The organism is Rothia koreensis (assembly GCF_052232265.1).
GTDB classification, from domain to species: domain Bacteria; phylum Actinomycetota; class Actinomycetes; order Actinomycetales; family Micrococcaceae; genus Rothia; species Rothia koreensis.
On sequence record NZ_CP197643.1, the window covers coordinates 57,672 to 288,357 of the forward strand.

At 64.9% G+C, this 230,686-nt stretch carries 202 protein-coding genes, 3 tRNA genes, 4 pseudogenes and 2 riboswitches (2 of these 211 only partly in view); of the genes and pseudogenes, 104 read left to right on the forward strand and 105 right to left on the reverse strand.

Going from position 1 to position 230,686, the window contains the following annotated elements; genetic code table 11:
• Positions 1-33: the beginning of a thiolase family protein gene (locus tag ACTSLZ_RS00245; protein ID WP_443095313.1), read on the reverse strand. The gene continues 1,191 nt to the left of window position 1, outside the view; 33 of the gene's 1,224 nt are visible here — the first part of the coding sequence; its start codon is at positions 31-33; its stop codon lies off the left edge, out of view.
• Positions 34-256: 223 nt separating this feature from the next.
• Between ACTSLZ_RS00245 and ACTSLZ_RS00250 the strand changes: the two genes are divergently transcribed.
• The 6 genes from ACTSLZ_RS00250 to ACTSLZ_RS00275 all read left to right on the forward strand — a co-directional run bounded on the left by ACTSLZ_RS00250 (position 257) and on the right by ACTSLZ_RS00275 (position 7,493).
• Positions 257-1,648 carry an AAA family ATPase gene (locus ACTSLZ_RS00250; RefSeq protein WP_443095314.1) on the forward strand — a complete coding sequence of 464 codons (1,392 nt, stop codon included), beginning with the start codon at positions 257-259 and terminating at the stop codon, positions 1,646-1,648.
• Positions 1,641-2,348 (forward strand): RloB family protein, encoded by a 708-nt coding sequence (locus ACTSLZ_RS00255; protein WP_443095315.1) that lies wholly within the window; start codon positions 1,641-1,643, stop codon positions 2,346-2,348. The genes ACTSLZ_RS00250 and ACTSLZ_RS00255 overlap by 8 nt, the downstream gene beginning before the upstream one ends.
• 117 nt (positions 2,349-2,465) lie before the next feature.
• Positions 2,466-2,591: riboswitch (SAM riboswitch) on the forward strand.
• 8 nt (positions 2,592-2,599) lie between these two features.
• Positions 2,600-3,424 carry an ABC transporter ATP-binding protein gene (locus ACTSLZ_RS00260; protein WP_443095316.1) on the forward strand — a complete coding sequence of 275 codons (825 nt, stop codon included), beginning with the start codon at positions 2,600-2,602 and terminating at the stop codon, positions 3,422-3,424.
• 53 nt (positions 3,425-3,477) lie between these two features.
• The gene (locus ACTSLZ_RS00265) at positions 3,478-4,521 is read left to right on the forward strand and encodes an aliphatic sulfonate ABC transporter substrate-binding protein (RefSeq protein WP_443095317.1); all 1,044 of its coding nucleotides are present in this window, start codon (positions 3,478-3,480) and stop codon (positions 4,519-4,521) included.
• 33 nt (positions 4,522-4,554) lie between these two features.
• Entirely contained in the window at positions 4,555-5,310 is a 756-nt protein-coding gene (locus ACTSLZ_RS00270) for an ABC transporter permease (protein ID WP_129315298.1), read from the forward strand.
• A 26-nt stretch (positions 5,311-5,336) separates the two neighbouring features.
• Positions 5,337-7,493: an AMP-binding protein gene (locus ACTSLZ_RS00275; protein ID WP_443095318.1), complete on the forward strand. Its 2,157-nt coding sequence runs from the start codon at positions 5,337-5,339 to the stop codon at positions 7,491-7,493.
• On the opposite strand, the gene ACTSLZ_RS00280 is transcribed toward ACTSLZ_RS00275, so the two are convergent.
• Both ACTSLZ_RS00280 and ACTSLZ_RS00285 read right to left on the reverse strand, forming a co-directional pair.
• Positions 7,471-7,809: an AzlD domain-containing protein gene (locus ACTSLZ_RS00280; RefSeq protein ID WP_443095319.1), complete on the reverse strand. Its 339-nt coding sequence runs from the start codon at positions 7,807-7,809 to the stop codon at positions 7,471-7,473. The genes ACTSLZ_RS00275 and ACTSLZ_RS00280 overlap by 23 nt on opposite strands.
• Positions 7,806-8,546: an AzlC family ABC transporter permease gene (locus tag ACTSLZ_RS00285; RefSeq protein ID WP_129315231.1), complete on the reverse strand. Its 741-nt coding sequence runs from the start codon at positions 8,544-8,546 to the stop codon at positions 7,806-7,808. The genes ACTSLZ_RS00280 and ACTSLZ_RS00285 overlap by 4 nt, the downstream gene beginning before the upstream one ends.
• Positions 8,547-8,612: 66 nt before the next feature.
• Here ACTSLZ_RS00285 and ACTSLZ_RS00290 point away from each other — a divergent pair, with 66 nt between their 5' ends.
• Positions 8,613-9,206, forward strand: coding sequence for a helix-turn-helix domain-containing protein (locus ACTSLZ_RS00290; RefSeq protein ID WP_129315232.1), 594 nt, complete (start codon positions 8,613-8,615; stop codon positions 9,204-9,206).
• Between the two features lie 15 nt (positions 9,207-9,221).
• Here ACTSLZ_RS00290 and ACTSLZ_RS00295 read toward each other — a convergent pair whose 3' ends face one another.
• From ACTSLZ_RS00295 to serS, 4 genes are all read right to left on the reverse strand, one after another.
• Positions 9,222-9,953 (reverse strand): hypothetical protein, encoded by a 732-nt coding sequence (locus tag ACTSLZ_RS00295; RefSeq protein ID WP_443095320.1) that lies wholly within the window; start codon positions 9,951-9,953, stop codon positions 9,222-9,224.
• 134 nt (positions 9,954-10,087) lie between these two features.
• Positions 10,088-10,888: a carbon-nitrogen hydrolase family protein gene (locus tag ACTSLZ_RS00300; RefSeq protein WP_443095321.1), complete on the reverse strand. Its 801-nt coding sequence runs from the start codon at positions 10,886-10,888 to the stop codon at positions 10,088-10,090.
• A gap of 119 nt (positions 10,889-11,007) precedes the next feature.
• Positions 11,008-11,856 carry an HAD family hydrolase gene (locus tag ACTSLZ_RS00305; RefSeq protein WP_238692347.1) on the reverse strand — a complete coding sequence of 283 codons (849 nt, stop codon included), beginning with the start codon at positions 11,854-11,856 and terminating at the stop codon, positions 11,008-11,010.
• Between the two features lie 181 nt (positions 11,857-12,037).
• Complete coding sequence (gene serS, locus ACTSLZ_RS00310) at positions 12,038-13,348, reverse strand: serine--tRNA ligase (RefSeq protein ID WP_436595299.1); 1,311 nt, start codon at positions 13,346-13,348, stop codon at positions 12,038-12,040.
• A gap of 98 nt (positions 13,349-13,446) precedes the next feature.
• Here serS and ACTSLZ_RS00315 point away from each other — a divergent pair, with 98 nt between their 5' ends.
• Both ACTSLZ_RS00315 and ACTSLZ_RS00320 read left to right on the forward strand, forming a co-directional pair.
• Positions 13,447-14,076 (forward strand): GNAT family N-acetyltransferase, encoded by a 630-nt coding sequence (locus ACTSLZ_RS00315; protein ID WP_443095322.1) that lies wholly within the window; start codon positions 13,447-13,449, stop codon positions 14,074-14,076.
• 10 nt (positions 14,077-14,086) lie between these two features.
• A complete protein-coding gene (locus ACTSLZ_RS00320) occupies positions 14,087-15,235 on the forward strand; it encodes a diacylglycerol/lipid kinase family protein (RefSeq protein ID WP_129315238.1) in 1,149 nt (382 codons plus the stop codon).
• On the opposite strand, the gene ACTSLZ_RS00325 is transcribed toward ACTSLZ_RS00320, so the two are convergent.
• From ACTSLZ_RS00325 to ACTSLZ_RS00335, 3 genes are all read right to left on the reverse strand, one after another.
• Complete coding sequence (locus ACTSLZ_RS00325; RefSeq protein WP_178979303.1) at positions 15,200-15,514, reverse strand: hypothetical protein; 315 nt, start codon at positions 15,512-15,514, stop codon at positions 15,200-15,202. The genes ACTSLZ_RS00320 and ACTSLZ_RS00325 overlap by 36 nt on opposite strands.
• 92 nt (positions 15,515-15,606) lie before the next feature.
• The gene (pheA, locus tag ACTSLZ_RS00330; protein WP_129315240.1) at positions 15,607-16,530 is read right to left on the reverse strand and encodes a prephenate dehydratase; all 924 of its coding nucleotides are present in this window, start codon (positions 16,528-16,530) and stop codon (positions 15,607-15,609) included.
• 16 nt (positions 16,531-16,546) lie between these two features.
• Entirely contained in the window at positions 16,547-16,876 is a 330-nt protein-coding gene (locus tag ACTSLZ_RS00335; RefSeq protein ID WP_129315241.1) for a rhodanese-like domain-containing protein, read from the reverse strand.
• A gap of 230 nt (positions 16,877-17,106) precedes the next feature.
• Between ACTSLZ_RS00335 and hutG the strand changes: the two genes are divergently transcribed.
• From hutG to ACTSLZ_RS00350, 3 genes are all read left to right on the forward strand, one after another.
• The gene (hutG, locus tag ACTSLZ_RS00340; protein ID WP_443095323.1) at positions 17,107-18,135 is read left to right on the forward strand and encodes a formimidoylglutamase; all 1,029 of its coding nucleotides are present in this window, start codon (positions 17,107-17,109) and stop codon (positions 18,133-18,135) included.
• Between the two features lie 102 nt (positions 18,136-18,237).
• A complete protein-coding gene (pgm, locus tag ACTSLZ_RS00345; RefSeq protein ID WP_443095324.1) occupies positions 18,238-19,872 on the forward strand; it encodes a phosphoglucomutase (alpha-D-glucose-1,6-bisphosphate-dependent) in 1,635 nt (544 codons plus the stop codon).
• Positions 19,873-20,065: 193 nt separating this feature from the next.
• The gene (locus tag ACTSLZ_RS00350; protein ID WP_443095325.1) at positions 20,066-21,115 is read left to right on the forward strand and encodes a zinc-dependent alcohol dehydrogenase family protein; all 1,050 of its coding nucleotides are present in this window, start codon (positions 20,066-20,068) and stop codon (positions 21,113-21,115) included.
• On the opposite strand, the gene ACTSLZ_RS00355 is transcribed toward ACTSLZ_RS00350, so the two are convergent.
• Positions 21,093-22,664, reverse strand: coding sequence for an ATP-binding protein (locus tag ACTSLZ_RS00355; RefSeq protein ID WP_443095326.1), 1,572 nt, complete (start codon positions 22,662-22,664; stop codon positions 21,093-21,095). The two genes, ACTSLZ_RS00350 and ACTSLZ_RS00355, sit on opposite strands and share 23 nt — an antisense overlap.
• Before the next feature lie 214 nt (positions 22,665-22,878).
• On the opposite strand from ACTSLZ_RS00355, the gene ACTSLZ_RS00360 reads away from it, so the two are divergent.
• Positions 22,879-24,354: a peptide MFS transporter gene (locus tag ACTSLZ_RS00360; protein WP_129315246.1), complete on the forward strand. Its 1,476-nt coding sequence runs from the start codon at positions 22,879-22,881 to the stop codon at positions 24,352-24,354.
• A gap of 222 nt (positions 24,355-24,576) precedes the next feature.
• Positions 24,577-25,935, forward strand: coding sequence for a uracil-xanthine permease family protein (locus tag ACTSLZ_RS00365; RefSeq protein ID WP_443095327.1), 1,359 nt, complete (start codon positions 24,577-24,579; stop codon positions 25,933-25,935).
• 10 nt (positions 25,936-25,945) lie between these two features.
• Here ACTSLZ_RS00365 and ACTSLZ_RS00370 read toward each other — a convergent pair whose 3' ends face one another.
• From ACTSLZ_RS00370 to ACTSLZ_RS00390, 5 genes are all read right to left on the reverse strand, one after another.
• Positions 25,946-27,013, reverse strand: a complete 1,068-nt coding sequence (locus ACTSLZ_RS00370; protein WP_443095328.1) for an aldo/keto reductase — start codon at positions 27,011-27,013, stop codon at positions 25,946-25,948.
• 206 nt (positions 27,014-27,219) lie between these two features.
• The gene (locus ACTSLZ_RS00375) at positions 27,220-28,017 is read right to left on the reverse strand and encodes a glycerophosphodiester phosphodiesterase family protein (protein ID WP_162421464.1); all 798 of its coding nucleotides are present in this window, start codon (positions 28,015-28,017) and stop codon (positions 27,220-27,222) included.
• Positions 28,010-28,813 carry an HAD family hydrolase gene (locus ACTSLZ_RS00380; RefSeq protein ID WP_129315250.1) on the reverse strand — a complete coding sequence of 268 codons (804 nt, stop codon included), beginning with the start codon at positions 28,811-28,813 and terminating at the stop codon, positions 28,010-28,012. Before ACTSLZ_RS00380 ends, ACTSLZ_RS00375 begins: the two co-directional genes overlap by 8 nt.
• Complete coding sequence (locus tag ACTSLZ_RS00385; protein ID WP_129315251.1) at positions 28,810-29,337, reverse strand: YbhB/YbcL family Raf kinase inhibitor-like protein; 528 nt, start codon at positions 29,335-29,337, stop codon at positions 28,810-28,812. The genes ACTSLZ_RS00380 and ACTSLZ_RS00385 overlap by 4 nt, the downstream gene beginning before the upstream one ends.
• On the reverse strand, positions 29,324-30,289 hold the full coding sequence (locus ACTSLZ_RS00390) for a carbohydrate kinase family protein (RefSeq protein ID WP_178979293.1): 966 nt from the start codon (positions 30,287-30,289) through the stop codon (positions 29,324-29,326). The genes ACTSLZ_RS00385 and ACTSLZ_RS00390 overlap by 14 nt, the downstream gene beginning before the upstream one ends.
• 228 nt (positions 30,290-30,517) lie before the next feature.
• Between ACTSLZ_RS00390 and ACTSLZ_RS00395 the strand changes: the two genes are divergently transcribed.
• Positions 30,518-31,957 (forward strand): glyceraldehyde-3-phosphate dehydrogenase, encoded by a 1,440-nt coding sequence (locus ACTSLZ_RS00395; RefSeq protein ID WP_443095329.1) that lies wholly within the window; start codon positions 30,518-30,520, stop codon positions 31,955-31,957.
• A gap of 94 nt (positions 31,958-32,051) precedes the next feature.
• Here the strand turns inward: ACTSLZ_RS00395 and ACTSLZ_RS00400 are convergent, their stop codons facing one another.
• Positions 32,052-33,380, reverse strand: coding sequence for a M18 family aminopeptidase (locus tag ACTSLZ_RS00400; protein WP_443095330.1), 1,329 nt, complete (start codon positions 33,378-33,380; stop codon positions 32,052-32,054).
• Between the two features lie 16 nt (positions 33,381-33,396).
• The gene (locus ACTSLZ_RS00405) at positions 33,397-34,551 is read right to left on the reverse strand and encodes a lysostaphin resistance A-like protein (protein WP_443095331.1); all 1,155 of its coding nucleotides are present in this window, start codon (positions 34,549-34,551) and stop codon (positions 33,397-33,399) included.
• A gap of 523 nt (positions 34,552-35,074) precedes the next feature.
• Here ACTSLZ_RS00405 and ACTSLZ_RS00410 point away from each other — a divergent pair.
• From ACTSLZ_RS00410 to ACTSLZ_RS00420, 3 genes are all read left to right on the forward strand, one after another.
• A complete protein-coding gene (locus tag ACTSLZ_RS00410; protein WP_443095332.1) occupies positions 35,075-36,013 on the forward strand; it encodes a hypothetical protein in 939 nt (312 codons plus the stop codon).
• A 148-nt stretch (positions 36,014-36,161) separates the two neighbouring features.
• Positions 36,162-37,835, forward strand: a complete 1,674-nt coding sequence (locus tag ACTSLZ_RS00415; RefSeq protein ID WP_443095333.1) for a carboxyltransferase domain-containing protein — start codon at positions 36,162-36,164, stop codon at positions 37,833-37,835.
• Positions 37,836-37,868: 33 nt separating this feature from the next.
• Entirely contained in the window at positions 37,869-39,680 is a 1,812-nt protein-coding gene (locus ACTSLZ_RS00420) for an acetyl/propionyl/methylcrotonyl-CoA carboxylase subunit alpha (protein ID WP_443095334.1), read from the forward strand.
• 88 nt (positions 39,681-39,768) lie between these two features.
• Here the strand turns inward: ACTSLZ_RS00420 and ACTSLZ_RS00425 are convergent, their stop codons facing one another.
• From ACTSLZ_RS00425 to ACTSLZ_RS00445, 5 genes are all read right to left on the reverse strand, one after another.
• Complete coding sequence (locus ACTSLZ_RS00425) at positions 39,769-41,082, reverse strand: NRAMP family divalent metal transporter (protein WP_443095335.1); 1,314 nt, start codon at positions 41,080-41,082, stop codon at positions 39,769-39,771.
• Positions 41,083-41,204: 122 nt separating this feature from the next.
• Positions 41,205-42,290, reverse strand: coding sequence for an EamA family transporter RarD (gene rarD / locus ACTSLZ_RS00430; protein WP_443095336.1), 1,086 nt, complete (start codon positions 42,288-42,290; stop codon positions 41,205-41,207).
• On the reverse strand, positions 42,287-43,744 hold the full coding sequence (locus tag ACTSLZ_RS00435; RefSeq protein WP_443095337.1) for a TIGR01777 family oxidoreductase: 1,458 nt from the start codon (positions 43,742-43,744) through the stop codon (positions 42,287-42,289). The genes rarD and ACTSLZ_RS00435 overlap by 4 nt, the downstream gene beginning before the upstream one ends.
• Positions 43,741-44,361 (reverse strand): pyrimidine dimer DNA glycosylase/endonuclease V, encoded by a 621-nt coding sequence (locus tag ACTSLZ_RS00440; RefSeq protein ID WP_443095338.1) that lies wholly within the window; start codon positions 44,359-44,361, stop codon positions 43,741-43,743. The genes ACTSLZ_RS00435 and ACTSLZ_RS00440 overlap by 4 nt, the downstream gene beginning before the upstream one ends.
• 106 nt (positions 44,362-44,467) lie before the next feature.
• A complete protein-coding gene (locus ACTSLZ_RS00445) occupies positions 44,468-45,829 on the reverse strand; it encodes a sugar porter family MFS transporter (protein ID WP_443095339.1) in 1,362 nt (453 codons plus the stop codon).
• A 281-nt stretch (positions 45,830-46,110) separates the two neighbouring features.
• On the opposite strand from ACTSLZ_RS00445, the gene ACTSLZ_RS00450 reads away from it, so the two are divergent.
• The 4 genes from ACTSLZ_RS00450 (at position 46,111) to ACTSLZ_RS00465 (ending at position 49,439) form a co-directional block, all read left to right on the forward strand.
• On the forward strand, positions 46,111-46,848 hold the full coding sequence (locus tag ACTSLZ_RS00450; RefSeq protein ID WP_397555210.1) for a GntR family transcriptional regulator: 738 nt from the start codon (positions 46,111-46,113) through the stop codon (positions 46,846-46,848).
• 45 nt (positions 46,849-46,893) lie between these two features.
• Positions 46,894-47,784 carry a 5-deoxy-glucuronate isomerase gene (gene iolB / locus ACTSLZ_RS00455; protein WP_443095340.1) on the forward strand — a complete coding sequence of 297 codons (891 nt, stop codon included), beginning with the start codon at positions 46,894-46,896 and terminating at the stop codon, positions 47,782-47,784.
• 9 nt (positions 47,785-47,793) lie between these two features.
• Positions 47,794-48,540: a sulfite exporter TauE/SafE family protein gene (locus ACTSLZ_RS00460; RefSeq protein ID WP_443096069.1), complete on the forward strand. Its 747-nt coding sequence runs from the start codon at positions 47,794-47,796 to the stop codon at positions 48,538-48,540.
• A gap of 86 nt (positions 48,541-48,626) precedes the next feature.
• Positions 48,627-49,439: a siderophore-interacting protein gene (locus ACTSLZ_RS00465; RefSeq protein ID WP_443095341.1), complete on the forward strand. Its 813-nt coding sequence runs from the start codon at positions 48,627-48,629 to the stop codon at positions 49,437-49,439.
• A 56-nt stretch (positions 49,440-49,495) separates the two neighbouring features.
• Here ACTSLZ_RS00465 and ACTSLZ_RS00470 read toward each other — a convergent pair whose 3' ends face one another.
• The 4 genes from ACTSLZ_RS00470 to ACTSLZ_RS00485 all read right to left on the reverse strand — a co-directional run bounded on the left by ACTSLZ_RS00470 (position 49,496) and on the right by ACTSLZ_RS00485 (position 54,670).
• Entirely contained in the window at positions 49,496-50,719 is a 1,224-nt protein-coding gene (locus ACTSLZ_RS00470) for a Gfo/Idh/MocA family protein (RefSeq protein ID WP_443095342.1), read from the reverse strand.
• 208 nt (positions 50,720-50,927) lie between these two features.
• A complete protein-coding gene (locus ACTSLZ_RS00475; protein WP_443095343.1) occupies positions 50,928-51,590 on the reverse strand; it encodes a hypothetical protein in 663 nt (220 codons plus the stop codon).
• A gap of 10 nt (positions 51,591-51,600) precedes the next feature.
• Positions 51,601-52,992, reverse strand: a complete 1,392-nt coding sequence (locus tag ACTSLZ_RS00480; protein ID WP_443095344.1) for a hypothetical protein — start codon at positions 52,990-52,992, stop codon at positions 51,601-51,603.
• A 367-nt stretch (positions 52,993-53,359) separates the two neighbouring features.
• The gene (locus ACTSLZ_RS00485) at positions 53,360-54,670 is read right to left on the reverse strand and encodes an ISL3 family transposase (protein WP_443095345.1); all 1,311 of its coding nucleotides are present in this window, start codon (positions 54,668-54,670) and stop codon (positions 53,360-53,362) included.
• 151 nt (positions 54,671-54,821) lie between these two features.
• Here ACTSLZ_RS00485 and ACTSLZ_RS00490 point away from each other — a divergent pair, with 151 nt between their 5' ends.
• From ACTSLZ_RS00490 to ACTSLZ_RS00500, 3 genes are all read left to right on the forward strand, one after another.
• Positions 54,822-55,127 carry a hypothetical protein gene (locus ACTSLZ_RS00490; RefSeq protein WP_443095346.1) on the forward strand — a complete coding sequence of 102 codons (306 nt, stop codon included), beginning with the start codon at positions 54,822-54,824 and terminating at the stop codon, positions 55,125-55,127.
• A gap of 81 nt (positions 55,128-55,208) precedes the next feature.
• On the forward strand, positions 55,209-56,408 hold the full coding sequence (locus ACTSLZ_RS00495; RefSeq protein ID WP_443095347.1) for a sialidase family protein: 1,200 nt from the start codon (positions 55,209-55,211) through the stop codon (positions 56,406-56,408).
• Between the two features lie 2 nt (positions 56,409-56,410).
• Positions 56,411-57,094 carry an SDR family NAD(P)-dependent oxidoreductase gene (locus ACTSLZ_RS00500; RefSeq protein WP_443095348.1) on the forward strand — a complete coding sequence of 228 codons (684 nt, stop codon included), beginning with the start codon at positions 56,411-56,413 and terminating at the stop codon, positions 57,092-57,094.
• Positions 57,095-57,160: 66 nt separating this feature from the next.
• Here ACTSLZ_RS00500 and ACTSLZ_RS00505 read toward each other — a convergent pair whose 3' ends face one another.
• The 3 genes from ACTSLZ_RS00505 to ACTSLZ_RS00515 are packed head-to-tail and all read right to left on the reverse strand — an operon-like array spanning position 57,161 to position 59,012.
• Positions 57,161-57,361 carry a hypothetical protein gene (locus ACTSLZ_RS00505; RefSeq protein ID WP_443095349.1) on the reverse strand — a complete coding sequence of 67 codons (201 nt, stop codon included), beginning with the start codon at positions 57,359-57,361 and terminating at the stop codon, positions 57,161-57,163.
• Positions 57,345-57,929, reverse strand: coding sequence for an HpcH/HpaI aldolase family protein (locus ACTSLZ_RS00510; RefSeq protein WP_443095350.1), 585 nt, complete (start codon positions 57,927-57,929; stop codon positions 57,345-57,347). The genes ACTSLZ_RS00505 and ACTSLZ_RS00510 overlap by 17 nt, the downstream gene beginning before the upstream one ends.
• Before the next feature lie 45 nt (positions 57,930-57,974).
• Positions 57,975-59,012 (reverse strand): aldo/keto reductase, encoded by a 1,038-nt coding sequence (locus ACTSLZ_RS00515; protein ID WP_443095351.1) that lies wholly within the window; start codon positions 59,010-59,012, stop codon positions 57,975-57,977.
• Between the two features lie 54 nt (positions 59,013-59,066).
• Between ACTSLZ_RS00515 and ACTSLZ_RS00520 the strand changes: the two genes are divergently transcribed.
• The 5 genes from ACTSLZ_RS00520 (at position 59,067) to ACTSLZ_RS00540 (ending at position 63,154) form a co-directional block, all read left to right on the forward strand.
• Positions 59,067-60,284 carry a four-carbon acid sugar kinase family protein gene (locus ACTSLZ_RS00520; protein ID WP_443095352.1) on the forward strand — a complete coding sequence of 406 codons (1,218 nt, stop codon included), beginning with the start codon at positions 59,067-59,069 and terminating at the stop codon, positions 60,282-60,284.
• A gap of 2 nt (positions 60,285-60,286) precedes the next feature.
• Positions 60,287-61,318: a 4-hydroxythreonine-4-phosphate dehydrogenase PdxA gene (gene pdxA / locus ACTSLZ_RS00525; protein WP_443095353.1), complete on the forward strand. Its 1,032-nt coding sequence runs from the start codon at positions 60,287-60,289 to the stop codon at positions 61,316-61,318.
• Between the two features lie 32 nt (positions 61,319-61,350).
• The gene (locus tag ACTSLZ_RS00530; RefSeq protein ID WP_443095354.1) at positions 61,351-62,154 is read left to right on the forward strand and encodes a DeoR/GlpR family DNA-binding transcription regulator; all 804 of its coding nucleotides are present in this window, start codon (positions 61,351-61,353) and stop codon (positions 62,152-62,154) included.
• Between the two features lie 153 nt (positions 62,155-62,307).
• Positions 62,308-62,646 (forward strand): ArsR/SmtB family transcription factor, encoded by a 339-nt coding sequence (locus ACTSLZ_RS00535; protein ID WP_178980399.1) that lies wholly within the window; start codon positions 62,308-62,310, stop codon positions 62,644-62,646.
• Positions 62,647-62,668: 22 nt separating this feature from the next.
• Entirely contained in the window at positions 62,669-63,154 is a 486-nt protein-coding gene (locus tag ACTSLZ_RS00540) for an SRPBCC family protein (protein WP_443095355.1), read from the forward strand.
• 48 nt (positions 63,155-63,202) lie between these two features.
• Here ACTSLZ_RS00540 and ACTSLZ_RS00545 read toward each other — a convergent pair whose 3' ends face one another.
• Positions 63,203-64,720 carry an aromatic amino acid lyase gene (locus ACTSLZ_RS00545; RefSeq protein ID WP_443095356.1) on the reverse strand — a complete coding sequence of 506 codons (1,518 nt, stop codon included), beginning with the start codon at positions 64,718-64,720 and terminating at the stop codon, positions 63,203-63,205.
• A 105-nt stretch (positions 64,721-64,825) separates the two neighbouring features.
• On the opposite strand from ACTSLZ_RS00545, the gene ACTSLZ_RS00550 reads away from it, so the two are divergent.
• Both ACTSLZ_RS00550 and ACTSLZ_RS00555 read left to right on the forward strand, forming a co-directional pair.
• A complete protein-coding gene (locus ACTSLZ_RS00550; RefSeq protein WP_436594806.1) occupies positions 64,826-65,482 on the forward strand; it encodes an IclR family transcriptional regulator in 657 nt (218 codons plus the stop codon).
• Positions 65,483-65,549: 67 nt separating this feature from the next.
• On the forward strand, positions 65,550-66,866 hold the full coding sequence (locus ACTSLZ_RS00555; protein WP_443095357.1) for an MFS transporter: 1,317 nt from the start codon (positions 65,550-65,552) through the stop codon (positions 66,864-66,866).
• Between the two features lie 40 nt (positions 66,867-66,906).
• On the opposite strand, the gene ACTSLZ_RS00560 is transcribed toward ACTSLZ_RS00555, so the two are convergent.
• On the reverse strand, positions 66,907-67,767 hold the full coding sequence (locus tag ACTSLZ_RS00560; protein WP_443095358.1) for an alpha/beta fold hydrolase: 861 nt from the start codon (positions 67,765-67,767) through the stop codon (positions 66,907-66,909).
• Positions 67,768-67,835: 68 nt separating this feature from the next.
• Between ACTSLZ_RS00560 and ACTSLZ_RS00565 the strand changes: the two genes are divergently transcribed.
• Together ACTSLZ_RS00565 and ACTSLZ_RS00570 are read left to right on the forward strand one after the other, a co-directional pair.
• On the forward strand, positions 67,836-68,345 hold the full coding sequence (locus ACTSLZ_RS00565) for a CGNR zinc finger domain-containing protein (RefSeq protein ID WP_129316161.1): 510 nt from the start codon (positions 67,836-67,838) through the stop codon (positions 68,343-68,345).
• A gap of 252 nt (positions 68,346-68,597) precedes the next feature.
• Positions 68,598-69,839, forward strand: a complete 1,242-nt coding sequence (locus ACTSLZ_RS00570) for an MFS transporter (RefSeq protein WP_443095359.1) — start codon at positions 68,598-68,600, stop codon at positions 69,837-69,839.
• Positions 69,840-69,881: 42 nt separating this feature from the next.
• On the opposite strand, the gene ACTSLZ_RS00575 is transcribed toward ACTSLZ_RS00570, so the two are convergent.
• Entirely contained in the window at positions 69,882-71,837 is a 1,956-nt protein-coding gene (locus ACTSLZ_RS00575; protein WP_443095360.1) for a DUF6541 family protein, read from the reverse strand.
• A 403-nt stretch (positions 71,838-72,240) separates the two neighbouring features.
• On the opposite strand from ACTSLZ_RS00575, the gene ACTSLZ_RS00580 reads away from it, so the two are divergent.
• Positions 72,241-73,314 carry a 2,3-butanediol dehydrogenase gene (locus tag ACTSLZ_RS00580; protein WP_443095361.1) on the forward strand — a complete coding sequence of 358 codons (1,074 nt, stop codon included), beginning with the start codon at positions 72,241-72,243 and terminating at the stop codon, positions 73,312-73,314.
• Between the two features lie 134 nt (positions 73,315-73,448).
• Here ACTSLZ_RS00580 and ACTSLZ_RS00585 read toward each other — a convergent pair whose 3' ends face one another.
• From ACTSLZ_RS00585 to ACTSLZ_RS00595, 3 genes are all read right to left on the reverse strand, one after another.
• Positions 73,449-73,940: a DinB family protein gene (locus ACTSLZ_RS00585; protein ID WP_443095362.1), complete on the reverse strand. Its 492-nt coding sequence runs from the start codon at positions 73,938-73,940 to the stop codon at positions 73,449-73,451.
• Positions 73,941-73,981: 41 nt separating this feature from the next.
• A complete protein-coding gene (locus tag ACTSLZ_RS00590) occupies positions 73,982-74,770 on the reverse strand; it encodes an NAD-dependent epimerase/dehydratase family protein (protein ID WP_443095363.1) in 789 nt (262 codons plus the stop codon).
• A gap of 84 nt (positions 74,771-74,854) precedes the next feature.
• On the reverse strand, positions 74,855-75,067 hold the full coding sequence (locus ACTSLZ_RS00595; RefSeq protein ID WP_443095364.1) for a 2-hydroxymuconate tautomerase: 213 nt from the start codon (positions 75,065-75,067) through the stop codon (positions 74,855-74,857).
• A 115-nt stretch (positions 75,068-75,182) separates the two neighbouring features.
• On the opposite strand from ACTSLZ_RS00595, the gene ACTSLZ_RS00600 reads away from it, so the two are divergent.
• Entirely contained in the window at positions 75,183-75,509 is a 327-nt protein-coding gene (locus ACTSLZ_RS00600) for a winged helix-turn-helix transcriptional regulator (protein WP_397555593.1), read from the forward strand.
• A 189-nt stretch (positions 75,510-75,698) separates the two neighbouring features.
• On the opposite strand, the gene ACTSLZ_RS00605 is transcribed toward ACTSLZ_RS00600, so the two are convergent.
• Entirely contained in the window at positions 75,699-75,875 is a 177-nt protein-coding gene (locus tag ACTSLZ_RS00605) for a helix-turn-helix domain-containing protein (protein ID WP_443095365.1), read from the reverse strand.
• 184 nt (positions 75,876-76,059) lie between these two features.
• On the opposite strand from ACTSLZ_RS00605, the gene ACTSLZ_RS00610 reads away from it, so the two are divergent.
• Both ACTSLZ_RS00610 and ACTSLZ_RS00615 read left to right on the forward strand, forming a co-directional pair.
• Complete coding sequence (locus ACTSLZ_RS00610; protein ID WP_443095366.1) at positions 76,060-76,311, forward strand: type II toxin-antitoxin system Phd/YefM family antitoxin; 252 nt, start codon at positions 76,060-76,062, stop codon at positions 76,309-76,311.
• Positions 76,308-76,565, forward strand: coding sequence for a Txe/YoeB family addiction module toxin (locus tag ACTSLZ_RS00615; protein ID WP_443095367.1), 258 nt, complete (start codon positions 76,308-76,310; stop codon positions 76,563-76,565). Before ACTSLZ_RS00610 ends, ACTSLZ_RS00615 begins: the two co-directional genes overlap by 4 nt.
• A gap of 589 nt (positions 76,566-77,154) precedes the next feature.
• On the opposite strand, the gene ACTSLZ_RS00620 is transcribed toward ACTSLZ_RS00615, so the two are convergent.
• From ACTSLZ_RS00620 to ACTSLZ_RS00640, 5 genes are all read right to left on the reverse strand, one after another.
• A tRNA-Phe gene (locus tag ACTSLZ_RS00620) sits at positions 77,155-77,227 on the reverse strand.
• 72 nt (positions 77,228-77,299) lie between these two features.
• Positions 77,300-77,373: transfer RNA gene (locus ACTSLZ_RS00625), tRNA-Asp, on the reverse strand.
• A gap of 69 nt (positions 77,374-77,442) precedes the next feature.
• Positions 77,443-77,515: transfer RNA gene (locus ACTSLZ_RS00630), tRNA-Glu, on the reverse strand.
• 156 nt (positions 77,516-77,671) lie between these two features.
• Positions 77,672-78,697, reverse strand: a complete 1,026-nt coding sequence (locus ACTSLZ_RS00635) for a universal stress protein (RefSeq protein ID WP_129316151.1) — start codon at positions 78,695-78,697, stop codon at positions 77,672-77,674.
• A gap of 224 nt (positions 78,698-78,921) precedes the next feature.
• Positions 78,922-80,343, reverse strand: a complete 1,422-nt coding sequence (locus tag ACTSLZ_RS00640) for an FAD-dependent oxidoreductase (RefSeq protein ID WP_443095368.1) — start codon at positions 80,341-80,343, stop codon at positions 78,922-78,924.
• Positions 80,344-81,289: 946 nt separating this feature from the next.
• On the opposite strand from ACTSLZ_RS00640, the gene ACTSLZ_RS00645 reads away from it, so the two are divergent.
• From ACTSLZ_RS00645 to ACTSLZ_RS00655, 3 genes are read left to right on the forward strand one after another with little or no spacing between them, the layout of a single operon-like run.
• Complete coding sequence (locus ACTSLZ_RS00645; RefSeq protein ID WP_443096070.1) at positions 81,290-83,233, forward strand: M13 family metallopeptidase; 1,944 nt, start codon at positions 81,290-81,292, stop codon at positions 83,231-83,233.
• Positions 83,197-84,399 carry a ribokinase gene (locus ACTSLZ_RS00650; RefSeq protein WP_443095369.1) on the forward strand — a complete coding sequence of 401 codons (1,203 nt, stop codon included), beginning with the start codon at positions 83,197-83,199 and terminating at the stop codon, positions 84,397-84,399. The genes ACTSLZ_RS00645 and ACTSLZ_RS00650 overlap by 37 nt, the downstream gene beginning before the upstream one ends.
• Positions 84,396-85,151, forward strand: coding sequence for a LamB/YcsF family protein (locus ACTSLZ_RS00655; protein ID WP_443095370.1), 756 nt, complete (start codon positions 84,396-84,398; stop codon positions 85,149-85,151). Before ACTSLZ_RS00650 ends, ACTSLZ_RS00655 begins: the two co-directional genes overlap by 4 nt.
• 391 nt (positions 85,152-85,542) lie before the next feature.
• Here the strand turns inward: ACTSLZ_RS00655 and ACTSLZ_RS00660 are convergent, their stop codons facing one another.
• From ACTSLZ_RS00660 to ACTSLZ_RS00675, 4 genes are all read right to left on the reverse strand, one after another.
• Positions 85,543-86,832 carry a glycosyltransferase 87 family protein gene (locus ACTSLZ_RS00660; RefSeq protein ID WP_443095371.1) on the reverse strand — a complete coding sequence of 430 codons (1,290 nt, stop codon included), beginning with the start codon at positions 86,830-86,832 and terminating at the stop codon, positions 85,543-85,545.
• A 59-nt stretch (positions 86,833-86,891) separates the two neighbouring features.
• Positions 86,892-87,437 (reverse strand): hypothetical protein, encoded by a 546-nt coding sequence (locus ACTSLZ_RS00665; protein WP_443095372.1) that lies wholly within the window; start codon positions 87,435-87,437, stop codon positions 86,892-86,894.
• Between the two features lie 799 nt (positions 87,438-88,236).
• Positions 88,237-89,565: a D-arabinono-1,4-lactone oxidase gene (locus tag ACTSLZ_RS00670; RefSeq protein ID WP_443095373.1), complete on the reverse strand. Its 1,329-nt coding sequence runs from the start codon at positions 89,563-89,565 to the stop codon at positions 88,237-88,239.
• On the reverse strand, positions 89,565-90,776 hold the full coding sequence (locus tag ACTSLZ_RS00675; RefSeq protein ID WP_443095374.1) for an alanine racemase: 1,212 nt from the start codon (positions 90,774-90,776) through the stop codon (positions 89,565-89,567). The genes ACTSLZ_RS00670 and ACTSLZ_RS00675 overlap by 1 nt, the downstream gene beginning before the upstream one ends.
• A gap of 66 nt (positions 90,777-90,842) precedes the next feature.
• On the opposite strand from ACTSLZ_RS00675, the gene ACTSLZ_RS00680 reads away from it, so the two are divergent.
• The 3 genes from ACTSLZ_RS00680 (at position 90,843) to ACTSLZ_RS00690 (ending at position 94,146) form a co-directional block, all read left to right on the forward strand.
• Positions 90,843-92,438, forward strand: coding sequence for a succinic semialdehyde dehydrogenase (locus tag ACTSLZ_RS00680; protein ID WP_443095375.1), 1,596 nt, complete (start codon positions 90,843-90,845; stop codon positions 92,436-92,438).
• A gap of 69 nt (positions 92,439-92,507) precedes the next feature.
• Positions 92,508-93,140 carry a transglycosylase SLT domain-containing protein gene (locus ACTSLZ_RS00685; protein ID WP_443095376.1) on the forward strand — a complete coding sequence of 211 codons (633 nt, stop codon included), beginning with the start codon at positions 92,508-92,510 and terminating at the stop codon, positions 93,138-93,140.
• Between the two features lie 91 nt (positions 93,141-93,231).
• Positions 93,232-94,146, forward strand: a complete 915-nt coding sequence (locus ACTSLZ_RS00690) for a sulfurtransferase (RefSeq protein ID WP_443095377.1) — start codon at positions 93,232-93,234, stop codon at positions 94,144-94,146.
• 27 nt (positions 94,147-94,173) lie between these two features.
• Here the strand turns inward: ACTSLZ_RS00690 and ACTSLZ_RS00695 are convergent, their stop codons facing one another.
• From ACTSLZ_RS00695 to ACTSLZ_RS00705, 3 genes are all read right to left on the reverse strand, one after another.
• Positions 94,174-95,445 (reverse strand): aminotransferase-like domain-containing protein, encoded by a 1,272-nt coding sequence (locus ACTSLZ_RS00695; RefSeq protein ID WP_443095378.1) that lies wholly within the window; start codon positions 95,443-95,445, stop codon positions 94,174-94,176.
• Positions 95,446-95,508: 63 nt separating this feature from the next.
• On the reverse strand, positions 95,509-96,525 hold the full coding sequence (speB, locus tag ACTSLZ_RS00700; RefSeq protein ID WP_443096071.1) for an agmatinase: 1,017 nt from the start codon (positions 96,523-96,525) through the stop codon (positions 95,509-95,511).
• 268 nt (positions 96,526-96,793) lie between these two features.
• Positions 96,794-97,549: a fructosamine kinase family protein gene (locus tag ACTSLZ_RS00705; RefSeq protein ID WP_443095379.1), complete on the reverse strand. Its 756-nt coding sequence runs from the start codon at positions 97,547-97,549 to the stop codon at positions 96,794-96,796.
• Positions 97,550-97,632: 83 nt separating this feature from the next.
• On the opposite strand from ACTSLZ_RS00705, the gene ACTSLZ_RS00710 reads away from it, so the two are divergent.
• Both ACTSLZ_RS00710 and ACTSLZ_RS00715 read left to right on the forward strand, forming a co-directional pair.
• Positions 97,633-98,499 carry a glycerophosphodiester phosphodiesterase family protein gene (locus ACTSLZ_RS00710; protein ID WP_443095380.1) on the forward strand — a complete coding sequence of 289 codons (867 nt, stop codon included), beginning with the start codon at positions 97,633-97,635 and terminating at the stop codon, positions 98,497-98,499.
• Between the two features lie 291 nt (positions 98,500-98,790).
• Entirely contained in the window at positions 98,791-100,101 is a 1,311-nt protein-coding gene (locus ACTSLZ_RS00715) for an ISL3 family transposase (protein WP_179628043.1), read from the forward strand.
• Positions 100,102-100,762: 661 nt separating this feature from the next.
• On the opposite strand, the gene ACTSLZ_RS00720 is transcribed toward ACTSLZ_RS00715, so the two are convergent.
• The 3 genes and pseudogenes from ACTSLZ_RS00720 to ACTSLZ_RS00730 all read right to left on the reverse strand — a co-directional run.
• Positions 100,763-102,073 carry an ISL3 family transposase gene (locus ACTSLZ_RS00720; RefSeq protein WP_179628043.1) on the reverse strand — a complete coding sequence of 437 codons (1,311 nt, stop codon included), beginning with the start codon at positions 102,071-102,073 and terminating at the stop codon, positions 100,763-100,765.
• Between the two features lie 772 nt (positions 102,074-102,845).
• On the reverse strand, positions 102,846-110,558 hold the full coding sequence (locus ACTSLZ_RS00725) for a hypothetical protein (protein ID WP_443096072.1): 7,713 nt from the start codon (positions 110,556-110,558) through the stop codon (positions 102,846-102,848).
• Positions 110,559-110,588: 30 nt separating this feature from the next.
• Positions 110,589-112,568: pseudogene (locus ACTSLZ_RS00730) on the reverse strand (hypothetical protein); the annotation flags it as partial.
• A 791-nt stretch (positions 112,569-113,359) separates the two neighbouring features.
• Here ACTSLZ_RS00730 and ACTSLZ_RS00735 point away from each other — a divergent pair.
• Complete coding sequence (locus ACTSLZ_RS00735; protein ID WP_443096073.1) at positions 113,360-114,292, forward strand: alpha/beta hydrolase family protein; 933 nt, start codon at positions 113,360-113,362, stop codon at positions 114,290-114,292.
• Between the two features lie 14 nt (positions 114,293-114,306).
• Here ACTSLZ_RS00735 and ACTSLZ_RS00740 read toward each other — a convergent pair whose 3' ends face one another.
• Complete coding sequence (locus tag ACTSLZ_RS00740) at positions 114,307-114,987, reverse strand: TetR/AcrR family transcriptional regulator (protein WP_443095381.1); 681 nt, start codon at positions 114,985-114,987, stop codon at positions 114,307-114,309.
• Between the two features lie 63 nt (positions 114,988-115,050).
• Between ACTSLZ_RS00740 and ACTSLZ_RS00745 the strand changes: the two genes are divergently transcribed.
• From ACTSLZ_RS00745 to ACTSLZ_RS00775, 7 genes and pseudogenes are all read left to right on the forward strand, one after another.
• Positions 115,051-115,806 carry an SDR family oxidoreductase gene (locus ACTSLZ_RS00745; protein ID WP_443095382.1) on the forward strand — a complete coding sequence of 252 codons (756 nt, stop codon included), beginning with the start codon at positions 115,051-115,053 and terminating at the stop codon, positions 115,804-115,806.
• Between the two features lie 37 nt (positions 115,807-115,843).
• Positions 115,844-116,170 (forward strand): nuclear transport factor 2 family protein, encoded by a 327-nt coding sequence (locus tag ACTSLZ_RS00750; RefSeq protein ID WP_443095383.1) that lies wholly within the window; start codon positions 115,844-115,846, stop codon positions 116,168-116,170.
• Between the two features lie 225 nt (positions 116,171-116,395).
• Positions 116,396-116,488: pseudogene (locus ACTSLZ_RS00755) on the forward strand (hypothetical protein); the annotation flags it as partial.
• A gap of 58 nt (positions 116,489-116,546) precedes the next feature.
• Complete coding sequence (locus ACTSLZ_RS00760; RefSeq protein ID WP_443095384.1) at positions 116,547-116,864, forward strand: low temperature requirement protein A; 318 nt, start codon at positions 116,547-116,549, stop codon at positions 116,862-116,864.
• A 14-nt stretch (positions 116,865-116,878) separates the two neighbouring features.
• Positions 116,879-117,445 (forward strand): annotated as a pseudogene (locus ACTSLZ_RS00765) (low temperature requirement protein A); the annotation flags it as partial.
• 194 nt (positions 117,446-117,639) lie between these two features.
• Complete coding sequence (locus ACTSLZ_RS00770; protein WP_179628043.1) at positions 117,640-118,950, forward strand: ISL3 family transposase; 1,311 nt, start codon at positions 117,640-117,642, stop codon at positions 118,948-118,950.
• A gap of 112 nt (positions 118,951-119,062) precedes the next feature.
• The gene (locus ACTSLZ_RS00775) at positions 119,063-119,683 is read left to right on the forward strand and encodes a S1 family peptidase (RefSeq protein WP_443095385.1); all 621 of its coding nucleotides are present in this window, start codon (positions 119,063-119,065) and stop codon (positions 119,681-119,683) included.
• Positions 119,684-119,800: 117 nt separating this feature from the next.
• On the opposite strand, the gene ACTSLZ_RS00780 is transcribed toward ACTSLZ_RS00775, so the two are convergent.
• The gene (locus ACTSLZ_RS00780; RefSeq protein WP_178980427.1) at positions 119,801-120,364 is read right to left on the reverse strand and encodes a helix-turn-helix domain-containing protein; all 564 of its coding nucleotides are present in this window, start codon (positions 120,362-120,364) and stop codon (positions 119,801-119,803) included.
• Between the two features lie 81 nt (positions 120,365-120,445).
• Here ACTSLZ_RS00780 and ACTSLZ_RS00785 point away from each other — a divergent pair, with 81 nt between their 5' ends.
• The gene (locus tag ACTSLZ_RS00785) at positions 120,446-121,909 is read left to right on the forward strand and encodes a sodium:solute symporter (protein ID WP_443095386.1); all 1,464 of its coding nucleotides are present in this window, start codon (positions 120,446-120,448) and stop codon (positions 121,907-121,909) included.
• Positions 121,910-122,111: 202 nt separating this feature from the next.
• Positions 122,112-123,767, forward strand: coding sequence for a thiamine pyrophosphate-binding protein (locus ACTSLZ_RS00790; RefSeq protein WP_443095387.1), 1,656 nt, complete (start codon positions 122,112-122,114; stop codon positions 123,765-123,767).
• Between the two features lie 91 nt (positions 123,768-123,858).
• Here ACTSLZ_RS00790 and ACTSLZ_RS00795 read toward each other — a convergent pair whose 3' ends face one another.
• Genes ACTSLZ_RS00795 through ACTSLZ_RS00825 form a run of 7 tightly spaced genes read right to left on the reverse strand, consistent with a single transcriptional unit; the run spans position 123,859 to position 129,370 of the window.
• On the reverse strand, positions 123,859-124,905 hold the full coding sequence (locus tag ACTSLZ_RS00795; RefSeq protein ID WP_443095388.1) for an LLM class flavin-dependent oxidoreductase: 1,047 nt from the start codon (positions 124,903-124,905) through the stop codon (positions 123,859-123,861).
• A gap of 54 nt (positions 124,906-124,959) precedes the next feature.
• Positions 124,960-125,208 carry a tautomerase family protein gene (locus ACTSLZ_RS00800; protein ID WP_129316340.1) on the reverse strand — a complete coding sequence of 83 codons (249 nt, stop codon included), beginning with the start codon at positions 125,206-125,208 and terminating at the stop codon, positions 124,960-124,962.
• A gap of 4 nt (positions 125,209-125,212) precedes the next feature.
• Complete coding sequence (locus tag ACTSLZ_RS00805) at positions 125,213-126,694, reverse strand: aldehyde dehydrogenase (protein ID WP_443095389.1); 1,482 nt, start codon at positions 126,692-126,694, stop codon at positions 125,213-125,215.
• The gene (locus tag ACTSLZ_RS00810) at positions 126,687-127,442 is read right to left on the reverse strand and encodes an alpha/beta fold hydrolase (protein WP_443095390.1); all 756 of its coding nucleotides are present in this window, start codon (positions 127,440-127,442) and stop codon (positions 126,687-126,689) included. Before ACTSLZ_RS00810 ends, ACTSLZ_RS00805 begins: the two co-directional genes overlap by 8 nt.
• Positions 127,443-127,447: 5 nt before the next feature.
• Positions 127,448-127,999 (reverse strand): amino acid synthesis family protein, encoded by a 552-nt coding sequence (locus tag ACTSLZ_RS00815; protein ID WP_178980433.1) that lies wholly within the window; start codon positions 127,997-127,999, stop codon positions 127,448-127,450.
• Positions 127,996-128,640, reverse strand: a complete 645-nt coding sequence (locus tag ACTSLZ_RS00820; RefSeq protein WP_443095391.1) for an amino acid synthesis family protein — start codon at positions 128,638-128,640, stop codon at positions 127,996-127,998. Before ACTSLZ_RS00820 ends, ACTSLZ_RS00815 begins: the two co-directional genes overlap by 4 nt.
• Positions 128,630-129,370 (reverse strand): GntR family transcriptional regulator, encoded by a 741-nt coding sequence (locus ACTSLZ_RS00825; protein ID WP_443095392.1) that lies wholly within the window; start codon positions 129,368-129,370, stop codon positions 128,630-128,632. The genes ACTSLZ_RS00820 and ACTSLZ_RS00825 overlap by 11 nt, the downstream gene beginning before the upstream one ends.
• Before the next feature lie 128 nt (positions 129,371-129,498).
• On the opposite strand from ACTSLZ_RS00825, the gene ACTSLZ_RS00830 reads away from it, so the two are divergent.
• From ACTSLZ_RS00830 to ACTSLZ_RS00845, 4 genes are all read left to right on the forward strand, one after another.
• Positions 129,499-130,473 carry a flavin reductase gene (locus tag ACTSLZ_RS00830; protein ID WP_443095393.1) on the forward strand — a complete coding sequence of 325 codons (975 nt, stop codon included), beginning with the start codon at positions 129,499-129,501 and terminating at the stop codon, positions 130,471-130,473.
• Between the two features lie 164 nt (positions 130,474-130,637).
• The gene (locus ACTSLZ_RS00835; protein WP_436594859.1) at positions 130,638-132,446 is read left to right on the forward strand and encodes a BCCT family transporter; all 1,809 of its coding nucleotides are present in this window, start codon (positions 130,638-130,640) and stop codon (positions 132,444-132,446) included.
• A gap of 18 nt (positions 132,447-132,464) precedes the next feature.
• Positions 132,465-133,052 (forward strand): hypothetical protein, encoded by a 588-nt coding sequence (locus ACTSLZ_RS00840; RefSeq protein WP_443095394.1) that lies wholly within the window; start codon positions 132,465-132,467, stop codon positions 133,050-133,052.
• A 91-nt stretch (positions 133,053-133,143) separates the two neighbouring features.
• Positions 133,144-134,064: an AEC family transporter gene (locus ACTSLZ_RS00845; RefSeq protein WP_129315573.1), complete on the forward strand. Its 921-nt coding sequence runs from the start codon at positions 133,144-133,146 to the stop codon at positions 134,062-134,064.
• A gap of 549 nt (positions 134,065-134,613) precedes the next feature.
• Here ACTSLZ_RS00845 and crcB read toward each other — a convergent pair.
• Genes crcB through ACTSLZ_RS00860 form a run of 3 tightly spaced genes read right to left on the reverse strand, consistent with a single transcriptional unit; the run spans position 134,614 to position 136,024 of the window.
• On the reverse strand, positions 134,614-134,994 hold the full coding sequence (gene crcB / locus ACTSLZ_RS00850) for a fluoride efflux transporter CrcB (RefSeq protein WP_443095395.1): 381 nt from the start codon (positions 134,992-134,994) through the stop codon (positions 134,614-134,616).
• Positions 134,991-135,461 carry a fluoride efflux transporter FluC gene (locus tag ACTSLZ_RS00855; protein WP_443095396.1) on the reverse strand — a complete coding sequence of 157 codons (471 nt, stop codon included), beginning with the start codon at positions 135,459-135,461 and terminating at the stop codon, positions 134,991-134,993. The genes crcB and ACTSLZ_RS00855 overlap by 4 nt, the downstream gene beginning before the upstream one ends.
• Positions 135,458-136,024, reverse strand: coding sequence for a universal stress protein (locus tag ACTSLZ_RS00860; RefSeq protein WP_443095397.1), 567 nt, complete (start codon positions 136,022-136,024; stop codon positions 135,458-135,460). The genes ACTSLZ_RS00855 and ACTSLZ_RS00860 overlap by 4 nt, the downstream gene beginning before the upstream one ends.
• A gap of 476 nt (positions 136,025-136,500) precedes the next feature.
• On the opposite strand from ACTSLZ_RS00860, the gene ACTSLZ_RS00865 reads away from it, so the two are divergent.
• On the forward strand, positions 136,501-137,193 hold the full coding sequence (locus ACTSLZ_RS00865) for a GntR family transcriptional regulator (RefSeq protein WP_443095398.1): 693 nt from the start codon (positions 136,501-136,503) through the stop codon (positions 137,191-137,193).
• 55 nt (positions 137,194-137,248) lie between these two features.
• Entirely contained in the window at positions 137,249-138,490 is a 1,242-nt protein-coding gene (locus ACTSLZ_RS00870; RefSeq protein WP_443095399.1) for an MFS transporter, read from the forward strand.
• 471 nt (positions 138,491-138,961) lie between these two features.
• Here the strand turns inward: ACTSLZ_RS00870 and ACTSLZ_RS00875 are convergent, their stop codons facing one another.
• Together ACTSLZ_RS00875 and ACTSLZ_RS00880 are read right to left on the reverse strand one after the other, a co-directional pair.
• Entirely contained in the window at positions 138,962-139,912 is a 951-nt protein-coding gene (locus tag ACTSLZ_RS00875) for a phosphoglycerate dehydrogenase (RefSeq protein WP_443095400.1), read from the reverse strand.
• A 53-nt stretch (positions 139,913-139,965) separates the two neighbouring features.
• Entirely contained in the window at positions 139,966-140,475 is a 510-nt protein-coding gene (locus ACTSLZ_RS00880) for an SRPBCC family protein (RefSeq protein ID WP_397555566.1), read from the reverse strand.
• Between the two features lie 73 nt (positions 140,476-140,548).
• On the opposite strand from ACTSLZ_RS00880, the gene ACTSLZ_RS00885 reads away from it, so the two are divergent.
• From ACTSLZ_RS00885 to ACTSLZ_RS00895, 3 genes are all read left to right on the forward strand, one after another.
• Positions 140,549-140,872 (forward strand): putative quinol monooxygenase, encoded by a 324-nt coding sequence (locus tag ACTSLZ_RS00885; RefSeq protein ID WP_129315580.1) that lies wholly within the window; start codon positions 140,549-140,551, stop codon positions 140,870-140,872.
• Between the two features lie 92 nt (positions 140,873-140,964).
• Positions 140,965-141,693: an NUDIX hydrolase gene (locus ACTSLZ_RS00890; protein WP_443096074.1), complete on the forward strand. Its 729-nt coding sequence runs from the start codon at positions 140,965-140,967 to the stop codon at positions 141,691-141,693.
• 116 nt (positions 141,694-141,809) lie between these two features.
• Complete coding sequence (locus ACTSLZ_RS00895) at positions 141,810-142,655, forward strand: SDR family oxidoreductase (protein WP_129315581.1); 846 nt, start codon at positions 141,810-141,812, stop codon at positions 142,653-142,655.
• Between the two features lie 163 nt (positions 142,656-142,818).
• Here the strand turns inward: ACTSLZ_RS00895 and ACTSLZ_RS00900 are convergent, their stop codons facing one another.
• The 5 genes and pseudogenes from ACTSLZ_RS00900 to ACTSLZ_RS00920 all read right to left on the reverse strand — a co-directional run bounded on the left by ACTSLZ_RS00900 (position 142,819) and on the right by ACTSLZ_RS00920 (position 148,103).
• Positions 142,819-143,301 (reverse strand): pyridoxamine 5'-phosphate oxidase family protein, encoded by a 483-nt coding sequence (locus ACTSLZ_RS00900; protein ID WP_397555565.1) that lies wholly within the window; start codon positions 143,299-143,301, stop codon positions 142,819-142,821.
• A gap of 139 nt (positions 143,302-143,440) precedes the next feature.
• The gene (locus ACTSLZ_RS00905; RefSeq protein WP_443095401.1) at positions 143,441-144,835 is read right to left on the reverse strand and encodes an aldehyde dehydrogenase family protein; all 1,395 of its coding nucleotides are present in this window, start codon (positions 144,833-144,835) and stop codon (positions 143,441-143,443) included.
• 145 nt (positions 144,836-144,980) lie between these two features.
• Positions 144,981-145,613: a superoxide dismutase gene (locus ACTSLZ_RS00910; protein WP_129315584.1), complete on the reverse strand. Its 633-nt coding sequence runs from the start codon at positions 145,611-145,613 to the stop codon at positions 144,981-144,983.
• A gap of 240 nt (positions 145,614-145,853) precedes the next feature.
• A pseudogene (locus ACTSLZ_RS00915) lies at positions 145,854-146,954 on the reverse strand (aldo/keto reductase).
• 708 nt (positions 146,955-147,662) lie between these two features.
• Positions 147,663-148,103, reverse strand: coding sequence for a hypothetical protein (locus tag ACTSLZ_RS00920; protein WP_443095402.1), 441 nt, complete (start codon positions 148,101-148,103; stop codon positions 147,663-147,665).
• A gap of 199 nt (positions 148,104-148,302) precedes the next feature.
• Between ACTSLZ_RS00920 and ACTSLZ_RS00925 the strand changes: the two genes are divergently transcribed.
• The 5 genes from ACTSLZ_RS00925 to ACTSLZ_RS00945 all read left to right on the forward strand — a co-directional run bounded on the left by ACTSLZ_RS00925 (position 148,303) and on the right by ACTSLZ_RS00945 (position 152,999).
• Positions 148,303-149,331, forward strand: a complete 1,029-nt coding sequence (locus ACTSLZ_RS00925) for an NAD(P)-dependent alcohol dehydrogenase (protein ID WP_443095403.1) — start codon at positions 148,303-148,305, stop codon at positions 149,329-149,331.
• Positions 149,332-149,361: 30 nt separating this feature from the next.
• The gene (locus ACTSLZ_RS00930; RefSeq protein WP_443095404.1) at positions 149,362-149,949 is read left to right on the forward strand and encodes a hypothetical protein; all 588 of its coding nucleotides are present in this window, start codon (positions 149,362-149,364) and stop codon (positions 149,947-149,949) included.
• Complete coding sequence (locus ACTSLZ_RS00935; RefSeq protein ID WP_443095405.1) at positions 149,946-151,508, forward strand: GMC family oxidoreductase; 1,563 nt, start codon at positions 149,946-149,948, stop codon at positions 151,506-151,508. The genes ACTSLZ_RS00930 and ACTSLZ_RS00935 overlap by 4 nt, the downstream gene beginning before the upstream one ends.
• Positions 151,509-151,544: 36 nt before the next feature.
• Positions 151,545-152,078 carry a YbhB/YbcL family Raf kinase inhibitor-like protein gene (locus ACTSLZ_RS00940; protein ID WP_443095406.1) on the forward strand — a complete coding sequence of 178 codons (534 nt, stop codon included), beginning with the start codon at positions 151,545-151,547 and terminating at the stop codon, positions 152,076-152,078.
• Between the two features lie 105 nt (positions 152,079-152,183).
• Positions 152,184-152,999: an IclR family transcriptional regulator gene (locus ACTSLZ_RS00945; protein WP_156265544.1), complete on the forward strand. Its 816-nt coding sequence runs from the start codon at positions 152,184-152,186 to the stop codon at positions 152,997-152,999.
• Between the two features lie 57 nt (positions 153,000-153,056).
• Here ACTSLZ_RS00945 and ACTSLZ_RS00950 read toward each other — a convergent pair whose 3' ends face one another.
• Both ACTSLZ_RS00950 and ACTSLZ_RS00955 read right to left on the reverse strand, forming a co-directional pair.
• A complete protein-coding gene (locus tag ACTSLZ_RS00950) occupies positions 153,057-153,713 on the reverse strand; it encodes a response regulator (RefSeq protein WP_443095407.1) in 657 nt (218 codons plus the stop codon).
• A complete protein-coding gene (locus ACTSLZ_RS00955) occupies positions 153,710-155,383 on the reverse strand; it encodes an ATP-binding protein (protein WP_443095408.1) in 1,674 nt (557 codons plus the stop codon). Before ACTSLZ_RS00955 ends, ACTSLZ_RS00950 begins: the two co-directional genes overlap by 4 nt.
• A 150-nt stretch (positions 155,384-155,533) precedes the next feature.
• Here ACTSLZ_RS00955 and ACTSLZ_RS00960 point away from each other — a divergent pair, with 150 nt between their 5' ends.
• The 3 genes from ACTSLZ_RS00960 to ACTSLZ_RS00970 all read left to right on the forward strand — a co-directional run bounded on the left by ACTSLZ_RS00960 (position 155,534) and on the right by ACTSLZ_RS00970 (position 158,483).
• Positions 155,534-157,036 (forward strand): CitMHS family transporter, encoded by a 1,503-nt coding sequence (locus ACTSLZ_RS00960; protein WP_443095409.1) that lies wholly within the window; start codon positions 155,534-155,536, stop codon positions 157,034-157,036.
• Between the two features lie 33 nt (positions 157,037-157,069).
• Positions 157,070-157,531 (forward strand): universal stress protein, encoded by a 462-nt coding sequence (locus ACTSLZ_RS00965; protein WP_178980453.1) that lies wholly within the window; start codon positions 157,070-157,072, stop codon positions 157,529-157,531.
• A gap of 202 nt (positions 157,532-157,733) precedes the next feature.
• Complete coding sequence (locus ACTSLZ_RS00970; protein WP_443095410.1) at positions 157,734-158,483, forward strand: hypothetical protein; 750 nt, start codon at positions 157,734-157,736, stop codon at positions 158,481-158,483.
• 172 nt (positions 158,484-158,655) lie between these two features.
• Here ACTSLZ_RS00970 and ACTSLZ_RS00975 read toward each other — a convergent pair whose 3' ends face one another.
• From ACTSLZ_RS00975 to ACTSLZ_RS00995, 5 genes are all read right to left on the reverse strand, one after another.
• Positions 158,656-159,363 (reverse strand): TenA family protein, encoded by a 708-nt coding sequence (locus tag ACTSLZ_RS00975; protein ID WP_443095411.1) that lies wholly within the window; start codon positions 159,361-159,363, stop codon positions 158,656-158,658.
• 26 nt (positions 159,364-159,389) lie between these two features.
• Positions 159,390-160,322 (reverse strand): bifunctional hydroxymethylpyrimidine kinase/phosphomethylpyrimidine kinase, encoded by a 933-nt coding sequence (gene thiD, locus ACTSLZ_RS00980; protein ID WP_443096075.1) that lies wholly within the window; start codon positions 160,320-160,322, stop codon positions 159,390-159,392.
• Complete coding sequence (gene thiE, locus ACTSLZ_RS00985) at positions 160,322-161,008, reverse strand: thiamine phosphate synthase (RefSeq protein WP_156265543.1); 687 nt, start codon at positions 161,006-161,008, stop codon at positions 160,322-160,324. The genes thiD and thiE overlap by 1 nt, the downstream gene beginning before the upstream one ends.
• Positions 161,005-161,871 carry a hydroxyethylthiazole kinase gene (gene thiM / locus ACTSLZ_RS00990; protein ID WP_443095412.1) on the reverse strand — a complete coding sequence of 289 codons (867 nt, stop codon included), beginning with the start codon at positions 161,869-161,871 and terminating at the stop codon, positions 161,005-161,007. Before thiM ends, thiE begins: the two co-directional genes overlap by 4 nt.
• A riboswitch (TPP riboswitch) is annotated at positions 161,862-161,952 on the reverse strand. Its footprint overlaps the gene before it by 10 nt.
• 856 nt (positions 161,953-162,808) lie before the next feature.
• The gene (locus tag ACTSLZ_RS00995) at positions 162,809-163,279 is read right to left on the reverse strand and encodes a DUF3995 domain-containing protein (protein WP_443095413.1); all 471 of its coding nucleotides are present in this window, start codon (positions 163,277-163,279) and stop codon (positions 162,809-162,811) included.
• Between the two features lie 208 nt (positions 163,280-163,487).
• On the opposite strand from ACTSLZ_RS00995, the gene ACTSLZ_RS01000 reads away from it, so the two are divergent.
• Positions 163,488-164,093, forward strand: a complete 606-nt coding sequence (locus ACTSLZ_RS01000; RefSeq protein ID WP_443095414.1) for a lytic polysaccharide monooxygenase — start codon at positions 163,488-163,490, stop codon at positions 164,091-164,093.
• Positions 164,094-164,170: 77 nt separating this feature from the next.
• Here the strand turns inward: ACTSLZ_RS01000 and ACTSLZ_RS01005 are convergent, their stop codons facing one another.
• Positions 164,171-165,028, reverse strand: a complete 858-nt coding sequence (locus tag ACTSLZ_RS01005) for a class I SAM-dependent methyltransferase (protein ID WP_443095415.1) — start codon at positions 165,026-165,028, stop codon at positions 164,171-164,173.
• 214 nt (positions 165,029-165,242) lie between these two features.
• Between ACTSLZ_RS01005 and ACTSLZ_RS01010 the strand changes: the two genes are divergently transcribed.
• Both ACTSLZ_RS01010 and ACTSLZ_RS01015 read left to right on the forward strand, forming a co-directional pair.
• Positions 165,243-165,803, forward strand: a complete 561-nt coding sequence (locus tag ACTSLZ_RS01010; protein WP_178980461.1) for a pyridoxamine 5'-phosphate oxidase family protein — start codon at positions 165,243-165,245, stop codon at positions 165,801-165,803.
• Positions 165,804-165,821: 18 nt separating this feature from the next.
• Complete coding sequence (locus ACTSLZ_RS01015; RefSeq protein ID WP_443095416.1) at positions 165,822-166,289, forward strand: acetyltransferase; 468 nt, start codon at positions 165,822-165,824, stop codon at positions 166,287-166,289.
• 456 nt (positions 166,290-166,745) lie between these two features.
• On the opposite strand, the gene ACTSLZ_RS01020 is transcribed toward ACTSLZ_RS01015, so the two are convergent.
• Genes ACTSLZ_RS01020 through ACTSLZ_RS01040 form a run of 5 tightly spaced genes read right to left on the reverse strand, consistent with a single transcriptional unit; the run spans position 166,746 to position 170,589 of the window.
• Complete coding sequence (locus ACTSLZ_RS01020) at positions 166,746-167,186, reverse strand: DoxX family protein (protein ID WP_129315604.1); 441 nt, start codon at positions 167,184-167,186, stop codon at positions 166,746-166,748.
• A 52-nt stretch (positions 167,187-167,238) separates the two neighbouring features.
• Positions 167,239-168,168 (reverse strand): ABC transporter substrate-binding protein, encoded by a 930-nt coding sequence (locus ACTSLZ_RS01025; protein ID WP_443095417.1) that lies wholly within the window; start codon positions 168,166-168,168, stop codon positions 167,239-167,241.
• Positions 168,168-168,839 carry an ABC transporter permease gene (locus ACTSLZ_RS01030; protein WP_129315605.1) on the reverse strand — a complete coding sequence of 224 codons (672 nt, stop codon included), beginning with the start codon at positions 168,837-168,839 and terminating at the stop codon, positions 168,168-168,170. The genes ACTSLZ_RS01025 and ACTSLZ_RS01030 overlap by 1 nt, the downstream gene beginning before the upstream one ends.
• Positions 168,836-169,522: an ABC transporter permease gene (locus tag ACTSLZ_RS01035; protein WP_443095418.1), complete on the reverse strand. Its 687-nt coding sequence runs from the start codon at positions 169,520-169,522 to the stop codon at positions 168,836-168,838. The genes ACTSLZ_RS01030 and ACTSLZ_RS01035 overlap by 4 nt, the downstream gene beginning before the upstream one ends.
• On the reverse strand, positions 169,519-170,589 hold the full coding sequence (locus ACTSLZ_RS01040; protein ID WP_443095419.1) for an ABC transporter ATP-binding protein: 1,071 nt from the start codon (positions 170,587-170,589) through the stop codon (positions 169,519-169,521). Before ACTSLZ_RS01040 ends, ACTSLZ_RS01035 begins: the two co-directional genes overlap by 4 nt.
• Before the next feature lie 156 nt (positions 170,590-170,745).
• On the opposite strand from ACTSLZ_RS01040, the gene ACTSLZ_RS01045 reads away from it, so the two are divergent.
• Complete coding sequence (locus tag ACTSLZ_RS01045; RefSeq protein WP_443095420.1) at positions 170,746-171,507, forward strand: GntR family transcriptional regulator; 762 nt, start codon at positions 170,746-170,748, stop codon at positions 171,505-171,507.
• 25 nt (positions 171,508-171,532) lie between these two features.
• Here ACTSLZ_RS01045 and ACTSLZ_RS01050 read toward each other — a convergent pair whose 3' ends face one another.
• Complete coding sequence (locus ACTSLZ_RS01050) at positions 171,533-172,054, reverse strand: MarR family winged helix-turn-helix transcriptional regulator (protein WP_238692380.1); 522 nt, start codon at positions 172,052-172,054, stop codon at positions 171,533-171,535.
• 144 nt (positions 172,055-172,198) lie between these two features.
• Between ACTSLZ_RS01050 and nhaA the strand changes: the two genes are divergently transcribed.
• From nhaA to ACTSLZ_RS01070, 4 genes are all read left to right on the forward strand, one after another.
• The gene (gene nhaA, locus ACTSLZ_RS01055) at positions 172,199-173,602 is read left to right on the forward strand and encodes a Na+/H+ antiporter NhaA (protein WP_443095421.1); all 1,404 of its coding nucleotides are present in this window, start codon (positions 172,199-172,201) and stop codon (positions 173,600-173,602) included.
• 91 nt (positions 173,603-173,693) lie between these two features.
• Positions 173,694-174,869, forward strand: a complete 1,176-nt coding sequence (locus ACTSLZ_RS01060; protein ID WP_178980466.1) for an alpha/beta hydrolase — start codon at positions 173,694-173,696, stop codon at positions 174,867-174,869.
• Between the two features lie 19 nt (positions 174,870-174,888).
• Entirely contained in the window at positions 174,889-178,296 is a 3,408-nt protein-coding gene (gene lysX / locus ACTSLZ_RS01065) for a bifunctional lysylphosphatidylglycerol synthetase/lysine--tRNA ligase LysX (protein ID WP_443095422.1), read from the forward strand.
• Positions 178,293-178,997, forward strand: coding sequence for a hypothetical protein (locus ACTSLZ_RS01070; RefSeq protein ID WP_178980467.1), 705 nt, complete (start codon positions 178,293-178,295; stop codon positions 178,995-178,997). Before lysX ends, ACTSLZ_RS01070 begins: the two co-directional genes overlap by 4 nt.
• 14 nt (positions 178,998-179,011) lie before the next feature.
• Here ACTSLZ_RS01070 and ACTSLZ_RS01075 read toward each other — a convergent pair whose 3' ends face one another.
• A complete protein-coding gene (locus tag ACTSLZ_RS01075) occupies positions 179,012-179,833 on the reverse strand; it encodes a triose-phosphate isomerase (protein ID WP_443095423.1) in 822 nt (273 codons plus the stop codon).
• Between the two features lie 284 nt (positions 179,834-180,117).
• On the opposite strand from ACTSLZ_RS01075, the gene ACTSLZ_RS01080 reads away from it, so the two are divergent.
• Genes ACTSLZ_RS01080 through ACTSLZ_RS01105 form a run of 6 tightly spaced genes read left to right on the forward strand, consistent with a single transcriptional unit; the run spans position 180,118 to position 186,412 of the window.
• Positions 180,118-181,038: a sugar phosphate isomerase/epimerase family protein gene (locus tag ACTSLZ_RS01080; protein WP_443095424.1), complete on the forward strand. Its 921-nt coding sequence runs from the start codon at positions 180,118-180,120 to the stop codon at positions 181,036-181,038.
• 59 nt (positions 181,039-181,097) lie between these two features.
• Positions 181,098-181,874 carry an SDR family NAD(P)-dependent oxidoreductase gene (locus ACTSLZ_RS01085; protein ID WP_443095425.1) on the forward strand — a complete coding sequence of 259 codons (777 nt, stop codon included), beginning with the start codon at positions 181,098-181,100 and terminating at the stop codon, positions 181,872-181,874.
• Positions 181,875-181,908: 34 nt separating this feature from the next.
• The gene (locus tag ACTSLZ_RS01090) at positions 181,909-183,279 is read left to right on the forward strand and encodes an MFS transporter (RefSeq protein ID WP_443095426.1); all 1,371 of its coding nucleotides are present in this window, start codon (positions 181,909-181,911) and stop codon (positions 183,277-183,279) included.
• 25 nt (positions 183,280-183,304) lie between these two features.
• The gene (locus ACTSLZ_RS01095) at positions 183,305-184,297 is read left to right on the forward strand and encodes a 3-hydroxyacyl-CoA dehydrogenase family protein (protein WP_178980470.1); all 993 of its coding nucleotides are present in this window, start codon (positions 183,305-183,307) and stop codon (positions 184,295-184,297) included.
• 54 nt (positions 184,298-184,351) lie between these two features.
• The gene (locus ACTSLZ_RS01100) at positions 184,352-185,683 is read left to right on the forward strand and encodes an MFS transporter (RefSeq protein ID WP_129315615.1); all 1,332 of its coding nucleotides are present in this window, start codon (positions 184,352-184,354) and stop codon (positions 185,681-185,683) included.
• A 39-nt stretch (positions 185,684-185,722) separates the two neighbouring features.
• Entirely contained in the window at positions 185,723-186,412 is a 690-nt protein-coding gene (locus ACTSLZ_RS01105) for a GntR family transcriptional regulator (protein WP_443095427.1), read from the forward strand.
• 3 nt (positions 186,413-186,415) lie between these two features.
• Here ACTSLZ_RS01105 and ACTSLZ_RS01110 read toward each other — a convergent pair whose 3' ends face one another.
• Both ACTSLZ_RS01110 and ACTSLZ_RS01115 read right to left on the reverse strand, forming a co-directional pair.
• Positions 186,416-188,128 (reverse strand): dihydroxyacetone kinase family protein, encoded by a 1,713-nt coding sequence (locus tag ACTSLZ_RS01110; protein WP_443095428.1) that lies wholly within the window; start codon positions 188,126-188,128, stop codon positions 186,416-186,418.
• Positions 188,129-188,301: 173 nt separating this feature from the next.
• A complete protein-coding gene (locus ACTSLZ_RS01115; protein ID WP_443095429.1) occupies positions 188,302-189,702 on the reverse strand; it encodes a GntP family permease in 1,401 nt (466 codons plus the stop codon).
• A gap of 252 nt (positions 189,703-189,954) precedes the next feature.
• Here ACTSLZ_RS01115 and ACTSLZ_RS01120 point away from each other — a divergent pair, with 252 nt between their 5' ends.
• From ACTSLZ_RS01120 to ACTSLZ_RS01130, 3 genes are all read left to right on the forward strand, one after another.
• On the forward strand, positions 189,955-191,448 hold the full coding sequence (locus tag ACTSLZ_RS01120; protein WP_129315619.1) for an alanine/glycine:cation symporter family protein: 1,494 nt from the start codon (positions 189,955-189,957) through the stop codon (positions 191,446-191,448).
• A 140-nt stretch (positions 191,449-191,588) separates the two neighbouring features.
• Entirely contained in the window at positions 191,589-192,170 is a 582-nt protein-coding gene (locus ACTSLZ_RS01125; protein WP_238692382.1) for an arsenic metallochaperone ArsD family protein, read from the forward strand.
• Positions 192,171-192,233: 63 nt separating this feature from the next.
• A complete protein-coding gene (locus tag ACTSLZ_RS01130) occupies positions 192,234-193,049 on the forward strand; it encodes a hypothetical protein (protein ID WP_443095430.1) in 816 nt (271 codons plus the stop codon).
• A 53-nt stretch (positions 193,050-193,102) separates the two neighbouring features.
• Here the strand turns inward: ACTSLZ_RS01130 and ACTSLZ_RS01135 are convergent, their stop codons facing one another.
• Positions 193,103-194,083 carry a helix-turn-helix transcriptional regulator gene (locus ACTSLZ_RS01135; RefSeq protein ID WP_443095431.1) on the reverse strand — a complete coding sequence of 327 codons (981 nt, stop codon included), beginning with the start codon at positions 194,081-194,083 and terminating at the stop codon, positions 193,103-193,105.
• Positions 194,084-194,175: 92 nt separating this feature from the next.
• Here ACTSLZ_RS01135 and ACTSLZ_RS01140 point away from each other — a divergent pair, with 92 nt between their 5' ends.
• On the forward strand, positions 194,176-194,733 hold the full coding sequence (locus ACTSLZ_RS01140; RefSeq protein WP_178980478.1) for a mycothiol transferase: 558 nt from the start codon (positions 194,176-194,178) through the stop codon (positions 194,731-194,733).
• Between the two features lie 39 nt (positions 194,734-194,772).
• On the opposite strand, the gene ACTSLZ_RS01145 is transcribed toward ACTSLZ_RS01140, so the two are convergent.
• From ACTSLZ_RS01145 to ACTSLZ_RS01170, 6 genes are all read right to left on the reverse strand, one after another.
• Positions 194,773-196,260 carry an amino acid permease gene (locus ACTSLZ_RS01145; RefSeq protein WP_238692383.1) on the reverse strand — a complete coding sequence of 496 codons (1,488 nt, stop codon included), beginning with the start codon at positions 196,258-196,260 and terminating at the stop codon, positions 194,773-194,775.
• An 892-nt stretch (positions 196,261-197,152) separates the two neighbouring features.
• Positions 197,153-198,493, reverse strand: coding sequence for a 4-aminobutyrate--2-oxoglutarate transaminase (gene gabT / locus ACTSLZ_RS01150; RefSeq protein ID WP_129315623.1), 1,341 nt, complete (start codon positions 198,491-198,493; stop codon positions 197,153-197,155).
• Positions 198,494-198,525: 32 nt separating this feature from the next.
• Entirely contained in the window at positions 198,526-199,956 is a 1,431-nt protein-coding gene (locus tag ACTSLZ_RS01155) for a gamma-aminobutyraldehyde dehydrogenase (RefSeq protein ID WP_443095432.1), read from the reverse strand.
• A gap of 54 nt (positions 199,957-200,010) precedes the next feature.
• Positions 200,011-201,486 carry an NAD-dependent succinate-semialdehyde dehydrogenase gene (locus tag ACTSLZ_RS01160; RefSeq protein WP_178980480.1) on the reverse strand — a complete coding sequence of 492 codons (1,476 nt, stop codon included), beginning with the start codon at positions 201,484-201,486 and terminating at the stop codon, positions 200,011-200,013.
• Positions 201,487-201,565: 79 nt separating this feature from the next.
• Positions 201,566-202,489 carry a universal stress protein gene (locus ACTSLZ_RS01165; RefSeq protein ID WP_443095433.1) on the reverse strand — a complete coding sequence of 308 codons (924 nt, stop codon included), beginning with the start codon at positions 202,487-202,489 and terminating at the stop codon, positions 201,566-201,568.
• On the reverse strand, positions 202,486-203,934 hold the full coding sequence (locus ACTSLZ_RS01170) for a flavin monoamine oxidase family protein (protein ID WP_443095434.1): 1,449 nt from the start codon (positions 203,932-203,934) through the stop codon (positions 202,486-202,488). Before ACTSLZ_RS01170 ends, ACTSLZ_RS01165 begins: the two co-directional genes overlap by 4 nt.
• An 89-nt stretch (positions 203,935-204,023) precedes the next feature.
• Here ACTSLZ_RS01170 and ACTSLZ_RS01175 point away from each other — a divergent pair, with 89 nt between their 5' ends.
• A complete protein-coding gene (locus ACTSLZ_RS01175; RefSeq protein ID WP_443095435.1) occupies positions 204,024-204,788 on the forward strand; it encodes a TetR/AcrR family transcriptional regulator in 765 nt (254 codons plus the stop codon).
• 43 nt (positions 204,789-204,831) lie between these two features.
• Here the strand turns inward: ACTSLZ_RS01175 and ACTSLZ_RS01180 are convergent, their stop codons facing one another.
• From ACTSLZ_RS01180 to ACTSLZ_RS01190, 3 genes are read right to left on the reverse strand one after another with little or no spacing between them, the layout of a single operon-like run.
• Positions 204,832-206,451, reverse strand: coding sequence for an APC family permease (locus tag ACTSLZ_RS01180; protein ID WP_443095436.1), 1,620 nt, complete (start codon positions 206,449-206,451; stop codon positions 204,832-204,834).
• Positions 206,452-206,507: 56 nt separating this feature from the next.
• Positions 206,508-208,232, reverse strand: a complete 1,725-nt coding sequence (locus tag ACTSLZ_RS01185) for an amidase (RefSeq protein ID WP_443095437.1) — start codon at positions 208,230-208,232, stop codon at positions 206,508-206,510.
• The gene (locus ACTSLZ_RS01190; protein ID WP_443095438.1) at positions 208,229-209,269 is read right to left on the reverse strand and encodes an agmatine deiminase family protein; all 1,041 of its coding nucleotides are present in this window, start codon (positions 209,267-209,269) and stop codon (positions 208,229-208,231) included. Before ACTSLZ_RS01190 ends, ACTSLZ_RS01185 begins: the two co-directional genes overlap by 4 nt.
• Before the next feature lie 1,000 nt (positions 209,270-210,269).
• Between ACTSLZ_RS01190 and ACTSLZ_RS01195 the strand changes: the two genes are divergently transcribed.
• The 5 genes from ACTSLZ_RS01195 (at position 210,270) to ACTSLZ_RS01215 (ending at position 214,708) form a co-directional block, all read left to right on the forward strand.
• On the forward strand, positions 210,270-211,181 hold the full coding sequence (locus ACTSLZ_RS01195; RefSeq protein WP_443095439.1) for an inositol monophosphatase family protein: 912 nt from the start codon (positions 210,270-210,272) through the stop codon (positions 211,179-211,181).
• Positions 211,182-211,335: 154 nt separating this feature from the next.
• Positions 211,336-211,569, forward strand: a complete 234-nt coding sequence (locus ACTSLZ_RS01200) for a hypothetical protein (protein ID WP_443095440.1) — start codon at positions 211,336-211,338, stop codon at positions 211,567-211,569.
• A gap of 96 nt (positions 211,570-211,665) precedes the next feature.
• Positions 211,666-212,976, forward strand: coding sequence for an ISL3 family transposase (locus ACTSLZ_RS01205; RefSeq protein ID WP_179628043.1), 1,311 nt, complete (start codon positions 211,666-211,668; stop codon positions 212,974-212,976).
• Positions 212,977-213,096: 120 nt separating this feature from the next.
• Entirely contained in the window at positions 213,097-214,407 is a 1,311-nt protein-coding gene (locus ACTSLZ_RS01210; protein ID WP_443094785.1) for an ISL3 family transposase, read from the forward strand.
• 7 nt (positions 214,408-214,414) lie between these two features.
• Entirely contained in the window at positions 214,415-214,708 is a 294-nt protein-coding gene (locus tag ACTSLZ_RS01215) for a hypothetical protein (RefSeq protein ID WP_443095441.1), read from the forward strand.
• A gap of 348 nt (positions 214,709-215,056) precedes the next feature.
• Here ACTSLZ_RS01215 and ACTSLZ_RS01220 read toward each other — a convergent pair whose 3' ends face one another.
• Positions 215,057-215,569 carry a MarR family winged helix-turn-helix transcriptional regulator gene (locus ACTSLZ_RS01220; protein WP_443095442.1) on the reverse strand — a complete coding sequence of 171 codons (513 nt, stop codon included), beginning with the start codon at positions 215,567-215,569 and terminating at the stop codon, positions 215,057-215,059.
• Between the two features lie 92 nt (positions 215,570-215,661).
• Here ACTSLZ_RS01220 and ACTSLZ_RS01225 point away from each other — a divergent pair, with 92 nt between their 5' ends.
• The 7 genes from ACTSLZ_RS01225 (at position 215,662) to ACTSLZ_RS01255 (ending at position 223,348) form a co-directional block, all read left to right on the forward strand.
• Complete coding sequence (locus ACTSLZ_RS01225; RefSeq protein ID WP_443095443.1) at positions 215,662-216,585, forward strand: SDR family NAD(P)-dependent oxidoreductase; 924 nt, start codon at positions 215,662-215,664, stop codon at positions 216,583-216,585.
• Positions 216,586-216,587: 2 nt separating this feature from the next.
• The gene (locus tag ACTSLZ_RS01230) at positions 216,588-217,499 is read left to right on the forward strand and encodes an amidohydrolase family protein (RefSeq protein ID WP_443095444.1); all 912 of its coding nucleotides are present in this window, start codon (positions 216,588-216,590) and stop codon (positions 217,497-217,499) included.
• 3 nt (positions 217,500-217,502) lie between these two features.
• Positions 217,503-218,708: an acyl-CoA dehydrogenase family protein gene (locus ACTSLZ_RS01235; RefSeq protein ID WP_443095445.1), complete on the forward strand. Its 1,206-nt coding sequence runs from the start codon at positions 217,503-217,505 to the stop codon at positions 218,706-218,708.
• Positions 218,709-218,737: 29 nt separating this feature from the next.
• A complete protein-coding gene (locus ACTSLZ_RS01240; RefSeq protein WP_443095446.1) occupies positions 218,738-220,243 on the forward strand; it encodes an acyl-CoA synthetase in 1,506 nt (501 codons plus the stop codon).
• A gap of 53 nt (positions 220,244-220,296) precedes the next feature.
• Positions 220,297-220,752 carry a MaoC family dehydratase gene (locus ACTSLZ_RS01245; protein WP_129316494.1) on the forward strand — a complete coding sequence of 152 codons (456 nt, stop codon included), beginning with the start codon at positions 220,297-220,299 and terminating at the stop codon, positions 220,750-220,752.
• A 36-nt stretch (positions 220,753-220,788) separates the two neighbouring features.
• The gene (locus ACTSLZ_RS01250) at positions 220,789-222,126 is read left to right on the forward strand and encodes an MFS transporter (RefSeq protein WP_129316495.1); all 1,338 of its coding nucleotides are present in this window, start codon (positions 220,789-220,791) and stop codon (positions 222,124-222,126) included.
• Positions 222,127-222,505: 379 nt separating this feature from the next.
• Positions 222,506-223,348 (forward strand): SDR family oxidoreductase, encoded by an 843-nt coding sequence (locus ACTSLZ_RS01255; RefSeq protein ID WP_443095447.1) that lies wholly within the window; start codon positions 222,506-222,508, stop codon positions 223,346-223,348.
• Positions 223,349-223,386: 38 nt separating this feature from the next.
• Here ACTSLZ_RS01255 and ACTSLZ_RS01260 read toward each other — a convergent pair whose 3' ends face one another.
• The 6 genes from ACTSLZ_RS01260 to hpaE form a co-directional block, all read right to left on the reverse strand.
• The gene (locus ACTSLZ_RS01260; protein WP_443095448.1) at positions 223,387-224,310 is read right to left on the reverse strand and encodes an AEC family transporter; all 924 of its coding nucleotides are present in this window, start codon (positions 224,308-224,310) and stop codon (positions 223,387-223,389) included.
• Between the two features lie 486 nt (positions 224,311-224,796).
• Positions 224,797-226,389, reverse strand: coding sequence for a S8 family peptidase (locus ACTSLZ_RS01265; protein ID WP_443095449.1), 1,593 nt, complete (start codon positions 226,387-226,389; stop codon positions 224,797-224,799).
• Between the two features lie 612 nt (positions 226,390-227,001).
• On the reverse strand, positions 227,002-227,781 hold the full coding sequence (locus tag ACTSLZ_RS01270; RefSeq protein ID WP_443095450.1) for an HpcH/HpaI aldolase family protein: 780 nt from the start codon (positions 227,779-227,781) through the stop codon (positions 227,002-227,004).
• Positions 227,766-228,551, reverse strand: a complete 786-nt coding sequence (gene hpaH / locus ACTSLZ_RS01275; RefSeq protein WP_397555510.1) for a 2-oxo-hept-4-ene-1,7-dioate hydratase — start codon at positions 228,549-228,551, stop codon at positions 227,766-227,768. The genes ACTSLZ_RS01270 and hpaH overlap by 16 nt, the downstream gene beginning before the upstream one ends.
• A 10-nt stretch (positions 228,552-228,561) precedes the next feature.
• Complete coding sequence (gene hpaD, locus ACTSLZ_RS01280) at positions 228,562-229,671, reverse strand: 3,4-dihydroxyphenylacetate 2,3-dioxygenase (protein ID WP_443095451.1); 1,110 nt, start codon at positions 229,669-229,671, stop codon at positions 228,562-228,564.
• Positions 229,672-229,802: 131 nt separating this feature from the next.
• Positions 229,803-230,686, reverse strand: the 3' portion of a protein-coding gene (gene hpaE / locus ACTSLZ_RS01285; RefSeq protein WP_178980497.1) for a 5-carboxymethyl-2-hydroxymuconate semialdehyde dehydrogenase. Its footprint extends 628 nt past the window's final position; only the last 884 of its 1,512 coding nucleotides appear in the window; its start codon lies beyond the right edge, outside the window; it ends in the stop codon at positions 229,803-229,805.

The following is a 230,686-nucleotide window of genomic DNA, read 5'->3' on the forward strand; positions in this document are numbered from 1 at the left end:
GCCGACGAGAAAGGCTGCTGGCATTTCGGGCATGGAAGCTCCTGTTCAGGCGTTCGGTTTCAACTGTTCGGCCTGCGGGGAATTACCGACCGTTCGTTCACTAATATGGCACCTGGTGTGATGTGCGTCAATTCTGGCAGCGCACGGGCCGCACGGGATCGCGAGAAGACTGGCGCAGCCACGTCCGATTCCGGCTCTAATGATCATATTTGGATGATTTCCGTCCAAATTAGCCGTTTATGGCTAGATTGAGAGCATGAGACTCCTTCGCTTCACGGTGTCCAACCACCGGAGCATCCATACCGAGCACACACTCGACCTCGCCCCCGCCCTGGGCAACCGTTCCACGCCGCCCCCGGGGAAAACTTGGGACGACGTCGCCCTCTCCTCGGCCGCTATCCTTGGCCCGAACGCCTCGGGCAAGAGCAATCTTTTGGATGCCCTCAGCTATGTTCGGGCCGCGATATCGCTTTCGGCGACTCGCTGGCAGGACCGCTCCGAGAACCCGAGCGTCCCGCATTACCCGTATACCCTGATCGCTCGCAAAGACCGTGGCCCCTCGAGGTACGAACTCGATGTCGAGCACGAAGGCACCCGGTACCATTACGGATTCCTCGTGGATTCCTCCGGGTTCACCGACGAATGGCTGAGCCGGGTGCCCAACCGCAGATGGTCACCGTGCTTCTCCCGCACCCGGGAGGACGGAAAAACCGACATCGAGTGGAACAGCGCTTTCATCTCCAAGTCCGCGCGAGCCGGCCTTGGAAATGTCGCCCCCAGGGAACTGGTGCTCTCGGCTGCCCTGCGGTCCGAGGTGTCTCCCCTGGCGGAACTGGCCGAGGCTGTCCTGGGCTACTTCGACACGATCGACTACGGCGACGTCGAAACGGACCATCGAATCTATCGCCTGGTCCGGTCCATCAAGAAGGGGGATTTCCAACTCGATGAGCTCTCTCGCCTACTCAAGGTGGCCGACCTGGGAATCACCAAGATCACGGTGGACGAGAAGAAGATCCCCAGCGATGTGCTCGCCAAGTGGAGCAGGATCCAGGAGATTCTGGAGGGGCGGGACGATCCGAGAGGCGCAGCCGAGGGCAACGGCTCAACACGTCCTACCGAGGACGCCGGCCTGACCGAGGACGAAGCAGAGGATCTGGCCTACAACCTGGTATTCCACCACCAGGGTTCCGAAGAGGAGAGCTTCGCCCTCTCCCTCAAGGATGAATCGGACGGCACACGCACCTGGCTGTCGGTCGCTCCCGCGATCATCACCACCCTGAGACGAGGGGGCGTACTCCTCGCGGACGAGATCGATACGAGCCTCCATCAGAACATGGTTGAGCTGATCATCAAGACCTTCACCGATCCCGACATCAATGTCCGGGGAGCCCAGCTGATCTTTACCAGCCACAACACCAACATTCTCGAACACATGGGAGAACTGGGTCTTACTGAGAAGCACATCTGGTTCACGGAGAAGAACGGACTCGGAGAGAGCTCGTACTTCAGTCTGAGCGACTACCCCAAATCCAAGGACGCCAATCACGAACGTCGCTACCTGGCGGGACGGTACGGGGCTATCCCCATGCTCGCCCCCAGCGTCCTGCGCGGAATCGTCGGTCCCGACGAGGACGGTCAGAATGAGTAGAACCAGAAGACAGGTTCGCAAGCCCCCTTCGACATCTCGACAGAAGCGCTCCGACCGGCTCCATCGCATCCTCGTGGTCTCAGACGGAGCGCTCACCGAACCGGAATATTTCGAGCTGCTGAACCGCCATATCCAGCACACTCTTCCACCCCACGCCGACAAGATTCAGATCAAGGTCGATCCCAAGACCAAGGACGGCAAAGCACGACGAAAAGCGAAGAACAACCCGATGGACGTCGTCGACCGATGCATCCTGCTCAGAGATGATGATGCGCGGAAGAACAACACGAAAGACATCCCGAAGTATGCAGCGGTCTTCGCCGTCGTCGACGTGGACCAGTGGGACGACGTCCGGCGAGGTTCGGGGAATACCTCTCTGCTGGCCAAGGCATTGAGCAAGGCCAAAGATCATGGCATACACGTACTGGTGTCCAACCCGCAGTTCGAAACGTGGCTCGTCCTGCACACCGAGTGCACCCCTGCGGGGGACCAACAGGGGTTGGATCGGCAATGCAGAGAGCGCTCGCTGCTCAAGGGAAAGAATATTCACGACGATTTCCCCATTGATCAGTACAAGCGTGCCGCGGAAAGGGCCAAGGAGCACCACCCCGTCGGAGTCAACCAGATCGGCCCCAAGGGGTCCACCGGCTTGTTCCATCTCGTCGACACCATCAGCAAGTGGACCTGCCTGGACCGGTAGCCCGCACTCTCCTTCGCCCTGCCCTGATGACGCACTTTGACGCGTGCCGTTTCATCTCTCGAAACAGTCCGGGCCGAGTTGGAGCGGCCCCGGAGGGCACGCTTAATCTGGAGTGGGAAACCATCCAGAGCGACCGAGAGACCTGGCTCGACGACGTCGCAGCAACCTTCTCCCCCCGCAATGGCCCGCATATTCCACAGGGCCCGGGGAGAATACGGTGCTAACGCCAGGGTTCGATGGAGTGATTGATTGTGAGTTCGGCCCGCGCCCCGAAGGACACCCGTGCCTTGGAGGCCGAGGCCGCGTCGGTCCGATTCCACGATGTCGGGAAGTCTTTCGGCACCTCGTCCCGTGGCGGGACGCGTACTCAGGTCCTTCGCGACGTGAGTTTCACGGTGCAACCGGGTGAGATCGTCGCCGTCGTCGGGCCGTCCGGGTGCGGCAAGTCCACTCTCCTGCGCGCGACGGCGGGGCTGGACACCGCAACCGAGGGCTCCGTCACGATCGATGGCAGCCCGGTTCGGGACATTGATCCTCGGTGCGCCGTCGGATTCCAGGAGCCCCGCCTGCTGCCCTGGCGTTCGATCACGGACAATGTCGCCCTCGGCCTGCCAAGAAAGACCCCCGCGTCCCGCGGCCGGAAACGTGTTACGGAACTGATCGAGCTCGTCGGTCTGACCCCGCACGCGAACCACCGGCCGGGCGAGGTCTCCGGCGGCATGGCCCAGCGCGCGGCCCTGGCCAGGGCCCTGGCCCGGAATCCGCAGGTGCTCCTGCTCGACGAACCCTTCGGCGCGCTCGACGCCCTGACCCGGCTCAAGATGCAGGATCTGCTCCTCGATCTGCATCGGCAGGACCCCACCACGGTTCTGCTCGTGACGCACGACGTCGACGAGGCGCTGTACCTCTCCGACCATGTCATCGTCCTGGGACGCCCGGCCCCAGGTGAGCCGGCGGGAATCGTGGAGAACATCGAGGTCGACCTCCCTCGACCCCGTTCTCGCGAGGACTCGGATCTGACGCGAATGCGCGGACACCTTCTGGGGCTGCTCGGCGTCGACACCACGGCGCACTAGCCCCACGACGTCGAGCCCGTGAACCACCCATGCCCAGCAAGGACCCGATCCCGATGACCACCTTTTCCCGTCGCGACGCCCTCAAAGGCGTCGGCCTCGGCGCCGTCGCCCTGACCTTGTCCGGATGCATGTCCGGCGAAGGAGCCGGCCGTGGCGTCATCAACGCGGATGCTTCCGGAAGCATCACCCTGGACTACGCGACGTACAACCCCTTGTCGCTGATCATGCGCAAGAAGAAGTGGCTCGAAACCGCCGCCGAAGGAATCGGGCAGTCCGTCTCCTGGTTGAAATCTGCCGGTTCCAACAAGGCCAACCAGAGCCTGATCGGTGCCGCGATCGACGTCGGTTCGACCGCGGGTTCGGCCGCCCTTCTGGCACGTGCCAACGGTGCGCCGATCACGACGATCGGCCTGTTCTCCCAGCCCGAGTGGTCGGCCCTGGCCAGGACCCCGGACTCTCCCATTCGCGGCGTCGAGGATCTCGCCGGTCGCAGTATTGCGGCGACCCTCGGCACGGACCCCTACTTCCTCCTGATCCAGGCCCTCGATGAGGCCGGGCTGTCGGCCGACGATGTGACCATCGTGAATCTCCAGCACGCCGACGGACGATCCGCGTTGGACACGCACCAGGTCGACGCCTGGGCGGGGCTGGACCCCATCATGGCGACGGCCCAGGAGGAAGGCGGCGACGAGTTGTTCTACCGGAATCTCGACTTCAACACCTGGGGATTCCTCAATGCCCGTGAGGAATTCCTCGACCAGAACCCGGAAGGAGCCCAACTCGTCATCGACGTGTACGCCTTCGCGCGCGAATGGGCCATCAGCCACCGGGAAGAAGCCATCGCGGTGTTCGCCGAGGAGGCTGGCATTTCGGACGACGTCGCCCGCACGGTCTGGGACCGCACCCACCTGGATATCGACCCGGTACCGGGCGACAACCAGCTCCGGGTGCTGCGCAATATCGCCCCGATCCTGGTCGATTCGGGGGACGTGTCGGAGCGAAAGGATGCGGACGACGCCGTCGAGAACATCATCGAGAAGAAGTATGCCCGAGCCGCCGATGCATCCGCGGCCGCCCGGCGGATCAAGGGGAAATAGAGCGTGACAAGCTTTCCGAAGAACCGTTGGACCATGGCCGGCCTGGGGGTCGTCCTTCCCCTGCTCGTCCTCGTGGCGTGGCACCTGCTCTCGACCACCGGCGTCTTCACCCCGATTCAGCTGCCGAGCCCGTCGAAGGTCGCGGCTGCGGGCATCGAACTGATGCGCCGGCACGAGCTCTGGCAGCACGTCGGTATCTCGACCCAGCGCGTGATCCTGGGCTTCGTGATCGGCAGCGCGCTCGGGCTCGTGATCGGTGCCCTGATCGGCCTCTCCCGATGGACCCGCATCCTTGCCGGGCCGACCATCGGCGCGATCCGCGCGGTCCCATCTCTGGCTTGGGTCCCGCTCATGCTCCTGTGGGTCGGCGTCGGTGAGAATTCCAAGGTGATCCTGGTGGCGATCGGCGCTTTCTTCCCGGTCTACACCACGGTCGCGGGGGCCCTGAAGCACGTGGACCACCACTTGATCGAAGCGGCTCGGTCCTTCGGCATCCATGGGATCAGGCTCTTCACCACGGTCCAGTTGCCGGCGGTGATGCCGTCCGTGGTCTCGGGGCTCCGGCTGGCCCTGGCCCAGGCCTGGCTCTTCCTGGTGGCCGCGGAACTGGTCGGTGCCTCGATGGGCCTCGGTTTCCTCCTGACCGATTCGCAGAGCAACGGCCGCACCGACCGTCTCATTCTGGCGATCATTCTGCTGGCAATACTGGGCAAGATCACCGATGCCCTGATAGGAATCTTTGAACGATGGACTCAGCGCCGGTGGGGCACCGCCCCGGCCGCGTCGTAGAGCATCCGCAACGGATAGGAACGATCATGACTCTTCCGAAGAACTTCGTGTTCTCCGACCCACACTCCCCGACCCCGAACCCGGCGGAGGAATCCGACGACGCCCGGGTTGCCTTCTGGGAGAAGCAGGCCGCCCGCCTCGACTGGGCCGAGCCGTGGCACACCGCGCACCGGTTCGAGAGGCCGCGCATCGTCGGCACGGACGACGACGGCCTCCCCGAATTCAGCGTCCCCGAGATCGCCTGGTTCGACGGCGGAAAGCTGAACGCGGCCTACAACTGCGTGGACCGACACGTCGAGGCCGGCCGTGGCCAGCACGTGGCCCTCTATTTCGAGGGCGAACCCGGCGACCGCGAGGTGTACACCTACGCTCGGCTCAAGGACGAGGTCTCCCGAGCCGCCAACGCCCTGCTGTCCCTGGGCGTCGGGAAGGGAGATCGAGTCGTGATCTATCTACCGGTGATCCCGGAGACCGTGATCATCACTCTTGCCTGCGCGCGCATCGGCGCTGTGCACTCCCTCGTGTTCGGTGGTTTCTCCGCCGAGGCGCTCAGGTTCCGCGTCGAGGACACCGGGGCCAAGGTCCTGGTCACCACGGACGGACAGAATCGACGCGGACACGTGGTTCCGGTCAAGCAGAACGCCGACGACGCGTGCGCCGGCGAGAACTCGATCGAGCACGTCGTCGTCGTGCGCAGAACCTCCCGACCCGGACGCAAGACCCCCGCTGGGGTTCCCCTGTCCCCCTCCGACAAGGGCTTCCGCTCCAAGGACGAGCAGGCCGTTCCGTGGACGCCCGGGCGCGACGTCTGGTGGCACGACCTGCTCGAGGCATCCTTCACGGTCCACGAGCCGGAATTCTTCGACGCCGAAACCCCGCTGTTCATCATCTACACCTCCGGAACCACCGGACGACCCAAGGGCCTCGTGCACACGACGGGCGGGTACCTGACTCAGACTGCGTACACCCATGCGCTCCTGTTCGATCTGCTTCCCGAGACCCTGGACGAACAGGGCGAGGTGCGCCCGGACGAGTTGTCCGCCGAGAACGACATGTCCAAGGTGGATTCGACCGTCCACTGGTGCACGGCCGACCTGGCCTGGGTCACGGCCCACACCTACGAGATCTACGGACCACTGCTCAACGGCGTCTCCGAGGTGATTTACGAGGGGACCCCCAACACCCCGCATTTCGGGCGCCACTTCGAAATCATTGAACGCTACGGGGTCACCAACTACTACACGGCGCCGACGCTGATTCGCTCTCTCATGGGCGCCTTCCCGAACGGTCTGCCCGCAAGCTACAACCTGGCCTCGGTCCGCCTCCTCGGATCTGTCGGCGAATCCATCAACCCTGAGGCGTGGCGCTGGCTTCGGGACAATGTCGGCAACGGAGAGGTTCCGTTCGTCGATACGTGGTGGCAGTCCGAGACCGGTTCGACCGTGTGCTCGCCGCGGCCCCACGACCCCCAGTTCGCGCCGGCCGGAACCTTTCCGGACCATGCACCGCACACGAGGACCAAGCCGGGGTGCGCCACGCGCGCCGTCCCCGGCGTCTCGACCCGCGTGGTAGACGAGAACGGCGACGACGTACCCGCCTCGACCCAGGGATTCATCGTGGTGGACGGGATCGGCCCCTCGATGGCGCGAACCGTGTGGGGGAACCCCCAGCGGTACTTGGACTCGTACTGGAAGCACTACGGCGAGCGCGGCTGGTTCCTGGCCGGGGACGGGGCCAAGGTCGACGAGGAAGGCGACACCTACATCCTGGGGCGGATCGACGACGTCATCAACATCTCCGGACACAGGCTCTCGACGATCGAAATCGAATCGGCCCTGGTGACGCACCCGACGGTCATCGAGGCCGGGGTCTGCCCCGTGGAGGACGAGCTCACCGGCCATGCGGCGATCGCCTTCGTGACGATCACGGACCCTGAGAACCTCGACGAGGCCGGGTTGCGCGACGCGCTCCGCGCCCACGTGACACGAGAGATCGGGCCGATTGCCAAGCCGAAGGACGTCGTCGTGGTTCGTGACATTCCCAAGACGAGGTCGGGGAAGATCACCCGCCGCCTTCTGGGCGAGCTGTACCAGGGACGGGACCTGGGAGACCGCTCCTCGCTGCAGAACGAGGAAGCCCTGGATCACATCGCCGACGTGCTCACGCGACGCCGAGCAGTCTGAGTCCGGCGCACACGGCCATCCCGAGGATCACGCAGATCAGGAGCGGAACCTTCACGATGGCGGCCACGATCCCGACCGAGGTGCCAATGATGCGTGAGGGGCCGGCGAGATCCTGTCCTTCGAAGACCATCGTGGTCGCGGCGACCGCGCAAATGAGAACCACGGTGGCCCGGTCCATCCAGAGCCGGGCCACTGTGGGCTCCTCGGAGTCTTCATCGGTCCCGGACAGTGAACCGATGCGCACGCCCACATAGCGGAGAAGGTACGTGCCGACCACGAGCCCTGCCAGGGCCACCAGGAAAGGAAAGACACTCATACTTCGCTCCTCTCGAGCGTCCTGTCGCTGCGGCGCAAGCGATTCTTGGTCCACAGGAAGGAGGCGGCGGGAATCAGGACCACGAGCGAGGCAACGGCACCGAGACCCATAGGCAGCACCGGAGTGGCCGCCACGGCCAGGACGGCGCCGCCACCGGCCATGATGGCCAGGAGAGGATTCTTGAGATCCTGGACGACCAGGCAGAACAGAATGATGGGGAACGCGGCGTCGAGACCGAGGGCATCGGCGTCCACGACGGAACCGAGCAACTGGCCGAGGGCCGCACCTCCGACCCAGGCCGGGAAGAGCAGAATGGCCATGAACACGAAGTGCTGCCACCTGGCCTGTCTGCCTCTGACGGAGCGAGCGAAGGCAATGGTTTCGTCGTTGACGAGGTGAGAAGCCAGAAGCCGGCGCCACCCTCGCGGAACATATTCGCCCGCGCTCAGGCCGAAGGCGAAGTTGCGGGAGTTGACCAACAGACCCCCGAGGACGGCGAATACGGGAGCACCGCCCGCGGCAATGACACCGACGAACGTCAGTTCGGCGGCCCCGCCGGTCGCGAGAGCGGCCAGCAGAACGGTCTGCCACAGCGCGAAGCCCGAGGACTGCGAGAGCGCGCCATAGGACAGGCCCACCGCGGCGAGCGTCAGAAATATGGCCAGCGCGCTGCGTCGCTGGGTGGGGGCTATGGCCCGCGGGATCTTCCCGAAGACCGTTCTGTATACCGAACGCATGGTTATTATGGTGCCCCTCGGTGAGAACGTTCGTCAAACCCTACAAACGTCCAATATATTGGAGACATGAATTTCGACGTCGAGCATCCCGGCACGCCCGATGCCCCCGAGGAATCGGAGGCACAGAAACTCCGGATGGCACAGGCCCTGCAGAGGGAACGCGCCCGCCATGGGCTCAGCTTGAGCGAGGCGGCGAAAAGAGCCGGAGTCAGCAAGTCGACCCTCTCCCAGCTCGAGGCGGGAACCGGAAATCCGAGCGTAGAGACCATGTGGGCGCTCGCGACGTCGTACGGCGTGCAGCTTGCCCAGCTCCTCGACCCGCCAAGGGGCCGCATCTCCCTGGTCAGGCTCGAAAACCTGCCCCAGTTGCCTTCGTCCAACGCGAGCTATTCCGCGGCGCTCTTGTCCGCCGGGCAGACCGGCCAGCGGCGCGACGTCTACTTGATCAGCGCCGAACCCGGCCGTGCCCGGGAGTCGAACCCCCATCAGACGGGAACGGTCGAGCACATCGTCCTCGCCTCCGGGAAAGCCCGCGCCGTGTGCGACGGCGAGGAGGCCATTCTGGAGCCGGGAGATTTTCTGACCTTCGCGGGCGACCTCGAGCACAGCTTCGAGGCGCTCGAACCGGGCACGCGCGCCGTCTACGTCATCGACAGCTGATCCGCGGCTCGGCGGTCACTCGGGGTGCTGCTCACCCCGTGTTTCGACGAACTGATTGCCGTCCCAGTGGTGATCTTTCGATATGCCGTCTTCGTCAAAGGTCAGCGTGGGCTCGCCCGAAGGGTCGATTTTCAGCGAAGCGTTCTCGAACGCGTTGGGCTCGCTCGGCAGCGACTCGTAGGAGTTGTAGCCCTGATCCGTGGGCGTCAGGACGGTGACGCCGCCGTTGTAGCTGAGGTACACGTTCCCGTACTTGTCGACGTTGGAATTGTTCTCGAGGTTCCACGTGTCCAGATTGGGTTCTCCCACCGGCCTCGTACCGAACCAGAGAAGCTGCCGGTCGGTGTCCTCCACGTATCCCACGGATTTGCCCTTCTGGTACAGGGCATAGGCCGCGCTCCCCCGCGGGGATTCCTGGTCGTCGGACTGCTTCTTCCAGTAAGGCACGACCGTCATGCCGCCGTACACGGGATGATCGACGTCGACGCTCCCGCCCTTGACGCATTCGTCGGCACAAGGATCATCGATTGTCTCGAGCTTTTTGGGCTTCCCCGACGAATCCTTCTCGGAGTTGTCCGACGGGGACGAGGAGTCCCCCGCGGGTTCGGACGACGACGCACTCGACTCCGCGGGAAGGCTCGCAACGCTCGAGTCACTGGTCGCGTCGGTGCATCCTGTCGTGGCCCATGCCGACAACGCCAGGATGAGCAGACACGCCCCGGTTCTGTTGTATTTCGTCGACACCACCGTTCCACATCCTCCACCGCTTGACCGGCAAGCCGGAATGCTTTTACTAAGAATTTCAACGACGGGGTGCCAAGTCAACGCTTCGACCCGAGACGACGGGGGTTCGACGGAATATGACCCGGGCGGGTGTGGCCTCAGTAACCGAGGCGGGCGTTCTCCAGCACGGGTATCGCGGTGCGAGCCTTTTCGACCACGTCGAGATCCAACTCCACAACGCGCATTTCCTCGTCCTCACCGAATGAGGCGATCGTCTGGCCGAACGGATCCGAGACGATGCTGTGTCCCACCCCGGTCGGGGCCTTGGGGCTGACCTGCACGCCCGAGACCTGGGGGTCCGCCTGGTCCACGGCCACAACGATGTTATTGCTGTCCAGGGCACGGGCGCGTGCCAGGGACTCCCACTGTTCGACCTTTCCCGGGCCCGCACCCCAGGAGGCGGCGACCAGGCAGACCTGTGCGCCCTTGCGCGACATTTCGGCGAACAGCTTGGGGAATCGGATGTCGTAACACAGCGCGAGCCCCACCGGAACGCCGTCGACGTTGATCACGAGGGGGTCGTTGCCCGGAGCGACGTCATCGGATTCCTTGAACCCGAAGGCGTCGTACAGGTGGATCTTCGCGTAATCGAGTCGCTCTCCCGAGGGGGTGTAGGCGGCCAGGACATTGCGCACCTTGCCGTCGTCGGCAGGCGCGAATTCGCCCGTGACCACGGTGATCTCCTGCTCCGCCGCGAGCCACTGCATCTCGGTCTTCCACGTCTCGGCGTGTTGCACGGCGACGTCGTACAGCCGGCTCCCGAAGGCCGCCATGGTTGCCTCCGGGAAAACCACGAGGCCGGCCCCTTCTTCGGAAGCTCGGCGGACGCCGTCCTGAACCTTCCGAAGGTTCTCCGGGACGTTCTCGGTGCTGTTGATCTGCGCTACGGCGATCTTCATGGGTCTCCTTAGGGCTGGTTTCTCAGCACGAGCTTACGGTCATGCTCGCCGGCCCGCATCCATGACGACGCGAAAATTTTCATTCGGCGCCTTCGGGCTCGCCGCGGCACAGGGTCGCATCAGTCCACGAGCGTTCGCAGCACGTGGGCCGCGCCGTCGTCGTAGACCGAGGTCGTGACCTCGGAGGCGGCCTGTACGACCTCGTCCGGGGCCTGCCCCATCGCGATGCCGCGGGCGGCCCATTCGAGCATCTCGATGTCGTTGCGGCCATCGCCCATCGCGATCGTGTGCGCCGGATCCACTCCGAGACGCTTGCGGATCTGTTCCAGCGCCGACGCCTTCGAGACGCCGTGGGCCGCAATGTCCAGCCAGGGGGTCCAGCCGACCGAGTAGGTCACTCCGTGCAGGCCGACCTCGTCGATGATGCGGGCGAACGAGTCGATGTCCGTTTCGGTCGAGAACACGACCACGCGAACGGCCTCCATGTCGAGCAGGTCCTCCAGGGAGACCGTCTGCGCCTCCATGCCGAAGCTGCGGTCCTGGAAGTGGGCGGTCGAGAAGAAGGATCCGTCGGCGGCCTCGAGGGCAAATTTTGCGTCCGGCAACTTCTCGCCCAGCGCCGCGAGCGCCTTCGCGGGCTTGAAGGTCACGGCGTCGACGATCTCGTACCCACTCGGGTACCGCGGATCGATCTCCAGGGTGACGCCGCCGTTGGAGCTGACCGCGTACCCGGTGCCCATGCCGGCGAGCTCCACGATCGGCAATGTGGCGCCCTTCGAGCGACCGGTCGAGACGACGACGTGGTGCCCTTCCTTCGCCACGGCGCGTACCGCGTGCTTGACGTCTTCCGTCATGTGGCCGTCGTGGTCGACGAGGGTGCCGTCCACGTCGAGGGCCACCAAATACTTCACCCCTGCTTCTTTGTGCCAGCGCTCCTGCACCGGCGGGCGAACTGTTTCTTGAGTCATCAATTCCATGCTTTCATCTGATCCACCCGGTATAACGGGTGCGTGCCGATTCAGCGAATCCGCGATGAATCGGCGGTTAAAGTGTTCTGTCCAAAATACGCGTCGCCGCCCGGCCGTACGCGGACCCGGTTCCTCATGGAGCCCGTGGTCCGGACGAGCGGGCGGCGTGCCGGCACCATTCCTACTTCTGGGTGACCGCGGGAATCACGTCCATCCCACCCATGTAGGGGCGCAACGCCTCCGGGACCCGAACCGATCCGTCCTGCAGCTGGTGCGTTTCGAGAATCGCAACCAGCCACCGGGTGGTTGCCAGCGTCCCGTTGAGGGTCGCCACCGTGCGGGTGCCGCCCTTCTTGGTCTTTCCGTTGGGCCCGACGACGTCGGGCTTGCGCTCACGGATGTTGAGCCGCCTGGCCTGAAAAGTGGTGCAGTTCGAGGTCGAGGTCAGTTCTCGGTAGGTTCCCTGGGTCGGGATCCAGGCCTCGCAGTCGAATTTGCGGGCGGCCGAGGAACCGAGATCACCCGCGGCGGTATCGATCACGCGGTAGGAGAGGCCGCATTTGGTCAGCATCTCCTCTTCCCATGCCAACATCTTCTCGTGCATCGCCTCGGCTTCTTCCACCGGGCAGTACACGAACATTTCCGCTTTGTTGAACTGGTGGACGCGGATGATGCCGCGGGTGTCCTTGCCGGCGGAGCCGGCCTCTCTCCTGTAACACGTGGACCAGCCCAGATATTTCCGGGGGCCCGACTCGAAGTCGATGATCTCGTCCGCGTGGTACCCCGCAATGGCCACCTCGGAGGTTCCCACGAGGTACAGGTCGTCTCGTTCCAGGCGGTAGATTTCGTCGTCGTGCTTGACGTTGAAACCGGTTCCGGCCATGGTTTCGGGGCGAACCAGGGTCGGTGTGGTGAGCATCGTGAAACCGGCCTTGGTCGCCTGGTCGAGGGCCATCCACAGCAGCGCCTGTTCGAGCCTCGCGACCGCGCCCTTCAGGAAATAGAACCGTGCCCCGGAGACCTTGGCACCGCGGGCCATGTCGATGCCATCGAGAAGCTCCCCGATCTCGAGGTGGTCACGCGGTTCGAACCCCTCGGAGGCAAAGTCCCTGGGCTCCCCCACGGTCTTGAGGGTCACGTAGTCCTCTTCGCCGCCCGTCGGAACGCCGTCGATGATGAGGTTCTCCATGCGCGACAGGAGTTCATCCTGTCTCGCCTGGGCTTCGTTCGAGGCATTCTCCGCGGCCTTGACCTTTTGGGCGAGCGTCTTGACCTCGGCCAGGAGGGTTTCCTTCTCCTCTCCCTGCGCCTGAGAGACCTTCTTGCCGAAGGACTTCTGCTCTGCCCGCAGGGATTCGAATTCATTGATCGACTGCCGACGTTGGGCATCGGCCTCGAGGATCTGGTCCACGAGCCCGACGTCGGACTGGCGGGCCCGCTGAGAGGCCCGGAACAGGTCTGGATTTTCGCGAAGAAGATTAATGTCGATCACGACCCCTAACCTACCGCAACGCCGACGAGGTTCCCACGTCGCAGGATCAGCCTGTGGACAACCTCTCGCGGTGGACAAAGAGGGATACGCTGGGTCCCATGAACAACTCCGACCTCGTTCCTCCTGCGCCGGAGACTCTGACGGCGCCGACCCTCGATGGCGAGACCGTCCGCCTGGAACAACTGCGTCCCGAACACTGCTCCGATCTGCAGGACGCCGTGCGCGACGGCGAACTGTGGAACCTCTGGTACACCCCGGTGCCCCGGCCCGACGGTGTTGCGGCCGAAATACGCCGTCGGCTGGACCTCCAGGAAAAGGGCTCCATGATTCCGTTCGCCGCGCGGCGCCTCTCGGACGGCAAGATCACGGGAGTGACCAGTTATTACGACCTGGACTGGTCAGCTCCGCGGGTGAGCATCGGTCACACCTGGAATGCCGCATCCACGCAACGGACCGGTTTGAACATCGAGTCGAAATTGCTTCTGCTGACCCACGCCTTCGACGTTCTCGAATGCATCAGCGTGCGCTTCGAGACCCACAAATTCAATCGGCAGTCCCGGCGGGCTGTCGAGGACCTCGGGGCCCAGCTGGACGGAATCCTGCGCAATCACCGCCGGATGCCCGATGGCTCCCTGCGCGACACGTGCTCGTATTCGATCGTTCGCGATGAGTGGCCCGCGGTGCGCAATCACCTGAACCACCGGCTCAAACGGTCGCGAGGCCGGTAACCTGGGGACCATGCGACCTTCCGGAAAAGCCCTGGGTGTGGTGGGCTTCCTGAGCCTGGCCGCAGCCGCTGCGGCCAGCGTCGTCACCTCGTGGCGCGGACGCCCTCCCGTACTGACACAACCCGTTCCGTGGCGGCCCCGCCTTGAGCCGGGCGTGCCGCGACAGGTGGGCGTGGTGTACAACCCCGCGAAGTCCCTGGCCCAGTTCTCCTGCGACGCACTGGCCCACGCGACACGCTCGATCGACTGGCCGGAGCCCAGGTTCTACGAGACCACCCCCGAGGACCCCGGCCGCGGAATGACCGAGCAGGCCGTTGAGGACGGGTGCGATTTGGTCATCGCGATGGGCGGCGACGGAACGGTGCGCCAGGTCGCCGGCGTCCTGGAGAATTCGACCGTGGGCATGGGCATCATCCCATTGGGAACCGGGAACCTGCTGGCACGGAACTTGGAGATGAGCCTCTCCGACCTGCACTCCTGCATCGATACCGCCTTGCACGGCCGACCGCGGCGCATCGACATGATCGGCCTCCAGGCAACACGCACGGACGGAACCCGGGACCACCTGACCTACCTGGTGATGGGCGGCGCCGGTTTCGACGCCCAAATCATGACCGACACCCGAGATGACCTGAAGTCGAAATTCGGGTGGCTCGCCTATGTGGAGGCGGGGTTGCGCAACCTGGTCTCCGTGCGGCATCCCGTGGTCATCCAGATCGACGACCAGGATCCGATTCGACGGAAGATCCGCTCGGTTCTGGTGGCGAACTGCGGGGAAATCACGGCGGGCCTCCACCTCGCGGCGGATTCCACGGCCGACGACGGCCTCCTGGAAGTCATTCTGATGACGCCGAGGAATCTCATCGGTTGGGCCTCGCTGACGAGCCAGGTCATTTCGAGGCGCAGGAACGGTCTGCCCGTGATCGAACACATCCACGGCAAGAAAGTGGTCGTCGATTTCGGAGCCAGTCCCCAGCCGGTCGAGCTGGACGGGGACTTGCTCGGAACCTATGGGCGCCTCGAGGCCGAGGTCAGGCCGGCCGTCCTGGCCGTCAACACGTACCCGGAGAACATCACGCCGTTCCGCAGCCTGGCCAACCTGCGCAGAACCGGCGCCTCGGGCTCACCGCGGTGGCGTTGGGGACGATTCGTCAGCTGAACGGGACGCGGAAGTGACGGCGGCCTCCTCGGAGCGCTTCTCCATCATGTCCTCGAAATGCCACTTCTCCGAGATGATTCCGGTGATGGTCATGCCCAGACCGACCGCGAGCAGGGGGACCGAACACAGCATCATGATCGGCGAGGCGATCTTCGCGCCGCTGTCGGCGTCCGTGTCCTGCCCCACCACGAGCGCCCAGATGCCGACGCCGTAGGCGCCCACAAAAATACCCAGGACGAGCATAATGACGCCCGCCTGCAACCAACCGGTAACTCGCATGTGGTCTCTCCCTCGTATTCGTCGCCCTTAAGTGTTCAGTATCCGCAAAATCGGGTCAAACGGAGCGTGTCCGCACGGCCCGTCGGACCGGGTCAGAGATTGTCCACCCACTCGTCCGCACGGGAAAAGGCCTCGTCCGAGTGGTGGGTGTCGAGGAGAGGTTCCTTGCCGTCGGCCCGAGGATAGGAGCCGAGGAATTTCACGCCCGGCGAGACCCGGTGCAGCCCACGCAGGGCGTTGCGCATTCTGAGGTTGTCCAGGTGTCCCTCGGCGTCGATCGAGAAGAAGTAGGATCCCAGCGCCTCACCCGTGGGTCGCGACTCAATGCGGGAAAGATTGACCCCTCGGGCGGCGAATTGTTCGAGGAGGCCCATCAGGGCGCCCGCGCTGTCCTCGGGCAGAGGGACCACCACGGTCGTCTTGTCGGCCCCGGTCGGTTCCGGCCGCGGCAACCCGTTGCGGGCCGCGGTCACCAGAACGAAGCGGGTGACCGCGTTGACGTTGTCGCCGATGTCGGTCGCCAGAAGGTTCAGTTCGGGGTGCTGCTCGGGAACGATCGGGGAGCACACGGCGGCGTCGTACCCCGGTGCCTCGTTGTCCAGGAAGGCGACCGCGGCCGCGGCCGTTGAGCTGGACGGGAGGTAGTCGACCTCGGGCAGCGCCTCGTCCATCCAGCCGCGGACCTGTGCCCACGCATGGGAATGGGTCGATACCACGCGCACGTCGTCGAGGGTTTTTCCCGGGGCCCCGATGAGGACGAAGCGGATCGGAACCAGGACTTCCCGGACAATCCGCAGGTCGTCGCCTGCCCCGATGGCGTCCAGGGTGGCCGTGACGCCGCCTTCGACAGAATTTTCGATCGGGACCATGGCGGCGTCGACCGAGCGGTCGCGCACCTTGGCCAACGCGGCCGGGACGGAGACCGAGGGGATGCGCTCGGCGTCATCGGCTCCGGGCACGGAAAGCAGTGCGGCCTCGGAGAACGTCCCCTCGGGCCCCAGGTAGGTGTACTTCATCGAATGGATTCTCCGCCTATCGAACCTGCGGGGGCTGACCGTTTTCGGAAACCATGGGCTTTTCCGCATCCTGCCATGCGCCCATGCCACCCACCACGTTGAAGGCGTCGAATCCGTACTGGTTGAGGTAAGCGGTGGCTCGGAGGGAGCGGCCTCCGCTGCGACAGATCACGAAGACGTCCTCGTCCAAGGGGATCTCGCCGTATCGCGCCGGAACCTGGTCCAGGGGAAGGTGCTGGGCCCCGTCGATGTGCCCCTCTTCCCACTCGTAGTCCTCGCGGACGTCGAGGATCTTGGCGCCCTCCGGGATGTCGTCGACTTTCACGTTCGGAACGTTCTCTTCCATGCTTGCTCCTCACCCGAGGCGGAGAACCGCACTCGTCGTTTGCTCTTCGTCCAACTTACCCCGCGACGCCGACGCACCACGAGGGCGCACGCCCCCCGTCCCGGATGGGGGAGAAATCTCGATTGGTCCCAGGATTCGGGACGACACGGGCCCAGTACTTGCCTTTTGCGTCACACTGAGTGTTACCTGCGGTCAAGACAGGCGACATTTCAGATTCGGAGGAACCGGTCATGGAGACGACACCGTGGATGGGAAGAGACGAGGGCCCGGGAGCAATCCACACCCGGTGGCACCACATGGTCTACGCCGGTCGGGTCCAGAAGGAAGACGACCCCAAGGGTCTCGCAATCTTCGGATTCGAGTCCCACGAGGGCACGATCCGGAACCAAGGCCGCCCCGGAGCGGCGAAGGGGCCGTTCCAGATCCGCCACGCCCTGGCCGAACTGGCCTTCCACGGTGGGCAGATCGTCCATGACCGCGGCAACGTGGCCGTGGACGGACACGACATGGAAAAGGCCCAGGCCGACGCCGCGGACAAGTTGGCCGAGATCATCCCCGAGCACAGAATGACGGTCGTTCTCGGCGGTGGTCACGAGACCACCTACGCGGCCTACTCCGGGCTCGCCGCCTCCGGCGAACTGAACGGCGTCAAGAAGTGGGGCATGATCAGCTTCGATTCCCATTTCGCGGTGCGCAACACACCCCAGCCCACCGCGGTCACCGCCGTCCGCCAGGTCATCACGGACGAGAAGAAGGCGGCACGCGACTTCTCGTGCAGCGTCGTCGGCGTCAGCGAAGTTTCCAACACCCGCGCCCAGTTCGAGCACGCGCGCGACCTCGAGCTTTCCTACCTCAAGGACGAGGAGTGCGCCGAATGCCGCATCCAGGACGTGCTCGAATTCGTGGACCGGCAGCTGGCGGACCTGGATCTCGTGTACCTCAGCGTGGACATGGATGTTCTGCCCGGCTATCAGGCGCCGGGGGTCAGTTCACCGTCGTCCCTCGGTGTGCCCATGATTGTTCTGCTGGAGGCCGTCAAGAGGATCGCCCAGAGCGGCAAGCTGGCGATCATGGACGTCGTCGGGGTCATCCCGGAGTTCGACTTGGATCATCGGACCGCCCGAGCGGCCGCTCGACTGATCGACCAGGCGACGCTGACGGCCTTCGGGCGCCCGGCCGCCGACGCCGCGGACACCCCGGAACATCGCGAGCTGCTGGCCGAGCGCCAGCGCGCACTCCATTCCCAGGGCCTGTCCTGACGACCCACGGGTCCCGACCCACCGTGGAGGCCACCGCAGTTCGGGTGGCCTTTCGAGCCGTTTCTCAGCGGTGGCACAGCCGCAAAGAGTTAGGTTTAAGACATGGCTAACCGTGCAGGAACTCCAGCTCGTCCCGAGGATCTCGTTGACCTCGAAGAATTGACCCAGGCGTACTACTCCGTGGTCCCCGACTCGGCCGATCCGGGTCAGCGTGTCGCCTTCGGCACCTCGGGACACCGAGGAAGCGCGCTCAAGGGATCCTTCAATGAGGCACATATTGCCTCGATCACCCAGGCAATCGTCGAGTATCGGTCCGCTCAGGGCTACAAGGGCCCGATCTACATGGGACGCGACACCCACGCCTTGTCCGGCCCCGCCCAGGACACGGCGCTCGAGGTCCTGGCAGGCAATGGGGTCAGAGTTCTGGTCGACTCCAACGACGGCTACGTGCCCACACCGTCCCTGTCCCACGCGATTCTGACTCACAATGCCGATCCCTCGGCAGAACGTGCGGACGGTATCGTAATCACCCCGAGCCACAATCCCCCGACGGACGGTGGCTTCAAGTACAACCCTCCCCACGGGGGTCCCGCCGATTCGGACGCCACGAGCTGGATCGCCGATCGCGCCAATGACTTGCTCGAGAACGGCCTGAAGGAGGTGCGGCGCGTACCTCTCGCACGCGCCAAGGCCGCGGACACGACCGGTCGCTTCGACTTCATGGCCTCCTACGTCTCTGCGCTTCCCGAGATCATCGACCTGGACGCGATCCGCGATTCCGGGTTGCGCATCGGGGCGGACCCGATGGGCTCCGCGGCCGTCGAATACTGGATCACGATCTCCGAGCGCTTCGGCCTCAACATGAGCGTCGTGAACCCGGAGGTCGACCCCCGCTGGGCCTTCATGACCCTGGACTGGGACGAGAAGATCCGCATGGATTGCTCCTCCCCCGAGGCGATGGCGTCACTCGTCGCATCCCGTGACCAGTTCGACATCGCGACGGGGAACGACGCCGACGCGGATCGCCACGGCATCGTGACTCCCGACGCCGGGCTGATGAACCCGAATCATTACCTGGCCGTCGCGATCGACTACCTGTATCGCCATCGTCCGGAATGGTCCGGCACCGCAGGGGTCGGAAAAACGCTGGTGTCCTCCCGCATCATCGACAAGGTCGCCGAGTCCCTGGGCCGACCGTTGGTCGAGGTGCCCGTGGGCTTCAAGTACTTCGTCGAGGGACTCATCGACGGTTCGCTCGGCTTCGGCGGCGAGGAATCGGCGGGGGCTTCCTTCCTCCGCAAGGACGGCTCGGTGTGGACCACGGACAAGGACGGCATCATTCTGGCCCTGCTCGCGGCCGAAATGACCGCGGTCACCGGCAAGACTCCCTCTCAGCGTTACGCGGAGCTGACCGCGGAATTCGGTGCGCCGAGCTATGCGCGCATCGACGCTCCCGCGGACCGGGAGCAGAAGGCTCGACTCAAGAAGTTGTCCGCGGCCGATGTGACGGCCACCGAACTCGCCGGTCAGCCCATCACCGCGAAACTCACGGAGGCCCCGGGCAACGGTGAACCGATCGGCGGCCTGAAGGTCGTCACGGATGACGCCTGGTTCGCGGCCCGCCCCTCCGGAACCGAGGACGTTTACAAGATCTACGCGGAATCCTTCCGGGGCGACGAGCAACTGGCCGAGGTCCAGAAGGAGGCCAAGGCGCTCGTCGACGACGCCCTGTCCTGACCCGCGGGCCACGACACGCCCGGGGCCGGCCCGGTCGACGAGGCCCCCGTTCATTCTCCGCCTCAGGGCCCCGGCATCCGCGAGATGCCGGGGCCCTGAGGCCTTTTTTGGCCTCCGGCTCAATATCATATAAATCGAGGCAGAAAAACCTCATGACACAACTATTGGCAGAGTCTGAGTTTAGGAGAGAACAATGAAGGCTCTTGTTTACCACGGTCCCCAGTCCAAGGCGTGGGAAGAGGTCCCCAACCCGAGCATCGTCGATCCCACCGACGTGATCGCCCGGGTGGACACGACCACGATCTGCGGCACCGACCTGCACATCCTGAAGGGCGACGTCCCGGCGGTCACCGACGGCAGGATCCTGGGACACGAGGCCGTGGGAACCGTGACCGAGGTGGGGTCCGCGGTCACCGATCTCGAACCAGGTGACCGCATCATCATTCCGGCCGTCACGAACTGCGGCAAGTGCTCCTACTGCAAGGTCAACCAGCCATCGCATTGCCAGACCCTCGGAGGCATCGGCTGGGTCTTCGGCCACCTCATCGACGGCACCCAGGCCGAATACGTGCGAGTGCCTTTCGCAGAGACGTCGGTGCATCGCGTTCCCGAGGGGCTCGACGACGAAGACGTCCTGTTCCTGACGGACGCGCTGCCGACCGGATTCGAGATCGGCGTCCTGAACGGCCGCACCCAACCGGGTGACACCGTCGCGGTCGTCGGCGCGGGCCCGGTGGGTCTCGGCGCGGTCATGACCTCGGGTCTGTGCGGTGCTGGACGCGTGGTCGCCGTCGACATGGATCGGAACCGACTCGACCAGGCACTGGAGTTGGGTGCCACGGATGCGGTCAATGCGAGTGACCCGGACGCCATCGATCAGATCAAGGCCCTGTCCCGGGACGGTCTCGGCGTCGACGTCGCGATCGAGGCGGTGGGCATACCGCAGACCTTCCGCACCTGCCTCGACATCGTCCGCCCCTACGGGACCGTGGCCAACGTTGGCGTGCACGGCAAGCCGGTCGACCTGCCGATCCAGGACCTCTGGATCTCCAACGTGACCGTGACCATGGGTCTCGTGGATTGTTCGACCGTCGACAAACTGCTCAGCATGGTCTCCTCGGGCAAGCTCGAGGCGCGGAAGATGGCCACGCACCGTTTCGGCTTCGACCAGTTCGAAGAAGCCTATGACCTGTTCGCGAACGCGGCCGATCACCAAGCAGTCAAGGTAGTGATCTCCCGCTAGGCACGCGGTCGGGAACCGCGGCGCCCACTGCACCTTTCGCCAGCACGTATGCTCTTCGATGACTGCGCGGAGGTGCGGTGGGCAGCACGCGGCCAGAATCGATCATCTGCCGAAGCAACCGGTTTGCCGCCGACTGGGACAGGCACAGAGCGTCTTGGACCCGCTGGCTCGTGACCGGGTCGCGCCCGCGGGCCAAGAGGTCGATCAGTTGCTGCTCCCGGGAATCCGTCGCCTTGGTCGCCCCGGAGACGTCCACGTACTCCTCCGATCGTGGTGGTGCATCGGGGCCGGACGGTGCGGGGGCCAGCCGCAAGATCACGGTGACCGACGTCGGCGTGACCCTGAATTCCGGCGCCGGCTTGCCCGCCCTCTGCATCGCATAAGCCATGCGGGCGATGCCCGACCCACGGTTTTCGCAGACCGATGCCCCGGTCCGGGGCATCTCGACTTCCTCGAGCAGCTTCGCCAACGCCGCATTGCGCGACGACGACGTGAAGACCCGCCCCAGTTCCTCGACACGCACTCCCCCGTACAAACCGCCCGGGTTCCGTATTTCGAGCCGGTCCGAGTACAACTCCATCTGCACCTGAATGCCGCGCGCGTACGGGCTGTAGTCCCGATGCATCAGGGCATTGGTCATGGCCTCGCGCACGGCGACGTCCGGATAGTCGAACACGTCCCGGCGGCCGTCGGCGGAAATGATGGCCGCGCGATTGGAATTTCGACGCACGGCATCCACGGACGCGTTGATCAACGAGGGGATAGGTCCATTGAAGGACTGGTTGTCCGTGAAGGCGACACCGCCCGCATCCACCTCACCGAGAGAAGTTCCTGGCACCGCCACGAAGGTGACGTTCAGTTGGGGGTAGAACTCCTGGGGGTAGACGCCCAGCGCGAGGAGCCCGGCGAGGGTCGGTCGGGCCCTTCGGGCGGAATCGTGGGTGACGTTCAGTCGCTTGAGGGCTATGCGGGGTTCGACGCCGCTGAAGGCCGCCGGAGTTCTGGCCCGGGCCTTGGCCAGCAGGTTGTCGACCGCCTGGGTGTGGAGTATGTCCTGGTTTCCGTTCTCGACCGGTTCCCGGTCGTATCCCGGTTGGATTCGGTTGTCCCTGAGCTGGCTGACCTCGTACTCGGAGAGCTTGTGGTCGCCTTCTCCAATACGTATGTACGAACCGCCATATGCGCCTTTGGCCGCGACGAAACAGGGTTTGTCGAAGTAGGGCAGCTCCTCGACGTCGGCGCGGACGACCCTGACCCCCTCGAATTCCTCGACCGACAATTCGACGGAGGGGTGCGGGGTGAGCTTGGAGCGGACGGCATTGGACACGGCGTCGTGGACCCGCTGAGCATCAAATCCCTTGACGGGCCGGAACGTCTTGTCGGTCAGGCCGAAGAGGATGGTTCCACCGGTCCCGTTGGCGAAGGCGCTCATGGTTTCCAAAGCCGATTTCGGGAAACCGTGCAGACCCGACTTGACCTCGACCTCGGTCGATTCCGAACCCGAGGCTCGGAGCTCCTTGACGAGTTGCCTGGTACCTCTCATAGTCATGATGCTAATCACATAGTCGCTCATCGTCATCCAAAATTTTGGTGACCATGAGGCGACATGGCCGCGAGAGAGGCATGATTCGCCGCCGAAACTGGGCCCGACCAGGGGGTCCGCACCCCGCTCATACCACACCCGATTATGCGCCGCTTCACACTTTGGGGTTAGAGTTGCGGACGGCAAACTTAAACATCCAACAAATGAACGGTGCTACCCGATGTCCAGTCACATCGCTGAAGGCACAGAAGCAGACCCTCGGAACCCGAGCGGAAAAACCTTCTTCGGCCACCCGCGAATGCTCGCCAATCTCTTCTCCGTGGAGATGTGGGAGCGCTTCTCCTTCTACGGGATGCAAGGCATTCTCGTCTATTACCTGTACTACTCGGCCGCCGAGGGCGGCCTCGGCCTCGACAAGGCCGCGGCCACCGGCATCATCGGCGCCTACGGCGGCATGGTCTATCTCATGGCCATCCTCGGCGGATACCTGGGCGACCGGGTCTTCGGCCCGGAACGGACGCTGTTCTATTCCGCGGTCGCGATCATGTTCGGCCACCTGGCTCTGTCCCTGATCCCCAACTTCGCCGGCGTGATCATTGGACTGATCCTGATCGCGGTGGGTTCCGGCTGCCTCAAGACCAACGCGTCGGTTCTGGTGGCCTCCCTCTATGACGTCAAGGACATGCGACGGGAGGCCGGCTTCACGGTCTTCTACATGGGCGTCAACATCGGCGCCCTCGTGGGGCCGCTGTTCACCAATACCGGTTGGGGCATCTTCGGTTTCCACTTCGGATTCCTGCTCGCCGCGATCGGCATGGCGCTGGGCCTCCTGCAGTATGCGTTGACCCGCAAGAACCTGCCCGAGAGCGTCCACTACGTCAACAACCCGGCGAATGGACGACAGAAGGGCATGTTCGTCGGCGGCCTCGTCGTGGCCGTCGTGATCGTTCTGATCCTGTGCATGCTCGGACTCATTACGCCCGGCAATATCTCCAACTGGGTGATCGGCCTGACCCTGGCCGGCGCGATCGTGCTGGGCTACATCCTGATCGGCAGCAAGAAGACCGACGAGACCGAGCACTCCCGGGTCATGGCTTTCATCCCGCTGTGGATCGGCAACGCCGTGTTCTGGTCCCTGTACCAGCAGCAGTTCACCGTCATGGCCGTGTACTCGGACAGCCGCCTCGACTGGCACCTGTTCGGGCTCGAATTCAAGCCGGGTCTGTTCCAGTCGATCAACCCCGTCTTCATCATCCTGTTGGGGACCGTCTTCGCGACCATGTGGACCAAGCTGGGGAACCGCCAGCCGTCCACGGTCACGAAGTTCTCGCTGGGCATGGTCGGCGTCGGCATCGCATTCCTGATCTTCCTGCTCCCGGCGGGTCACCACATCGTGAGCCTCTGGTGGCTCGTGCTGATCCTGTTCGTGTGCACGATCTCCGAACTCACGCTCTCACCGACCGGCACGTCCGCGACCACGCGCTTCGCCCCCGAAGCGCACAAGGCGCAGATGATGGCGTGGTACTGGACATCGGTCGCGATGGGCACGGCGATGTCGGGCTGGCTCGCACAGTTCTACTCCGAGCCGAACGAGGTCCCGTACTTCCTCACGATGGGTCTGATCAGCGTCGTCGCCGGCGTGATCCTGTGGTTCTTCCGCAAGCCGATCCTCACGATGATGCGCGGGCTCAAGTAGGGCCGACTGCCTCACACGACGAGGGCGGGATTCCCGACGGGGAGTCCCGCCCTCGGTGTATCCGGTCGGCCGCGTCGTCGTCCGACGACGCCGAGACGAACCCCTGACATGTGGACAACGCGTTGAGCGGGTCCGCGAGTCCGTAGAATCGTTCGTGCACCATTGGCCCGAATCGCATCCCGGTGCTCGGCCATCGACCCATGAAACGACTCAGGAGTACGCGTGAGCGCTGCACCCTCATCCGATTCGACGTCCCAGAAGCTGGGCCTGAAGTGGTCGCTCCACGGGGACGGGAGACATGTCGCCCCGGGGCAGGTCGTCGCTCCCCAGGAGAGGCTCGCGTGTGGGCGCACCATCAGCATCGGAGCCCAGCACGTGGTCGCCATGTTCGGGGCCACGTTCCTGGTTCCACTGCTCACGGGCTTCCCTCCAGCCACCACGCTGTTCTTCTCCGGCGTCGGAACGCTCCTGTTCCTCCTCCTCACGGCGGGACGGGTCCCCTCCTACCTGGGATCCTCCTTCGCATTCATTGCACCGATCGGCGCGGCCATGAACCAGTACGGCCCCGGCGGCGCTCTCGGGGGCGTGGTCATGTCCGGGCTGACCCTCTTCATCATCGGTCTCGTCGTCCAGGTGGCCGGGACGGCCTGGCTCCAGGCGCTGATGCCTCCCCTGGTCACGGGGTCGATCGTGGCCCTGATCGGCTTCAACCTGGCGCCGTCGGCCAAGGACAACTTCATGAAGGCGCCCGTGACCGCGCTCGTGACCCTGTCCTCGATCGTTCTGATCTCAGTTCTGTTCCGTGGGATCCTCGGCCGGCTGTCGATTCTGTTGGGTGTGGTCATCGGGTACATCACCGCGGTATGCCGAGGTGAGGTCGACTTCGGGTCGATCAGTGAGGCGTGGGAGACCGAGGGTCTCTTCGGCCTTCCGCACTTCCACGCCCCCGAATTCCATCTCGCCCTCGCCGGACTTTTCGTGCCCGTGGTCCTCGTCCTGGTGGCCGAGAACATCGGTCACGTGAAGTCCGTGGCCCTGATGACCGGGACCAACCTGGACCACTATGCGGGACGTGCCATCATGGCCGATGGCCTGGCCACCACGGTCGCTGGAGCCGGCGGAGGTTCCGGGACCACCACCTACGCGGAGAACATCGGCGTCATGGCCGCGACCAAGGTCTATTCGACGGCCGCGTACTGGGTCGCGGCCGTCGTCGCTCTCCTCCTGTCCGTCATGCCGGTCTTCGGTGCCGCGGTGGCGACCGTGCCCGCGGGAGTTCTCGGCGGAGCCGCGACCGTCCTGTACGGCATGATCGGCATGCTCGGCGTACGAATTTGGGTGCAGAACCGCGTCGATTTCTCCAACCAGGTGAACCTGACGACCGCAGCGGTCGCCCTGATCGTGGGCATCGCCGACTACACCTGGGACATCTTCGGTCTCCAATTCGCCGGTATCGCCCTGGGCACGGGGGCCACCCTCGTGGTCTACCACCTGATGACCTTCATCGCGCGCCGACGTCGCTCGGTGGGCCACGACCCTTTGGAACCGGACGCCACGGAACACCCCTCGCCCCTGGGATAGACCCCCGGAACTACTCCCCCAGCACGCTCGCGCGCTGTTCGTCGAAGAACGCCCGATCGGCCGGGTCGGGACGGTCCATACCGTTGAGGAGTCGGTGCCACACGGGATAGTAGGCCGGCAACTGGGAGGCTTCTGTGATGCGTCGGCGAGCGTCGTCGGGCAGCGAAAGATCTGCGGCGTCCAGGTCTTCGATCAGGTGGTCGAATTCGCGTGCCGCAATGGCGATGCCGTCGACCCCTGGGCGACCCAGGAGCCAGGAAATGACCACCTGGGGCAGACCCCACCCGAGCTCACGGGCCGTCTCGTCGAGAACATCGATCAGGCGATAAGCGCGGTCCCAGTCCGTCACGTGGGGCTCGGGCCACCCCGTTCCCTGCCTCGTCGCGGACGAGGTTTCCTCCCCTCGTCGAACCTTCCCGTTGAGCAGGCCCTCGCCCAGCGGCGACCATCCCCAGGTCCCGACCCCGAGGTCCCGCGCCGCGGGCAGGATCTCGTATTCGATCTCGCGCGCCTCCGGCGTGTAGTAGACCTGCTGCTCGACCGGTGGGGTGAGGCCCAGGGCCTTTGCCTCGTAAACCGTTTTGGTCAGTTGCCAACAGGTGTAGTTGGAGACGCCCCAGTACCGGATCTTGCCGGAGGCGATCAGTTCGTTGGCCGTCTCGACCGTTTCGCGTACAGGCGTCTGACCGTCCCACTGGTGGATGTAGAGCAGGTCCAGGTGGTCTGTCCCGAGCCGCGTCAGGCTGTCCTCCACGGCCCGCGTCAGGTGGTAGCGGCTGGCGCCCGAATCGTTCGGGCCGTCACCGACCGGTGACCTGGCCTTGGACGTCAGGATCACATCATCGCGTCGACCGCCGAGCGCCTTGGCCAGGACCTTTTCGGCGTCACCGGCGCTGTAGATGTTCGCGGTATCAATGAAGTTGACGCCGCGGTCGAAAGCGGCATCCAGTTGTTTCCGCGCTTCCGACGCATCCACACCGGCAATTTTCTCGAAGCCTCCACCCTGGCCATAGGTAATGGTTCCCAGGGCCAGACGAGACACGTACAGACCGGAGTTGCCGAGACGGGTGTATTCCATGGTGTCGCTCCTCACGCATCATTGGGTGACCCCATGGTGTACACGCGCGCAGGGCTATGGCCAGGGTTTGAGGCGAACAGCGAACGAGGAGATCTGGTCCGCTCCGGACCACGCGGAGAATTCAAGGGGTCGACGCGCTCGGGATCGTTGCGCGGCCGGGGGTCGATGGTGACTCATGGGGCCGGTGTGCGGCCGCCGGGTCGGACTCAGAGCCGATCGAGGACGGCGAAGGCCAGGTCAGGTCTGTTGGTCACGATCCCGTCGACGTCGAGTCCGACGAGGCGCTCCATGTCCCGCGGGTCGTCCACGGTCCAGACGTCGACGCGCATGCCGCAGGCGTGGGCGGCCCTGATGAACCTGCGGTCCGCGACCGGGACCCGGAAGGGACCGACCTTGTGCGACATCGGAACCTGCATGGCCTGGAAGGCGGCGATCCACGGCCTCAGGGCTCGACGGACCACGGGCCACACGCGCACACATGCCTTGACCGGCATAAGGGCGCTGACGAGGCGAAATGCCGCGATGCCGCCGTATCCGGCGCTCGAGGGGACCCCATCCGGGGCATGACGCATCGCGCGACGACGTCGGGACTCAGAGAAGGAAGCAATGAGCACTCGGTCCCACGCCTCGGCCCGGTCGATGACCCGCGGCAGGGCAAGGACCGACGCCTCGTCCTTGATATCGATGTTGAAACACAGGTCGGGGCAGGCCTCGAAGACTGAGGCCATGGTCGGAATCGCTTCCCCGCCGACCATACGAAGGGCGGCCAGGTCCGAGGCATCCGTCGTCGCGACGTCGCCCGGTTTCCCGGCAACGCGTTCGATGTCCGGATCGTGGATCGCGACGACGACGCCATCGGACGTCGTGTGAACATCCGTTTCGATCCACCGCGTTCCCACGTCGCCCGCGGCCCGGAAAGCCCGGATCGAGTTCTCGTCCGCGTCCACGGCCAGCCCGCGATGGGCAAGGATCCGGACGGCGCGCGCATCCTGCCGTTCAGTCACGCTCGAGCAGCTCCTCGATGACCTGTGCGACGCCGTCTTCCTCGAAGCCGGGACACGTCCGCCCGACGGCCTGGATGACATCTGGCCACCCCGAGGCCATGGCATAACCGTGGCCGGCCCATTGGAGCATCGTGGTGTCATTCGGCATGTCACCGAAGGCCAGAACCTCCTCCGGGCCGATGCCTTCTGCGGCACACCAACGCGACAGGGTCCGCCCCTTGGAGAGTCCCGGTTGCCCGATTTCCGCGAGCGGCATATTTGCCACCGCGTGCGTGACGGAGACCTTGTCCTCGGCCGCTTCGCGCACGACGTCGTAGAGGGCGCGAGGGTCCATGGAGTCGTCCCGGACCAGGAACTTGATGATGCGGGACTTCTCCGACAAGAGGTCGGGCAGGTCCCCGATGGTTCGTTTCCCGGTTTCGAGCAGATTCGTCTGCGGCCATCCGGGCTCCGAGACCACCCCTTCAAGGGTCTCGGTCGAATAGTGCGCATGGGGCAGAAACCGACGGAGTTCCGAGTGCAGGTCAAGGATCACGTCCGTGGGCACCGTCTCGGCCTGGACGACCTCTTCCCGCGCGACGTCGTAGACCACGGCCCCGTTCGAACAGATCGCGACCGAGTCGTATTCGAGTTGCTCCCGGACAGGGTCGAGCCAACGGTGCGGCCGCCCGGTGACGTAGACGATCTCCACGCCGGCGGCCCGGGCGGCACGCAACGCATCGAGCGTGCGATCGCGAAACTTGAAGTCCGGGCCGAGGACGGTCCCGTCCAAGTCGGTCGCGATCAATTTGATCACGCGGTGACCTCGTAGGTCCCGGTCAGGAACGCCCGTCCGATTCCGTGGAAGAACAGGTTGAAGTTCACGACTGCGGGGCTGGCGCTCTCGTCGACATCGAGCTTCTCGGTGTCCACCGCAGTCACGCAGAAGATGTATCGGTGTGCGCCGTGACCGGGAGGCGGCGCGGCCCCGGTGAATTCGCGATTGCCGCCGTCGTTGAGGTGCTTGACGGCGCCGTCGATCGCTCGCGAAGCCCAACCGTTCGGCAGCTCCGTGACGTCCGCGGGAATGTTGGACACGCACAGATGCCAGAAGCCGGAGGGCGTGGGAGCATCGGGGTCGAAGCAGGTGACCACGTAGCTCTTGGTCCCTTCCGGGGCTCCCGACCATGAGAGATGGGGAGCGATGTCCTTGCCGCCTTCGATACCCATGGCTCCCGAGGCCTGGTCGAGCGCCAGAGGCTGGTTTTCTGCCACGTCATCGGAGGTCAGCGTGAATTCGGGCAGTTGCGGCAGACCGGCGTACGGTTCACGATCCAGCATTCTCGTTCTCCTTCTCTCGCTTCAGATACTCTTCCAGTTCTTCACGGCTCGGCGAGTCGGCGCCTTTCCGAGAAACGGTCACGGCGGCCGCGACGACCGCCCGCCGCAGCACATCCTGCACGTCCTCCGCCGTCAGCGCATCGAGTCCTTCTCGGCTCCGTGCGCCGCAGATGCCCCGGTCCACCAGGGCCGAGAGGAGGGCGGCCATGAAGGAGTCTCCGGCGCCCACGGTATCCGAGACCTCCACGCGGGGAGGCTGGAGACGAACCCCGTTCCCGCCGGAGCCCCGGCTGATGGCCCACGGGCCCCACTCCCCGCGTGTGACCACCACGAGGCCCACCCCGGCTTCGAGCCAGGCCCGGGCGGATTCCTCGACCGTACGGTGAGGATAGAGCCACAGCAGGTCCTCGTCCGATGCTTTCACGACGTCGGCGGAGGTGACCACGGATTCGGCCCGCTCCCGGGCCTCGGACGAGTCGGGAATGATCGTCGGACGGCAGTTGGGATCGTAGGCGATCAGAGCGTGCGGCGAGGCTTGGCGGACGGCCTCGACAACGGTCGAGGCTCCCGGTTCGAGCATCGCCCCAATCGAGCCGACGTGCAGCAGATCGGTCTCCGCCAGGAGCTCGCCCAATCTGTCGCGAGCCGCTTCGAGATTCCAGTCCAGCCGGAAATCGTAGGATGCGGCACCGGTTTCGTCGAGTTCGGACTCGGCGACCGACGTCGGCTCGTCGTCGGGACCGATCGGCAGTTCGACCCCGGAGTCCCGAAGGTGCTCGTCGATGACGTTGCCGTGTTCGTCCCGGCCGTACCTGCCAATGAATCTGGTCCTGTGACCCAGCCGGGACAGCCCCACGGCAACGTTCAGGGGGCTGCCTCCGGGGTGGGTTCTGGGAACCTCCCCGCCCTTCTTCACGATGTCTACGAGTGCCTCGCCGATCACAGTTAGCATGCGCTCAGTCTATCGAGGCCGGAAGCCGAGGGACCATCCTTGTGAAGGGTCGTGGATACCGATCTTCACATGTGGCACGCGACACGTTGTTTTCCATCCACAAACCCCACATTTCGCAAAAATTGCCCGCCGCGATCATCTACGCTGGAAAATGCTCAGCACGAGCATGCGTTCGAAGATCACGTCCGGGTCAGCGAAGCCCCGGAACGAGAAAGTGAAGGTCTAACCGTGACCAGCCTTGTCACCCCCACCGAATGGTCCCGCCGCGAAGAGCTCGCCGAAGCCATGATCCCGCTGATCGGCCGGTTGCACCGCGAGAACCGCGTGGTCGTGAACATTCACGGCCGCAACCTGCTCAACCAGTCGGTCACAGACATCATCAAGGCCCACCGCTGGGCCAGGCAGATCGATACGGTCGAACTCAGCCTCGAGGAGACGTACCCGCTGGTCGAGGCGCTGGACGAACTCGAACTGGGTCCGGCCTCCGTGGATCTGGCCAGGCTCAACAAGTTGCACAAGACCCAAGGCAATGACTCCGATGTCAAAGGATGGTTGCGCGACCAGCTCGCCGACGTCGTCGGCCTCCAGGGCCAGGAAGAACGCAAGAGCCAGGACATCGTGCTCTACGGTTTCGGCCGAATCGGCCGGCTCCTGGCTCGCATCCTGATCGAGCGCGGCCTCGGGTCGGGACTGAATCTGCGTGCCGTGGTCGTACGCAAGAACGGCGAAGAGGACCTGTTCAAGAGGGCATCCCTGCTGCGTCGCGACTCGGTCCACGGAGCATTCCGCGGAACCATCCAGGTGGACCCCGAAACCAACATCGTGACCGCCAACGGCGTGCCGATCCAATTCATCTACTCCTCGGACCCGGCCACCGTGGACTACACCGAGTACGGCATCGACAACGCCCTGATCATCGACAACACGGGCCGCTGGCGGGACGAAGAGGGGCTGTCCCAGCATCTCCGGGCCAAGGGCGCGGCGAAGGTTCTCCTGACCGCTCCGGGCAAGGGGGAGCTGAAGAACATCGTCTGCGGGGTCAACCACGACATCATTTCCGACGACGACCGCATCGTCTCCGCTGCCTCGTGCACGACCAACGCGATCACGCCGGTCCTCAAGGTTCTGGACGACGAATACGGCGTCTCGCACGGCCACGTCGAAACCGTGCACTCGTTCACCAACGACCAGAATCTCATCGACAACTTCCACAAGGGAGACCGCCGAGGCCGATCGGCAGCATTGAACATGGTGTTGACCGAGACCGGGGCGGCGAAGGCCGTGGCCAAGGCGCTCCCCCAGCTCAAGGGGAAGCTCACGGGCAACGCCATCCGCGTTCCCACCCCCGACGTGTCGATGGCAATCCTGAATCTGCAACTGGACGAGGCCCCCGATTCGAAGGATTCGCTGAACGCCTATCTGCGTGACCTGTCCCTGAACTCGACCCTGCGGAAGCAGATCGACTACACGGACTCGCACGAAGTCGTCTCGACGGACTTCGTCGGATCGCGCAGGGCCGGCATCGTCGACGGTCTGGCAACGATCGTCTCCGGCAACTCCGTGGTCGTCTACGTGTGGTACGACAACGAGTTCGGGTACTCGTGCCAGGTCATTCGCGTGGTCGAGGAGATGGCCGGGGCCCATCCGGCCAGCTTCCCCAAGGAGTAATCGTCACGCCGCACGACGCCGCCCCGGGCCGTCCTGAGTCGCGAGAAGCATGTCGCGGCAGACAGGTCGGGGCGGCGTCGTGCGTCGCCGGTGCTCAGTCGTTGCGGTAGAAGCCTTCGAGAGCCCGCCCCAGGGCCCAGAGGTCTTCGACGTGGCACATTTCGCGGGCCGAGTGCATCGACAGAAGCCCGAGTCCGACGTCGATGGTCCGTATGCCCAGGCGCGTGGCGGTGATCGGCCCGATCGTCGAGCCGCACGGAACATCGTTGTTGGACACGAATTCCTGATACCCGACTCCGGCACTCTCGCATGCTCGCGCCCAGATCGCCGCGCCGACGGCGTCGGTCGCGTACCGCTGGTTCGCATTGATCTTGAGCAAGGGGCCCGCGCCCGGCTTCGGCTGGTTCACGGGGTCATGATGTCCGGGGTAATTCGGATGCACCAAGTGACCGGCATCCGCCGAAAGGCACACGGATCCGGCGAGCGCGCGTCGGTATTCGGCCGGTCCTCCGCCGCGTGCGGCCGCGATCCGGACCAGGATGTCGTCGAGGATGGGCCCGGCTGCCCCGGAGCGCGAGGACGACCCGATTTCCTCGTGGTCGAAAGCGGCCAGGACCAGGGTCTCGTCCCGTGCTGCTTCGCCGTCGGATGCGCGGACGAGTGCTTCGAGCCCGGCATGGACCGAGGAGAGGTTGTCCAGGCGACCGGATGCCAGGAACTCGTGGTTCTGGCCGAAGAGCCGGCCTTCCTGGGTGTCGGCGAGGACAATCTCGTACCCCGTCACCGACCCCGGATCGATCGTTTCACCGTTCACCTCGTGAGCGGCGAGATACCCCAGGACGTCGCTCGGCGGGTCCCCCGCGCCCCACACGGGTTGAACATGGTTCTGGCGGTCCAATGTGAGGCCTTCATTGGCGGAACGATCGAGGTGAATCGCCAGCTGGGGGATGCGGGCTACCGGCCCTGTCGCGACGAGCTTCTCCTCGATCCGCCCATCATCCGCTCTCACGCTCAGCCGACCGGCAAGGCACAATTCACGATCCAGCCACGAGTTGAGAAGAGCGCCGCCGTATACTTCCACGCCGATCTGGTGCCACCCGAACCGATCGATCGATGATTGCGGCTTGACCTTGAACGTCGGCGAATCGGTGTGTGCCCCCACGATCCTGAAACCCTGGTCCGGCGTCGCCGCGGCCGGGGTGTACCAGGCAACGATGGCTCCGTCCCGGACCACGTACCGTCCGCCCGGGCCACCGTCGAAATCTTCCGTTTCGTGCTGTCGGACGAAGCCTGCAGCCTCCAGTCGCCTGGCCGTCTCACGAACCGCATGGTAGGACGAGGGCGACGCGGCGACGAAGTGTGCGAGATCCTCCGCATTGCCGCGCGGGTCGAGGGGTGCGGTTCCGGGGCCGTGATCGGTCATGGGTTCCTCCTGGTTGTCAGTGAGTTGTGGGGACGCGGGGACCAACGCCCGCATTCTGCAGGGCCCAGCCCGGCCAGGCCTGCCAGGTGACGGCGGGGTCGCGCCGGGCCGGGATGCGGCGACGTCGTGCGGCCCAGAGGACGAGGACCGCATAGAGCCCTTCGACCACCAGGGTCACGATGGCGTCCGAAGGACCGGTTGCGACGGCGCCGAACGGGTCGGCGAGCCCGAAGAGACCCAACAGGACAGTGGTCACGTTGTTGCCGACGTGCAGGCCGATCGAGGCTTCCAGCCCGCCCGTGGCGATGCAGAGCACGCCTGCGATCACCGCCAGGATCCCGACGCTGATCAGCCCCCACAGGCCGTACCCGTGGCTCAGGACGAAGAACGGCGCCGGAAGGAGGACGGCCCAGAGGGGATGCTTGAGCCACCGGCCGACCGTTTGCATGAGGAATCCTCGGAACACCATCTCTTCCGCGGCGCACTGAATCGGCACCACAATCAGGATGATCAGGAGAATCCACACGCCGGTTCGGGGGTCGAAGCTCGGCGTCGGCGTCTCCTCGCCCGTGGCCGCCGACAGCAGGACCGTGAGCCCCTGGACGATCACGAAGAGGACGAATCCGATGGTGAGGCAGGTTGCCAGCCAGGTCCATCTCAGCCTCCCGGCGACCGAAAAGAGCAGACCCAGCGGCCGGGGCCCCATGATGAGTCGTCCCAGAATCACGCACGGCGCCATGAGGGCAATGCTCAAGAACATGATCAGGAAAGTGAAGGGACTCGAAAACATCCCTTCCGGATAACCATTGGGGCCGATGGTCACGGGTGCGGATCCGGTCAGCAGCGGTGCCACGAGCATCGGTATGGAGACAAGGATGGCCAGCACGAGATAAACAGGGCCGGAAATGCAGAATTCGACCAGCGGCTTCCACCAGCGATGAAAGGGATCCGCTTTCCACAAACGGTGGTACGGCAACGGTTCCACGGGGACATCGTTGAATTTGGGGGCTCCGGCTGCTTGGTAGGCGCGAGCCGCTTCTTCCGTGCCGTCACCGCGCCCCGACCCTGCTTCCCGGGCCGCTGGGGGCCATCCGGGCTGCGAGACCGGGGTCGGCTGTTCTCCGGATGCCCACGGGGGCGTTGAGGACTTCGGGGAGATGGGGTCTTCCATGCCCTCCACTCTATGGGGTGGCCGCCTGTGGTTCCCACGATCCGCGATCTTCGGGAGCGAATCCCAGGATTTCGGTTGGGTCCGCACCCACGACGACGTCGTCATACGACTGAACAATGTGCCACCTGACGCGGACAAAATTCTGAGAAAGTTTTGAGCATTCATGCCACACTTGAATCGTTAATCACATTTCTTTCCAAAGGAATCCTCCTATGTCACTACGGTTCAATCCCCCACCGCATTGGCCGCCCCCGCCCGAGGGATGGAGGCCGGACCCCGGGTGGCGCCCCGATCCCAGCTGGGGTCCCGCGCCCCAAGGATGGCCCTTCTGGGTCGACGACAACGGCAACCCCGTTCCCTCCGATCACCCCGATGACCCCTCGTTCATCCCGCCGGAACCCGAAGCGGACGGTTCATCCCCAAGGACCAGGGGCAGAGCGGATTCGGCGACCGCGCCCAGGGCTCCCAGCATCCCCCGGAGGACCAAACCTCGCAGGAAGGTTCGGACAGAGCCCAGCAGCCCATGGCGGGAGCCTCGCCCCATGGCACGTCCGGCGGTTGGAACGGCGGCTGGAACGGTGGCCAGGGCGGGCCGGGCCAGGGCGGCAGCACCCAGTGGAGCGGCTATCCCGGCGGCCAGGCACCGCGAAAAAAGAACTTCTTCACGACGACCGCAGGCATCCTGTCGATCATCGGCGCGATCCTGCTGGTCCTGATCGTCGCCCTGGTTCTCGTTCTGGCCGGGATCATCGGAAAGTCCGGGGACCCGGAGGAATCACAGACGGCGTCGTCGTACGCCACGGAGTCCAGCACCGCCAGTGGCTCGCCCCAAGCCTCCGGGACGGGTTCCGCCCCGTCGGGCTCGCGTCCGGATCAGGCCAACATTCCCGGGAATGACGCCGAACCTGTCGAAACGCTCTCCGGCGAGGGCGATCAGAGAGTCAAGACGGACAAGCTCAAGGACGGCCACGTCTACTACGCCGAATACTGGTTCGAGGGCGAGTCCAACTTCGCCATCTGGGGAATGGACGACAAGGGCGAGGACTCGGGCCTGTACGCCAATGACATCGACACCTCGGCCGGATCGAGCTGGATCAATCTGGACGGCCTCTACGGCAACCCCAAGGGATTCCACATGGACGCGACCGAAGGTTCCTGGGAGGTCAAGCTGTACGACAAGAATGCCATCCAGTCGGAAGGGGACAAGCCCCTCGAAAGCAACGGGACCGTTGCTTACGTCTATCAGGGCCCGAAGAAGGACGCGACCTTCGAGAACCTGGGTCACGAATCCTTCGAGATCGAGGCCTACGACCTGAAGGGCAACCGGACCTTCCACGAGAACGTCTCCGAGGGGCAGAAAAAGGATGTTTCCTTCCCCGACGCGACCAAGGATGACGACAACATCCTCGTCCAAGTGAGGACGACGCACGTCGAGGAAAAGTGGAAGATGTCCTACCGCTGATTCGCTCCCGCTCGGCATCAACGACGCACCCCGACGGTCGCCCCGCACTTCGCGCGGGGCGACCGTCGGCCTGTGGACAACCCGTTCTCACGGCTGTCCCGTCGTCTACGATGAAACAAGCAATGGCGGCGAGATGACAGGAGCACAGATGCTGGATCGGCAGGCCCGTCGGATACACCCCACGGGCCGCTCCGCCCTCCTGGTCGATTGCGACGGAATCGAAGACGTTCTCTCCCTGCACACGGCTCTCTCCGAAGACCCCTTGCGGGGCCAGCTCGAACTCATTCCCGCGGCATCGACTCTGCTGGTGCGATTCCGTTGCCCTCTCTCGCCGGCGGAACAACGGGCGTACGTGCGCCACCTGTCGAGCATGCCCGGGAAAGAAGGACTCACGGTCGGAGCGAGCGTGGTTGAGATCCCGGTGGAGTACAGCGGGGAGGACCTGGACGACGTCGCCCGGCACGTGGGTGCCTCCGTGGAGGAAGTCGTGCGCCGCCACAGCGAAACCACCTGGAGGGCCGCGTTCTCCGGTTTCTCCCCGGGATTCGCCTACCTCGTCGCCGCCGAGGGTGAGGCTCCGCTGACCGTCCCCAGACGCAGCAGCCCGCGGACCAGGGTTCCGGCGGGCTCGGTCGGCCTGGCCGGTGAATTCTCCGCGGTGTACCCGAGCGCTTCGCCCGGCGGCTGGCAGCTGATCGGAACCACCGATGCTGGCGTGTGGGACCTCGAACGAGAAGTGCCGGCCCTGATCACGCCCGGCACGACCGTTCGGTTCTGCCCGCGTCGGGAGTCTGTGACGGTCCGGGACGAGGCTGATGCGTCACGGGACATCGTCCCCGGCGAGGACCACCACTCGACCGAGAATCGGACAGCCGCCCCGGACGAGGAAAAGGACGGCGCGAGCGACGCCCTGCGCATCGACAGTCCCGGACTCGCGACTTTGGTCCAGGACCGGGGCCGTCAGGGACACACGGGCTGGGGAGTGAGCCCCTCGGGTTGGGCCGACCCCGCGGCCGCCGAATCGGCCAACCGATTGGTCGGCAACGACCTCTCGGAGGCCGTACTCGAGAACACGGCCGGGCAGTTGTCAGTCACCGCGCTCCGTGACGTCGTGCTGGCTGTCACCGGTGCCGAAGGTGACCTGAGGATCCGCGATTCGGACACCGCCGTCCGTGTGCCCGGAAACCGCCCCTTCGCTCTTCTCGCCGGGCAAAGGCTCACCATCGGCTCACCGGACCGGGGGTTGAGGTTCTATCTTGCCGTGCGCGGTGGAATCAGGACCCCGCTCGTTCTGGGAAGTTCTGCGACGGACACGCTGGCTTCTCTCGGTCCGAAACCGCTGGCCAAGAACGACGTCGTCCGTTGTGGTCACCAGCCACGCCGCTCCGTCGACTCGCCGGCGTCCGGCGTTGGCCTGCCACTGGGACGGGAGGTCACGGACATCCGAATATCGCCCGGCCCACGGCTCGACTGGTTCACTTCCGCATCGGTGCGCAAGCTGGCGGAAACGACGTGGAACGTCACGGAGGCCAGCAACAGGGTCGGTGCCCGGCTCGCACGATGGTCACCGGACACGGAAGCGGGCGAGCTGCCTTCTCCCCTTGAACGTACCGCCGAGGCCGAGGGCCGCGAACTGCCCAGTGAGGGCATCGTGGAGGGGGCCGTCCAGGTTCCACCGTCCGGCAATCCAGTGATCTTCATGGCGGACCATCCCGTGACCGGCGGCTATCCCGTGATCGGAATCGTGGAGCCGGACCACCTCCGCCTCTTGGCACAAGCGCCTCCCGGCTCGCTGATCCGACTCGTCCTCGATGCTTCCTAGCTCATGCCCATCACACACACCGGAGAAAACACCATGCGCAAAGTCATGATCGCGAATCGGTCCGAGATCGCAGTCCGCGTGCTGCACGCCTGCGCCGAGCGGGGCATCGGAACCGTCGCCGTGTACGCGGATTCGGACGCCAAGTCCCCACACGTTCACCTCGCCGACGAGGCCTACGCCCTCGAAGGGGATTCCCCTGCAGAGACGTACCTCAACATCGACAAGCTCATCGACATCGCGCAGCGTTCCGGGGCAACCGACGTCCACCCCGGGTACGGCTTTCTGGCCGAGTCGGCGGACTTTGCACGAGCCGTCGCCGGCGCCGGCCTCACCTGGATCGGGCCCTCCCCCGAAACCATCGAGGCACTGGGAGACAAGATCCGCGCCCGGGAGATCGCCACGTCCGCCGGAGCACCCCTCGCTCCCGGAACCGATGGCCCACTGGCCGATGCTCACGAGGCCCGAGCCTTCGCGGAAGAGCACGGCTTGCCCATCATCATCAAGGCCGCTCACGGCGGCGGCGGCAGGGGCATGCGCGTAGTCAAGGACATCGCCGACGTCGAGTCCGCCTTCGAATCAGCCGCCCGCGAGGCCCAGGGCGCCTTCGGTCGCAGCGAATGCTTCGTGGAGCGCTTCCTGGAAAAGCCACGTCACGTGGAGGCCCAGGTGGTCGCTGACTCGCACGGCGGCGTCGTGGTGGTGGGCACCCGGGACTGCTCCCTCCAGCGCCGGAACCAGAAGCTCGTGGAGGAGGCCCCGGCCCCCTTCCTGAGCGATGAGCAGAGAACGGAGATCGAACGGGCTTCTGCCGCGATCTTCCGGGAGGCCGGATACGTCAATGCCGGGACCGTCGAGTTCCTGGTAGCTTCCGATGGTCTGATTTCGTTCCTCGAGGTCAACACGCGGATCCAGGTCGAGCACCCGGTCACGGAGGAAACCTTCGGAGTGGACCTGGTGGGTTTGCAGCTCGATGTCGCCGCGGGCGGACGCCTGCCTTTCGAGGAAGCACCGCGTGCGCAACGGCACTCCCTCGAGTTCCGCATCAACGCGGAGGATCCCGGTCGTGGGTTCCTCCCGGCGGGCGGAACGATCTCGGGCATCACCGTTCCCACCGGACCGGGCATCAGGTGGGACGCGGGGGTCGTGGCAGGGTCCAGGGTTGCCGGTGACTTCGATTCCTTGCTGGGCAAGCTCATCGTCACCGGGGCAACCCGCGATGCGGCGCTCGCTCGGGCCCGACGCGCCCTGGCCGAATTGACGGTCTCCGGGGTTTCGACGACGCTCCCCTTCCACCGCGCGGTCCTCGACCAGGAGGACTTCACGAATTCCCCGTTCTCGACCTACACGACCTGGATCGAGGAGGTCCTGACGCCGAGCCTGGAACCCGACGGTGGGTACGCGGCACCCCGGTACGCGGACAACACGTTGTTCGGAGACCTGGACACGGGGTCCCGCGGCTCGGTCACGTCAGGGGTAGAGGTCGACGGCAGATTGACCAGAGTCAGGTTCCCCGCCGACGCCTTGTCCGCCCTGGGCCGCGGTCTGGCCGAAGGGCTCGGAGGGGTGCGGTTCTCCCCCGACGACGCCGCACAGGGCGCTTCCTCGAGCGGCACCGACGCCTCGGAGGTCGAGGTCAGCGCGTCCTTGAACGGTTCCTTGGTCAGGTGGGAGGTCGAGGACGGAGAAACCGTCGACGAGGGTCAGGCCCTCGCGACGTTGGAAGCGATGAAGACCGAGATGCCGCTGGAGTCACCGGCCGCGGGCGTCTTCCGCCGGGGATCCATCACACCGGGTGAGAAAATCGCCGCCGGGACCGTGATGGGCGTGGTCGGCAACGCCGGATAGGCCACCACGCGCGCCGAGGCGGTCGCATTGATGCGGCCGCGTCGACGCGGCCGCGGTGGCGCGGGCTGGTCCGGCGACCTGACCTGCCCTACCCGTTCCACAGGGTCGAGAGCTTCCCGACCGCCCCCGCGCCGAGGTAGAGGGTCAGCAGCCACACGATGACGCCGGCCGAGGCCAACCACTTGGGATACTTGTAACCGCCCAACAGATCACGCCGGAAGATGGCGACCACCAGAATCACCGTGAACCCGAGCGGAAGGATCAGTCCGTTGATCGTTCCGGCGATGACCAGCAAGGTTCCCGGAGCCTTCCCCAGGGTCATGAACACGAGGGTCGACAGCACGATCATGCCGACCGTCAGAGCATTGCGGATCCAGGTCTTGGTCTCCCGAGTGGTCATGAACGAAACCGAGGTGTAGGCGGCCCCGATGACGCTCGAGATCGAGGCGGCCCACAGGATCACGCCGAACAAGCGCAGACCGATGTCTCCGGCGGCGTGCTGGAACGCCTCGGCGGCGAGGTTCGAGCTCGTCAGCGCGACGCCTCCGGCCACGACACCCAGGATGGCCAGGAACAGGAGATAGCGCATCACACCGGTCACGATGATCGAGGTGATGGATGCGTTGGATATGGAACGGACGTCGTCGGGCCCGGAGACACCCGCATCGATCATTCGGTGCGCGCCCGCATACGTGATGTAGCCGCCCACGGTTCCCCCGATCAGGGTCGTGATCACGGCGACATCGACGGTGTCAGGCAGTACGGTCTGGCGGAGCGCATCACCAATGGGCGGGCCGGAGACAACGGCCACGTACCCGGTAATCAGGATCATGACGACGCCGAGGACCACCACGATCTTGTCGAGAGCGACCCCGGCCTTCTTGGACAGGAAGACCAGGACCGCAAGCACCGCGGTCAGGATCCCGCCCCACGTGGAATCGAGCCCGGTCATCGCGTTGATGCCCAGGCCGCCGCCCGCGACGTTGCCGACGTTGAACACGAACCCGCCGAAGACCACGAAGATCCCCAACAGCACACCCACTCCGGGCAGGAGTCTGTTCCCGAGTTCGCCGGCCCGAAGACCGCTCACGCCGATCACGCGCCACACATTCAGCTGGACCGCTATGTCCACGATGATCGACAAGAAGATCGCGAACGCGAAGGCGGCCCCCATCTTCACGGTGAAGGTCGCGGTCTGGGTGATGAATCCCGGGCCGATGGCCGAGGTGGCCATGAGGAACAGGGCGCCCAGAAGGATGGAGCGCTTGGACTCCGGCTTGGGCAACCGACTCTTGGTGACGACGTCGCCGACGGCCGTTTCCGCATTCTCCGGATCGTGGTTGCCCGAATCGTCTGCCCACGGCATGTCCTGGGCATTCCCGGAACGATTGTTGTTGGTCATGTGAGCCTCTCGAGGGGGCGGTCGTGCTGGACCGGGTTAGGCCAGCGACGAAATCGTACCAAAGAGTTCAGTGGCCCCAAGCACATACCTCCATGAGCCGCACCATCAGCGATCCCGGGCGGTCAGGACTCGCCGGACCGTCCAGCACGGCGCACCGCCCGACGATACGTCCGTGCGGCCCGCGCGGCGTCGATGATGAGCAGGAGAATCGCGACCCACACGATGGCGAAACCGAACCATTGGCCCGTGGTCATCTCCTCCCCCAGCAACAGGTACCCGGCCAGGAACTGCATGACCGGGTTGAAGTACTGGACCATCCCCACGTAGGACAACGGGAGCCGGGACGCGGCACCGGCGAAGGTCAGCAGCGGCACCAGGGTCATCACGCCGGTGCCCACGAGCAGGGTCGTGCGCAGGGCGCCGATATGACCGAAGGCAAGCCCTCCGCCCACGGTTTGGACCAGGACCAGCGCGACGACGGCCGGAATGAACAACCACGCGGTCTCGAAGGTCAACCCGGTGAGGGAGTCGACGCGACCACCGACGTTCTTCTTGACGAGCCCATAGAGCGCAAAGCTGCCCGCGATCGCCAGGGACATCCAGGGCAGCGCGCCGTACTCCACGCTCAGTACCACGATGGCGACAAGGCTGACACCCACCGCCGCCCACTGGAGTCGACGAAGCTTTTCGTGCAGCACGAAGACCCCGAGGACGATCGTCGCAACCGGGTTGATGAAGTATCCGAGCGAAGCTTCCAGTACGTGCCCGGTCGTCGTCGCGATGATGTAGACCAGCCAGTTGATGGACACGATCCCGCCGGCCAGACCGAGCGTGAAGTTGACCCGTTTGTTCCGGAACACGGCCGCGACCTTGCCCCAGGAGCGCGTCACGGTCACCAGGAGGACGCACAGGATCAGCGAGAAGAAGATGCGCCATCCAAGGATCTCGAATGCCCCGGTCGGTTTGATCGCCGCGAAGTAGAGAGGCAGAAATCCCCAGAGCCCATAGGAGACGAACGCGAGGATGAATCCGGTCTTCAGGTTGTTGGTCGCCTTGGGCGCGTCCGCTTCGTCCGAGACGATGACTTCGGGCAGCGCTCCGGTGATCGTGGCGGGTTCGTTGCTCGACGCCGTGGAGTCAGGGGCGTCGCCGCCCGGGAGGCCTTCGGAAGAGGGCCGGTTCCCGGACGGTTCGTGCGGTGGGGTCAATGCGAGGTCCTTCCCAGGGTGTGTCGGAGTGCTGGCTCCAGGTGATCGAATCGGAACGTGTACCCGCGGTTCTCCAGGGCCCGGGGGACCAAGGCGGCCGAACTCAGCGCGAGTTCGCGAGCGCCCTGCTTCCCGAGAAGCAGGCCGGGGGCCTGCTTGGGCGTGGGCACCGCGCTCGGACGGTGCAGAATCGACGCGAGGGTCTTCGCGAATTCCTTCTGCCGCACCGGGTGGGGTGCCGCCGCGTTGACCGGACCGCTCATCCCAGGGTCGACGACGGCGAAGGCGTAAATCTGCGCGAGATCCTCGAGGCTGATCCAGGGCTGCCACTGGTCGCCACCACCCAGCGGCCCTCCCGCGCCCGCGAAATACAGCGGCAGCTGCGCGGCCAGAAGACCACCCGACGAGCTGAGAACAAGTCCCGTCCGGACCAGAACCACGCGAGCGCCGAAGTCCTCGGCCTTCAGAGCTGCGGCTTCCCACTGGGTGCAGACGTCGGCAAGGAAATCTTCGCCGGGACCGTCGTTCTCGGTGACGACGTCGGCGTCGTGCCCGTAGTATCCGCTGGCCGATGCGTTGACCAGGGTCCGGGGCCCGCCGTCGTCGGCCACCTCGCGCATCGCGGCGACGATCGTTTCGGTGCTGTTGAGGCGGGATTCCAGCACCGCGCGACGATGTTTGTCCGTGAAGGGTCCGGCGATTCCCGCGCCGGCAAGATTGATCACGGCGTCGACGCCGACGAGCGCTTGGGGGTCCAGCCTGTGCTGGTCCGGGTCCCAGGCGATCTCGTCGGGCCCGATGGTTCCGCTGAATCCTTTGCGCCGCCTGAGGTGCAGGACCCGGTGGCCGGCCGCACGCAAGAGCGCGGAGACCTGGGTCCCCACCATCCCGGAGGCTCCCGCAACCGCCACGGTCAGTGTCCCGGTCGCGGCCCCTGCCCGGGTCCGGATGCCCTCCAGGAAGGACGCGAAGTCGAGGTCCGCCTGCGTCTGGTCGGTCCGGAAGGCGAAGACTCGGTCGAGTTCCTTCTCGAACGCGGTCGCGCCGAAGGAGATCTTCCGGTCCAGCCCACCCGGCAACTCGTAGGTGACCGTGTCGGAGACGATCGTGCTGCCCGGGTCACCGTCAGCGAACTCGTGGCGGTGGGTCCAGGACTTCAACGGGCCCTTCTTCATTTCGTCGGTGAAGCTCCGGCCGGGCGCGTACTGGGTGTGTTCCGCCGTCCAGCGGGTTCCTGGCCTGATGGGGACGCTGCCCGGAAGGAGCCCTTCGGCCCACTGCAGCCCCATGAGCAGTTGCGTCTCCGAGCCGACGTCGAGCCCGTTGGTCGGCTCCTGGACGACCTTGGTGTTCCAGGGCGGGCTCAGCCGGACGACGGCGCCGGGGCTCGCGTACCACTCGGTGACGGCCGAACGTGGGTGGGTGATGTCGGCGGTGTTCCGAAACGTGCTCATAGGTCGTCTCTCACTTTCTCCCAGGGTTCGATGCCGCCCGGGACGGTCGTGAACAGGGGATGGATTTCGAGTCGTGCGTTTCTCAGGTCGGCTTCGAGCCGCGAGACCAGTTTCGGCGCACGCAGGCGCAGTTTGAAGGTCAGCAGTTCCGCCTCGTAGTCGAGCTGCCCCTGGCGGACGGGGATCAGGGGGACGGTCCGGGTGTCCGCCGTGGCCTGGGCCCTTTCGGGAGCCGAGGCCGCACGAGGCCGCGCGGGGGCGGCGTCCTCCCCCACGGCCGCGGTCGCCGGGGCCGAAGACGAAGCGCTTTCGGGAACGTCGATCCAGTCCGGCCCCGGCTCGGTCAGCTCGGCCTCCCCGGCCAGGAGGGGCCCCCGGATGATCTTCTCGACGTCGAACGTGTACCCACGCGCCGTGGCTTCCCGATGGATACCGCGGAGGAAAGCGGACATCGCCGCCCGTGGCTCGTCCGTGTCCCTGAACCGGACCAACTGCGGGTGCTGACGGTACCCGTGGGTCGCCCCCGCGAGAACCTTCTGCGCCAGCAGGGCCTCACGCCAGGCGGCAACGAGCCCTTTGGCGTCCAGGTAGGACGGATGAAGGGACCAAAGCCTCACAAGGACCTCCTGTTGTGGTTCGCAGGCCGGGGCCTCGCTGCCCCGCGCGCCGTCTGCCCCACGTTACTCGCTCAGCTCCTCGTCGTGACCCCATTCGGGCCCGGTCTCACGCGTCCCGGAATTCTCGTTCGATGCGCTCGAGGGACTTGTCCTTGGTTTCCGGAACCTTGAGGCGGACCCAAGCGAGAGCCAGGATCTGCAGGATCACGAAGACCGCGATGGTCATGCCGAATCCCCACGCCGCGGAGAGCAGGGGGAAGAACAGCGCAACCAGGAAGTTCACGGCCCACTGGACGCCGGTGCTGATTCCCATGGCCACTCCTCGCACGGTGAGGGGGAAGATTTCCGACATGTAGAGCCAGGTCATCGTGCCGATCGCGCACTGGGAGATCCCCACGAAGACGACGATCGAGACCAGGACGATCCACCGTTTGGCCACTACGTCATCGCTCATGAACTCGGAGGTCGCGGCCAGCACGGAGAGCATCACGATGGTTCCGGTCAGGCCCGTGCTGAGCATGAGCTTGCGCCGCACCCGGGTCATGATCGCGAGCGCGACGCCGACGCCGACGACGCCCGCGAGGCCGATCAGCAGGTTCACCACGAACGCCGTGTTGCCGGTGAATCCTGCGTGGGAAAGGATCGTGACGCCGTAGTACTGGACCACGTTGATGCCTGAGATCTGGTTGATGATCGCCATACCGATGCCGATCACCAGGATCCGCCGAATCCAGGGGGTTCGCACGACGTCGGATACGGTGCCCTGGGCCGCCTGCTCGTCTCGTTCGGCCAGTTCCCTGACCTCGCCGAGCTCGTCGGAGGTGAACGTGTGCTCCCGGACTTTCCGGAGGACCTCGAGCATCTCGTCGATTCTCCCGCCCCTGGCCAGCCAGCGGGGTGATTCCGGGACCACCGTCATTCCGGCCCACAGGACGATGGCGGGGAGGATGCAGATCGCGAGCATCCAGCGCCAGGTGCTGGCCTGCTCGGCGTCGGCCACACCGGCGATCCCGGCGTTGAAGGCGAAGGCCAGGAGCTGGCCGAAGACCACCATGAACTCGTTCTGGGAGATGATTCTGCCGCGCAGGCGGGTCGGCGCGAGTTCCGCCAGGTACACGGGAACGGTCACCGATGCCCCGCCGACGGCCAGCCCCAGGACCACACGAAAGAGGGAAAGGACCCACCAGTACGGCGCGAGGACCGATCCGACGGCACCGACCGTGAACAGGGCGGCGACCAGGACGACCGTGCGGTGCCGTCCGTGTCGGTCCGAGAAACGGCCCCCGAAGACCGCACCGAAGACGGCTCCGAACTGGAGGGCCGAGGTCACGAAGCCTTCGTACTTCTCGTCCATCGAGAAGTCCGCGGCCATGGACGGAAGCGCGCCGTTGATGACCCCGGTGTCGTAACCGAACAGGAGGCCGCCCACCGTGAGCACCATCGCGGCCAGGCGCATGGGTCCGGTCATCTTCTTCTCGACCGGTGCCGCGCCGCAAGGTCCGTTTCTTCGTGTCGATACCGGGCGGGAAGACATGACGGCAGGGCCTCCTGGGGCAGGGTGCGTGGGTGACTTCTTATGTCTACTCCAAGGCAGTATGTTCGGCCTCATACGCCGAGTCACAGTGTGGACATGTCCTGGTCAGAGCCGGTGCGGGATACGCTCCGGCCACGCGTCGACCCGGCGTGCTACGATCAAATCCTATTGTCCTTACAAAGGACACAGTCGGGAACCAACGACGGAGCTAGATCATGACAGCATCTATCGACGTGACGATCGACCGCTCGTCGCCCGTGCCGCTGTACCACCAGCTGGTCCACGGCATCGAAACAGCCATCGCGGAAGGTGATCTTCCGCCCGGGACGATGCTCGACAACGAGCTCTCCCTGGCCAAGGACCTCCACCTCTCCCGCCCCACGGTGCGCAAGGCGATGGATGAGCTCGTTCGATCAGGTCTGCTCGTTCGCAAACGCGGCGTGGGGACCCAGGTGGTCGCCTCGGAGATCCGTCGCTCCGTCGGGCTGACCTCACTGTACGAGGACCTGAACGATGACCACGCCCAGCCCACGACCAAGGTCCTCGAATTCGAGGAGACCCAGGCGCCGGACGACGTCGCGGCCCGGCTCAACCTGAAGCCCGGCTCGACCGTGTACTACTTCAAGCGCGTTCGCAGCCGCGCGGGAGCCCCCTTGGCGATCATGGAGAACTGGGTTCCGCTCGAGATCGCCGAGCTGACTCGGGAAGGCCTTGAGAGCCGCGGCCTCTACACGCTCCTGCGGCAGCAAGGCATCAATTTCAGGCTGGCCCAGCAGAAAATCGGCGCGGCCGTCGCCACGAACGACCAGGCCCAGTTGCTCAAGACGAGCCCCGGCTCCGCGCTGGTGACCATGTCTCGCACCGCGACGGACGATATCGGCCGTCGAGCGGAAACAGGGCGGCACGTGTATCGCGCCGATTCCTACTCCTTCGAAATGACGCTCTCGGCCTGACCGCAGATTCCACCGATCCGCAAGACCATTCGAAAGGATGCACACATGACGAATTGGGTATATCCATTGGGCAAGGCGGCCGACGGCCCGTGGGACGTCTCCCTCGGCGCCTACGACTCGGCCCAGCAGGTCGACGGCTGGGAGCACACCGGCCTCAAGACGGCGACCCTCTCGGGCGAGGCCGTCACCTTGGACGCCGTGGCCGAAGAACGCATCATCATCCCCCTCTCAGGGGACGTCACCGCCGTCGTCGACGACCACACCTACGAGCTGTCCGGCCGGGAATCCGTCTTCCACGGCCCCACCGATGTCCTCTACACCGGCGTCAACAAGGCCGTCCAGATCTCCGGCGCGACCGGGGTCCGCGTGGCCATCGCTTCCGCTCCGGCCTCGGACGAATACCCGACGCGGCTGATCACCAAGGACGAGGCTCCGCTCGAATTGCGCGGCGCCGGCAACTGCTCCCGGGAGGTGCGCAATTTCGGCACACCCGCAGCGCTCGAAGCGGACCGTTTCATCGTGTGCGAGGTCCTGACTCCCGCGGGCAACTGGTCCTCCTATCCTCCTCACAAGCACGATGAGGAGAAGGAAGGCGAGGAGACCGGACTCGAGGAGATCTACTACTTCGAGACGCGCGTGACCCCGGATGCACCGAAGGAAGCCACCGATGCGATCGGTTACCAACGCGTCTACGCGTCGGACGATCGACCCATCGACGTCAACGCCGAGGTGCGGACCGGCGACGTCGTCCTGGTTCCGTACGGCTGGCACGGCCCGGCCATGGCCCCTCCCGGATACGACATGTACTACCTCAACGTGATGGCCGGGCCGGGGCCGGTCCGCAAGTGGCTCATCAGCGACGACCCCCACCACGGCTGGGTCCGTCAGCAGTGGGAGGACCAGGACATCGATGCGCGGCTGCCGTTCGGCGGCTGACCGTTGTCCCTGTCCGACCTTTCATGGCTCGCCTGGTCGGGCCTGGCCCTGGCGGCCGTCTTGGTGGGTTTCTCCAAGACGGCCCTGCCAGGCATCAACACCCTGTCCGTGGCCGTCTTCGCGGCAGTACTTCCCGCGCGGCCCTCGACGGGGGCGCTTCTCGTCCTCCTGCTCGTCGGGGACGCCTTCGCACTCTGGACCTATCGTCGCCATGCCGACTGGCCGACCCTGGTCCGTATGATTCCGGCCGTTCTGGTCGGCCTGGCGGCAGGCGGCGTATTCCTTGCTTTCGCGGGCGACGCCGTGGTGCGGCGGGTCATCGGCGTCCTTCTCCTCATGCTCATGGGCCTGACCCTGTGGCAACGGGGCAGACGCCCCACGGATCCGGGCGTGCCGGCGCGGTCGTCCTGGGCGACTGCCGCCGGGTACGGATCGCTCGGCGGGTTCACGACCATGGTGGCCAACGCCGGCGGACCGGTCATGTCGATGTACTTCCTCGCGGCCCGTTTTCCTGTCCACGCGTTCCTGGGCACGGCCGCCTGGTTCTTCGCGACCATGAACGTGCTCAAGCTTCCCGTATCGATCGGGCTGGGCCTCATCACGCCCCACATCCTGCTTCTGGACCTGCTCCTGGTCCCCGGGGTCGTGGCGGGCGCCTTCTTCGGCCGGTGGGCCGCCCGAACGATCGCCCAGAAGACCTTTGACCTGGCGGTCATCGCCGTCACGATCCTGGGAGCCCTCTACCTCTTAATATGAATGCGCCGCGAGCGGGCGCATTGGCCGCTTCCGCCTTTGGGGAGATACCGTGAGGTAAGCCTTATCAAACCGAGCATTGGAGCTCAATGTCCCCCAAGCGCAAACCACAGACGGTCCTCGAGGTCATCGAGAGGCAGCAGCTCACGCCGCACATGGTTCGGCTCATTCTGGGCGGGGAAGGATTCTCCTCCTTCGAGGACAACGGGTGCACGGACCAATACGTCAAACTCGTTTTCGCGAAACCCGAGCTGAACCTCACGGCCCCGTTCGACATGATGGAGTTGCGGGAGACTCTGCCTCCCAAAGACGTTCCCGTGACCCGCACGTACACCGTCCGTTCCGTGGACCAGGAGTCGGGCCGGCTGACGATCGATTTCGTGACCCACGGGACCGAGGGGCTCGCCGCCCCCTGGGCCGCTTCGGCCTCCCCCGGTGACCCGTTGCTTCTGATGGGCCCCGGCGGCAAGTATTCCCCGGATCCCACCGCGGACTGGTATCTCTTCGCGGGCGACGCCTCGGCGCTGCCCGCGATCGCCTCCGGCGTCGAGGCCCTCCCCTCCGACGCCCGCGGGTACGCTTTCATCGTTCTCGACGACGACGAAGACCGCCAGAACATCGCCGCACCGGAAGGCCTGGAGATCGTGTGGCAGGCCAAGGAGGGCGCAGGTGCCGACCCGAACCGTTTGGCCACGCTGATGACCGAACGGGAATGGCCCGAGGGCAAGGTCGATGTCTTCGCACACGGCGAGCGGGAATCGATCAAGCAGGTGCGCCGGCTCCTCAAACAGCGTGAGATCCCGCGCGAGCAGATCTCGATCTCGGGCTACTGGGCCTACGGCCGCACCGAGGACAAGTTCCAGGCCGAGAAGCGCGAACCCATCGGCAAGATCGAGGACTGAGCCCTACCGACCCCGCCGGGCGGGACGATCCGTCTGGCGGTGGGGTATGCCCTCGGTCATTGCCTGCTCCGACCCTGCGCGCTGGTACCCACGATCTCATCGACCGGTTGCCAAGCGCCAGTTTCGGCAGACTCTTCGGCCGCTGATACCACGCGGCTGGCTGCAACACCATCCTTGATATCCGCATGCAGGGATTCGACCCCCAGGTACGCAAGAAGGAATTTCTTGGCCTCGATGGTTTTGAGGTCGTCATAGCCCATGGGAGTCCCAGCCCCAGGCTGGAAAACTGAGAAGTCCCCGAATTCCTTGTCAGCCATGATGGTGGTGTATCCGACGTGAGGCGCCGTGTTCAAGGCAAGTTGAAGTTCATTCATTCGTTCGAAGTCCCAGCGGAACGAACCCTGCGTGCCGTATACCTCAATTCCGTAGGAGGCGCGCGGCCCGTTGGCCACGCGAGAGGCTTCCAATACGCCGATGACTTGAGCCGTCGAACCCTCGGATGCGGGTTGTTCGCATCGAACAATCATCGAAGCGTAGTCCTCGTTCTCCACGGGCTTCATGTCGCCATCCTCGACGACCGCGAAGTGGGTTCCGCTGCCCATCGGCATCTCGGGTCGCTCCGAATGCACGGTGGATGTCGCCGCAGTGACGCTCCGAATGGGGCCGACGACGTAATGCGTCAGGTCTATGAGATGCCCCATCAGGTCCCCGAGAACCCCCGTTCCAGCGAGGTCCCGCATGAAACGCCATGAAAGTGCCCCGCGGGGATCGGCAGAATAGTCCGCGAAGAAGGCCCCTCTCACGTTGGTGATGCGCCCCAGCTTGCCGTCTGCCACGAGCTGGCGCGCGTATTCGATGGCGGGTGCGTTGCGGTACTTGAAACCCACGGCGCTGACGACGCCGGCGCGGTCGGAAGCATCCGAAATCGCCTGGGTTTCATCGGCCGAACGCCCCGCAGGCTTCTCCACCCAGAACGCCTTTCCGGCCTCCGCGGCGTCCTTCGCAATCTGGGCGTGCAGGAAGTTGGGGGCACAGATGGAGACAACATCGACCTCGGGATCGTTCAGAACCTCGTGATAGTCAGTGGTTCCCCGCTCGAAACCGAGTACGTTCACCGCATATTGGGCGCGGTCTTCGGCTGTGTCAGCCGCGACGATCAGCCGAGGCCTGATACCGAGCTCAGGGTAGAAGACCGGAATATTGGTGTATGCCCTCGAATGGACTTTACCCATCCAGCCCACGCTGATGAGTCCAACACCGATGGTTCGCTGCTCCGCCATGCCTGCTCCTCGTCGAGTCCGGTCGACCGGAGAACTGGATGGGTCCGGTCTTTGTACAGCCTATTAAGCTAATTGTTCTAATGTCAATACAAATAACTGAGAGCGGGGCATCACATCGGCCACAAGATCACGAACGCTTCGAGCACTCAGGCCGCGTATGTTTTCCCCGAGGTATCCGCGGAGGGGTGAACCGCTGCGTGAGGAGCCTCTAACGCCCCAGGAGATTCGGGTAGATTCCGCGCATGACGTTCACGATCTGGTCCGCCTGCTCGGGTGAGACCGGGAAGTCGAGGATGGCGAATTCGTGCCAGGTGGCAGTGCCATAGGTCGCACCGAACATGGACTGGAAATCCGGCCTGTTCCCCGCGGACAGGTCACCGAACGCGCACTTGCCGTTGACCGTCAGATGGCTGTTCGCTCCGTCAAAACTCGCAACGAGAACGACATCCCTGTCGCGCGATTCGACGTGGATCAGATCCTTGTCACGCTGCAGAGAATAGGTCGCGGTCTTCTGAATTCGGCAGGGGCCGAAGTCTACTATTGGTCCTGCAGCCTCGGGGCAGGAAAGGACGGCAATCATCGTGAAGGCCGAGGGCCGCGCGTGCCGAAAGGCATATTGCCCCGAGAAATACGACCCCTTGGTGATCTGGAGTGCGTTGCCATCCGCGCTTTCGACGACTCGTGCATCCGCGGGCTTGGTCCGGACGGCGGCCGTGCGGCTCAACCCCATGGCATCGGGAATCCGGCTGGGGTCCTCTGGGTCCACGGTCGATGCAACCCACCGTGCCGCAACGGGCACCCCAAGGTCGGGCACAAGGTACTCGGCCAGGTCATTCGCGATTGTCGCTTGAGTTCGAATCATGGTGGTCATGAATTTCCTCCTAGCTGGAAATCTGGTCGAGGATCCGCCCGTTGCCGAGAACAAAGTTCCGGCCGGTGGCTCCGCCACGGATGACTTCGCCAGAGGGGCGTGTGTCGGTCAGTGAGTGGTGAGACACCGTGACCATGTTTTCCCTTGCTTCGACCCCGAAGGCGAGGGCATGCTTCTGCCATCCGTAGAACGACTCGGGGGCCTGTTGCGCCGCCGTATTCGACGAAATGTTCAGAACATTTCTCGACCCTTCGATGTAGGCACCAACGTGCCCAGATGTGGTTGTGGCTCTCACTGGGTTGTCTGCACGGGTCCGGCCGTCATCGCCAAAAACCTGCCGCTCTATTGTCTCTTCGTTGGTCAGCCACGGCTCCAGGTCATCGTCGGCCCGCATGGCCCACGGCGGGACGGTATTGTTCGCGTCCACGGACATTTGGATATTCGCGCCTTCCGTTCTTTGGGCAATCCACAGGCCATGTCCCGAGTGATTCTGGGAGGAACACGAAGAAACAGTAACGGCAGCACCATTCCCGAGGAATTCCCAACCATTGGCCCATCGCCGCCGGTACGCAATTCCGTCCGGCGCCGGATGTTTGAGAACCGCTGTTCCTGACATCCACGTCTTGATGTTCGAATAGTTCACGGATCCGTGCAGAGAACGGACACCGGCGAATTCTGCCTGGCCTACGGTGCAGTCCGACCAGGAGCAATCAGGGGGAGAAATAAAACCGACGCCGGGCCGGAGAGCGACCACGTTGTGGAATACGGTTCCCCCATTTCCTCTCCATCCGAAGACCGCCGTGCCGTAGACATCGTTGATCCTCACGTTGGCAACCAGGTTGTAGAGGTCAAGACCTTCATCGTCCTGGTCAGGTCTGGGCTCTGACCGCGCAATCCAAATTCCGTGGGGCATGGCGCTGTAATTCTCGAGAGAATTCCGAGCCCACTTGGCCCCCTTGGACCAGACCGTTTGGTTGAACCGGTTCCCCTCCAACGTCACATCGCGCACTTCTGTGCGGTAGTTCTTGTGCCCGGATGCGGATGGGGTCACGGCGACGACAGCCCTGTTCGCGGCGTTGGGGAGAACGAGTTTGGTGATTCTCTGACCAGATCCCGCCAGAGAGACACCGGGAGCGAGGGTCACGCTTGCCAACGTCGCCCCAGGCGGAAGAACCACCGTGCCACCGCCGTTCTCGGATACGGACACCACCAAACGATTCAATGCCTCGGTATCGTCGGTGCCGCTCTTCGGCTCCCAGGCCATGCCCATCAACGGGTTGCGCTCGAGAACGGCGTCGGACTTGACGCCACCGGCCGCCGCCGGAATGAGACCGCCATTGTGTTTGGACGAGTACCGGAGAAGCCGCGGCGAGAGGGATCCCGAGGAATCGAGAATGTCCACCCTCCGCACGCCGTCGGTCACCGCCAGTAGGCTGTCGCCTGGGCCCTCGGGGTCGAAACCGAATTTCTCATAGGCCGCTGCGGATGGATGACCGTCCGGCTTCCGCGCCTCGATCCAGGTTGGCTCCGCATTATGTCCGGTTGCGGCAAAGATGAGGCCATCTGGAGAACCGCCTTCTCCCCTCCGAGGATATCCACGGAGCGAGCGCTCTTCCCCCATTTCCAGTTCCCCTTTCTCTATTTCCAAGATAATTTTGAGAAGTTATTCTTTCATCACACCAGGTGCAGACGTTTGAATTCTTAAAAAAAGCCCGCGGCACATGCTTTCCCACCGGCCTCGCTGAGGTGACCGCGGTCGTCTATGGGGCTCATCGCATTTGATGGTGTAGGTGGTTCCTGAAGCCGCCGGTGTCGAGCAGCGATCGGGCTATGTAGTTCGTGAGGTTCCGGAATCCGAGGGCGGAGCCGCGGAGGTGTTCCAGGCGCCCGTTGATCGCCTCTGTTGGCCCGTTGGACGTGCCGGGCCGGTCGAAGAACGCGAGGATGTCGGCGGCGCGCTGCTTGAGCGTGCGGCCGAGCTTGCGGACCTCCACGAGCGCGGCGGGGACGCCGCTGGAGACGGAATCGATGACGGCTGTCATCAGCTTCTTCGCCGTCTTCCGATCGGGTTCGCGGTAGGCAGCGATCACGCGCTGGTAGATGCCCCAGGTCGCCTCGACCTCGACGTGCTCGGAGACCGCGAACAGTGCCTCGAGACGGGTCTGCTGCCGGTCAGTGAGCAGCTGCGCGCCGGTGTGGAGGATGCGGCGGGCCTTGTAGAGCGGATCGTTTTTGCGGCCCCGCCGGCCGTGCAGGCACTGCTGGACGCGACGACGGCAGGTGTCGAGGGCGTCGCCGGCGAGGCGGACGACGTGGAACGGGTCCATCACCGCCTGCGCGTCCGGGAGCTCCTCGCTGACGGCGGTCTTGAAGCCGGTGAACCCGTCCATCGCGACGACCTCGACACCATCGCGCCAGTCCTGCGGGCGTGCGGCGAGCCAGGTCTTGAACACGGCTTTCGAGCGACCCTCGATCATGTCCAGCAGACGGGCGGGGCCGGTCTTGTCGCGGTTCGGGGTGAGGTCGATGATGACGGTGACGTACTTGTCGCCGACTCTCGTGTGGCGCCAGACGTGCTCGTCGACGCCGATCACGGCGACGCCGTCGAACCGGGCGGGATCGTCGATCAGCACTCGACGCCCTTCAGCGAGGACCGCGTTGTTCGCCGTGTGCCAACCGACACCGAGTCCGGCGGCGACGCGGGCGACGGTGAGGTGGTCGATCACGAGCGCTTCCAACGCCCACCGCATCCCGCTACGGGACAGCTTGGCTCGCTCGGGCGCCGCTGCCGTGAGGTCCTCACGCCAGGACCGTCCGCATCCCGAGCACTTGTAGCGGCGGACCCGGACCAGCAGCGTCGTCGGGCGATGACCGAACGGCTCGTGGGCGAGACGCCGCGTGTCCGTCCCGCGCGAGAGCGCCTGGCTACCGCATCCCCGGCACCACGGATCCGGCTCGGCGACGCGGCACTCGATCACCGCGCGATCCGGCTCAAAAAGCTGACCGGTGGCCACGAGGCCGAGCTCGTCGAGATGGCAGAACACGGTCAGATCAGGGGTCGCGAAGGTAGCGTGGTGCACGTCGAGGTCTTCCGGCAGATGGTCAGTGTGAGAACTTCCATCATCGGAAGGCCTCGACCCTCATCCGGCGACCGACGCGCTCAGCCACCTACCCCCTCAACTGCGAAGAGCCGGTAAACGGTACTTGGGTGGCAAGGACGAACACGACCCGTTGTTCAAGAAGATCCAGATCATCGGCTTCATCGCCCTGCCCCTCTTGGCCTCATTGCCCGCAGCTCCGAACCTAGTCGCTTTGAATATCGTGGGAACCAGCGTCTCGACGGTGCTGAGCCTGCCGTTCATCGTGATCGGCATCCTCGTTCTGACCGGAAGCAAGAAATTCATGGCCGACTATGCCGTGAACAAGTGGTGGCAAAGCGTTTTGTTGGCGGTCCTGGGAGTCATAGCCATTGTCGTCGGGTTCCAGATCGCGATGAACATCCCGGACATGTTCGCGACGGCGTTCTCCGGAAAGTAGAAGAGCTCCGACAGACAGACCTCTGGCACGCGATGCCGAAATATCGATCAGTCAGCCGAATCGGAAAGGACACGTCCCACGATGAGCACCACCACCGATGATTTCGACGCCATAACAGCCGACGGGAAATTGCGCACCGACGGAGACCTCACCTACGCCTATTTGCCCGCTCCCACCGTGCAGAGCCACGCAGCCAATCTCATGACCCTGCCCGACGGACGGCTCGGGTGCGTGTGGTTCGGCGGTACACAGGAAGGCGTTTCGGACATCAGTGTCTGGTTCTCTGCCCTTGCCCCGGGCGAGACGGCCTGGTCCGCACCCCAACGACTGTCCGACGACCCGGCCCGTTCCGAACAGAACCCCATTCTCTTCCCCACTCCCGAAAGCGAGCTGTGGCTCCTCTTCACCGCCCAGCACGCCGGCAATCAAGACACTGCCGAAGTCAGGCGTCGCGTGTCTTCCGACAGCGGAGACACCTGGGGCCCGGTGGAGACACTGTTCTCGCCCAATGAAGCCGGTGGTGTCTTCGTCCGGCAGCCTCCCGTGGTTCTCTCCTCCGGCCGGTGGATCCTGCCCATTTTTCGTTGCCTGATCACCCCAGGACAGAAATGGGTGGGCAATCACGACGACAGCGCCGTGATGATCTCAGATGATGCCGGCGCCACCTGGCGTCAAGTGGTGCTGCCAGGGAGCACCGGGTGCGTGCACATGAATATCCAGGATCTTGGCGACGGCACGTTGCTGGCCCTGTTCCGCAGCCGCTGGGCCGATGCCATCTACGTCTCGCGATCGACGGATGACGGGGAAACATGGGACAAGCCCACTCCCACGGACCTGCCCAACAACAACTCCTCCATCCAGTGTGTGAGCCTCGCCGACGGCCGGTTGACGCTGATTTACAACCACCGCCGTGCACAGGAAACCACCACACGTCGCTTGTCCCTCTACGACGAGATCGACGACGACGGGCTGACTTCTGCGGACACCCCGACCGGCGAGCCGGACCAGCGGGACGACGAGCGGACCGCGTTCTGGGGTACACCGCGGGCACCGATGACGTTGGCGCTGTCCGAAGACGGTGGGCACACCTGGAAGGTTGTGCGTGACTTGGATGATGGCGACGGCTACTGCCTGACGAACAATTCGAGAGAAGGACTGAACCGGGAGCTGTCGTACCCAAGCATCCACCAAGGTCCTGACGGCGCCTTGCACATCGCCTACACATACTTCCGACAGGCCATCAAGTACGTGCGCGTCGAGCTCACCACCATCGGATCATGACCATGCCACCACCACATGCCCTAGTCACTGGTTGCAGTTCAGGCATCGGACACTCCATCGCCCGAAAACTCCTGGACGAAGGCTGGCACGTTACCGGACTCAGCCGTCGTCGGCCGGATGTGTCGGGTGATTTCGACTGGGTCCCCGCAGATCTTTCCCAAACCTCGGCTCTCCCATCGTTGATAGAAGACGTGGACACGGTGCAGGCCGTAGTACATGCAGCAGGATTCCAGTACGCCCAGCCGCTTGGTGAATTGAACGACACGGCGCTGCGCGACATGTTTGCAGTCCACGTGGAAGCCGCTGCCGTCCTCGTCAACACGTTGATCGACCGCATCGAAAGCGACGGCCGCATCGTGCTGATCGGCAGCCGTACGGCCACGGGCGCCGGCGGCAAGAGTCAGTACGCGGCGACCAAAGCAGCCCTGACCGGGTTGGCCAGGAGCTGGGCCATGGAATTGGCGCCGCGGCGAATCGCCGTCAACGTCGTCGCTCCCGGCCCGACGGACACCCCCATGCTCGTCGACCCCAGGAGATCAACGGTGTCGCCCGCAACACCTCCACTCGGCAAGCTGGTGGACCCCGATGATGTAGGAGCCCTGACGTCTTTCCTTCTGGGAACCCACGGAAAGTCGATCACCGGACAGGTTCTGACCGTCTGCGGCGGCGCATCGTTGCCGCGATGAAGCATCAACAGCCCAAGGCCACCCCGTGAATTGCGGTCACGGTCAGCCAGCCGGTAGTAACCCGGGTCAGCTCCGGGCCGCGTCCAAGTGTTGTCGGGCCGCCTGTTCCAGATGGGTCAGGTCCGACGCAATGGTGACGAATGTGAAGCCTTGGCCGATGCGCTCTCGGGCGACGGTCCCGTCCGGGGTGTGAATCGCGGGGATCTTGTCAGTTGCCTGGGCCGCAGACAGGATGCGCCCAATCGCGGCATCAAAAGTAGACTGCACGTCCGGGTCCTGGGGAGATTTCCCACCGACGGCCAGGCGCAGGTCGGACGGGCCGATATAGACCCCCATCCACGCCGTCCACCGCACAGATCTCCTCAACGTTGTCCAAACCTTGAGGAGTCTCGATCATCACAAGAATCAGTATGGCGGCGTCGGACTCGGCGGGCGTGGGCCCGACCCGCAGACCAGCGCGCATCGGCCCGTAGGAGCGAGCGCCGCCACCCGGGTACCGGGCAGCTCTCACCGCAGCCGCTGCTTCTTCGGGTGTGTCCACCATCGGCACGATGATGCCGCGAGCGCCGGCGTCGAGCGACTGGCCGATGACGGTGGGATCGTTGGCTGCAACTCGGACGATTCCCGCCGGACCGTGTCCGGCGTCGATGGCCATGAGATTCTGGACAATCCCGGAGTAACCGAGGAGTCCGTGCTGGCCATCAAGGGCTATGTAGTCGTAGCCAGTCATGGCCAGTCGCTCGTTGGATATTGGGGAGTCCAAGACGGACCAGTATCCGAGAGTCAGCTCCTTGTTCTTGGCCTTCCGGACAACGTCTGCTGCGGGGTAGTTCACGGTCGTTCCTTTCTCTGGCGTGGAGACGTGAAGAGCGGGCTGTTTTCAGCGGTTGTAGGCCGGCATGGGACCGCGAAGAACGGAACCAACACGGTCGCAGGCCTCCACCAGAGACCCGTCCAGCGGCCCACGGGCCAGGGCATCAATGTTTGCGTGCAGTTGATGGGGCTTTGACCCGCCCAACAGCACGGACCCGGTCACCGGTTTGGAGATCAGCCAGCGAAAGGCGAGCTCGACCAGGGGCATTCCTGCCTGATCCGCAATACCGCTCAGCTGACCGATGGCTCCGAAGAGCTGCTCATCCCAATAGCGGCGCTTGTACATCTCGGCCAGGCGTGAGTCTCCGAAGCGTCCGCCATCGGGGGCGGCGTCAAACCTATGTTTCCCGCTCAGCAGCCCACCACCCAGAGGGTTGTACACCATGGTGTGCAACTCGGAGGTGTCCGCAAATTCAACGTATTCCTCTTCAACTCGGCGGGCGACGAGGTTGTACAACTGTTGGGCGACGACTGGGCGTGGAGCACCGTTGCGATCCGCCGCTGCGTTGACCATGGCGATCTGCCAGGAAGCAAAGTTGGACACACCCAAGGCTCCGATTTTGCCCTCTTCGACGAGAGTGGCCACGGCCTGGAGAGTCTCGTCGAGGCTTGCCTCCCGGTCCGGCTGGTGGAGGTAGAACAGATCCACCTTTTCGGTCCGCAGGCGCCGCAAGCTGCCTTCCAGGGACCGGCGTAGGCCCTGTTCGGACAACGGTGAGTGTTCACCCGCATCCGGGTGGGGCATACCGGCCTTGGTCGCGAGCACGACATTCTCGCGCCGACCCGCCAATAGTTCGCCGAGCATGCTTTCGGTCGCGCCGCCGGCATAGCCATTGGCGGTGTCCACCGCGTTGATGCCTGCCTCCAGGGAGGCTTCCAGCATCGCGGCCGCACCATCGTGGTCAACGGTGTCGCCGAAATTCATGGTGCCCAGCACCAGCGTGGACATGGGGGTGTCGATGCCGTTGAGGCGAACGGTCTCCATCGGTTGGTTCTCCTCGGTCAGAAGGGGTACCGGCAATGAGCCTTGTATTGCGTGGATCACGTTTCCATACTTGCGCGAATTGCGCAAGTAACTTAGCGTGAATCACGCACACAGATGGTGGAATGGGGTGAGGTCGTGCGGATACTGGCTTTGGCCGACGATTTGTCTGGCGCTAGCGAAGTAGCAGCGATTCTGGCGGAGATTCCGGAGTGCACGCAGAAGCGTGAGGAACTCCAACCCCGGCAACGAGGGGTCTGCGTGCATCTTGAGATGCCCACCCTCGGGGCAAAGGCCACCGAAGTAACCGTGCTGGACACGGACAACCGTCGCCGCGGCGAGGAACGGGCCGCCGATCACCTGCGCCACCTGCTGAATGACTCCGCCGTCTCCCCCGGCCCTCAGGTGCGAGTGTTCCTGAAGTTCGATTCCTTGTTGCGGGGCCATATTGGTGGTCAACTTCGAGCAGCCCAAGAGCTGACCCCAGTCCTCTTTTGCCCAGCCGTCCCCGGTATCGGACGCACCGTACGCGGAGGGAAGCTACTGATTGACGGTTACCCACTACGCGACAGCGGATTGTGGAGCGCCGAACCCGAGTATCCGGCCAACGAGGTGGCCTCACAGCTTTCCCCCGCCCCCACTCGGACCCTTGATCTCACAACGGTGCGAGGAACGCACCTCGGGAAGGCCCTCAAGCAGGCAGCAGAATCAGGTGCCGTGGCAGTGTGCGATGCCGAGTCCGAGGCCGACCTTGATCGTCTGGCCGCCATCGGCTTGGACCTGGGATTCACCTTGGCTGGCGCCGCAGGCCTGGCCGAGGCGACCGCCCGCCGTCTGGCGAGCGAATCCTTTGCGCCTCCCGCCGGCGCAGTCCCTGACCGGCGAGACACGCTGTTCATCCTCGGCACGGCCAGCGCGGCTGCACAACGCCAGGTCGATCGGTTGGAGGAAACCGGGATACGCGTCCACCGGTTGCACCCGGAACAGATCGATGGCTTCAGCCTCGAACACCACGGCACGGTCGCAGTGACCGTCGATGGTCCCGTGGATCCTTCCAACTCCGAGTCCATCATCACGGGCCTCGCTCATCTCGCCATGCGCCACCACGCGGATCGGCACCTTGTGCTCAGCGGAGGGGAGACCGCCCGGACGGTGCTGGGGGTTCTGGGCTTTTCCGAGCTCGTTCCCCTCAAACAGGCACACGCCGGCGCCGTGGTCAGCGAAGCCGACGGCCGCCTCATTGCCACCAGACCGGGAAGTTATGGGCCTCCAACCAGTCTCATCGACATCCTCACCACCATTGACCTCTTGCAGAACACCACACGAAAGGCCTGATCATGAGCAATTCCCATGTTGCCGCTGCTACCGGACACCGCCGAACGGATCTGCCCTTCGTCGCGGTCACCATGGGCGACGGCGCCGGGATCGGTCCTGAGGTGACGGTGGCGGCCGTCGTCGAGGAATCGATCCTCGGTGAATGCCGTCCGGTCGTCATAGGCGACGCCGTCCGCCTCCGCACTGCCGCGAAGAGCATTGATCTGGACGTCGAGGTTCGTCCCATCCACGCCGTGGAGGACGCCGTCCACGATGCCCGGACCGTCAACGTCATCGACCTCGCCCTCCTCCCCGAAGATCTCCCCTGGGGAGAGCTCTCGCCCGTCGCCGGGGACGCGGCCTACCAATACATCAAGGTCGCTTCCGAACTGACCATGGCCGGCAAAGTTCAGGCGATCTGCACAGCTCCACTGAACAAAGAGGCCCTCCATGCCGGAGGGCACGTCTACCCCGGCCACACCGAACTGCTCGCCGCGCTCACGGAGACCGAAGAGGTCTCCATGATGCTCTCGACACCCAAAATCAAGGTCATCCACGTCACCACACACATCGGCCTGGTCGACGCTGTGGCCAAGATCGAACCAGGGCTCGTCCAGCGGACCATCGAACGCGGGCACCAAGCATTGGTTCGGGCAGGGATTCCGAACCCAAAGATCGGAGTGGCCGCCATCAACCCCCACGCGGGCGAGAACGGGCTGTTCGGCTACGGCGAGGAAGCCGAAAAAATCGCTCCCGGCATCGAGAAAGCTCGCGCCCATGGCGTGGACGCAGTGGGCCCGCTGCCCGCAGACACCCTTTTCTTCTTGGCCGGGCGAGGTGACTACGACCTGGTGGTGGCCATGTACCACGACCAGGGCCACGGCCCCGTCAAAGTTCTGGGAATCGAGGCCGGGGTCAACGTCACCGTGGGTCTGCCCGTCATTCGCACCTCCGTGGACCACGGAACTGCCTTCGATATCGCGGGCAAGAACATGGCCGACTCCCATAGCATGGTTGAAGCCCTCCACCAAGCCGCCGAGATGGCGACCCGCTGAAAGGAACACACCCCGGGATGAACGGAGCTTCCATGCCTCTGCCCGCCAAGATCAGGCGTGAACAAATCTACGACCTGGCCAAGACCACGGGCCTTGCGTCCGTTGACGAGTTGTCAGCTCGCTTCGAGGTCACGCCTTCCACAATCCGTCGCGACCTGGCGTTGCTCAATGAACAGGGCAAACTTGCCCGCACCTATGGCGGAGCCATGCCCCTGGAGCCGCACCCCGAAGCGTCCCTGCTTCAACGCGCCGGGGAATTCTACGAGGAGAAACAGGCCTTGGCCCGGTGGGCCGCAGATCAGGTTCAGCCGGGCGAACATATTCTGCTCGACGGCGGCTCTACCGTCGGGGTCCTTGCCCACCATATGCGGATCTTCACCGACTTGGATGTCACCACCATCGGCATCAACAGCTTGCAGGAACTGGGCGGGTGCCCAGGCATTCGCCTGACCTGTCTGGGCGGACAGCTCCGTGAGATGAGCCAGAGCTTCTACGGACCACTGACAGAATTGGGCCTTGCCAGAATGAGCTTTGACCGTGTTTTCCTCGGGGCAGACGCAGTGTCAGCAGAATTCGGCATCTGCGAGGCAGACCATGTGCAGACACGATTGAAGGAGAATATGGCCAACCGTGGCACGCACGTCTACGTGTTGCTGCATTCGGCCAAAGTAGGACAGCGTCCGTTCCACGCCTGGGCCAACCTCCCCCGCCCGTGGACGCTGGTCACCAATTCCGATGCTCCGGCCGAACAAGTACAGGGCATGAGGGACCAGGGCATCACCGTGCAATTGGTTGACACCGGTGCCGGCACGCCTCCTTCTCCCACCGGGCACTGAACAAGACCTTTCAAGCCACGACGGGAACCCATGCGTTCTGCGCGGATTGCGCGCCCTCCTCGATGCCGCCATCCACTCGGCCGTCCCTCCGCCCCCTTGACACACGAACAGGCTTCCGTATTGTAGGGGCTACTTAATGAAGGGATGGCGTAAATGAACCTTGACAGGGCCTTCGCAGCGCTGGCCGACCCCACCCGACGAGCGATCATTGATCGGCTCCGCGGCGGGGATCTCAGCTCCGGAGAGCTCGCCGAGCCCCTGCCGATCAGCCGGCCCGCGGTCTCCCAGCACCTGAGAGTGCTCGAGGAGGCCAGGCTCATCACACGGTCCAAGAGCGCACAGAAACGAATTGTCTCGCTCTCCACCGACGAGCTGACGTCGGTCGCCGAATGGTTGATGGCAACACACGATGAATGGCAGCAGAAGTTCGACAACCTCGATCGCGTCCTGGCCAGTGAATCGCGAGAGGAAACTCCACCGGACAAAGCATGATCACCCGCAGAGGAGCAGCATCATGAACTCGGGCACCACCCGCACCGACGCCGTCGCACCCCGCGACGAAGAACCTGGACTCACGATCGTCCGCGATTTTGCCGCGAGCCGCGACCGGGTCTGGGACGCCTGGACCAATCCCGAAATCCTGGCCCTCTGGTACCACCCGAAGGGCCTGCACACGCCGCGAGAATCCGTCAGCGTGGATCTGCGAGAGGGCGGGGTCTACACCTACACCATGATCGACGACGACACCGGGGAAGAGTTCCCCACCGGAGGCAAGTACCACCGCGTCGAACGGCCCTTCCGCCTGGATTTCAGCTGGGGGAATCAGGGCGAAGAGGACACGTCTCCCCTCGTGCGCATCGTATTCGAGGAGATCGACGCGGCGACGACCCGCATGACTTTCACCCTGACGGGTCTGCCGCAGGATTCCGGCGTCGTCAACGGCATCACCGAGGGCTGGAACTCGGCCTTCGACGTCCTCGAAGCCACCATCACCGAGTGAGCGGACGCGGCGTCGACCCGCAAACAGCCGCGCCCGACGTCGTCCGGCTCAAGCCTCCCGAAGAACCCCACGAGCCAGTCCCGGAAGCACACGACCGGCCGCCTCGATGTCGGGGCGCAGATCGTGGTCGGCCGCGACGATGGGGGGCACCTCCCGCAGGCGGGCCACCACCCGGCGGAGCGACGACGACGTCGGCCGCCCCAGCACGCTGATGGCCCGGTGCGCCGACAGCAGCTCGATGGAAAGCATCGTCTGGTAGCTGTCGACCGCCCGGTCGAGCTGCTCGACCGCCTGGGTCGCGAAACTCGCATCCTCCTCGGCACCCTGCGACAGGACCACGGTGTTGAGCGACGCCGGCTGAGCGGCATTCCGCAGCTGGGCCATGGCGCTGGCCGCAATGTACTCGACCATCATGTGCCCGGAGGAGCCGTCGGTTCCGTCGGCCAGAAACGGAGGCGCGCCCGTGTACGCCGGATCGTGGAGCATGGTGATGCGTGAAATCACCAGGGGTGCGCTTTGGGCCAGGGCGAGGTTCAGCCCGTCGATGGCGAGGCCGAGTGAAGCCTGGTGGAACCCACCGTGGTGCACGGCTCTCTGCGATTCGAAGTCGAAGAGCGGATTCTCCTGGGCCGTCGCGGTCAACGATTCGACCAGGCGCCCAAGTCGATCCATGGCGTCGACCACGGCGCCCTGGGCCTGAATGTACGCGCGCAGACCGAAGGGATCCTGGATGCGGGCCGGCTCCGATTCATCCTGCAGGAGACCGCGCATTTCTTCCGCGACTCGAGCAGCTGCGGGAATCACGGCGGCCCGACCCGCCTGCGGCGAAAATGCTTGCCGATTGGCTCCGACGGCCGTGGCCGAGAGGGCCGTGACAATTCGCGACGAGCCCTCGAGGTCTCGGAGTCGGGTCACGGCCCGGGCGGCCCGCGCCAGGGTCAACGCGCTGCTGCTCATGAACGGCAAGGCACTGTCCTTGCCGAAGGAGACGGGCGTGGGCCACGGATTCGTGGTCGGGCGCTCCCTTGCCATCGCCAGAGCAGTGGATGCCAACGCCGCCAAATCCGCCGTCCCGATGCCTCCCATCGTCCTGATGCTGGGCAAGGCATCGTCCCGGAGCATTCGCTCCAGGCCCTGAACCACGTCCGGACTGATCCCGCTCCCGGAGGCCGCCAGCTGCGAGAGACGGATCGCCAGCATGATTCGGACCGTCTCTTCGGGAACGTGGGGGCCGGCGTCGGCGGCGTGGCTCCGAAGCAAACGCAGTCCGTGTTCGTCGTCGTGCTCGTCGACCTCGACGAACCGGTTGGCACCCACGCCCGTGGACTGGCCGTACACGGGTTGGCGCGCGCTGATCCCTCGAGCCTCTCGATACTGACGGCGAAGCCGGTCGAGCACCCCCGGCGCGAGGCGGGCCCCTGCACCACGGGCAACCTTGTCGAGATCGGTGAGTGTCAGCCCGGCCCCGTCCACCTCGATCGGCGGCTCCGCTTGAACGGGCTGGTGAGCATCTCGGGGGCGGTCGCTCCGAGAGTGGTGACGATCGTGCTGCTCATGTTCTCGCATGCGGCCCAGTCTTCCTCAAATTTATGGTTTTCACTAGGCGGTTTTAATGTTTCACTAGATAAAACTGTTACCTGGCTCACCCCCATCCAATACCCGGAGGCTCCTTTGGCCGAGACGTCGACCCGAACCGTTGAGCGAGCGCTCGATCTCATGGGGATCGTCTGCGACCAAGGCGCCATGACGCTGGCGGAAGCCGCCCGCGAAGCGGACCTGCCGGTCAGCACGACCCTGCGTTTGCTCCGGACCGTGGAAGCGAGCAAGTGGCTCACGCGCGACGACGCCGGAATCTATCGGCCTGGCACCCGTCTGATCCAGGTCGGTGCCCAGGCTTTCAGCAACGATTCCCTGGCCGATCTGTCCAGGCAGCCGATGCAGGACCTCGCGGCAGAGACCGGGGAGTCCGTGTACCTGAGCGTCGAGGCGCACGGTGACACGGTCCTGTACATCAGCATCGTCGAGGGCAACCATTCGGTCCGACACGTCAGCTGGGTCGGCCACACGATCCCGGCAACCGGATCCGCGGCGGGACGAGTCCTCCAGGGTCACACCCCGGACGAGGGCTATCTGGTTTCGGAGAACATCGTCGAGGAGGACGTCACCGCCATCTCGGCACCCGTCCACGGCGGAAACGGGCCCATCGCGGCCATGAGCATTCTGGTGCCCACCTACAGGGCGACCCAGCAGAAGAACCGAAGCGACGGGGCGCTCCTGCGCCATGCCGCATCCGAAGTCTCCAGGAAATTGCGCACGACGTCGCACTAGGACTGGCCAGCACCACACAGCATCCCGCCGACGTGTCGCGGGAGCGCACGAACGATCAGGAATTCGAATGGTAAAAACATCGGACTCGCCCACGACGCAGGCCATCGACGAGATCCCCTTCAACCGGTTTCACCTGCGAGTCACCGTCATGACCTTCGGTGCCAATTTCACGGACGGTTACATCCTCGGCATGATCGGGGCGCTCCTGCCGGCGCTGACGGCGGGATGGTCGCTCACCGGTCTCGAATCGGGGCTGCTGGCCAGTTCGGCGCTCATTGGGTTGTTCTTCGGGAGCCTGGTGCTCGGACGCGTGGGGGACCTCATCGGGCGCCAGCGCGTCTTCGTCCTCAATTTCGTGATCATTACGGTCGCCTCGGTCCTGCAGTTCTGGGCCGACGGGTTTCTGAGCCTGTTCATTCTGCGGCTTGTGATCGGCTTCGGGCTCGGCGCGGACTACGCCGTCGGACCGACGCTGCTCTCGGAGTTCTCACCGAGGAAGTCCCGCGGCATCATGCTGTCCTCCCTGACCGTCATGTGGACCGTCGGATACGTCGTCGCCAATATCCTGGGAAGCCTGTTCCTCGCGGGGGAGGAATCGTGGCGATTGCTGCTGGCCAGCGGGGCCATTCCCGCGCTCGTGGTTCTGGCGGTGCGGATCGGCGCCCCGGAATCGCCGGGGTGGCTCATCAGCAAGGGTCGCGTCGAGGAGGCCCAGAAGATCGTGGGGAAATACCTCAAGGCAGATATCTCGACGGCGGACCTGGCCACGAACTCCGGCCCCGAGGACAGCGGCGGATTCCGCGAGGTCTTTGCTTCAGGGCAGGCGAAGTACACCTGGTTCGGCATCGTGTTCTACAGCGCCCTCGTGCTCCCCTACTTCGCCATCTACACGTTCATGCCGACCATCTTCGAGAGCCTGGACGTCTCGGGCGGGCACCTGCAGGAAATTGTCCTGAACATTTTCCTCCTCCTTGGAGGGATCGCAGGGTTGTGGTTCGTCCAGAAATTCTCGCGACGCAGTGCCAGCATCATCTCCTTCCTGATCCTCACGGCATCGCTGATCCTGCTGGGCCTGCTGGTCGACAGCTCCATCGGCGTCCTCATGATCCCGTTCGTCGTGTACACCTTCGTGATGTCCGCCGCGTCGAACCTGACGCAGGTGTATCCGGCCGAACTGTTCCCCACGAGATTGCGCGCGACCGGCGTGGGGCTCCTCAATGCCTTGAGCAGGATCGCTTCGGCCGCGGGGACATTCATTCTTCCCCTCATGCTTTCCGCGTGGGGAATCTCGTGGTCAATGTTCGCGCTGGCCCTTGTGCTGCTGGTTGGCCTGCTCTTCACCATCAGGTATGCCCCGGAGACCTCGACCAAGCATCTGGTTTAGCGAGCGCAGTGGGGGCCTGCGGACCCCCACCGTGTGCCAGCTAGAAGGAAGCCCTCCAGTCTCGGACAGCGGCCACGACGTCGTCCAGGTGTGATTCGAGCAGGAAGTGGCCACCGTCCAGAAGCTCGATCCGCGGATCAGTGGCATCTCGGCGGAAGGCTTCGGCCCCGGCCGGCCCGAAGATCTGGTCGTTGCGACCCCAGATGGCCAGGACCGGAACCTGGGAAGTGCGCAGCCACTCGTGGAACCGCGGATAGAGGGCGCGGTTGGTGTGGTAGTCGGCGAAGAGGGCCAGCTGAACGAGGTCGTTGCCCGGGCGCCCCAGACGGGCAATGTCGTGCTCCCAGGCATCCGGATCCACCACGGACGGGTCCGGGACTCCGTGCAGGTACTGCCATTCCACCGCTTCCCTGGCCAACGCGGGACGAAGGGCCTCCTCGTTCTCCCGCGAAGGGTCCTGCCCGTAGGCCCAGATGGGTGCCCAGAAATCGGGAACGAATCCCTCGTCGTAGGCATTGCCGTTCTGTGAGATCACGCCTTCCACAGCGCCCGGGTTCTCGAGGGCGAGTCGCCATGCGATGGGCGCCCCGTAGTCCTGCGCGTAGACGGTGAAGCGATCCACGCTCACTGACGTGAGGAAGGCACGCGTGATCCGAGCCAGCTCCCGGAAGGTGTACTCGAATTCGTCCACGCCCGGGGCGGAGGACCTTCCGAAGCCGATATGGTCCGGCGCGATCACGTGATAGCGGTCCGCGAGAGCGGGAATGAGGTGCCGGAACATGTGCGAACTGGTGGGGTATCCGTGCAGGAGCAGCATCACCGGCGCGTCGGCAGGACCGGCCTCGCGGTAAAAGACTTTCCAGCCATCAACGATGGATTCGCGGTGGTGAACAGCCACCATGACTAACCTCCTAAATTAGCTTTACTGGTTACGGCCACGGTAGCATGGGTTCGCGAAGGAGGGCACACGTGATCGAAGACGAGGAACTTCTGCTGGACGTTCTCAACTCCGCGCCGCGGGACGGTGGAGAGCCCATGGAGTATCTGCACGGTCAGCGCGGCGTCGACCTGGCTCGCGCCCACGGCGGGTCCGGCGACGACGCGGAATTGCGCTGCCTGCGGATCGCCCGGGACGGGTTGCAGGACCTGATCCGTGGCAACGAGGTTGCCGTCGAATCGCTCCAGGAGCTGATGAGCGAGGCGACGATGCGGGCAGACGTCACGCCATCTGGGGTCGAGTGGAAGCTGTCCGCACCTTCGGACGTGCAGCTCGCGGCTCGCGTCCTGCAGGCATGGTCGCGGGTCAACGAGCACCTACCGGGGCGGCTCAGAGCCTGCGCGAACACGGAGTGCAATCTCTACCTCATTGATCACACGCGCCCAGGGACCGCCAAGTGGTGTTCCATGGCGACGTGCGGCAACCGCATGAAGGCCCGAGCCCATGCGGCACGCACTCGCCGCTCCGGGTCCCGGAACTGAGCATGCCAGGATCCCCCGATCACGGCCTCCTCCGCGTTGTGCATCGCGAGGGGCGATCAACGGAGGCCTTGGACCGGTGTACGCACGACGACCGGTATGTGCGCTTGTGAACCTGTGCGATGACCCGTCAGGTCATATATAGCAACGGACAGCATCGCAGTCGACACTCCTGCGAGGAACGGGCTAGCCTAGTCTGCGCTCGAGCAGGGCGACTGCCTCGCACCCATCCCCCTCCACTCAGGAAGGTCACCTTTGACCAGTCTCACATCCACCCGCCGGAGCATTGCCCTCCTTGCCATCGCCCTCGGTGGGTTTGGCATCGGAGTGACCGAGTTCGCCTCCATGGGCCTCCTTCCGGATATCGCGCGGGATCTCCTGCCGAAATTCAGCGAATCCCCGGAGACCGAAATCGCCAGGGCCGGAACGCTCATCACGATGTATGCGTTGGGTGTGGTGGTGGGAGCCCCGACCATCGCGGCTCTCGGTGCTAAAGCATCCCAAACGCGGCTGGCGTTTCTGCTCCTTGCCCTGTTCATCCTCGGCACACTCGCATCCGCGTTCGCGCCGACTTTCGAACTGCTCTCCCTGTTCCGATTCATCGCGGCACTCCCCCACGGCGCCTTTTTCGCCGTCGGCTCATTGTTGGCGGCCCGTCTCATGGGCCCGGGCAACCAGGGGAAAGGAATTGCCCTGGCACTGTCCGGACTCACTATTGCGAACATTGTGGGCGTTCCGATCGCGACGTGGCTCGGTCAGAACTTCGGGTGGCGCTCGGCCTACCTGATGGTCGCGGTGATTTTCGCCGTGGCACTCGTTCTCGCGTCCTTGTCCTTCCCGCGCCACGCTGGAGATGCAACTCGCACCGCAGGCTCCGAGTTGCGAGCGTTCAAGAACGTCCGCATCTGGATCATGATCGCCGTCGGCTCCATCGGGTTCGGTGGGTTCTTCGCGGTCTATTCCTACATCACCGAGGTCTCGACCCAGGTGGCGGGCCTGTCGACGTCGACCGTTCCGTGGGTTCTGGCAGTCCTGGGCATCGGCATGACGATCGGCAATATGATCGGTGGCTGGGCCAGCGACCGCAATCTGACCAAGACGGTCCTGTTCGGCTTCAGCGCGTTCATCGTCTCTCTGGTGCTGTACACGCTGCTCGCCTCTTCCAAGGTCGGCCTCTTCGCCTCGGTCTTCCTCATCGGCGTCACCCAGTCGATTCTGATCCCGTCCATTCAGGCCCGGCTGATCCGCATCGCGGGCAAGGCCGCGCTCCTCGGCGCGGCGGTCAACCATTCGGCATTCAATATCGGCAACGCCCTCGGGGCGGCCCTGGGCGGCGCTTCGATTGCCGCCGGTTTCGGCTATCTGTCCCCCGGGTGGATCGGCATCGGACTCGCCGCATCGGGCTTGGTGCTGGCCCTCGTCAGCCTAATGGTCACCCGGTGGGACAAACGCGCGGACCGGGACACCGTGGGCATCGATATCGTCAACAGGTACTGATGCCCCTTTGCTCGTTCATGGCCCGGCACGCCACGAGCCATCTCAGTCGCACGCGCTGATTCTGTACAGACCAACCGGTCCGGACGTGTACACGGGATCGACCACTCCCTCGTGCTCAACGCCTTCAAGGCCCCGGTACAGACCCTTGCTGCCCGCGCCGATATTCAGGGTGTCTTCGAAGTCCAGATACCATCGTGCTCCCTGGTCTCTGACCTCTTGGCAGACTTTGGGGTCGGAGCGAGCCTGGTTGAGGTGTTGGAGAATAGCTTCGAACTTCCGGGGCGGCTGGCTCAATGAATGCCTGCTCGTCACCTTGCGATCATCGAGGGCGTACGCGACCGCTGACCCCTCCCACGGATTGACAACAATGGTGTCGCTTTTGGGAACCAAGCGATCGATCTGGTCCAGAACATTTTTTTCGTCGGTTGTAATGAGTATTGAATCCGGGGTTACCTTGAATTCATGCGCCGTCGAGGCAACGGCCTCGTCGACCGGGCCGAACTTGCCCAAAAGGATGGGGCTGAACGAGAGCAGGACAAGTCCGACAGCGCTGGATATCCGAACCATGTATTTTCTCGCCCCGCAAAGATCACTCAGCGCGGCCGCTCCTTTGTGAATAACGTGCGACATGCCCAGCCCCGCAAGGACGACGGCCGGAACAGCAGTAAGCGCCGCCAGACGAATTTCGTCAGCATACCAAGGGCCGACCATCAGGAGACGAAAGGCGCCCGCCGGCTCAGAAGCCACGACCACCCAGAGCCAGCACAAAATGATCCACGACCCGACAATCCAGCGGTGTCGCCTGGAGCGCAACGCCCAATAGATTCCCACGAACACCAGTATGCTCATTCCCCAAGCGGCCGGGATTCGGTTGAAACCGTTCGAAACGAACTGACCGAAGGCGTCGATCTGGCTGTACTTCGGCTCCCACGTTGAGGTCTCGGGCGCTGGCCGAACTTTCCACCACATGGCGATGCACATGAGCGTCGCGAGAGCCAACAGAGAACAAGAGAGACGTCGCGGTCCTTCGTATTTGCCGGTGAAGCAACGAACGAGCTCTATCAGCACCAAGGGGACAACGAGCACCGCGGCTGAGGTCAACGCATTCGGGTGAGACAACGTGACCGCGGAGCCCCCAATGATCAAGCTCGGAACGACCGGCCACCACCCGCTCCACCGCTGCTGCACCACCATGTCCACGGCAGCTATCAGCATCGCCAGGAAGGCCGGAAGGATCGCATACCCCAGAAGGTTCGGGTACAGAATCCCCCATTTCAGAAGAAGACTCGGGAACACGACGACGGCGCCGGAGAACCCGACCGCAGAAAAAACAAAAACTCGATCCCGTGGTCTCAGCGCCAAAGCCAGGGAGAAGACGGAGAGCGGCCAGACGAAACCGGCTATGACCAAGGTCGCGGCGTTCGTCGCGACCGGAATGGAGCTCGGAAACACCGAATATATGAGGTAGACGAAGTCATGCCAACCGGCCGGATAGAACGCACCGGACCCGTCGGATGTGGTCATGGCACCCAAAGACAGACTCGACCCGTCACCCGTGTCGGCAATCCACCGAATAGCGTTCAGGTGAAAAATATTGTCGTAGCTCTGAGAGACAGCATCGGGATGGAGAATGCTTTTCTTGATTTGACCGATGATCATAAGAGCCGCAACCCCGACGCCGAGCACTCCAGCCATCACGACCGAGCCAGAGGCCCCTTCCCCGAGACGACCATCTCGCCCCCTCGCCCAGCACCACGACGCGCCCCAGAGGACCGCGGTCACAACGAGGGTGATGCTCGTAAAGGAGAGAAAACCCCAGCGGAATCCCATCCACCCCGAAACCACTGACGCAACGGTCATCGAACCAACAGAAAATATTGGCGCATTCGCAAGACAAAAGCGTACAGGCAACTTCAACGCCAGTCCGACAAGAAAACCTGGCACTACCACAGCAGCGATCCCCACCAGGACAGGGGGCAATATTGGGTACCAATCCATGAAAAACCTGTATCTGAGAGTTTCTTATTCTGCGCCGAACTATGTGTTCTGCCCCGAGGGCCGATCGACGTGGTTCGCCCGGCGGAAACCATTGATCGCCACTTCCCAACACACTCACCAGTGGAGACCCGATTGAATGAGCGTTCCGGCCGTCAACCGCCACACTGCGCCACAGCGCCCCTCACTGTCCGAGAACCAGCCTTTCGGATCAGACGGGTCTTCCCGAGCTGCGCATCTGTACTCGATAGTCCAGGATAGCCTAGTCAGAGCGCGGTTACAACGAAATCGACACAGACGCCGCCTACCCCCGAGGTGGATTCTCACTCGGTGAGTCTGGACGTTCGACGTAGTGACCCAGGCCACTAGACTGATCGTGCACTGACTCCGAACGAAAGAAGAATCCATGCGCGCCGCCCGTTATTACCAGAACCACGACATCCGAATTGACGACGTCGAACCGCCGACAGCAGGTCCCGGCGAGGTTCTCATCGACGTCGCGTGGTCCGGTATCTGCGGCACCGACCTCCACGAGTACCTGGACGGGCCGATCTTCGTTCCGCCGAAGGGCCAGCCCCACCCGATTTCCGGTGAAGAAGCGCCCGTCACGCTCGGACACGAAATGAGCGGCACCGTCGCCGCCCTCGGTGAGGGCGTTGACGGTCTCCAGGTCGGACAGAAGGTCGTCGTCGAGCCCCTTCTCGTCCGCGAGCGCGATTGGGAGGACCCCCATTATCAGCTCAGCCCTGACATGAACTTCATCGGCTTGGGCGGTGGAGGCGGCGGCCTCGGGGAGCAGATTGCCGTCAACCGTCACTGGGTCCACCCGATTGCGGACTCGGTGGGGCTCGATGAAGCGGCCCTGATCGAGCCCCTCTCCATCACACACCACGCTTTCATGCGGTCCGGAGCCACTCGGGGAGATACCGCCATTATCGGCGGCGCCGGGCCCATCGGCTTGCTGACCGCCGCCGTGGCCAAGACGGAAGGCCTGACCGTTGTCGTCTCGGAACTGTCGGATCTGCGTCGCCAGAAGGCCCTGGACGCAGGGGTGGCCGATTATGCCTTTGATCCCCGGGAAGTGGACGTGGCCGAGGAGGTCCGCGGGCTCACCGAGGGGAAGGGGGCGGACGTCGGCTTCGAGTGCAGCTCGGTCGACGTCGTGCTGGATATGCTTCTCGACGCCGTTCGCCCGGCCGGCGTGATCGTCAACGTATCGATTTGGGGGCACGAGCCCAAGGTCGCGTTGCACAAACTGGTCATGAAGGAGATCGACCTCCGGGGCACCATCGGATACTCGTACGACCACCCCGCGACCATCAAGCTCGTTGAAGAAGGCCGAGTGGATCTCCGTCCGTTCATCACGGGGAAGATCGGCCTCGACGACCTGATCGACAAGGGCTTCGACACGTTGATCAACCACAACGAGACGGCGGTGAAGATTCTGGTATCCCCGACCGGGCAGGGGCTCGAGAGCTGACACCCTGCCTCGGGAAGCTCGAGTTGAGTGTTTGCCGCCCTTGCCTCACGCGGCCAGAGAAGTGCCGACGACGTCGACCCGTCGCCGCTCACGCCCGAACGTGGTTGATCGCAGCCATGGTCCGGTCGGTTCGGCTACCTCGCGTCGAGAATCTGCTCGCGCAGAATATCCGCGTGTCCGCAATGCTGTGCGTGCTCCCGCAGGACCTGCATCATGATCCAGTGCAGCGTCAGGGGCCCTCGCCGGTTACCGGACCAGATGTCCTTGCCATGCGTTGAACGCACCGCCGCGCGCGAGGCCTCGCACGCGGTTTCGAACGCGGACCTGACAGACTCGATCGTGTCCTCCGGAGCGAGAACAAAGGACTCGTCGGGCCCTGCCGGGAGGCCCGACTCTGCCCGCGATATGCCGGTGCGAGCTTCCTCGAACCAAACCCGCTCGACGAAAGTGGCGTGCTTGACCAGGCCCAGGAGCGTCGTCTTCGAAGGCACGAGTTGTCTCCGCGCTTCGGATTCGCTCAGGCCGTCAAGGCTCGAGGCGATCATCTCGCGATGCTCCTCGACGAAGGCCCTGAGCTGGGCGTCGACGTCGGCGTCGTAAAAATCCGGATGATCTGGAGTCGTCATGCACCCAGTGTGCACCCGTCGACCGCGCAGCCGGTATGGGTTCAGAGGTATGGCAGCGTGAATTCGGGGCTCGCCATATCGCCGGCTTGAGGGCTTTCCCCCGGAGGCCGGGCGTCGGCGCCGAGGACTGCGCTTGCGTCGTCGTTCGGCACGTACCCAATAGCCCGCCCCGGCTCGAGCGACCAGAACCGGTGCCGGTTGGCCGAGACCGCGTAGAAGACGCTGTACGGCACGTGTGTGGTCATGGCCGCCTCGAAGGCGAGGTTGGCGTCGCCAGGGCTGAGCCAGGTGGCCGCGTCACGATCCGTCGTGGGCCGCTCTTTGTACGTACCGATGCGAATATTGCACACCTGGATGCCGAACTTGTCCGCATACAGCCGGGTCAAAGCTTCGACCGCAGCTTTGCTGGCACCGTACAGGCCGTCTGGCCGTATGGTTGAGTGATCATCGAGCAGCTCATTCGTGGCGTGAAATCCTGTGAGCCGATTGCTCGACGCGTAGACGAGACGCGGGACCCCGGCACTGCGCATCGCTTCCAGCACGTGGTAAGTCCCCAGCGCATTGACGCGCATCAGGTCAGCGTACGGCGCTTCGTCAGGAATGCCCGCCAGATGAACGACGCCGTCGCAACCAGGCAACAATGCGGCAACCGACTGCGGGTCATCGAGATCGAAGGCCCTCGCCGACTCATTGGAAGCGGGGTTGGATGGGGCTTCCAGGTCGGCGATGACAAGATGCGCCACCCGCTCACGCAGATAACTGCGCAATTGCCTGCCGATTCTGCCGCTCGCCCCGGTCAACAACCAGGTCTCGTTCGAAAGATCCGTCATGACCTCGATGCTAGTGGCCACGATCACTCGCCGCGGGAAATGACCTCGTCAACGAGTCTTCACCGTGCACCCGCGCCGGGCCAGTCAGTCATGCTGCGTCATGGCCTGATGAAGCATGGTGCCGCCCACGGAGTACATGTCAGAGTGGACCTCCTCGATCAGCACGTGCACCGACTCTTCCGGGGCTCCGGTGACCTTGGAGATGGCATCAGTAATACCCTGGACCACATCACGGTATTGGGCCTGTCGGTCACCGTTCATCATCTCCGGAACGATGGCGAGATTGACGATAGGCATAAGAGTTCCTCCTCGATGTGATTGCCCTCAGTCTCAAGGATGCGCGTGACCATCACGTTCCGGAAGACAGCACTTGAAATTCAGGACCTTACCCAGAAGTAGGAGATGGCCGAGAATGACAGAACGTACCCCGGAGGATTTTTGTGGATCTACCGTGCACCGAACGATCAGCCTGATCGGCGGCAAGTGGACCATGCTGATCCTCTGGCGACTCCTGGAGCGCGAACACCGCTACGCCGACCTGCAACGCCAGGTTGGTGACGTCTCCCAGAAAGTGCTCTCGGCCGAGCTGAAAACACTCGTCCAAGCCGGCCTGGTCGAGCGAGAAGTCAATCCGACCGTTCCCCCGCAGGTCACCTACCGGATCACTCCCAAAGGGCAGTCTCTTGACAGCGTTTTCACAAGTCTCTCGCGCTGGGGAGAGACTCATCTGCAAGAATGACGCCGAAGCGCACGCCGGAAGACCCATGCAGAATCGTTGGCCTTCGAACAAAGAAAACCGCCCCGCATAGAAGCCTACGGGGCGGTTTTCAGTGGCTCCGACCGGCGTCGATCCGGTGACCTTACAATTTGGAGTTCGCGGCAACCACGGGTTTCCCCGGGGCCTCGGCGGCGTCGGTGCCTGCTGTGATCAGTTCCGTTCGGCAGCCCATCCGGCTTTCAACGCATCCAGGTTGCGGGCGATGAGCATGTTGCAGGAGACCCGGGCCGCCCCGGCCGCTTGAGACAGGGCACGGATCTGGTCAGCGTTCGGATCCAGACGGTACTTGTAGGTCCGCAGATCGGATTCTGTCTGTTCCGTGTCCATGCTCCACCTCAGTGCCTGTTCATTGAGTCCGTGTTCTGGTCTCCACTGTAGGGAGGGGGCCTGACAACTTAAGGGCCTGCCCTTAAAGCGGCACCCCAACCACACGGGAGCGCCAACGACCGACGATTGACCCTGCAACGTGTGGATACGTACAATATTCTGTACGTTAGAAAGGTGTAGAGGCATGAGAACGATGTCGTACTCAGAGTCACGGGCGCGGTACGCCGAAACCCTGGATGCAGTCACCGGCGACCGGGAAGAGGTCATCATTACCCGCGCCGGCCACGACCCGGTAGTGATGGTTTCTCTCGATGACTACGAATCGCTGAAGGAGACCGCCTACCTCCTCAGGAACCCGGCAAATGCTCGTCGACTCCTGGCTTCCATCGACCGCCTAGAGAACGGGGGCGGGACTCGGCAGGAGCTGACTGAATGAGTCTGGTGTGGGACGAGGCCGCCTGGGCGGATTATCTCTGGTGGCAGGCCCAGGACCGCAAAACCCTCAAGCGCATCAACACGCTCATCAAAGACATCCAACGCAACGGCAACGAGGGTATCGGCAAGCCCGAACCCCTCAAGCACGGCTTCTCCGGGTACTGGTCCCGCCGCATCACCGACGAGCACAGACTCGTCTACAAGGTCAGCGGCGACGACATACGGATTGCAGCCTGCCGGTATCACTACGAATAACCCAGGATCGATTCACCGGAGGGATCCCCATCTCCGTTTCCGATCGTCGTTTTCGTGATCTGATCACCGCTGCGGCAGAGAGGCGAGCTGACTGGTGAAGGGCTAGTCATATGTGCCGGCTTGGACAGTTTGTCAGGGAATTTGGCGGCCCATCGCCTGCAGGTGGCCGGCGGCCACCGATGGTTGATAGGTCCAGGATTCGGTACGGTGGCCAGCACAAGCATTACGCCAGTGTGATGATCCCTGTGGTTGGTCCTTGTAGGTCTTCCCACCGTTCCACGATCTCGTCGGGCTTGGAGTCAGCGAAGCGTTGGTATGGGGTCGGCATGATCGTGGCTCCCCAATCTTCAACGCGCATTCCGATGCAGCTGAAATTCTTGGTATTGCGTCGGTATCGTCCGAGATCGACTGAACTCGGTCCGATGATGCAGCTCGATGTCAGCTCCGTGTAGTCGCGAAATGGGACCTCTAGGCGCTGGTCCTCTGTCTTGAGCTTCCGAGATGCCCCGAATGGCTTGTCCACGGCTCGATCGAGCGACTGTTGACAAAGAAAACCGCCCCGCATAGAAGCCTACGGGGCGGTTTTCAGTGGCTCCGACCGGCGTCGATCCGGTGACCTTACGATTTTCAGTCGTACGCTCTACCAACTGAGCTACAGAGCCAGGCACATCTTCTGCAGATATGCCACGACGGCGTCTCGCCTGACTTTCATCAGAAGAAATACGCCGCCAGAGCGACCCTGACGGGACTTGAACCCGCGACCTCCGCCGTGACAGGGCGGCGCGCTAACCAACTGCGCTACAGGGCCTAGAAGTTTTTTCCAACGAGCTAAAACCTTATTGGAACAAACTCAGGTGTGCAAATCGGTGATTTGCAGTACCCCCAACGGGATTCGAACCCGTGCCGCCGCCGTGAAAGGGCGGTGTCCTAGGCCGCTAGACGATGGGGGCTTAGGCCAGCTCGGGAGTTTCCTCGCTTGGACCTCCATAAGCATAATCGCCTTCGGAGCCTGAGCACAAATCGAATCGGCGAAAAGCGTCCCGAATCACAACCGGCGGCCGATCCGGGGACTTCCGAACCGGCCGCCGTCCTGTGTTTCGGACCAATCAGCCCCAGACGACGCCCGGGCGCGGGGCGGAATCGATGCGTTCGTCCTCGAGCTCGGGGACGATCATGACCGGGTTGTCGGAGCTGTGCAGCACGCCTTGGGAGGTCGAACCGAGGATCATGCCGGTCAGACCACCGCGACCACGAGTACCGACCACGATCATGTCCGCCTCCTGGCCCGCCTCGATCAGAACCTTGACCGGGGAGCCGTCAATAAGCTCCGCACTGACCTCGAGCTTCGGGTAGAAGCCGCTGATCCATTCCTTGGCCTGATTCTGCAGATCTTCGACCTCGCGGTACATGGCCTCGAAGTCGACCGCCGCCGGAACCCAGTTCACCGCGCCCGTGAAGGGGGCGAGAGCGTTCACCAGCTTCAGCCCCACACCCATGCGCTCCGCCTGCTCCGCGGCCTTGAGGATCGCGATACGGGCCTGGTCGGAACCGTCCGAACCCACGGCGACGCCGTGGCTCGGTTGCAGGATCGTGGCATCCTCCGCGTGCCTCTTGGCCCAGTTGAGGGGAACGACGACGACAGGGCAGTGCGACTTGGCGGGCAGCGCCGTCGAGACGGTACCGAGCAGCCGTCCGAGGAACCCTTTGGCCGACCGGGACCCAACCACGATCAGTTCGGCCCTCTTGGACAATTCGAGCAGGATTCCGGATGCGTCGCCCGTCTCCACGGTGGCGCGAAGCTCGACGTCGTCGCCCTCGACACGGCGGTGGGCCTCATCGAGAATCTGGGTGACGCCGTCCTCGAGGGCTTTGTCGTCGATGACCGAATAGCCTGAGTCGAAGCCCGTCCCCGTGAACACCGGCAGGGAGTACGCGGTGACGAGCCGTACCGGCACTTTCCGCCGTTTTGCTTCGGCGACCGCCCAGGTCAGGGCGCCATAGCTCTGGTCGGAACCGTCGATCCCGACGACGACCTCGCCGTGTATGTGCCCCAGGTCCTGATGACCGGAGCCTTCCGCGACGGCGCGGGCTCCGAACGTACTGTTGGAATTCGAACCATTCGTGTCTGACATGGCGTCCCTCCTCGGGTAGTACCTACCCTCATTCTAGGACGTCCCTCACACTTTGTCCCTGGCCAGGAGCCAATTACGCGGCAAGTCCGGCGCACCATCGAGTGCGACCGGCCGGGACCGGCTGCCGCCGCCGACCCCGGAACCCGAGAGGCCCGGGCCCCGAGGAACCCAGGCCCCGAGGTCCGAGCGACGGCCCCGGAGCCGGAGCCGGGCGGCGTCGGCCGCTACTGTCCACTGCGGGAAATCTGCACCATGTCTTCCCGGGGCACGACCTTGACGCGCTTGCGGGGGTTGCCCTCGGCGTCAGTCGCTTCCTGCCCGAGCGACTGTTCGTGCTCGTCGAGGGTGTGCCAGCCTTCCCACGTCGTGTACTCGATGCCCTTGGACTCGAGGAATCCGGGGATGCTGTCGGCGTCGGCGTCGCTCGCAGTGAATTCGCGCTCCTCCAGGAGGTGCGTGATGGTTTCGAGCGCATCGGACTTGGTCGAGCCGATCAGCCCCACGGGGCCGCGCTTGATCCAGCCGGTCGCGTACAGGCCGGGAATCGGGGACTCGGTCTCGTCGAGAACTCGGCCTTCCTCATTGGGAATGACGCCGCGGGTCACGTCGTAGCCGATCTCCGGGAGCTCCGAACCGTGGTAACCGATCGCGCGGTACACGGCCTGGACCGGGTACTCGACCGTCTCGCCCGTGGGCCGGATTCCGCCGGCACCGTCGAGTTCGTTGCGCTCCATGCGGATCGCGCGGACCTTGCCGTTCTCGTCGCCCACGATCTCCGCCGGGGACTGCAGGAAGTGCAGGTGGAGCCTGCGGGAAGCGGTTCCCGGGTTCTCCTTCTGCTCCTCCCGCCACTTGTCCAGGGTCTTGATGAGGGCCTTGATCTGGTTGTTGGACTCGATCGCGGCCTCGGAGGCTTCGTCGTACTGGAATTCCTCCTCGTGGAGGACGATGTCGACGTCGCGGGACTTCGCCAGTTCCCGGAGCTCGAGCGGGGTGAACTTCATCTGCGCCGGACCACGACGACCGAAAATGTGGACGTCGGTCACCGGAGACTTCTTGAGTCCCTCGTACACGTTGTCGGGAATCTCGGTCACCAGGAGGTCCTCGGCGTGCTTGGAGAGGACACGGGCGACGTCGAGCGCGACGTTCCCGTTCCCGAGAACCGCGATCTCCTTCGCGTCGAGGGTCCATTCGCGGGACACGTCCGGGTGGCCGTCGTACCAAGCCACGAAGTCGGCGGCGCCATAGGACCCTTCGAGCTCGATGCCCGGAATGTGCAGGGACGCGTCGTAGTACGCCCCCGTCGCGAAGATGACGGCGTCGTAGTGCTCGCGCAGCTCGGCCAGAGTCACGTCCGCGCCGTATTCGACATTGCCGAAGAACCGCAGCTTCGGGTTCTCCATGATCTTGTGCAACGAGGTGATGATGCCCTTGATGCGCGGGTGGTCGGGGGCGACGCCGTAGCGGATCAGGCCGAACGGAGCGGGGTAGCGATCGAAGATGTCGATGCTGACATCCACCTCGCCGTCGGCGACGGCGTCGGACTTGGTCAGCAGGTCCGAGGCATACACGCCGGCGGGACCCGATCCGATCACGGCGACGCGCAGCGGACGAGCGGGGTTTTCAGACACAGAGATTCCTTTCATTGCCGATGTCAGGGCTGGGCCCGGACACGGAGCAGTACGGAGACACTGTCTTTCAGTCTAACGAGATGACGTGGGACAGGTCAGGGTGACCTTAGTAATTCTTCGTGGAACTTCATCTCCGGACCCACAGTCGCGCACGCCGCGGAAAGGTGCGGCGGATCGGGGGCGTCGGGTTCCCGCGGGGTTCCCGCAGGGGTGTCGGGTTCCCGCGGGGTTCCCCGCAGGGTGGGGTGGGAGGCGGCGAGGTGCGACGGTGCTGGGCAGCGTTCGGGGGGGGGCAGCGGGATGCGACGGGCCCCGCGGGAGGAGGTAGCGGAATGCGACGCCCCTCTTGCTCTTGGGTGGCGGTTACCCGATCACGTGGCGTTTGCCGTCATCAGGTGGTGGTTGAACCGCCTCCTAACGAAGGAAAAGGCCACACAAGCAGGTAACCGCCACCCAACGGACCTCGATATGTTCACGAAAGGGCCGACATTCGGCCGGGAAACGCCGCTCAAACGGGTAACCGCCACCCAACGGCGTCGGGCGGGACCACGACGACGTCGAAATGCCGCCGGAAAACGCCGTCGAGCCGCCGGAAACCGCCGCCGAATCGGGTAACTGCCACCCAACGGCTGCCCTGTGGTGCATGGGCCGCCGCCTGCCACCCGTCCGTCCAGCGATCCACCCGCCGTCCAGCCGCCCAGCGGTCCAGCCGCCCAGCGGTCCAACCGTCCGACCGTCCAACCCCCCCAACCATCCAGCACCCGGCCGCACACGACCCACGTCCTCTCGGGCCGGTAGCGAAACCTCGGCGCCGCATCCCTGCGGGGCCGCCATAGGTCATAAGGTATGGGACATGAGCATTCGTCCTTCTTCACCCAATAACTCCGACGACATCGAGACGCGGCCCGAGGATCCGGATCAGGGCACCGAGGGGCGGGACACCGGCCTCGATCCCGACGGCATGGGGCGGGAGGCCCCGCGGGAAAATCTCTTCCGCTACGCCAACGGCCAGTGGATCGACACGCATGAGATCCCCGCGGACCGCGGCATCGACGGCGCGTTCTACGCCCTCAGGGATCTCTCCGAGGAACGGACCCGGGAGATCATCGTTTCCGCCGGCGAAGCCGATCCTGAGTCGAAGGTCGGCGCCCTGTACAACTCGTTCATGAACGAGGACGCCGTCGAGACCGCGGGCAACACACCACTCGACGAAGACCTGGCCGTCCTGGATGCGGCCGAGGACAAGGACGGACTGGTTGACGCTCTGGCAACGCTGGACGCCAGCGGCGTCGGAAGCCCGGTGGGGGTCTACGTCAACAACGACGCCAAGAACGCGACCCAATACGTCCCCTACCTCGTGCAGTCCGGTCTCGGGCTCCCGGACGAGGAGTACTACCGGGAGGAGAAGTACGCCGAGATCCGTGAGGCGTACCGCGAGCACATCGCCCGCATGTTCGAGATCACCGGCACCGCCGCGAAACTCGGCGAGACCCCGGAGTCGGCGGCGCAGCAAGTCTTCGATTTCGAGACTCGGCTCGCCTCCCACCATTGGGACAAGGTGACCTGCCGGGATGCGCACAAGACGTACAACCCCTATGACCCGGACATGCTCCGCAACGAATTCCCGGGGTTCCCATGGGGTCGATGGATCGAGGACCTGGGCGGCAGCGAGGAGAGCTTCTCGCGCGTCGTCGTCGCCCAGCCCTCCTATCTGGAAGCCTTCGCGAAGCTGTGGCAGTCCGAGCCCCTGGAGTCGTGGAAGCTCTGGGCCGTGTGGCACATCGTCCACGCGCGGGCAGCATTCCTCCACGACGCCGCCGTGCAGGAGAACTTCCGTTTCTACTCCCAGCGGCTCATGGGCACCGAGCAGATCCGGGACCGCTGGAAGCGCGGCGTCGGGCTGGTCGAGTCACTGCTGGGCGAGGAAGTCGGCAAGGAATACGTCGCCCGCCACTTCCCGCCGGAGCACAAGACGCGGATGCAGGAACTCGTCGGCAACCTGATCGAGGCGTACCGGGATTCGATCTCGTCCCTCGAGTGGATGACCCCGCAGACCCGTGAGCGCGCCTTGGAGAAGCTGTCCAAGTTCACCACCAAGATCGGCTACCCGGACGAGTGGCGCGACTACTCCGGGCTGCAGATCGGCGAGAACCTCATGGACAACGTGCGGGCCGGGAACCGGTTCGAGCACGACTACGAACTCGGGAAACTGGGCCAGCCGATCAACCGCCACGAATGGCACATGACACCGCAGACGGTGAACGCCTACTTCAACCCGGTGATGAACGAGATCGTGTTCCCCGCCGCGATCCTGCAGCCGCCTTTCTTCTCGATGGACGCCGACGACGCCGCGAACTACGGCGGCATCGGCGCGGTGATCGGCCACGAGATCGGTCACGGATTCGACGACCAGGGCGCGAAGTACGACGGCGACGGCAACCTCAACGACTGGTGGACCGAGACGGACCTCGAGGAATTCGAGCGACGCACGAGCGCGCTGGTCGCCCAGTTCAACGAGTACACGCCCGAGGGCCTGGACCCGGAGACGGACCACGTCAACGGCGACCTGACGCTGGGCGAGAACATCGGTGACCTGGGCGGGCTGACCATCGCGATCAAGGCCTACCGCAAAGCCCTCGAGAAACAGGGCCTGACGCTCGACACGGCGCCCGACCTGGACGGCATCACCGCTGTCCAGCGCCTCATCATTTCCTTCGCCCAGATCTGGCGGTCCAAGGCGCGGCCCGAAACGGCCAAGATGTTGCTGTCGATCGACCCCCACTCCCCCGCCGAATTCCGGTGCAACGGGACCGTGCGCAACGTGGACGAATTCCACGAGGCGTTCGTTGTCCGACCCCAGGACCCGATGTGGCTCGACCCGGAGAAACGGGTGAGCATCTGGTGACGCCCGAGGTTCTCGTCGTCGGTTCGGTGAGCCGGGACGTCGCCGTGACCGTCGACCGGTTCCCCGTTCCCGGTGAAACCGTGGTGGGTCATTCCGTGTCCTACGGACTCGGCGGAAAGGGCGCGAATCAGGCCGTCGCCTCGGCGTTGACCGGGGTCCCGACATCATTCCTCGGATGCGTCGGGACCGACGAGGCGGGCCGTGGTCTGCTGTCCACGCTTCGCGAGCGCGGGGTCATCACGGAGCACACGACCACCGTCTCTGGCGACTCCGGTTCGGCACACATCACGGTCGACGCCGACGGCGAGAACTCGATCTCGATCGTTCCCGCGGCGAATCGGTCGGTGACCACGGACGTCGTCGCCAGTGCGCGCGATCGGGACTTCGACGGCGCATCCGTGGTGGTCGCGCAGGGAGAGATCCCCGTCGGGACGCTTGAGGAGCTCGGTCGGGCCGTCGCCGCGTCCGGGGTCCGGTTCGTTCTGAATCTGGCGCCTGCCATCGAGGTATCCGCGGAGTGCCTCGCCGCGGCGGACGTGCTGATGGTCAACCAGTCCGAAGCCGAGGCCATCATGCGCAGGCACGGCCTGTCCTCGGTCGAGGGACGGGCGTCCTTCGCCGAAGGCGCGGCGGGATCCGGGGCGCCCGTGGCCGCGAGGGTGTCCGTGGCCGCGGGGGCGTCTGAGCCCGCCGGGGCGTCCGTGGCCGAGGCGGTGTCTGAGTCCGCCGGGGATTCTGAACCCGTCGGAGCGGCGCAGTCCGCCGGGGCGTCCGTGGCCGAGAGGTTGACCGAGATCGTGCGCTGCGCCGTCGTGACCTTGGGCGATTCTGGGTCGGTCGTGGCGGTCCGGGCTGACGAGACCCCAGGGCCCGCGATCATCAGGAGGATCGACGCGGCACGGGTCGAGCCTGTCGTGGACACCACGGGTGCGGGAGACGCCTATGCGGGAGTCTTCTCCGCCGCGCTGGCCCGGAGGCTCCGCGGCAGCGACGCCGACGGCAGCGACGGCGGCGATATCGACGGCGGCGGTTTCCGCTCGGGAGACCCGCTTCTCGCGGAGATCGTGGCCTCGTGCGCGGCGATTGCTTCACGCGAGGCGGCGAAGGTCGTTGGGGCGGCGGGGGCGTCGTCGTCCTACTCATCATTCTCAGTGGAGGAACAATGAACGTTGATCTCAATTCCGATTCGGGCGAATCCTTCGGGTCATGGACCATGGGCGACGACGCCGCAATGGCCCAGATCGTCTCCTCGCTCAACGTGGCCTGTGGTTTTCACGCGGGCGATCCCGACGTCGCCCGCGTGACCTGCCGGGCCGCCGCCGACGCCGGAGTCGCCGTCGGAGCCCACGTCGCCTATCCCGATCTGCAGGGCTTCGGCCGCCGTGTCATGGACATGGCCCACGACGAACTCGTGAACGCGACCATCTACCAAATCGGCGCGCTCCAGGCGATCGCGCGGGCATCCAGGACCCGGGTGACCTACGTGAAGCCGCACGGTGCTCTCTACAACCGCATCGCCCGCGACGCCGCGCAGGCCGCGGCCGTCGCGGAAGGCATCGCTTCGGTGAGCACAGACCTGCCGATCCTGGTTCTCCCGGACTCGGAGATCCAGAAGGCGGCACAGGACGCGGGATTGCGCGCCGTCCCCGAGGTATTCGCCGACCGTGGCTACAACCCCGATGGGTCCTTGGTCTCCCGACGTGAGAAGGGCGCCGTGCTGCACGACGCGAGAGAGATCGCCGACCGCGTGGTCCGCATGGTCGAGGAAGGCCTCGTCACCGCCGTCGACGGTTCGGACGTCCGAGTCTCGGCCGAGAGCGTGTGCGTCCACGGAGACACCCCCGGAGCCGTCGACATTGCGCGAACGATCCGTCGGGGTCTGGACGACGCCGGCATCGAGGTCCAGAGTTTCGTCTGACGGCGACGACGCCGCGCAGGGGTCGAGGGGGCTGCGGGGCGCCGGGCGTTGGGCGCTGGGCGCTGGGCGCGAGGTGGCAGTTTCGTGCGGTCTCTCCGGCGAAGTGGCAGTTTCGTGCGGCGTCGGGCGTCGAGGTGGCAGTCACGTGCGATGTGGGCCGCGAAGTGGCAGTGGCGTGCGATTTAGACCGCCAAAACCGCACCAGACTGCCACCTCGCCGAGATTTCCGCACAGAATTGCCACCTCGCGCCGTTTTCCGGCAACCTCAGACCCCCTCAGACGCCGAAGTGGCAGTCACGTGCGGTAGCCGGGCCCAAATCCGCACGAAATTGCCGCCTCGACCAACGGCCGGCACAAAAGTGCCACCTCGCCCCCCGGGGAGGGGCGGGACTCAGACGAGCTCGGGGCGGACCCGCGAATCGTCGACGTTGCGGTTCCTCCACGCCTCGATGATCCACATCCAGAAGAACACGAACAGACAGATGATCGGGATCGCGGATACCACCAGCGGGAAGGTGGAGATGTAGTCGAGGTACTGCGATGAGCCGTACAACGCGATGCCGATCCACATGGGCGAGATGTAGAGCCCGATCGCCGCGACCCAGGCCAGGACCAGCGCGATGGTGCGCTCCGGGCCCTTGCGCCAGAAGAGCCACGGGACGGCGTCCACACAGATCGCCGCGATGATCAGCGGGAACCATGTGTTGTGGTGCGACCAGGAGATCGGCGAGATCGAAAGCATCACGAATGCGTTCAGCGAGACGATCGACAGCTTCATTCCGCGTTTGTCCAGCGAGGGAATGACCGCCGCAACCCCCACGATCAGCGCCAGGATCAACACGTACATCACGATCTTCAGCACCGGGCCAGTCAGCCCGATGTGCATGAGCCAACCCTGGATCGAGATGTTGTCGAGGTAGTTGATGTTGCCGACGCGCGACGGATCGGAGATCGCGTCGAACCAGAACTCGGCCGCCTGGTGCGGCAACAGGAGCACGCCAACCAGAATGGTCCCCGCGAACGACGCCGCCAGGGTCACGAGCCCCTTGATGTCCTTGCGCATCAGGAGGACCAAGCCGAAGGCCAGGGGCGTGAGTTTGATACCCGCCGCAATGCCGATCAGCAGACCCCGAGGAATCTTGGTCGCGGGGCGGAGCAGATCGGCGAGGATGAGGAGCATGATCAGCGGGTTGATCTGCACGAGTCCCAGACCGCGACGCCACGGACCCGAGAGGCAGATGAGGGCCGCGAGCAACGCGATGATTGTGGTGCGTCCGAGCTTGTCCTGCAGGGGGATCTTGTATCCCCGGTGATTCACGTAGTCGTAGATGATCGCCGCGAACCACCAGGCCACGGCGATCGAGAAGATCACCATGATCGCAGTCCCCACCTTGACCGGGAGGAATGCGAAGGGCAGGAACAGCAACGCCGCGAACGGCGGATACGTGAACGGCAGGAAGGACGTCTCCGTCAGCGGGATCAGGTGCAGGTCGTAGAGGTCCTTGGTGATGCCGTCATTGCCGAAGATCGTGGCGGCACCGGCCCGATACACCGTGAAGTCCAGGCCGCCCTGGGTCATGGCGTAGAGGAATTGTCCGCCAAGAACGACGACGACGGCGATCCACGCACCGATTTGCCAGGGCCTGGACGGCGCGCGAAGTTCAGCGGAAGAGGAAGTCATTGCTTCAGTTTACCCAGGCAGTCCCGTGGTCGCGGTTGCGTGGACGACCGGCCCGAGGGTCAGCCGCGCGAATCATCCGAACCGTGATCGGAGACCCGGTCGGACGCCTTGTTCGACGTCTCGTTCGCTGGCTGCTCGTTCGCCTGAGTCTTCGACTTCGCCACCAGATTGGTCGGTCCTGCACCCGCGACCTTTCGACGGCGCTTGGGCTTGGGTGCTGAGGTGCCGGCGGCGTCGTCCCCATCGCGGCGTGCCTTCTCCTTTTTCGGTGAAGCCGCGATGCGCAACGCCGTCTCGATGACGATCACGAGCAGGCACACGAAGTACACGATGTAGGAGGGGTAGAGCTCCAGGACGCTTCCGACGACGCCGATCAGCGTCGCGACCAGAGCCAGAATGCCCACCACCATGATGATCATGTGCGCGACGTAGAAGCGGTCGGAATCCTTGGTCCGCCACGCCAGGTAGATCGACATCAGGCCGAACAGGATGGGGAAGAACACCTGCCCAGAGACGGCCATCGGATCCGGATTCCACGTATACAGACCCATCGCTTGGATCACCGCGGCCGCGGCCAGCGCAAGGGAGGCAGGCAGAGATTTCATGCCCGCAAGTCTACCGACCGCGAGGAACTGTGCCGAAATATCGCCTGGTCGGGGGCTCGACGGCGTCGAGGTGGCAGTCTTGTGCGGCGGCGGCGAGTCAGCGGCGGCGAGGTGGCAGTCCTGTGCGGCCCCAACGCCGAGGTGGCAATCCTGAGCGACCGCGGCGCCGAGGTGGCAATCCTGAGCGACCGCGGCGCCGAGGTGGCAATGTAGTGCAGATTTGACCCCCCCCAAAACCGCACAAGGTTGCCACCTCGCGCCCGGACCCGCACGGGATTGCCACCTCGAGGCAGGGATGGGCCTGTCGGTGCACAAAATTGCCACCTCGAGGCAGGGATGGGCCCGTCGACACACAAAACTGCCACCTCGACGCCGGGGCACGCCTCTCGACACACAAAACTGCCACCTCGACGTCGGGGCACGCCTCCGGACGCACGAAATTGCCACCTCGAGGCGACTCCGGTGCGGCATCGCAAACAACCGCGGTGCCGTCGGGAGGGGGTTACGGGATGGAGAGGAGTTTTCCGCCGTTAGGTGGCGGTTCAGCCCCCACCTAACGACGGAAAATGCCACCGAATCGGGCAACCGCCACCCAACTCGGCCACCCAACTCGGCCAGCCAGCCGCTTCAAACCCCCAGCCGCACAACTCACCCAGCCAGCCGCTTCAAACCCCCAGCCGCACAACTCACCCAGCCCAGCCACTCACCCAGCAAGCCGCACCCAGCCGCACCCAGCAAGCCGCACCCAACCCAAACCCAGCAAAGCCGCCCGCCCCAATCGGCCCCGATCCCGGGCGCCCTACCAGTCGACGCCGAACAGCCGGTCCGTGTGGGAGTTGCCGAACACGGCGTCGGGGTCCAGGAGCGACCGGAGCGCGCGGAAGTCCTCGAACCTCGGATACAGCCCCGCGAGTTCCTCGTACCCCAGTGTGTGCCGTTTGCCCCAGTGAGGGCGGCCCCCGTGAGCGCGCATGACCCGTTCGACGCCGGTGAGGTACTCGGTCGGGTCCTCACGGAAGAACTGGTGTGCCGCGATGTACATCGTCTCTCGGCCGTACGCGGTGGACAGGGGGACGTCGTCCGCGGCTGCCACGCGGCCTTCGATGGGAAAGGAAATCTTCAGGTTCTTGCACTCGATGAGGTCACGGACCTCGCGGACCGCGGCGGGACCTTCCTCCAGCGGAACGGCCCATTCGGTCTCGTTGAACCGCACTCGTCTCGGCGATACGAAAACCTCGTGGGCGGCCGCCCTGTAGGCGCGGTTGGACGTCGCCCAGGCCGCGACGCGGCAGAGGGTCGGAATGGCTGCGGGGACCAGGGACCCGACTTCGCACATCGCCCGCAGTCCGCCGTTGTCCACGACTTCCTCGCTCAGGACCTGCGCCCACTTCTTCCTCGGCCGCACGTCGGCGAGACCAGCAGGGACCTGCTCTCCCCTGCGAACCCGCGTATTGGTCTTGGCCACCGCCCGATCCGTATGGGGGTACCAGAAGAACTCGAGGTGGTCGTGGGCCCGGGCCCGTTGTTCCACACCGTCCAACAAGTCGTCGAGGTTCTCCCCGGTCTCCTGGGCGACCAGGTCGAAGGCCTCGACGCACTGCAACTCGACCTCCAGGAGCAGCCCGAGCACGCCGACCGAGATTCGGGCCAGCGAGAAGATCTCGGGATGCTCGGTCTCGGAGAGGTTCAGCACCGACCCGTCGGCCGTCAACAGTTTCAGCCCCGTCACTGTCCCGCCGAATCCGGTGAACCCGAGCCCGGTTCCGTGGGTTCCCGTCGAGATCGCCCCGGCGATCGACTGCGGGTTGACGTCGCCCTGATTCGTCAGGGCCAGGCCATACGGTGCCAGCAGAGCCGGGATGTCGCGGAGGCGCGTCCCGGCGCGGAATCGGGCGCGACGCCGTCCCACGTCCACGCCGACCAGGCCGCTCATCTCGTCCAGACTCACCAGGTGGTCCTCCCCCAAGGCGACGGGGGTGAAGGAATGGCCGGCCCCCATGACCCTGACGCGTTCGCCTCGCGCCGAGGCCTGCCGCACGACGTCGGCCGCCTGCGCCTCAGAACGCGGCTTCCACATGTGCTGGGGTCGGGCCGATTCGATCCCCGACCAGTTGCTGACAGTGTGCATCAGAACGCCCATCCTTCGCCTCGGTAGGTCTTCCATGTCTCGAGAATCCGGCCGCCGGACACGACCTGGTACTCGGTCAGGTGCTCCGCGAGTTCACCGGCCTTGGCGTGGCGAAAGTACACCAGGTCCCCGAGCCCCAACGTGTCGGCGCCGGGGCCGTGCAACGGGGTCTGGACCTCGCCCGGCCCCTCGGTCGGAGAGTATTTGAGGCCTTCGGGCCAGGCGATGGTCGGGACCCGGTCCGCCCCTGGCGGGCCGGAAGCGATCCAGCCGCCCTCGAAGACCGTGACCCAGCCCGGCGCCGGGCGACGCACCACGGGGGTTGCGATGAATGCGGCGGGCCGGTGGTGGAACTGCTGGTAGCCGTCGAAGAGCCCCGGGGACAGCAGGCCCGATCCGGCGCCCAACTCGGTGAGTGTGCCCTCACTCGTGCTCGTCTCGAGGGACCCTGTGCCGCCGCCGTTGACGAATTCGAGGTCCTGCTCCTCCCGGACGGCGGCGATCACCCGGGTCCTGCGGTCCTTGAGCTCGTCGACCGAGATGCCCTGCACGCGGCGGGTCACCATGGCCTTGAGCCCCTTTCCCGCATTCGCCTGGCCCGCGATCTGCCCTTCGTAGGAAAGGATCCCCACCAGGACGAGGTGGGGTCGGCGAGAGATCTGGCGGACGACGTCGAGCGCCTGCTCCGGTGTTCGCACCGGCGAGCGTCGCGCCCCCAAGTGGACACGGTCCGCCAGGACCTTCTCCCAGATCCGCAACGATGCGTCCACCTCAAGACACAGCCTCACGGGCGGCAATGCCGACGCCGTCCCGTCGGATTCCCCTTCGCGTACATATTTTTCGACGTAGTCGAGATGCTCCGAGGAATCGACCGTGAGCGTGATTCTCTCCCTCGCCCGCCGGTTTGCCGCGAGCCTTCGGAGCCCGGGACGGTTGGTCGTCGGGTAGGCGACGAGGACGTCCTCGCACCCCTTCTCCACGAGGGCCAGGGCCTCTTCCAAGGAGAAAGCCATGATGCCGCGAAACCCCGGCCTGGCCAGGACGTAGGACATGACTCCCGGGATCCGCAGGGATTTGGAAGCCACACGAATGGGCAGCCCGCCCGCCCTCTCCCTCAGCGCATCGATATTCGCATCCAACGCATCCCTGTCGATGACCCCGATCGGACCGTCCATTCCCCGGAGAGCTTGGCGGACGGAGAGAGAGACCATGGATAACCCTTCGCTGACGTGGTGCGTTGCATCACACCCTACGTCAGTCTCTGCCATCATGGACTCATGAGTACATCACGTGGCGATACGCTCACCGGATCCGCGGCAGTCACAGATGTCCCGCGCCGGCTGGCCGAGTTCCTGGCCGAGAACCTGGAGGACGACGTCGTGGGCACGGGATCCCCGATCCATGTCGCGGCACCCGCGCTCGGGCGAACGATCGCCTCGGTGCCCGGGGCGACCGCGGAGGACGTCCGTCGCGCCCCGGAGAGAAGCCGCGCAGCCCGAGTGGCCTGGTCGGACCGTCCCGCGACGGACCGCGCGGCCGTGCTGCTCCGGCTGCACGGCGAGATCCGGCGGCATGAGGCACTCCTGTTGGACACCATCCAGGCCGAGACGGGTAAATCCCGCATCCACGCCTACGACGAGATCATGGACGCGTACAACGTGTGCCGTTTTGTCGGCCGGGCGGCTCCCCGAGTCCTGCGCGAGGAAAGACGCCGAGGCGCCATCCCCGGCCTGACGAGCACGATCGTCCACCACGCACCGGTTGGCACGGTCGGCTTCATCACGCCGTGGAACTACCCGGTGTCCCTGGGCGGAACCGATCTCCTCTCCGCCCTCGCCGCCGGCAACGCCGTCGTGCACAAGCCCGACTCCGCAACGGTCCTCTCGGCAGTCCTGATGCGTCGCCTCGCGGTCGCCGCCGGGTTGCCTTCTGACGTGTGGCAACTCGTTCCGGGAGCGGTCGACGACGTCGGCGACGCCCTCCTCGAGACCGCCGACGCCGTGTCCTTCACGGGGTCCACGGCCGCCGGCCGCGGCATAGCAACACAGACCGCGCACATGCTGACGCCGACCACCCTCGAACTGGGCGGCAAGAACCCCATGATCGTCTGCTCCGACGCCTCACTGGAAGCCGCCGTGGACGGTGCCGTCCGTGGCGCCTTTTCCTCGACCGGGCAATTGTGCCTGTCCATCGAACGGATCTACGTGGTCGAGGACCTGTACGAGAAGTTCTGCGCGCGCTACGCGGAGGCGACCGCAGCGCTGCGGGTGGGATTCTCGTTCGACCACAGCCGCGACGTCGGCAGCCTGATCTCGGAGGCGCATCTCGAGCGGGTCCGGGGCGCCGTGGCGAATGCGGTCCGATCAGGGGCACGCGTGCTCGCCGGCGGCTCGACCCGGCCCGACCTGGGGCCGTGTTTCTTCGAACCGACGGTCCTGACCGACGTTCCCCACGAGGCCCCGATCGCGACCGAGGAGACTTTCGGACCGGTCGTGGCCGTTTGGCGCGTCGAGTCCGACGACGAGGCGATCACCCGCGCGAACGGGGGCGCCTACGGGCTCAACGCGAGCGTGTATTCGGGATCCAGGAGTCACGGCCTGGAGGTCGCTTCCCGCCTGCGCTCGGGGATGGTCAACGTCAACGAAGCCTTCGCGGCCGCGTGGGGGTCCGTCGCGGCGCCGTCGGGCGGGTGGAAGGCGTCCGGCCTCGGTCACCGGCACGGCCCGGAAGGGATCCTTGAATTCACCAGATCTCGAACCATCGCGCGCCAGGCCCTGGTCCCCATCGCACCTTCGGGACCCCTGGACCCGACGAGATTCCAGAGGGTCATGACCTCGGCGCTCGGTGCGATGAAGACGCTGGGCATGAAATAGTCCGTTGCGGGAGTGATCTGGGACAACTAGGGGCCGACCTGGAGCAATCCACTCTGTAGGCTTGACCCGATGACTCATTCGCACAGGAACTCCCGCGGAAGAACCGCACGCATCGAGCACGGCAAGGGCGTTGCGGGATTCCTTGCGCGCGATTGGCAGGTCGTGACGGCGTTGACCCTGCTCCTTGCCGGGGCCGTGGGTCTGTTCCTGAGCGACTACGGCAAGACCGAGTGCGCGCTGATCGATACCCCGACGGTCCCCAACCACGGTTCGTCCGCCATCCCCGATCACCTCTCCGGCGAGGTCGACAAGGCCTCCGACGAGTCGGGTCTTCCGGCCAATGTCCTGGCCGCCCAGATCGAGGCCGAATCCGCGTGGAATCCGGATGCCCACTCCAAAGCGGGCGCCAAGGGGATCGCCCAATTCACGGATGACACCTGGGAAACCTGGGGCGAGGGCGACCCCATGAACGAGAAGGACGCGATCGCCGCTCAGGGGCGGTACATGAAATTCCTTCGTGACCAGGCCCGCGACTACGCCGACAATGAGGACCAGGTCAATCGGTACGCCCTGGCCGGGTACAACGCCGGACCCAACGCCATGAAGAAGGCGAAAGGCGTCCCCGACATCCAGGAAACCAAGCTGTACGTGGACAAGATCATGAAGCTCTCCGACGACAAGTACGCCCAGAGCTCCTGCTAGTCGGCCCGGACATCCGGTCGTTCTCGCACGGCATTGCCGCCTCGGCCCGCGCGACGACGTCAAACCGGAGATGTCGGACTAGATTGGTGCCATGGCACCAACTTCAGAATTTCCGTGGATCATCGCCATCGACCAGGCCGCCGAACTGATCGAAAGGCCGGATGTCCCCATCCGGGTCGCCGACGTCCGCTGGTACTTGAACGGGCACCCCGGACTGGATGAATACCGCTCGGGGCATGTTCCGGGAGCGGCGTTCGTCGACCTCGACACGGTGCTCGCCGCACCCGGCACCGCAGAAACCGGACGTCACCCGCTCCCCGATGCGGAAACCTTCGCGGCCGGGATGGAATCGGCCGGCATCGATGACCAGAGCGTCGTCATCGCGTACGACGATGCCTCTGGGGCCTCCGCCTCGCGCCTCGTGTGGCTGCTTCGCGCCACGGGCCATACGGCGATGGTCCTCGACGGCGGAATCCAGGCCTGGGTCGAGGCTTTCGGCCAGGGGTCGCTGGTCGAGGGGTCGGGAGACGTGGCCCCGGCCGACCCGGGGAGTTTCGCCCGAACCCCCGTGAATCCGGAGTGGACCGCTTCGATGGAGGACGCCGAAACGGCGGGCACGAATGGTCGGCCGCTCATCGATTCGAGAGCCCCCGAACGCTATCGGGGCGAGACAGAGCCCATGGACGCCTGGGCCGGCCACATTCCCGGCGCCGAGAACGTATTCCACGCCAAGAACATTGGCGACGACGGCCGGTTCCTTTCGGCGCCGGAACTGCGGAAACGCTTCGAGGACGCAGGGGTCCCGCGGTCCACCGACGACGCCGGGACCGCCTCACCCATCGTGTACTGCGGGTCCGGCGTCACCGCATGCCACAACCTGGTGGCCATGGAAGCCGCGGGGCTCCACGGTCGTCTGTACGCTGGCTCGTGGTCCCAGTATTCGGCCCTGCATCCAGCCCCTGACGCCGAGTCCGCGGCCGGCGAGTCGGGGCCGGACAACGTGTAGCGGCACGACCGCGCCGCCCGGGCCGAGCTACAGAACCTTTGCGAGCCTCTCGACGCCCTCGGAGAGCTTTTCGGGCGAGACCGAGGAGAAAGCGAGACGCAGGTTGCGGGCACCCGAAGGGACGGCGGGAGGGTTGCCGGCACGGTGAGCCGCGGCGTCGTCGTAGAACGCCGTGCCGGGGACGAAGACCACGCCGGCATCGATCGCGCGAGGCAGGGCCTTTTCCGCATCGGCCGCGCCGCCTTCCGGCAGGGTCAGCCACGTGAAGAACCCGCCCTCGGGCACGGTCCACTGCGTGCCTTCGGGCATGTGTTGCTCACAGGCGTTCAGCACGGCCTCGCAGCGCTCCTGGTAGAGGGTCGAGGTCTTGCGCGTGTGGGGCTCCCACATGCCTTCGCTCATGAACCCGAGCACCAGCCGCTGGGAGAGCACTGACGGGCAGATCGTCACGGCCTCGCCCGCGATCTGGAGGAACTTCCTGACGCGCGGCGGCGCGACCATCCACCCCACGCGAACACCCGGCGAGAAGACTTTCGAGAAGCTGCCGAGGTAGATCACGGCGTCGGGATCGTAGGAGTGCAACGAACGGTGACGTTCGCCGTCGAAACCCAGCTGGCCGTAGGGGTTGTCCTCGACGACCAGGACGTCGTTCTCCCGGCAGACCCGCACGAGCTCGGCGCGTCGATCGTCGGCGAGGGTCACGCCGGTCGGGTTCTGGAAGTTCGGGATCGTGTAGAGGAACTTGACCTTCTTGCCCTCGGCGGCAAGCTGCTTGATTCTCTCCTCCACCTGGCCCGGCACGAGGCCCTGCTCGTCCATCTCGACCTGCTGGACCTCGACCTCGTAGCCCTCGAACACGCCGAGGGCGCCCGTGTACGTGGGGCCTTCGGCGAGGACGACGTCGCCCGGGTCGGTGAACAGCTTGGTCACCAGGTCCAGGCCCATCTGGGAGCCGGCGGTCATCTGGATCTCGTCCAGTTTCGGACGGGACCCCTCCGATTCCATGAACCCGCACACGAGTTCGGCCAGCTCCTCCAACCCTGCGCCGGAACCGTACTGCAGAACCTCGAGCCCTTCCTTGGCAATGATCTCCGACGCCATCTGACCCAACCGGTCCAGCGGCAGGAGTTCCAGGTCGGGATTGCCGCCGGCCAAGGAGATGATGCCGGGCCGCATGGAGACCTCGAAGACGTCGCGCACGGGCGATGGCCGGAAGCCCGACGCCCTGGTCGCGAATCCTTGCATCAGGCGCGCATCCGCGCCGGTTGCTCCGGACATGAGTTCCTGAATGCTGACCACTTAGATCTCCTTCGAATCGAGTGGGGGCGGCCGGAGTGCGCGGACGGTGCGCCCGCGATCGGCCTACTTGCCGTACGTGTTCTTGGCCTCGCCGTACGCGGGGCCATCGGCCGGAGCGTTCTTGCCCAGGGCCATGAGGCTGATGAATTCGTAGACGATGTGTGCCGCCGCGATTCCCGTGAGCTCCGCGTGGTCGTAGGCGGGTGCGACCTCGACGACCTCGCCGCCGACGACGTCGAGCCCCCGCAGCCCGCGGATGATCTCGAGGATCTCCCGGCTCGTCGCGCCGCCGGCCTCAGGGGTACCGGTCCCGGGCGCATGGGCCGGGTCCAGGACATCGATGTCGAGGGAAATGTACAGGGGACGGTCGCCGACCCGCTGGCGCAGGAGGTCGACGACCTTGTCCACGCCGAGGCGGTAGATGTCCGCGGAGGACACGATGCCGAATCCGAACCGGGCGTCGTCGTCCAGATCCTGCGTGCCGTAGAGCGGACCACGCGTGCCGACATGACACAACGCATCCGTGTCGATCAGGTTCTCCTCGAATGCCCGGCGGAACGGCGTGCCATGCGTGTACTCGGCCCCAAAATAGGTGTCCCACGTATCCAGGTGAGCGTCGAAATGCAGCAGGGCGACCGGCCCGTGCTGCCGATGCATGTTCCTCAGATTGGGCAGGGCAACGGTGTGGTCCCCACCGATCGTGATGAGCCTGGTTCCGTCCTGAGTCAGCTCGAACGCTCCGGCCTCCATGGCGCCGAGAGCGTCCTCGATGTCGAAGGGGTTGCCGATGATGTCACCCGCGTCGGCCACCTGCGTGTTCTTGAAGGGCGACACGTTCTGTGCGGGATTGAACGGACGCAGCAGACGCGATGATTCGCGCACGTGATTGGGGCCGAAGCGGGCCCCGGGCCGGTAGGAGACTCCCGTGTCCCAGGGCATGCCCGCGACGACGACGTCGGCCTCCCCCACTTCGTCCAGACGCGGCAGCCGGGCGAACGTTCCGTTGCCGGCCCAGCGCGGAACCTGGGCGGCGTTGACGGGACCCACGAACGAACGACCGTTCGCGTCGGTCTCGACGATGCGTTCGGGATCGGCCGAGAAACTCGGCTTGGCCTGGGGCTTGTTTTCGCTGGTCACGTGCATCCTTCCGGAGGGACAGTCTGGCTTGTTTCCCATTGTGCAACAAAAGTTGTATCGACGCACGGCCCATCCGCGAAGTGGCAATGGGCGCCGCGAGGTGGCAATGGGCGCCGCGAGGTGGCAATCTCGTGCGGTTTTCGCCCCATTTTCCGCACGCCACTGCCACCTCGCGGGATAAGTTGCCACCTCGCGGGGAATTGACTCGGGGCTAGACGTAGCGACGCGCGGCCTCGACGGCGCGGCGCCCGTATCCTCCACCGAACAGCGCGGCGTGCAACAGAATCAGGTGGAGCTGGTGCAGATCCACGCGCTCCTGCCATCCTGCCTCGAGCGGTCGGGCCTCGTCGTACCCCTTGATGATCTCGCCCAGATGCGAAGCACCGAACATGTTCAGCGCAGCCAGGTCATCCTCCCGATGCCCGCCGTAGGGGGTGGGGTCGATCAGGACGACTTCGTCTCCCGACCACAGGACATTCCCGGCCCACAGGTCGCCGTGCAGGCGGCACGGCGAGTCGTCGTCGTCAAATACGCCGCCCGCGAGCCTCTCGCACAGACGGCCGAAGAACTTCCGGTCCTCACCGGAGAACCCTGCGGTCTCCCGAACCAGCGGTTCGATCCGCAATCTCGCGAACATTTCTCCCCACCCGTTGAACTCTCCGAGTGGAAGCGGGAGCTGCTGAGTCGCGGGCCCCTGGTACCCATCCCCCTCCCACCCGGGAGGGCCTGCACCCCAGGCGGGAGCCCCGGCGTCGTGCATCATGGCCAACCCTTGCCCGAAGGCCCGGGCGGATGCTTTCGACGGCGAAGACTCACGGATCATCTCGAGCCGAAGACCGTCCTCCTCGACGCCGAGCACCCGGCAGATCCTGACCCCGCCGGTCTCCTCGGCGTCGGCGAGCCAGTCCAATCCGGCTTTCTCCCAGTCAGCAGGCCGACCCGTCGTGCGCTTCGTGAAAAACTCCATACTTCATGATGTCCCACCGTGAGCTCACCCGAAAGAGGACCAATGTTTACCGGCGCGCCACACATCTCTGTCAGGATGAAGTCGTGAGCTTCTTGATCGCCCATCGCGGCCACTCCTCGAAAGCGCCCGAAAACACCATGGCCGCCTTTGAGTCGGCCGTGGATGCGGGATTCACGTGGATCGAGACGGACGCGGACATGCTCGAAGACGGCACCGTCGTCCTGGTGCACGATGCCTCGTTCCGCCGGACCGGTCGAACGTCGGCCCGCGTGAGCACGTCCACATCCGAAGATCTTCCAGGGATCGACGTCGGTCGCTGGTTCTCCGCGCGCTACACGAACAGCCGGGTCCCCACGCTCGCCAACCTCGTCGACCTGATGAACCAGACCGGGCTGAGCGCGAATGTCGAGCTCAAACTCTCCGACCCCACACCGGAGCGAATCGACGATTACATCGACACCCTCATCCGTGGGCTGAAACGCCTCGACCCGGAATCACTGAGAAATCGGGTGATCATTTCCTCCTTCAATCATCGGCTTCTCGCGGCGCTGCACCTGGCCGCACCCCAACTGCGATTGGGATGCTTGTTCGAACGGAGCCGATTCGCACCCTTGAAACGCCACAGTGTATGGCGCAATGCGGCATGGGCGACCGGCGCCGAATTCATCCATCCGCACCACCGTGAACTCACCCGAAAAATCGTGACATTGATCAGAGCCGAAGGATTCGGCGTCAACACGTGGACGGTCAACAATCCGCGCCGCGCCGCCAGGCTCGCCCGCTGGGGCGTGGGCGGGATATGCACGGACGGCCCCAAGGGCATGACTCCCCAGGATGCGCCGTCGTCGTTGCGGTCGGATGGTTCGACGCCGTTGCGGCGCACCTCCGGCGGAGCAACTACGGACGACGACCCCGGAAATTCAAGCCTGACGGCAAAACTTTCCAATTAGAATAAAATTTTCACCAAAATACACCGCGAGAACCCCAATATCTGTCATGAGTATTCATTTTTGAATATTCATTGACCGAATTATGAGACGTGACTTACATTGGGTCGACCAGGCTCGAAAACAGTTTGGGCCGTGGCTCTATGGAGTTCAGTCAATGAAAAAGCCTCAGCACCTTAAGAGGCTCTTCGCAGTTGAGGGGGTAGGTGGCTGAGCGCGTCGGCCGCCGGATGAGGGTCGAGGCCTTCCGATGATGGAAGTTCTCACACTGACCATCTGCCGGAAGACCTCGACGTGCACCACGCTACCTTCGCGACCCCTGATCTGACCGTGTTCTGCCATCTCGACGAGCTCGGCCTCGTGGCCACCGGTCAGCTTTTTGAGCCGGATCGCGCGGTGATCGAGTGCCGCGTCGCCGAGCCGGATCCGTGGTGCCGGGGATGCGGTAGCCAGGCGCTCTCGCGCGGGACGGACACGCGGCGTCTCGCCCACGAGCCGTTCGGTCATCGCCCGACGACGCTGCTGGTCCGGGTCCGCCGCTACAAGTGCTCGGGATGCGGACGGTCCTGGCGTGAGGACCTCACGGCAGCGGCGCCCGAGCGAGCCAAGCTGTCCCGTAGCGGGATGCGGTGGGCGTTGGAAGCGCTCGTGATCGACCACCTCACCGTCGCCCGCGTCGCCGCCGGACTCGGTGTCGGTTGGCACACGGCGAACAACGCGGTCCTCGCTGAAGGGCGTCGAGTGCTGATCGACGATCCCGCCCGGTTCGACGGCGTCGCCGTGATCGGCGTCGACGAGCACGTCTGGCGCCACACGAGAGTCGGCGACAAGTACGTCACCGTCATCATCGACCTCACCCCGAACCGCGACAAGACCGGCCCCGCCCGTCTGCTGGACATGATCGAGGGTCGCTCGAAAGCCGTGTTCAAGACCTGGCTCGCCGCACGCCCGCAGGACTGGCGCGATGGTGTCGAGGTCGTCGCGATGGACGGGTTCACCGGCTTCAAGACCGCCGTCAGCGAGGAGCTCCCGGACGCGCAGGCGGTGATGGACCCGTTCCACGTCGTCCGCCTCGCCGGCGACGCCCTCGACACCTGCCGTCGTCGCGTCCAGCAGTGCCTGCACGGCCGGCGGGGCCGCAAAAACGATCCGCTCTACAAGGCCCGCCGCATCCTCCACACCGGCGCGCAGCTGCTCACTGACCGGCAGCAGACCCGTCTCGAGGCACTGTTCGCGGTCTCCGAGCACGTCGAGGTCGAGGCGACCTGGGGCATCTACCAGCGCGTGATCGCCGCCTACCGCGAACCCGATCGGAAGACGGCGAAGAAGCTGATGACAGCCGTCATCGATTCCGTCTCCAGCGGCGTCCCCGCCGCGCTCGTGGAGGTCCGCAAGCTCGGCCGCACGCTCAAGCAGCGCGCCGCCGACATCCTCGCGTTCTTCGACCGGCCCGGCACGTCCAACGGGCCAACAGAGGCGATCAACGGGCGCCTGGAACACCTCCGCGGCTCCGCCCTCGGATTCCGGAACCTCACGAACTACATAGCCCGATCGCTGCTCGACACCGGCGGCTTCAGGAACCACCTACACCCTCAAATGCGATGAGCCGCTAAAACTTGTCTACTCGTGGCTGTGATAGCTAGTGCTACTCCGCGAAGATTGTGCTGGTTTCAGGACGCACAAACTGCCAGCACCACCCCTGGCGCTACCCGCGGCAAGCATGTAGGCATAAGCTTCCGGACGTCTATTTCCTTCCCACTTTGCGAGCAATGTTGCATGCACCGAAGGGGCATCATTCGAAACGAGTTGGCCTCCTTGACGACTGTAGGACCATTCCCGGTCAGGAGGCAGAGGCCTTGATCGGCGGAGGTGTCTTCGCCCGGTCTGCCTCGGTGGCCGGCATCATTGGCTACGCCAGCCAGGAACACAGCCCGAGATATATAAACGGCAGCAACGGGCGCAGGATCGTTTGTGGCTCTGGAGCCATGACTGCCAACAGTCTTCAGTCCTTGGGAGATTTTCTGTCCCCGACTGATACTCAATTTTTGTTCGGTTGGCACTGAGGACGATATTCCCTGTCGTGAGGCTCATGCCATGTCGCCTGTATCGCTCAGTAGAGGAGAAAACATGAATGCTAAGCCCAGACGAACCTTTCCACCAGATTCACGGTAGCTGCCTTGACCGTTGAAACCACAGCAGTGGCCGCCCCCGCTCACGCAAACGATGGCTCTCAATGCAGTACCAACCATGATGGCGGTAAAGGGGCTCATCGCATTTGAGGGTGTAGGTGGTTCCTGAAGCCGCCGGTGTCGAGCAGCGATCGGGCTATGTAGTTCGTGAGGTTCCGGAATCCGAGGGCGGAGCCGCGGAGGTGTTCCAGGCGCCCGTTGATCGCCTCTGTTGGCCCGTTGGACGTGCCGGGCCGGTCGAAGAACGCGAGGATGTCGGCGGCGCGCTGCTTGAGCGTGCGGCCGAGCTTGCGGACCTCCACGAGCGCGGCGGGGACGCCGCTGGAGACGGAATCGATGACGGCTGTCATCAGCTTCTTCGCCGTCTTCCGATCGGGTTCGCGGTAGGCGGCGATCACGCGCTGGTAGATGCCCCAGGTCGCCTCGACCTCGACGTGCTCGGAGACCGCGAACAGTGCCTCGAGACGGGTCTGCTGCCGGTCAGTGAGCAGCTGCGCGCCGGTGTGGAGGATGCGGCGGGCCTTGTAGAGCGGATCGTTTTTGCGGCCCCGCCGGCCGTGCAGGCACTGCTGGACGCGACGACGGCAGGTGTCGAGGGCGTCGCCGGCGAGGCGGACGACGTGGAACGGGTCCATCACCGCCTGCGCGTCCGGGAGCTCCTCGCTGACGGCGGTCTTGAAGCCGGTGAACCCGTCCATCGCGACGACCTCGACACCATCGCGCCAGTCCTGCGGGCGTGCGGCGAGCCAGGTCTTGAACACGGCTTTCGAGCGACCCTCGATCATGTCCAGCAGACGGGCGGGGCCGGTCTTGTCGCGGTTCGGGGTGAGGTCGATGATGACGGTGACGTACTTGTCGCCGACTCTCGTGTGGCGCCAGACGTGCTCGTCGACGCCGATCACGGCGACGCCGTCGAACCGGGCGGGATCGTCGATCAGCACTCGACGCCCTTCAGCGAGGACCGCGTTGTTCGCCGTGTGCCAACCGACACCGAGTCCGGCGGCGACGCGGGCGACGGTGAGGTGGTCGATCACGAGCGCTTCCAACGCCCACCGCATCCCGCTACGGGACAGCTTGGCTCGCTCGGGCGCCGCTGCCGTGAGGTCCTCACGCCAGGACCGTCCGCATCCCGAGCACTTGTAGCGGCGGACCCGGACCAGCAGCGTCGTCGGGCGATGACCGAACGGCTCGTGGGCGAGACGCCGCGTGTCCGTCCCGCGCGAGAGCGCCTGGCTACCGCATCCCCGGCACCACGGATCCGGCTCGGCGACGCGGCACTCGATCACCGCGCGATCCGGCTCAAAAAGCTGACCGGTGGCCACGAGGCCGAGCTCGTCGAGATGGCAGAACACGGTCAGATCAGGGGTCGCGAAGGTAGCGTGGTGCACGTCGAGGTCTTCCGGCAGATGGTCAGTGTGAGAACTTCCATCATCGGAAGGCCTCGACCCTCATCCGGCGACCGACGCGCTCAGCCACCTACCCCCTCAACTGCGAAGAGCCGGTAAAGGCTCCGCCAACTGCAAAGAGTCAAATAGTCCTAAGCTCCATGGAGTGTTCAGCGCAAAGTACCAGTGCGCTAGGCAGGAGGGCCGCTCTTTCAAGACTGGAACCCCTGTAGCCGATGGAAACCATCCCAACCTTGTAAAGTGTGCACCACACTCAGCCGTGGTCTCAGTCTCGGTTAGTTACTCCCCCTTCAGCTCATAGTCTTGCAAGAATGCCAAGCTTCAGAGCTACCAATACTACGGCATCAAGGTAAGAGCCGACCCTAAGCTCAGGGGCATATATGGCCCTCAGAACCATACTCTGACAACGAAAGTAACCGGTGGCTGGTCTGTGCCCGCAACCCACACGCACACCCACGGACAGATGACATGGGCACCGGCGAACTATAAGCTACTACTACTTCATTGCTCGCATCAAGAAAAACGCCTCCCACCCACCTGTGAATGGCGGGTGGGAGGCTGATGCGTCGCCAGTCCCGGGAACCTCTATAGAAGGATCTCGGGGACACTCTGTTATTCTTTCCCCCCATGAGGGAGGGTCCCTTCTGGTCCGGATGAGTGTTTAGCGATTCCCATATTTATCTAGGCGATCCCGTTCATCATCCCCAGGGGCTCACAATCTCGTAGCACATAACACTTACGTACTACTGGTTGCTTAGAGATGCTTCTTTCGACGACGAACTATAGCAACTACAGCAACACCCGCCACCAATAAGGCGGCCGACACCCCAGCCAAATCAGCAAGCTCTCGTCCCGTCTGTGCCAAATGGCGACCACCCTGACCAGCGTGTCGTGCACCAGCCTGGGCAGACGTATCAGGTCCGCCAGCCTGCCCAGAGCCTTGTGCGATGTTACCCACCGCAGCCTTATGATCAGCACCATCAGCGTTCTTCGCAGCAGTCTCGGCCTGATGGACCTTCTCCACCGTATCGGCAGCATCCACCTGCGTATTCGCCGCAGCCTTGTGCTCGGGGGTCAAATGACCCAACGCATTAACCGTGGCATGAGCCTGCCTCTGGGCCTCACCCAAAGCCTTCAACTCATCAGCCAACTTCTTGATCTGATCAGGACTCTGCGCGTCCTTACCATGATCCTTCAGATGCTGCCGCTGACCCGGAGTCAGATGAGTCTTATCCACACCATCCTTGTTGATCGCAGCATCAATCGCGGCCTGACGATCCGTCTCATCCTGCTTCTGGGCAGTATCAACCGCGGTATGAACCTCAACCGTGGTCTTCGCCGCATCCACGGCAGTGTTCGCCGCAGCCTTGTGCTCGGGGGTCAAATGACCCAACGCATTAACCGTGGCATGAGCCTGCGCCTTCGCCGCAGCCAACTCCTGAGCGGACTGATCAGCACCATCAGCGTTCTTCGCAGCAGTCTCGGCCTGATGGACCTTCTCCACCGTATCAGCAGCATCCACCTGGTCGTTGAAGGCCTTCTTGTGCTCGGGGGTCAAATGACCCAACGCATTAACCGTGGCATGAGCCTGCCTCTGGGCCTCACCCAAAGCCTTCAACTCATCAGCCAACTTCTTGATCTGATCAGGACTCTGCGCGTCCTTACCATGATCCTTCAGATGCTGCCGCTGACCCGGAGTCAGATGAGTCTTATCCACACCATCCTTGTTGATCGCAGCATCAATCGCGGCCTGACGATCCGTCTCATCCTGGGACTGGGCATGCTGGACCGCGACCTGAACCTTCTCCACCGTATCGGCAGCATCCACCTGCGTATTCGCCGCAGCCTTGTGCTCGGGGGTCAAATGACCCAACGCATTAACCGTGGCATGAGCCTGCCTCTGGGCCTCACCCAAAGCCTTCAACTCATCAGCCAACTTCTTGATCTGATCAGGACTCTGCGCGTCCTTACCATGATCCTTCAGATGCTGCCGCTGACCCGGAGTCAGATGAGTCTTATCCACACCATCCTTGTTGATCGCAGCATCAATCGCGGCCTGACGATCCGTCTCATCCTGGGACTGGGCATGCTGGACCGCGACCTGAACCTTCTCCACCGTATCGGCAGCATCCACCTGCGTATTCGCCGCAGCCTTGTGCTCGGGGGTCAAATGACCCAACGCATTAACCGTGGCATGAGCCTGCCTCTGGGCCTCACCCAAAGCCTTCAACTCATCAGCCAACTTCTTGATCTGATCAGGACTCTGCGCGTCCTTACCATGATCCTTCAGATGCTGCCGCTGACCCGGAGTCAGATGAGTCTTATCCACACCATCCTTGTTGATCGCAGCATCAATCGCGGCCTGACGATCCGTCTCATCCTGGGACTGGGCATGCTGGACCGCGACCTGAACCTTCTCCACCGTATCGGCAGCATCCACCTGCGTATTCGCCGCAGCCTTGTGCTCGGGGGTCAAATGACCCAACGCATTAACCGTGGCATGAGCCTGCCTCTGGGCCTCACCCAAAGCCTTCAACTCATCAGCCAACTTCTTGATCTGATCAGGACTCTGCGCGTCCTTACCATGATCCTTCAGATGCTGCCGCTGACCCGGAGTCAGATGAGTCTTATCCACACCATCCTTGTTGATCGCAGCATCAATCGCGGCCTGACGATCCGTCTCATCCTGGGACTGGGCATGCTGGACCGCGACCTGAACCTTCTCCACCGTATCGGCAGCATCCACCTGCGTATTCGCCGCAGCCTTGTGCTCGGGGGTCAAATGACCCAACGCATTAACCGTGGCATGAGCCTGCGCCTTCGCCGCAGCCAACTCCTGAGCGGACTGATCAGCACCATCAGCGTTCTTCGCAGCAGTCTCGGCCTGATGGACCTTCTCCACCGTATCAGCAGCATCCACCTGGTCGTTGAAGGCCTTCTTGTGCTCGGGGGTCAAATGACCCAACGCATTAACCGTGGCATGAGCCTGCCTCTGGGCCTCACCCAAAGCCTTCAACTCATCAGCCAACTTCTTGATCTGATCAGGACTCTGCGCGTCCTTACCATGATCCTTCAGATGCTGCCGCTGACCCGGAGTCAGATGAGTCTTATCCACACCATCCTTGTTGATCGCAGCATCAATCGCGGCCTGACGATCCGTCTCATCCTGGGACTGGGCATGCTGGACCGCGACCTGAACCTTCTCCACCGTATCGGCAGCATCCACCTGCGTATTCGCCGCAGCCTTGTGCTCGGGGGTCAAATGACCCAACGCATTAACCGTGGCATGAGCCTGCGCCTTCGCCGCAGCCAACTCCTGAGCGGACTGATCAGCACCATCAGCGTTCTTCGCAGCAGTCTCGGCCTGATGGACCTTCTCCACCGTATCAGCAGCATCCACCTGGTCGTTGAAGGCCTTCTTGTGCTCGGGGGTCAAATGACCCAACGCATTAACCGTGGCATGAGCCTGCCTCTGGGCCTCACCCAAAGCCTTCAACTCATCAGCCAACTTCTTGATCTGATCAGGACTCTGCGCGTCCTTACCATGATCCTTCAGATGCTGCCGCTGACCCGGAGTCAGATGAGTCTTATCCACACCATCCTTGTTGATCGCAGCATCAATCGCGGCCTGACGATCCGTCTCATCCTGGGACTGGGCATGCTGGACCGCGACCTGAACCTTCTCCACCGTATCGGCAGCATCCACCTGCGTATTCGCCGCAGCCTTGTGCTCGGGGGTCAAATGACCCAACGCATTAACCGTGGCATGAGCCTGCCTCTGGGCCTCACCCAAAGCCTTCAACTCATCAGCCAACTTCTTGATCTGATCAGGACTCTGCGCGTCCTTACCATGATCCTTCAGATGCTGCCGCTGACCCGGAGTCAGATGAGTCTTATCCACACCATCCTTGTTGATCGCAGCATCAATCGCGGCCTGACGATCCGTCTCATCCTGGGACTGGGCATGCTGGACCGCGACCTGAACCTTCTCCACCGTATCGGCAGCATCCACCTGCGTATTCGCCGCAGCCTTGTGCTCGGGGGTCAAATGACCCAACGCATTAACCGTGGCATGAGCCTGCCTCTGGGCCTCACCCAAAGCCTTCAACTCATCAGCCAACTTCTTGATCTGATCAGGACTCTGCGCGTCCTTACCATGATCCTTCAGATGCTGCCGCTGACCCGGAGTCAGATGAGTCTTATCCACACCATCCTTGTTGATCGCAGCATCAATCGCGGCCTGACGATCCGTCTCATCCTGGGACTGGGCATGCTGGACCGCGACCTGAACCTTCTCCACCGTATCGGCAGCATCCACCTGCGTATTCGCCGCAGCCTTGTGCTCGGGGGTCAAATGACCCAACGCATTAACCGTGGCATGAGCCTGCCTCTGGGCCTCACCCAAAGCCTTCAACTCATCAGCCAACTTCTTGATCTGATCAGGACTCTGCGCGTCCTTACCATGATCCTTCAGATGCTGCCGCTGACCCGGAGTCAGATGAGTCTTATCCACACCATCCTTGTTGATCGCAGCATCAATCGCGGCCTGACGATCCGTCTCATCCTGGGACTGGGCATGCTGGACCGCGACCTGAACCTTCTCCACCGTATCGGCAGCATCCACCTGCGTATTCGCCGCAGCCTTGTGCTCGGGGGTCAAATGACCCAACGCATTAACCGTGGCATGAGCCTGCGCCTTCGCCGCAGCCAACTCCTGAGCGGACTGATCAGCACCATCAGCGTTCTTCGCAGCAGTCTCGGCCTGATGGACCTTCTCCACCGTATCAGCAGCATCCACCTGGTCGTTGAAGGCCTTCTTGTGCTCGGGGGTCAAATGACCCAACGCATTAACCGTGGCATGAGCCTGCCTCTGGGCCTCACCCAAAGCCTTCAACTCATCAGCCAACTTCTTGATCTGATCAGGACTCTGCGCGTCCTTACCATGATCCTTCAGATGCTGCCGCTGACCCGGAGTCAGATGAGTCTTATCCACACCATCCTTGTTGATCGCAGCATCAATCGCGGCCTGACGATCCGTCTCATCCTGGGACTGGGCATGCTGGACCGCGACCTGAACCTTCTCCACCGTATCGGCAGCATCCACCTGCGTATTCGCCGCAGCCTTGTGCTCGGGGGTCAAATGACCCAACGCATTAACCGTGGCATGAGCCTGCCTCTGGGCCTCACCCAAAGCCTTCAACTCATCAGCCAACTTCTTGATCTGATCAGGACTCTGCGCGTCCTTACCATGATCCTTCAGATGCTGCCGCTGACCCGGAGTCAGATGAGTCTTATCCACACCATCCTTGTTGATCGCAGCATCAATCGCGGCCTGACGATCCGTCTCATCCTGGGACTGGGCATGCTGGACCGCGACCTGAACCTTCTCCACCGTATCGGCAGCATCCACCTGCGTATTCGCCGCAGCCTTGTGCTCGGGGGTCAAATGACCCAACGCATTAACCGTGGCATGAGCCTGCCTCTGGGCCTCACCCAAAGCCTTCAACTCATCAGCCAACTTCTTGATCTGATCAGGACTCTGCGCGTCCTTACCATGATCCTTCAGATGCTGCCGCTGACCCGGAGTCAGATGAGTCTTATCCACACCATCCTTGTTGATCGCAGCATCAATCGCGGCCTGACGATCCGTCTCATCCTGGGACTGGGCATGCTGGACCGCGACCTGAACCTTCTCCACCGTATCGGCAGCATCCACCTGCGTATTCGCCGCAGCCTTGTGCTCGGGGGTCAAATGACCCAACGCATTAACCGTGGCATGAGCCTGCCTCTGGGCCTCACCCAAAGCCTTCAACTCATCAGCCAACTTCTTGATCTGATCAGGACTCTGCGCGTCCTTACCATGATCCTTCAGATGCTGCCGCTGACCCGGAGTCAGATGAGTCTTATCCACACCATCCTTGTTGATCGCAGCATCAATCGCGGCCTGACGATCCGTCTCATCCTGGGACTGGGCATGCTGGACCGCGACCTGAACCTTCTCCACCGTATCGGCAGCATCCACCTGCGTATTCGCCGCAGCCTTGTGCTCGGGGGTCAAATGACCCAACGCATTAACCGTGGCATGAGCCTGCGCCTTCGCCGCAGCCAACTCCTGAGCGGACTGATCAGCACCATCAGCGTTCTTCGCAGCAGTCTCGGCCTGATGGACCTTCTCCACCGTATCAGCAGCATCCACCTGGTCGTTGAAGGCCTTCTTGTGCTCGGGGGTCAAATGACCCAACGCATTAACCGTGGCATGAGCCTGCCTCTGGGCCTCACCCAAAGCCTTCAACTCATCAGCCAACTTCTTGATCTGATCAGGACTCTGCGCGTCCTTACCATGATCCTTCAGATGCTGCCGCTGACCCGGAGTCAGATGAGTCTTATCCACACCATCCTTGTTGATCGCAGCATCAATCGCGGCCTGACGATCCGTCTCATCCTGGGACTGGGCATGCTGGACCGCGACCTGAACCTTCTCCACCGTATCGGCAGCATCCACCTGCGTATTCGCCGCAGCCTTGTGCTCGGGGGTCAAATGACCCAACGCATTAACCGTGGCATGAGCCTGCGCCTTCGCCGCAGCCAACTCCTGAGCGGACTGATCAGCACCATCAGCGTTCTTCGCAGCAGTCTCGGCCTGATGGACCTTCTCCACCGTATCAGCAGCATCCACCTGGTCGTTGAAGGCCTTCTTGTGCTCGGGGGTCAAATGACCCAACGCATTAACCGTGGCATGAGCCTGCCTCTGGGCCTCACCCAAAGCCTTCAACTCATCAGCCAACTTCTTGATCTGATCAGGACTCTGCGCGTCCTTACCATGATCCTTCAGATGCTGCCGCTGACCCGGAGTCAGATGAGTCTTATCCACACCATCCTTGTTGATCGCAGCATCAATCGCGGCCTGACGATCCGTCTCATCCTGGGACTGGGCATGCTGGACCGCGACCTGAACCTTCTCCACCGTATCGGCAGCATCCACCTGCGTATTCGCCGCAGCCTTGTGCTCGGGGGTCAAATGACCCAACGCATTAACCGTGGCATGAGCCTGCCTCTGGGCCTCACCCAAAGCCTTCAACTCATCAGCCAACTTCTTGATCTGATCAGGACTCTGCGCGTCCTTACCATGATCCTTCAGATGCTGCCGCTGACCCGGAGTCAGATGAGTCTTATCCACACCATCCTTGTTGATCGCAGCATCAATCGCGGCCTGACGATCCGTCTCATCCTGGGACTGGGCATGCTGGACCGCGACCTGAACCTTCTCCACCGTATCGGCAGCATCCACCTGCGTATTCGCCGCAGCCTTGTGCTCGGGGGTCAAATGACCCAACGCATTAACCGTGGCATGAGCCTGCCTCTGGGCCTCACCCAAAGCCTTCAACTCATCAGCCAACTTCTTGATCTGATCAGGACTCTGCGCGTCCTTACCATGATCCTTCAGATGCTGCCGCTGACCCGGAGTCAGATGAGTCTTATCCACACCATCCTTGTTGATCGCAGCATCAATCGCGGCCTGACGATCCGTCTCATCCTGGGACTGGGCATGCTGGACCGCGACCTGAACCTTCTCCACCGTATCGGCAGCATCCACCTGCGTATTCGCCGCAGCCTTGTGCTCGGGGGTCAAATGACCCAACGCATTAACCGTGGCATGAGCCTGCCTCTGGGCCTCACCCAAAGCCTTCAACTCATCAGCCAACTTCTTGATCTGATCAGGACTCTGCGCGTCCTTACCATGATCCTTCAGATGCTGCCGCTGACCCGGAGTCAGATGAGTCTTATCCACACCATCCTTGTTGATCGCAGCATCAATCGCGGCCTGACGATCCGTCTCATCCTGCTTCTGGGCAGTATCAACCGCGGTATGAACCTCAACCGTGGTCTTCGCCGCATCCACGGCAGTGTTCGCCGCAGCCTTGTGCTCGGGGGTCAAATGACCCAACGCATTAACCGTGGCATGAGCCTGCGCCTTCGCCGCAGCCAACTCCTGAGCGGACTGATCAGCACCATCAGCGTTCTTCGCAGCAGTCTCGGCCTGATGGACCTTCTCCACCGTATCAGCAGCATCCACCTGGTCGTTGAAGGCCTTCTTGTGCTCGGGGGTCAAATGACCCAACGCATTAACCGTGGCATGAGCCTGCCTCTGGGCCTCACCCAAAGCCTTCAACTCATCAGCCAACTTCTTGATCTGATCAGGACTCTGCGCGTCCTTACCATGATCCTTCAGATGCTGCCGCTGACCCGGAGTCAGATGAGTCTTATCCACACCATCCTTGTTGATCGCAGCATCAATCGCGGCCTGACGATCCGTCTCATCCTGCTTCTGGGCAGTATCAACCGCGGTATGAACCTCAACCGTGGTCTTCGCCGCATCCACGGCAGTGTTCGCCGCAGCCTTGTGCTCGGGGGTCAAATGACCCAACGCATTAACCGTGGCATGAGCCTGCGCCTTCGCCGCAGCCAACTCCTGAGCGGACTGATCAGCACCATCAGCCTGACGCGCAGCAGTTATCGCCGCCTGGATGGCATCAATCGTTTTCGCGTCATCAATCTGTCTACCGAAAGCGCCCTTATGTTCTTTAGTTAAGTGGCCTAATTGATTAATTGTGCTATGGGCTGCACGCCGGGCATCTGCCAACTCCTTTGCATCAGCTGCCTGCGCATCATTTATGACCTGATCAATTTCTGTAATGGTGGTTGATTGGTCCACTTTAAGATTATATGTGAATTTTGCACTATTGGACAGGTTTGGCAGATTATTAATCGTTTCATGCGCTGCAGATTTTGCGGAATCCAGAATAGCACGGTCGGCTTTCGACGCATCATCGACTATTTTATCGATAGCATCTTTATACGATTCCTCATTCACCAACCTGTTGAATGAGTCCTTTTTATCCTGCGGAAGATTTGGTAAAGCGTTAATTTTTTTATGCGCATCAGCCCTTAACTGTACTATCTCGAGCCGGTATTTATAATCGCCTACTATAGTATCATGATTACGCTTTATAGAGTCTTGCAGTTCTTTACTTAATACGACTCCAGGTCCAAACGGCTTCGCGCTATTCCTCGAATACTCTCCTATATATTTATACTGGCCCTCGGGAACACCCTGGCGTTTTGCATCTTCAATTGCCCCGTTCAATTCATAATTGAAAGCTTTATCAGTTATCTTGTAAATATCTGCAGTATGGCCACTCATATCCATAGACCGAATATCATCATTAATCGTATTCTTTTCTTCTACAGAAGTGAAGTTGCTAGTATTCAGCCATTCCTCTACGGCTTCAACGGCCCCAGCATTACTGGCATTGTCTATTCTAGATTCTGGTAGAGCATAAGAGATATTTTGGTGGTCTTGGTCTTGCTTGTTGTGTCCCGCCTGGTCGTCGGCCTGCCGGGCTTCATCAACTACCGGTTGCACCTGCGCGACCGTGGGAGCCTGCTCCACCCGGGCATCAAAACCCTGCTTCTGACCAGCACTGATAGCAGTCAAACTATCAATCGTGGCATGAGCTTGAGCCTTCGCGGAGGCTAAATCTTTGGCCTCTTGAGCAGCCTGTTGCGCATCAGGCTGATCCTTGCCTTGACTCCCTCGCTGATCCTTTTGGTTTTGGTCTTGCTGGTGCCCCGCCTGAGTGTCGGCCTGCTGGGCCTCGTCAACTACCGGTTGCACCTGCGCGACCGTGGGAGCCTGCTCCACCCGGGCATCAAAACCCTGCTTCTGACCAGCACTGATAGCAGTCAAACTATCAATCGTGGCATGAGCTTGAGCCTTCGCGGAGGCTAAATCTTTGGCCTCTTGAGCAGCCTGTTGCGCATCAGGCTGATCCTTGCCTTGACTCCCTCGCTGATCCTTTTGGTTTTGGTCTTGCTGGTGCCCCGCCTGAGTGTCGGCCTGCTGGGCCTCGTCAACTACCGGTTGCACCTGCGCGACCGTGGGAGCCTGCTCCACCCGGGCATCAAAACCCTGCTTCTGACCAGCATCCAACCGGGACAAACCATCAATCGTTTGCTCCGCTACAGCCTTGATTGCATCCGCTTGCTGGGCCTGAGCGAGTGCCTGGTCTATTTGTTCTTTCTTGACAGCTTGGTTGATCTGGTCTTTGAAATCCTGCCGCTGTTTCGCACCTAGATGCTCCAGTGCATCAAGTTTCTGAGAAGCGTCTGCTTTCTGCGCTTCGGCCTCAGCATCGGGGCCGTCCTGAAAATCTATGCTGGTCCCGTCGTTGGGTTGCCCTGAGGTTGGCTCCACTCCGGCGTCATCGCCAGCTTGTGTTGAGTCGCCACTACCTGACCTGGTCCCACGATTTTTCGCGCCGCTGGTCTTCGAAACCTGGTTGGGGGCATGCGGTGCCGCGGGGGTGGCGTGGGCGGCAGTCCCGCATGTCAACGAAACAGCAACTGCGCTGACCGCCAGCCAGTTCTTGTAGCTGCGACGCGGCGGGTTTGCCGGAGATTTACGAAAAGCGTTCATGGTTCCAGTCCTTAATCAGCATGTGTAATGCACTCATGAAGTCTACTGCAAGCCTGAAGGATCTTCTTCAATTCGTCGATCGCGACCATGTGATCGAGGTAGCCCTTGGCATCCTCGTCGCCGCCGAAGAACCACTTCGGGCCGGTGACCAGCGAGTGGAAGAACAAGTAGGAGACCCTGGTGCTGTCGGCCCACAGAACGAGGTTCGGCTATGGCGAGGGGGAAGCCGTAGATGTCGAAGGCGACCCCAAACCGGACGCCTCCCCCGATGGGGGGGGGAGGCTGCGGAGGAGCCCTCGGCGTTCTTGGCGTTCGTAACGCCGAATGCACTGAGTATCACGGTACCGACGAGCGCGGACGAGGAAACTGCAGCGGTCCTGCGGCTAATCTTCGTGAGCTGCTCGCCCGCACCAGCTTGCTAGGCCAATCAGAGTATAAGCCGGTGCTATACCCTTGTATGCCTGAAGTGCACACGTTGCCTTATTCGCAGGGGTGGATTGAGGTTGTTCTCGGCCACATCGTCACGCCAAAGTCGAGACAAGTCACAAGAGGACCCACGTCGCAACCCCCAAAGTACACCCCGTTGCCCAAGCGGGCAGGGTGCGCCTCTCCCCGAGACGATGGGCTTGTGCAGATGCTTCGTGTACGAGGGATTAAGACACAGTCTCGCAACGCCGGGCGCAATGTATCGGATGGTCTCATTCGATGCATTGTTCCTCCAGCCTGAAAATTTCTATAGGAGTGCAACGGTGCCACATGGTATCAACCGAAAAACCTCACAATTTTCCAGGATGGCCAGCATCGACATTACTTCAGTGGTTAGTGTACTAGCTGCTTCATGCGCTGGTTCGTTCTTGGGAACGGAATCGAAGCCTCTATCCATCGATGATTCCTCTCTAGCTCAAGCAGAATCCCCGGTATCACAACGATCCGGTCCGGAGATAACCAGAGTTCCATATCCGGTTGCAGGCAACGGAGACCCATCGCAGAATTGGGGCGATCTATATCTTCCTGCCGGTGTCCATAAGGCTGGTTCCGTGCCCTTGGTGGTACTCATTCATGGAGGCGCTTGGCACCGATCGATTGGAGCCGGGGACTTCAGCTATTTCGCACAAGACCTCGTCGGCCGCGGTGTAGCGGTGTATAACATCGAATACCGCCGTGTCGGCTCCGGCGGTGGCTGGCCCACAACGTTCACCGATGTGGCATCCGCGCTGGGCCATGTCCCCGATATCGTTGATCAGACCCCTGAATTATCCGGCAAGACCGAAGTAGTCGGCCATAGCGCCGGAGCCCAACTTGCTACGTGGGCGGGATCCCAGGTAGCGCACCCCGAACACCAGTTAGGTAAGTACGCATCGTTTAAACCTGATCGGATTGTGGCCCTCTCCGGTCCACTAGATATGACCAACGCAGCCAACTTCTCCGACCTCGACATGGTCAATGCCGTGGGCGGGACTCCCCTCACCGCAGCGAGTAGGTACGAGGATGTCGACCCCATCCAAAACATTGCCCCTGGCATTCCCGTGGTCGCTGTTCATGGCACAGCTGATACCACGGTGTCCTGGCAGAATTCCCAGCGATATATACAAGCACTGCTCCAGGCAGGCGGTAACGGTCGGTTGGATCTGCTGTACGGAGACACTCATGGATCGTTGATCACTTCAGGAACCGCCCATTACCAGCAAGTACTGGAAACCGTGGCTGATGAACTCTTGAAATAGTCGTAGGCACACTGCTAGCAGCTGGCCTTGAGTCGTCCCAACCAGGAGATCAGCAGTTGAGTCTCGGTTTCTCCAAGTATTTCCGGGTGTGCTATGGCGTACTCGAGCACGGAGGCTACGGGGCTTGCTGGATTGGCGGAGGTTCCTGTGATGGTTGCGATGACGCCGTCCCGAACAGCATCGGAGAGCTGCGGGTCAGCCTCAGCGAGGATAATTTGTCGCAGGGTGACACCAATATTGGCCACCAGTACGTGGGCCGCCGCCTGTTCTGGGTCGACGACGAGCCGTCCTTGTTCAGCCGCGGCCCTTGTTAGCCCACGTAGGATCGAGCTCGGTCGTTCCTGGGCTTTGGGGTGGTAACCGGGACTGACTTTCCCATACATCAGCGTATAGAACCCTGGGTTCTCGAGCCCGAACGCGACATGGGCGTTCCAGCCGTTCCGAAGGTCTTGAATGGGATCGCCAGACGCTTCCGTTGAGCCCTTCTGGCTTAGGTATAGGTCGAAACCACGCTCAATAACAGCATCGACGAGTCCTTGCTTTGACCCGAAGAAGTGGTACAGAGTCGGCATCTTCACCCCAACCATGGTGCACACCGTCCGCAGTGAGAAGTCCTCACCAGGGCTCCTGGCGATGAGGTCTGCAGCTGCTGCTATTAGCCGGTCTCGAGTGGCTCTTTCTATCTGATGTGGCATACTGCTACGCTAGCTGATGTATCACTGATACATGATTCAATACCAGCGTTATGGAGATAGACAATGGCTGTGCATACCCTTGCAGGGAAGAACGTCCTCATTGCCGGCGGGGCCAAGAACTTGGGCGGTCTCATCGCTCGACAGGCTGCCGAGGCCGGGGCCAACGTGGCCGTCCACTTCAACTCGGACGAGACCCGCTCCGATGCGGAACAGACCGTGGAGGCCGTCAGGGCCTCCGGGGGCCGTGCCGAGATGTTCCAAGCGGATCTGACCGTTCCGGCGAACGTGACCCGACTCTTCGACGACGCCGAAAAGGCCCTGGGCACCATCGACGTCGCGGTTAACACCGTCGGCAAGGTTCTGCGCAAGCCGATGGCGGAGACCACCGAAGAAGAATACGATTCGATGTTCGATATCAACTCCAAGTCGGCCTACTTCTTCATCAAGGAAGCGGGACAGCACTTGGCCGATGGGGGCAAGATCGTCACGATCGTCACGGCGCTTCTCGCCGCCTTCACCGACGGGTACTCGACCTACGCCGGCGGCAAGTCTCCCGTTGAGCACTTCACGCGTGCGGCCGCGAAGGAATTGTCGGAGCGCGGTATTTCGGTGACGGCTGTGGCGCCGGGGCCCATGGATACGCCGTTCTTCTACGGTCAGGAAACTCCGGAGCGCGTCGAGTTCCACAAGTCCCAGGCCATGGGCAACCAGTTGACGCAGATCGAGGACATCGCCCCGATCGTGCGGTTCCTGGCCACGGACGGCTGGTGGATCACGGGTCAGACGATCTTCGCCAACGGCGGGTACACCACCCGATAACTCCCGCCAGCTACGTCAATCAGGACAGGAGCACACAATGGCTGACAGTATCCCCGAACCGGTGGCTTCGTTCTTGGCCGCTGTCAACGCCCATAGAGAAACTGCATTTGACGAGTCATTCACGGCTGATGCCGTGGTCGATGACTGGGGCAAAGTTTTGACCGGCCTGGATCAGATCAAAGACTGGAGTGCGACTGAGTTCATCGGTTCCTCACCCATCTTGGACGTCACTTCGGTGGACATCGAGGACGGAACCGTGGCCATAACCGGCGATTGGAGATCTTCTCACGCCAATGGCCCGTCCAGCTTCCGCTTCGATCTCGATGGCGACAGGATCGCCGCTATGATCATCCGTGCGGGCTGAATCCAGATAGCCGTCCCGGTTTATCTTCTGGGGCGGGACCTGCACCCTCGCAGGACCCGCCCCAGAAGTCTGTATATAGCTGCTACCAATATTTAGACCTACTCTTCTGCAGGAGTGGAAATGACTGCCCATCCCCGCTGAATCCTGTCCCGAATGACCCCACGGAGCCCTCAGGAGCCTCACCGGATGGCGAGCCCGTTGGAGCTATTTTTCGATTTGGTGTTCATGGTTGCTATATCCCCCTCCTCTCAGGGACTGCACCATCTAGAGACTGAAGGTCATCTCATCGCCGGAGCAGTCAGCTACTTGATGGTGTTCTTCGCCATCTGGTGGGCTTGGATGAACTTCGGGTGGTTTGCGACCTCCTTTGACACCGATGGCTGGTCTCTATCGCATTATGACTCTCGTACAGATGGCCGGAGTACTACCCCTGGCCGCCGGCAGCACTCGAGCCATGGAAAGTTACGATTTCACGCTGGTCACTATTGGCTACGTGGTGATGCGCCTGGCCATGGTGACCCAATGGATCCGCGCCGATGTCACCAACACAGAATTCCGAGCGACAGCGTTCCATTATGCAGTAGCCATCACTGTGGTTCAGGTGGCCTGGGTGGCTCGGCTGACTCTCCCACCAGAGGCAGGAATGGTTGGGCTCTTCGCCTTAGCCCTGGCAGAAGTTGCCGTACCTATATAGTCCGAACGACACGGGCCCACCCCTGGAATGCCCATCACATCCCTGAACGATGCAGTCTTTTTGCCCTCATCCTTCTGGGCGAATCGATCTTGGCCTCCACAAACGCTATCCTTGAAGCCATTGATCTAGGAGAGCACCTACCCGACCTGCTGACCATACCTGTGGCCGGGCTGGTTACCGTTGCTGGTATGTGGTGGATCTACTTCTCTCGCGAACAGCACCATCACATCACAGCTCTGCGTTTTTCCCTGGTCTTCGGCTATTTCCATTACCTCATCTTCGCCGCAGCAGGCGCGTTTTCAGCAGGGATAGAGATCGCAATTGGTTCCATCTCTGGGCAGGATCATCTAGGTCATTTCGCTAGCGCATTGACCCTAACCGTGCCTGTAGCAGTTTTCGTGCTCGAAATCTGGCGGCTCACCCTACGGCAGGTTCTAGCACCGCTCACCTCAGTCCTGGTTCCCGTCGGCTCCTTCGTCGTTATCATTGGGTCACTCATGCCAGGGACTGCTCCAGTGGTTACAGCGGCACTTGGTGTCATCGTCACTGTCGTTGCTACCGAATTTCCTCACCGCAGGTGACCATACTGCTTATTGAGCGCTGCCATTCTCCACGATCAGACATCAGCAGGTTGGGTACGCCTGATTGATCAGGCTCTATAGAGGCTCTTCGCAGTTGAGGGGGTAGGTGGCTGAGCGCGTCGGTCGCCGGATGAGGGTCGAGGCCTTCCGATGATGGAAGTTCTCACACTGACCATCTGCCGGAAGACCTCGACGTGCACCACGCTACCTTCGCGACCCCTGATCTGACCGTGTTCTGCCATCTCGACGAGCTCGGCCTCGTGGCCACCGGTCAGCTTTTTGAGCCGGATCGCGCGGTGATCGAGTGCCGCGTCGCCGAGCCGGATCCGTGGTGCCGGGGATGCGGTAGCCAGGCGCTCTCGCGCGGGACGGACACGCGGCGTCTCGCCCACGAGCCGTTCGGTCATCGCCCGACGACGCTGCTGGTCCGGGTCCGCCGCTACAAGTGCTCGGGATGCGGACGGTCCTGGCGTGAGGACCTCACGGCAGCGGCGCCCGAGCGAGCCAAGCTGTCCCGTAGCGGGATGCGGTGGGCGTTGGAAGCGCTCGTGATCGACCACCTCACCGTCGCCCGCGTCGCCGCCGGACTCGGTGTCGGTTGGCACACGGCGAACAACGCGGTCCTCGCTGAAGGGCGTCGAGTGCTGATCGACGATCCCGCCCGGTTCGACGGCGTCGCCGTGATCGGCGTCGACGAGCACGTCTGGCGCCACACGAGAGTCGGCGACAAGTACGTCACCGTCATCATCGACCTCACCCCGAACCGCGACAAGACCGGCCCCGCCCGTCTGCTGGACATGATCGAGGGTCGCTCGAAAGCCGTGTTCAAGACCTGGCTCGCCGCACGCCCGCAGGACTGGCGCGATGGTGTCGAGGTCGTCGCGATGGACGGGTTCACCGGCTTCAAGACCGCCGTCAGCGAGGAGCTCCCGGACGCGCAGGCGGTGATGGACCCGTTCCACGTCGTCCGCCTCGCCGGCGACGCCCTCGACACCTGCCGTCGTCGCGTCCAGCAGTGCCTGCACGGCCGGCGGGGCCGCAAAAACGATCCGCTCTACAAGGCCCGCCGCATCCTCCACACCGGCGCGCAGCTGCTCACTGACCGGCAGCAGACCCGTCTCGAGGCACTGTTCGCGGTCTCCGAGCACGTCGAGGTCGAGGCGACCTGGGGCATCTACCAGCGCGTGATCGCCGCCTACCGCGAACCCGATCGGAAGACGGCGAAGAAGCTGATGACAGCCGTCATCGATTCCGTCTCCAGCGGCGTCCCCGCCGCGCTCGTGGAGGTCCGCAAGCTCGGCCGCACGCTCAAGCAGCGCGCCGCCGACATCCTCGCGTTCTTCGACCGGCCCGGCACGTCCAACGGGCCAACAGAGGCGATCAACGGGCGCCTGGAACACCTCCGCGGCTCCGCCCTCGGATTCCGGAACCTCACGAACTACATAGCCCGATCGCTGCTCGACACCGGCGGCTTCAGGAACCACCTACACCCTCAAATGCGATGAGCCCCTTAAGAGAGCAGCTTCAGCGCTGGGAATCATCGGCGCGTCGATAGCACTGGGGGTTTCCGGGACCCCCGCCCTGGCCGCGACGGACGGCGATCCGGCCAACTACATTGTGGGCGGCCAACCCACCAACAGCCCCAACATTGTCCAGCTCTCCTTCCAGACCGAGGGAGAACAGGGAACTTTCGGCTGCACCGGTGAGGCCATCAACAGCGAGTGGATTCTGACCGCTCGCCACTGCACCGAAGGGTCGCAGGACATGAAGGCCTACTACTCGAACGACACCTCGAACCCCGGTCCGGCCGAGGCCTCGGATCGTGTGGTCAACTCACCGAACGGTGACGTGGGTCTGGTCCACCTGGAGACTCCGCACGAGGTCAGCTCGTACGCCCAGTTGGGCGACGGATACACGCCCAGCGCCGGTGACCACGGAGACATCTTCGGCTATGGCCTGCGCGCCAACCAGGGTCAGCCCGACTGGCTGTACACGGCCGGGGTGAACGTGCTCGGAACCTCCACGGATGCCTACGAGGGCGAAGCGATCCATATCCGCGGCGACGACGGCGCCTCGAACCACGGCGATTCCGGCGGTCCGTTGGTCATCAACGGCAAGATCGTCGGAGTGTGCTCGACCGGCGATACCGTCGATCCGGGCGCCGACACCCAGGCCGGAAGCAACTACGCCAACCTCAACGACCACCGCGACTGGATCTCGCAGCAGACCGGCGTGTGAGCCGACCGGTGACCGCGGATCATCGACCGCGGCCCCCAGAGGTGATTCGCGCGGCGTCGACCACCGCTTCGGCGGGTGCCGACGCCGCGCGAAATTCGTTCACGAACCGTGCGGTCCCTACTTGTTGACCAGAACCCAGAGGACTTCGGCCGGGCCGCCGGTACTGCGCCACGAGTGCGGCTCATGGCCGCTCAGGGTCACGGAATCCCCGGGGGACAGTTCGAATTCCCCGGCGCTCGTGCGCAGAACGAACTCACCGGAGATGACGTGCAGGACCTCGGTCTCGCACTCGACGGTGTACAGGCTCTCCTCGCCCTTGCCCCCGGGCTCGATGCTGGCCCGGATCACCTGGACCTTTTCCAGGTCCGCCCCCGAGACGAGGCGCTCGTGAATGCCCGCCCCTCCGAGGTCCACTTCGGGGGCCTCGTCGAGACGGATGACCTGCGTATCCGGCTCCTCGAACAGGTCGCCGATGTCCACGCGCAGGGCCCGGCACAGCTTCACGAGTGACGCGACGGACGGAGAAGTCTGCTCGCGCTCGACGCGGCTGATGAAACCTTTGGTCAGATCCGTTGCCGTGGCCAGCTGCTCGATCGTCATGTGCTGGCGCAGCCGATGGTTGCGGAGGCGCGATCCGAGCTCGGGCGACCTCTCCGACTGCTGTACGGGCAACGCCTTCATGGCTGGATCCTTTCCTCGGCCTCTATGCATGGTATCGATAGAGGTCATGATTTCTGCTCTGCGTCAGGATTGGTCCGCGCTGTGAACCTTCTTATTATTCTTCTCTACCTCGCCGCGATGGTGCTCATCGGCTGGTACGGCAAGCGCCGGGCCAACAGCACGGAGGACTACCGAGTCGCGGGACGACGCCTGGGTTACCTCTTTTTTACGGGCACCATGTCCGCCGTCGTCCTCGGAGGGGCCGCAACGATCGGCGGCGTCGGCCTCGGGTACACCTACGGGATCTCGGGCATGTGGATGGTTGCGGCCATCGCCATCGGCGTGATGGTCCTGTCCCTCGCCTTCGCCGGCAGGCTCCAGCGGCTCGGCGTCTACACGGTCTCGCAGATGCTCCAGCTGCGCTACGGCGGACGGGCGGTCAAGGCGTCCTCGGTGGTCATGCTGGGATACACGGCAATGCTCGTGGTGACGTCGACGTCGGCGTACGCGTCCATCTTCAAGGTCTTGTTCGATCTCGACCGCCCGTGGGGGATTGTCATCGGTTCCGTCGTGGTCATCGCGTACTCGATCCTCGGAGGGATGTGGTCGATCACGCTGACTGACCTCATGCAGTTCCTCATCATGACGGTCGGCATGTTCCTGCTCCTGCTGCCTTTCTCGTTGCACGCGGCGGGAGGATGGTCCGGCCTCCACGAGCGGCTGGACGCCGAATTCTTCGATCCCGGCGCCATGGGCGCAGAGTCCATCGTCACGATGTTCGTGGTCTACACCCTGGGCCTGCTGGTCGGGCAGGACATCTGGCAACGGGTGTTCACGTCGAAGACCCCGCGCGTTGCTCGGTGGGGAGGTTTCGCGGCCGGGGTCTACACCCTTCTCTACGGAATCGCCGGTGCCGTGATCGGCATGGGCGCGGCCGCCGTCATGCCGAACCTCGAGGTCCCCGACGACGCCTTCGCCGCACTCGCGCAGGACTACCTCCCTGAGGGTCTGGGCGGCGTCGTACTCGCGGCGGGTGTCGCGGCCATGATGTCCACGGCCTCGGGTGCGCTGATCGCCTCCGCGACTGTCGCACGGGTCGACGTCGTGCCCCTGATCGCGCGCCTGTTCGGACGCGGGGCGGGCGACGACGTCGACCAAGCGGACGCGGGCCAGGAATCCGGCGAGTCCGACTCGAGCATGAGACTGGACCGGCTGTATGTTCTGGGCATCGGCGTGATCGTCACGGTCATCGCGATGATCGTGCCGAGCGTGGTCACGGCGCTGACCATCGCTTACGACATCCTGGTCGGCGGCCTGTTGGTCGCTATCCTCGGCGGCCTCTTCTGGAAACGCGGGACGGGCGCCGGAGCGGCCAGCTCGATGCTGGTCGGCGCGCTGGGGGTGCTGGTGTCCATGATCTTCTTCGGCGTGGACGCGAACGAACCGATTTACGTGGGTCTGGTCCTGTCCGTCGTCGTCTACCTGGCGGTCTCGCTGCTGACGCCCCGCACGGATGCCGCGACGCTGACCGCGTGGCGGGACCGCGTCGAGGGGTCAAGGCGGTGACAGGGCGGCCGAGGCCTGGGACGCGCGAGGCCGCGATGCGCGGTCTTCCACCGGCCTCGGCCGCCGGGAGGCCCTACGCCCTCCCCAAAAGTTTCATATATGTATATTCTGGTTGCACACCAGGACACATTGCGGAGTCTCGGCGAGACCGCCTTGTCACCACCCCGTTCGCCGCAGGGCCGCGGCGAGAAGGAGAAGCATCATGAGCGACCAGACCGCAGAAACCACCGCGGGCACCGCCCCCGTGCGCACCGAACCACGCCACAACGCTGGTTATGCGATCCTGGCGACCCTGAGGAACTACGGGATCGACACCGTGTTCGGCATTCCGGGCACCCACAACCTCGAGTTCTACCGCCATCTCGACGAGCTCGACATCAAGCCCGTGACCACCCGCCACGAGCAAGGCGCCTCCTACGGCGCGGACGGCTGGTCCCTGACGACAGGCCTTCCCGGCGTGGTCATCACGACCTCCGGCCCGGGACTGCTCAACTCGCTCTCGGGAGCCGCGACGGCGTACGCGGAGTCCCGCCCCATGATTCTTCTCTCCCCCGGCCGGCCCCGGGGGACCGAATTCCGCGACATCGGTTCCCTCCACGAGACCAAGAACCCGACCGGGGCGGTGGACTCGATCATCGGCCTTTCCCGCCGGGTCAGCTCGGCCTCCGAAGCCGTCGAGATGATTCACAACGCGTTCGTCTCCTTCAAGCACGACCGCCCCCGTCCGATCCACATCGAGGTCCCGCTCGACGTGCTCGAGGAGACCGGCGGCTTCACCGAGGAGGAGCTCCGCGCCCGGCCGCTCGGTTCCTTCCAACCCGCCCAACCGCACGACGTCGCCCGCGCCGCGAATATGCTGGCCGCCTCCAAGAAGCCCGTCATCGTGGCCGGTGGCGGTTCGGTCGCGGCCCACGAGGCGGTGCTCGAGCTCGCCGAGCTGCTCGAGGCCCCGGTGATCACCTCGACCAACGGGAAGGGCGCGATCCCGGAGCGCCACCGGCTCTCCCTGGGCGCCGACCTGCGGCTCGGCACGGCGCACGCCTTCTGTCGGGACGCCGACGCGATGCTGATCATCGGTTCCAAGATCGGTGAGGCCGAACTGTGGGGAGGCGACATCCGCCCGAACGGGCCCATCATCCGGGTCGATATCGAACGCCAGCAGATGCTGACCAACATCACCCCGGACCTCGAGCTGCCGGGGAACTCCGTGGCCGTGGTCCCCCAGCTCATCGCGGCGCTCAAGGCCGAGGGCGTGGAATCAGGCACCCGGGCGGCCCCGGACCTCACCGAGGTCTTCGACCAGCTCGACGACGAAGGACGCTCGATCGCCCCCGAACTGGCCAAGCTCAACGAGATCATCATGAGCGTTCTCCCGGAGAACGCGATCGTCGGTGGCGACTCGTCGCAGGTCACCTACATGGGGACGACGACGTTCTACCGCGCGCCCAAGCCCAACTCGCTCCTGTACATGGGAACCTACGCGACCCTCGGGTACGGCCTGCCCGCATCCATCGGTGCGAAAATCGCCGCGCCGGAGCGTCCCGTGGTCTGCCTGCTCGGTGACGGCGCCCTCATGTTCGCGATCCAGGAGATCATGACCGCGGTGGAGCAGGACCTCGATCTTCCGATCATCTGCGTGGACAACGGCGGCTACGGCGAGATCCGTGCCAACGAAGAGGACCGCAGCATTGCCCCGACCGCAGTCGACCTCAGGCAACCGGACTGGGTCCGGCTCGCCGAGGGCTTCGGGGCGACCGGATTCTCGGCGACCATGGACACCCTGGCCGAGACCGTTCGCCAGGCCCTCGGGACCAAGGGTCCCTCGCTGGTTCACCTGACCATCGGCCGGGACATCTAGCACCCGGACCCACACGCCACCACGCGGCGGAGCCCCCCCTCGGACACATCGGTCCCAGGGGGCTCCGCCTTTTCTTCTGGGTGTCGACGGGTTACCGGAAGTTCGGGATGACGTCGTCGACGAACCTCTGGAGCGAGCGCTTCTTGTCCTCGTGGGACATCGAGTTGTCCGTCCAGAAGCTGTATTCGTCGTAGCCCATGTCCTCGTAGTTCCGGATGCGCTCGGTGACCTCATCCGGCGTCCCGATCATCGCGGTCCGGTGCAGGGATTCCGGTGCGAATTCGGGCCGCTCGGCGAAGTTCTCCTCCGGCATCGGCTCCAGGAAACCGTTGACCGGTTCCTTCTTCCCGAAGGCCCAGGCAGAGAAGGTGCGGTAGAACCGGTTGATCGCCTCTGCCGCGGGACGCCACCCCTCCGGTTCCTCGGGAGAGTGGACGTAGGTGTGCTTGAGCACCATGATTTCCGGCTTCTTCTCGACCTCGGGATGGTTCGCGACCGCGGCGTCGAATTTGTCCTTGAGGTTTTTGACCTCCTCGTCGCCCTTCATCAGGGGCGTGACCTGCACATTGCACCCGTTGGCAACCGCGAAGTCGTGGGTCTCCGGGCTCCTGGCCGCAACCCATACGGGCGGGGTGGGTTGTTGCACGGGCTTGGGCACGCTCGTGGAGACCGGGAACTGCCACAGCTCGCCGTCGTGGGCGTAGTCGCCCTGCCACAATGCGCGAATGGCGGGAACGAGTTCCCGAAGGTACCGGGCACCTTCCTCACCGGCCATTCCGCCGGCCAACCGGTCGAACTCGAATTGGTACGCTCCCCGGGCGATACCGATTTCGGCGCGCCCGCCGCTGATGACGTCCAGGAGAGCCGTCTCGCCCGCGGCACGAATCGGGGTCCAGAAGGGGGCGACAATCGTTCCCGCGCCCAGTCGAATCGTCGACGTCTTGGCCGCGAGATAGGCCAACTGCGGCATGGGGCTGGGAGAGACGGTGTATTCGGTCGAGTGGTGTTCTCCGATCCACACGGTCTCGAATCCGCCCTCCTCCGCGATGCGGACGAGCTCGACCAGGTTCTGCCAGTGCTCCTCGTGGCTGAGCGACTCGTCCCAGCGCTCCATGTGAATGAACAGTGAAAATCGCATACTGCGCTCCTCGTAGATGTCGTGTCCGAAAACGTCCCTGTTTTCGTTCCTTGATCAGTTCTCTGCGTCGTGCGCATCCGCTGGGGTGTTGGGGATCGCGGCGTCTTCCGTCGCGCTTTCCCTTTCGCGGATGGTCTGGTTGTTTCTGGACCACTGCTCGCGCGGCACTTCGCGAACGATGACGGTGATGTTTTCCGGTGCGGCGTCCACCGTGGACTCCGCCACCTGGTGCACCCCGGCCATCAGCGCCCGCACTTGTTCTGCGCTGCGCCCTTCGGCGATGGAAATGTCGATCAGGGGCACGGGATCAACTCCTCATCACGAACGGGTCCGCGACCGGGCCCTCGTCGGTGTTGATCCAGATGCTCTTCAACCGGGTGTATTCGTTCATGGACTCCAGGCCGTGCTCGACGCCGACGCCGGACTGCTTGAACCCTTCCCTCGGGGACATGGGCGACATGGCACGGTAGGTGTTGAGCCACACGGTTCCGGCGTCGAGCCGCTGCGACATGCGCATGGCCCGCTGAAGATTCGACGTCCACACGCCCGCGGCCAAGCCGTATTCCGTGTCGTTGGCCAACCGCAGCGCTTCGTCCTCGGTGTCGAAGGGCATGATCGCGGCAACCGGCCCGAAGATTTCCTCGCGGCAGATCCTCATGTCGTTGTTGGCTTCGGTGAGCACCGTCGGAGAGAAGAAATACCCGGGCAGATCCACCTCCGGAGCCCGGCCCCCGTAGCGGACGGTCGCGCCCTCCTCCTTGCCGATGTCGACGTAGGAGCTGACCTTGGCGAGCTGGTCCTCGAAGGCGAGGGGGCCCAGTTCGGTGGCGTCGTCCATGGGGTCACCGATGACGATGCTCGACGCCCGCTCGGTCACGCGCTCGACCAGCTCGTCGTAGATGCTCCGGTGAGCGAGCACCCGGCTGCCCGCGATACAGGTCTGCCCGCCGGCCGCGAAGATGCCGGCAATGACCCCCATGGCCGCGTTGGACACGTCCGCGTCCTCGAACACGATGTTGGGGCTCTTCCCGCCCAGCTCCAGCGTGCAACCGATGAAGCGGGCCGCCGCAGAAGAGGCAATGGCCGAACCTGTGCGCGTGGAACCAGTGAACGAGATCTTGGCGAGCCTCGGGTCGTTGACCAGGGCGTCTCCGGCCTCGGCGCCGAACCCCGTCACCACGTTCACCACGCCCGCCGGGAATCCTGCTTCGTCGGCCAGCTCGCCCAACCTGAGGATCGTCCTGGAGGTGTACTCACTGGGCTTGATCACCAGGGTGTTGCCGGCCGCAAGGGCGGGGGCCAGCTTGGACACCGTCAGGGTCAAGGGCGAGTTCCAGGGCGTGATAGCCCCGACCACGCCCAGGGGCTCACGCTGCGTGAAGTTCAGGACCTCCGGCGAATTGGTCGGGATCTGGGAGCCCTGCACCTTGTCGGCGAGACCGCCGTAGTAATAGAGGTACTCGGGCAGGGTCGCCAGCTGTCCCTTCATTTCCCGGTACAGCTTACCGTTGTCCAGGCTCTCCAACCGGGCGAGTTCCTCCGCGTGCTCGCCGATCACATCCCCCAGTCTCCGGAGGAGGCGGCCCCGTTCGGACGGCGTCGTCCTCGACCATTCGGGTGAATGGAAGGTCTGGTAGGCCGCGTCCACGGCGGTGCGCACGTCGGCCCGGTCGCCGCGAGCCGCTTCGTACAGGGTTTCCAAGGTCGCGGGGTTCGTGCTCGGGAACCATGCCCCATTGGACGGCGAGCGATGTTGCCCTCCGATGAAGTGTTCGAGTCGCTCAGCCATGATGAGCTCCTTCCGATTCGGTGATCAATTCGTACAGTTCGGCGACGAGCTCGCCGGGGGCTTCGAGGGGGAGCATGTGGCGGACCCCGGGAACCACGCGACGGCGCAGGTCGGGGACGAAGCCGGCCAACCGGTCCACCATCTCCGGCGTGGATCCCGTATCGAGTTCTCCCGTGACGGCCGTCGTGGGCGCGGAGATCGACGGGAGTTCGGGCAGGACCTCCCTGTCTCCCGACGCGAACACGGCGTAGGCGTGGAGATAGGATTCGACGTCGTTGGCCATCAGAACCTCGGCGGTCTTGTCCCGTCGCTCCAGACTCACGTCGTCCCGACCGGGAAACCATCGGTCGAGGGCCTGGTGCATGCTGGCCCGGAAGTCCTGGCGGGCCGCCGCAAGCCTCACCCGAACGGCGTCGGCCTCCTCGGGGCTCCGGGAACAGACCGAGCTGACGCAGGCCAACGACTCGACCCGCTCGGGATGACGTGCCGCAATGGTCTGGGCGATCAGCGCACCCAAGGAGAAACCGACCAGATGGACCCGGCCGGTGGGCATTCGCGCGAGAACGTCTTCCGCCATGTCGGTCAGGGAAACCGGCTGCGCGAGCGGGGGCCGGCTCCCGTGGCCGGGAAGGTCCAGGGCAACCGTTCGGCGATCGGTCAGGAGTTCTTCCACGTCCGACCACACCGTCCGGTCGAGCCCGACGCCGTGCAGAAGAACCACGGGCGCTGTGCAAGCGGCCTCGGACACGCGGCTCACCTCTCAGTGCTCAGCGAAGCCAGCCGCTGCTGAGGGCGCCCCTGAGCGGCCCCGGCCAACGCGATCACGATTTCGTTCGGGTGAGGGGCATCGGAGACGCGCACCTCAATGGTCTGGTGGTGGGACCGAATGCTTGCATCCGTGAAGTGCTTGAGCGGAATATCGAAAACGGTTCCGCTCGCGGCCCTCTTTTCCACAGCAGGGAGCAGGGTGCTCGCCTGCGCCGCATCGCGGAAGTGGTTTCCGAACTTCAACGTGTGGATCAGGGCGGACCCGTGTTCGATCTCCCCGTCCAGTCCGACGATCGCGGCCTTGCCGTAGGCCTCCAACGGTGCGCCCAGCGCCTCCATGACGCGAGGGGCCAAGGTCGCTCCGAGATCGGAAGCGACCGCGTCGATGCCTTCCGTCAGGTCCTCCACGAATCCTTGGGAGGCCCAGGGATTGTCGATGACGGCGGCAACCACGGCCAGGCGCGCCGCCGGCTCCACGGGGCGTCCGCCTTCGGTCACGATGTCCTCGGTGATGGTCGTGATCTTGCGAATGTTCACGTCAGTTTTCCTTTCAGAATTTCGGAAGTGATGGGTGCATCGGTTCGCCGGTCCCCGAGCCGAGGGAATAGCCGGGGGCCGTCGGATGCGGCGACGACCACGCAGATCTCGTCCGCGCGCGGAGCGTCCGGCAGATGCACGTCGATCGTCTGGTAGTGGTCTCGCGAGGTCGCGTGGGTCTTGTGCCAGAGGGGGATCCGCACGTCGGTTCCGGGGATGGCCCGACCGTCCGCAAAGCAGAGGACCGAGGTCCCTTCCAAGAGCTCTCGGACGATATTGCCGAAGTACGGCGTGTGGATCAGGGCGCCGGCGTGTTCAAGCTCCCCCTCGGTTCCCACGAGTGCCGCCTTGCCGAAGGTTGCGACGTCGTCCACCCCGCCCAGAGCGGACACCACCTGGTCGGAGAGGATTTTGCCGAGAACGGGGGCCACTTCTCGGGCTTCCGGCCCGAGGTCCTGCTCGACCCCTCCCCCGACCCATGGGTTCCCGACCACCGCGAAGGACGCGACTTGGCGCAGCGGACGATCAAGCGGCGTCCCGGACTCCGAAAGGATCTCGTCACAAACGGTCGTGACGGAACGGAGGCCAATGCTTTCGAGGACATCGGCGCCGAATGTTCCGGTCATGGTCTCAGCAGGCACGGAGCTCACCGCCTTCGGCCCGTCGGTTTTCCTGGGCGTCGTCGTCGATCAATCCGGGCCGCGCCGGTTGGGGTTCGTCGATCGGACGCAGGGCCGCCTGGCTGGAGGCTCGCACGTGGTTCCGCATGGTGAATTCGGCGTCCAGGGCGTCCTTGCTCTTGATCGCCTCAACGACGGAGTGATGCTCGTTGTCCGAAGCCTTGAGGCGCTCGGGCCGGGCCACCGTATTGACGACGATGCGGTGGTAGGCCAGCTGGTTCATGAGGCGCTCATAGGTTTCGTAGAGCTTCCTGTTGTCGGCACCGCGCACCAGAGTCCAATGGAATTCGTGGACCAATTCGGCGTATGCCTGACTGTCGCCTTCCGCGGCGGCCCTGTCCGAATCCACCAGATTCCGTTCGAGGGTCTCCAGCTCGCGGACTCGACCGCGACGCGCCAGGAGGCCGGCGGCGAGGCCCTCGAGTGATTCCTTGAGTTCGAAGAGCTCCACGATTTCTCGCCGAGTCGGTTGTCGAACGAAAGTGCCGACGCGGGGCCTGATCTCCACCAGCCCCTCGTTCTGCAATTGCTTGAGCGCTTCCCGAATGGGCGTACGACTGACGCCGAACTCCTCCGCCAAAGTCAGCTCCGGGATGAGGTCGCCCGGTCCGTAGCGGCCGTTGGTGATCTGGCGCCGCATCTTCTCCAGCAGGGTGATGTCCCCGGAGCGTGACTGAGGCACTGTATCCATGTCTTCTTGCATACATGAAACCTATGATGCATGCCACGATACTGTCAATGAACACCAAAAAACTCCGGAAAATCGCGGATCAAAAAAGCCGTTGACGCGCCGAGATTTATACGCTTAGGGTTGCTTGCATGCAACAGACAAGCACTTTTCATGCCTCAGATCACATCAAGACATCGGTCGGCGACGCCTGGCGTGCGGCCTGGGACGACGGCAATGTGGCCGCCTTGAGCGAGATCGTCACGGCCGATTACGAGCGGATCAGCACCGGTTCCGGCAAGTCATCGGACCTCGACGGAATCCAGAATGAAATCTCCGAAATTCGGGCGGCATTTCCCGACCTGGAAACCGTCATCGACCGGATTCTGGTCGACGGCGACCAGGCCGCCATCTACTGGCACACCACGGGGACCTTCACTGAACCCTTGCACGACGTCCCACCGACGGGAACCCAGGTCACGACGCACGGTTCGAACCTGCTCCATCTCCGGGACGGCCTGATTTCCCGCGAGGAAGCCACCTGGGACTCCGGAAATCTCCTGGCCGACTTGGGCCTGAAGTCACTCTCGGCGGCTTTCGACGGCGAGGATGCATCCGTGGTCGAGAACTTCAGCGGAAATCCGAGCCACGAGGCCCTGAAAGCATTCAACAAGCAGTTCATCACCGGGGTGACGGTCGTGACTACGAAGGACGAGGACGGCAAGCCCCGTGGCCTCGCGGTGAATTCCTACAATTCGGTGTCGTTGGATCCGCCCCTGGTTCTGGTCTGCGTGCAGAAGACTTCCTCCACCTATCCGGCCATGTTCCAGGCCCAGCACATCGGCATCAACATCATGAGCCGGAACCAACGCGAGACTCTCGGGGTCTTCGCGTCGAAGTCCGCGGACAAGTTTGCCGACCTCGAGTGGCATGAGGGCGAACACGGGTCCCCGTTGCTCGACGGGTCCTCGGCCTCGATCGAGGTCGAAATCAAGGAGCGCTTCCAGGCGCTCACCCACACCGTGTTCATCGGTCGCGTCCGTTCCGCCGACGCCTCGGAGGACGAGCCGATGATCTACAAGGCCGGGCAGTTCTTCGACAGCCTCGATCTGACCAAGCTGGGCTGACCACCAGCCGACTCCGCCGGGCGCGCCGCCGGCTGCTCGCCCGTCCACCGCGACGTCCGTCGATTCGGGTTGCCACCCAGGACGACGACGCCGACCGGCGGCGCCCCCAGGATTCTTTTCCTCCCTCGCCCCAGTCCGAGACTCACACAAAGAAGTGGGACACCATGACTATCGAACCGAAGACCTCGACACGTTCGGAACGAACGTGGCACGGAGGCGACGACCGAACGGCACCGCTCAGGGAAGAACCTGAGCTGCCCGGACGCGGCCTGGACGCGGAGCCGGGATCGGGCTCGGCGCAACAACGCGCCCACGAACTGAGGAACAGGCCGGGCGCCGTCTTCTGGGGGTCCATCGGCGTCGTCGTTGCCTTCATCGCCTGGTCCGCGCTGTCGCCGGATTCCATGAGTGGCTCGATGACCGCGGCGATGAACTGGATCGCCGGCAGCGTGGGATGGACCTACCTCCTGGTCACCCTCGGGTGCATCCTCCTCATGGTGTACCTGGCCTTCAGCCGTTTCGGACGAATCAGACTCGGCAAGGACCAGGACCGACCCGAATACAGCACCTGGTCGTGGCTGGCCATGATCCTGTCCGCCGTCATGGGCATCGGGCTCATCAGCTACGCCGTGGCCGAACCCATCATTCACTTCACGCAGCCCCCGCACGGCTTGTCCGAACCGGGCACCTATCAGGCAGCCGTCCGAGCCATGCAATTCTCGTATTTCGACTGGGGACCGCATGCCTGGGCCGTGTTCGGGATCTTCGGCCTGGCTATCGCCTATTCGACCCATCGACGCGGCAACACCGGATTGATCTCACCGATGCTGAGGCCCGTCCTCGGCAAGGCCATGGACGGTCCGCTGGGACACGTGGTGGACATCCTGGCGGTCATCGCTACCCTCTTCGGGACCACGGCTTCCCTGGGACTGGGCGCGTCCCAGATCTCCGAGGGCATGAATCGTGTGCTGGGGATCCCCAACGAGCTCTTCGTCCAAATCGTGATCATCATCGGAATCACGACCGTGTTCACCCTCTCGGCCCTGTCCGGCGTGAACCGCGGCATCAAGTACACCAGCCAGGTCACCTCGGTGTTGTCCATCCTCCTTGCCCTGTACGTGCTCGTGATCGGGCCGACCGGGTTCTTGGGCAATCTGTTCTTCCGCTCCGTGGGCCAGTACCTCAACGACTTCTTCATGGTCAGCCTGACCACCCCGGTATCCGGCGACGACGTCCAGTGGTACCAGTCCTGGACCTACTTCATGATGGCCTGGTGGCTGAGCTGGGGTGCGTTCGTCGGCGTCTTCCTCGCGAAGATCTCCCGCGGCCGCACGATTCGTGAGTTCGTGGTCGGCGTCCTCGGCATTCCCAGCCTGGTGTTCTTCGTCTGGTTCACAATTTTCGGAGGCACAGCCATCAAACTCGACATGGAAGGTGCCGGATCGATCGGTCGAGCGGCAACCCAGGATCTCAATTCGGCCTTCTTCGAAACCTTGGACCAGCTGCCTCTCACAGGAATCACGTCGGTCATCGCGATCATCCTGGTGGTCTTGTTCTTCGTTTCGGGCGCGGACGCCAATACGTTCGTGTTGAGCATGCTGACATCCCGAGGAGCTCTCGAACCGAGTCGTGCCATCCTCACCACGTGGGGCGCGCTCACGGGCGTCAGCGCGATCTTCCTTTTCTTGGTCGGCGGCCTGGACGCCCTCCAACAGGCGGCCATGATCTCGGCGTTGCCCTTCGGCATCGTGATCGCCCTGCTCGGGGTCAGCCTGGTCAAGTCATTGCGCACGGACCAGGACTTCGACTTCACGCGAACCGTCACCCGCGACGAGGTGAAAACGGGGATGCTCCGCGTGCCCTCCCCCATCCTGTCCATGGACTTCGAGGATCCGCCGACCAGCTCCATCCCCCAGCAACGCGCGCCACGCGACCAGCGAATCGAGTCCCTGAATTCCCCTGACCAGGGGTGATCTGCCTAGAGTGGGTCCGTGCACAGCCTTCGACGAGCCGCCGCATTCACCGGCACAGAAATCTTCTCCCCGTTCATTCTCGCGACCGTTTTGCTCATCGGGGTGCCCGCCAGCACGGGTCCCGGTTGGGTGTGGCAGGCCGTGGTGGGCGTGGTGGCCGTCGTCGTGATCCCGTGGGGCCTGTCCCTCTACATGGCACACACCGGCCGGGTCAGCGATCGCTTCATCTACCACCGGAAACAGCGGTACGTCTTCTACGGCATATCCCTGATCTCGATCGCCGCGGGAACCGCGATCCTGCTGATCGCGCCCGCCGCCGCGGCCACGAAGAGCATCATCATCGTGATGCTGCTGGCCATTCTGATCATCGCTCTCGTCAATTTCCGGCTCAAGGCCAGCGCCCATGCCGGAATGAGCGCGATCTTCGGCATGGTGATTCCGGGCCTGTTCGGACCCTGGTGGGTCCTCCTCTCGTTGGTGGTCCACGCTTCGGTGTGCTGGTCGCGGTGGTACCTGAAGAAGCACACCGTCCCCGAGATCGCGGTCGGGACGCTGATCGGTGTGCTGCTCGGCGCGGGCCACCTGTGGTTCGTCTCCTCGCTCTGACCGGCTGTTTCTCATCATGAACGTCGTTTGCGCCTACGGCGTCGTCGGGAGAAGCTGAAACCGCCACATCAGCACGAGCGGAAGGATGGGCATGCTCGGGGTACTCGAGGGCTTCGCCATCATCGGGATCGTCGTCGGTATCGGGTACGTGGTCGAGCGCATGGGCGTGCTCGGCAAGAACGCCGGCTGGACCCTCAATCGATTCGCGTTCTTCGTCGCCCTGCCGGCGCTGATGTTCACGACCCTGGCGACGTCGGACCTCCACGTCATCTTCTCCGCGCGGCTACCGGTCGCCGCGCTGAGCTTCGTGGCCATGGCGGCCCTATACACGCTGATCGCCGGGGTTTTTCTCAAACGCGGGGTCGGCCGGGTGACGGTCGGGGCCGTCGGGGCGGCCCTGCTGAACTCGAACAACATGGGCCTGCCGGTGGCCACCTATATTTTCGGTGACCCATCCCAGGTGGCCCCGATCCTGTTGTTCCAGCTGGTCCTGGCCACTCCCATCTGCCTGGCGATCTTCGACGTCGTCGCCAAAGGCAGGTTGTCCGCTCGGGACGTGATCAGCCAACCCTTCCGCAACCCGATCATCATCGCTTCGGTGCTCGGTGTTCTGGTCAATGCCCTGGGGGTTCCGATCCCGGAAGTCATCGACCAGCCCCTGACCCTGGTCGGTGGGGCAGGGATCCCCCTGATCCTGGTGGCCTTCGGCATGTCGCTGCGGGGAAACCGTCCGCTCGCGGTCGAGGGCCAAAAGGTCGAGACGCTCCTCTCGGTGGGCCTGAAGGTCGTGGCCATGCCTGTGGCGGCGTTCCTCCTGGGCAACTACGTCTTCGGACTGGCCCCGCACGACCTCTTCGCGGCCACGGCCCTGGCCGGCCTGCCGACGGCGCAGAACCTCTTCAGCTTCTCCTCGCGCTACAACCAGAATGTCTCGCTGGCCAGGGACATCGTCCTCCTCTCGACGATCGCCGCGATACCGGCACTCTTCGTGATCGCAGCGATCATGGCCTAGGCGCTCTCGGTTTTTTTTGGGGGGGGGTGGCTGGGTGGGTCGCTGGGGCTTGTTTTGGGTCTGGCCAGGGCTGCCCCGGGTCGGGTCCGGCGACGCTGGGCGGGGGACTTGGGTGCGAGCGCGATTGGCACCGGGTCCACGCCGGCCGCGTTGGGTGGATTTGGGTCGGAGACGACTGGCACCGGGCCCACGCCGGCCGCGTTGGGTGGCGGTTACCCGAATCGGGGCCATTTACCTCCGAAAGGTGGCGGTTAGGGCACCACCTAACGGAGGGAAACGGCTCTCAATCCGGTAACCACCACCGGACGGGGCCAGTCCGGGCGGCCGACGTCGTCGGGAACCCCCTCGAGGTGGCAATTTCGAGCGGTTCGGCGCACGAGGTGGCAATCGCGTGCGTTCCGCGGCCCGAGGTGGCAGTCTTGAGCGTTTTCGGGCCCCAAATCCGCACAAAACTGCCACCTCGCAGGAAGAACCGCACGAGAATGCCACCTCGCGCGGGGAGGGAGGGGGTTGGCCCACAGACAGCCCAACAGGCCGGCCCGGAACTCCCTAGCCGAGAAGCCTGCCCAACCCCAGCCCCACCGCGGCCGCCGCGGTCGAGACCACGAGCAGCCCGAGGGCGTTGACCCACGCGGCGTTCCAGCGTCGCTCCTGCATGAGCCGGGACGTTTCCACGCTTGCGGTCGAGAACGTCGTATAGCCTCCCATGAACCCGACGCCCAGGACCGCCTGCAGTTCCGGCGCCACCAGGTGCGCGGCGAGCAGGCCAGTCAGCCCTCCGAGCAGGAACGAGCCGGAGATGTTGATGATATTGGTCGCCCACGGCATCGAGTTGCCCAGGGCCTGCTTGATGACGCCGTCCAGAAGCATGCGCACCGCCGCGCCGGCGCCTCCCGCGAGCGCGACGCCGAGAAAGAGCCAATCGATCACGCGGCTGTCCTTTCGTCGTTGCGGACCGGCGTCGTCGTTCGGGCTGCCACCAGAATCCCAGCGCCGGAGGCGACGACTCCGACAACCACGGCCAGCAGGGCATAGCCGATCCCCGTCCAGATTCGGCCGGAGCCGAGGAGTTCGACGACGTTCGTCGCGAGCGTGCTGTAGGTCGTGAATCCACCCAGGACACCGGTTCCCACGAGCACGCGGACCGTCCACCGGGTGCCGACGTCGTCTCCGCGGCGTCCGAGGGCTTCCAGAAGGTAGCCGAGGCAGAACGCCCCCACCAGGTTGATCGCGAGGATCGCGCCCATGGCCTGACCAGAGCCGGGGAAGGCGAGGGTCAGCCCGTATCGGATCGCGGTACCGAGGGCACCGCCGAGAAATGCGAGACCGAGATAGGCCGGACGGAGGTGCACGGGACGGGTGGTCGGGGTGGGCGATTGGTCGTGACGCCGCATCATACCGTCCCGGCCGTTCCGTGCGGCTTCTCGCCCTCGCCCTCGCCGTCGCCGCCGTCGGCGCTGCCGGTGTCGGCGGTATCCCCGTCGCCCTCGACATCGCGCCAGGGCACCACGACGACGGGGCGTTCCTGCACGTGGCTCAGATACGTGGCGACGGACCCATTGAGGAATTCGCGGAAGCCGCCCCGGAAGCCGGGCTCGTGCGCTCCGACCACGATCATCGAGGCGCCTTCCGACTCCGCGAGTCGGGCGAGTTCGGCCCCCGCGCCGCCCGCGAGTGAATGCTCGCTCCACTCGACCGGGGTTCCGCGCAGGACCTCTTCGATCCTCGAACGGATCCGGTCCGGGAAGGGCTGAACGGCCTCGTCGAATTCGTCCGGGTCCAGGCTCTCCGAGGCGATGGTTCCGTCGTCGTTGAGCCTGACGGTCCGGCGTCCGACGTCGACGAGACAGCACGCGAGGCGAGAGCCGGTCGAGTATGCCAACCAGCTGGCCGTCGAGAGAATGGGTTCGAGCTGCCGCGGGTCGATGCCGACGGCGATTACTCCGCCGTGTGAGCTCATCGCGCCTCACCACCCGGGGTCCGGGTCAGTGCGCGGGTGCGCGGCGTACGGGGTTTCATGGGTCTCCTACCTTCCGACGCGGACGCACCGTTTCATGGCGCGCCACATGACACAGGCAGGGACTGTTGTCGTTGTCCGCCGGCTCCGGATGGAGTGTCCCGTGGGCAACGAGGTTGGGTTACGGCGAGCCCCACCGCCGCGACGGAGCGTGTCCGTCCACTGAGTTCAACGTATTCCGGGCGCCCCGAGAAGTCAACGCGCCGCGGCCCGCCATGGCGGACACCTCCTGCCGCGGCGCGCCGTGGCGGACATTTCCCGCCATGGCGGAGATCATCCGCCGTGGCGCAAACCGTCACGTCCGGAAGTCCTCCATTTCGGCCACCCTCCCTTGCGATCAGCAGTCGAGAGGCCTAATGTACAACTTGTATCTATGTTGCGTTCAACCCCAGGAACGCGAAGTCTCGAAGGAACGGACCGTGCCCCAGAAATCCGCCAGGCCTCGCCCCGACGCCGATTCCGCCCCCACCCAGGAACGTCACACCGCCCCCGCGGGCGACCTCGTGTACCAAGAGGTCAAGGCCCGCATCCTCGACCACAGGCTCGAAGGCGGCGCCCTGATCAGCGAAGGGGACATCGCCGCCGAGCTCCAGGTCAGCCGAACGCCGGTTCGCGAGGGGTTCGTGCGGTTGCAGGCCGAGGGGTGGATGACGCTGTACCCCAAGCGCGGTGCCCTGATCCGGCAGGCCGGCCCCAACGAAGCGCGGGACGTGGTCGAGGCGCGGATCGTCGTCGAGTCCCACGCGGTCGAAGCCATCACGACGTCGGGCCACGGCCAGGAGGTCGCGGACGAGCTGCGCGAGCTGATCCGGACCCAGTCGGAGGCGCTCGACGCAGGCAACCATGACGACTTCGCCGAGATCGACGCCGACTTCCACCAGCACATCGTTCTGCGCGCGGGGAACGGGCTGTTCATCGACTTCTTCGACAACCTCAAGGACCGGCAACGCCGGATGTCGGCGCGCTCCGTCTGGAAATCCAGCGAAAAGGCCGAGACCGTTCTGGCCCACCACCGCGAGCTGGCCGACCTCATCGCCGCGGGCGACGCCGCCGGCTTCAAGCAACGGCTCGGCACCCACCTCAACGAGGTGCACCACCGCCTCCTCCCCTGAGACCGGTCGCCGAGACCCCCCAGCCACCACAATTCCCTCGAAAGGACTCCCCCTCTTGCTTCCTCAGAAGCGCCGCCTCCCCCTGTGGCTTCTCGTCGCCACGTCCCTCTTCGCCGTCGCATGGGGCGGCAACCAGTTCACTCCACTGCTCGTGATGTACCAGGACCTCGACGACCTGAGCACCGGCGCGGTCGACGTCCTCCTCGGCGCGTACGTGCTGGGCATCGTTCCGGCGCTTCTGGTCGGCGGGCCACTCTCGGACCGTTGGGGGAGAAGGCCCCTCATGATTCCCGGGCCCGTGTTCACCCTGATCGCCTCGGTACTGTTGGCCGTCGGTGCGGCCTCGCCCACGGTCCTGTTCATCGGCCGGGTCTTCTCGGGCCTTGGCTTGGGGCTGGGCATGGTGGTCGGTGGCTCCTGGATCAAAGAGCTCTCCATGGCTCCCTATGATCCGTCCGCCGACGACGCCGCCGGGGCCCGACGTGCCTCGATGTCCTTGACCGCAGGGTTCGCCCTCGGCGCCGCGGTGGCCGCTGTGCTCGCACAGTTCGGCCCCTGGCAAGCGGCAACGCCTTATGTGGTGCACATGATCGTGGCCCTGGTCGGCCTCGCGGCCGCGCTGATGGCCCCCGAGACTCATAGTCGCCAGGCCGAGCCGGCCCGGTTGGTCGACGACCTCCGGATTCCCACGGCGAAACACCGCAGGTTCCTGTGGGTCGTGGTCCCCATGGCCCCCTGGGTCTTCGGGTGCGCGGGCAGCGCCTACGCGGTTCTGCCCGGTGTGGTGAGCGCCCGGACCCAGGGTCTGGACATCGGATTCTCCGGACTGTTGTGCCTCGTCGGACTGGGGTGCGGTTTCATCTTGCAGCAACTTGGCAAGAGGTTCGACGACGTCCGGTCGGCGCGCGCCGTCGTCGTCGCCCTGGCCTGCACCGTCCCCGCCATGGTCTGCGCCGCATGGGCCTCGTACACCCTGAATCCGTGGCTCGCGGTCCTGGCCGCGGCCATGCTCGGCAGTTCGTACGGGCTGCTGCTGGTCTCCGGGTTGCAGGAGGTTCAACGCATCGCCAGCCCCAAGGATCTGGCCGGCCTGACCGCCGTCTACTACTCCCTGACCTACTTGGGCTTCTTCATCCCCGCGGCCCTCGCGGTGCTGAACTCCTGGATGACGTACCAGGTCATGTTCGTCGGGGGCGGTGCCGTGGCCCTGCTCTGCCTCGCCCTGGTCGCGAGTTTCTACCGCAAACACCTTCCGAATGCCAGTCCAGCGAACGGCGCCGAGGCCGCGCGGGCCTGAGGTCCGGGCCTGGGGCCGGCGGGCGGGGCGGCGTCGGGCGTTGGGCGCGGGCGACGGCGTCGGACGCAGCTGGGATGGGCCGTTTGCGCGTCGGGGCTGGGTTGGGAGCGCGATTCTCGGCCTGGACGACGCGGGCTGAGTGGCGGTTACCCGATTGAGCGCCGTTTACCCCCGTTAGGTGTGGGCGGCACCGCCTCCTAAGAAAGGTAGCCGCCTCGCATTCCGGCAACCCCCACCCAACAGGCCAGAACAAGGGCCACGCGGGGCGACGACGACGCGCACACCCCGTCGAGGTGGCAATCCCGTGCGCCAAGCCCCGGGGGTCCACGGCGAGGTGGCACATTTGTGCGGATTTGCGCCCCAAAAACGCACGTGGCTGCCACCTCGCGGCAGGAAAGCGCACGAAATTGCCACCTCGCGACAGGATGAGGGAGGCACGCCAGCGGGAGCCCCGACCCGCCCCCGCCCCGTCTAAGCGGAAAGCGCGTTGCGGTATTCACCCTCGCCGCGCAGGGCACGCAGGTTGTGTTCGATCAGGTCCTCCGAGTCGACCGGTCGGCCGCCCGCCGAATGCGGGGTGATGATGAGGTTGGGCGCTTCCCACAAGGGGCTGTCCGAGCCCAGCGGTTCCTGGGAGGCGACGTCGATCGCCGCGCCCGCGATCTCGCGGTCGTTGAGGGCCTGGATGAGGGCGTCCTCGTCCACGGTCGAACCACGGCCCACGTTGACCACGTAGGCATGCTCGGGAAGGGTTCTCAGCACATCCGCGTCGAGGGCCTTCTCCGTGGCCTCCGCGCTGGGCAGGATCATGACCAGAACATCGGTCCTGGCCAGCAGCTCGTCCTTCTCCTCCGTCGCGACGACGTTGTATCCGTCCCGCACGCCAGTCGACCGGGCGATGCCGGAGACCTGCGCCCCGAGAGCCGAGTACAGGGGCGCAAGCGTCGACGCGATCGACCCGAATCCCCAGATCGTGACCTGAGCATCGAGCAGCGTGGCGACGCGCCCTTCCGGGTGCAGCTTCTGCGGGCCGCCCAGTTCCGAGGCCCACCGGTGCTCGCGGTGCGCCGCGCCGAGTTCGGGAAGCGAACGCACCAGCGCCAGCGTCAGCGCGAGAGCATGTTCGGCCACCGGCTTGTCATGCAGACCGCTTCCGGAACACACCACGATGTCCTCCGAGAACCCCGCCTTCACGATCGGGTCAGGCCCCGCGAGCAATGCCTGGATGAGGCGCAGACCGGTCAGACGGCGGGCGCTGTCGGCAAGTTGTTCGGCCGTATTCGCCCAGACCACCAGGACGTCGGCGTCCACGTGCTCTTCCGGGACGGGTGACTTGGGGTTGTAGACGACCGCGGTGTCGCCCTCGTGCAACGACAGTTTGCCCTGATCGATCTCGATCGAGGACGGCAACAGAATCTTCAATGGTTCCTCCTTGGTCCGGGCCTGGTCCCCACCTTACGAGGAGGCGCCGACTATTAACTCCTGTGGCTTAACCCACGTCCCCGCGGCACGGTTCGGTGCAGGCGAGCGAGCGACGTCGCAATACCCTTCCGATTGCGCGCGAAGGACCCGTTGAGACGGAAGATGCCGGCCAGGGGAAGCCCCAGGAGCCGGGCCGGTCTCGCATCGAAGGTTTCGCGGACCAGAACGCCGCCGCCCTCGGCCGGTTCGACCTCCCATGTCCAGGTGTGTCCCGTGGGCATCCGCCAGGCGAAGGCGCGCCCGGGCTCGGCGCGGGTCACGGTGAAGGAGATGCGGTACGGAATCCCGTACAGCCTCATGGACTGGGTGACTCGGTCCCCGACGTCGGCCCGCTCCGGCCCCGCGATCCGGCGCTGCACCGTACCCGATCCGTCCAAGCGAGAATGCCGACTCACGTCCGAGACCAGGTCGTACACGGACTGCGGGTCGGAGGCCTCGAGAACGGTCTCGGCCGAGATCACGTTCCGGGGCGCATCCAGGAATCGAACAGAAGGAATGTACATGAACCCCATTCTTCCAGCCGTTTCGTGTGTCACCATGGGGAGTACAAGCAATCCATCGTGTGGAGGTTTCCTGTTGATTTCGATCATCGTCAAGTTCCAGGTCAAGCCGGAGTCGGCCGATTCGTTCCCCGAGGTGACCCGCGAATTCACGAAGGCCACGCGCGCCGAACCGGGCAACAAGTGGTTCGAGTGGTCGCGAAGCATTGAGAACCCGAATGAGTACGTGCTCCTCGAAGCGTTCGACGACGACGCCGCCGCGGACCACGTCAACAGCGAGCACTTCGCCAACGGCCTGGAGAGTATGCGCCCGCACCTGGTCGAGACCCCGAAGATCCTGTCCCGGCAGGTCGAGGGAGAGGACTGGGATCGCATGGGCGAACTGCAGATCGACCAGTGAGCGACCCCCTGCCCCCGGCAGGCGCGGTCCACGAAGACTCAGGTCATGCCCACGACGCGGTGCAACTTGCCGTGTCGACGGTGATCCTTGCGATGAGGCGCGAAGAGAAGGATGAACCGCATTCGCTGTGGTTGCCCCTCGTCAGGCGCCTCAGGGACCCTTTCAAGGGGATGTTCGCCCTCCCGGGCGGACCGCTCTCCCCCGAGCTGTCCCTCGAGATGTCCGCCGCATCGACTCTCGAACGGGCAACGGGCCTTGTCCCCGGGTACCTCGAGCAGTTGTACGCGTTCGGTCGCGTCCACCGCCTCCCCGGCCCCGAGGACGAGTACGACGACGTCGCCCCACCCAGCGAGCGGGTGGTCTCGGTGGTCTACTGGGCGTCGATTCCGGCGACCGACGTCGCGAACACCCGTGTCCACGAGAATATCCGGTGGATGCGGGCCGATGACCTGCCGCGCTTGGCCTTCGACCACAACGAGATCGTCGACTATGCCCTGTACCGCCTGAAGAACAAGGTCGAGTACTCACGCATCGCGCATTCCTTCCTCGGGGAGGAATTCACCCTGGCCGAGCTGCGCGAGGTCTACGAAGCGATCCTTCAGCGGCCGCTGGATCCTGCGAATTTCCGTCGCCAGATCGCGGCGTCGAAATCCATCATCGACACCGGCAAACGCGTGGAAGGAACCCGGCACCGGCCCCCGCGCCTGTTCCGCTACGACCACACGCAGGCTTTCGCGGACCAGGGCCCCCTGGGCATGTACCGCGCGGCCGCGCACGACGCAGCCATGCGTCGCGACGAGAACATGAATGAGAATCCGTAAGAAACCAATTTTCACTCTGCAATAAGGCGTATTCCGTGCCGAAGACTCGCCCTGATTGACTGCGGAATGTGATCCAGATCATGGGTCACATTATCGATATTCAATGAGGAGTAGTCATGAGCACTCAGGACACCGCGCCAGTGGATCTCTCAACCGTCGAAGCCGCCCGCAAGAAAGCGCCCGAGGGTCAACGCGTCGCCGTGGTCACGGGTTCCGCGCGAGGAATCGGCGAAGGGATCGCGCAGAGGTTGGGCCGGGACGGCCTGCACGTCATCGTGGCCGACCTGCCCTCCATGCAGGAGGGCATCGACTCAACGGTGGAGGCGATCACGTCGGCAGGCGGCACCGCGACGGGAACGACCGTCGACGTCTCGGACGAGGACTCGGTCGCGGCCCTCGTGTCCACGGCGGTCAAGGCGGGAGGGCACTTGGACGTCTTCGTCGCGAACGCCGGGATCGCCCAGGTTCAGGAACTTCTCGACTACGATTCGAAAGACTTCCAGAAGATCGTCGACGTCAACATCAAGGGTGTCTTCAATTCATATCGCCTGGCCGCTCGCCAGATGGTCGACCAGGGGCACGGGGGCAAGATCATCGGTGCGGCCTCGATTGTCGCCTTCCGACCCTTCGCCTTCCTCGGACCGTATTCGCTGACCAAGTGGGCGGTTCGCGGGCTCACCCAGGCCGCGGCGATGGAATGGGCCGAATACGGGATCACGGTCAATGCGTACGGACCCGGCATCGTCGGCACGAACATGTGGGACCTGATCGACGAGAAGCTCGCGGCCAAGCACGGTCAGCAGCGGGGCGAGGCCCTGGCCGAGAACGCGCAATCGATCCAGTTGGGCCGCGTGTCCGTCCCGGACGACATCGCGCGCCTCGTCTCGTACTTGGCCGGAGAGGACTCCGACTACGTCACCGGGCAGACGATGCTCGTGGACGGGGGCATCCAGTTCAGCTGAGAGAAGGAGCCCCCAGCGGCACGTTCTGAGAATCGCGGAGAACGGCCCCGACCGACCGGCGTCGATCGGGGCCGTTCTCGCGGGGTGGGAAGACCGGGCCGCGCCCAGTCATTCCTCCCAGTCATTCCTCCCCGGAGTTCACCTCGGTCCGGAAACCAACGGTTCAGAGGTTCACGGTGTCACTCGAGCCCGAGGGTCGGTCGCCCGTGAACTTCGAGGTGACGATCTGGGCCAGGGAAGCGACCTTGCCGCCGGGCTGCCCCCAGAACTGGGCGGACTCCCCGACGAAACGCATCAGACCCAGATTCGGGTCCTCCTTGCCGCCCTCGAACCAGGCGGCGACGCCGTCGTTCCACAGTTCGTCGATCTTCTCCCGGTTCGCGTTCTCGAACTCGACGTGACCCGAGACCGACAACCAGGACCCGACCTCGGCAAAGGCCAGGTTCACCTCGGAGGTTTCCATCAAGTCCTCCGCGAGTTCGCCGTGGAGACCGATGAAGAACCAGGCCTCGGCGTCCTCCGTGACCTTCTGCGGGGTCATGGGGTGCGAGTGAAGCCTTCCGTCGTTCTTGGAGACGGACGTCAGCATGACGAAACGCTCGCTGCGCATGATCTCGACGATCTTTTCCTGTGTCAGGTCAGACATTGCGGTTCCTTTCCATCGTGAAATGCGGCGCGTTGGCTCTGGAACCCATCTTTCTCCTCGCCGGTCCGACTGGCCAGAGGCGCGGTCGGCTTATGCTCACGGAGGAACGCGGCCCGGCGTCGTCGGGATGGCCCGGGGCCTAGCGACGAAACAGCCGCTGGTTCGCGAACTCGGTGATACCCAGCCTTCCGAGCTCCCGACCGTTGCCCGATCTCTTGACCCCGCCGAAGGGCAGCTCCGCCGCGGTGCCTCCAGGCATGTTGATCGACACCATCCCGACCTCGAGGCCTTCGCCCACGGCTTCGGCCCTCTCCGGGTCCCCACCGAACACGGCGCCACCCAGTCCGTAGGGCGAGTCGTTGGCCACCTCGATGGCTTCTTCGTCGCTGTTGACCGAGTGCACGACGACGACCGGCCCGAACAGCTCCTCGTGGTACGCGTCCGACGAGGGGGCGACGTCGGTCAGGAGCGTCGGCGCATAGTAGTTCCCGGGCCGGTCCAAGCGCTTTCCGCCCGTGACCAGGGTGGCGCCCTGGGAGACCGCGCGGTCCACGTGTTCGGAGATGGCCTCGACCGCGCTCGCGGAGGACAAGGGGGCGAGCGTCGTCGCCGGGTCCTGCGGGTCACCCGGCTCGTAGTCGGTCTCCAGGATCCTCTTCGCCGCGGCGACGAAGGGAGCGTAGGCCTCCTCCATCACGATGAACCGCTTCGGGGAGTTGCAGGCCTGCCCCATGTTCTCCATGCGCGTCCGAACGGCCAGGTCGGCGATGTCTTCGATGTTCTCCTCGTCGAGCACGATCAGCGGATCGGAGCCGCCGAGCTCGAGCACGACCTTCTTGAGCTGTTCCCCGGCAATCGAGGCGACCGACGCGCCGGCGGCTTCGCTTCCCGTCAGGGAGACCCCGGAGATCCTGGGGTCGCGCACGACGTCGCCGATATGCCCCGCATCGATGAGCAGGATCTGGACGACGTCCGATCCCAGGCCCGCTTCCGCCAGAACGTCGGCCAGGGCGTAGGCGGATTCCGGGGTCGAGGACGCCGGTTTGATGAGCAAGGTATTGCCGAGAACAAGGTTGGGCGCGATCAACCGAGCCAATTGGTACATCGGATAGTTCCAGGGCATGACGCCCAGAATGACGCCGGTGGGCCGGTACTGCACGACGTCGTCCTGATCGGAATCCTCGATCGGCTGCTCCTGGAGCATGTCCGGCCCCTTGGAACCGTAGTACTCGAAGATCTGCGCGACGATCTCAACCTCGTTGACCGCGTCCGAGTTCCGTTTCCCCATCTCCCGGGTGATGACGCCGGCAAGCTCAGCGGACTTGTCCCGCAAGAGCTCCGCGGCCTTGAGCAAGGCACCCGCCCTCTCGGACGGCGTCGACTGCCGATCAGCCCTGTAGCCGTTGTGGAGGGTCTCGAGGGCGAACTCGATCTCGTCGTCCGTGGCGCTCTGGTATTCGCGCACGGTCTCGCCAGTAGCGGGGTTGGTCACGGCGTACATACAGCTCCTCGACGTTGCGGCGGGTGTGCTCACGACTCTTCCCGGATTCCGAAGGACTTTCCAGATCCTCCCATCATGAGAGATGACCCGCGAGTCACCGTGGAACGACGGAGCACGTCAGAACGGCAAAAGGCCCCGCACCACGAGGGTGCGGGGCCCGGGCCAGGGTCGGTGTTCCTTAGTTGGGAACGATGAGGCCCTTGGTCTGCGTACGAGCACGGTCGAAACGCTCCTGGGCGTCCGCCCAGTTGGCGATGTTCCAGAATGCCTTGACGTAATCGGGCTTGACGTTCTGGTAATCGAGGTAGAAGGCGTGCTCCCACATGTCGAGCTGCAGGATCGGGGTCTGGCCCAGCGGGACATTGCCGGCCTGCTGATCGTAGAGCTGGAAGAGGTTGAGACGCTCACCGATCGAGTCCCAGGCCAGCACGGCCCAGCCGGATCCCTGGATGCCCGTGGCAGTCGCAGTGAACTGCGCCTGGAAGGCATCGAAGGAACCGAAGAAGTCGTCGATCGCGGCGGCGAGCTCACCGGTGGGCTTGTCGCCTCCGTCCGGAGACAGGTTGTTCCAGAAGATCGAGTGGTTGGTGTGCCCGCCCAGGTTGAAGGCGAGATCCTTCTCGAGCTGGTTCACGTAGGCGAGGTCGTTGCTCGAACGTGCCGCTTCCAGCTTCTCCAGAGCGGTGTTCGCACCCTTGACGTAGGTCGCGTGGTGCTTGTCGTGGTGCAACTCCATGATGCGAGCCGAGATGTTGGGCTCGAGAGCTGCGTAGTCATACGGAAGATCCGGAAGTACGTACTGGTCAGCCATAACCAATCCTTTCAGTGATCCAGCTAATAGATCCACTCCCGACTTTAACACCAGGGCGCGGCCGCCTCACAGGGAAACGTCATATCTTCCGCCGCCAGCGAAGATCGGCTGAACACGGCGACGTCGGGCGCAACCCTTTCCGCGCAGTCGACCGGCCCCCGGGGCAGACCGTGGCACTCCCCCGGGCGGCGGCTCGCTGGCTGCGGCGGGGGGGCAACCGCTCGCTGCCCCCCTCCCCGGTCAGCCCCGGCGCTCCGTCTTCGACGCCTTCGACGTCACCCGTTCCCGCGCCCGACTCAGGGCACCGCGGGCACCCGTGGTTGGCCGAAGTGCGTCGAGGCGCGCCATGGTCGGCTCGTCGAGGCGGATGCGGCCGGCGTCGACGTTCTGCTCCAGGTGTTCGAGCGACGCGGTTCCCGGGATCAACAGGGTGTGGTCGGAATGGTGCAACAACCACGCGAGCCCGACCTGGGCGGGAGCCACGTCCAGGTCCCGGGCGATCTCCTGGACCTCGGGTTCGCGCCACACCTTCGCGGACCCGGGAAATGCGCCGCCGAGAGGGAAGTACGGCACCCACGCCATGTTCTTGGGACGGGACAGGGCAAGGGCCGCCTCGTGGGTGCGAGACGTCAACGAATACGCATTCTGCACGCAGACGGGACGCACCGGCAGCGAGCGTCGGAGTTGGTCATCGTTCACGTTGCCGACCCCGATCTAGCCGATCAGCCCTTCGTCGCGCATCGCGACCATCTCGGCCAGCTGGTCCTCAAGGTTGACCCTCGGGAGGCCCGGCAACGGCGTATTTTCCGGTCCGACGCGTCTGAGGTTGACGACATCGAGCCGTTCAACCCCGAGGCTATCGAGATTGTCCTGGACCGCACGTCGGAGCTCTTCGGGTCTTTGCGCTGGAACCAGGGGCATGGGGCCACGCTCCGGCGGCCGCGCCCCGACCTTCGTGACGATCACGACGCCGTCCCGACCCGCGACCTCTTCCGCGAGCGCCCGGTTCGCGACCCCATTCCCGTAGAAGTAGGCGGTGTCGAAGTGATTGATGCCGAGGTCGAGGGCCCGCCGGAGCATGGTTCGCGCCGCCGTCGGGTCCTTGAGCCGAGGTAGTTGCATCGCGCCGTAACCGACGCGGGCGACGTCGTGGGGACCCAAGGCAGCCTTGCCTCCCGGGGCCGAGTCGTTGTGGTAGGCATCTGTGGGCGAACTGTTGGTCATGAGACGACCTTCCGACATGCGACGAGGAAATGCTTCCGAGATGTTCCCGCGTGGCCGCAACCACCGAACGGGAGACGGTCCGCGCGGTTCTTGAGTTTCGCGCTGTTGGTGGATCATGATGCCATTTCCTGGCGCGAAGTGGCAGTTTCGTGCGGCCCCCTTGGCGCGAGGTGGCAATTTCGAGCGGCCCCTGGCGCGACGTGGCAATTTCGAGCGGCCCCCTGGCGCGAGGTGGCAATTTCGAGCGGTTTTTGGGCTTAAAACCGCACAAAAGCGCCACCTCGAGCTGGGGCAGGGACCGAATTCGCACAGGATTGCCACCTCGGGACGGTTGCCGACGCCGTCGCTCCCCCGCCCGGCACCGTTGGGTGGTGGTTACCCGATTGGGAGGCGTTTGCCGCCCACCTCAGACCGCACACGCGGGATCCTTGGGAGCCGTTGGGTGGTGGTTACCCAATTGCGGGGCCCCTACCGTCCATCTGACGCCTCACACGCAGGGGTTTTAGGGCCCGTTGGGTGGTGGTTACCCAATTGCGGGGCCCTTGCCGCCCTTTTGACGCCTCACACGCAGGGGCTTTGGGGCAAGTTGGGTGGCGGTTACCCGATTGAGAGGCGTTTGCCCCTGCTAGGTGGGGGTTGAACCGCCACCTAGCAGGGGCAAACGCCTCCGAATCCGGTAAACGCCACGCAACTCCAGCGGCCGCACCCGGCGACTCCGGCACGCACCCATCCAGTGGCCCAAATCTGCCGGACCAAAGACCTCGAGTGCACGAAATTGCCACCTCGCGGGCGGAGAAGAGGGGAAGGCAAATGTCGATGACGCCCCTAGCGCCCCTTCATCAAGCGGAGCGCTGAGTTGAGGTAGAGCGCGCAGAGACCCAGAACTGGCAATGCGGCGATCAACTCCCCCGAGGACACCTCCGTTGTCATCATCTTCAGGAGGATCCAGAAGGCCGGAACGCCGCCCAACATCAAGCTCGCGGTCGGGCGTGCAGTCATCCTCCACCAGGACCGTGGGGCGTCCGACTCGTCCGCACCCCTAAATACCCTGGTCAGGCCGTAAATTAGCGGAGCAAAAACGAACCAGAAGATCATCTGGTTATCCACGTCCGCCAAGAGTTCCGCTCCGCCCGCCGCCAGGGACGCCACCACGCATGACGCGAGAACCGCAGCGAGCTTCCCAACGAACGTGCGAACTCGCCATACCCACGGATCGCGGACGGGGAAGTCAGAGGCATCAACGGAAGCTAAGTTTTCGTGATTCATCGTTCTCCCGGAGTGGTTCTGTTCACCGGTCGCACTCCATGCAACCACACCCCGCACGCCCGAACCCGCCCACAGACCCAGCCCACCCACGCAACTCGCACCTATTCTCACTCCGCGATAACCGGACTTCTCAGGATGCGAGTGGCCTAGTGAGACTGTGTTGCAGCACACATTTAGCTACACTCGAAGAGGAGTCACCGTGAAAGCTATCCGTCTCCACCAATACGGGAAGGACCCTGTGCTCGAAGAGGTCGACGAACCGAAGATCACCGACCCATGGGGCGTGATCGTCGATGTCGAGGCCGCGGGCCTGTGCCGCACCGATCTGCACATCGTCGAGGGCCAGTGGGAGCCGATCCAGCACCCGAGCCTCCCCTACATTCTCGGCCACGAGAACGCGGGGCGGGTCCGCGAGGTGGGAAGCGCCGTGAACAACGTCAGTCCGGGCGACACGGTCATCATGCATCCCCTGACCAACTGTGGGTTGTGCCCACCCTGCCGCCTCGGCCAGGACTCACATTGCGAGAATTCGACTTTTCCCGGCGTCAGCGTTGACGGCGGGATGGCCGACCAGTTGCTCACCAACGCCAGAGCAGTCGTGAAACTCGACGACGGCTTGGACCCCAAGGACGTGGCGGCACTGGCCGACACCGGGTTGACGGCGTATCACGCGGTGAGGAAAGCCGCCGACGAGTTGTTCCCGGGTAGCCACGCCGTCGTGATCGGCGCGGGCGGGCTCGGCCACATCGGCATCCAGACCCTGGCGGCCATCACGAGCGCGGAAATCACCGTGGTGGACCGGAGCGAAGAAGCCCTCGAGCTGGCACAACAGCTCGGCGCCCACCACACGGTGCGCGCGGGCGACGACGACGCCGTCGCGTCCCAAGTCCTCGACATCACCGGCGGCGGAGCCCAGATCGTCTTCGACTTCGTCGGTGAGCAGGGCGTCGAACTCTTGGCGCCGCGACTCCTGCGCAATCGCGGTTCGCACTACGTCGTCGGCTACGGCGGCGAATCAAGACTCCCGACGATCGAGATCATCAGCCGGGAAATCAATGTGATCGGCAACCTGGTGGGCACCTACAACGACCTGGTCGAACTCATGACGCTCACCGCCCAGGGGAGGGTCAAGCTGCACACCTCCATCTACCCCCTCGACGCCGCCCTGGATGCCTTTCACGACCTCGACGCCGGCCGACTGGTCGGTCGAGGAATCCTCGTGCCCTGACCGGAACAAACGATCGATAGGAGCTGAACGATGACGTTCCCAGCAAAATACCCACAATTGAACGAGATGGAGCTGACGGATGACGCACACGACGTGCTCATCAGGCTGCTCCGCGCGGCCTTCCCGCATCCGGACTTCCCGGACGGCCCGTACGAACGAACGGCCACCAGGATCCTCAACGAGGCCCGGGAATCGACCTGGTTCCGCGTGGCACTGACCCAGGGAATTCTCACGCTGGGCCAACTGGCCGGCGGCGATTTCAGGAATCTCGACGACGACGCCGCGACGAGCGTCCTGCGCCGCATCGAGGCCACGGCGTTCTTCGGGTTCATCCGACGCACGACGGTGCTCAACCTCTACGACGACCCCGAGGTCTGGGAAGTCCTCGGCTACGAGGGGCCGAGCTTCGACAAGGGCGGCTACATCAACCGCGGTTTCAACGACCTCGATTGGCTCCCCGAGCCCCGGATCGAACTCTACGACGGTGAGCCGCTGCCGGACATCGCCCCGAACGCAGTGCTCGCATCCACCGGAAAATCGCCGACCGGCGGCCAGCAGACCGACACCAGCAACCAGCCTGGATCCCAGGAAACCGTGATGAGAAAGGTTTCGAAGTGAAAATCGATCAGAATGAAGAAGCCGTTGTCATTGTGGGTTCGGGAGCGGGCGGAGGCACCCTCGCCTATGAACTGACCAAGAAGGGCATCCCCGTGGTCGTGCTCGAGGCGGGCCCGTACCTGCGCAACGAGGACTACGTGAACAACGAGTGGGAAGCCTTCAACCAGATGGCGTGGCTCGATCCGCGCACGACCAGTGGTTCGTGGCGCATCACCACCGACTTCCCGAACCTTCCGACATGGATCGTGAAGGCGGTGGGCGGCACCACGACGCACTGGTCGGGTGCGACGCCGCGCTTCAAGGAGCACGAGTTCAAGGCCCGCAGCACGTACGGCCGCGTGGAGGGGGCCAACCTTCTCGATTGGCCGATCACGAAGGAAGACCTGGACCCGTACTACGAGCGGGCCGAAATCGCGATGGGATCGACCCACACCCACGGGCGCAAACCGTTGCCGGCCAACAACAACTACAAGGTCTTCGCGAACGGGGCCGAGCGCATCGGCTACAAGCATTACGCGACCGGCCCCTACGCGACCAACGCCGAGGAATACGACGGCCGCCCCGCATCCATCCAGGACGGCTTCAACTTCCAGGGCGACAAGAACAAGTCCAAGTGGTCGACCCTGGTCCGCGAGATCCCGCGGGCCGAGGACACCGGGCTGTTGGACCTGCGCTCGGACTGTCAGGTCGTGCAGATCACCCACGACGCTTCCGGTCGAGCGGATTCCGTGCTCTATCTCGACGATGAAGGAAACCTTCACCGGCAGGCCGCGAAGCTCGTGGCGGTCGCGGGCAACTCGATCGAGACCCCTCGCCTGCTCCTCATGTCGGCAACCCCCATGTTCCCTGACGGGCTCGCGAACTCGTCGGGGCAGGTCGGCCGCAACTACATGCGGCACACCACGGGCTCCGTGTTCTCACGGTTCGACAAGCCGGTGCGCATGTACAGGGGCGAGACGATGGCGGGCGTGATCGCCGACGAATCCATCCACAACCCGGACCGAGGTTTCGTGGGAGGCTACTATCTCGAAACGATCTCGCTCGGCCCCGCGTTCCTGGCCAGCTTCGCGGATCCGGGAGCCTGGGGCGCCGACTTCGCCGAGATCATGAACGCCTACCTGAATACGGCGGGCCTGTGGGTCATCGGCGAAGACATGCCGCAGGAATCGAATCGGATCACCTTGAATTCGGCCGTCACGGACAAGAACGGTCTGCCGGTCCCGAACGTCAATTTCGACGATCACGCGAACGACGTCGCCATGCGCAACCACGGGTACCAGCAGGCCGAGAAGCTCTACAACTCGGTCGGTGCCGTCGGTTCCCACCGTGCTCCCCCGTACCCCTCGACGCACAACCTCGGGACCTCCCGCATGAGCGCTCGGCCCGAGGACGGCGTCGTCGACCAGTGGGGGCGCACTCACGACATCCCCAACCTATTCGTCAGTGACGGGTCGGTCTTCACCACGGGGGCCGCGGCGAATCCGACCCTCACGATCGTCGCTCTGGCGATCAGGCAGGCCGAGTACATCGCCGATCAACTGAAGACCGGCGGCATCTGAAAACCTCACCACTTCACCCAGATATTAGGAGAAACTATGCCCACTTCATCCCCGTACGACCAGATCGCGGAAGTCCCCGCCTTCGAGGTCACCAGCACTGACATCACCGACGGTGGAACGCTGCCCACACCCCAGGTCAGCGGCATCTTCGGCGCAGGCGGCGAGGACGTCAGCCCTCAACTGTCCTGGAGCGGATTCCCCTCCGAGACGAAGAGTTTCGCCATCACCGTGTACGACCCCACGGCACCGACCGGAAGCGGTTTCTGGCACTGGGCCGTCACGGATGTTCCCGCTTCGACGACGTCGGTCCCGAGCGGAGCCGGCGGCGAGGACGGCGAGGGCCTGCCCGAAGGAGCCATCCAGTTGCGGAATGATGCGAGCCTCTCCCGCTACCTCGGGGCGGCTCCTCCCGCGGGTCACGGCGTCCACACGTACTACATCGCGATCCACGCGCTCGACGTCGAAACCCTCGACATCGGGGCGGATGCCACACCGGCATTCCTCGGGTTCAACATGTCGGGGCACACGATCGCCCGGGCAGTGATCACCGGTACGTTCGAAGCCGAGTAGGCCCCTGGGCCCGGCCGTCCGCCCCACCGGCCCGTGGGGCGGACGGCCGGGCCACCAACCCCATGTTTTGTCCGGAGTGACCGCTATGTACGGAGGCGAGTGAACGTGACCGTCGAGAAAAAGACCGCCAAGAAGTCGTCTGCGCCTCGAGATTCGAGCGTTCAGACCATTGAGCGAACCCTCGCCATCCTCGAGTTCGTCTCCGAACGCGGCGGGGCCACGGCACGAGAAGTCTCCGAAACGCTCCAGTACCCCCTGCCGACTGTTTACCGTCTGATGCAAGCGCTCGTGCAGGCGGACTATCTCACGCACCTGCAAACGGAGCATCGCTTCGAATTAGGGTTCAAACTCGACCAGCTCGGGGCCTCCCTGCACCGCCAGGTCGGGGTCCCGGCCATGGTCCGCTCGGAAATCCAGATCCTGCACGACTACGCCAAGGCCGCGGCGTACTTCGCGATCTACCGCGGGACCGGCGTGGTGCTCGCCTACGTCGTGGACAGCCCCCGGTATCCCCGACTCCAGCCGCTGCGCTTCGGTTTCCACGAAGCAGCCCACGCGACCGCTTTCGGAAAGATCATGCTGTCCGGCATGTCGAAGGCCCAGCTCGACCAGTACCTCGAGGCCCACGGCACCTCGGACCTGACCCCGTCGACCATCACCGACCGCGCCAAGCTGGAGGAACACCTCGCGGAAGTCGGGAACAGGGGCATCGCCTGGGAGAAGGAAGAATTCATCCCTGGCATGACCTGCGCCGCCATCGGCGTTCGCAACGACGCCGGAATGGTCGTGGGCTCCGTCGCGATCAGCACGCCGTCCCAGGACACGGGCCCCGTCCGGGACAGGGAGCTCGAACGCCGTCTCCGGGACACCGCGAATCGCATCAGCCGCTACTACCGGACCACTCAGGCCCCCATCGCGTGATCCCGCCGGTGCACCGTACGGAGTGACGACGCCGCCCCGGCCCCTCCTGCGCGGGCCCTACCTTTCCGCGCCGTACAGATGCTCGGGGCGGCCCGTCGACCCGTAGTGGAGGGTCACCGTGACGGAGCGCGATTCGGCGAGTTTGACCAGGTGTCGCTGCGCCGTCGCCCGGGAAATCCCCACGGCCTCCGCGACCTCGGCGGCCGACATGACCGCGCTGGCGCCGCGCAGGGTCTCCAGGATCGTGCCCGACGTCGAAGAACCGGGAGAGTGTGTGGCCGGCGTCGTCCCGACCGAATCGGTCAGTGCGCGCAGTGCCCGGTCGAGGCCCGCCTGGTCGAGGCGTTCCCTGTCGAGAAGCCGGCGGTACCGTGCGTACCGACGGAGGAAGCCCTGGAGCACGGCGGCGTCGAAAGGCTTGAGTATGTAGGTCAGCGCCCCCGCCCGCAACGCCGAACGAACCACCGCGGCATCCGCGACCGCCGAAAGCACGGCGGCGTCCGTGTCCGCGGAACGCAGCAGGTCCACCCCGTTGCCGTCGGGAAGCACGTAGTCGACAAGAACCAGGTCGACTTCTCCGCCGTCCAAGGCTTCCCGAGCCGCACGGACGTCCCGGACGGGCTCGAGGGCTTCGAACCCCGCCACCTGGTTGACGTATTCACAGTGCAATTGACCGACGTACAGGTCGTCATCGACCACCAGTACTTTCGTCACGATTCACCTTTCTCTTCCAGAACGTGGGGCAGTTCCACCCCGAAACTCGCCCCGCCCATCCGCGGGTCCTTGCCATCGATCAGCCAGACTCGACCCCCTTGGCGTCGGGCCACCCGGCGGCACAGGGCCAGGCCGATGCCCAACCCGTGCGCCTCGTCGCCGGAGCCATCACCCGAGGTGACGCCGTCGTCGAAGACGCGCTCGCGCTCGCTCTCCGAGGCCAGGCCGTCGCCGGTGTCGCTCACGACGGCGTGCAGGGCCTCGCCATCGCTCAGCACATGCATCTCGACCACCCGTGGCGTCGCCGAGCCGCGGACCGCGGCACGCACCGCGTTGTCAATCAGGTTGCCCAGGATGAGGGTCACGTCCTCGGGTTCGCGGACCCGCCCCAGGACCAAGGAGTCCTCCGAAATGCGCAGCTGGACGCCGCCCTCCGCGCTCGTGGTGCCCTTGGCTTCGGCGAGCGCCCTCAGATAGGGGTCGGAGATGGCGTCGATCCCCTCGACCGGGGCACCGATCGGTCCCGTCCTGAGAATCTCGCCCAGATAGCGTTCGGCCTCCTGATCGGCCCCGGTGGCCACGAGACCCATGACCGTGTGGAGCCGGTTCGCGAATTCGTGGCGCTGGGCGCGCAAGGCGTCGGCCATCGTGGTGACGGATTCGAGTTGGCGGGACATGGTCAGAATCTGGGTCTCGTCCCGGAGCGTCACGACCCCACCGACCGATATGCCCCCGCGCCGCACCCGCACAGCCGTGGCCAGGAGGATCCGGTCGCCCACGGAGACGCGGCGCCTGAGCTCAGGGGCTTCCGGGTCGGCGTCGTCGGTCAGGACCTCCTCGACCATCGTCCGGATCCGTTCGGGAATGTCGACGTCGTCCTTCGACCCCTGGTCCTGGCCCAGGAGGGTTCGGGCGGTGCTGTTGCTCAGGGTCAATCGTCCGTCCGGGGCGAATCCGAGAACGCCGTCGTCCAGGCCGCGCAGCACGGCCTCCTGGTGCTGGGCCATTTCGGCCAGCTCTTCGGGACCGATGCCCAGAGTCTGGCGCTTGAGTCTCCTGCCGAGGGCCACGGAGGCCACGACCCCGACCGCGAGAGCGGCGATCGCGAGGGCGCCGATCACCCAGATCCTCTGGCGCACCTCGGCCCCGACCACGGAGGTGCGGATCCCGACCGAGACCTCACCGACCACGGTGCCGTCCCCGGTCGACGAGTACACGGGGACCTTGGCCCGCACCGTTTCCCCGAGGGTGCCCTTCTGGTGGGTGGTCTCCTCGCGACCGGACAGCGCGGCATCGGGTGATGTGGACACCTTCTTGCCGAGTCGAGACCCGTCCGGGTGCGCGATCCGCAGTCCCCGGTCGTTCGTGACCACCACGAAATCGACGGAATTCCGGGAGGCGACCTCTTGCGCGAGGGCCTGGACGTCGCCGGAACGGGCGGCGTCGGCGTCGATCTCCTTCTCGGAACTCGCCCGAGTCGCGCCTTCCTCGATCACGGATTCGGAGGCGAGGGTCCGGGCGATCGACAGGGCCCGGGTCTCGGTCGCGTCCGTGACCGTTCGGGCGCCCAGCCACGCGAAGGTTGCCGCCGCGAGCGCCAGCACCACGATGATGACCAACAGCTGACTCGTCAGCACGCGGCGGGAGAAGGAGCTGGACGGTCGCGGCATGCGCTCAGCCTAGACCGCAATCACCGCTGAGCACAATGCGCAAAAGGCGCGCAATGAGCAGAACGCGATCAGTGAGCACAACCCTGCGCGCAGCCCCCAGGGTTCCCTAAGGTGTATTGCGCATCACAACACACTTCGAAGGAGAAGCCCGTGATCGTCCTTCTCGGATTCGTCATGATTCTGGTCTTCATGGCCTTGATCATGACCAAGAAACTTTCGCCGGTCCTGGCGCTCATCCTGATCCCGACCATTTTCGGCCTCTTTGCCGGCGCGGGCCTGGGCATCGGGGACATGGTCATGGACGCGATCGAGTCCATGTCATCGACGGCCGCACTGCTGCTGTTCGCGATCATTTACTTCGGGATCATGATCGACGTCGGCCTGTTCGACAAGCTCGTCGACCTGATTCTGCGCTTCTGCGGCAATGACCCGGTGCGAGTGGTCTTCGGTACGGCCCTGCTCTCGGGCGCGGTATCGCTGGACGGCGACGGCTCGACGACGTTCATCGTGGTCACCGCCGCAATGCTCCCGATCTACCAGCGTCTGCACATGTCCCCCGTGGTCCTGACCTGCACGGCCGGCCTGATCAACGGAACCCTGAACATCGTTCCCTGGGGCGGCCCGACGGCCCGCGCGGCCTCCGCGCTGCACCTGGACGCGAACGCGATCTTCACCCCCATGGTCCCGTCCCTGGTCGTGGGCCTCATCGTTGCGCTGAGCTTCACCTACTTTCTGGGGCGGTCCGAACGGCGTCGTCTGCAGAAGAACGGGATCGCATGGGTCACCGGCTCCGGTGATGCCACCGAGAACGGGAACGATACGGCGACCAAGGGCTCCGGACGGGCCATGGCCAGCGTCGCTGCGCCGGCCGACGGCGGCTCCCACTCCGCCTCCGACGGCGACGACGGTTCCGCGGCGAACCCCTCGGGCGGGCCAGCCACTCAGGCTCTCGTGGTCAACCAGTTCGAGGACGAGCAGCAGGGTTCTTCCGCACTGACCGATACGGCGTTGGACCCGAATCGCCCGACCCTGCGGCCGCACCTCTTCTGGTTCAACCTGGCCCTGACGGTTGCGATCATGGTCCTGCTGGTCGTGGACATCCTGCCCCTTCCGTACCTGTTCATGATCGGCACGGTCATCGCCCTTCTGGTCAATTTCCGGGGCGTGAAGGAACAGCAGGACGAACTGGCCTCCCATGCGACGTCGATCATCTCGGTCGTGGCGATGGTCATGGCCGCCGGCGTTCTGACCGGCGTCATGAGCGGGACCGGCATGGTCGACGAGATGGCCTCCTGGCTCGTGAACGTGATCCCCGATTCCATGGGCCCCTTCCTCGCCGTCATCACGGGCGTCCTCTCGATTCCCATGACGTTCTTCATGAGCAACGACGCCTTCTACTTCGGCATCCTCCCGGTACTCTCGGAAACCGCGTCCCATTACGGGATTCCGGCCACGGACATGGCCCGGGCCTCCATCACCGGGCAGCCGGTGCACCTTCAGTCGCCGCTGGTTCCCGCCATCCTGTTGCTCGTCTCGCTCTCCGGAGTCGAACTCGGCGACCACCACAAGAAGGTTCTGTGGCGAGCGCTCGTGGTCTCATTGGTCATGTTGGCCGTGGGCGTGCTGGTCGGCGTGGTCGTCATCGGCTCCTGACCTGCGGACAGCTCGCGAAAGGAAAAACAGCGCATGTCTGACTTCTATTCGAAACCCGCCCGGCCGATGCCGGAGCCCTCTCTGAGGGTTTCGGCGTCGGCGGGCATCGACCGGGCGGCGAGGACCGTCGTCCTCGGGCACCGTTCGGACGCGAGCCCTCGGGTCATGCGAGAGGCGATCGCAGCCGCCGAGAGGGAGAAGGCGGCCCTGCGGGTCGTCGTGTACGCTTCGGACAGCACCACGAGCCCCACCGCGAGCCGCATCGAGATGGTCAAGGAGGTCTCCCGCCAGATCATCGATGCGGGGATCGAATTCGAGATCCAGCGCGCCGGCGACGACGTCGCCAACCAGGTCCTGGAGCTCGCGGAAGAACACGATGCCCGGCTGATCGTTCTGGCGACGCGGCGTCGCTCCCCGGTCATGAAGCTGTTCCTCGGTTCGAGCGCCCAGCGGGTCATTCTCGAGGCGGATTGCCCGGTGCTTACCGTGAAATAGCGTAGGACCTGATCAACCGGCGTCACCCAAAGCGTTGGAATCCTTTTTGTGTTAGTATTCTGCGCGTACCAACGAGTACGTTTCCGTACCGAACTGTGGGGCGTTCGGGCGGCCACCCCCTTCCGGGCCCGTTGGTCCGTTGAGGCTCGCTCGTCTGCTCCGTCAGGACAGGTATTCGCACAGAATGAGCAGAAGAGGACCAATGCACACCACGTCGTCCCCCACTCGGCGCGCGGTGACCAAGGGTGCCGCCTGGAGCGTTCCCCTGGTTGCCGGAGCTTCCACCGTCCCCGCCTACGCGGTCAGCAATTGCGAGAAGACCGTGGCCACCCACCAGGGTGGGCGCACCACGCAGACAGCCGCTTCCGGAAGCATGTCCAACGGCATCACCGTCACTTCCGCGGCCACGAAGGGCGCCACATCCAAGATGTTCCTGGCCACCTCCGGAGAAGCCGGAAACGGGGGCAACAGGGGACGGTACAACTTCAATGTCGTCAATCTCGCGCCTCCGGGTGCCACCGCCGGTCCGTACCTGGAGCTGAACCAGCGAACCCTCGTGAAGCACTACCGGCAGGCGTCCCAGACCGTGACCTTCACGTTCCCCCAGCCGGTCTACTGTGTGGAGTTCTGGGTGACCGACATCGATTACCAGAACGGATACTACGGCGACGTGGTCACGGTCCCAGGGACCGTCGCTACCCCTTCGACCCCGGCGGACGTGACCTGTTCCGGCTCCACGTGTCAGAGCGCGCACTCGGGGGCCCCGGGCACCTTCGGCGTGGATCCGGGCGCAGCGCGCGGACTGGTGCGCTACAAGCTGACCGGCCGCGGGTTGACCAGCTTCTCCTTGATCTACTCGAGCAATTCTTCCGGGAAGAGTTCGACGAACTATCAACAGGTGTACGTCTCCCCGATTTCATACACGACACGAGCGGATTGCACCTGCGCGTGAGGCGCGTGTGAGGCGTACGCGGCACTGAACCCGTCACGGGCGGGTTCAGTGCCACGAGTCGGTCGCGGGAGGGGGCTGCGGGTCGGTAGCGGGCGTGCGGCACGCCGCGGGCCTGCAGGCCCGTCGCGGGCCGTTGCCGGGAGTCGCAGCCCGGTCTCGGTTCGTAACGTCGCTACAGGCTCCACCGCTCCCGACGATAGGCCGCGTCCCAGAACATCTCCTCGTACCGGGAAGCATCGAGGAACACGTCGCGCATCCGTGACCGGACCGTCTCCGACGCCGATTCGGCGGCCTCATCGACCAGATCGATGGCCCTCTGCGTGGCCTCCGCGAAGGCCGGGTCGCCGTATTCCTCGATCCAGCGGCCGTACGGGTGGCCCTCCACGGCTTCCGCGCGAAGGGCCAAGCGCTGGCCGACGTCGGCGTAGATCCAGAAACAGGGCAGAACCGCCGCGGCACCAACGTCGTAGGGTTCGTACGCGCACGCCGCGAGCAGGGTGTACATGTACCCCCTGGTGGTCGGGGACGGCGCCTCCGGCCTGGGCAAGGAACTCAGACGACGGTCGCCCATGAGTTGGGTGTGAAGGGCTTTTTCGTCCGCGACGGCCGAGCTCGCGCTCCCCGCCCAGAATTCCGCGGCCTCCTGCGAAGGTGCTCGCGTCGCCAACATCGCGAGCGCCCGCGAGTAATTGCCCAGGTAGAAGGCGTCCTGCTGGATGTAATCGACGAAAATCTCTGGGGCGAGAGTTCCCGCGGCGAGCTTCTCGAGGAAGGCCAGACGGTTGACTCGGTCCAGGATCCCGGAGGCATCGTTCCACAGGCGACTCGTGAATTCGCCGGTCCGCCACTGGCCGGCCTTTTCTTGGGTGATTGGGTTCATGGCGTGCTCACGCTCCGTAGGTGGTTCTACCTCAGTACTTGGGACAAGTGGTTGACGGGGCCGTGGCCCTGGTCCGGGTATCGCGAGAGGCGCCACTCGGCGCCGTCCTTGAGCGCCCTCGTGAGGAAGTTCTTGCCGTCCCTTGCTGCGGCTTCGAGGGCGTCGTCGTCAATGACCCGGGGTTCGGCGCTGTCCGTGTCCCGCATCTCCTGCCTGGAATTCCGGGCCGCGAATCCTGCGATGGCGGACGAGAGGGTGCACCCCGTTCCGTGCGTGTTGCGCGTCCGGACTCGCGGCGAGCTCAACTCGACCAAAACGGGGTTCCCTGCAGACTCGTTTCCGGACGACGTCGCCCCGGGTGCCCAACCGGGGACCGTCGCAAGGATGTCCACGGCCTCGCCGGTGCGCATATGCCCGCCCTTGAGGAGAACGGCGCGGGGGCCGAGCGCGAGCAGCTCCTTGGCCTGTGTCTGCATCTCCTCGACGGATTGGGCGACCCTATCGGGACGACCCAGCAGCCGGGCACCTTCCGGCAGATTGGGCGTGATGAGATCCGCGAGGGGAAGCAGATCACCGCGGAGCGCGGCGTCGGCATCCTCGCTCAACAGGGGGTCCCCACTGGTTGCCACCATCACCGGGTCAAGAACCACGGTGCCGAAGTGCTCGCGACGCTCGGAGATCAGCGCCGCGACCGTCCGCACCACGTCGGCGGTGCCGAGCATGCCGATCTTGGTTGCGTCCACCGGCAGGTCATCGATCACGGACTCGATCTGGGTGGCCACCACCTCGCTCGGGACCCCGTGGACATCACGGACTCCGCGCGTGTTCTGGCTCGGCAACGACGTCAGGCACGCGCACCCGTAGGCCCCGACGGCCGAAAAGGCCTTCAGATCGGCCTGGATTCCGGCGCCTCCGGAAGGGTCGGAGCCTGCGATGGTCATGGCGACGGGTGGCCGCATCACGAGTCACGTCCTCTCATCAGGGTCATGGTTGCAAGACGCCGCATCTCCGCCGCCGCGTGCCGAGGATCCTCCGCGCCCGCGATCGCCGAGACCACGCACAAGCCATCGACGGGGACTCCCGCGAGCCGGGTCGCCGTGGACGGATTGATGCCGCCGATGGCCACACTGGCCAAACCGACCGTTCGGGCGAAGGCCGCGCACGCGGTGACGCCATCGGGCCCCAGCGGCGGGCCGGCGTCGTTCTTGGTGGGCGTCGCCCAGACGGGCCCGATGCCCAGAACATCCGCATACCGTTCGGCCACCGCGGCCCGGGCTTCGTCCGGACTCGACACCGAGAGGCCGACCATCAGGTCCCGTCCGAGGACCCGGCGAGCCTCCTTCGCTGCGGCGTCCGACTGGCCGACATGGACATTGAGGCCCAGGTCGGCCGCGATATTGAGCCTGTCGTTGACGAACAGATGCGCGGGCCGTCCCGAGTCCTGTTCGGCCCTCCCGACGGCTTTCGCGCATTCCTTCGCCAATACGGAGAATTCGGAATCCCCCAGTTCCTTGTCACGCACCTGAACCACACCGACGCCGCCCATCACGGCCTCGTACACCACGTGCGGGACGCGTTCGACGCCCCCGCAGAGTGCGGTGTCGGTCACGAAGTACAGGGAGAAGTCTGTGGTCGGAGGAATCACGGGGCGTCCTCTACGATCTCGGCCGTGCGGGCGATGCCCTCGGGATACAGCTCGTACAGAGCATCGAGCCACCGCACACGGAACGTTCCCGGGCCTTCGGCGGTTCTGCCTGCCAGGGTTCCGGCGGCCCCCAGGTGCGCGTGAGCGGCCACGGCGGCGTCGTGATCCGACAGGCCGGCCGGACGCGAGGCGCCGAGGTAGGCTGCCACCGTTGCCCCGAGGGAACATCCCGTGCCAATGACCAATGGCATGAACGGGTGACCGCTGGTCACCCACGTGATTCGATCCGCGGAGACAATCGCGTCCCGCTCCCCGGAGATGGCGACGACGCCGCCCGTGCGCTCTGACAGTGCATGTCCGGCGTCGAGAGCGGATTCGACGTCGTCGGTCGATTCGACCCCGCGGCCTCCGTACCCCAGCCCTGCGAGGGCCACGATCTCACTCGCATTTCCCCTGATCACAGACGGTCGGGCCTCGAGCAGGTTCCGGGAGAGTTCGGTGCGCACGGGGAGAGAGCCCACGGCGACAGGATCCAGGACCCAGGGCACGCCGTTGGTTCGGGCCGTTTCGACCGCGGCCTTGATGGCCGAGATCTGAGTATCCGAGACCGTTCCGACGTTCACCAGAAGTCCGTTGGCCACTCCGGCGAAAATGCCGGCTTCCTCCGGATGCTCGACCATGGCCGGAGAGGCGCCAACGGCGAGCAGAACGTTGGCGGTGATCTCCTTGACCACGGCATTGGTCAGGCAGTGGACCAGAGGAGTGGTGTCCCGCACCGCTCGAGCCGGATCGATCACGACCCGATCGGCACCGTTGGACCCGGCATCGGTGATCGACGCTTCGATGTTCTGCGAACCAGCCATGGTGACCATCCCTTCGCTAGTACTGGCTAGATCAGGTTCAAAGGGTCGTATCTCAGCCTCAGGGCACCCCTCGTCACTGCGAACGCTCACGTGCGCTCCGATCCAACTGTAGTCCGCGGACCCGGGCCGCGGCATGGACAGAGCCAAAGTACCGAGAATCTGTGGACACCGACGCGAGAAGGCGGTTTTCCACAACGCATATCCACAGTGTGGAGAACTTACACGATTGTGACTTCACATCGCCCACGAACTCGACGGCGAACCGTCACCTCGGATCGTTTCGCAACCATTGATCCCGCAATGACGGGGATGTTGTGGACCAATCTGCCCCCGAGAGGACGCTGATCGACGTCGTCCGGTCATGAGGAGAGTCGACCGGCCTCCCCACATCCGACCTCACCCGTCCCCACCTGTGGAAAACTTTTCGCACAGGTGGTGGAGAATTGGGGACACTCGGAAGCCGTCCTGTGGACAGTTGTGGATATTTGTGGACAACCCATTGTCGTCTCGGCTCGTTCGTGACGAGGCGATCGCCGTCGCGACCTGCACCCCGACGTACGACCCCTTGTCTCGACACCAAGCCGCAAAGTTCGCGCTGACCAGCGGACCTTCTGACCGAGCGACACCCCATCAGCCCCGCCCCTCGATCCCCATGGGCACACGGAAGGCGGGTCCGGACGACGTCGCCCGGCCAAGCTTTCTCCACAGGCGTTGTCCCCAGGCGTGGACAACTTACATGCGCGTAGTTCGATTCCCCACCGGGCTCGTGTTTCGAATCGGCTTCGGCCCCATGAGCGCGTCGAAGCCTTCGACATTCCACAACACTTAGGACACGTGTTCGACTTGTGCACATCGTTGTGCACACCTGTGGATAACTTTCTCCACCGCCTGTGGGGTTCGCCGTGCGTTCGGCACTCCCGACCCCACACCTCGTGGGTCACGGGGCCGGGTCCGCCCCGGAGCGACGGGTGAGCCAGAGCGCGCCAGCAAGCGCCAGACCCCAGAGCAGGAACAGGGGATCCCAGAGAATGGCGTGCCCCCATTGCGCCGGCCGATTCGACGTCGACGGGCCCATGACGATCCCGATCCAGCCGCCGACCGCCCCCAGAGCGCCCCACCCGATCAGCGCGATGGCGCCGATCCAGGAGACGGCACGGACCCATCGATGCGGAGGACGGCGGAGGTGGTCGACCCACGGGATCAAGGCGGCGGCCGCCTTGCCCAAACCGACAAGACCGAGCATCCAACGGAAGCCGGCATCGCCGTCCCGGTGCATGCGGACCGCAAAGTCCCCGACGGTTTCCAGGAGCAAGGACCCGCCGAGCGCCCAGTACAGGCTCGCCGCAGCATGACAGAGCCCAAGAACCATCGCCACGGCAAGCAGGCGCTGACCATCCGATCTCTTCATGTCTCGAGCCTATTGACCCATTTCGGTTCGAGCCAGGGGTCCATCCAGACAGCACGGTGCTTTCATCCAGCGAGGCCCCAGCAGCTGTCTCGCTTCTCATTCAAAACACGACAGCGAATTCCGAATTTCGCGTGTCCCTCAAAATTTTGGTTAGACTCGCTGACCGGCTCGCACAACATTTGACTCCAATCACATTGAGGAACACGTTATGAGTAAGTCATTCACTTTCAGCGCCGCTACTGCCTTGGCGAGCGTGCTCGTTCTCGGCGGTGCCGCGGCAGCCAATGCCCACGGGTACATCGGCAATTCCGAATCGGATGTGACCGCTCGTGCGGCCATGAGTTCGAACACCGATTTGGGCGCGGTCCAGTACGAGCCGCAGTCCATTGAGGCACCGAAGGGGTTCAGCCTGGATCCCTCGACTGGTGGCCCGGAGGACGGACACCTGGCCTCCGGGGGTACGGATCTCGCCAAGAACCTGGACGAGCAGTCCTCCGACAGGTGGGACAAGAACGAGGTCCAGGCCGGCCAGGAACTCAACCTGGGTTGGGAGTACACGGCCAAGCACCCCACGGCCAAGTGGCACTACTACATCACCAAGAACGGCTGGGACCAGAACTCCCCGCTGACTCGCGATGAGCTGCAGCCGCTGTCCGAGGTCGACGGCGATGGTTCGCTTCCCACTGACGGGACCGCGGACCAGATGAAATTGCCCGACGACCACAAGGGATATCACGTGATCTACGCCGTGTGGGATATCGAGGATACTTCCAACGCGTTTTACAACACCGTCGATGTGAATATCAACGACTGATATTTTCTGACATTCGGTCGCGTTGTTTCCTGTCCGGTGTCGACGAGGACTTCGGTCGTCGTCGGCACCGGCGGGGCTCACCCGGCGACGGCGGGCAGGTGAGCGCGCACAATTCTCGACCCCCTGGTCAATGCCACGAGACCCATAAAAATTCGGGCTTTGATCCCGATCCCGCGCGGCACCGGAGCGCCGCGGAAATAGTGACCCGATTCGAGGAGCTTCGCGCCGACGCCCCACCTTTCCACCTCGGCCTCAGGGTCATCGACCCAGTAGACCATTCTGGCCGAACTTCCCGCTTTCTCCAGTTGACGCTGCGAGTGCTTGAGCCCGTCCTTGCTGGAACAGTCGAAGCCGACGTCGACACCCCCAAACGCGGCCTGCAGACCGTCCATCAGACGGGCGACTCGATCGTGCGACAGGTAGTGCAGGACTCCACAGGCGATGACGAGAACCGGTTTGCCCGCCGTTTCCACACGCTCCATCCACGAGTTCTCTGACAAATCCGCGGCCACTGTGCACAATCTCGGGTCCTCCTGAAGATATTCCCCACGCAGGCGCGCGACGGACGGGAAATCGACCGCGTACCAGGATCGTGCTTTCTGTCCAGCCCGCCAGAACGTGGTGTCGAGACCTGCACCGAGTTCGAGAACCACCCCGTCGGGGTTCCGCTCCAGGAAGTCGCGGACCATGCGGTCGAACGCATGGGAACGGACGACATAGCAGAAGTCCCCGAACCTCTCCGCATTCGTGCTCGCACGCACCTTCACGCCGAGATCATGCAAGAGTCGGTCGCCCGCGGGATCCGGAAGAACCTCGGGGAAACGCTGCGCCGCTCGTGCCCGTCCCAACAACGGGACCAGCAACGTCCCCTCGACGTTACTGTCGCTCAGTCCTTCGAGTTCCGGAAGAATAAGGTCCGGCGTCGAACGATTCATGGGCTCCCCTCAGAGATGGTGCGCTTGAAGGCCCTGCCCGCCGCTCGGCACGCAGTCCGATGAGGGAATCAGAGGCTCTGTACGACGCAGTATAAAGGCACATGAGACTCATGAGCATGTGTTGTCCACAGCTCAACCAGAAGCCGGACACATCGTTCCATGCACAGTTCGCATTCGTCGTCCATGGTGTGGGGTCCTCCCCTACTATCGACGTATGAGCACTTTGAGCGACCAATTGAGCAGTCTGCCGTCCTTCCCCAAGAACCTCCCGATCCTCGACCCTGCGACGGTTCCCCAGGACCCGGAGCAGTTGTTCCAGGAGTGGTTCCAGGATGCGATCGCATCAGGCAATCGGCAGCCCCATGCGATGACGTTCACGACGATCCAACATGGGGACACCCCCGTCGGTCGTACCCTCATCGTCAAGGACATCGACGAACGCGGCTTCCATTTCTCGACGCACCGGACCTCCCGCAAGGGGGAACAACTCGAGAAGAACCCGCGCGCCTCCATGGTCTTCTTCTGGCGGGAGTCCGGGCGACAGGTTAGGGTCACGGGCAACGTGGTCGCCCTCAGCGGCGAGGAATCAGAGCGCGATTGGGAAAAGCGCCCCAGCTACACGGGCGAGCCGAACCCGGAGTGGCAGCTCTATTCTCTGGAACCCACGGAATACGAGTTCATGCAGGCCCGCGAAGACCGCAACCATACGAGGGTCGAATACGTTCGCGAATCCTCCGGATGGGAGAACCACCTGGTCACGACCCCGGCCGGCTGACCCTGCCATGATGGAGACATGAATGAGACGCCACACGAGAACGCGGCGGAACTGAGAATCAGGCCCTCACAAGGACCCACGGACTACGCTCCACTCGCCGCAATCTGGCGAAGCGCGGTCACAGCGACCCACGATTTCCTGGCCGAAACTGACCGCGAAGAGATCGAATCCACGTTGGAATCCGATGACTTCCCCGCCGTTTGGCTCGATGTCGCCGAGTTGGACGGTCGGCAGGTGGGGTTCTCCGGCGTCCTCAACGGCAACCTGGAGATGCTGTTCATGGACGCCGGCCGACGCGGCGTCGGCATCGGCACGAAGCTTCTGACCCACGCGATCGAAGAGCATGAGGTCCGGACCGTCGATGTGAACGAACAGAATGCCCAAGCGGTTGAGTTCTATATGCGTCGCGGTTTTCAGGTGGTCGGACGCAGCGAAACCGACGACGCCGGGCGCCCGTACCCGCTATTGCATCTCAGCCTGAGCTGAAGCCGGGGGGGGCTGAGGCAGAAGGGCTGAGGCAGATGGCCTGAGGCGGCGGGCGGCGACGGCAAGCGGCGACGGCAGGCGGCGACGGCAGGCCGGCAGGAGCAGGCGGGCGGCGGCAGCAGGCCGGCAGCGCACCCAGCGCGTCCGACGAACCCGCACGAGGTGGCAATTTCGGGCCAATTCCCGCACGAGGTGGCAATTTCGGGCCAATTCCCGCACGAGGTGGCAATTTCGGGACGAAAAAGCCCGTTATCGGTCCCAAAATTGCCACCTCGACGCGAAAGACGCACGGGATTGCCACCTCGACGCCAAAGGCCGCACGGGATTGACGCCTCGGCGCCAAAGGCCGCACGAAACTGCCACCTCGACGCCAGAGGCCGCACAAAACTGCCACCTCAACCCCGAAAGCGACCCCGTAGGCCGCACCGCGCCACACACCGTGCGGAAGCCCGGTTGTCAGGCCAGGATGCCCCAGCCTCGGCGGTCGTCGAGGCCGCCGGCGATCGCGAATCGGCCGGGTCCGAGGAGGAAGACGGCCAGGGACGCGAGTCCGAGCACCAGAACGGATTCGTACCCGCCGTTCGAGGCGAAGAAACCTTGGGAACCGTGCACAAAGTAGATGGCCCCGAGCATGTCGAGGGCAAGCACCAGGCCGGCGAGCCGGGACAACAGGCCGACGATCAGCGCGATTCCGCCGACCAGCTCGGCGTATGCGGCCACCGTGGCTGCGAGCTCGGCCGAGGGAACGCCCATTTGCCGGAAATTCTCCGCGGTCCCGGCCAGGGTCCATTCGTTGAACTTCTGCAAACCGTGCATCAGGAACACAACGCCCAAGCCGACTCTCAGGAGCAACAGGCCGAGGGGCGCGGACAGCGTCGAATTCTGTGGGTAACTCATATCTCGAACACTCTACCTGTCAGCGGTACACCGTCGAGGCCGGGCGTCACAGTCACAACCCCTTGTCCGAGACCCAGTCCTTGGCGGCCTGCACGGTCGATGCCTTCTCGTCGCCACTGACCCGGTCGTTCAGACGAATCAGATCCTGGGTGGTCAGCGTCTTCGACACCTTGCTGATCACGTCCTGGGCCGCCTGGGGAACCTGGTCCTTTCGGATCAGGGCAATGGCCTGCTGGGCCAGGAAGTTGTTCTTGGGGTCCTCCAGAACCACCAGATCGTTCTTTTCGATCGCCGGCGTCGTGGTGAAGATGTCCGCGACCTGCACTTGGTCGTCCAGAAGAGCCTTCACCGTGAGGGGGCCGCCCGAATCGTTGATGGGCGAGAACTTCGCGGGAACGCACCCGTACTTGGCTTCGAGCCCCGGCAGGCCGTAGGCCCGTTCCTGAAACTCCGGCGGCCCGGCAAGCTTGAGGTCCGAACAGACCTTGCCGAGGTCCTCGAGCGACTCGAGCCCGTACTTTTTCGCCACGTCCTTCGTGACCACCAGTGCGTCCTTGTCCTCGGCCGGGGACGGTTCCAGCACTTGGAGTCCTTTCGGGACCACCTTGGCGAGGGCGGACATGATATCTTCGGCGGTGCTCTCGGTCGCCGACTTGTCGAAGTACTGGAGGAGGTTGCCCGAATAGTCGGGCACCACGCTGACACTGCCCTGTTTGACGGCGCCGATATAGGCCTCACGGGCGCCGATCGCGGGCTGGCTCTCGGCCTTGTGCCCGGCGTTCTGGAGGGCCGCGGTATAGATTTCGGCGATGATCTGGGACTCCACGAAGTCCGCGGAGCCGACCACGATGGTGCCCTTGCCCTTGGACGGTCCCAGGGCGTTCTTCCCCGACAGGCCGCAACCGGTCAGCCCCAGGACCGACGCCGCCGCGGCGAGACCGAGTACCTCCCGGCGCGACGCGTTCCTCGATACAGGATTCATCACGATTCCTCCTTGACCAGGCCGGGAGAAGTGAGCATGCGCTGCACGAGAGCCAGGATCCCGTCCAGTGCAAGGGCCAGGACCGCGGCGAGCAGCATCGAGGCGACCATCCGCGAATAGTCCCGGACGGCGAGGCCGTCGATCAGGAACCTGCCGAGACCGCCCAGGTCGATGTAGGCCATGACCGTCACCGTGGCCACGATCTGGAGGGCAGCATTGCGGATCCCGCCGAACAGGACGGGGACCGCATTGGGTATCTCGACCGTGAAGAGGATCTGCCACTCCTTCATGCCCTGGGCGCGGGCGGCGTCGACCACGGCAGGATCCACCGCGGCGACACCCGCGTACGCGTTGGCGAGCAAGGGGGCCACGGCCAGAATCACCAGGGCCAGAACGGGCGCGGTCAGGCCGATACCGATCCAGAGAGCGAACAGGGTCAGCAGGCCCAACGTGGGAAGGGAGCGCAGAGCGCCCGTCAGCCCGATCACCACGTTTCCGCCCCGGCGCGTGTGCCCGAGCCACAGCCCGATGGGGACGGCGACGACCACGGAAATGCCCAGAACCATGCCCGTGTATCCCAGGTGCTCGGCGAGGCGGATCCATATTCCGCCCGAACCGCCCCAGGACGCCGGGTCCGTGAACCAGTTCCACGTTTGTTCGACGACGTTCATGACCTCACCTGCCAACGCGTTGCGACGGCCGCGGCCAGAGCGACCAGGCGATCCAGGACGACGGCGATCAGCGCGATCAGCACGATTCCGACGATGATCTCGGTCGTGAAGTCGCGCCGGAGTCCGTCGGTGAAGAGCGTGCCGAGGGACTGGATCCCAATCACCGCGCCCACCGAGACCATGGAAATATTCGATACCAGAGCCACGCGCAGCCCCGCGGCCATCACCGGAACGGACAGCGGCAACTCGACCGCCCAGAACCGGCGAGCCGGTCGGTACCCGACGGCCGTGGCGGCGTCGAGCACGGCGGCGTCGACGGACTCGAAGGCATCCACGCAGGAGCGGACCATCATCGCGATCACGTACAGGCTCAGCGCAATGATCACGTTGGTCAGCGAGGTAATGGCCGTGCCGAGGACCAGGGGCAGGAGCACGAACAGGGCCAGGGAAGGGATCGTGTAGAGCAGGGCCGCCGCATTGACCACGGTTCCCCGCCGCGCCTTGCCGGCTCGTGCGCGTGACGCACCGCCGGCGCCCTCCGCGCCACGGGACCGGCGCACCGCGGCGAAACGAGCGACCGGTATCGAGACAACGGTTCCGATGACCACGGGAAGCACGGACTGCAACAGGTGCAGCCACGTCAGCTCCCCCACGTAGGACAGGTTGTGGAAGAGCCAGGTCACAGGCCCACCCCGTATCTGCTCTTGCGCTCCCTGGCGGCGGCGTCCATGACGTCGTCGGAGGACAGCAGGCCGAGTGCTCGGCCGTCGTCATCCACCGCGACGCCCCAGCCGGACGGGGAAGAGAGCACGGAATCCAAGGCGTCGCGCAGGCTCCCGCCTTGGGGGAACAGGCTTCCACCGACCATGGTTCGATCGTCGATGCTCCATCCGGCGGGTCGGCCGGCGTCGTCGAGGGCCAGGCGCCAATCGCCCCACGGCCGGTCCTCCGCATCCAGGGGGCGGATCGGGACCTCGCCCGCGGAGGCAAAAGTGAGGCGGCGCGTTCCGCGGTCGTGGCCGACGAATGAGGCCACGAAGTCGTCGGCCGGCTCGCGCAGAATCTCCTCGGGGCTTCCGAACTGCGCAACACGGCCGCCCTCGGCGAAGACCGCGACGCGCTGGCCCAAGGTCACGGCCTCATCGATGTCGTGGGTCACGAACACGATGGTCCGCTCCAGGATCTCGTGGAGCCGGATGAGCTCGCGCTGCAGGTCCGCCCTCACCACGGGGTCAACGGCGGAAAACGGCTCATCCATGAGCAGCACGGGGGAATCCGCGGCCAGGGCGCGGGCGACGCCGACGCGCTGCGCCTGTCCCCCGGACAATTGGGCGGGATAGCGCTTCGCCAGCCCGCGGTCCAGACCGACCGTGTCCATCAGTTCGAGGGCCCGGGACCGCCCGTCACGCTTCGACACCCCGTTCAGTCTCGGCACGGTCGCAATATTGTCGGCGACCGTGCGATGAGGCATCAGACCGGATTCCTGCATCACGTACCCCATGGACCGGCGCAGTTCGTGGGCCGGAGTGTCCTTGTTGTCCTCGCCCTGAATGAGAATCCGTCCGCGGGTGGGTTCCACCATGCGGTTGATCATGCGCAACGACGTCGTCTTCCCGCAGCCGGAGGGCCCCACGAAGACCGTGATGAGACCGTCCGGAATCGCGAGATCGAGGTTCTCCACCGCAGTGGAGGACTCGAACTCCTTGGAGACTCCGATGAACTCGATCGCGTCCGTTTTTCCTAGTGGCATGGTGGTTCCTTCGGTTCAGACTGCTTTGTGCGATCCTACGCCAGGCCTTCGCGGAGAGTTGCCCAACTCACCCGGAAACGACGTCATACTTTGGGTTCGGGCGCCGAGAGGATAGCTTACGAATCACAGGAACCCGCCGGGCCCGCAGGAGGTCGAGTGTCTGCCGCGTCGATGCCGAAGTACCGCGCCGTCGAGCGGCAATTGCGCGCCCGAGTCGCTGAGCTCGAGGACGGGACCCTGCTCCCCACGGAAGCCCGCATGTGCGAGGAATACGACGTCTCGCGCATCACGCTGCGGCGGGCCATCGAGGAAATTGCCCGCGACGGACTCGTGACCCGACATCGCGGCCACGGCACCAAGGTCAGCCGACCGTCCCCGACGACCACGGAGAACCACGTCGAACAGGGCGAGCACTTCGACAGCCGATTCACCGGCTTCTTCGGTCAACTGACGGGTTTCGGGCACCGCGTGCACTCGGACATTCTGGAGTTCGGCCTTGTCCGCGCCAATACTTCCGTTGCGGGCGCCCTCCGGGTGGACCGCCACTCCGAGGTGCTCCACATGTCCCGACGCCGCTACGTGGACGGCAATGTCCACCAGCTCTCGCGCACGTGGTTCGGCCCGGACCGCTTCCCGGGGATCGAGACCGAGGACTTCTCCGAGCAGTCCCTCTACGGCTGCCTCGAGGAGAAATACGGCGTCAGCATCGCCCAGCAGGACCTGAGCGTCTCGCTCCGCGTGCCGTCCCGGGACGAGGCCTGGACGCTCGGGATCACCGACAGGCAACCGCGCCTGTCCTTGCAGATCACGGCCTGCTCTTCGGACGGGGAGCCGTTCCTGTACGGCGAATCGGTCTTCGTCTCGACCGACGCCCACATCTACTTCACGGCCGGAGGAAACCGACCCGAGAACCCCTGACGGGCCAGCCCCGTCTCAGATCTCGCTAGGCCCTGGGGCCCGTTCCCTGCGCCAATTGCGCCGCGACGATCGAAGAAGGCTTGCCACCGAGCAGCGCTTCGCCGATCGCGGCGAGCTGGCTGACCTGGCGCTTGTTGAGGCGGTTGAAGACCGCGGCGCGCACTTGTCTGACATGGCCGGGCGCGGCGGCGACGACGGCGTCGTGCCCGCTCGGCAACAAATGGCAGATGCTGACGCGGCGGTCGGTTTCCGAGGTCGTGCGCTCGACGTAGGCGTCTTCCTCGAGACGTTTCACCACGCGGGAGAGCCTTGCCAGGCGCGTGTTGGTCTGCGACGAAAGTTCGGTCATCGTGAGCCGACGTTCGGGAGCCTCGGAGAGCATCGCGAGGACCATGTACTCGACGAAGCCCATGCCCGAGTCGCGTTGGAGCTGGTTCTCGAGCTGGCCCGGAAGTTGGAACATGATCGCCGAAAGACTCAGCCAGGCTTCACGCTCTTCTTGCGTCAGCCACTGCGGCTCGCACGGGGCTTGGGGCGCGTGGGACACCGGACGACCTTCCACTCGACGATCTTGCTCCCTGCTCGATCAACGATCCGCAGGTCATGCCATTATGCCCCACTCGCTCGCCCGTTCCCGTCCCATCCGGCTCGGGGATCCACGTTCTGACATGGGAGGACTCGACTCCGTCCCGTGACGGAGGACGCACCTCGTGGCGGCGTCCTTCGCCTATACTGGGTCATTCAGGTGTGCCGGGAAGTCTGGTCGGCAGGTCGCGGAGTGCGCGGCCTTGTTCCCTGGATCGAGATTGATGATCCTCGACCCTTGTCGGAGACTCTCATGCAGCACCGCGCCGCACACCGCCTCACGTCACTGCTTCGCCAGGAATCCACGGGCGGGGTGATCCTCCTCTGCGCAACGCTTCTGGCCGTCGTCCTGGCCAACAGCGGCGCCTCGCCCTGGTACTTCGCGATCCGAGACCACCACCTCGGCTTCACCATCGGTTCCCTGGACCTCGACCTGTCGATCGGTCACTGGGCCGCGGACGGCCTTCTGGCCGTGTTCTTCTTCATCGTCGGGCTGGAGCTCAAGAAAGAGTTCGTGGTCGGGGAGCTCCGCAACCCCGGGACCTCGGTGGTTCCCATGGCCGCCGCGGCAGGCGGCGTCGCGCTCCCGGCCATCATCTTCTCCGCGATCAACGCGGGAGGCCCGGCCATCGGCGGTTGGGCGGTTCCGACGGCGACCGACATCGCGTTCGCCGTCGCCGTGCTCGCCGTCGTCGGGCGGAACCTCCCCACGGCCCTGCGGACCTTCCTGCTGACCCTGGCCGTGGTGGACGATCTCATCGCGATCACGATCATCGCGATCTTCTACACCTCCGACCTGAACCTCGGTTTCCTGGCCCTCGCCGCGTTGCCGCTCGCGGCCTACGCGTTCGTCGCCTACCGGGGCGAGAAGGTTCTGCACCTGCGGCCCGAAGCCGCGTGGCTCATCCTCTTGCCCCTCGGCGTGTTGACGTGGGCTTTCTTCCTCGGTTCGGGGATTCACGCGACGATCGCCGGCGTCCTGCTGGGCTTCTGCGTGCCCGTCCGGCGGGGATCCCGCACGCCCGACGACGCCAGTGCAGGCCTCTCCGAAGTCTTGGAGCACCGCATCCGACCGCTCTCCGCGGGGCTGTGCGTCCCCGTGTTCGCGTTCTTCTCGGCGGGTGTGGCGGTCGGAGGCTGGAGCGGGTTCGTGGAGTCCGTGAGCAGCCCCGCCGCCCTCGGGATTCTCCTCGGCCTCGTGGTCGGCAAGTGCCTCGGGATCACGGGGGCCACCTGGCTCGTCACGCGCCTGCGCGGGCCGAGGCTGGATCCGACCATCGCGTGGCCCGACGTCGTCGGGGTCTCGCTCGTCGCCGGCATCGGATTCACGGTCTCGCTCCTGATCGCCGAGCTGAGTTTTGCGGGAGACCCGTCCCTGGACGGATCGGCCAAGGTCGCGATCCTCACCGGGTCCACCCTGGCCGCTCTCGCCGGAGGTTCGTTCCTTGCCCTGAGGAGCAAACGCCGGGCCCGATGGGAAATGCACAGTGAGGACGGTACCGCCCGGTAACTCGGAGCGCGCTCTATGATTCAATCCACAGCATTTGTAGACTGTCCGGACGATTCCCGACTGGGCGGAATGTCGCCGACGAAAGGCAGGAATGGGTTTTTTCGACCTCACAGGATGGGGATTCCTGATCGGAATTCTCGTGGTCACCATCGTCGTCTTCGTCCTCGGTGTACTCCTCCTGCCGCGCATGTCGGCTCCTGGTCCCCTGAAGTATTTGGCTCAGGCCGTCGCCTTCGTCGTGGTCTCCGCGCTGGTCCTCGTGACCGCGACCGCGTGGCTCAACCGGGACAACAACTGGTACACCTCGTGGGACGATCTCTTCAACAGCGGAGACGTGGCCGCCATGAACTCCAGCAAGGTCTTCGGCCAGAAAGTGGCCAAAGTTGCCCACGCCAAGAAAATCACCGGTGACGCCACGGACAAGCAGCGCGACCCCGCCTCCAATCCCGCTTTCAAGGACAAGATCAAAGAAGGCGAATCGAACAGCACGTACTTTTCTGTCAAAGTTCCGGGGAAAGCAAGTGGACAGAGCTATGACGTCACGGTGTGGTTGCCCGCTTCGTATCTGAAGAATCCGGAGAGTTTCTACCCGGTGATCATGGGTTTCAGCGGTTTTCCCGGATCCCCGGACACCTACTCCAAGTCCATCGACTACGGCCAGTTGATCGAGGACGCGGTCAAGCACAACAAGATGCGGGAAGCCATCTTCGTGGTTCCCGCCGTGTACCCGGGTGGTTACGACAGCGAATGCGTGGACGGGACCCGCTCCCAGTCCGGCGGGAAGACGCCCAAGGTCGAAACCTACGTGACCCAGGACGTCGTGCCGTGGGTCAAGGACAACTTCAGGGTCTCGGACGACCCCCACGCGTGGGCCCTCACCGGGTACAGTGCCGGTGGTTGGTGCTCCGCCATGCTGAGCATGAGACATCCCGATCTCTTTGCCTCGGGGTTGGTCCAGTCCGGCTACTTCGAGCCGATCTACAGTGACAACCAGCATTGGAATGCACAGGACGATCCGCGGTACGACCTGGAGAAGATGGCCTCGAACAAGCCCCCGGACACGAACCTCCACTATTTTTCGAGCAAGGACGACACCCTGTCCTGGCCCTCCCTGAACCAGTTCAAGGACAAGGTGAGCCGCCCGACGTCGTTGACGGTCGATTCGGTCGACACCGGTGGGCACCGCCAGGACGTCTGGGAGCCGGGGATGGCCAAGAGCCTGACCTGGCTGGGCCGCACCAGCCCATTTTTCGCGCCGTTGACCTGAATCCAGAGGGAAAGTACTCGTGAAGACTCATAGCACCGGCAGCCGCTCCGCCACCTACTACCTGCCCGGAAAACAACCGGGCCGTCGCATGGCGGCGCTCGTCACCTGGGTTTACGCCCTCGCGGTTCTGGTCAATGCGGCGTTGCTGATCACCCGACCCTCGCGTCACGGGGCCGTCGAGTTCTTGTTCGGGCTGCTCAACGTCCCGGTCGAGCGCAGCCTGATCATGCTGGTGATTTCGGCGCTCGTGTTCTGGGCGTTGCTGCGCCGCAAGAGGGCCGGCCTGTGGGCGGCCATGATCTTCCAGCTGGGCGGGCTGGCGTCGGGGATCCTGACTACCGTGGCCTTCGACGCCGTGTCCGCGCCGCCCGAGATCATCGCGGCCAACCCGCTGCTCCACCCGGCCTGGGACATCGTCGCCGGCGTGCTGGGCATCGTGTTCTTCATCCTGCTTTACAGGTCCCGCCGGGAGTTCCCGGCCCGCATCAGACCGATCTCCTACGGCGCGGGACTTCTGGTCGTGGCGGCCGGATTCGTGCTCGCGCTGGTGGTGGCATGGGTCTTCCTCCCGTTCCACGCCATGGGGGACCTCTGGGCCCTCCTCCTGAGGGCCTGGGGCAGCACCTCGCCGGCGGTCATGTCCCATCTGCACAACATCCATCGGTGGCACGTCCAGACCATCTCCACCGTGTACGGTCTGACCGCGATCGCCGCCGTCTGGGTGATTCTCCGTTCCAAGAGGGCGATCCATTCCTGGACCGGCGAGCGGGAACTGCACCTGCGCGAGTTGCTCCACGAGTACGGGCACCAGGATTCGCTGTCCTACTTCGCGACCCGCCGCGAGAAGTCGATGGTCTTCTCCGACGACGGCCGCGCGGCCGTCACGTACCGCGTCTTCGGATCGGTCTCATTGGCCTCGGGCGACCCGGTGGGCGACCGGAGCTCGTGGGAGAACGCCATCCTCAAGTGGAAGTCGGAAGCGCGGGAGTACGGCTGGATTCCCGCGGTCATCAGCGCGAGCCGCGACGGCGCCAGGGAATACACCAAAGTCGGCATGGCTGCTCTGGGGATGGGCGACGAGGCCATCCTCTACCCCGACCGGTTCTCGCTGAACAACACGTCCATGAACGAGGTCCGCCACAGCGTGCGACGCCTCGAGCGGGAAGAAGTCACCTACCGCATCCGGCGCCAGGCCGACTTCACTCGAGAGCAACTGGACCGGTTGGTCGGCCTCGCGGACGAGTGGCGGCATGGCAAGGTCGAACGCGGATTCTCGATGGCGCTCAACAGGATCGGTGATTCCGCGGATGCCCGGAACGTCTTCATCACCGCGGAGAACGCGGATGGCGAGCCGATCGGTTTTCTCTCCTTCGTCCCGTGGGGTTCGAACGGCTTGTCGCTCGACGTCATGCGTCGCTCGCCCCAGGCTCCGAACGGGACCACCGAGTTCATGATCGTCAAGATGATGGAGGAGGCCGAGGGGCTGGGTGTCAGCAGGGTTTCGCTGAACTTCGCGATGTTCCGCGAGACGTTCGCCCGTTCGGAAGAACTCGGGGCGAATCCGCTGACCCGTTTCGGATCCTCGGTTCTGGGCGTGCTGGACAGGTTCCTGCAGCTGGAGCGGCTCTACAAGTTCAACCAGAAATTCGCTCCGACCTGGGTTCCCCGTTTCATCTGCGTGGACTCGTACGTCTCGGTGGCGAATGTAGGCATGGCGTGCGGCGTCGCGGAAGGATTCCTGCCGGCCTGGATGGGCGGGAAGGTGTCCGCGGAACACACCCTCGGTCGGAACGAGCTGGAACGGCTCCGGGAGATCGAACGACGCCGGGTCGGTGCCGAGGATCTCGCCCCGAAGTGGTCGGACCAGACACGTCACCGCATCCGACATCTGGAAGAGATGCGGGAGGCCGGTGTCGAACCATTCCCGAAGGGCACCGGTGAAGGCATGACCGTGCGCGCCGTCGCTCCTCTGCTCGGGAGCGGAGAGGACGCCGTCGACGGAGGCGCACCGGGGGAGGCGTCACCCGCCGACGTCGCGGTCAACGGTCGCGTCCGGTCGATGAGGCGCCACGGCAAGGTCACGTTCCTGGACCTGCACGAGCACGGGACCACGATTCAGGTGGTGCTCGACGAATCCGTGTGCGGAACCGACACGGCCGCCCGGGTGCGGTGGATCGATTCGGGAGATTACGTGCTGGTCCGCGGCCACATCGGCTCCTCGCGCAACGGAACGCCGTCCCTGATCGCTCACTCGTGGGACATCACATCCAAGTGCCTGCACCCGATCCCCTACGATTCCTTCACGGACCCGGAGGCGCGGCTGCGCCGGCGGTCCATGGACCTGATCATCAACCCGGAGGAGTCGAAGCGGCTGCGCATCCGGTCGGCGACCATCCGGGCCATCCGCACCACGCTGGACGACCAGGGTTTCCTCGAGGTCGAGACGCCGATGCTCAACACGATCCACGGTGGGGCGAGCGCCCGGCCGTTCAAGACGTTCATCAATGCCTACGGCGTCGACCTGACCCTGCGCATCGCACCCGAGCTCTACCTCAAACGCTTGGTTGTCGGGGACATGGGTCCGGTCTACGAGTTGGGCCGCGATTTCCGCAACGAGGGCGCCGATTCGACCCACAACCCCGAGTTCACGGTCCTGGAGGCTTACCAGCCCTTTGCGGACTACACCGTGATGAGGGAGCTGACCGAGCGGATCCTCAAGAACGCGGCCCGCGCGGTCTTCGGTGAAGAGGTTCTCCCGCTGCGTCTGGGGGACGACCCCAAGGATCCTCGCCAGGAGGCCGTGCTGACCGACGTCTCCGGGCCCTGGCCGGTCGTGAGCGTGTGCGAGGCCCTGTCCCAGGCGGTCGGGCGGCCCATCGACCTCGACACCGATTTCGAGACGCTCATGGGTCTCGCCCGCGACCACGAGATCCACGTCCGGGACGACATGGGGCCGGGAGCGGTCATCGAGGAGCTCTACGGCGAACTCGTCGAGGCGAAGACCTCCAGGCCCACGTTCTACAAGGACTTCCCCGTCGAGACCTCTCCCCTGGCCGGCCCCCACCGTGAGGACTCGCGCTTCGCCGAACGCTGGGACCTGGTGATCAACGGGACCGAGATGGGCACCGCCTACTCCGAGATGGCCGACGCGATCGAACAGCGACGCCGCCTGACCGAGCAGTCCCTCAAGGCGGCGGCGGGCGACGTCGAGGCCATGCAGATCGATGAGGACTTCCTCGACGCCCTGGAGACCGGGCTGCCGCCCACGGGCGGGCTCGGGATCGGCATCGACCGGCTGATCATGATGCTCACCGGCTCGCCGATTCGTGGCGTCCTGGCCTTCCCGTTCGTTCGCCCCGGGGCGACGCCGAGGCTCAAGTCCGCGCCTCGCAGCGTCAAGGGGCCGGATTCCGCGTCGCTCGAATGAACCCGGTCCAGTTCCTTGCCGCCTCCTCGGGTCTGGGCGTCGGCGGATTCGACCCTGCCCCGGCGCTGATCGCCGCGGTATTCATGGCCGCGCGCCCCAGCGAGACACCGGAACAGGCCCGGGGTGTCCGCCGCGACGTCCTCTTGTTCGGCACGGTGCTCATCGGAGGAACCGCGCTCTGGGGCGTGGGGCTGTCCCTCCTGGTCGGGGAGCGTCTTGCGAGCGTCCCCTGGCACGGGCTCCTGCGCGCCGGCGGGTGGGCGGCCGGCGTCGAGCTCCTTCTCGCGATCGCCGGATTCTGCGCGGCCGGCCACAAATGGGTGCACCGCAACGACCCGCCGCGGGAGGAGAAGGCGCGCAACAGGGCGGGGCTCATGCTCGTGGCCCTGGGATTCGTGGCGATCGTGACCGCCGACGTGCCGTTCATCGTCACGATCGGCCTTTCCTCGCACCAACCCGTGTGGGTCGTGATCCCGGCGTTCATCGTCTGGGCCGTGGTTTCCCAGTTCCCACTGTTCGTGCTGTGCATCGCGGTGCTGTTCAACAAGCACCGGAAGGTCTCCCAGCTGATCGGCCGGGTCTGGGACTCGTTGCGCAGATGGGTTCGATGGGCGGTCCCGATCGGGCTGGCCTCGGTCAGCGTGCTCCTGCTGCTCGACGCCGCGCGCTTCTTCCTCCTGGGACACTTCCTGATCGGGTGATTCGGCCTTCCGGGTCAGCTCCGACCATCCGCTGACGAGCGCCGGTGTGCCTCAGCGATCCGGAGCAGCTCGAGGTATCCCTGGACGTCCCAGGCGGTCCGCCCCACGAACAGCCCTCCCACGTGGTCGAGCGACAGGAGCTGCGCGGCGTTGTCCACCGTGACGGAACCGCCGTACAGGAGCGCTTCCACCCGGTGGTCGTATTCGTTTCCCAGGGCGGCGAAGGCTTCGACGAGCTCCTCGGTGCGGGGAGGCCGGCCGGCGTCGCCGATGGCCCACATCGGCTCGTAGGCGATCAGGACCTTCCCCAGCTCGGGTTCGGTCAGGCCGTCGAGCGCGCCGTGCGCCTGTTCGAGAATGTATTCCGCTGACCGTCCGGCGGCCTTGATGTCCTCGGGTTCCCCAATGCACAGCAAGGGCCGCATCCCGTGCCGGATCGCTGCCTCGACCTTCCACCGGGTGGTCTCGATCGTCTCCCCGAAATGCGTCCGCCGTTCGGAGTGCCCGATTTCCACGATGGAGGCCCCGGCGTCCTTGACCTGAGGAACGGAGATCTCCCCCGTCCAGGCCCCGGAGTCCTCCCAATGAGCGTTCTGGGCGCCGACGAGGACGGGAGACCGACCGCCGAGGGACTGGGCGACCGGAGAGATCGCGGTGAAAGAAGGGATGACGAAGGGCTGCACCCTCTCGAGGACATCCTCGGACAGGTTCTCCGTGAGCGTGTCTGCCCACGCGCGGGCGTCTGCCCCCAGCTTGTTCATTTTCCAGCTGGTCCCGATCCACAGGCGTTTCGGCGTCGTCCCTCCGGTCGTCGCACTCGATCCGCGTGGGGGCATGACTGAACTCCTTCCGACCACGTCCGGTTTCCGGGTCTCTCCCACGGTTCGGCTGCTCTGCCTCGGGCAACGCTGGCGGCCCCGCAGTCCTCTCACGATCCTATAGGAAGATGCATTGGTCAGTGAAGGGTTTTGACGTCGACTCTCCTGTCGATTCGCGTCAGGACGGGCTCCAGGGCCAGTCACCCCGGCGTCATACCCCCTCAAATTATTCGCCGGGATGGTTGACACAGGTCACGTCGGACATAAATCCTATAGGAATACTCAACTCGAAGGAGAGCCGCATGTTCACAGCCGAGTCCTGGCCGATCGCCGCCAACATGTTGTCGTTCGGTGCCACCGCGCCCGATGGGGGCCACATCAAAGATGCGCCCGCCACGGTCTGGGCCGCGCAGATGCGCGAAGCCCGGGAGCTCGGAATCACGCAGATCGACCCGACCGACGCGTGGGTTCCCCTGGCACGGCTGAGCGACGAACGGGTCGAGGAGTTCCGGCGCACCCTCGAGGGCGAGGGCCTCTCGATCCCTTCGATCTCGATGACTCGGAGCTCGGTGGTCGACCGCGACAAGGGGGAGCAGTTCCTGGCCGAGGCCCATCGCCTCCTCGACCTGGCTCCGAGCTTCGGGGCCAGCATCGTGAACGTCGGTTTCATGCAGGCCCTGACGCCGGAGCAGGCCGACGCCGTCTGGTTCTGGCTCGAGAACGGCCATCACGACGACCCCGCGCTCCGTGACCTCGCCATCGAACGCATCCGGGAACTCGGCGATCACGCCCAGTCGGTGGGGGTCGGGCTGAGCCTCGAAATGTACGAGGACACCTACATCGGGACCCCCGATGACGCGGTGGCCTTCCTGGACGACGTCGACCACGACGCCGTCGGGCTGAACCCTGACCTCGGCAACCTGGTTCGTCTCCACCGACCGATGCCCCACCCCGACGACATGTACGAGACGGTCCTGCCCCGGTCGAATTTCTGGCACATCAAGAACTATTCACGGGACTTCGACCCACGCACCGGGGCGTACACCTCCGCACCGATGCCGCTCAAATACGGCTACATCAACTATCGGCGAATCATCCGTCGAGCCATCGAGTCCGGCTACACGGGCCCGTTCTGCTGCGAGCACTACGGTTCCGACTCGCTGGGTGTGATCGCGGAGAACATCCAGTACATCCGCCAGGTCCTGGCTTCGGCCCTGGACTGACCCTCCCCACGACCGTCTCACTGCGTTCCCCCTTCCCAGACCCATGCAAAGGAGCATTCATGTCCACGACCCCCTTCCCCTCCGAGCGCACAGCGGTGGTCACCGGCGCGGGGGCACCGCGCGGCATCGGACGGCACGTGGCCCGAGCCCTCGCCGCGTCCGGATGGAACGTGGCCGTTCTCGATATCGACGAATCCGCGGTCACCGGTTTCGCATCCGAGTTGGCGGAGGAGAGCGGCCGCACCGTCGTCGGGATCGGGGTGGACATCGCGGACAAGGAATCGGTCGAGCGGGCCTTCGCCACGATCGACGCCGAGCTGCCGCCCGTCCTCGCCGAGGTCAACCTGGCGGGAATCCCCGGGCCACAGGAATTCTTCGACCTCACCTCGGAGAACTTCACCCGCATCATGGACGCCAACGCGAAGGGCACCCTCTTCATGATGCAGGCGGCGGCTTCCCGCATGATCGAGGCGGGCACCGGCGGCCGGATCGTGAACACGTCCTCCATCACCGCCTACGACGGCGGGGGAACTTTCTCCAAGACCGGCTATGCGGCCGCGAAGGCCGCGGTTCTGGGGCTGACCCGCGGCGGCGCCCGCGAACTGGGGAAACACGGCATCACCTGCAACTCCATCGTGCCCGGCCCCATCGATACGGACATCATGGGCGGGACCCTCACGGAGGAACGCAAGACCGGGATGTCCGCCGACATCCCCCTGGAACGGGTCGGCCAACCGCAAGAGGTTGCCGGACTGATCAAGTTCCTGGTCAGCGAGGATTCCAGCTTCGTCAACGGTGACGCCGTCTTCGTCGACGGCGGAAAACACATGGTCTGACCTCCCCGGCTCCCTCAGCAAGGAGAACGAAATCATGACAATGACGTCATCCCCGGGCAACGACCCCCGGATCCAATCCGCGACCGAGCGGCGGTCCCTCACCCACGAGGTCGAATCGGCGACGCGCAAGGCCAGCTGGCGCCTGCTTCCGTTCCTGATGCTGATGTTCGTGGTGGCCTTCATCGACCGGACGAACATCGGTTTCGCGGAAGAGGCCCTGGAAATCCACGCCGGAATTTCGACCACGGCCTACGCGCTCGGCGCCGGGCTGTTCTTCATCGGCTACGCCGTGTTCGAGGTCCCCTCGAACCTCATCATGTACAAGGTCGGGGCCCGCTGGTGGATGGCCCGCATCATGGTCACCTGGGGGATCGTGGCCGCGCTGTTCATGTTCACCAGCGGTCCCGTGATGTTCTACGTTCTCCGGTTCCTGCTCGGCGTGGCCGAAGCCGGGTTCTTCCCAGGAGTCATCTACTATCTGACCTGTTGGTTCCCCCGGCGTCGTCGTGGGCAGGCCACCTCGCTGTTCTACTTGGGTCTCCCGATCGCCAACATTGTCGGTTCGCCGCTCTCGGGCGCCCTGCTCGAGCTCGATGGATTGTTCGGGCTCCGAGGGTTCCAGTGGATGTTCTTGCTGGAAGGCCTGCTCGCGGTCGCCATCGGTTGCGTGGCGTTCCTGTGCCTGCCCGACCGGCCGGCCCGAGCCGGCTGGTTGTCCCGGGCCGAGCGCGAGGGTCTGGAGAATGCCCTGGCCGCCGAGGCGGAGGTCAAGGAGCAGACGCACCGAATGCGCTGGTGGAAGGCGCTGCTGAACGGCCGAGTGCTGTATTTCGCGCTGATCTACCTGACGATCCAGGTCGCCGTGTACGGGCTGACTTTCTTCCTGCCGCGCCAGGTCTCGCAGATCACGGGCCAGGAGATCGGTTTCGTCGTCGGACTCCTGGTCGCCATCCCGTGGCTCACCGCCCTCGTCTCGGCGGCCTTCGTGGGACGCTACGCCGACAAACGGGCCGCCTACCGGCGAACCACCACGTTCATGCTCGCCCTGTCCGGCGTCGGCCTGAGCGCCAGCGCCTTCCTGCACCAACCGGTCCTGACGATGATCGCACTGTGCGCCGCGGCCATCGGGTTCGTCTCGGCGCAGCCCATTTTCTGGAACATCCCCACCGGTTATCTTTCGGGCGCGGCCCTGGCGGCCGGCGTCGGGCTGATCAACGGGCTGGGAAATCTGGGCGGTTTCATCGCCCCGAACCTGCGGTCGTGGGTCACCGAGACCTTCGGAAGCGAAGCGGCCGGCCTCGTGATGCTCGCGCTGGCCCCGTTCCTGGGAGCGATCCTCGTCGCAGGGACGGCCGTGCTGGAACGCCGCGACCGGACCGAGCAGCCTTCAACCCCATCCGCCTGATTCCCCTTCCACGAAAGGATTCACCATGTCCACAGACCCCGTTTCGACCATCCGCACCGTCACCGTCGTCGGCGCAGGCTACATGGGCGGAGGCATCGCGCAGGTCCTCGCCATGGCGGGGTTGCCCGTCAGGATCGCCGACGTCAGCGTCGAGGCCGCCGACGCCGCCCTGGAACGCATCCTGGGCGAGGCGCGCGCCTCGGAGGACCAGGGCCTCGTGCCCGCCGGAAGCGCCGACGCCGTCGCCTCCCACCTCACGGCGGGTCGGACCATCGAGGAGGCCGTCGCCGAGGCCGACTTCATCGAGGAAGCCGTCTTCGAGGTACCCGATGTCAAGCACGAGGTTCTCGGACGGATCTCGGCGGCCGCGCGACCGGAGGCGATCATCGGGACCAATACCTCGACGATCCCGGTGCGCGTGCTCGCGCCCGCCGTCTCCCACCCGGAGCGCTTCCTGACAGTCCACTTCTCCAACCCGATGCCTTTCATCCCCGGCGTCGAACTCGTGGCGGGAGACGCGACAACCCAGGGCGCGATCGACGCCGTCAAGGACCTCCTGGCACGTGCCGACTGCGAGGGTGCGCAGGTCGCGGACACTCCCGGCATGGTGCTCAATCGGCTCCAGTATGCGTTGTTGAAGGAAGCGACCTCGGTGGTCGAGGAGGGGGTCGCGACCGTCGACGACGTCGACACGATCGTTCGCACCACCTTCGGCTTCCGTCTCGGCTTCTTCGGACCTTTCGCGATCGCGGATCAGGCGGGCCTCGACGTGTACGCCAATTGTTTCTCGACGTTCGAGGAAGCGTACGGCGAGCGCCTCGCCACCCCGCAGTTGCTCAAGGACGCGGCTGCCGAGGACCGCAAGGGCCTCAAGAACGGCAAGGGCTTGGTCGAGGACTACGACGACGAAACTCGCGCGGAGCTGATCGCCTACCGCAACAAGGCCTACGCCAGGATGCGGGACGTGCTGCGGGAGGTCGGCCCCGCGCCGCGCGGCACTCGCCGTGGCCAGGACTGACCCGCACCGGACGGCCTCCGGGCCGCCCGGCCGCTATGGACTCGAGGAGTCACCATGAATTCTGTTGTTCCCGTTGACGAACAGGCCCTGATCAAGAAGATCACCTGGCACATCGTCCCGTTCGTGATGGTCCTGTACATCATCGCCTACATCGACCGGTCGGTCATTGGCTATGCCAAGCTCCAGATGTCGGCCGACATCGGGCTGAGCGACTCCGCCTTCGGTCTGGGCGCCGGCCTGTTCTTCCTGGCGTATTTCCTCTTCGAGGTTCCGTCGAATTACGTGCTGCCCAAGGTCGGACCGCGCATCTGGTTCGCGCGAATCCTGTTCACCTGGGGCCTGATCACGGCGCTGACCGCGCTCACGACGTCGAGCGGCGTGTTCTACGTGCTCCGTTTCCTCCTCGGCGTGGCCGAAGCAGGGTTCTATCCCGGGGTCCTCTACTATCTGACCTTCTGGTTCCCCCAGCGCCACCGCACGCGGGCGACCGGTACCTTCGTCCTCGCGGCCCCGATCGCGTTCCTGGTCATGAGCCCGCTCGCGGGCACGATCCTCGGTCTGGACTGGTTCGGTCTGCGAGGGTGGCATTGGCTCTTCGTCCTCTCGGGAGCGGCGGCCATGGTCGCTGCGGTACCGACCCTGATATGGCTTCGGGACGCCCCTCGCAAGGCACCGTGGCTGACGTCTCGGGAGGCCGACTGGCTCGAGAACGAGCTGGAGCAGGACCGCGAGCGCTTCGGCCAGCAGTCCCATGACAATCCTCTCAAGGCGTTGGGGTCACGGTACGTCTGGGTCTTCGCGGTGCTGTTCTTCCCCTCGACCGTGGGGATCTATGGTCTGAGCTTCTGGATGCCGACGGTCGTGAGTTCCTTCAGCGGTTCGGATGCGAACACCGGGTGGCTTTCGGCGGTCCCCTATCTGTTCGGGGTCATCGGCATCTTCGTCACGTCGCGCCTCGCTTCGAAGCTGCGGGAGAACTGGGTGCCTCTCATCCTGATCTACCTGGGCAGTGCCGTGGGCATCTTTTGGGCCGGGTTCTCCGGTTCGGGCACAGTGCAGTTGGCGGCCATGTCCGTGGCGGCCTTTTTCCTCTATTCGGTCGCGGGGGTCTTCTGGGCCCTGCCGACCCGTTACTTGGCGGGTGCCACGGCGGCCGTCGGCATCGCGTTCGTCAATTCTTTCGGCAACATCGGTGGCTTCGTGGGGCCCTATGTGGTCGGGGCCGTTTCGGACGCGACCGGGAACGCCGCGAACGGGATGCATTTCCTGGGCATCGTGCTGGTTCTGGGCGCCGTCGGCTCCTTCGTCGGGATGCGCGCCTGGGCGGGGAAAAACCCGGAGGGGCCGTCGGCCGAGCCGAAGGGCGACGCCACGCGCGTCCTCTAGTATCTGGAAAGCGGCCAACTCGATCGGACAGGAGACGCCATGAGCAGCAAGCGCCAGGCCCTGCGCGCGGACGTGCAGGAGGAGATCCAGAATCGACTCATGCAGGGCGACTGGCGCCCGGGGGCCCGGTTGAGCATCGATGGTCTCGCCAGGGATTTGGATGTCTCCCCGACGCCGGTGCGCGAGGCTCTGGCCGCTCTCGAGCGTTCGGAACTCATCACGTACCAGCCGCTCAAGGGTTTCGTGGTGGCTCCCCCGTTGACCGCGGAACAGATCGGGGAGCTCATCGATGCCCGCCTGGTGGTCGAGCTCGCGGCGTTCACCCGGGCCTTCGGGACCTGGCATGCGCTGCTCGACGATCTGCGCGAGGCCTACGCCGAGCACGCGCGGATCGCCGCACAGATCGCGGGCGAGCCCAAACCGGACTACGCGCTCTTCCACGCGTATTTCGAGGCCGACAACGCCTTCCACGAAGCCTTTTTCCGCCACGCGGGCAACCACTACCTGGCTTCGATGCGCGATGTGCTGAACGCTCACGGCCACCGCATGCGCCAGACCTGGTCGGAAGGCCCGGAACGGATCGACGCCGCCGATGCCCTGGCCGAGCACGCGGAGATCCTCGCCAGGGTCGAAGAGCACAATCACGACGGCGCCCAGGCCGCCCTGCGCCGCCACCTGGAAGGGGTCCGCGAGCGCTCGGGCGGGGCGGCGTCGCTCCCGGGGGCCTGACGATCAGGCCAGGTGCTCACCGAGTTCGGTCATGAGGGTCGCGAAGGACAGGGCACCGGGATCCACCGTTCCCAACGATTTGTCCCCCAGGACCCGCGCCCGGCCCTTGTTCGCGGTGATGCTCGCCGTTGCGTCCGCGGCTTCCCTGGCGGCCGCAGCCGCCGAGGCAATTGCTTCCCCGGCGTTCTGCCCGGTGAACGACGCCGCGAGCGTCCGACGGAAGGGCAGGGCGGAGTCCATCATGGTCTTGTCGCCTTCCTTCGCTCCTCCCAACCGGCCTATCGTCTCGACGGCCGCATCGAGCGCGCCGATGACGGCCTCCTGGTCCACGCCCTCCTGGTCGCTGACGGCGTTGCCCGCCGCGACCAGTGCCGCGCCCCACAGGGCCCCCGACGTTCCACCGGCCGATTCGGCCCACGCTTCGCCGGAGCGCGCGAGGACGGTCCGGGCGCCGGCGTCCTGGCTCACGGCCTTCCGGGCGGCGTCTGCCGCGCCGGACGATCCGAGCAGCATCCCCTGGCCGTGGTCACCATCGCCGGCCACGGAGTCGATGCGGCCCAGTTCCTCTTCCTCCCGGGCGCAGACCCGTTCGAACAGTGCGATGACGTCGGCGATCCTCCGGGCGCTCTGGCGTGACGCCTCCTCGGAATCCGGTACCGGTTCGTCGCCGAGTTCCCAGAAGTTGTCGCGGAGGGGGCGATCGATGTCGGGCATGATGCCGCGGTGGAAGGCCGGGGTGTCGATGGGCGCGGTCCACAGCCGCTCGAGCTCGTCGTCCAGGAAGACCAGGGTCAGCGAGAGGCCGGCCATGTCGAGGCTGCTGACGAATTCGCCGACTTCCGGGCGGACGGGAACGATGTCGCGCTCCGCGAGCAGCCGGGCGACGTGGTTGTAGACCACGAATTGTTCCTCGTACTTCACCGTCCCGAGCCCGTTGAGGATCACGGCGGCCCGGCCGTCGTAGCCGCCGGTCGTTCGGGCCGGTTCTTCCCGCAGGACGCCGTCGACCAGGAGGGCCGCGACGTCGGCCGCCGTGCCCATCGGCTCGTCGCGCACTCCCGGTTCCCCGTGAATGCCCATGCCCACGGCCAATGTTCCCTCCGGGACTCGGAACAGCGGCTCATCGACACCGGGGAGAGTGCACCCGTCGAAGGCCACGCCCAGAGAACGGGTGGCCTCGTTGGCCTTGGCTGCGACGCGTTCGGCCTCATCGAGGTCGGCTCCGTCTTCGATGGCCGCCCCGACCGCTTTGAGGACGGGAAGAACTCCCCCGATTCCCCGGCGGTCGTGGCGATTCTCCTGGTCGCTGGACGCGACGTCGTCGCTGACCGGAACCACTCTGACGTCGAAGCCGTCGGCCCGGAGCTTCTCGGCGGCCAGGCCGAAGTGCAGCACGTCTCCCGCGAAGTTCCCGAACCCGAGGACGACTCCCCCACCGTTCTCCGCGTTGCGGGCCACGGAATAGACCTGGCTCGCGGAAGGGGATGCGAACACGTTGCCGCACGGCGAGCCGTGCGCCATACCCGGTCCCACCCATCCGGAGAAAGCAGGGTAATGACCGGCGCCTCCGCCAATGACCAAGGCGGGCTGGCCCGGTGGTGTCGCACTCGCACGGACCACGCCGCCGTGGACCTGGGTGATCGTCGGATGCGCGGCGGCGAATCCTGCCACGGCGTCCGCCGCGAAATCGCTCGGCTGGTCGTACAGGTAGGTCATCGACGTCCCTCCATCGGTAGTCGCTCCGGAGCCCGGAATGTTCGGCATGTGTGGGCTGGATCCCACATTCCATAAATCCTATAGGAAATACGATTCGTGAAATACCCTCGCTGACGGCGGCTTTCCTGGCCCACCCGGCCGGCGATCGGGACTGGAAGCAGTGCCCAAGGCCCTCACCACAGGCTCCCGACGCCGAAGACGGCACAGGCCAACAGGAACCCGACCACACCGATCAGGGTTTCCAACACGGTCCATATCCGCAGGGTGGTGACCTCATCCAGTTCGAGCAGGTTCCCCACGAGCCAGAATCCCGAGTCGTTGACGTGGGACAGCACCACGGATCCCGCGGCCACCGCCACGACCATCGCGGCCAGCTGGACATTGTTGTACCCGGCGTCGGTGACACCGGACGCGATGAGTCCGGCCGTCGTCGTGAGGGCCACCGTGGCCGACCCCTGGACGACGCGCAGCGTCGCCGCGATGATGAACCCCGCCAGGATGAGGGGGAACCCCAAGCCCGACAGCGAGGAGGCCAAAGCATCCCCGATGCCGCTGGCCTGGAGGACGCCGCCGAACATGCCGCCGGCGCCAGTGATGAGGATGACGGAGCACACCTTGGGGAGCGCCCCCTCGAGCAGGTCCTGGGCGCCCTTCTTGGACGTGCCCCTGCGCCAACCGAACGCGACGAGGGCGGCCATCAGAGTCACCAGCAACGCGACCGGCGTCTCGCCCAGGAGGACCACGGCGTCGTACCACGGCGAGTCCGTGACCGCACTGCCCAGGGTTCCGGTGTCCTCGAGGGCAGAGAGGCCCGTATTGAGGAAGATCAGGATCATGGGGAGCAGGAGGATACCGACCACGACCGTCCACCGCGGGGCGGCGTCGGTCGTCGTCGATTCCGCGGAGCCGAGGGTTTCGGGGACCGGCAGGTCCAGGCGGCGCCCGACGATCATGCCGAAGAGGTAGACCGCCACGTACCAGGTTGGGATGGCCACGACCAAGCCGACCAACAGAAGGATCCCGAGATCCGCGCCGAAGAACGACGACGCCGTGACCGGCCCGGGATGCGGCGGGACGAAGACGTGCATCACGGAGAACGCTCCGACCGCGGGGATCCCGTACAGCAGCATGGATCCGCCGACGCGCCGCGCCACGGAGAAGACGACGGGCAGCATGACCACCAGGCCGGCGTCGAAGAAGATCGGGAAGCCGAAGAGCAAGGACGCGACGCCCAGGGCCAGCGGGGCCCGTCTCTCCCCGAAGGCCAGCACCAAGCGGTCGGCGAGCGACCTGGAGCCGCCGGACGATTCGAGCAAAGCGCCCAGCATGGCGCCCAAACCGACCAGCAGGGCCACCGATCCGAGGGTTGTCCCGAAGCCTTCCGTCAGAACGTCCACGACCTTCCCGAGCGGAACGCCCGCGGTCGCCGCCGTCAGCAGACTCACCAGGATCAAGGCCGGGAACGCGTGGACCTTGAGCCGGATGATCAGGAACAGGAGCACCGCAAAGGCTCCTGCGGCGATGAGCAACAGAGGCCCGACACCGAGCGTCTGCGTCCATCCGTCGACTTTCATGGGGCACCTTTCGTCGTCGTCCGGGAAGAGGCCCACCTCCGGGTGTGCTCCCCGCGTTGTCGATGCCGATCGAGCGAGGACCGGTGGGTTCGCACCCCCGGACGCCGATGGCGTGCCAAGAAACCTACCGTCTACGTCCCTCGGTCGGCGCCCGCGGCACGGCGAAGTGGTCATGTAACTTATCGTCATGACAAGCTGTACGAACGAGCGGCCGTCCCGACGCCGCGGTGAATCACTCGAAGGCTGGACCTCATGGAACTTCTGAATTCGATCGTCGGCAGTATCGACGACGTCATCTGGTACCCAATGTTCGTCATCCTCATCGGCGTCGGGCTGTACCTGACGATCCGTACTCGGTTCGTCCAATTCCGGCGGTTCCCGGAAATGTTCCGAATTCTGGGTGAGCCCAGCGGCAAGGACGCCGATGGGCGGACCCAGATCTCCTCGTTCCGGGCCTTCACGATCTCTGCGGCGTCCCGCGTGGGCACGGCGAACATCGCCGGCGTCGCCCTGGCCATCAGCATCGGCGGTCCCGGCGCGGTCTTCTGGATGTGGGTGATCGCCTCCGTCGGTGCGGCCAGCGCCTTTGTCGAGTCTCTGTTGGCCCAGCTGTACAAGCACCCGGGCAAAGAGGCCTACGTCGGTGGGCCGGCCTACTACATGCAGCGCGGCCTGAAAGCGCGGTGGATGGGCGTCGCCTTCGCGGTCATCATCTGCCTGACCTACGGATTCGTGTTCAACTCGGTCCAGACGAACTCGATCGCGGACGCCATCTCCCAGTCCACGGCGCACTTCAACGAAGGCCTCGCCTCGAGCGCCGGGCTCAAGATCGTTCTGGGAATCGTCCTGGCCGCGCTGACCGGCTTCATCATCTACGGTGGCGTCCGCTCGATCTCCGCGATCACCCAGATCCTGGTTCCGGTCATGGCCGTGATGTACGTCGGTTTGGGCCTCTTGGTCGTCATTCTGAACATCAACCTCGTGCCCTCCGTATTCCTGCAGATCATCCAGGGTGCGTTCGGCTTCAAGGAGTTCGTGACGGGTGGGCTCATGGGCGTGATCATGCAGGGCGTGCGGCGAGGCCTGTTCTCGAATGAGGCAGGTATGGGTTCGGCCCCCAACGCGGGCGCCACGGCCGCCGTCTCGCACCCCGCCAAGCAGGGTTTCGTGCAGTCCCTGGGCGTGTACTTCGATACGATTCTGGTCTGCTCGATCACGGCGTTCATCGTGCTGCTCTCGCAGCCCTCCTTCGGGGACGAGGCCGCGGGCGCCTCGCTGACGCAGTCCGCTCTGGCCAGTCAGCTCGGCGGCTGGGCCGTCCACTTCCTGACCGTCGCGATCTTCCTGTTCGCGTTCTCCTCGGTCATCGGCAACTACTACTACGGCGAGTCGAATATCCAGTTCCTGACCGAGCGGACGTGGGTCCTTCAGGTCTACCGCGCCCTGGTGATGCTCTTCGTCTTCATCGGCACCGTGGCTGCGCTGGACCTCGTGTGGACGCTGGCCGACGTCTTCATGGCGGTCATGGCCTTCCTCAACCTCATCGCGATCTTCCTCCTGGCGGGAGTCGCCACCAAGGTTCTGAAGAACTACGACCGCCAGCGCAAGGAAGGCAAGGAACCGATCTTCCACGCCTCGGATCTCCCGGAGATCACCGGGCTCGAGACCTGGGACGGCGGTGACGAGGTCACGACCCGTCAGTTCTGGATCGACCACGAGACCCTGCGGCGAGCGGCCAAGAAGTAGGCCGAGGTCCCCATGCGCGGCCGTCCTCGGGAACGGCGAGTGGGCCGTTTCCGTGGACAGCGAGTGGGCGGCGGGCGAACACCGGTGGAATTACTCCATCGTCCCGGGCAAGATGGGGGCGAAGCGACGATGGAGGAAAAATGTCCGATCTGACCGAGGTGGAAGTCTTCATTCCCGCGGGCGGCCCGGAGGACACCGAGCGCGAGGAATTCCTCGACGCCGCCGCCGAACTCGCGGAACAGGGCTACCCCATCACGGTGTACGTCCGCGGGGAGGACGAGTGGGCCTTCGAGCAGTGCGAACACGTCGCGGACATGATCGCGGCCTCGGGAGACATGGTTCTGCCCATCACCCTCCTGGGACCCCAGATCGTGACCTCCTGGATGTACCCGACGTCGGAGCAATTGCAGCGATTCGCGAAGGCCCGGGAGCCGAAGCGCAAGGACCCCCGATTCTCCGCCGCAGGTGCCGCCTGCGGTCCGGGTGGCCGGCAGGTTCCCGGAGAGGGCCAACCCGCGGAGAAGCCAGCGCCCGCCGGGTTCGCCGCCGTCCTGGCCGGGGTCAAGGAAACCCCGCGAGGAGGCCCCGATATGGGCGGTCGGAGGAACCTCATGGGCGGAGACACCGGCGACGGCCTCCCTTCCTCCGAGGACCGCGCCCCGAGCGACGATCATTCCGCCGGAGGATGCTGCGGCGGGGCCTGCGGGTGCGGAGGGCATTGAGGGGAGACACCGGCCCCTCACCCACCGGGCAGCACCTCTCACGATGACGACGAAGGAGTGACCATGGGACTGTTCCCATCTGGAAACAAGCGCCTCCCCGAGTGGCAGCTCTCGCTGTCCCCCGAGGAACAGAAGAAACGTCGACAGCAGGAGCGCGAAGCTCGGCGTTCTGTCACCCCACGGCAGAAGACCACCGCGGGCCGTTCGAAACGGGCCGGGTCGGAGGACAGCCACACCTCCGGGAGCCGGGAGGCCTCCGGGAGCCGGGAGGCCTCCGGAAGCCGGGAGGCCTCCGGGAGCCGGGGGGCCTCCGGTTCCGGGTTCCTCCGCGACGCTGCGGTCGCATTCGGCTGGGCCTTCGCGGACGCGACCGTGTGGTGTGTTGCCCCCGAGGCCTGGACGACCAACGTAGCCCTCAGGAAGCCCTCGCGCAGTGGTGCCATCACCTTCGTGGCGCTCGCTGGGAGCCTGACCGGCGGGGCCTTCACGTACACGGTGGCCAAGAACTCGAGCAAGCGTGAGAGCGCCGGGCGCCTTCTCCGCGTTCCGGGTGTCTCCGAGCAGACGATTCGTCGGGCCGAGACCGAGGTCAAGAAGTACGGCGCGAAGGCCCTGGCTTCGGGTCTCGTGGAACCCGTCCCCTACAAGGCCTACGCCCGCGCCCTCGGACACAACGGAACTCCGATGCAGGAGTTCCTGCTCTGGTCCGCCATGGCGCGCATTACCCCGCTCACGGTCCTGACGACCGGCGTCGGCGTGCTGAGCGCCGTCTCCCGGAAGGCCGCGCCGCGGTTGACGCGGGCCGCCGGCCCCCTTGCGCTCAACGCGGGGTGGGTTGCGTACTACGCGTGGCGTCTGTCCGGGACAGGGAAACGGTAGCCGGCGCTCCACCGAGCGACCTCCCCCTCTGGCCGCGGTGGCGCCTCGGGGAATCACGTGGCCTCCGGAGGCCGCCCTTGAGCCACGGACGTCGCCTGGCGTGAAATACGTCCGAGCGCCTGCCTGAAGGCATCTGCCGCAGGACCTGTCGGCAGAATCAGGGCCGTGTTGAGGTCCCGACTGACCGAAAGCAGGTGCCACGCCAAGTCGTCCCAGGTGGGGGCGCCCACGACGAAGCTGCAACCTGTCGCGGTCGCTTCGAGCTCAGTGCGGTAGGGCGCGGGCAGGCAGGCCTCCAGACGTTGCGCGTCAACCTCCACTTCCACCCTCATGACGCATTCGTATCGGCTGGCAAGGTCCCGGCGGAAATCGTGGTCAGGAGCCTCGCGCGGCGCGAAACGCCAGGTGGACGGCTTGAGATCGCGCATGCGGTCCAGGCGAAAGACTCGCCAGTCCTCCCTTTCGCGATCGTAGGCTTGGAGGTACCAGTGCTCGCCCTGGGTGATCAGCCGCGCGGGTTCGACCTCGCGGGTTCCGCCCCCACCCCGGGGTTTGCAGTAGTAGAAGCGGACGAGGTTGTGATCTCGTTGCGCAACGGCCAATTGCTCCAGAACGCGGAGATCGACCGCGGGACGGACCCGCGGCATGGCGCGCGTGGCCCCATCAATCGCGGCCGCGACGGCTCGGAGCCTGGCCGGAAGCACCTGGTCGAGCTTGGTCAGGGCGCGCAATGCCGCTTCGCCCACGGCGTCGCCCCCTGTCAGGGCAGCCATCCGCAGGCAGGCAACCAGGGCCACCGCCTCATCGTCCTCCAGGACGAGGGGAGGCAGGCGCCGCCCGCCGCCCAGCCGATAGCCGCCTGCCATTCCCGGCTCTGCCTCGACCGGATACCCCAGGTCACGCAATCGGGCGACGTCACGACGCACGGTGCGCCCGGTAACCCCCAGGCGCTCGGCGAGCTCATCTCCACGCCAGGTGGTGCGTGTCTCCAACAGTCCGAGGAGCCGCAGGACGCGATGTGTGGTTTGGGTCATGCCACCATTCTCGGTCAGACTGCGGACCGAACCTGTCCTCATTGAGGGTTTGAATGAGTTTGCGACATTCACCAACAACCAGAGGACACATTATGTACCTGCCCGAGATCAATGACGAACGCACCACGTTGTGCAAGTACCTCGACGTTCAGCTCGACGCCATCCGAGCCAGCGCTTTCGGCCTCGACGACGCCGAGGCTCGTCAATCACCGTTGCGAAGTGCCCTGAGCATCAGCGGGATCATCAAGCACATCGTCTACTGCATGAAACAGTCCCTCTCGAGGGCCGGGCATTCAGAGCATGACCAGCCCTTTGAGGCCTTCACCACGAGTTTTACGCCCACGGAGGACGAATCCCTCGAAGCGTTGTTGGCCAGGTTCGATGCCGTCCGCGCCGAGTACATGACGATGTGCCGAGAAGGCGATCTCGAGTCGGAAGTGCAGGCCGGTCCCATGCCCTGGTACGGGCTGAACGAGGCTCGCCCCGCGAAACTGCGGTACCTCTACGCGCATCACCTGGAGGAGTTCGCGCGACACGCAGGTCACGCCGACGTCATCCGTGAGCAGCTCGACGGGGCCCAGGCGATCGAGCTCCTGGCCGCCGTCGAGGGCCAACCGGCCAATGACTTCGTTACCCCGTGGAGTCGGTAGAAGCCCAACGGCCAGCGGCCCCACGGGCAAAGCCGTTCCTCAGAGATCCGCTTTCCGACGTTTCAGGCCCCGGCGCACCACGGGCCAGAACAGGATCAGGGCAACCACCGCGACCAAGCTCGTCCACACCTGGGTGCGGCCGTCCGGGGTGGTCAGCATGACGACGAGGACGAATGCGACTCCCGCGAAGAGCACGTAATTCAGCACGGGGTGCAGCCACACCTTGAGGGCCAGGCTGTCCCGTTCTTCCGGACTCATCTTGCGTCGCAGGTTCATCTGGGTCAGTGCGATGAAGACGTAGACGAACAGGGCCACGAGCCCCGCCGAGTTCATGATGAAGTCGAAGACCCCGGAGTCCGGGGCCGCGAAATTCACGATGGTCGCCACGACGCCGCCGACGGTCGAGGCCAGGAGCGCCATGACGGGCACACCACTGCGCGAACGGGAACGAATCACCCGGGGCGCATACCCCTGATCGGCCAGGGCGGCGAACATGCGGGATGCGGAGTACAGACCCGAGTTCAGCACGGAGAGCACGGCGGTGAAGATGATCAACTGCATGACCATGGCCGCCCCCGGTACTCCGTACCGGCTGAAGACGAGGGTGAAGGGCGCGTGGGCGACGTCGCTCGGGACGGGCAGCTCGTTCCACGGGATGACCACGGTGATCACGAGGACCGCGCCGACGAAGAACAGCAGGATGCGCCAGATGACGGTGCTCGTGGCCTGGCGGATGCCCTTGGCCGGGTTCTCGGATTCGGCCGCGGCCATGACGGCGATCTCGGTCCCGAAGTAGGAGAAGATCACCAGGGCGACGCCGGTCAGTGCCGCGCTGTAGCCGTGCGGGGCGAAGCCGCCGTGCTGCCACAGGTTCCCGACGGAGAAGTCCGCGTGCGGCCAGAGCCCGAAGGCGAACAGCACGCCCACGCCCAGGAACACCACGATCGCGATGACCTTGATACTCGCGAGCCAGAATTCGACCTCGCCGAAGGTGCGCACCGAGATGAGGTTCGTCCCCACGAAGAGCGCGAGGAGGAAGAACGACCCGGCCCACGCCGGGATCGCCGGGAACCACCCGTGGAGGGTTTCACCGCCGAGCACGGACTCGTAGGCCAGGACCCCGACCCAGAAGTACCAGTAGAGCCAACCGACCAGATAGGCCGCCCAGTCCCCCAGGCCGACCCGGGCGTACTCCATGAAGGATCCGATCGCGGGCCGTGCCGCGGCCATTTCGCCGAGCATCCTCATTGCCAGGAACACCAGCAGGCCGCCGATGAGGTAGGAAAGCACCGCTGCCGGGCCGACCGAGCGGATCACGTTGCCCGATCCGACGAACAGGCTCGCGCCGATGATCCCGCCCAGGGTGATCATCGTGACGTGACGCGACCGCAGCTTGCGGGGCGACCCCGAGCCGGCGGACTCGGAGGGTCCGGACCCACCCGCCGCGGACGAACCGTTGCCACGGTGCACGGTCGATCCCATCGACGTCTCGGGCGAAACCCGGTCATCGTACGGTGAATGACTCATGGATAAGCCACTTTCTTCAGAAAACAATGTTGTGGAACTCGGCCCATTTCACCACAGGCCCGCCCGGCATGGAGGCCGGCGGGCCCGCGCGGACGTCGCAGTCCAGAAATCTTACCCGCCGTTGCATGCCGGTCACCATGTGTTGCACGAGCGGGAAGTCCGCGGTACGGCCGGCCGGCGTCGGGGGGGGGCGTGCGCCGGGGTCGAGGTCGGACGTGCGCCGGGGCCGAGCGTGCGCGAGGTGGCAATCCTGAGCGTTCCCCACGCCGAGGTGGCAGATTCGTGCGAAAAACCGGGCCAAAACCGCACAAAACTGCCACCTCGCGGGCGGAATTGCACAAAACTGCCACCTCGCGGGCGGAATTGCACGAAACTGCCACCTCGCGCCGGATCCGGGCGGTTTCGGCCTCGAGTTCACGCGCCTTTCAGTTTCCTCTGCACCGCGCACCCTGGATATGGGCTTTGACTAGGGCGTGGACCCTAATGCGTGCGGCGGGCGTGCGCTGGGGTCGGACGTGCGCCGGGGCCGAGCGTGCGCGAGGTGGCAATCCCGAGCGTTCCCCGCGCCGAGGTGGCAATCCTGAGCGTTCCCCGCGCCGAGGTGGCAGATTCGTGCGAAAAACCGGGCCAAAACCGCACAAAACTGCCACCTCGCGGGCGGAACTGCACGAAACTGCCACCTCGCGGAGGCTCGAGCCACACCTGAGCACAGAACCCGGCCGGCCCCCGGGATCACGCCAGGACGCGACCCGACGCCGACACAGACAAGAGCCGCCGCCGGCGTTCGGGAGCCCCTGATGGGGTGGGTCCGAACACCGACGACGGCTCCCGCGGGTGAACCGCCGCGAACTACCGCGAACCGCCGCGCCGCAGCACGGCTCCGCGGGTCGGGCTAGACCGACCGGATGCCTTCAACCAGGATGTTGAGGGCTTCGTCGAGCAGCTCATCGCTGATGGTCAGCGGCGGGAGCAGGCGGACGATGTTTCCGTAGGTGCCGCAGGTCAGGATCGCTACGCCGCGCTCGAGGCAGTAGGCGGCGACGTCCTTCGCGGCGGAGGGGTGCGGCGTCTTGGAGTCGGAGTCGGCGACGAACTCGATCGCCATCATGGCACCGCGTCCACGCACCTCACCGACGATGTCCGACTCAGTCACCAAGGGTTCGATCGCGCCGCGAATGGCCTTTTCGATCGCGGTGGCGCGCTCGTTGAGGTTCCACTCCTCCATGGTCTCGATCGATGCCAGCGCCGCGGCGCACGCGACGGGGTTACCACCGTAGGTGCCGCCCAGGCCGCCGGGGCCGACGGCGTCGAGAAGGTCCGCCCGACCCGTGACGGCCGACAGCGGCATGCCACCGGCAATTCCCTTGGCCAGGGTCACGAGATCAGGCTCCACGCCCTCGTGATCCACGGCGAACCACTTGCCGGTGCGGCAGAAGCCGGCCTGGACCTCGTCGGCGATGAAGACGACGCCGTTCTCGCGGGCCCATTCGGCCAGACGGGGCAGGAAACCTTCGGCGGGGACGATGAACCCGCCCTCGCCCTGGATCGGCTCGATCAGGATGGCGGCGACATCCTGGCCGCCGATCTGCTTCTCGATCTGGAGGATGGCACGCTCCGCGGCTTCCTTGCCATCGATCTCAGCCGGTTCCCGGTAGGGGTAGCTCATCGGGACGCGGTAGACCTCGGAGGCGAACGGGCCGAATCCACGCTTGTACGGCGCGGCCTTGGCGGTCAGCGCCATCGTCAGGTTGGTCCGGCCGTGATAGGCGTGGTCGAAAACGACGACGGCGTTGCGGCCCGTCGCCGCGCGAGCCACCTTGACCGCGTTCTCGACGGCCTCGGCACCCGAGTTGAACAGGACCGAGCGCTTCTCGAAGTCGCCCGGGGTGACTTCGGCGAGCTTCTCGGCAACGGCCACATAACCTTCGTACGGCGTCACCATGAAGCAGGTGTGGGTGAAGTGCGAGGCCGCGTCCTGCACCGCTTCGACGACCTTGGGCGCCGAGGCGCCGACCGAGGTCACGGCGATTCCCGAGCCGAGGTCGGCGAACGAGTTGCCGTCGACGTCGACGATCACGCCGCCGTCAGCGTCCGCAGCGTACACAGGGACGGAGGAAGCAACACCGCCCGGCACCACCTTGGCACGACGTTCCGCGAGCTCGGCGGAGCGAGGGCCCGGGAATTCGCCGGTCAGACGAATTTCCTGCGGCAGACGGTAGCTGATGTTTGACATGTGTGTTTGGTCCTTCTGACGAGGGGGATGGGTTACGCGCTGATGTCGTGCATGACGTGCTTGACGCGGGTGTACTCCTCAACAGCGTACAAGGACAGATCCTTGCCGTGCCCGGAGTCCTTGAACCCGCCGTGCGGCATTTCGGCGGCGAGCACCACGTGGGTGTTGACCCAGACACAGCCGAAGTCCAAATCGCGGGACACGCGCATCGCCGTACCGTGGTTGCTGGTCCACACCGAGGAGGCCAGGGCGTAGTCGACGTCATTCGCGAGGTCGAGGGCCTCCTCCTCGCTGGAGAAGGTCTGCACCGTCAGTACGGGCGCGAAGGTCTCCTCCTGGACAATCGCGTCATCCTGGTGAACACCGGAAATCACGGTCGGTTCGATGAAGAACCCCTTGTCACCGAGCTGTTTGCCGCCACACTCGACCGTCGCGTGCGAGGGAAGGCTCTGGAGCTTGCCCATCACGGTCTCGAAGTGATTGACGTTGTTGAGCGGGCCGTAGTAATTGTCGGCGTCGTTCTCCGAACCGGTCTTGGTGGCCTTGGCCGCCTCGACCAGGAGCCGGGTGAATTCCTCGGCCGCGGATTCCTCGACGAGCACTCGCGTGACGGCCGTGCAGTCCTGGCCCGCGTTGAAGTAACCGAATTCCGTCAGCATCTGGGCGGTGCGCTTGAGGTCGGCGTCGGCGAAGACGATGGCCGGAGCCTTGCCGCCCAACTCGAGGTGGGTCAGCTTGAGTTCCTTGCCGGCGGCCCCGGCGACCGAACGACCGGCCCGGACCGAACCGGTGATGGCGACGAGCTGCGGCGTCTTGTGCGAGACCAGCTGGGCGCCGACCGCGCCGTCGCCCAGGACGATGTTCACGACGCCGGCCGGGAAGATCTCCGCGATCAGTTCGGCGAGCACCAGGGTCGACTCGGGGGTGGTGTCCGACGGCTTGAGCACCACCGTGTTGCCCGCCGCCAGGGCGGGACCGAGCTTCCACACGGCCATGTCGAGGGGGTAATTCCACGGGGTCACCTGGGCGACGACGCCGATGGGCTCGCGGCGGATGTACGAGGTGTGGTCCTCCACGTATTCGCTCGCGCCCTTGCCCTCGAGGGTTCGTGCGGCTCCGGCGAAGAACCGGAACTGGTCGGCACCACCGATGATTTCCTCCGAGGTGATGGCCTCGCGGGGCTGCCCCGTGTTGCGGTACTGGGCGTCAGCGAGCCGTTCGGCGTTGGCCTCCATCGCGTCGGCGAGGTCGAGCAGCATCTTCTGGCGCTGCGAGGGCGTGGTCCGCTTGAAGCTCTTGAAGGCTTCCGCTGCGGCGGCGAATGCGGCGTCGATCTCTTCGGACGTCGAAATGGGCGACTCGGCGACCTTCTCACCGGTCACGGGGCTGACAATGTCGAGCGCCTCGTTCGAGGCGGACTCCACGAATTCTCCGTTGATGAAGTTCTTGAGACGGGTGACCATGGATGCTCCTTCTTCAGGGGTGGTCTGGACAGAACGGAACGAGATCCGGGCGGGCTACTGGCCCGCGTAGGGGTCCCTGATACCGATGTATTGGGTCGTGGTGTATTCGGCGATGCCTTCGGCTCCGCCTTCGCGCCCGAGGCCGGACTGCTTGACTCCCCCGAAAGGTGCGGCCGCGTTGGAGATGACTCCGGCGTTGAAGCCCATGAGGCCGTATTCGAGGTGGTCGGAGGCCCGGAACATGCGGGATTGGTCCTGGGTGTACACGTACGAGGCCAGTCCGTATTCGGTGGCGTTGGCCAGTTCGTAGGCCTCGTCCTCGGTCGAGAACGTGACGATCGGGGCCACGGGCCCGAAGATCTCTTCGGTGACGACCCTGGCATCCCGAGGCACGTCGGCAAGCACGGTCGGTTCGAAGAAGTAGCCCTCGCCCTGACCGGGCTTCCCCCCGACCAGGACCCGTGCGCCACGCTCGGTAGCGTCCTGCACCAAGGCGGTCACGGATTCCTGTGCCTTCTTCTCCACGAGGGGTCCGCAGGTGGTTCCCGGTTCGAGACCGTTGCCGACCTCGAGTGCGCCGATCTTCTCCGCGAACTTGCGGCCGAATTCCTCGGCCACCGACTCGTGGACCAGGAATCGGTTCGCCGCGGTGCAGGCCTCCCCCATGTTCCGCATTTTCGCGCCCATCGCGCCTTCGACGGCGGCGTCGATGTCCGCGTCCTCGAAGACGACGAACGGTGCGTTGCCGCCGAGCTCCATCGAGGTCCGGAGCACGTTGTTCGTGGCCTGCGCCATGAGTTGCTTGCCGACGGGAGTCGAACCGGTGAAGGACACTTTCCGGAGCCTCGGGTCCTCCATGATGGGGTTCGAGATCGCGGATGCCGAGGCGCCCGAGACCACGTTGAGCACACCGGCCGGAAGCCCCGCGTCGAGCATCGTCTGCGCGAAATACTGGCTGGTCAGCGGGGTCAGACGGGCCGGCTTGAGGACCATGGTGCACCCTGCGGCGACAGCCGGGGCGACCTTGCGGGTACCCATCGCCAGGGGGAAATTCCACGGGGTGATGAGCAGGCACGGGCCGACCGGCTTGCGCACCGTCAGCATCCGGAGGTTGCCTTCGGGGGTCGGGGCGTAGCGACCATAGTCCCGCACGGCCTCTTCCGAGAACCAGCGGAGAAATTCTCCGCCGTAGGCAACCTCACCGCGGGATTCCGCGAGCGGTTTGCCCATTTCGAGGGTCATGAGGGTCGCGAATTCTTCCTTGCGCTCCTGGACCAGGTCGAAGGCGCGGCGCAGAATGTCGGACCGCTCTCGGGCCGGGGTCGCCGCCCATCCGGCCTGCACTTCGCATGCGGCGTCCATCGCGGCCCGAGCGTCCTCGCTCGTGCCGGAGGCCAGGGTCGCAAGGGTTTCGCCGGTCGCGGGGTTCTCGACCTCGTAGACCGAGTTGTCAGAGGCGTCTCGCCACTGGCCACCGATCAGCAATCCCGTGGGGACTCGAGCCAGAAGTCGATCGACGTCGATGGCCATGGATGTGTACCTCTTTCGCGTGTTCTATGGGACTGGCATCAACCGTAGTTGACCAATAATCAATTTTTGTTTCATTACATTATTTGCCGGTCTTGCGGGCTCGATCCGGGTCGATCGCCCTGAGTTGGCCCGTCCAGGGTTGGGCTTCGGACCCGTAGCGACCGGGATGGTATTCGCGGGGCACCACGACGATGGGGATCGGAAGCTTGGCCAGGATCTTCGACGTGGTCGAGGACAGGAACAGCTCGCCCTTCTGGGCCAGTTTCGAGGAACCCGCCATGAGAACGGCCCCCTCTTTCCAGTCCAGGGATTCGACGGCCTCCGAGATACCCCGGCCGTGGCCGACGACGACCTCCAGCTTCTCGGGCTCGTCCGGCGTGAGGGACGAATCCTCGATGAGTTCCTCGACGGCTTCCTTGACCCGGCCTTCGTCCTCCTCAGCGGACCCGTCCACCATGCACACCAGGCGGACCGGGATGCCGGTCCGGTTCAGGGTCGCGATGGCTTCCTCGACCAGGCCGATCGAATCGTCCTTGGGGCTGACCGCACAGTCGATCGCGGTGATGGCGATGGAGTTCTCATAACCCCGCGGCGCGATGATCACGGGCAACGGAGCCCTGTGCAAGAGCGCGTTGTCCACGGAACCGATCCCGTGCCACAACCACGAGCTCTTGGACGAGCTGCCGACCACAATGGCCCCGGCGTTGACGGATTCGGCCATCTCCATCAGCCCCGTCGCGGCGTTGACCGATCGCCGGAGGTGGTACCGGGCGACGACGTCCTCGGGCACGGATTCCGCCGCTTCACGCAACCACTCCTTGGCCCGCTCCTTGACCAGCTCGGCGTAGTTCCCGTGACCGCGTAGCGCACCCGCGTATGCATCCTCCGCCTTGAGCACCAGGACGACATCCAATTCGGCACCCATCGACCGGCCAAGGGCAACGCCCAGATTCAGTGCTTCCCGGCCGCGGCGGTCCGCGGAATAACCAACGATGTATCTCATAGTGAGTCCACGATATCCGCGGCCGCTTTCTGCCCCATCCGGATCGCACCGTCAACGTGCTGGTATCCCTCGGCCGCGAGATCCGAGCAGGACCAATGGATCGGCCCCACAGGCTGTGCCTGGTCCGCGCCGTACCGATGCAGACCACCCAGGTCGTAGCTCGCGGCATAGGCGCCGCGTGTCCATTCCTCGGATCCCCAGTCGGATTCGTAGTAGACCACGGGGTTCTTGGCCTCCTCGCCGAGCAGATCCGCCATCGAGGACAGAATGGCCTCCTTGCGATCCCCCTCGGACAACTCGAACATGCGATCCGCCTTCTCGTCCGAGATGAATCCGACGAGCGTGCCGCGCGATTCCTCCTCGCCGGTCTCCGGATCGTAGTTGGTGTTGTCGTAGATCTCCTGAACCAGGGAATCCGCAGCGAACGCCGTGCCGGACAGGCCCTTCTCCCGCCAGAACGGGGTGTCGTACACCGCGTGCACCTTGATGACCAGCCCGAGCGACTGGTGCTGATGCAGCTGGTGCTGGCGGCGCGGCAGAGCCGGGACGTAAGAAATGCGGCTGTAGAGGTTCGGCGGGACCGCAACGACGGCGCGCTTGGCCCGGACCACCACGCCCGATCCGCTGGCCTCGCCATCCCCGGAGAACTCTTCCGCCTCGACCAGGACGGGGTACTCGGAGCCCTCCTGCCACCGGAGCACGCGCACCGGGTGACTCGTGATGACGTCCTCCCCCAGCTCGCTGGCCATCGCGAGGGACACGGACTGCATGCCGCCCAGGACCCTCTTGTCCAGAATGAAGTCTTCGTCCACGAGGTGCGAGAAGGATCCCGCGGATGCCGCCATCAGCACGGCCTGCAACGCGGAGAACGCATGGGACGGTTTGGTGAGCATGCCACCGGCGATGAACAGGCCGATGTTGTTGCAGGCTTCTTCGTCCGAGGACTGCTCGCGCAACCAGTGGTGGAAAGAGATCGTGTCCAACTCCCGCGCCTTGGGGTGCGCCCAGGGTTCCGAGGGGCCGACCTCGGCCGCCAGCCCATCGAGGATCTCGATCAGACGTTCCATCTCTCGTTCGGTCTCTTCCGAAACCGGGAACATCTCACCCGTGTACCGGCTGACTTTCCCGTCCGGGCCGCGATAGATGTTCTCGCCCTCGCGGTACCGGGAGAACGTGGTCAGACCGAGCTCCTCGACCAGCTCACTGAGCACGGTCTGATCCGGCGAGATCCACTGGCCGCCGATCTCCAGGAAGGCGCCGTCGATGACGCGCGACCACGTGCGGCCGCCCACGCGCTCGCGGGCCTCGAGCACCGTAACCGACTTGCCTGCCCTGCGCAGCTCCCGGGCGGCGCTCAGCCCGGAGGGGCCGGCGCCGATGACGACGACGTCGGACTCGCGGACAGGCCACGCGGATTGCTGGGGATTGTGGGGGTTGGCGCTCATGATCGGACCTTTCGCAAGAAGTCGGAACGGATAAACGAATGTGTTTCGTTTATGGTATCGATGTCAGAAGATTTTGTGAAGCATGCCGCATGCCGCTTCGTGCCGGGCTTCCGGGCGACGTCGCGGGTAAGGTCGTCCGAGTGACGGAAAATGCGACGAGGAAGCGGGGTCGCCCCGCGCAGACGATCCTGAGTTCGACGACCATCGTTCAGGCCGCCCGGGAACTGCTCGAGTCCCACGGGGAAAACTTCACGATGACCATGCTGGCGAAGCGCCTGGGCGTGGCCGTCTCGTCCCTCTACAACCACGTCCAGTCGCGGGACGAGGTGTTCGCGAGGATTTCGGACGACGTCGTGCGCGGCATCGACGTCCAGGATCTGGCCCGCCTGACCGGCACCGAGGACGCGACGGAGGGCGACGTCGAGTCGACGCCGGCCGAGTGGCGGTCCGCCACCGAAGTCTGGGCGCGTTCCTACTTCCGCGCCTTCGCGGCCCAGCCCTACGTGGTCGCGACCCTGGCCCTGACGCCGGTTGCCGAGGCGCCCCAGACACTGGCGATGTATGAAGCGGTCGCGGAGGCCTTCCTCCGGGCCGGGTGGCCCGAAGGAGAGGCCCTGCGGGTCATCGAGACCCTCGAGTCCTTCCTGCTCGGAACCGCCCTCGACGCGGCGGCACCCGCCGACATCTTCGATCCCGGGCAGCTGAGCACGGACTACGCCGTCATGGCCCGCCTCCACCACGACCGTGAGGAAGTCTCCGGTCCGGCCGCGGCCGAACGAGCGCTCGATCTGGGCCTGCCGAGCATGCTCGACGGACTTGAGCAACGACTCCGGGAGCACCTCGGGGTCTCCTGAGCGTCGTTCCGGATCGCCGTCGCCACTCAGCGGAACGAGTCGGCTATGCACGGTCGACCGCCCCTGGAGCCACCGTGACCTCCCCGCGGAAGAACGACGTCAGCTTCCGGGAGAGCACGAGCATGACGACGAGCCCCAGAACGATCATGCCGGCACCAAGGTAGAAGACCAGACCGACCCCGAAGAGGGACGACCCCGAACCGTACGCCGGGTCGAAGGAATCGATCGTGGTCCGCACGAAGAAGATCAGCAACAGGATCCCGCCCAGAAGGGGCCCGATGAACTGACTGAACGCCGTCCGCACGGACCGGAGTGAGGACTTGCGGAAGTACCAGACGCACGCGAGTGCGGTGAGGCCGTAGTAGAAGCAGACCATCAGGCCGAGCGCGGAGATCGTGTCCCACAGGACGTCCTCGGACACGAACCTCATGACCGTGTAGAAGACCGCGGCGACCACGGTCGAGGTCACCGTGGCGGTGCTGGGGGTCTGGAACTTCGGGTGGATGCGGGAGAGCCCCTTGGGCAGGGCACCGTAGAAGCTCATCGAGAGCATCGTCCGCGCGGGAGAGACCATGGTCGACTGCAGGGACGCGATCGACGACATCAGCACGGCGATCGACATCAGAATGCCCAGCGGGCCCAACACGGGCGTTGCGAGCGCCGCGAACACGTTCTCCTGGATTCCTCCGTTGGTCAGCCCGAGGCGTCCGTCTCCGACGCCGGAGTAGGCCAGGGTCGAGCAGGCAACCAACAGGTACAGCACGACCACGATGGCGATGACCAGCAGGGCCGCCCGCCCCGGCGTCTTGTCGGAGCCCTCGGTCTCCTCGTTGAGCGTCAGGACCGTGTCCCAGCCCCAGTAGATGAAGACCGAGAGGGAAACACCCGCGGAGAACGCGGAGAAGGAATCGACGCCCAACGGGTTGAACCATTCGATATTGGGAATGTGGCCGTCGAAGGCGGAGCCGTTGAGCACGTGCACGATGGCCACCACGGAGAATCCGACCATGATGAGCAGCTGGAAGCTGACCAGGAAGATCTGGAAACGCTTCGTCTCCTCGACGCCGCGGTAGGAAATCACGCACGCACCGGCCATGAACACCAGACACGTGAGGACGTTGAGAGGGACGTTGCGAGTCAGATCGGCGATCGCGTCGTTCCGGAAGATCTGGGAGAGCAGGAGGTAGAAGAAGTCGACGCCGATACCCGCCAGGTTGGAGAGCACCAGGACGGTCGAGGCCAGGAGACCCCATCCGCCCATCCAGCCGACCCAGGGACCGAAGGCCTTGGTGGCCCACGTGAACGTGGTTCCGGAATCCGGCATCGCGGAGTTGAGCTCCCTGTATCCCAGGGCGACGAGCAGCATCGGTATGAAGCCGAGCAGGAAGATCGCCGGAAGGTGGAAGCCGACCACGGAGACCGTGGGGCCCAACGCACCGGAGAGCGTGTAGGCGGGGGCGATCGTCGAGACGCCGATGACGGTCGCCCCGACCAGGCCGATGCTCGCCGCGCTCAGACCCTTGGCCTGTTTCTTCCCGTCACCACCGATGATCGTGACGTCGGGGGTCGATGGCCGGACGATCGGGGACGTGGACGTGTGGATCGTGACCCCGGCGCCGTCCGAGCGCCCGGGATCCTTCCTCTGCTGGGATGAAGAGGGCATGAGTTCCTCCCGTGTGTGGGAATTCGAGGGATGAAGGGGGCTGTGCCCCAGAAAGGTCAGTTCGGCAGGCGAGGGGTCCTGGCCGGTGAGGTGCGGCGCGGTCTCAAGGAGTCGAAAGCGAGGCCGATGCCGAGAAGATCCGTGTCCGAGTAGGCCCGTCCAGCGAAGGTCAGGCCCACGGGCATGCCGGTGTCCTGCATGGTTCCCATCGGGACGGTCACGCTGGGGATCCCCAGGTGACGCATCACCAGGTTCCCGTTGGCGACCCAGACGCCGTTGCGCCACCCCAGGTCCGCGGATGCCGGGTTCACGTCCATGTCGGACGGGGCGACGTCGGCCATTGCGGGGAACACGACGGCGTCCAGGCCGTTCTCCTGCATCCATTCCTCGAGGTCGATCCTTCGGGTTTCCTCGAGGCCGGCCACCCCGTCGGCGAGCTCCGGGATGTCTCGGAAGGACTCGATCGGGTTCTCCCTGATGAACGCGGGGTATTCGGCGATGTCGTCGTCGAAACCGTCGTACCGGTCGGGAAGGGCGCCTTCCGGGTGCGGGAAGATGCGCGCGCCGTCGACGTCGTCGAGTCGGTCCAGCGCGGAGTCGCCATTGGCCCGGAGGAAGTCGTCCCAGGCCCAAGCGGACAGGTCGAAGATCTCCCGGTCGAGGTACTCGGGCGTCACCAGGCCGCGGGTGCGAATGGTCGGCGCCCCCGGTCGGTCGCCCTCGTAATTGGTGACCACGGGGAAATCGACCTCGACGACGCGCGCACCGGCGGCCTCCAGGTCGGCCTTCGCCGAGGCCCAGAGATCGATCACGCTGGCACGAGTGTCGATGCGCTGCCCGGTCGAACCGCCGATGCCCGGTTTCTCCGCGGTGCCCGCGTCCGGGTCAGCATTGATGTACATGCGCGGAACGCCCAGGGTCACCCCATCGAGTCGTTGCTTCGCGGCGGCAGGGTCTCCGGTGGCCAGCGGAAGGTACGACGCCGGCCTGATCTCGGATGCGCGCGGAATGTCGATCCACTCCTGGGCGCGCCAGAAGTCGCCGCGGGTATCGGCGTCGTCCGCGACGATCACGTCCAGGACCTCGACGAGATCCTCAGCGGTCCGCGTGTGGGGAACGACCACGTCCATGGTCGGCACCAGCGGCCAGTTCCCGCGCACCGAGATGACACCGCGCGACGGGGTGTAGGCGAAAAGAGCATTGCAGGACGCCGGGGCGCGCCCGCTCGACCAGGTCTCCTCGCCCAGCCCGAAGGCGGCGAAACTGGCGGCGGTGGCGGTCCCCGAGCCGTTGGAGGATCCGGATCCGAAGGCCGAGGTCAGCCACGATGCGTTGTACGGGCTCTCGGCGCGTCCGTAGACGCCTCGTTGCATGCCGCCGTTGGCCATGGGAGGCATGTTGGTCAGCCCCAGGCAGATCGCCCCTGCCGCCCGGAGTCTCTCGATCGTGAACGCGTCCTTCTGGGCGACCAGATCGGCGAAGGCCGGGCTACCGGCCGCCGCCGTCAGCCCCTGAACCAGGTAGCTGTCCTTGGCGGTGTAGATGATCCCGTCCAGCGGGCCGAGGGTCTCGCCCCGGGCACGGCGTCGATCCGATTCCCGAGCCTCCGCGCGGGCCTCCGGGTTCCGCACGACCACGGCATTCAGGGAGGGCCCGGCGGCGTCATAGGCATCGACGCGCGCCAGGTAGGCATCCAGGATCTCCTCGCAGGTTGCTCGCCCCGAGGTCATCGCCTCGCGCAGGTCGGCGATCCCCGCTTCCACGACGTCGATCCGCGTCACGCCAGGTCACCCCCGGACGGCTGCTGCTGGGTGATGCAGTGGATTCCGCCGCCACGATCGAAGATGGGTCGTGCTTCCACGGAGACGACCTCGCGGCCGGGATAGGCCTCGCCCAAGACCTCCCGCGCCCGGGCGTCGGCGGCGTCGTCCCCGAAGGAGCAGGCGATCACGGCGCCGTTGGCGACGTAGTGGTTGACGTAGCTCCAGTCCACCGGGCCGAAATCGTCATGGAGCCGGCTCGGCGCTGGCAGATCCAGGATCCGCAGGGGCCGACCTTCGGCGTCGGTCTGGCCTTCGAGGGCTTGTCGAATCTTGGCGGAGACCGCGTGGTCGGGGTGCTCGGGGTTCTGCTGATCGTGTACGAGAACGGTCGCCGGCGACGTGAAGGTCGCGACGATGTCCACGTGACCATTGGTCCCGAACTCGTCGTAATCCCTGGTCAGCCCCTGGGGAAGCCAGATGACCTTCCTCGCGCCCAGTGTCCGGGCGAATTCGGCCTCGACCCTCTCCCGCGTCGCGTACGGGTTGCGGCGAGGATCGAGCTGCACCGTCTCGGTCGCGAGGATTGTGCCCTCGCCGTGGGTGTGGATTCCGCCGCCCTCATTGACCAGCACGGAGGAAACACGCTCGACGCCGGCGGATTCGGCGACGAACCGCCCCAATTCCGCGGATTTCTCCCATTGGGCCCAGTCGTTGTCGCCCCAGCCGTTGAAGATCCAGTCGACCGCCCCGATCCGTTGCGGATCCTCGGTATCCCGCACGAAGGTCGGCCCGACGTCGCGCATCCAGAACTCGTCCACCGGGGCTTCGACCACATCGACGCCGGAGCCCAGCATGCGTCGAGCACGCCCGACCTCCGACGGGTCGACGACCATGGTGACCGGCTCAAACTCTGCAATCGCGCGAGCCACGGCGGCCCAGGCCTCGTAGCCCTCCTCGCGCTCGGCCTCCGTGGAACCCAGCGTCTCCCCCTCACTGGGGAACGCCATCCAGGTCCTCTCATGGGGCGCCGTTTCCGCCGGCATCGTCCAGGCCATGCGTCCTTCACTTTCTCGTTCGTCGCCTGCCGTGGCGGAGCGGCCGGGCGGTCGACGAATCATCGTGCGTGTCGATTTAACGAACCAGTTTCGTTTACGTTCCCAGCAAGAGTACATGTGATTTGCGCTACTGGGAAGGCGGTCCCTGGCGGGCGGGTGTGGGGGTGTGGCGGTTGGGGTTGGGTGTGGGGGTTGGGTGTGCGGGCTAGGGTGCGGGTGCGGGTGCGGACGTGCGTTTGTGCATGTGGAGTGGGGTGCGCGCACGGGTTGGGGCGTGGGAATCGACGCGCGGCCCGCTGGGTGGCGGTTACCCGATTCGGTGGTACTTCCCTCCAAAATGAGGGGGTTGAACCGCCACCTAACGGAAGTTCTCACCTCCCAATCGGGCAACCCCCACGCAACTTCGGGACTCGGGGCCCGGCGGCGTCGCCCCCCCCGCGAGGTGGCACTCCCGTGCAGAAATCCTCCCGAGGTGGCAATCCCGTGCGGTTTCGGCGGCAAATTGCGCACAAAGTTGCCACCTCGCCAGACAGAACGCACGAAACTGCCACTTCGACCCCAGATCCCCCTGAGATCAGCGCGAGGTGGCAATCCCGTGCAGGAATCCTCCCGAGGTGGCAATCCCGTGCGGTTTTGACCCCAAATTCCGCACGAAACTGCCACCTCGCCAGACAGAACGCACGAAACTGCCACTTCGACCCCAGAGCCCGCTGAAACCCCCGCGAGGTGGCACTCCCGTGCGGTCTCGGCCGCCAAAATCGCACAAAACTGCCACCTCGACCCAGAATCCGCACGAAACTGCCACCTCGTCGCCCCGTCACCCCTGGGCGTGACCAGTCCTGTTGCCACCCGTCGTGAGCCGAGCTACTTTACTCGGTGATCAACGTAACGAGGTCGACGTCGCCCGCGCCACACCCTAGTGTCCTGCGCTCTCGCGGGCCGCGACCTCGGGGAAACCAGCGCGGATCCGAGCGTCGACCCATGGCACAGGGGGTTGTTCATGGAACGCGTGGTCGACATCGCCGGATCGATCAACGGTCAGTTCGCTCTTCTCGCGTACCACGTGGTGGGCGAGGCGGCGGAACTCATCCGACGTCGCGCCTGCGTCACCGGTTTCGCCGGGCAGGTCCAGACCAAGAGCACCGCAACTGACCTGGTCACTGAGGTGGACCGGGCGTCGGAGAGCCTCATCCGGGCTCGTCTCCACCACTTCAGGCCGCGGGACACCGTGCTGGGCGAAGAGGGCTCGGACTCCATGGGGGACCCCAAGCAAGGGCAGCGACCGCCGGCCTGTTCGGTGGAGACCGACGAAACCGTGGCGTGCCGCTGGATCGTTGATCCCCTCGACGGAACGGCCAACTTCGTGCACGGCATCCCGGCCTATGCGGTGAGCCTCGCGTGCGAACGGGACGGACGGATCGTTGCCAGCGCGGTGGCCGATGTCGTTCAGCATCGAACGTATGTGGCCGCCCGAGGAATCGGAGCTTTTCTGGCCGACGTCGAGGGACGCACCGTTCGTCTTGAAGTGAGCCGTCCCGCGGAGCTGGGGCAGAGCATCGTGGCCACCGGCTTTTCCTGCATTCAGCAACGCCGCGCGGCACAATCCCGCGTCGCAGCCGAGCTCCTGCCCAAAGTGGCCGACCTGCGCCGTTTCGGCGCTGCCGCCCTGGACGGGTGCCTGGTGGCCGCCGGTGTCTTCGACGCCTACTTCGAACACGGCATCAGCGGATGGGATTTCGCAGGTGCCAACTTGGTTGCGGAAGAAGCCGGCGCCGTGGTGCGCGTTCCGAGTCCGGACGCCAGTTCGGTCGAGGGCGAGCTGGCCTTCATGTCCGCCCCGAGCATCGCTGATGACCTCACGGCACTCCTCGCATCCTGTGGTGCCTCAGGATGCCTGCCCCTCACCCAGTGATCGGCGCACGACGACGCCACAGCCGTGCTGAACGCCACGGCCAGCGTCCGGACGCACAGCCGGTCGTTCGATGAGGTCTGCCTCGCCGAATTCCCCGTTCGCGGACTCACCGTCCGCGGACACCCTCTTATTGTGTGGAAAAGAAGGAAGTCCAATGTCCGGATTGTTCCGACAGTTCGAATTGAAGAAGATCGCGCCCTTGGGCTTGTCGACCGCGGAGCAGCGCAGGCTGTGGTTCAGGAATTTCATCAAGGCATTCCTGGCGATATACCTGACTTACGCCTGCATGTATCTGATTCGCACCAACTTCAAGGCCGCTCAGCCCTCGCTCAAGGCCGATTTCGGAATTTCGACCCTGGAGCTGGGTTATATGGCTCTTCGCAGTTGAGGGGGTAGGTGGCTGAGCGCGTCGGTCGCCGGATGAGGGTCGAGGCCTTCCGATGATGGAAGTTCTCACACTGCCCATCTGCCGGAAGACCTCGACGTGCACCACGCTACCTTCGCGACCCCTGATCTGACCGTGTTCTGCCATCTCGACGAGCTCGGCCTCGTGGCCACCGGTCAGCTTTTTGAGCCGGATCGCGCGGTGATCGAGTGCCGCGTCGCCGAGCCGGATCCGTGGTGCCGGGGATGCGGTAGCCAGGCGCTCTCGCGCGGGACGGACACGCGGCGTCTCGCCCACGAGCCGTTCGGTCATCGCCCGACGACGCTGCTGGTCCGGGTCCGCCGCTACAAGTGCTCGGGATGCGGACGGTCCTGGCGTGAGGACCTCACGGCAGCGGCGCCCGAGCGAGCCAAGCTGTCCCGTAGCGGGATGCGGTGGGCGTTGGAAGCGCTCGTGATCGACCACCTCACCGTCGCCCGCGTCGCCGCCGGACTCGGTGTCGGTTGGCACACGGCGAACAACGCGGTCCTCGCTGAAGGGCGTCGAGTGCTGATCGACGATCCCGCCCGGTTCGACGGCGTCGCCGTGATCGGCGTCGACGAGCACGTCTGGCGCCACACGAGAGTCGGCGACAAGTACGTCACCGTCATCATCGACCTCACCCCGAACCGCGACAAGACCGGCCCCGCCCGTCTGCTGGACATGATCGAGGGTCGCTCGAAAGCCGTGTTCAAGACCTGGCTCGCCGCACGCCCGCAGGACTGGCGCGATGGTGTCGAGGTCGTCGCGATGGACGGGTTCACCGGCTTCAAGACCGCCGTCAGCGAGGAGCTCCCGGACGCGCAGGCGGTGATGGACCCGTTCCACGTCGTCCGCCTCGCCGGCGACGCCCTCGACACCTGCCGTCGTCGCGTCCAGCAGTGCCTGCACGGCCGGCGGGGCCGCAAAAACGATCCGCTCTACAAGGCCCGCCGCATCCTCCACACCGGCGCGCAGCTGCTCACTGACCGGCAGCAGACCCGTCTCGAGGCACTGTTCGCGGTCTCCGAGCACGTCGAGGTCGAGGCGACCTGGGGCATCTACCAGCGCGTGATCGCTGCCTACCGCGAACCCGATCGGAAGACGGCGAAGAAGCTGATGACAGCCGTCATCGATTCCGTCTCCAGCGGCGTCCCCGCCGCGCTCGTGGAGGTCCGCAAGCTCGGCCGCACGCTCAAGCAGCGCGCCGCCGACATCCTCGCGTTCTTCGACCGGCCCGGCACGTCCAACGGGCCAACAGAGGCGATCAACGGGCGCCTGGAACACCTCCGCGGCTCCGCCCTCGGATTCCGGAACCTCACGAACTACATAGCCCGATCGCTGCTCGACACCGGCGGCTTCAGGAACCACCTACACCCTCAAATGCGATGAGCCGGTTAGGCTCTTCGCAGTTGAGGGGGTAGGTGGCTGAGCGCGTCGGTCGCCGGATGAGGGTCGAGGCCTTCCGATGATGGAAGTTCTCACACTGACCATCTGCCGGAAGACCTCGACGTGCACCACGCTACCTTCGCGACCCCTGATCTGACCGTGTTCTGCCATCTCGACGAGCTCGGCCTCGTGGCCACCGGTCAGCTTTTTGAGCCGGATCGCGCGGTGATCGAGTGCCGCGTCGCCGAGCCGGATCCGTGGTGCCGGGGATGCGGTAGCCAGGCGCTCTCGCGCGGGACGGACACGCGGCGTCTCGCCCACGAGCCGTTCGGTCATCGCCCGACGACGCTGCTGGTCCGGGTCCGCCGCTACAAGTGCTCGGGATGCGGACGGTCCTGGCGTGAGGACCTCACGGCAGCGGCGCCCGAGCGAGCCAAGCTGTCCCGTAGCGGGATGCGGTGGGCGTTGGAAGCGCTCGTGATCGACCACCTCACCGTCGCCCGCGTCGCCGCCGGACTCGGTGTCGGTTGGCACACGGCGAACAACGCGGTCCTCGCTGAAGGGCGTCGAGTGCTGATCGACGATCCCGCCCGGTTCGACGGCGTCGCCGTGATCGGCGTCGACGAGCACGTCTGGCGCCACACGAGAGTCGGCGACAAGTACGTCACCGTCATCATCGACCTCACCCCGAACCGCGACAAGACCGGCCCCGCCCGTCTGCTGGACATGATCGAGGGTCGCTCGAAAGCCGTGTTCAAGACCTGGCTCGCCGCACGCCCGCAGGACTGGCGCGATGGTGTCGAGGTCGTCGCGATGGACGGGTTCACCGGCTTCAAGACCGCCGTCAGCGAGGAGCTCCCGGACGCGCAGGCGGTGATGGACCCGTTCCACGTCGTCCGCCTCGCCGGCGACGCCCTCGACACCTGCCGTCGTCGCGTCCAGCAGTGCCTGCACGGCCGGCGGGGCCGCAAAAACGATCCGCTCTACAAGGCCCGCCGCATCCTCCACACCGGCGCGCAGCTGCTCACTGACCGGCAGCAGACCCGTCTCGAGGCACTGTTCGCGGTCTCCGAGCACGTCGAGGTCGAGGCGACCTGGGGCATCTACCAGCGCGTGATCGCTGCCTACCGCGAACCCGATCGGAAGACGGCGGAGAAGCTGATGACAGCCGTCATCGATTCCGTCTCCAGCGGCGTCCCCGCCGCGCTCGTGGAGGTCCGCAAGCTCGGCCGCACGCTCAAGCAGCGCGCCGCCGACATCCTCGCGTTCTTCGACCGGCCCGGCACGTCCAACGGGCCAACAGAGGCGATCAACGGGCGCCTGGAACACCTCCGCGGCTCCGCCCTCGGATTCCGGAACCTCACGAACTACATAGCCCGATCGCTGCTCGACACCGGCGGCTTCAGGAACCACCTACACCCTCAAATGCGATGAGCCCGATATGGTCCCCAAGCGCGGACTCAGCGTATCCAACGGTATGGCCGGCCTCTTCGGCTACATGTTCGGCGACTCGATGGCAAAAGTGGGCCTTGCGGCGATCGCAGATCCCAAGCGAGATGGTTTGAACATCTTCGGATGGGTTCTCCATGGATGGGGATCCGTTTTCTCGGTCATGTATGTGGCCTGCGTGGTCTGCGCCGCGCTCTTGGTTGTCGTAGCCGTGGCCGAGGAACGGAAGATCCGTTTCTTGAGCAAGGCTGCCAAGGCCAAATACGAGGAGAAGATGAAAGCCTGAACCACCAGGACGGGCGCGCACCGCATTGCCGCTTCGGCGCACGACGCCGTCTGACACCCTCGCGAGGTGGCAATTCCGTGCGGTTTCGGCGGCAAATTCCGCACAAAGTTGCCACCTCGCCAGACAGAACGCACAACACTGCCACCTCGGCGCCCGACGCCGCACAATTCGACGCCCGACGTCGCACAAAACTGCCACTTCGACCCAGGACCCGCTGAGATCAGCGCGAAGTGGCACTCCCGTGCGGAAATCCTCCCGAGGTGGCACTCCCGTGCAGTTTCGACGCCCAAAATCGCACAAAGCTGCCACCTCGAGCCAGAATCCGCACGAAACTGCCACCTCGGCACCTCACCCCGCCGATCCTGCCCGCCCGAACAGCGCCTTGCCCAACAGGGCGACGAGTTGCCGGACTTCCGACTCGTCCAGCTTGGAGAGGGTCACCCGCTGGGCTCGGAAGATGCGCTCGCGCGCGTTCCGACAGACCTCGTTCCCCTCCCGCGTGGCCTTGACCCTGCGGATCCGCCGGTCCCGCTCGTCCGGGACCCGCTCGACCAGCCCCTCTCCTTGCAGTCGATCGACGAGGGCCACGATCTGACTGGGATCCAGGGTCAGCATCTCGGCCAATGCCTTCTGCGTCGGGGCACTCTCCTCCCCAGCCAGGCTCAGGACGCTGAAGGACCTGGCATTCAGCCCGAAGTCTCTCAGTTCCCGATTCGCATCCAGGGTTCCGACGGCACCCAGCTTCTCCAGCAGGAAGACCGCGTCCCGCGCGATTTCCGTCGACTCCAGCCCGCTCGCCGACCCGTGCGCCGGCCCGCACAGGTCGGCCTTCGGCGGTTTCGATTCACCTCGATCAGTCATACGGACATCATAGAACGAACCAATGATTGACAATTTCAATTATTTGGGTTTTGGTGACTGAAGATGTAACCCGAATCACGCTAGGAGTGGACATGACCCTGAAGGACAAAGCCGTCATCGTGACCGGGGCCGGGGCCGGGCTCGGGCTCGCCTACGCCCGCGAGATCGCTCGTCAGGGTGCCAAGGTGGTCGTCAACGACGTCGATCAGAAGGTTGCCGACGACGCCGTCGCGCTGATCCGCGGCGAAGGCGGCACGGCCACGGCGTGTGCGGTCGCGGTCGGGACCACCGAGGCGGCCACGCTCCTGGTCCGAACAGCGCTCGAGGCGTTCGGTCGACTCGACGGGTTGGTGACCAACGCCGGGATCCTCCGCGACAAGTCCCTGCTCAAGATGCAGGACGAGGATTTCGACGCCGTCATCCAGGTCCATCTGCGAGGCACCTTCACGTGCGTTCGTGAGGTCTTCCGGCATTTCAAGGAGAACGACGTCCAGGGGTCGATCGTGTGCATCGGTTCGCCCACCGGACAACGGGGAAACTTCGGGCAGACCAACTACGCCGCGGCCAAGGCCGGAATCATCGGCATGGTCCGCACGTGGGCCCTCGAGATGAAGAAGGCGGGCGTCCAGATCAACGCGGCCGTTCCCGTCGCCTCGACCGCCATGACCCGCACGGTCCCCTATTTCCAGAAGGCCATCGAGGCTGAGGACGACGGCCGACCGATGCCCTCGTTCTTCCGTCACGACCTCGGGTTCGGGACCGCGGACGACGTCGCCGGCCTCGTTGCGTACCTGGTCGGCGGCGATCTCGGTGAGAGCGGGCAGGTCATCGGCGTCGGCGGTGACCGACTGCAGGTGTGGACCCACCCGCAGCCCGAGGCGACCGAGTACCGCGACGGCGGCTGGGACTTCGACCGGCTCGCCGCGGACCTCCCTGCCCTGGTCGACCAGCACCGCCAGTCGGTCGGGGAAGAATTCCTGCCCCTCCCGGATGATCTCCGCCCCGAGGAGAAGTGACCATGACTCGTTACGTATGCGCCGTCGATCCCGCCGCCGTCTCGGCCATCGACGTCCACACCCACATCGAACAGGATTCCCACGGCCACGAGTCGATGCCCCACGAGTTCATCGCGGCGTCGGAGAAGTACTTCAAGGCCGGCGACCGGACGCCGCACCTCGAGACCATCGCTGAGCGGTACCGCGAGTGGGGCATGGCCGCCGTGGTCTTCACGGTCGACTCGGAGTCGGCCACCGGCCACCCTCCGATCAGTTCGGAGGAGATCGCCACACAGGCCGCGGACCACGCGGACGTGCTGATTCCTTTCGGGTCAGTCGACCCCCGCAAGGGGCGGTCCGCGGTGGAGCAGGCCAGGAGGCTCGTCGAGGACAACGGGGTCATGGGGTTCAAGTTTCACCCCTCGCTGCAGGATTTCGACCCGTCCGATGACGCGTTCTTCCCCCTCTGGTCGGAGATCTCGGACCTCGGCGTTCCGGCGCTGTTCCACACCGGTCAGAACGGCATCGGCGCGGGACTGCGCGGCGGGGGCGGCATCAAACTGTCCAGGTCGAACCCGCTGCTCCTGGACGAGATCGCCGCCGAATTCCCGGATCTGGACGTGATCATGGCCCACCCCTCGGTTCCCTGGCAGGAGGAGGCCAACTCGATCGCGACGCACAAGTCCAACGTCTGGATCGACCTGTCCGGGTGGTCGCCGAAGTACTTCCCCAATTCTCTGGTCGCGTCCGCCAACCGATTCTTCCCCGACCGGGTCCTCTTCGGCACGGACTACCCCTTGATCCCGCCCGACAAGTGGCTTCGGGCCTTCGAGGAACGCGAGTTCCGTGACGAGATCCGGGAGGACATCCTCAAGAACAACGTCGCCCGTCTTCTCGGCCTGGCCCCGGAAGACTCCGCGAAGAAGGAGGACTGACCCATGCCCCAGACCGCCGACCCGAACCGCTCGCTGTTCCCGGTGTCCGATCCCCTGGGCGTCTCCGCGTCGCTGACCGACGCCGAGCGCGGCCTGCTCGAAGCGCTCGAACGGACTCTGGCGGACGACGTCGCCCCCTACGTCAACGACGCGTGGGACCAGGGACGTTTCCCCGACCGCATCGTCCGGCCCCTCGTGGACCTGGACCTGGTGGAGCCGGCCATGCTCGACGCCGATCCTCGTCCATTGTTCCGGGGGCTCCGATGCTTCACGCTCGCGAAGACCGACGCGTCCGTCGCCACGTTCCACACGGCCCAGGCCGGGTTGTTCCGCACGGCCGTTCTCGAGGGCGGGGATGAGGAGACGATCCGCGAGTGGAGGCCCAAGATCGCCTCGTGGGAACGGTTCGGGGTCTTCTGCCTGACGGAACCCGACCACGGTTCGGATGTGGCCGGCGGCCTCGCGACCACGGCCCGGCGCGAAGGCGACGCGTGGCGGCTGACCGGGGCCAAACGATGGATCGGCGGCGCGACCCAGGCCGATTGGCTGGCCGTCTTCGCCCGGGATGAGAACGACGACGAGGTCAAGGGATTCCTCGTCCCGACCGATGCCCCCGGGGTCGAGATGGAGACGATTCAGGGCAAGGCCGCCCTGCGGATCGTGCAGAACGCCCACATCACCCTGGACGACGTCGAGGTCCCCGAATCGATGCGCCTCAAGAACGTCCGATCCTTCCAGGACGTCGCGAGAATGTTGCGCCTCATGCGCTCCGACGTCGCGTGGATCGCGGCGGGTGTGGCCGCCGGCTCCCTCGAAGCGGCCCTCCGCTACGTCACGGGCCGCGAACAGTTCGGCATGTCCGTCGGCTCCTTCCAGCTGATCCAGGAGAAGCTCGCCCGCATGCAGGGAAATGTGGCCCAGGCCGTGTCGATGTGCGCGTCCCTCTCCGAGGCGCAGGAGAACGGGTCCTACCGGGACGAGCACTCGGCCCTGACCAAAGCGACCGTGTGCCTCCGGATGCGCGAAACCGTGGCTCTGGCCCGGGAGGTCTGCGGCGGAAACGGGATCACGTTGGAGGCCGACGTCGCCCGCTTCTTCGCCGACGCCGAGGCCATCTACTCCTACGAGGGGACGCACGAGATCAACAGCCTGATCGTGGGGCGCTCGCTGACAGGGATCGGCGCCTTCGTTCCACGGCGCAGGAGCTGACACGACAGGTCCAGGACAAAGGAGTTCCCATGACCATCATCGACTACGGGATAGGCACCTACCCGGCCCGCCGCGCCAAGATTCGCGGCGACGACGTCGCCATCTCCTTCGAGGGCGAGGACACGACCTACGCCCAGTTCGCGGGTCGCGTGACCCGCCTCGCCAACTCCCTCAAGGATCTCGGCGTATCGCCCGGGGACCGAGTCGCCTACGCCGGGTTCAATCATCCGGCGCTGCTGGAGACGTTCTTCGCCACGACCCTCGTCGGCGCGGCGTGCGTGCTGGTCAACCCGCGCCTCGCCGCCCCCGAGGTCGAGTACATTCTGCGGGATTGCACGCCGTCGGTCGTTTTCTTCGGCGAGGACCAGGCCCAGAATGCCGAGCGGCTGCGCGCCGGGACCGCCCCGGAGGTCCGGTGGTTCGGCGTCGACGACGGCGGCTTCGAGTCGCTGCTCGCCGCCGGGTCGGACGACGACGCCGTGGTGCCCCTCGACGAGGACGACACGGCGCTCATCATGTACACCTCGGGAACCACGGGCAATCCCAAAGGCGTCATGCTGAGCCATCGCGCCCTGTTGTTCCAGTATTTCAACGCGATCCTCGGTGAGGACTTCCGCCAGGACGACGTCAACCTGTCCGTCGCACCCCTGTTCCACATCGCCGGCCTGAACATGTTGGCGGTCCCGACCTTCATGATGGGCGGGCGCATCATCATCCACCGGCGCTTCAAGGCCTCGGAGGCTCTTCGCGCACTCGCCGAGCATCGCGTGAACTCCGCATTCATGGTTCCGGCGATGCTCGACGCCGTCGCCCACGAGGAGGGCTTCGACGCCGCCGACCTGTCCATGCTGCGCAACCTCATGGTCGGTGGGGCGCCGCTCCCGGAGCGCATGTTCACGACCTGGGCGAGCAAAGGAATCTCGATCAGCCAGGGGTTCGGCATGACCGAGACGGCCCCGGGGATCCGCATGCTCGACCAGCGCGACGGGATCGTCAAGGCCGGGACGGCGGGGAGGGAGCACTTCTTCACCGAGTCACGCGTCGTCGACCTCAACGGGGAGGACGTCGCGCCCGACGAACCCGGAGAAATCTGGGCCCACGGCCCCAACCTCATGACCGGTTACTGGGGCAAACCCGACGAGACCGCGGCGGTCCTCCAGGACGGGTGGTACCACACCGGCGACATCGGAAGCCTGGACTCGGACGACTACCTCCGCATTCACGACCGTATGAAGGACATGTACATCTCCGGCGGCGAGAACGTGTACCCCGCCGAGGTGGAGAACGCGCTGCTCAACATCGCCGGGGTCGCCGAGGCCGCGGTGATCGGCGTCGACGACGACCGGTGGGGCGAGTCCGGAGTTGCTTTCGTGGTTCTCGAACCCGGGGAGGACCGAACCGGGGACGACATTCGGGGGGACGCTCAGACACGGCTGGCCAAGTACAAGGTGCCGCGCGAGGTGCTCGTCGTCGACGACATGCCCAGGACCACGACCGGGAAGATCCGCAAGAACATCCTGCGGAAGACCTACTGAATTCTGCCCTTCCGACCGAGGACGGGCGACAACGACAACGACAGGAGTACATCATGACCGCCAAGAACGTCACGCTGGCCGAACTGCAGGACCTCGTGGGCCAGGAGCTCGGCCCCTGCGAGGCCCGTGAAATCACGCAGGACCAGGTCAACACCTTCGCGGATGCGACCGGGGACCACCAGTACATCCACGTGGACCCCGAGCGCGCCGCAGAGGGCCCGTACGGCACGACCATCGCCCACGGATTCCTGACCCTGTCCCTGACCCTTCCGATGTTCGCCGAGATCCTCGAGGTCACGGACGTGTCCGCCAAGATCAACTACGGCCTGGAGAAAGTGCGTTTCCCCGCACCGGTGAAGGTCGGCGAGCGCGTTTCGATGACCTCGGTCGTCGCGGACGTGAAGGAGATCGACGGCGGGGTCCAGCTCGAGGTGGACAACGCCGTCACGGCCGAGGGCGCATCCAAGCCGGCCGTCGTCGCCCGATCCGTCCTGCGCTTCTACTCGTGATGCGTCGGCGTCCGTCGGCAGAAAGTTGAGAGAGCCATGAGCACCACCGATCCGAATACCACGTCGGCCCACCTCAGGGCCCGGGATCTCCAGCGTGAGGCGAGAAGGGTCATCGCGTCGAGCTTCATCGGCAGCACGATCGAGTACTACGACTTCCTGCTCTACGCGACCGCAACAGCCCTCGTGTTCCCGCACGTGTTCTTCACCAACCTGGACCCGTTGGCCGGCGCCATCGCTTCTGCGGGGACCTTCGCGGCGGGATACATCGCTCGGCCTCTGGGAGGTGCCGTGTTCGGCCACTTCGGCGATCGCCTCGGTCGGAAGAAGATGCTGGTGCTGTCGATGGTGGCCATGGGCTCCGCATCCACGCTGATCGGGCTGGTTCCCGGTCAGGCGAGCATCGGCTCCTGGGGCGCGATCATCCTGATCGTGCTCAGGGTCCTGCAGGGTATCGCCATCGGGGGCGAGTGGGGCGGAGCTGCTCTCATGGCCCTCGAACACGCCAAAGGCGGCCGGCGAGGGTTCGCGGCGTCGTTCACGAATGCCGGAGCGCCCATGGGTGCCGCTCTGGGCACCACGGTCATGGGTCTGGCCAATCACTGGACGGGTGACGCCTTCCTCGAATGGGGCTGGCGCATCCCGTTCCTGCTGAGCGTGGTGCTGCTCGCGGTCGGCGTCTTCATCCGGTCCAAGATCTCCGAATCACCGATCTTCCGGGAGGCGGTCGAGGAGGAGAGGAAACAGGGCGACCGGCCCAAGCTGCCGATCTGGCAGATTCTGAGGCGACCGAAGAACCTGATCCTGGTCATGCTGGGAGGCGCGGGCGGATTTGCGCTCCAGGCGGTCATCTCGATCTTCGCCGTGGGATACGCGGTCGACCACGGGGCGGACCGGTCCACGGTCCTGTATCTGTTCGCGGCGGCGTCGATCGTCAGCATCCCGTGCGTCGTGGGTTGGGCCCGGTTGTCCGACGTCGTCGGCCGGAAGCCGGTGATGATCGGGGGAACCGTTGTCTATCTGCTGCTGATCTTCCCGATGTTCTCCTGGTACGCGTCGGGTCAGGCCGGTTGGATCTTCCTGGCCATGGCGATCGGCCTCTGCTCCCATGCCGCGATCTTCGGTCCCCTCGCGGCGTTCGTGTCCGAACAATTCGGAACCACCGCACGCTATACGGGCGCGTCCCTGGGGTACCAGTTGGCGACGCTCATCGGGGCCGGGTTCACCCCCACGATCATCACGTCGATCTTCGCCAAGGCCGGCGGGGAGATCGCTCCGGTCCTGTGGTACCTGATCGGGATGGGCGCCCTCTCGGGGATCTTCATCCTGCTCACGCGGGAGTCCAAGAACAACGATCTGGAAACCTACGAGCACTGAGTCGATCGGGGCCGCGCCCGGGCGCGAGGTGGCAATTCTGTGCGTCGCGCGTGGCGAGGTGGCAATCCCGTGCGTCGCGCGTGCCGAGGTGGCAATCCCGTGCGTCGCGCGTTCCGAGGTGGCAATTTTGGGACGAAAAACGGCGAATTCAGTCCCAAAATTGCCACCTCGGCGGAAGAACCGCACCGCATTGCCACCTCGGGAGCAGACGACGCCGCCCAGACGACGCCGCCCAACGCCCAGACGACGCCGCCCCGCTTCGCTCCACCAATCACCGGATCAGTAGACTGCTCGTGCGTTCCATGACAACCACGCCGCACGTCAGGGACCGGTTCTTCCGCGTCCTCGTCGTCCGCGACACAAGACAAGGAGGCACCCCGTGAGCGAGTCCCCGGTCAGCAACCAGTCCGCGTATCAGGGAAAGGTCGCGGTGATCACCGGGTCCTCCCGAGGCATCGGCAGGAGACTCGCGCTCGACCTGGCTGCGCAAGGCGCCTCCGTCGTCGTGAACTACCGGACGAATCACGAACTCGCCGCCGAGGTTGTGGCAGAAGCCGAGCGCCTGGGCGGGCACGCGATTGCGGTCCGGGCCGACGTCGAAACCCCCGAGGGCGTGACCGCGCTCTTCGACGCCGTCGCGGAGCAGTACGGCCGCCTGGACGTGTTCGTCAACAACGCGGCCGCGGCAGCCTTCAAGAAGATCATGGATCTGAAACCCCACCATCTCGACCGCTCGTACGCCATGAACGTCCGCCCCTTCGTTCTCGGCGCCCAGGAGGCCGTCAAGCTCATGGACGACGGCGGCCAGATCGTCGCGGTCACGAGCTACGGGAGTCGCCAAGGTTTCGCGACCTACGCCGCCCTGGGATCCTACAAGGCGGCCGTGGAGTCATTCGTCCGCTACATGGCCGTGGAGTTCGCACCGTACGGAATCACCGTGAACGGGGTCAATGGCGGGCTCATCGATTCGGACAGTCTGGCCTTCTTCTACGGCCAGGAGGGCATGCCGGATATGCAGCAGGTGGTCGACCAGATTCCTCTCCAGCGTCCCGGCACCGTGGAGGACATGGCCAACGCGATCGAGTTCCTCATCTCTCCGCAGGCTGGTTACATTACGGGGCAGACGATCGTCGTCGACGGCGGTCTCACGGTTTCCGCTCCGCCGCGGTATTCGGAGGTTTCCGGCCCGATGCCCCTGCCCGAACGCCCCACCCGGTCCTGACGGATCGGGCCTGACCCGGAAGGTCGGGACCGTAGTCATCACGCGTTACTGAGCACCGCCGAGAACACGACGAGAACGGGCACCGCCACGATGAGGCTGAGCAGCACCGCGTCGCGAGCGAGCGCCGTCGATCCGGGGTAGCGCAGCGAGTAGACGTACACGTTCTGGGCGGTAGGCAGGGCCGAACAGAGCACCGGCGCGAGCAGCTCCTTGCCGCTGAACCCGAAGACCCAGGAGCCGATCACGACCGCGACGAGCGGAGCCGCAACGGTCTTCAGCGCAACGGCCAGGACGATGCCGGCAGTGTCGCCGTTCCGGAACGGCCTGCCGTTTCGTCTGAGGGACATGCCGAAGGCGAGCAGCATGAGCGGCACGGTCGCCTGGCCCACGAGCTCGAACGGGGTCAGGACCGGATCCGGGAGATCGAGGCCCAGGGCGTTGACCGCGACGCCGGCGAGTGAAGCCACCACCACCGGGTTGCTCAGGGGCCGAAGGAACCGCCGCCACGCGCTGCCGCCGGAAGAGCTGATGAGGTCCAGCAATGCCAGGACGATCGGTGCGACCAGGACGAGTTGAAACAGCAGGACGGGCGGGATGATCTCGGCGCTGCCGAGGACGTACGTCGCGATGGGCAGACCGAGGTTGGCGGCGTTGACGTAGCTCGAGGCGAGGGCGCCGATCAGGGCCCGTTGCACGCCCCAGCGCGCTATCGCGGCCACCACGACGAACACCACCATCATGGTTACGGACGAGAGAACCACCACCAGGGCGTCGGGGTGCACGAGTCCCGCGAGGTCCGACGTCGCGAGGGTGGAGAACATGAAGGCAGGGAAGGCGAGGGTGAAGGCCGTCTTCGAGAGAACCTGGTCACCGTGTTCGCCCAGCAGGCCGATGCGCGACACCACCCATCCGACGGCGATGATGCTGCCCACCACAGCGAATCCGATCAGCACTCCGCCCACGGGGCCCCTTTCCTCGACGTGCTGCTCCATCGTCGCCGGAGGGGCGCCCCCGCGTCCAAGACCGATTGCGGCACGTGACGATACCCCGAAGGTATGACTCCCGGGTTCGGGCGCGAGGTGGCGATTTCGTGCGGCATCGACCGCGAGGTGGCAGCTTTGTGCGGCGTCGACCGCGAGGTGGCAGTTTTGTGCGATTTTTGCCGCGAAATCCGCACGAAACTGCCACCTCGGGGGGGTCGGCGCGGCGGCTCGGCGTGGCGACGACGTCGTGCCCCCGTCCCCCACCCGGCGCGCGGTTGGGTGGGGGATACCCGAATACGAGGTGTTTTCCTCCGTTAGGTGGGGCTTGCACCGCCTCCTCACGACGGAAAAGCGCACCGAATCGGGCAACCACCACCCAACGCGGCAGGTTGCCGGGCGGGGCTTATAAGGCGGGGTCTGCGGTCACGCGAGCCAAGACGCCCCGAGGCCCAGGGGTCCCGAGGATCAACCCCGTCGGTGCCAATGCCTGTTGCCTTGGAAGGCCTTCCAGTTGTTCTTCCACCACTGCCGCCATGTCGGCTTCACCGTGGACGGCTTGGATTCGACCGGGTCCGGCGTGGGTGTCGGTGTCGGAGTCGGTGCGGGGGCGGGATCCGGGGCGGCCTCCACCGGGGCGACCGCCGCGACGGACGCGGCAGCGTTGATCAGGCCCGCCCCGCACACGCCCTCGCAGGACTGATCCAGTGGAACGGCCTTCTCCTTGAGGACCTCCTCGATCCTCGCCGGCGTCAGGCCCGGATCGACCGACTTCAAGAGCGCGGCGGTCCCGGACACGTGCGGCGCGGCCATCGAGGTCCCTTGGTAGGAGACGTAGGTCGGCTCCTCCGGTGTCGTGGCCCCCGTGTTCAAGGTCGAGAGGATCCCGCCTCCGCGCTCCCGGGTGTCTCCGCCGGGCGCGGCGACATCGACCACGTTCCCGAAGTTGGAGTACGGAGCAATCTTCCCGTGAGAGTCCGAGGCGGCAACCGTCACCACGTTCTTGCAGCTGGCGGGGAAGAACTCGGCGGCGTCGGCCTTGCTGTTGCCTGCCGAGACCACGACCGTGGACCCGCGCGCCACGGCACCGTCGATCGCGTTCTGGGCTGCGCGTCCGCACTGGTGGCGGCCTCCCAAGGACATGTTGATGACCTGAGCCGGGGTCTGGTTCTTCGGGACACCGGGAACATCGCCGCCTGACGCCCACACGATCGCGTCGGCGATGTCGGAGGTGCTGCCGCCACACTTCCCCAGGACTCGGACCGGTTGGATCTTCGCCTCGGGTGCGACGCCGATGACCCCCTGCTCGTTATTGCCCACCGCGGCGATGGTTCCGGCAACGTGGGTGCCGTGCCAGCTGGACTTGGCCTTGCGGTCGTTGTCGCCGCACTCGCGGGGACCGAACCAGTCGCCCTCGTCCTGGGGGTTGGCGTCCCGACCATTGCCGTCGCGCGCAGCCTCCTCGCGGGAGATGAAATCGTAACCGGGAATCAGGTTCGCTTCCAGGTCAGGGTGCTTGGTGATACCGGTGTCCAGGACAGCGACAGTCGTGTCCTTGCCCTGGGTGGTCTTCCAGGCATCGGGTACGTGTGCACCCCACTGACCGTGCAGACCCCACAGCGACGAATACATGGTGTCGTTGGGGTCGGCAGGTTTGTCGTCGTCGTCCTTCGGGGCTTCACCGGCCCTCTCGTCCGCGATGGTGACCAGTGCGTCCGGCTCGACGTAGTCCACCGTGTCCGACTGCGCCAGCTTCTCCATGAACTCGGCGGATTCTTTCGGGTCGAGCTTCTGCTCGGTCGCGACGACGCTTCCGTCCGCCGTCTCCCTCACGACGTCGGCCGACGTACCCACGGCCTTCTCGGCCACGTCCACGGCGCGGTCCCGATCTTCGGAGGATCGGCTGTCACCCGCGAAGGTGACGATGAACCGGTCCAGGCCCTCCGCATTCGGGTCGATGTGCTCGTGCTCCGTCTGAACGGCCGAACGGTCCTCGGGGGACGCGGGCACCGGCTCCATCGCCGACGCCCCGTCGGCAAGCCCCCATGCCGAAAACACCACGGTCGCCATCGTGACGGCGCAAGCATTTCGCGCGGTCCTTGTGAGTCGACGCCCCAGGGAACATTGTTTCCCTTTGTCAAAAACGATCATATTTCTCCCCATAGTGCGGTAATTCAAAATGAGGATGAACGACGCCGACCGAGCGACTCCATCCCCATCATGGCGCTGATCCGCGGGATCTTCGCGCGCACGAAGGAGAAATTTACAACAGATTCTTTGAATCCAGAAGTGCCGATGCTCACATAGAAAAACTATGTTTTAGAGGGGGTGGGGACGGAAATTATTGTTCCTGCTCGTTGTGCCTGATGACCGAGGTATTCCGGGGCGGTGCGTGGTGGCGCGAGCTGGCCCGCACCGGCCCGCGCCCCGCGCCTTCCCCCGCACCCACACCGGCGCTCGCGCTTGCGCCCGCGCCTGCACCCGCGCCCGTGCCCGCGCCTTCCTCGCGAGGTGGCAGTTTCGTGCGCGAAATCCCGCGAGGTGGCAATTTTGGGACAAAAATCAGCCCATTTCGTCCCAAAACTGCCACCTCGGCGCAGAAACCGCACAAAACCGCCACCTCGCGACCCTGCTGCCCTGCTGCCCGACCGCCCGACCGCCCGACCCCAGCAATCACCCCAAGAACTTCTCCGCGAGCCCCCGCGACGCCTGGGTCAGCAGCTGCACGTCCGCCCCGACCAGCACGAACGACGCGCCGGTGTCGAGGTACTTTCGGGCCTGGTCGTGGTCGAACGCGTTGACGCCGACCTTCTTGCCGGCCGCGCGCACCGCGTCGAAGACCGAGAGCACGGACGCCGTCACGTCCGGGTGGGTCTGTTGCCCCAGCATGCCCATCGAGGCGGCCAGGTCGGACGGGCCGACGAACACCGCGTCGACGCCGTCCACCGCCGCGATCTCGGCCGCGTTCTCCACGGCCGTCGAGGATTCGATCTGCACCGTCAGGGACACCGTGTCCTCGGCCCGCCCGAGGTACCCGTCAACCGCTCCCCACCGGGAGGCCCGGGCCAGGGCGGAGCCGACGCCGCGGACTCCCCGCGCGGGGTACCGCACGGCGGCCACGGCCTGGCGTGCTTCCTCGGCGGTGTCGATCATGGGCACCAGGAGGTTCTGTGCGCCCAGGTCGAGGAACTGCTTGATCAGCACGGTGTCCAGGGACGGGACGCGGACCATTGGCGTCGTCGGGTAGGCGGCGAGCGCACGAAGCAGGGATGCGGTGGTCTCGAGGCCTATCGGGGAGTGCTCGCCGTCCAGGAGGACCCAGTCGAGCCCGGAGCACCCGGCGATCTCGGCGGCAACGGGCGAACCGGAGCACACCCACATTCCCACCAGGGGCCGGTCCGCGCCGTCCAGGGTCCGAGCGAAGGAGTCGGGAAGTTCTACGCGAAACGGCATGTGATGGCCCCCAATTGTCCGTAGTCGGCGTGGACGGTATCGCCCTGGTGCACCCACATGGGGCGCGTGAAGGAACCGGCGAGGATCGTCTCTCCCGCCTTGAGCGAGTCCCCGTGAGAGGCAAGTTTGCGCGCGAGCCAGACGACGCCGGCCGCCGGGTGGTTCAGCACCGCCGCCGCCACACCTGTTTCTTCGATCGTCTCGTTGCGGTACAGCATCGCGGCAACCCACCGCAGGTCCACGGCGTCGGGAGTCACCGGGCGCCCGCCAAGAACCATCGCGCCCAGGGCCGCGTTGTCGCTGATGGTGTCGACGATCGTTCGACCTTCCATCTCGACGCGGGAACTCAGCACCTCGAGGGCCGGGGTCACGTACTCGGTCGCCCTGAGGACGTCGTAGATGGTGACGTCGTCGCCCGCGAGGTCTTCCTTCAGCACGAAGGCCAGCTCGACTTCGATCCGCACGTTCGAGTACTGGCCGTGCTCGATCACCGAGCCGTTCTCGTAGACCTGGTCCGCAAAGATCGCGCCGTAGTCCGGTTCGGTGATCCCCGTGGCCTGCTGCATGACCTTCGAGGTCAGACCGATTTTTCGCCCGACGAGTCGCCGACCCGCGGCCTCGCCCCGGCGTCGCCACTCGTTCTGCACGGCGTAGGCGTCCTCGACCGTCATATCAGGGAATCGCGAGGTCAGCCGCGGAATCATCCCGCGGGACTCCTCCGCGGCGGCGAGGTCGTCCGCGATCGAGGTGAGCTGTTCCTTCTCGAGCATATGTTCCTCCTCAGACCTGGTGGCCCAGTTTGAAGCCCTTGGATGCCTGGCCACGGTAGGTTCCGGCCTCGTCGTCGGAACGCGTGTAGGAGAACCCGTCCGCGCCGATCGTCACGTCCATCTCGGATTTGTCGTCCCGCTCGCGGACCGCCTGCGGGTTGCCGTCGAGGTCCAGGACCAGAGACGCCTCCGTGTACCAGGACGGCACCACGGGATTTCCCCACCAGTCGCGACGCTGGTTGTCGTGGACGTCCCAGTGGACCGTGGGGTTGTCCGGGTCGCCGGTGTAGTAGTCCTGGGTGTAGATCTCGATGCGGTGGTCGTCCGGGTCCAGGATGTAGAGGTAGAACGCGTTCGAGACGCCGTGGCGTCCCGGGCCTCGTTCGATCCGGTCGGACAGGCGGAGGGCGCCCATCTTGTCGCAGATGTAGAGGATGTTGTGTTTCTCGTGCGTCGCGAACGCGACGTGGTGCATGCGGGGCCCGTTGCCGCCGGTCATCGCCGTGTCGTGGACGGTGGACTTGCGCCGCATCCAGGCCGCGTACTCGGTGCCCTCAGCGTCCGAGATGTCCTCGGTGATCCGGAAGCCCAGGCCCTCCATGTACCGGCAAGCGCGCGGCACATCCGGGGTGACCTGGTTGAAGTGGTCCAGGCGGACCAGCGCGCCCGCGCCGTACAGGTCGTAGCGCCACGCGAGTCGCTCGACGTGCTCGACCTCGTAGAAGAATTCGTACGGGAACCCGAGGGGGTCCTCGACCCTCACCGCGTCGCCGATGCCTTTGACGAATCCGTCGCGACGACGCTCGGTCCTGCAGCCCATCTCCTTGAAGTAGGCTTCGGCCCGGTCGACGTCTTCCGGGGTACGCACACGGTAGGAGAACGCACGCACCGCAGCCACGGGGCCTTTGCGGATGATCAGGTTGTGGTGGATGAACTCCTCCATAGAACGGAGGTAGATCGCCTCCTCGTCCTCTTCGGTCACGACGAGTCCCAGCAGGTCCACGTAGAAGTCGCGGGACTTCTTCAGGTCGGTCACGACCAGTTCCATGTAGGCACAACGGAGAATATCCGGCGCCGGAACCGATGGGGTCGGGATGGGGTTGGAATCTGTTGCGGTCATCTCAAGCGTCCTTGCTCTGTCGATGGGTTGGTTGGGGAGGCCGGCATTGCGCCGGCCGGGCCGCCGGCCGGGGCGCGACGTCGTCCGGTCGGCACGCGAACGACGCCGCGCGCCGGCCGGCGCCTGGGCCGTCACTCGGCCTTGCCGAAGACCGGGTTGTGGACCTCGCCGAGGTTGATGTGGACCGCCTGCTGATCGGTGTAGAAGTCGATCGAGCGGTACCCTCCCTCGTGGCCGAGCCCGGAGGCCTTGACGCCGCCGAACGGGGTGCGGAGGTCGCGCACGTTGTTCGAGTTGAGCCAGACCATGCCGGCGTCCACGGACTGCGAGAAGTTGTGGGCCCGTTTGAGGTCGTTGGTCCAGATGTAGGCGGCGAGCCCGTACTTGGTGTTGTTGGCCAGCTCGAGCGCCTCCTCCTCCGTGTCGAACGGGGTGATCGCGACGACGGGTCCGAAGATCTCCTCCTGGAAGATGCGGGCGTCGGAGGGAACGTCGGCGAAGACCGTGGGGGCCACGAAGTTGCCTTCCTCGAATCCGTCGGGGCGCCCGCCCCCGGCCACGAGGCGACCCTCGGTCTTGCCGAGTTCCACGTAGCTCATGACCTTCTCGAAGTGCTCGGGGTGAACGAGGGCGCCGACCTCGGTCTTCGAATCGGACGGCACCCCGACCTTGACTCGCTTGGCCTGGGCCGCGTACCGCTCGACGAATTCGTCGTAGATGCCTCGCTGCACCAGGATGCGGGAGCCGGCCGTGCAGCGTTCCCCGTTGAGGGAGAAGACGCCGAACACGGTCGCGTTGATCGCGGTCTCCAGGTCGGCGTCGTCGAAGACCACGGCCGGAGACTTTCCGCCGAGTTCCATCGAGAGGCCCTTGAGGTAGGGGGCCGCGTTGGCGAAGATCAACTGGCCCGTGGTGGACTCGCCGGTGAAGGAAATCAGGGGGACGTCCGGGTGCTTGACCAGGGCGTCGCCGGCGTCCTCGCCGAAACCGTTGACCAGGTTGAACACGCCTTCGG

Bases quoted from the DNA above. Each gene is read 5' to 3' on its own strand.
- ACTSLZ_RS00250 (WP_443095314.1), top strand. From the start codon at position 257: ATGAGACTCCTTCGCTTCACGGTGTCCAACCACCGGAGCATCCATACC.
- ACTSLZ_RS00255 (WP_443095315.1), top strand. From the start codon at position 1,641: ATGAGTAGAACCAGAAGACAGGTTCGCAAGCCCCCTTCGACATCTCGA.
- ACTSLZ_RS00265 (WP_443095317.1), top strand. From the start codon at position 3,478: ATGACCACCTTTTCCCGTCGCGACGCCCTCAAAGGCGTCGGCCTCGGC.
- ACTSLZ_RS00270 (WP_129315298.1), top strand. From the start codon at position 4,555: ATGGCCGGCCTGGGGGTCGTCCTTCCCCTGCTCGTCCTCGTGGCGTGG.
- ACTSLZ_RS00275 (WP_443095318.1), top strand. From the start codon at position 5,337: ATGACTCTTCCGAAGAACTTCGTGTTCTCCGACCCACACTCCCCGACC.
- ACTSLZ_RS00280 (WP_443095319.1), bottom strand. From the start codon at position 7,809: ATGAGTGTCTTTCCTTTCCTGGTGGCCCTGGCAGGGCTCGTGGTCGGC.
- ACTSLZ_RS00285 (WP_129315231.1), bottom strand. From the start codon at position 8,546: ATGCGTTCGGTATACAGAACGGTCTTCGGGAAGATCCCGCGGGCCATA.
- ACTSLZ_RS00290 (WP_129315232.1), top strand. From the start codon at position 8,613: ATGAATTTCGACGTCGAGCATCCCGGCACGCCCGATGCCCCCGAGGAA.
- ACTSLZ_RS00300 (WP_443095321.1), bottom strand. From the start codon at position 10,888: ATGAAGATCGCCGTAGCGCAGATCAACAGCACCGAGAACGTCCCGGAG.
- ACTSLZ_RS00305 (WP_238692347.1), bottom strand. From the start codon at position 11,856: ATGACTCAAGAAACAGTTCGCCCGCCGGTGCAGGAGCGCTGGCACAAA.
- ACTSLZ_RS00315 (WP_443095322.1), top strand. From the start codon at position 13,447: ATGAACAACTCCGACCTCGTTCCTCCTGCGCCGGAGACTCTGACGGCG.
- ACTSLZ_RS00320 (WP_129315238.1), top strand. From the start codon at position 14,087: ATGCGACCTTCCGGAAAAGCCCTGGGTGTGGTGGGCTTCCTGAGCCTG.
- ACTSLZ_RS00325 (WP_178979303.1), bottom strand. From the start codon at position 15,514: ATGCGAGTTACCGGTTGGTTGCAGGCGGGCGTCATTATGCTCGTCCTG.
- pheA (WP_129315240.1), bottom strand. From the start codon at position 16,530: ATGAAGTACACCTACCTGGGGCCCGAGGGGACGTTCTCCGAGGCCGCA.
- ACTSLZ_RS00335 (WP_129315241.1), bottom strand. From the start codon at position 16,876: ATGGAAGAGAACGTTCCGAACGTGAAAGTCGACGACATCCCGGAGGGC.
- hutG (WP_443095323.1), top strand. From the start codon at position 17,107: ATGGAGACGACACCGTGGATGGGAAGAGACGAGGGCCCGGGAGCAATC.
- pgm (WP_443095324.1), top strand. From the start codon at position 18,238: ATGGCTAACCGTGCAGGAACTCCAGCTCGTCCCGAGGATCTCGTTGAC.
- ACTSLZ_RS00350 (WP_443095325.1), top strand. From the start codon at position 20,066: ATGAAGGCTCTTGTTTACCACGGTCCCCAGTCCAAGGCGTGGGAAGAG.
- ACTSLZ_RS00355 (WP_443095326.1), bottom strand. From the start codon at position 22,664: ATGACTATGAGAGGTACCAGGCAACTCGTCAAGGAGCTCCGAGCCTCG.
- ACTSLZ_RS00360 (WP_129315246.1), top strand. From the start codon at position 22,879: ATGTCCAGTCACATCGCTGAAGGCACAGAAGCAGACCCTCGGAACCCG.
- ACTSLZ_RS00370 (WP_443095328.1), bottom strand. From the start codon at position 27,013: ATGGAATACACCCGTCTCGGCAACTCCGGTCTGTACGTGTCTCGTCTG.
- ACTSLZ_RS00385 (WP_129315251.1), bottom strand. From the start codon at position 29,337: ATGCTGGATCGTGAACCGTACGCCGGTCTGCCGCAACTGCCCGAATTC.
- ACTSLZ_RS00390 (WP_178979293.1), bottom strand. From the start codon at position 30,289: ATGCTAACTGTGATCGGCGAGGCACTCGTAGACATCGTGAAGAAGGGC.
- ACTSLZ_RS00400 (WP_443095330.1), bottom strand. From the start codon at position 33,380: ATGACCGATCACGGCCCCGGAACCGCACCCCTCGACCCGCGCGGCAAT.
- ACTSLZ_RS00405 (WP_443095331.1), bottom strand. From the start codon at position 34,551: ATGGAAGACCCCATCTCCCCGAAGTCCTCAACGCCCCCGTGGGCATCC.
- ACTSLZ_RS00410 (WP_443095332.1), top strand. From the start codon at position 35,075: ATGGCGGGAGCCTCGCCCCATGGCACGTCCGGCGGTTGGAACGGCGGC.
- ACTSLZ_RS00415 (WP_443095333.1), top strand. From the start codon at position 36,162: ATGCTGGATCGGCAGGCCCGTCGGATACACCCCACGGGCCGCTCCGCC.
- ACTSLZ_RS00420 (WP_443095334.1), top strand. From the start codon at position 37,869: ATGCGCAAAGTCATGATCGCGAATCGGTCCGAGATCGCAGTCCGCGTG.
- ACTSLZ_RS00425 (WP_443095335.1), bottom strand. From the start codon at position 41,082: ATGACCAACAACAATCGTTCCGGGAATGCCCAGGACATGCCGTGGGCA.
- ACTSLZ_RS00435 (WP_443095337.1), bottom strand. From the start codon at position 43,744: ATGAGCACGTTTCGGAACACCGCCGACATCACCCACCCACGTTCGGCC.
- ACTSLZ_RS00445 (WP_443095339.1), bottom strand. From the start codon at position 45,829: ATGACCGGACCCATGCGCCTGGCCGCGATGGTGCTCACGGTGGGCGGC.
- ACTSLZ_RS00450 (WP_397555210.1), top strand. From the start codon at position 46,111: ATGACAGCATCTATCGACGTGACGATCGACCGCTCGTCGCCCGTGCCG.
- iolB (WP_443095340.1), top strand. From the start codon at position 46,894: ATGACGAATTGGGTATATCCATTGGGCAAGGCGGCCGACGGCCCGTGG.
- ACTSLZ_RS00465 (WP_443095341.1), top strand. From the start codon at position 48,627: ATGTCCCCCAAGCGCAAACCACAGACGGTCCTCGAGGTCATCGAGAGG.
- ACTSLZ_RS00470 (WP_443095342.1), bottom strand. From the start codon at position 50,719: ATGGCGGAGCAGCGAACCATCGGTGTTGGACTCATCAGCGTGGGCTGG.
- ACTSLZ_RS00475 (WP_443095343.1), bottom strand. From the start codon at position 51,590: ATGACCACCATGATTCGAACTCAAGCGACAATCGCGAATGACCTGGCC.
- ACTSLZ_RS00495 (WP_443095347.1), top strand. From the start codon at position 55,209: ATGAGCACCACCACCGATGATTTCGACGCCATAACAGCCGACGGGAAA.
- ACTSLZ_RS00500 (WP_443095348.1), top strand. From the start codon at position 56,411: ATGCCACCACCACATGCCCTAGTCACTGGTTGCAGTTCAGGCATCGGA.
- ACTSLZ_RS00520 (WP_443095352.1), top strand. From the start codon at position 59,067: ATGGTGGAATGGGGTGAGGTCGTGCGGATACTGGCTTTGGCCGACGAT.
- pdxA (WP_443095353.1), top strand. From the start codon at position 60,287: ATGAGCAATTCCCATGTTGCCGCTGCTACCGGACACCGCCGAACGGAT.
- ACTSLZ_RS00530 (WP_443095354.1), top strand. From the start codon at position 61,351: ATGCCTCTGCCCGCCAAGATCAGGCGTGAACAAATCTACGACCTGGCC.
- ACTSLZ_RS00535 (WP_178980399.1), top strand. From the start codon at position 62,308: ATGAACCTTGACAGGGCCTTCGCAGCGCTGGCCGACCCCACCCGACGA.
- ACTSLZ_RS00540 (WP_443095355.1), top strand. From the start codon at position 62,669: ATGAACTCGGGCACCACCCGCACCGACGCCGTCGCACCCCGCGACGAA.
- ACTSLZ_RS00545 (WP_443095356.1), bottom strand. From the start codon at position 64,720: ATGCGAGAACATGAGCAGCACGATCGTCACCACTCTCGGAGCGACCGC.
- ACTSLZ_RS00555 (WP_443095357.1), top strand. From the start codon at position 65,550: ATGGTAAAAACATCGGACTCGCCCACGACGCAGGCCATCGACGAGATC.
- ACTSLZ_RS00560 (WP_443095358.1), bottom strand. From the start codon at position 67,767: ATGGTGGCTGTTCACCACCGCGAATCCATCGTTGATGGCTGGAAAGTC.
- ACTSLZ_RS00575 (WP_443095360.1), bottom strand. From the start codon at position 71,837: ATGGATTGGTACCCAATATTGCCCCCTGTCCTGGTGGGGATCGCTGCT.
- ACTSLZ_RS00580 (WP_443095361.1), top strand. From the start codon at position 72,241: ATGCGCGCCGCCCGTTATTACCAGAACCACGACATCCGAATTGACGAC.
- ACTSLZ_RS00585 (WP_443095362.1), bottom strand. From the start codon at position 73,940: ATGACGACTCCAGATCATCCGGATTTTTACGACGCCGACGTCGACGCC.
- ACTSLZ_RS00590 (WP_443095363.1), bottom strand. From the start codon at position 74,770: ATGACGGATCTTTCGAACGAGACCTGGTTGTTGACCGGGGCGAGCGGC.
- ACTSLZ_RS00595 (WP_443095364.1), bottom strand. From the start codon at position 75,067: ATGCCTATCGTCAATCTCGCCATCGTTCCGGAGATGATGAACGGTGAC.
- ACTSLZ_RS00600 (WP_397555593.1), top strand. From the start codon at position 75,183: ATGACAGAACGTACCCCGGAGGATTTTTGTGGATCTACCGTGCACCGA.
- ACTSLZ_RS00605 (WP_443095365.1), bottom strand. From the start codon at position 75,875: ATGGACACGGAACAGACAGAATCCGATCTGCGGACCTACAAGTACCGT.
- ACTSLZ_RS00610 (WP_443095366.1), top strand. From the start codon at position 76,060: ATGAGAACGATGTCGTACTCAGAGTCACGGGCGCGGTACGCCGAAACC.
- ACTSLZ_RS00615 (WP_443095367.1), top strand. From the start codon at position 76,308: ATGAGTCTGGTGTGGGACGAGGCCGCCTGGGCGGATTATCTCTGGTGG.
- ACTSLZ_RS00635 (WP_129316151.1), bottom strand. From the start codon at position 78,697: ATGTCAGACACGAATGGTTCGAATTCCAACAGTACGTTCGGAGCCCGC.
- ACTSLZ_RS00640 (WP_443095368.1), bottom strand. From the start codon at position 80,343: ATGAAAGGAATCTCTGTGTCTGAAAACCCCGCTCGTCCGCTGCGCGTC.
- ACTSLZ_RS00645 (WP_443096070.1), top strand. From the start codon at position 81,290: ATGGGGCGGGAGGCCCCGCGGGAAAATCTCTTCCGCTACGCCAACGGC.
- ACTSLZ_RS00655 (WP_443095370.1), top strand. From the start codon at position 84,396: ATGAACGTTGATCTCAATTCCGATTCGGGCGAATCCTTCGGGTCATGG.
- ACTSLZ_RS00660 (WP_443095371.1), bottom strand. From the start codon at position 86,832: ATGACTTCCTCTTCCGCTGAACTTCGCGCGCCGTCCAGGCCCTGGCAA.
- ACTSLZ_RS00665 (WP_443095372.1), bottom strand. From the start codon at position 87,437: ATGAAATCTCTGCCTGCCTCCCTTGCGCTGGCCGCGGCCGCGGTGATC.
- ACTSLZ_RS00670 (WP_443095373.1), bottom strand. From the start codon at position 89,565: ATGCACACTGTCAGCAACTGGTCGGGGATCGAATCGGCCCGACCCCAG.
- ACTSLZ_RS00675 (WP_443095374.1), bottom strand. From the start codon at position 90,776: ATGGTCTCTCTCTCCGTCCGCCAAGCTCTCCGGGGAATGGACGGTCCG.
- ACTSLZ_RS00680 (WP_443095375.1), top strand. From the start codon at position 90,843: ATGAGTACATCACGTGGCGATACGCTCACCGGATCCGCGGCAGTCACA.
- ACTSLZ_RS00685 (WP_443095376.1), top strand. From the start codon at position 92,508: ATGACTCATTCGCACAGGAACTCCCGCGGAAGAACCGCACGCATCGAG.
- ACTSLZ_RS00690 (WP_443095377.1), top strand. From the start codon at position 93,232: ATGGCACCAACTTCAGAATTTCCGTGGATCATCGCCATCGACCAGGCC.
- ACTSLZ_RS00705 (WP_443095379.1), bottom strand. From the start codon at position 97,549: ATGGAGTTTTTCACGAAGCGCACGACGGGTCGGCCTGCTGACTGGGAG.
- ACTSLZ_RS00735 (WP_443096073.1), top strand. From the start codon at position 113,360: ATGGCCAGCATCGACATTACTTCAGTGGTTAGTGTACTAGCTGCTTCA.
- ACTSLZ_RS00740 (WP_443095381.1), bottom strand. From the start codon at position 114,987: ATGCCACATCAGATAGAAAGAGCCACTCGAGACCGGCTAATAGCAGCA.
- ACTSLZ_RS00745 (WP_443095382.1), top strand. From the start codon at position 115,051: ATGGCTGTGCATACCCTTGCAGGGAAGAACGTCCTCATTGCCGGCGGG.
- ACTSLZ_RS00750 (WP_443095383.1), top strand. From the start codon at position 115,844: ATGGCTGACAGTATCCCCGAACCGGTGGCTTCGTTCTTGGCCGCTGTC.
- ACTSLZ_RS00760 (WP_443095384.1), top strand. From the start codon at position 116,547: ATGGCTGGTCTCTATCGCATTATGACTCTCGTACAGATGGCCGGAGTA.
- ACTSLZ_RS00780 (WP_178980427.1), bottom strand. From the start codon at position 120,364: ATGAAGGCGTTGCCCGTACAGCAGTCGGAGAGGTCGCCCGAGCTCGGA.
- ACTSLZ_RS00790 (WP_443095387.1), top strand. From the start codon at position 122,112: ATGAGCGACCAGACCGCAGAAACCACCGCGGGCACCGCCCCCGTGCGC.
- ACTSLZ_RS00795 (WP_443095388.1), bottom strand. From the start codon at position 124,905: ATGCGATTTTCACTGTTCATTCACATGGAGCGCTGGGACGAGTCGCTC.
- ACTSLZ_RS00805 (WP_443095389.1), bottom strand. From the start codon at position 126,694: ATGGCTGAGCGACTCGAACACTTCATCGGAGGGCAACATCGCTCGCCG.
- ACTSLZ_RS00825 (WP_443095392.1), bottom strand. From the start codon at position 129,370: ATGGATACAGTGCCTCAGTCACGCTCCGGGGACATCACCCTGCTGGAG.
- ACTSLZ_RS00830 (WP_443095393.1), top strand. From the start codon at position 129,499: ATGCAACAGACAAGCACTTTTCATGCCTCAGATCACATCAAGACATCG.
- ACTSLZ_RS00835 (WP_436594859.1), top strand. From the start codon at position 130,638: ATGACTATCGAACCGAAGACCTCGACACGTTCGGAACGAACGTGGCAC.
- ACTSLZ_RS00845 (WP_129315573.1), top strand. From the start codon at position 133,144: ATGCTCGGGGTACTCGAGGGCTTCGCCATCATCGGGATCGTCGTCGGT.
- ACTSLZ_RS00855 (WP_443095396.1), bottom strand. From the start codon at position 135,461: ATGATGCGGCGTCACGACCAATCGCCCACCCCGACCACCCGTCCCGTG.
- ACTSLZ_RS00860 (WP_443095397.1), bottom strand. From the start codon at position 136,024: ATGAGCTCACACGGCGGAGTAATCGCCGTCGGCATCGACCCGCGGCAG.
- ACTSLZ_RS00880 (WP_397555566.1), bottom strand. From the start codon at position 140,475: ATGTACATTCCTTCTGTTCGATTCCTGGATGCGCCCCGGAACGTGATC.
- ACTSLZ_RS00890 (WP_443096074.1), top strand. From the start codon at position 140,965: ATGAGGCGCGAAGAGAAGGATGAACCGCATTCGCTGTGGTTGCCCCTC.
- ACTSLZ_RS00895 (WP_129315581.1), top strand. From the start codon at position 141,810: ATGAGCACTCAGGACACCGCGCCAGTGGATCTCTCAACCGTCGAAGCC.
- ACTSLZ_RS00900 (WP_397555565.1), bottom strand. From the start codon at position 143,301: ATGTCTGACCTGACACAGGAAAAGATCGTCGAGATCATGCGCAGCGAG.
- ACTSLZ_RS00910 (WP_129315584.1), bottom strand. From the start codon at position 145,613: ATGGCTGACCAGTACGTACTTCCGGATCTTCCGTATGACTACGCAGCT.
- ACTSLZ_RS00920 (WP_443095402.1), bottom strand. From the start codon at position 148,103: ATGAATCACGAAAACTTAGCTTCCGTTGATGCCTCTGACTTCCCCGTC.
- ACTSLZ_RS00930 (WP_443095404.1), top strand. From the start codon at position 149,362: ATGACGTTCCCAGCAAAATACCCACAATTGAACGAGATGGAGCTGACG.
- ACTSLZ_RS00940 (WP_443095406.1), top strand. From the start codon at position 151,545: ATGCCCACTTCATCCCCGTACGACCAGATCGCGGAAGTCCCCGCCTTC.
- ACTSLZ_RS00955 (WP_443095408.1), bottom strand. From the start codon at position 155,383: ATGCCGCGACCGTCCAGCTCCTTCTCCCGCCGCGTGCTGACGAGTCAG.
- ACTSLZ_RS00965 (WP_178980453.1), top strand. From the start codon at position 157,070: ATGTCTGACTTCTATTCGAAACCCGCCCGGCCGATGCCGGAGCCCTCT.
- ACTSLZ_RS00970 (WP_443095410.1), top strand. From the start codon at position 157,734: ATGCACACCACGTCGTCCCCCACTCGGCGCGCGGTGACCAAGGGTGCC.
- ACTSLZ_RS00975 (WP_443095411.1), bottom strand. From the start codon at position 159,363: ATGAACCCAATCACCCAAGAAAAGGCCGGCCAGTGGCGGACCGGCGAA.
- thiD (WP_443096075.1), bottom strand. From the start codon at position 160,322: ATGCGGCCACCCGTCGCCATGACCATCGCAGGCTCCGACCCTTCCGGA.
- thiM (WP_443095412.1), bottom strand. From the start codon at position 161,871: ATGGCTGGTTCGCAGAACATCGAAGCGTCGATCACCGATGCCGGGTCC.
- ACTSLZ_RS00995 (WP_443095413.1), bottom strand. From the start codon at position 163,279: ATGAAGAGATCGGATGGTCAGCGCCTGCTTGCCGTGGCGATGGTTCTT.
- ACTSLZ_RS01000 (WP_443095414.1), top strand. From the start codon at position 163,488: ATGAGTAAGTCATTCACTTTCAGCGCCGCTACTGCCTTGGCGAGCGTG.
- ACTSLZ_RS01005 (WP_443095415.1), bottom strand. From the start codon at position 165,028: ATGAATCGTTCGACGCCGGACCTTATTCTTCCGGAACTCGAAGGACTG.
- ACTSLZ_RS01010 (WP_178980461.1), top strand. From the start codon at position 165,243: ATGAGCACTTTGAGCGACCAATTGAGCAGTCTGCCGTCCTTCCCCAAG.
- ACTSLZ_RS01015 (WP_443095416.1), top strand. From the start codon at position 165,822: ATGAATGAGACGCCACACGAGAACGCGGCGGAACTGAGAATCAGGCCC.
- ACTSLZ_RS01020 (WP_129315604.1), bottom strand. From the start codon at position 167,186: ATGAGTTACCCACAGAATTCGACGCTGTCCGCGCCCCTCGGCCTGTTG.
- ACTSLZ_RS01025 (WP_443095417.1), bottom strand. From the start codon at position 168,168: ATGAATCCTGTATCGAGGAACGCGTCGCGCCGGGAGGTACTCGGTCTC.
- ACTSLZ_RS01030 (WP_129315605.1), bottom strand. From the start codon at position 168,839: ATGAACGTCGTCGAACAAACGTGGAACTGGTTCACGGACCCGGCGTCC.
- ACTSLZ_RS01040 (WP_443095419.1), bottom strand. From the start codon at position 170,589: ATGCCACTAGGAAAAACGGACGCGATCGAGTTCATCGGAGTCTCCAAG.
- ACTSLZ_RS01060 (WP_178980466.1), top strand. From the start codon at position 173,694: ATGGGTTTTTTCGACCTCACAGGATGGGGATTCCTGATCGGAATTCTC.
- ACTSLZ_RS01070 (WP_178980467.1), top strand. From the start codon at position 178,293: ATGAACCCGGTCCAGTTCCTTGCCGCCTCCTCGGGTCTGGGCGTCGGC.
- ACTSLZ_RS01075 (WP_443095423.1), bottom strand. From the start codon at position 179,833: ATGCCCCCACGCGGATCGAGTGCGACGACCGGAGGGACGACGCCGAAA.
- ACTSLZ_RS01080 (WP_443095424.1), top strand. From the start codon at position 180,118: ATGTTCACAGCCGAGTCCTGGCCGATCGCCGCCAACATGTTGTCGTTC.
- ACTSLZ_RS01085 (WP_443095425.1), top strand. From the start codon at position 181,098: ATGTCCACGACCCCCTTCCCCTCCGAGCGCACAGCGGTGGTCACCGGC.
- ACTSLZ_RS01090 (WP_443095426.1), top strand. From the start codon at position 181,909: ATGACAATGACGTCATCCCCGGGCAACGACCCCCGGATCCAATCCGCG.
- ACTSLZ_RS01095 (WP_178980470.1), top strand. From the start codon at position 183,305: ATGTCCACAGACCCCGTTTCGACCATCCGCACCGTCACCGTCGTCGGC.
- ACTSLZ_RS01100 (WP_129315615.1), top strand. From the start codon at position 184,352: ATGAATTCTGTTGTTCCCGTTGACGAACAGGCCCTGATCAAGAAGATC.
- ACTSLZ_RS01105 (WP_443095427.1), top strand. From the start codon at position 185,723: ATGAGCAGCAAGCGCCAGGCCCTGCGCGCGGACGTGCAGGAGGAGATC.
- ACTSLZ_RS01110 (WP_443095428.1), bottom strand. From the start codon at position 188,128: ATGACCTACCTGTACGACCAGCCGAGCGATTTCGCGGCGGACGCCGTG.
- ACTSLZ_RS01115 (WP_443095429.1), bottom strand. From the start codon at position 189,702: ATGAAAGTCGACGGATGGACGCAGACGCTCGGTGTCGGGCCTCTGTTG.
- ACTSLZ_RS01120 (WP_129315619.1), top strand. From the start codon at position 189,955: ATGGAACTTCTGAATTCGATCGTCGGCAGTATCGACGACGTCATCTGG.
- ACTSLZ_RS01125 (WP_238692382.1), top strand. From the start codon at position 191,589: ATGTCCGATCTGACCGAGGTGGAAGTCTTCATTCCCGCGGGCGGCCCG.
- ACTSLZ_RS01130 (WP_443095430.1), top strand. From the start codon at position 192,234: ATGGGACTGTTCCCATCTGGAAACAAGCGCCTCCCCGAGTGGCAGCTC.
- ACTSLZ_RS01135 (WP_443095431.1), bottom strand. From the start codon at position 194,083: ATGACCCAAACCACACATCGCGTCCTGCGGCTCCTCGGACTGTTGGAG.
- ACTSLZ_RS01140 (WP_178980478.1), top strand. From the start codon at position 194,176: ATGTACCTGCCCGAGATCAATGACGAACGCACCACGTTGTGCAAGTAC.
- ACTSLZ_RS01145 (WP_238692383.1), bottom strand. From the start codon at position 196,260: ATGAGTCATTCACCGTACGATGACCGGGTTTCGCCCGAGACGTCGATG.
- gabT (WP_129315623.1), bottom strand. From the start codon at position 198,493: ATGTCAAACATCAGCTACCGTCTGCCGCAGGAAATTCGTCTGACCGGC.
- ACTSLZ_RS01155 (WP_443095432.1), bottom strand. From the start codon at position 199,956: ATGGTCACCCGTCTCAAGAACTTCATCAACGGAGAATTCGTGGAGTCC.
- ACTSLZ_RS01160 (WP_178980480.1), bottom strand. From the start codon at position 201,486: ATGGCCATCGACGTCGATCGACTTCTGGCTCGAGTCCCCACGGGATTG.
- ACTSLZ_RS01165 (WP_443095433.1), bottom strand. From the start codon at position 202,489: ATGAGATACATCGTTGGTTATTCCGCGGACCGCCGCGGCCGGGAAGCA.
- ACTSLZ_RS01170 (WP_443095434.1), bottom strand. From the start codon at position 203,934: ATGAGCGCCAACCCCCACAATCCCCAGCAATCCGCGTGGCCTGTCCGC.
- ACTSLZ_RS01175 (WP_443095435.1), top strand. From the start codon at position 204,024: ATGCCGCTTCGTGCCGGGCTTCCGGGCGACGTCGCGGGTAAGGTCGTC.
- ACTSLZ_RS01180 (WP_443095436.1), bottom strand. From the start codon at position 206,451: ATGCCCTCTTCATCCCAGCAGAGGAAGGATCCCGGGCGCTCGGACGGC.
- ACTSLZ_RS01190 (WP_443095438.1), bottom strand. From the start codon at position 209,269: ATGGCCTGGACGATGCCGGCGGAAACGGCGCCCCATGAGAGGACCTGG.
- ACTSLZ_RS01195 (WP_443095439.1), top strand. From the start codon at position 210,270: ATGGAACGCGTGGTCGACATCGCCGGATCGATCAACGGTCAGTTCGCT.
- ACTSLZ_RS01200 (WP_443095440.1), top strand. From the start codon at position 211,336: ATGTCCGGATTGTTCCGACAGTTCGAATTGAAGAAGATCGCGCCCTTG.
- ACTSLZ_RS01215 (WP_443095441.1), top strand. From the start codon at position 214,415: ATGGTCCCCAAGCGCGGACTCAGCGTATCCAACGGTATGGCCGGCCTC.
- ACTSLZ_RS01220 (WP_443095442.1), bottom strand. From the start codon at position 215,569: ATGACTGATCGAGGTGAATCGAAACCGCCGAAGGCCGACCTGTGCGGG.
- ACTSLZ_RS01225 (WP_443095443.1), top strand. From the start codon at position 215,662: ATGACCCTGAAGGACAAAGCCGTCATCGTGACCGGGGCCGGGGCCGGG.
- ACTSLZ_RS01230 (WP_443095444.1), top strand. From the start codon at position 216,588: ATGACTCGTTACGTATGCGCCGTCGATCCCGCCGCCGTCTCGGCCATC.
- ACTSLZ_RS01235 (WP_443095445.1), top strand. From the start codon at position 217,503: ATGCCCCAGACCGCCGACCCGAACCGCTCGCTGTTCCCGGTGTCCGAT.
- ACTSLZ_RS01240 (WP_443095446.1), top strand. From the start codon at position 218,738: ATGACCATCATCGACTACGGGATAGGCACCTACCCGGCCCGCCGCGCC.
- ACTSLZ_RS01245 (WP_129316494.1), top strand. From the start codon at position 220,297: ATGACCGCCAAGAACGTCACGCTGGCCGAACTGCAGGACCTCGTGGGC.
- ACTSLZ_RS01250 (WP_129316495.1), top strand. From the start codon at position 220,789: ATGAGCACCACCGATCCGAATACCACGTCGGCCCACCTCAGGGCCCGG.
- ACTSLZ_RS01270 (WP_443095450.1), bottom strand. From the start codon at position 227,781: ATGCCGTTTCGCGTAGAACTTCCCGACTCCTTCGCTCGGACCCTGGAC.
- hpaH (WP_397555510.1), bottom strand. From the start codon at position 228,551: ATGCTCGAGAAGGAACAGCTCACCTCGATCGCGGACGACCTCGCCGCC.
- hpaD (WP_443095451.1), bottom strand. From the start codon at position 229,671: ATGACCGCAACAGATTCCAACCCCATCCCGACCCCATCGGTTCCGGCG.